Source organism: Dactylosporangium sp. NPDC000244 (genome assembly GCF_040300725.1).
In the GTDB taxonomy this organism is placed as follows: domain Bacteria; phylum Actinomycetota; class Actinomycetes; order Mycobacteriales; family Micromonosporaceae; genus Dactylosporangium.
In genome coordinates this window covers 57,672-219,555 of the sequence record NZ_JBEPEH010000004.1, presented here as the reverse complement: position 1 = coordinate 219,555, position 161,884 = coordinate 57,672, and the positions used below count along the sequence as shown (strand labels likewise).

General features: G+C 73.2%; 142 protein-coding genes and 1 pseudogene (1 of these 143 running past the window's edge). 67 read left to right on the top strand and 76 right to left on the bottom strand.

What is annotated here, in order from left to right:
* Nucleotides 1-379: 379 nt before the first annotated feature.
* Entirely contained in the window at nt 380-1,414 is a 1,035-nt protein-coding gene (gene selD, locus ABT369_RS07580; RefSeq protein ID WP_502891712.1) for a selenide, water dikinase SelD, read from the bottom strand.
* Nucleotides 1,411-2,016, bottom strand: coding sequence for a helix-turn-helix domain-containing protein (locus tag ABT369_RS07575; protein ID WP_350610884.1), 606 nt, complete (start codon nt 2,014-2,016; stop codon nt 1,411-1,413). Before ABT369_RS07575 ends, selD begins: the two co-directional genes overlap by 4 nt.
* Nucleotides 2,017-2,052: 36 nt before the next feature.
* Between ABT369_RS07575 and ABT369_RS07570 the strand changes: the two genes are divergently transcribed.
* Nucleotides 2,053-2,946: an alpha/beta fold hydrolase gene (locus ABT369_RS07570; protein WP_350610883.1), complete on the top strand. Its 894-nt coding sequence runs from the start codon at nt 2,053-2,055 to the stop codon at nt 2,944-2,946.
* A 44-nt stretch (nt 2,947-2,990) separates the two neighbouring features.
* The gene (locus tag ABT369_RS07565; protein WP_350610882.1) at nt 2,991-3,569 is read left to right on the top strand and encodes a CGNR zinc finger domain-containing protein; all 579 of its coding nucleotides are present in this window, start codon (nt 2,991-2,993) and stop codon (nt 3,567-3,569) included.
* Nucleotides 3,570-3,596: 27 nt separating this feature from the next.
* Here ABT369_RS07565 and ABT369_RS07560 read toward each other — a convergent pair whose 3' ends face one another.
* The 3 genes from ABT369_RS07560 to ABT369_RS07550 are packed head-to-tail and all read right to left on the bottom strand — an operon-like array spanning nt 3,597 to nt 6,727.
* Nucleotides 3,597-4,820 (bottom strand): sugar efflux transporter, encoded by a 1,224-nt coding sequence (locus ABT369_RS07560; protein WP_350610881.1) that lies wholly within the window; start codon nt 4,818-4,820, stop codon nt 3,597-3,599.
* Between the two features lie 51 nt (nt 4,821-4,871).
* On the bottom strand, nt 4,872-5,822 hold the full coding sequence (locus ABT369_RS07555) for a DNA polymerase domain-containing protein (protein WP_350610880.1): 951 nt from the start codon (nt 5,820-5,822) through the stop codon (nt 4,872-4,874).
* Between the two features lie 23 nt (nt 5,823-5,845).
* On the bottom strand, nt 5,846-6,727 hold the full coding sequence (locus ABT369_RS07550) for an NAD(P)/FAD-dependent oxidoreductase (protein ID WP_350610879.1): 882 nt from the start codon (nt 6,725-6,727) through the stop codon (nt 5,846-5,848).
* A gap of 66 nt (nt 6,728-6,793) precedes the next feature.
* Between ABT369_RS07550 and ABT369_RS07545 the strand changes: the two genes are divergently transcribed.
* Nucleotides 6,794-7,354 (top strand): helix-turn-helix domain-containing protein, encoded by a 561-nt coding sequence (locus tag ABT369_RS07545; RefSeq protein ID WP_350610878.1) that lies wholly within the window; start codon nt 6,794-6,796, stop codon nt 7,352-7,354.
* A gap of 72 nt (nt 7,355-7,426) precedes the next feature.
* A complete protein-coding gene (locus tag ABT369_RS07540) occupies nt 7,427-9,334 on the top strand; it encodes a glycosyltransferase family 39 protein (protein ID WP_350610877.1) in 1,908 nt (635 codons plus the stop codon).
* Here the strand turns inward: ABT369_RS07540 and ABT369_RS07535 are convergent.
* Entirely contained in the window at nt 9,316-11,400 is a 2,085-nt protein-coding gene (locus ABT369_RS07535) for a DUF4132 domain-containing protein (RefSeq protein ID WP_350610876.1), read from the bottom strand. The genes ABT369_RS07540 and ABT369_RS07535 overlap by 19 nt on opposite strands.
* 62 nt (nt 11,401-11,462) lie before the next feature.
* Between ABT369_RS07535 and ABT369_RS07530 the strand changes: the two genes are divergently transcribed.
* Nucleotides 11,463-12,578: a MerR family transcriptional regulator gene (locus ABT369_RS07530; RefSeq protein ID WP_350610875.1), complete on the top strand. Its 1,116-nt coding sequence runs from the start codon at nt 11,463-11,465 to the stop codon at nt 12,576-12,578.
* A gap of 19 nt (nt 12,579-12,597) precedes the next feature.
* Here the strand turns inward: ABT369_RS07530 and ABT369_RS07525 are convergent, their stop codons facing one another.
* A complete protein-coding gene (locus ABT369_RS07525) occupies nt 12,598-12,744 on the bottom strand; it encodes a hypothetical protein (RefSeq protein WP_350610874.1) in 147 nt (48 codons plus the stop codon).
* 39 nt (nt 12,745-12,783) lie between these two features.
* On the opposite strand from ABT369_RS07525, the gene ABT369_RS07520 reads away from it, so the two are divergent.
* Nucleotides 12,784-14,298, top strand: coding sequence for an MDR family MFS transporter (locus tag ABT369_RS07520; RefSeq protein ID WP_350610873.1), 1,515 nt, complete (start codon nt 12,784-12,786; stop codon nt 14,296-14,298).
* 359 nt (nt 14,299-14,657) lie between these two features.
* Here ABT369_RS07520 and ABT369_RS07515 read toward each other — a convergent pair whose 3' ends face one another.
* Nucleotides 14,658-15,389 carry an SDR family oxidoreductase gene (locus ABT369_RS07515; RefSeq protein ID WP_350610872.1) on the bottom strand — a complete coding sequence of 244 codons (732 nt, stop codon included), beginning with the start codon at nt 15,387-15,389 and terminating at the stop codon, nt 14,658-14,660.
* A gap of 386 nt (nt 15,390-15,775) precedes the next feature.
* Between ABT369_RS07515 and erm the strand changes: the two genes are divergently transcribed.
* Complete coding sequence (erm, locus tag ABT369_RS07510; RefSeq protein WP_350610871.1) at nt 15,776-16,555, top strand: ErmE/ErmH/ErmO/ErmR family 23S rRNA (adenine(2058)-N(6))-methyltransferase; 780 nt, start codon at nt 15,776-15,778, stop codon at nt 16,553-16,555.
* Here erm and ABT369_RS07505 read toward each other — a convergent pair.
* Nucleotides 16,547-17,335: pseudogene (locus ABT369_RS07505) on the bottom strand (dolichyl-phosphate beta-glucosyltransferase); the annotation flags it as partial. The gene erm and the pseudogene ABT369_RS07505 overlap by 9 nt on opposite strands.
* Nucleotides 17,336-17,439: 104 nt before the next feature.
* Nucleotides 17,440-18,624 (bottom strand): GAF domain-containing sensor histidine kinase, encoded by a 1,185-nt coding sequence (locus ABT369_RS07500; protein ID WP_350610870.1) that lies wholly within the window; start codon nt 18,622-18,624, stop codon nt 17,440-17,442.
* A gap of 144 nt (nt 18,625-18,768) precedes the next feature.
* Between ABT369_RS07500 and ABT369_RS07495 the strand changes: the two genes are divergently transcribed.
* From ABT369_RS07495 to ABT369_RS07470, 6 genes are all read left to right on the top strand, one after another.
* Nucleotides 18,769-19,374, top strand: a complete 606-nt coding sequence (locus tag ABT369_RS07495; protein WP_350610869.1) for a TetR/AcrR family transcriptional regulator — start codon at nt 18,769-18,771, stop codon at nt 19,372-19,374.
* A gap of 3 nt (nt 19,375-19,377) precedes the next feature.
* Nucleotides 19,378-21,114 (top strand): ABC transporter ATP-binding protein, encoded by a 1,737-nt coding sequence (locus ABT369_RS07490; protein WP_350610868.1) that lies wholly within the window; start codon nt 19,378-19,380, stop codon nt 21,112-21,114.
* Nucleotides 21,115-21,178: 64 nt separating this feature from the next.
* Nucleotides 21,179-23,167: an ABC transporter ATP-binding protein gene (locus ABT369_RS07485; RefSeq protein WP_350610867.1), complete on the top strand. Its 1,989-nt coding sequence runs from the start codon at nt 21,179-21,181 to the stop codon at nt 23,165-23,167.
* A 376-nt stretch (nt 23,168-23,543) separates the two neighbouring features.
* Nucleotides 23,544-24,614, top strand: coding sequence for a sulfite exporter TauE/SafE family protein (locus ABT369_RS07480; protein ID WP_350610866.1), 1,071 nt, complete (start codon nt 23,544-23,546; stop codon nt 24,612-24,614).
* A 141-nt stretch (nt 24,615-24,755) separates the two neighbouring features.
* Nucleotides 24,756-26,390 carry a glucose-6-phosphate isomerase gene (gene pgi, locus ABT369_RS07475; RefSeq protein ID WP_350610865.1) on the top strand — a complete coding sequence of 545 codons (1,635 nt, stop codon included), beginning with the start codon at nt 24,756-24,758 and terminating at the stop codon, nt 26,388-26,390.
* A 729-nt stretch (nt 26,391-27,119) separates the two neighbouring features.
* On the top strand, nt 27,120-27,716 hold the full coding sequence (locus tag ABT369_RS07470; RefSeq protein ID WP_350610864.1) for a hypothetical protein: 597 nt from the start codon (nt 27,120-27,122) through the stop codon (nt 27,714-27,716).
* Here ABT369_RS07470 and ABT369_RS07465 read toward each other — a convergent pair.
* From ABT369_RS07465 to ABT369_RS07455, 3 genes are all read right to left on the bottom strand, one after another.
* Nucleotides 27,713-28,525: a hypothetical protein gene (locus tag ABT369_RS07465; RefSeq protein ID WP_350610863.1), complete on the bottom strand. Its 813-nt coding sequence runs from the start codon at nt 28,523-28,525 to the stop codon at nt 27,713-27,715. The genes ABT369_RS07470 and ABT369_RS07465 overlap by 4 nt on opposite strands.
* Nucleotides 28,526-28,590: 65 nt before the next feature.
* Entirely contained in the window at nt 28,591-29,739 is a 1,149-nt protein-coding gene (locus tag ABT369_RS07460) for a lytic polysaccharide monooxygenase (RefSeq protein WP_350610862.1), read from the bottom strand.
* 142 nt (nt 29,740-29,881) lie between these two features.
* A complete protein-coding gene (locus ABT369_RS07455; RefSeq protein WP_350610861.1) occupies nt 29,882-31,432 on the bottom strand; it encodes a hypothetical protein in 1,551 nt (516 codons plus the stop codon).
* 196 nt (nt 31,433-31,628) lie between these two features.
* On the opposite strand from ABT369_RS07455, the gene ABT369_RS07450 reads away from it, so the two are divergent.
* A complete protein-coding gene (locus ABT369_RS07450) occupies nt 31,629-32,105 on the top strand; it encodes a YcxB family protein (protein WP_350610860.1) in 477 nt (158 codons plus the stop codon).
* Between the two features lie 326 nt (nt 32,106-32,431).
* Here ABT369_RS07450 and ABT369_RS07445 read toward each other — a convergent pair whose 3' ends face one another.
* The 6 genes from ABT369_RS07445 to ABT369_RS07420 form a co-directional block, all read right to left on the bottom strand.
* On the bottom strand, nt 32,432-34,918 hold the full coding sequence (locus ABT369_RS07445) for a DNA gyrase/topoisomerase IV subunit A (RefSeq protein ID WP_350610859.1): 2,487 nt from the start codon (nt 34,916-34,918) through the stop codon (nt 32,432-32,434).
* 26 nt (nt 34,919-34,944) lie between these two features.
* Nucleotides 34,945-37,002 carry a DNA gyrase/topoisomerase IV subunit B gene (locus ABT369_RS07440; protein ID WP_350610858.1) on the bottom strand — a complete coding sequence of 686 codons (2,058 nt, stop codon included), beginning with the start codon at nt 37,000-37,002 and terminating at the stop codon, nt 34,945-34,947.
* Between the two features lie 235 nt (nt 37,003-37,237).
* On the bottom strand, nt 37,238-38,014 hold the full coding sequence (locus ABT369_RS07435) for a hypothetical protein (RefSeq protein ID WP_350610857.1): 777 nt from the start codon (nt 38,012-38,014) through the stop codon (nt 37,238-37,240).
* A gap of 31 nt (nt 38,015-38,045) precedes the next feature.
* On the bottom strand, nt 38,046-38,600 hold the full coding sequence (locus ABT369_RS07430; protein ID WP_350610856.1) for a hypothetical protein: 555 nt from the start codon (nt 38,598-38,600) through the stop codon (nt 38,046-38,048).
* A gap of 39 nt (nt 38,601-38,639) precedes the next feature.
* On the bottom strand, nt 38,640-40,622 hold the full coding sequence (locus ABT369_RS07425) for an APC family permease (RefSeq protein WP_350610855.1): 1,983 nt from the start codon (nt 40,620-40,622) through the stop codon (nt 38,640-38,642).
* Between the two features lie 21 nt (nt 40,623-40,643).
* Nucleotides 40,644-41,765 (bottom strand): magnesium and cobalt transport protein CorA, encoded by a 1,122-nt coding sequence (locus ABT369_RS07420; protein ID WP_350610854.1) that lies wholly within the window; start codon nt 41,763-41,765, stop codon nt 40,644-40,646.
* Between the two features lie 99 nt (nt 41,766-41,864).
* On the opposite strand from ABT369_RS07420, the gene ABT369_RS07415 reads away from it, so the two are divergent.
* Both ABT369_RS07415 and ABT369_RS07410 read left to right on the top strand, forming a co-directional pair.
* A complete protein-coding gene (locus tag ABT369_RS07415) occupies nt 41,865-42,818 on the top strand; it encodes an ATP-binding cassette domain-containing protein (protein ID WP_350610853.1) in 954 nt (317 codons plus the stop codon).
* Nucleotides 42,815-43,612: an ABC transporter permease gene (locus ABT369_RS07410; protein ID WP_350610852.1), complete on the top strand. Its 798-nt coding sequence runs from the start codon at nt 42,815-42,817 to the stop codon at nt 43,610-43,612. Before ABT369_RS07415 ends, ABT369_RS07410 begins: the two co-directional genes overlap by 4 nt.
* Here the strand turns inward: ABT369_RS07410 and ABT369_RS07405 are convergent.
* The 17 genes from ABT369_RS07405 to ABT369_RS07325 all read right to left on the bottom strand — a co-directional run bounded on the left by ABT369_RS07405 (nt 43,594) and on the right by ABT369_RS07325 (nt 67,521).
* Complete coding sequence (locus ABT369_RS07405) at nt 43,594-46,716, bottom strand: ATP-binding protein (protein ID WP_350610851.1); 3,123 nt, start codon at nt 46,714-46,716, stop codon at nt 43,594-43,596. The genes ABT369_RS07410 and ABT369_RS07405 overlap by 19 nt on opposite strands.
* A gap of 27 nt (nt 46,717-46,743) precedes the next feature.
* A complete protein-coding gene (locus ABT369_RS07400; RefSeq protein ID WP_350610850.1) occupies nt 46,744-47,133 on the bottom strand; it encodes a hypothetical protein in 390 nt (129 codons plus the stop codon).
* Between the two features lie 33 nt (nt 47,134-47,166).
* Nucleotides 47,167-48,120, bottom strand: coding sequence for a TolB-like translocation protein (locus tag ABT369_RS07395; protein ID WP_350610849.1), 954 nt, complete (start codon nt 48,118-48,120; stop codon nt 47,167-47,169).
* A 4-nt stretch (nt 48,121-48,124) separates the two neighbouring features.
* The gene (locus ABT369_RS07390) at nt 48,125-49,588 is read right to left on the bottom strand and encodes an MFS transporter (protein WP_350610848.1); all 1,464 of its coding nucleotides are present in this window, start codon (nt 49,586-49,588) and stop codon (nt 48,125-48,127) included.
* Nucleotides 49,589-49,645: 57 nt separating this feature from the next.
* A complete protein-coding gene (locus tag ABT369_RS07385) occupies nt 49,646-50,497 on the bottom strand; it encodes an alkaline phosphatase family protein (protein ID WP_350610847.1) in 852 nt (283 codons plus the stop codon).
* A gap of 1,557 nt (nt 50,498-52,054) precedes the next feature.
* On the bottom strand, nt 52,055-53,902 hold the full coding sequence (locus ABT369_RS07380) for an Hsp70 family protein (RefSeq protein WP_350610846.1): 1,848 nt from the start codon (nt 53,900-53,902) through the stop codon (nt 52,055-52,057).
* Nucleotides 53,903-53,941: 39 nt separating this feature from the next.
* On the bottom strand, nt 53,942-54,931 hold the full coding sequence (locus ABT369_RS07375; RefSeq protein WP_350610845.1) for a threonine aldolase family protein: 990 nt from the start codon (nt 54,929-54,931) through the stop codon (nt 53,942-53,944).
* Complete coding sequence (locus ABT369_RS07370; protein ID WP_350610844.1) at nt 54,922-55,707, bottom strand: DUF3050 domain-containing protein; 786 nt, start codon at nt 55,705-55,707, stop codon at nt 54,922-54,924. Before ABT369_RS07370 ends, ABT369_RS07375 begins: the two co-directional genes overlap by 10 nt.
* Before the next feature lie 9 nt (nt 55,708-55,716).
* Complete coding sequence (locus ABT369_RS07365; RefSeq protein WP_350610843.1) at nt 55,717-56,997, bottom strand: KamA family radical SAM protein; 1,281 nt, start codon at nt 56,995-56,997, stop codon at nt 55,717-55,719.
* The gene (locus tag ABT369_RS07360; protein ID WP_350610842.1) at nt 56,994-58,691 is read right to left on the bottom strand and encodes a class I adenylate-forming enzyme family protein; all 1,698 of its coding nucleotides are present in this window, start codon (nt 58,689-58,691) and stop codon (nt 56,994-56,996) included. The genes ABT369_RS07365 and ABT369_RS07360 overlap by 4 nt, the downstream gene beginning before the upstream one ends.
* Nucleotides 58,684-60,003 carry a flavin monoamine oxidase family protein gene (locus ABT369_RS07355; protein WP_350610841.1) on the bottom strand — a complete coding sequence of 440 codons (1,320 nt, stop codon included), beginning with the start codon at nt 60,001-60,003 and terminating at the stop codon, nt 58,684-58,686. The genes ABT369_RS07360 and ABT369_RS07355 overlap by 8 nt, the downstream gene beginning before the upstream one ends.
* Nucleotides 60,000-60,242 carry an acyl carrier protein gene (locus ABT369_RS07350; RefSeq protein ID WP_350610840.1) on the bottom strand — a complete coding sequence of 81 codons (243 nt, stop codon included), beginning with the start codon at nt 60,240-60,242 and terminating at the stop codon, nt 60,000-60,002. Before ABT369_RS07350 ends, ABT369_RS07355 begins: the two co-directional genes overlap by 4 nt.
* A complete protein-coding gene (locus ABT369_RS07345; RefSeq protein WP_350610839.1) occupies nt 60,239-61,570 on the bottom strand; it encodes an amino acid adenylation domain-containing protein in 1,332 nt (443 codons plus the stop codon). The genes ABT369_RS07350 and ABT369_RS07345 overlap by 4 nt, the downstream gene beginning before the upstream one ends.
* Before the next feature lie 236 nt (nt 61,571-61,806).
* Nucleotides 61,807-63,864: an AfsR/SARP family transcriptional regulator gene (locus ABT369_RS07340; protein ID WP_350610838.1), complete on the bottom strand. Its 2,058-nt coding sequence runs from the start codon at nt 63,862-63,864 to the stop codon at nt 61,807-61,809.
* 452 nt (nt 63,865-64,316) lie between these two features.
* Nucleotides 64,317-65,126 carry an SDR family NAD(P)-dependent oxidoreductase gene (locus ABT369_RS07335; protein WP_350610837.1) on the bottom strand — a complete coding sequence of 270 codons (810 nt, stop codon included), beginning with the start codon at nt 65,124-65,126 and terminating at the stop codon, nt 64,317-64,319.
* A 149-nt stretch (nt 65,127-65,275) separates the two neighbouring features.
* Nucleotides 65,276-66,547: an MFS transporter gene (locus ABT369_RS07330; protein ID WP_350610836.1), complete on the bottom strand. Its 1,272-nt coding sequence runs from the start codon at nt 66,545-66,547 to the stop codon at nt 65,276-65,278.
* Entirely contained in the window at nt 66,541-67,521 is a 981-nt protein-coding gene (locus tag ABT369_RS07325) for an ATP-grasp domain-containing protein (RefSeq protein ID WP_350610835.1), read from the bottom strand. Before ABT369_RS07325 ends, ABT369_RS07330 begins: the two co-directional genes overlap by 7 nt.
* Nucleotides 67,522-67,640: 119 nt before the next feature.
* Between ABT369_RS07325 and ABT369_RS07320 the strand changes: the two genes are divergently transcribed.
* The 11 genes from ABT369_RS07320 to ABT369_RS07270 all read left to right on the top strand — a co-directional run bounded on the left by ABT369_RS07320 (nt 67,641) and on the right by ABT369_RS07270 (nt 78,789).
* Nucleotides 67,641-68,900 (top strand): DUF2314 domain-containing protein, encoded by a 1,260-nt coding sequence (locus tag ABT369_RS07320; protein WP_350610834.1) that lies wholly within the window; start codon nt 67,641-67,643, stop codon nt 68,898-68,900.
* 37 nt (nt 68,901-68,937) lie between these two features.
* A complete protein-coding gene (locus ABT369_RS07315; protein ID WP_350610833.1) occupies nt 68,938-70,983 on the top strand; it encodes a methyl-accepting chemotaxis protein in 2,046 nt (681 codons plus the stop codon).
* A gap of 49 nt (nt 70,984-71,032) precedes the next feature.
* Nucleotides 71,033-71,404, top strand: a complete 372-nt coding sequence (gene paaI / locus ABT369_RS07310; RefSeq protein WP_350610832.1) for a hydroxyphenylacetyl-CoA thioesterase PaaI — start codon at nt 71,033-71,035, stop codon at nt 71,402-71,404.
* Nucleotides 71,401-72,372: an ATP-grasp domain-containing protein gene (locus ABT369_RS07305; protein WP_350610831.1), complete on the top strand. Its 972-nt coding sequence runs from the start codon at nt 71,401-71,403 to the stop codon at nt 72,370-72,372. Before paaI ends, ABT369_RS07305 begins: the two co-directional genes overlap by 4 nt.
* Nucleotides 72,365-73,588, top strand: coding sequence for an AMP-binding protein (locus tag ABT369_RS07300; protein WP_350610830.1), 1,224 nt, complete (start codon nt 72,365-72,367; stop codon nt 73,586-73,588). Before ABT369_RS07305 ends, ABT369_RS07300 begins: the two co-directional genes overlap by 8 nt.
* The gene (locus tag ABT369_RS07295) at nt 73,585-74,838 is read left to right on the top strand and encodes an MFS transporter (protein ID WP_350610829.1); all 1,254 of its coding nucleotides are present in this window, start codon (nt 73,585-73,587) and stop codon (nt 74,836-74,838) included. Before ABT369_RS07300 ends, ABT369_RS07295 begins: the two co-directional genes overlap by 4 nt.
* Nucleotides 74,831-75,619 (top strand): SDR family NAD(P)-dependent oxidoreductase, encoded by a 789-nt coding sequence (locus ABT369_RS07290; RefSeq protein WP_350610828.1) that lies wholly within the window; start codon nt 74,831-74,833, stop codon nt 75,617-75,619. The genes ABT369_RS07295 and ABT369_RS07290 overlap by 8 nt, the downstream gene beginning before the upstream one ends.
* A 62-nt stretch (nt 75,620-75,681) precedes the next feature.
* A complete protein-coding gene (locus tag ABT369_RS07285) occupies nt 75,682-76,719 on the top strand; it encodes a pectinesterase family protein (protein ID WP_350610827.1) in 1,038 nt (345 codons plus the stop codon).
* Nucleotides 76,720-76,768: 49 nt separating this feature from the next.
* A complete protein-coding gene (locus ABT369_RS07280; protein WP_350610826.1) occupies nt 76,769-77,245 on the top strand; it encodes a GNAT family N-acetyltransferase in 477 nt (158 codons plus the stop codon).
* Nucleotides 77,246-77,302: 57 nt separating this feature from the next.
* Nucleotides 77,303-78,178, top strand: a complete 876-nt coding sequence (locus ABT369_RS07275; protein WP_350610825.1) for an NAD(P)H-binding protein — start codon at nt 77,303-77,305, stop codon at nt 78,176-78,178.
* 47 nt (nt 78,179-78,225) lie between these two features.
* Nucleotides 78,226-78,789, top strand: a complete 564-nt coding sequence (locus ABT369_RS07270) for an aspartyl/asparaginyl beta-hydroxylase domain-containing protein (RefSeq protein WP_350610824.1) — start codon at nt 78,226-78,228, stop codon at nt 78,787-78,789.
* Here the strand turns inward: ABT369_RS07270 and ABT369_RS07265 are convergent.
* Nucleotides 78,786-82,430 (bottom strand): SpoIIE family protein phosphatase, encoded by a 3,645-nt coding sequence (locus ABT369_RS07265; RefSeq protein ID WP_350610823.1) that lies wholly within the window; start codon nt 82,428-82,430, stop codon nt 78,786-78,788. The genes ABT369_RS07270 and ABT369_RS07265 overlap by 4 nt on opposite strands.
* A 57-nt stretch (nt 82,431-82,487) precedes the next feature.
* On the opposite strand from ABT369_RS07265, the gene ABT369_RS07260 reads away from it, so the two are divergent.
* A complete protein-coding gene (locus ABT369_RS07260; RefSeq protein WP_350610822.1) occupies nt 82,488-84,107 on the top strand; it encodes an AMP-binding protein in 1,620 nt (539 codons plus the stop codon).
* A gap of 135 nt (nt 84,108-84,242) precedes the next feature.
* A complete protein-coding gene (locus ABT369_RS07255; RefSeq protein WP_350610821.1) occupies nt 84,243-84,902 on the top strand; it encodes a GntR family transcriptional regulator in 660 nt (219 codons plus the stop codon).
* Between the two features lie 116 nt (nt 84,903-85,018).
* On the opposite strand, the gene ABT369_RS07250 is transcribed toward ABT369_RS07255, so the two are convergent.
* Nucleotides 85,019-85,822: a DUF2127 domain-containing protein gene (locus ABT369_RS07250; protein ID WP_350610820.1), complete on the bottom strand. Its 804-nt coding sequence runs from the start codon at nt 85,820-85,822 to the stop codon at nt 85,019-85,021.
* Nucleotides 85,823-85,844: 22 nt separating this feature from the next.
* Nucleotides 85,845-86,654 (bottom strand): phosphatase PAP2 family protein, encoded by an 810-nt coding sequence (locus ABT369_RS07245; RefSeq protein ID WP_350610819.1) that lies wholly within the window; start codon nt 86,652-86,654, stop codon nt 85,845-85,847.
* Nucleotides 86,655-86,746: 92 nt separating this feature from the next.
* Between ABT369_RS07245 and ABT369_RS07240 the strand changes: the two genes are divergently transcribed.
* Nucleotides 86,747-87,538 carry a maleylpyruvate isomerase family mycothiol-dependent enzyme gene (locus ABT369_RS07240; protein WP_350610818.1) on the top strand — a complete coding sequence of 264 codons (792 nt, stop codon included), beginning with the start codon at nt 86,747-86,749 and terminating at the stop codon, nt 87,536-87,538.
* Between the two features lie 52 nt (nt 87,539-87,590).
* Here ABT369_RS07240 and ABT369_RS07235 read toward each other — a convergent pair whose 3' ends face one another.
* From ABT369_RS07235 to ABT369_RS07225, 3 genes are all read right to left on the bottom strand, one after another.
* A complete protein-coding gene (locus tag ABT369_RS07235) occupies nt 87,591-88,031 on the bottom strand; it encodes an LppU/SCO3897 family protein (protein ID WP_350610817.1) in 441 nt (146 codons plus the stop codon).
* Nucleotides 88,032-88,157: 126 nt separating this feature from the next.
* Nucleotides 88,158-88,403: a hypothetical protein gene (locus ABT369_RS07230; protein ID WP_350610816.1), complete on the bottom strand. Its 246-nt coding sequence runs from the start codon at nt 88,401-88,403 to the stop codon at nt 88,158-88,160.
* 97 nt (nt 88,404-88,500) lie between these two features.
* A complete protein-coding gene (locus tag ABT369_RS07225) occupies nt 88,501-88,764 on the bottom strand; it encodes a hypothetical protein (protein ID WP_350610815.1) in 264 nt (87 codons plus the stop codon).
* 67 nt (nt 88,765-88,831) lie between these two features.
* On the opposite strand from ABT369_RS07225, the gene ABT369_RS07220 reads away from it, so the two are divergent.
* Nucleotides 88,832-89,266: a DUF309 domain-containing protein gene (locus ABT369_RS07220; protein WP_350610814.1), complete on the top strand. Its 435-nt coding sequence runs from the start codon at nt 88,832-88,834 to the stop codon at nt 89,264-89,266.
* On the opposite strand, the gene ABT369_RS07215 is transcribed toward ABT369_RS07220, so the two are convergent.
* The 3 genes from ABT369_RS07215 to ABT369_RS07205 form a co-directional block, all read right to left on the bottom strand.
* Nucleotides 89,256-90,131: an NAD(P)-dependent alcohol dehydrogenase gene (locus ABT369_RS07215; RefSeq protein ID WP_350610813.1), complete on the bottom strand. Its 876-nt coding sequence runs from the start codon at nt 90,129-90,131 to the stop codon at nt 89,256-89,258. The genes ABT369_RS07220 and ABT369_RS07215 overlap by 11 nt on opposite strands.
* Before the next feature lie 76 nt (nt 90,132-90,207).
* Nucleotides 90,208-90,435: a helix-turn-helix transcriptional regulator gene (locus ABT369_RS07210; protein WP_350610812.1), complete on the bottom strand. Its 228-nt coding sequence runs from the start codon at nt 90,433-90,435 to the stop codon at nt 90,208-90,210.
* 2 nt (nt 90,436-90,437) lie between these two features.
* A complete protein-coding gene (locus ABT369_RS07205) occupies nt 90,438-90,791 on the bottom strand; it encodes a hypothetical protein (protein ID WP_350610811.1) in 354 nt (117 codons plus the stop codon).
* 62 nt (nt 90,792-90,853) lie between these two features.
* On the opposite strand from ABT369_RS07205, the gene ABT369_RS07200 reads away from it, so the two are divergent.
* Nucleotides 90,854-91,186, top strand: a complete 333-nt coding sequence (locus ABT369_RS07200; protein WP_350610810.1) for an STAS domain-containing protein — start codon at nt 90,854-90,856, stop codon at nt 91,184-91,186.
* Here the strand turns inward: ABT369_RS07200 and ABT369_RS07195 are convergent.
* A complete protein-coding gene (locus tag ABT369_RS07195; RefSeq protein WP_350610809.1) occupies nt 91,183-91,398 on the bottom strand; it encodes a hypothetical protein in 216 nt (71 codons plus the stop codon). The genes ABT369_RS07200 and ABT369_RS07195 overlap by 4 nt on opposite strands.
* Nucleotides 91,399-91,491: 93 nt before the next feature.
* Between ABT369_RS07195 and paaK the strand changes: the two genes are divergently transcribed.
* Complete coding sequence (gene paaK / locus ABT369_RS07190) at nt 91,492-92,790, top strand: phenylacetate--CoA ligase PaaK (protein ID WP_350610808.1); 1,299 nt, start codon at nt 91,492-91,494, stop codon at nt 92,788-92,790.
* A gap of 75 nt (nt 92,791-92,865) precedes the next feature.
* Here the strand turns inward: paaK and ABT369_RS07185 are convergent, their stop codons facing one another.
* Nucleotides 92,866-94,260 (bottom strand): GH1 family beta-glucosidase, encoded by a 1,395-nt coding sequence (locus tag ABT369_RS07185; protein WP_350610807.1) that lies wholly within the window; start codon nt 94,258-94,260, stop codon nt 92,866-92,868.
* A gap of 230 nt (nt 94,261-94,490) precedes the next feature.
* On the opposite strand from ABT369_RS07185, the gene ABT369_RS07180 reads away from it, so the two are divergent.
* The gene (locus tag ABT369_RS07180) at nt 94,491-97,964 is read left to right on the top strand and encodes a galactose-binding domain-containing protein (RefSeq protein ID WP_350610806.1); all 3,474 of its coding nucleotides are present in this window, start codon (nt 94,491-94,493) and stop codon (nt 97,962-97,964) included.
* A 115-nt stretch (nt 97,965-98,079) separates the two neighbouring features.
* On the top strand, nt 98,080-99,081 hold the full coding sequence (locus ABT369_RS07175) for a LacI family DNA-binding transcriptional regulator (RefSeq protein ID WP_350610805.1): 1,002 nt from the start codon (nt 98,080-98,082) through the stop codon (nt 99,079-99,081).
* On the opposite strand, the gene ABT369_RS07170 is transcribed toward ABT369_RS07175, so the two are convergent.
* Nucleotides 99,041-99,871: a phosphotransferase family protein gene (locus ABT369_RS07170; protein ID WP_350610804.1), complete on the bottom strand. Its 831-nt coding sequence runs from the start codon at nt 99,869-99,871 to the stop codon at nt 99,041-99,043. The two genes, ABT369_RS07175 and ABT369_RS07170, sit on opposite strands and share 41 nt — an antisense overlap.
* A 19-nt stretch (nt 99,872-99,890) precedes the next feature.
* Here ABT369_RS07170 and ABT369_RS07165 point away from each other — a divergent pair, with 19 nt between their 5' ends.
* Together ABT369_RS07165 and ABT369_RS07160 are read left to right on the top strand one after the other, a co-directional pair.
* The gene (locus ABT369_RS07165) at nt 99,891-100,745 is read left to right on the top strand and encodes a phosphotransferase (protein ID WP_350610803.1); all 855 of its coding nucleotides are present in this window, start codon (nt 99,891-99,893) and stop codon (nt 100,743-100,745) included.
* Between the two features lie 729 nt (nt 100,746-101,474).
* Nucleotides 101,475-102,059 carry a DUF305 domain-containing protein gene (locus ABT369_RS07160; protein WP_350610802.1) on the top strand — a complete coding sequence of 195 codons (585 nt, stop codon included), beginning with the start codon at nt 101,475-101,477 and terminating at the stop codon, nt 102,057-102,059.
* Here the strand turns inward: ABT369_RS07160 and ABT369_RS07155 are convergent.
* The 3 genes from ABT369_RS07155 to ABT369_RS07145 form a co-directional block, all read right to left on the bottom strand.
* Entirely contained in the window at nt 102,056-102,715 is a 660-nt protein-coding gene (locus tag ABT369_RS07155) for a class I SAM-dependent methyltransferase (RefSeq protein WP_350610801.1), read from the bottom strand. The genes ABT369_RS07160 and ABT369_RS07155 overlap by 4 nt on opposite strands.
* Before the next feature lie 22 nt (nt 102,716-102,737).
* On the bottom strand, nt 102,738-103,031 hold the full coding sequence (locus ABT369_RS07150; protein ID WP_350610800.1) for a hypothetical protein: 294 nt from the start codon (nt 103,029-103,031) through the stop codon (nt 102,738-102,740).
* 253 nt (nt 103,032-103,284) lie between these two features.
* The gene (locus ABT369_RS07145; protein ID WP_350610799.1) at nt 103,285-104,166 is read right to left on the bottom strand and encodes a LysR family transcriptional regulator; all 882 of its coding nucleotides are present in this window, start codon (nt 104,164-104,166) and stop codon (nt 103,285-103,287) included.
* Nucleotides 104,167-104,249: 83 nt separating this feature from the next.
* Between ABT369_RS07145 and ABT369_RS07140 the strand changes: the two genes are divergently transcribed.
* Complete coding sequence (locus tag ABT369_RS07140) at nt 104,250-105,467, top strand: MFS transporter (protein ID WP_350610798.1); 1,218 nt, start codon at nt 104,250-104,252, stop codon at nt 105,465-105,467.
* A 91-nt stretch (nt 105,468-105,558) separates the two neighbouring features.
* Here the strand turns inward: ABT369_RS07140 and ABT369_RS07135 are convergent, their stop codons facing one another.
* Nucleotides 105,559-106,101: a Clp protease N-terminal domain-containing protein gene (locus ABT369_RS07135; protein WP_350610797.1), complete on the bottom strand. Its 543-nt coding sequence runs from the start codon at nt 106,099-106,101 to the stop codon at nt 105,559-105,561.
* A gap of 101 nt (nt 106,102-106,202) precedes the next feature.
* Between ABT369_RS07135 and ABT369_RS07130 the strand changes: the two genes are divergently transcribed.
* Genes ABT369_RS07130 through ABT369_RS07120 form a run of 3 tightly spaced genes read left to right on the top strand, consistent with a single transcriptional unit; the run spans nt 106,203 to nt 109,502 of the window.
* Entirely contained in the window at nt 106,203-106,754 is a 552-nt protein-coding gene (locus ABT369_RS07130) for an ATP-binding cassette domain-containing protein (RefSeq protein ID WP_350610796.1), read from the top strand.
* Nucleotides 106,751-108,892: a YhgE/Pip family protein gene (locus ABT369_RS07125; RefSeq protein ID WP_350610795.1), complete on the top strand. Its 2,142-nt coding sequence runs from the start codon at nt 106,751-106,753 to the stop codon at nt 108,890-108,892. Before ABT369_RS07130 ends, ABT369_RS07125 begins: the two co-directional genes overlap by 4 nt.
* A 13-nt stretch (nt 108,893-108,905) precedes the next feature.
* Nucleotides 108,906-109,502, top strand: a complete 597-nt coding sequence (locus ABT369_RS07120) for a TetR/AcrR family transcriptional regulator (protein ID WP_350610794.1) — start codon at nt 108,906-108,908, stop codon at nt 109,500-109,502.
* Here ABT369_RS07120 and ABT369_RS07115 read toward each other — a convergent pair.
* From ABT369_RS07115 to ABT369_RS07100, 4 genes are read right to left on the bottom strand one after another with little or no spacing between them, the layout of a single operon-like run.
* Complete coding sequence (locus tag ABT369_RS07115) at nt 109,499-110,071, bottom strand: DinB family protein (protein WP_350610793.1); 573 nt, start codon at nt 110,069-110,071, stop codon at nt 109,499-109,501. The two genes, ABT369_RS07120 and ABT369_RS07115, sit on opposite strands and share 4 nt — an antisense overlap.
* A complete protein-coding gene (locus tag ABT369_RS07110) occupies nt 110,068-111,048 on the bottom strand; it encodes an SDR family oxidoreductase (RefSeq protein WP_350610792.1) in 981 nt (326 codons plus the stop codon). The genes ABT369_RS07115 and ABT369_RS07110 overlap by 4 nt, the downstream gene beginning before the upstream one ends.
* A 21-nt stretch (nt 111,049-111,069) precedes the next feature.
* Entirely contained in the window at nt 111,070-111,558 is a 489-nt protein-coding gene (locus tag ABT369_RS07105; protein ID WP_350610791.1) for a cold-shock protein, read from the bottom strand.
* 33 nt (nt 111,559-111,591) lie between these two features.
* Nucleotides 111,592-112,995 (bottom strand): acyl-CoA synthetase, encoded by a 1,404-nt coding sequence (locus ABT369_RS07100; RefSeq protein ID WP_350610790.1) that lies wholly within the window; start codon nt 112,993-112,995, stop codon nt 111,592-111,594.
* A gap of 198 nt (nt 112,996-113,193) precedes the next feature.
* Here ABT369_RS07100 and chvE point away from each other — a divergent pair, with 198 nt between their 5' ends.
* The 3 genes from chvE (at nt 113,194) to mmsB (ending at nt 117,158) form a co-directional block, all read left to right on the top strand.
* On the top strand, nt 113,194-114,324 hold the full coding sequence (chvE, locus tag ABT369_RS07095; RefSeq protein ID WP_350610789.1) for a multiple monosaccharide ABC transporter substrate-binding protein: 1,131 nt from the start codon (nt 113,194-113,196) through the stop codon (nt 114,322-114,324).
* Nucleotides 114,325-114,394: 70 nt separating this feature from the next.
* Complete coding sequence (gene mmsA / locus ABT369_RS07090) at nt 114,395-115,927, top strand: multiple monosaccharide ABC transporter ATP-binding protein (RefSeq protein WP_350610788.1); 1,533 nt, start codon at nt 114,395-114,397, stop codon at nt 115,925-115,927.
* A 7-nt stretch (nt 115,928-115,934) separates the two neighbouring features.
* Nucleotides 115,935-117,158: a multiple monosaccharide ABC transporter permease gene (mmsB, locus tag ABT369_RS07085; RefSeq protein WP_350610787.1), complete on the top strand. Its 1,224-nt coding sequence runs from the start codon at nt 115,935-115,937 to the stop codon at nt 117,156-117,158.
* Nucleotides 117,159-117,236: 78 nt separating this feature from the next.
* Here mmsB and ABT369_RS07080 read toward each other — a convergent pair whose 3' ends face one another.
* Entirely contained in the window at nt 117,237-117,974 is a 738-nt protein-coding gene (locus ABT369_RS07080) for an alpha/beta fold hydrolase (RefSeq protein ID WP_350610786.1), read from the bottom strand.
* 146 nt (nt 117,975-118,120) lie between these two features.
* Here ABT369_RS07080 and ABT369_RS07075 point away from each other — a divergent pair, with 146 nt between their 5' ends.
* Complete coding sequence (locus ABT369_RS07075) at nt 118,121-118,528, top strand: MarR family winged helix-turn-helix transcriptional regulator (protein WP_350610785.1); 408 nt, start codon at nt 118,121-118,123, stop codon at nt 118,526-118,528.
* Nucleotides 118,529-118,600: 72 nt separating this feature from the next.
* Here ABT369_RS07075 and ABT369_RS07070 read toward each other — a convergent pair whose 3' ends face one another.
* Genes ABT369_RS07070 through ABT369_RS07060 form a run of 3 tightly spaced genes read right to left on the bottom strand, consistent with a single transcriptional unit; the run spans nt 118,601 to nt 121,325 of the window.
* Nucleotides 118,601-119,302, bottom strand: a complete 702-nt coding sequence (locus tag ABT369_RS07070) for an aminoglycoside adenylyltransferase domain-containing protein (protein ID WP_350610784.1) — start codon at nt 119,300-119,302, stop codon at nt 118,601-118,603.
* On the bottom strand, nt 119,302-120,621 hold the full coding sequence (locus tag ABT369_RS07065) for a HAMP domain-containing sensor histidine kinase (RefSeq protein ID WP_350610783.1): 1,320 nt from the start codon (nt 120,619-120,621) through the stop codon (nt 119,302-119,304). The genes ABT369_RS07070 and ABT369_RS07065 overlap by 1 nt, the downstream gene beginning before the upstream one ends.
* Complete coding sequence (locus ABT369_RS07060; RefSeq protein ID WP_350610782.1) at nt 120,618-121,325, bottom strand: response regulator transcription factor; 708 nt, start codon at nt 121,323-121,325, stop codon at nt 120,618-120,620. Before ABT369_RS07060 ends, ABT369_RS07065 begins: the two co-directional genes overlap by 4 nt.
* 62 nt (nt 121,326-121,387) lie before the next feature.
* On the opposite strand from ABT369_RS07060, the gene ABT369_RS07055 reads away from it, so the two are divergent.
* Complete coding sequence (locus ABT369_RS07055; protein ID WP_350610781.1) at nt 121,388-121,990, top strand: hypothetical protein; 603 nt, start codon at nt 121,388-121,390, stop codon at nt 121,988-121,990.
* On the opposite strand, the gene ABT369_RS07050 is transcribed toward ABT369_RS07055, so the two are convergent.
* Complete coding sequence (locus ABT369_RS07050) at nt 121,971-122,579, bottom strand: hypothetical protein (RefSeq protein WP_350610780.1); 609 nt, start codon at nt 122,577-122,579, stop codon at nt 121,971-121,973. The genes ABT369_RS07055 and ABT369_RS07050 overlap by 20 nt on opposite strands.
* A gap of 247 nt (nt 122,580-122,826) precedes the next feature.
* Here ABT369_RS07050 and ABT369_RS07045 point away from each other — a divergent pair, with 247 nt between their 5' ends.
* Nucleotides 122,827-123,450, top strand: a complete 624-nt coding sequence (locus ABT369_RS07045) for a DUF305 domain-containing protein (protein ID WP_350610779.1) — start codon at nt 122,827-122,829, stop codon at nt 123,448-123,450.
* 95 nt (nt 123,451-123,545) lie between these two features.
* Nucleotides 123,546-125,195 (top strand): cellulase family glycosylhydrolase, encoded by a 1,650-nt coding sequence (locus tag ABT369_RS07040; RefSeq protein WP_350610778.1) that lies wholly within the window; start codon nt 123,546-123,548, stop codon nt 125,193-125,195.
* Between the two features lie 120 nt (nt 125,196-125,315).
* On the opposite strand, the gene ABT369_RS07035 is transcribed toward ABT369_RS07040, so the two are convergent.
* The 3 genes from ABT369_RS07035 to ABT369_RS07025 form a co-directional block, all read right to left on the bottom strand.
* Nucleotides 125,316-127,196 (bottom strand): discoidin domain-containing protein, encoded by a 1,881-nt coding sequence (locus ABT369_RS07035; RefSeq protein ID WP_350610777.1) that lies wholly within the window; start codon nt 127,194-127,196, stop codon nt 125,316-125,318.
* Between the two features lie 19 nt (nt 127,197-127,215).
* Nucleotides 127,216-129,429 carry a rhamnogalacturonan lyase family protein gene (locus ABT369_RS07030; RefSeq protein ID WP_350610776.1) on the bottom strand — a complete coding sequence of 738 codons (2,214 nt, stop codon included), beginning with the start codon at nt 129,427-129,429 and terminating at the stop codon, nt 127,216-127,218.
* Nucleotides 129,430-129,556: 127 nt separating this feature from the next.
* Nucleotides 129,557-130,840: a ThuA domain-containing protein gene (locus tag ABT369_RS07025; protein WP_350610775.1), complete on the bottom strand. Its 1,284-nt coding sequence runs from the start codon at nt 130,838-130,840 to the stop codon at nt 129,557-129,559.
* 202 nt (nt 130,841-131,042) lie between these two features.
* Between ABT369_RS07025 and ABT369_RS07020 the strand changes: the two genes are divergently transcribed.
* Nucleotides 131,043-131,885: an aminoglycoside phosphotransferase family protein gene (locus ABT369_RS07020; RefSeq protein WP_350610774.1), complete on the top strand. Its 843-nt coding sequence runs from the start codon at nt 131,043-131,045 to the stop codon at nt 131,883-131,885.
* Here the strand turns inward: ABT369_RS07020 and ABT369_RS07015 are convergent.
* A complete protein-coding gene (locus tag ABT369_RS07015) occupies nt 131,864-132,895 on the bottom strand; it encodes a LacI family DNA-binding transcriptional regulator (RefSeq protein WP_350610773.1) in 1,032 nt (343 codons plus the stop codon). The two genes, ABT369_RS07020 and ABT369_RS07015, sit on opposite strands and share 22 nt — an antisense overlap.
* A 152-nt stretch (nt 132,896-133,047) precedes the next feature.
* Here ABT369_RS07015 and ABT369_RS07010 point away from each other — a divergent pair, with 152 nt between their 5' ends.
* From ABT369_RS07010 to ABT369_RS07000, 3 genes are read left to right on the top strand one after another with little or no spacing between them, the layout of a single operon-like run.
* The gene (locus tag ABT369_RS07010; RefSeq protein ID WP_350610772.1) at nt 133,048-134,106 is read left to right on the top strand and encodes a substrate-binding domain-containing protein; all 1,059 of its coding nucleotides are present in this window, start codon (nt 133,048-133,050) and stop codon (nt 134,104-134,106) included.
* Nucleotides 134,103-135,119 carry an ABC transporter permease gene (locus ABT369_RS07005; RefSeq protein WP_350610771.1) on the top strand — a complete coding sequence of 339 codons (1,017 nt, stop codon included), beginning with the start codon at nt 134,103-134,105 and terminating at the stop codon, nt 135,117-135,119. The genes ABT369_RS07010 and ABT369_RS07005 overlap by 4 nt, the downstream gene beginning before the upstream one ends.
* Nucleotides 135,116-135,871 (top strand): ATP-binding cassette domain-containing protein, encoded by a 756-nt coding sequence (locus ABT369_RS07000; RefSeq protein ID WP_350610770.1) that lies wholly within the window; start codon nt 135,116-135,118, stop codon nt 135,869-135,871. The genes ABT369_RS07005 and ABT369_RS07000 overlap by 4 nt, the downstream gene beginning before the upstream one ends.
* A 43-nt stretch (nt 135,872-135,914) precedes the next feature.
* Here ABT369_RS07000 and ABT369_RS06995 read toward each other — a convergent pair whose 3' ends face one another.
* Nucleotides 135,915-136,481: a hypothetical protein gene (locus ABT369_RS06995; protein WP_350610769.1), complete on the bottom strand. Its 567-nt coding sequence runs from the start codon at nt 136,479-136,481 to the stop codon at nt 135,915-135,917.
* Between the two features lie 295 nt (nt 136,482-136,776).
* On the opposite strand from ABT369_RS06995, the gene ABT369_RS06990 reads away from it, so the two are divergent.
* On the top strand, nt 136,777-137,883 hold the full coding sequence (locus ABT369_RS06990) for a serine hydrolase domain-containing protein (protein WP_350610768.1): 1,107 nt from the start codon (nt 136,777-136,779) through the stop codon (nt 137,881-137,883).
* Here the strand turns inward: ABT369_RS06990 and ABT369_RS06985 are convergent.
* The gene (locus ABT369_RS06985; protein WP_350610767.1) at nt 137,865-138,431 is read right to left on the bottom strand and encodes a DinB family protein; all 567 of its coding nucleotides are present in this window, start codon (nt 138,429-138,431) and stop codon (nt 137,865-137,867) included. The genes ABT369_RS06990 and ABT369_RS06985 overlap by 19 nt on opposite strands.
* 178 nt (nt 138,432-138,609) lie before the next feature.
* On the opposite strand from ABT369_RS06985, the gene ABT369_RS06980 reads away from it, so the two are divergent.
* Both ABT369_RS06980 and ABT369_RS06975 read left to right on the top strand, forming a co-directional pair.
* Nucleotides 138,610-138,963 carry a histone-like nucleoid-structuring protein Lsr2 gene (locus ABT369_RS06980; protein WP_350610766.1) on the top strand — a complete coding sequence of 118 codons (354 nt, stop codon included), beginning with the start codon at nt 138,610-138,612 and terminating at the stop codon, nt 138,961-138,963.
* Nucleotides 138,964-139,065: 102 nt separating this feature from the next.
* Nucleotides 139,066-140,184 carry a glycosyltransferase gene (locus ABT369_RS06975; protein WP_350610765.1) on the top strand — a complete coding sequence of 373 codons (1,119 nt, stop codon included), beginning with the start codon at nt 139,066-139,068 and terminating at the stop codon, nt 140,182-140,184.
* A 44-nt stretch (nt 140,185-140,228) separates the two neighbouring features.
* Here the strand turns inward: ABT369_RS06975 and ABT369_RS06970 are convergent, their stop codons facing one another.
* The 4 genes from ABT369_RS06970 to ABT369_RS06955 are packed head-to-tail and all read right to left on the bottom strand — an operon-like array spanning nt 140,229 to nt 142,206.
* A complete protein-coding gene (locus ABT369_RS06970; protein ID WP_350610764.1) occupies nt 140,229-140,492 on the bottom strand; it encodes a YciI family protein in 264 nt (87 codons plus the stop codon).
* Between the two features lie 30 nt (nt 140,493-140,522).
* Nucleotides 140,523-140,933, bottom strand: a complete 411-nt coding sequence (locus ABT369_RS06965; RefSeq protein ID WP_350610763.1) for a VOC family protein — start codon at nt 140,931-140,933, stop codon at nt 140,523-140,525.
* Nucleotides 140,923-141,774 (bottom strand): AraC family transcriptional regulator, encoded by an 852-nt coding sequence (locus ABT369_RS06960; protein ID WP_350610762.1) that lies wholly within the window; start codon nt 141,772-141,774, stop codon nt 140,923-140,925. Before ABT369_RS06960 ends, ABT369_RS06965 begins: the two co-directional genes overlap by 11 nt.
* Before the next feature lie 9 nt (nt 141,775-141,783).
* A complete protein-coding gene (locus ABT369_RS06955) occupies nt 141,784-142,206 on the bottom strand; it encodes an STAS domain-containing protein (RefSeq protein ID WP_350610761.1) in 423 nt (140 codons plus the stop codon).
* Between the two features lie 468 nt (nt 142,207-142,674).
* Here ABT369_RS06955 and ABT369_RS06950 point away from each other — a divergent pair, with 468 nt between their 5' ends.
* The 6 genes from ABT369_RS06950 (at nt 142,675) to ABT369_RS06925 (ending at nt 148,289) form a co-directional block, all read left to right on the top strand.
* Nucleotides 142,675-144,891 (top strand): choice-of-anchor J domain-containing protein, encoded by a 2,217-nt coding sequence (locus ABT369_RS06950; RefSeq protein ID WP_350610760.1) that lies wholly within the window; start codon nt 142,675-142,677, stop codon nt 144,889-144,891.
* 66 nt (nt 144,892-144,957) lie between these two features.
* Complete coding sequence (locus ABT369_RS06945) at nt 144,958-146,202, top strand: hypothetical protein (protein ID WP_350610759.1); 1,245 nt, start codon at nt 144,958-144,960, stop codon at nt 146,200-146,202.
* A 128-nt stretch (nt 146,203-146,330) separates the two neighbouring features.
* On the top strand, nt 146,331-146,543 hold the full coding sequence (locus ABT369_RS06940) for a hypothetical protein (RefSeq protein WP_350610758.1): 213 nt from the start codon (nt 146,331-146,333) through the stop codon (nt 146,541-146,543).
* Nucleotides 146,540-146,779, top strand: coding sequence for a hypothetical protein (locus ABT369_RS06935; protein ID WP_350610757.1), 240 nt, complete (start codon nt 146,540-146,542; stop codon nt 146,777-146,779). Before ABT369_RS06940 ends, ABT369_RS06935 begins: the two co-directional genes overlap by 4 nt.
* Before the next feature lie 89 nt (nt 146,780-146,868).
* Nucleotides 146,869-148,098, top strand: a complete 1,230-nt coding sequence (locus ABT369_RS06930; protein WP_350610756.1) for a cytochrome P450 — start codon at nt 146,869-146,871, stop codon at nt 148,096-148,098.
* The gene (locus ABT369_RS06925) at nt 148,092-148,289 is read left to right on the top strand and encodes a ferredoxin (protein WP_497983026.1); all 198 of its coding nucleotides are present in this window, start codon (nt 148,092-148,094) and stop codon (nt 148,287-148,289) included. The genes ABT369_RS06930 and ABT369_RS06925 overlap by 7 nt, the downstream gene beginning before the upstream one ends.
* Nucleotides 148,290-148,291: 2 nt before the next feature.
* Here the strand turns inward: ABT369_RS06925 and ABT369_RS06920 are convergent, their stop codons facing one another.
* The 3 genes from ABT369_RS06920 to ABT369_RS06910 all read right to left on the bottom strand — a co-directional run bounded on the left by ABT369_RS06920 (nt 148,292) and on the right by ABT369_RS06910 (nt 152,278).
* Nucleotides 148,292-149,971: an MFS transporter gene (locus tag ABT369_RS06920; RefSeq protein ID WP_350610755.1), complete on the bottom strand. Its 1,680-nt coding sequence runs from the start codon at nt 149,969-149,971 to the stop codon at nt 148,292-148,294.
* Nucleotides 149,968-150,390, bottom strand: a complete 423-nt coding sequence (locus ABT369_RS06915; RefSeq protein ID WP_350610754.1) for a MarR family winged helix-turn-helix transcriptional regulator — start codon at nt 150,388-150,390, stop codon at nt 149,968-149,970. Before ABT369_RS06915 ends, ABT369_RS06920 begins: the two co-directional genes overlap by 4 nt.
* A 79-nt stretch (nt 150,391-150,469) precedes the next feature.
* Nucleotides 150,470-152,278 carry a discoidin domain-containing protein gene (locus tag ABT369_RS06910; RefSeq protein WP_350610753.1) on the bottom strand — a complete coding sequence of 603 codons (1,809 nt, stop codon included), beginning with the start codon at nt 152,276-152,278 and terminating at the stop codon, nt 150,470-150,472.
* A gap of 364 nt (nt 152,279-152,642) precedes the next feature.
* On the opposite strand from ABT369_RS06910, the gene ABT369_RS06905 reads away from it, so the two are divergent.
* Nucleotides 152,643-154,034 (top strand): MFS transporter, encoded by a 1,392-nt coding sequence (locus tag ABT369_RS06905; RefSeq protein ID WP_350610752.1) that lies wholly within the window; start codon nt 152,643-152,645, stop codon nt 154,032-154,034.
* Between the two features lie 146 nt (nt 154,035-154,180).
* Here ABT369_RS06905 and ABT369_RS06900 read toward each other — a convergent pair whose 3' ends face one another.
* Nucleotides 154,181-155,260 (bottom strand): LacI family DNA-binding transcriptional regulator, encoded by a 1,080-nt coding sequence (locus tag ABT369_RS06900; RefSeq protein WP_350610751.1) that lies wholly within the window; start codon nt 155,258-155,260, stop codon nt 154,181-154,183.
* 48 nt (nt 155,261-155,308) lie between these two features.
* On the opposite strand from ABT369_RS06900, the gene ABT369_RS06895 reads away from it, so the two are divergent.
* The gene (locus ABT369_RS06895) at nt 155,309-156,643 is read left to right on the top strand and encodes an MFS transporter (RefSeq protein WP_350610750.1); all 1,335 of its coding nucleotides are present in this window, start codon (nt 155,309-155,311) and stop codon (nt 156,641-156,643) included.
* Nucleotides 156,644-156,980: 337 nt separating this feature from the next.
* Here ABT369_RS06895 and ABT369_RS06890 read toward each other — a convergent pair whose 3' ends face one another.
* On the bottom strand, nt 156,981-157,586 hold the full coding sequence (locus ABT369_RS06890; protein WP_350610749.1) for a DUF6518 family protein: 606 nt from the start codon (nt 157,584-157,586) through the stop codon (nt 156,981-156,983).
* Nucleotides 157,587-157,780: 194 nt separating this feature from the next.
* Between ABT369_RS06890 and ABT369_RS06885 the strand changes: the two genes are divergently transcribed.
* The 4 genes from ABT369_RS06885 to ABT369_RS06870 all read left to right on the top strand — a co-directional run.
* Entirely contained in the window at nt 157,781-158,968 is a 1,188-nt protein-coding gene (locus ABT369_RS06885; protein WP_350610748.1) for a metallophosphoesterase, read from the top strand.
* A 140-nt stretch (nt 158,969-159,108) separates the two neighbouring features.
* A complete protein-coding gene (locus ABT369_RS06880) occupies nt 159,109-159,684 on the top strand; it encodes an NfeD C-terminal domain-containing protein (RefSeq protein ID WP_350610747.1) in 576 nt (191 codons plus the stop codon).
* Nucleotides 159,681-161,123 (top strand): flotillin family protein, encoded by a 1,443-nt coding sequence (locus ABT369_RS06875; protein ID WP_350610746.1) that lies wholly within the window; start codon nt 159,681-159,683, stop codon nt 161,121-161,123. Before ABT369_RS06880 ends, ABT369_RS06875 begins: the two co-directional genes overlap by 4 nt.
* 48 nt (nt 161,124-161,171) lie before the next feature.
* A protein-coding gene (locus tag ABT369_RS06870) for a cytochrome P450 (RefSeq protein ID WP_350610745.1) crosses the window boundary here: on the top strand, nt 161,172-161,884 show its 5' portion. It continues 550 nt past the right edge of the window; 713 of the gene's 1,263 nt are visible here — the first part of the coding sequence; the start codon lies at nt 161,172-161,174; the stop codon falls past the right edge of the window.

Here is a 161,884-nt window from a genome sequence, read left to right as displayed (position 1 = left end):
GCTCGCGCTCGTGTGGTGCCCGTGCAACACAGCGCTCGCGCTCGTGTGGTGCCCGTGCAACACAGCGCTCGCGCTCGTGTGGTGCCCGTGCAACACAGCGCTCGCGCTCGTGTGGTGCCCGTGCAACACTGCGCTCGCGCTCGTGTGGTGCCCGTGCAACACTGCGCTCGTTTTCGTGCGGCGGCCGTGCTCGTGTCCGTGCAGCACGGCGCCCGAGTCTGGGCAGCACCACAGTGGCGGTGCTCGTGTCCGTGCGGCACAGTGCCCACAACTGGGCGGTTACACAGTGGCCGTGCCCGTGTCCGTGCGGCACAGTGCCCACAACTGGGCGGTTACACAGTGGCCGTGCTCGTGTCCGTGCGGTGGCCGTGCTCAGGCGTCAGCGCACGCGCAGGGTGGGACCGTCCGCGGGGATGAGCTCGCCGATGACCGGGTAGCCGGGAACCTCGCCGGCCACGAGCAGACCCCCGGACGTCTGGGCGTCGGCCAGCAGCAGCAGCTCGTCCTCGGGCGTCGCCCCCGCGTCCAGGTGCGGGCGCACCCAGTCGAGGTTGCGCCGCGTGCCCCCGCTGACGTAGCCGTCGGCGAGGGCACGGCGGGCGGCGTCGAGGTACGGTACCGCTGCCGCATCGACGACCGCCGTCACGCCGCTCGCGCGGGCGAGCTTGTGCAGGTGGCCGAGCAGGCCGAAGCCCGTCACGTCGGTGGCGCACTCGGCGCCCGCGGCCAGGGCGGCCTCGGACGCGTCGCGGTTGAGGGTGCACATCGCGGCGACCGCGTGCGGGAACGGCTCGCCGGTGGCCTTGTGGCGGCTGTTGAGCACGCCGACGCCGAGCGGCTTGGTGAGTGTCAGGGGCAGGCCCGCGCGGCCGCGGTCGTTGCGCAGCAGGCGTTGCGGGTCGGCGAGGCCGGTGACCGCCATGCCGTACTTCGGCTCCGGGTCGTCCACCGAGTGCCCGCCCGCCACGTGACAGCCGGCCTCGCGGGCGATGTCGAGCCCGCCGCGCAGGACCTCGGCGGCCAGTTCGAGGGGCAGCACCTCGCGGGGCCAGGCGAGCAGGTTCACCGCCACGACCGGCCGGCCGCCCATCGCGTAGACGTCGGAGAGGGCGTTCGCGGCGGCGATGCGGCCCCAGTCGTACGCGTCGTCGACCACCGGCGTGAAGAAGTCCGCGGTCGCCACGACGGCCGTGCCGTTCGCGATCGCCACGACCGCCGCGTCGTCGCCGTCGTCGAGCCCGACGAGCAGCTCGCCGGGGCCGTCTGGGGCCCGGTCGCCGACCAGCCCGGCGACCACCGCCTCGAGCTCGCCGGGCGGGATCTTGCAGGCACAGCCGCCGCCGTGCGCGTATCCGGTGAGCCGGATCGTCTGCGTCACGCCTACCACTCTAGGCACACCGCGGCCCGCGGTCATGGTTCGTCGGCGACCGGGGCGTCGGCCGGGAAGTCGGCCGGGAGGTCGGCCGGGAGGTCGGCCGGGAGGTCGGCCGGGAGGTCGAGGGGGAACAGGATCGGGCTGAGCAGGTGCTGCGCGCGGCCCGGGGCGGGGCCGTTCGCGATGATCGGCAGGATCGCCGCGCGCATGCCCGCGATGAGCCGCTCGCGCTCGGCCGCGGTCAGCCACACCGCGTGCTGGCGGTAGCCGACCTGGTCCGCCGCCGGGTCGGCGGCGGGATCGTCCAGGTAGGCCTGGAACTCGGCGAGGAGCGCCGCCATCGACGCCGCGAACGCGCGCCGGTGGTCGTCGGCGGTCGCGGCCGCCGCGCGCTCGGCGGTCACCGCGGCCCGTGCCGGCTGCAGGCGGTAGTGCCGCTCCACGAACCCGCGCACCCGCTGCTGGCCCGACTCCTCGAGGATGCCGGCCTCGGCGAGGAGGGCGACGTGGCGGTACACCGTCGCCTTCGACGCGTCCGCGATCCGCTCGCACAGCTGCTGCGTGGTCAGGCTGCGCCCGCCGGACAGCGCGTGCACGATCCGCAGCCGCACCGGGTGCAGCAGGAGCTCGACGGGGTCCATTGGCTTATGTTCGCACACCTGATAATGTTCGCATCCATGAGAACAATGCCACGGGGTGAGCTCGTCGAGGCCGGCGGGCGCCGGATCGCGCTGTACCGCGCCGGTCGCGGGGGGCCGCCCGTCGTGTTCGTGCCCGGTGCCGGGCTCGTCGGGCTGGAGTACGACAACCTCGTGCGGGCCGCGTCGGAGCTGACCACGGCGGTCACCTACGACCGGGCCGGCACCGGCTGGAGCGACGACGCCGACCTGCCCCGCACGGCGGCCGACGTCGCCGCCGAGCTGCGCGAGACGCTGCGCGCGGCGGACATCCCCGGGCCGTACGTGCTGGCCGGGCACTCCATGGGCGCCGTCTACGCGCGCAGGTTCGCGCAGCTGTTCCCGTCCGACGTCGCCGGCCTGCTGTTCCTCGACCCGGGGCACGAGGACATCCTGCGCCACCTGCCGGCCGAGGTCGTCGCGCTCAACGAGCGGATGAAGCCCACGTGGGACGCGCTGCCGGAGCTGACCCCCGAGCAGATCGAGGCATCCAGGACCGCGCTGCTGCGGCTGTACGCGCAGTGGCCCGACGACATCCGCGCACCCCTCGTCGAGCACCGCCTCGAGCACTGGCGCACCGGGCTGCGCGAGGGGCGCAACCTCGAGGACGAGGTGTACGCGGAGCTGGCCGCCGGTGGCCCGCTGCCCGACGTGCCGCTCATCGTGCTCAGCGCGGCGGACAAGAACCCGCTCTGGGTCCAGCACATGCCGCCGGAGCTGATCGAGCGCGCCCACGACGGCGTGCACGCGCTGCACGCGGCGATCGCCGCCTCGGTCCCGCGCGGCGAGCGGCGCCTGGTCGCGGGGGCGTCGCACCAGTACCTCCACGTGCAGCAGCCCGAGCCCGTCCTCGCCGCCCTGCGCGACCTGCTGCACCGGGTCGCCGCCGGGTAGCCGGGGTGTACCGGTTAAACCGGTCAGAACGATAGGGTGTCCGGATGCCAGAAGTCTTCCGCTGGGGCGCCGGCAGGCTGTGCCTCGACTTCACCCGGACGCTGCACCGTCGCGGCACCGAGCACGCCGTCGAGGAGCTGCCCGACGGGCCCGCGCTCGCGGCGTGGGTCGGCCAGTGCGGTCCCGTGGCGCCGGTGCCGGGCAGCGTGGTGCCCGCCGCGATCGTGCGGGACGCGCACGGCCTGCGCGAGGCCGTGTACGCGCTCGTCGCCGCGGCCCGCACCCGCGCCGGTGCCGCGGCGGCGGGCGAGGCGCCGCGCGAGCGCGTCAACCAGGCGGCCGCGCGCTCGGTGCCGACCCCGGCGCTGGGGGAGCGGGGGGAGCTGCGGTGGTACGCCAACGACCCCGTCACGAGCACCCTCGCGCTCGTCGCCCGCGACGCGCTCGACCTCGTGACCTCGCCGGCCGTGCAGCGCATCCGCGAGTGCGCGGACCCGGCGTGCAACGCGCTGTTCCTCGACGGATCGCGGCCCGGGAGCCGTCGCTGGTGCTCGATGGACAGCTGCGGCAACCGCGCCAAGAAGCAGCGCCGCCGCTCGGAGTCCGCCCAGGTCGCGGTCTGACGCCCGCCGGCTGCCGGCCGGTGCGGGCTACGCGGCGGCGGCGACGGGTTCCGGGGCCGGGGCGGGTGTCGCCGGGTGCCGCGGGGCCGTCGTCACGAGCAGGGTGAAGCCGAGCAGGCACAGCGCGGCCGCCGACACGTAGGCGTAGCGGTAGCCCACGTCCGCCGACAGGCCCAGCAGCGGGCCGGCCAGCAGCGACGCCACCGGGAACGCGTTGGCGGCCAGGGTCGTGGCGCGGCCGGGCTCGCCGGGCAGGAGCTCCTGGACGTAGGAGATGCCCAGCCCCTGCACCGCGGCGATGAAGGTCGCGTTGAGCACCTGCAGCGCCGCGATCTGCCAGCTGTGCGCGACCAGGGCCACCAGCGTGTAGTACACCACCCCGATCCCGGCGCCGAGGACGATCAGGCGGCGCAGCGGGTAGCGGGCCGACAGGGCGCCGAAGCCCAGCATGAGCGGGATCTCCAGCGCGGCGCACAGGCCGAGGATGAGGCCCGCGTCGCGCACCTGGGCGTGCAGGACGTGGGAGAGGTACAGCGACATCGCCTGCACGTTGAGGACCCCGGCGGCCTGCATGACGGCGAACGCGGCCACGGTGCACCACACCACCGCCCCGGCCCGGCGCGCGGGCGGGCGCTCGTGGTGCGCGGGCGGGGACACCTCGCCGAGGCGCAGGTAGATCACGGCGGCGGCGGTCGCGTACATGGCGGCGGCGGTGAGGTACAGCACCCGGAAGCCGCCCCACTGCAACAGCAGCGCGGCCACGGGCGGGCCCGCCACCCAGGCGACCGAGAACACCATCCGCAGGGTGCTGATCGCCATCGCCGCGCGGGTCGAGCCGCGCTGGGAGAGCACCTCGCGGGCATAGGCGAAGGACTGCGGGAACAGGGCGCCGCTCAGGGCCGTGAGGGTCATGGTCAGGGCGAGCAGCACCCAGTACTCGCGCACGAACGCGGTCGCGATCGCCCCGGTGAACCCGGCCAGGGCCGCGGTGAGCAGCAGCCGGCGGCGGATCGGGCGGCGGTCGGAGAGCCGGCCGAGCAGGTTCGAGGAGACCATCGAGGCCAGCGGGCCGGCCACGAGGAACGCGCCGACCAGGGCCGGGGCGGCGTGGACCTCGGTGCTCAGGAACAGCGACAGGAACGGGCCGACGACGGCGACCGACATGCCGACGAAGAAGAAGATGATGCCGAGCGGGACGAGGGCGCGGCGGGCGGTGCTGGACGGTGCTTCGACGCTAACCCCTGAAACCACCTCCGCACCTTACGGGACCACGCGGGAGCGCTCTGCCGAATATCGCGAAGCTCACGATGTGCGCTGGGCCCGGGCCCGGCGCTTGCCCTCGTGCATGGCCTGCACGCGCGGGACGGGAATGGTGTGGCCCTCCGTGATCAGGTCGGCGGGGATCGCCTGCGGGCCGGGCATGTGCGCGGCCCACGGGTCGGCGTCGCCGAGCAGCCCCGGCGCCGTGTGGACGGTGAAGTCGCGGGGCGTGACACCGTCCAGGTCGGACCAGGCCAGCGGGAAGGAGACCGGGCACCCGGGCCGCAGCCGCGGGCTGTACGCGCACGCGACCGTCGCCCCGCCCACCCGCGTCGGGTCCAGGAACACCTTGCCGTGCCGGTCCTCGCGGATGAACGCGGTCGTCGCCAGGCCGGGGTCGAGCCGCTCGGCCCGCGCGGCGATCGCGCGCGTCGCGGCGGCGACGTCCTCCATCGGCGTCGGCTCGATCGGCACGAAGACGTGCAGGCCCTTGGCGCCGCTGGTCTTCACCGCGCCGCGCAGCCCGGCCGCGTCGAGGGTCTCGCGGATCAGCCCGGCCGCGCGCACGACGAGCGAGAAGTCGCCGCCCTCGGGCGGGTCGAGGTCGAGCACGAGGTGCGTGGTGTGCGCCCAGTCCCCGGCGCGCACGAGCGCCGGGTGGTACTCCACCGCCCGCTGGTTGCCGAACCACAGCAGCGTCCGGCGGTCGTCGCACAGCGCGTAGGCGACGTCGCGCTTGGACGTCTCGGCCCACAGGTGCACGGTCTTCACCCACTCGGGCGTGTACTTGGGCACGTTCTTCTGCATGAACGAGTCCTGCCCGCGCATGATGCGCACCACGGACAGCGGCCGTCCGCGCAGCACCGGGATGATCCGGTCGCGCACGGCGTCGAGGTAGTCGACGAGGTCGCGCTTGGTCGCGCCGGCCCCCTCGAAGATGGGCTGGTCGAGGTTGGTCAGCGCGACCCCGTCACGTTCCTCGGAGGTGCTCACCGTCACACCGTATCGGCTGGGCGCTATCCGAGCAGCAGGTCCATGTTGAGCGCGGCGCCGGCCTTCATCCCGCCCGCGGCCGCGCCGATGACCTGGCCCATCGGGTCGGCGAGGTTCCCGGCCACCCACACGCCCGGCACCTCGGTGCGGCCCATCGCGTCGGCCGCGACGTAGGTGGCGACCGGCACGCCCTGCATCTGCAGGGTGGCCAGCGGCAGCCCGAGGCCGTCGAGGAACCCGGCGCGCGCGGCGAGCGTCGTCTGCACCACCATCGCCTCCCGCGGCACGAATCCGCCGTCTTCCAGGTGTACGCCCCGTTGCTCGACCTTCGCGACCGCGCCCTCGACGACCGTGACCGCCGCGGGGACGCCCGGCACCTCGTGGCCGTTGGTGAACAGGACGAGGTCGTGTGTCCACTGGGTCCACAGCAGCGCCGGGTGCGCGGCCAGCGCGCTGGTGGCGATGATGCCGACGGGCCGGTCGCGCACCTCCCAGCCGTGGCAGTACGGGCAGTGCAGCACCCAGTCGCCCCAGCCCTCGGCCAGGCCCGGGATGTCCGGCAGCTCGTCGACGACCCCGGTGGTGACCAGCAGCCGGCGGGCGGCGAACGCCGTGCCGTCCGCGAGGACGGCGCGCAGGTCGTCGCCGTCGCGGAAGGCCCGCACGACCTCGCCGGTGACGATCTCGGCGCCGTAGCCGCGGGCCTCCTCGCGCCCGATCCGCAGCAGCTCGCCGGGCGGGGTGCCCTCCCGGCCGAGGTAGTTGTGCACGCCGCCGGCGGGGGCGTTGCGGGGCTGCCCGCCGTCGAGGACCAGGACGCGGCGGCGCGCCCGGGCCAGGGTCAGTGCCCCGCTCAGCCCGGCCGCCCCGCCGCCGATGACGATCACGTCGTACCGCTCACTCATGCGCTCGACGATGCCCGGTCGCCGCGCTTCTGGCAAAGTTCTTTGCCAAAATGGCAAACTGGTGCCATGGACGATCACGTGGGCCCCCGGCTGCGGCGGCTGCGCGAGCAGCGGGGCGTGACGCTGACCGCGCTCGCGGCCGACACCGGCATCTCGGTGAGCACCCTGTCGCGGCTCGAGTCCGGCGGCCGCCGCCCGACCCTGGAGCTGCTGGTGCCCCTCGCCCGCGCGCACGGGGTGACGCTGGACTACCTCGCGGGCGCCGAGCCGACCGCCGACCCGCGGGTGCACACCCAGCCCGTGGTGCGCCACGGCGTCACCCACATCCCGCTCACCCAGCGCCCGGGCGCCCCGATGGCGTTCAAGCTCATCTTCCCGCCGAACACGCCCGCGGACGACACGCCGACCCCGCAGACGCACGAGGGGTACGAGTGGCTGTACGTGCTGTCGGGGCGGCTGCGCTTCGTTCTCGGCGAGCACGACATGATGCTGCAGACGGGCGAGGCGGTCGAGTTCGACACCCGGGTGCCGCACTGGTTCGGCAACCCGAGCCCGTACGCCGCCGAGGTGCTGAGCCTCTTCGGGCCGCAGGGCGAGCGCGTCCACGTGCGCGCCCGCTCCCGCTGAGCCGAGCGGTTCACAGCCGGCGCACAGGCTCCTGGCAAGTCCGGGACAGCCGCGGCGCCGAGAGTCGGGACCATGACCACCACGACGCTGCCCCGACCGGCCCGGCGCGCCGCCGCGAACCGGCCCGCACATCAGGCCGCCGCTCGCCGGCCGGTGTGGCAACGCCCGGCGCTCGCCGCGCTGCTGCTGCTCACCGGCGTGCTGTACCTGTGGCGCCTCGGCGACTCCGGCTACGCCAACAGCTTCTACGCCGCCGCGGTGCAGGCCGGCACGCAGAGCTGGAAGGCGCTGCTGTTCGGCTCGCTGGACGCGGGCAACGTCATCACCGTCGACAAGCCGCCCGCCTCGCTGTGGATCATGGGGCTGTCGGGGCGGATCTTCGGCTTCAACAGCTGGAGCCTGCTGGTGCCGCAGGCGCTCGAGGGCGTGGCCGCGGTCGCGCTGCTCTACGCGACCGTGAAGCGGCACTTCGGCGCCGCCGCCGGCCTGCTCGCCGGGGCGGCCCTGGCCCTGACGCCGGTCGCCGTGCTCATGTTCCGCTTCGACAACCCCGACGCGCTGCTCACCCTGCTGCTCGTCGCCGGCGCCTACTGCACCACCCGCGCCGTGGAGCAGGCCTCGCCCGGCTGGCTCTCCCTCGCGGCGACCGCGCTGGGCTTCGCGTTCCTGACCAAGATGCTCCAGGGGCTGCTGGTGCTGCCCGGCTTCGCGCTGGCCTACCTGATCGCCGCGCCGGCCACCGTCGGCCGCCGCCTCGTGCACCTGCTCACCGCGGGCGCCACGCTGGTCGTGTCGGCCGGCTGGTTCGTCGCGCTGGTCGCGCTCTGGCCCGCCTCGTCGCGGCCGTACATCGGCGGCTCGACCAACGACAGCCTGCTCGAGCTCGCCCTGGGGTACAACGGCCTCGGCCGCATCCTCGGCGGGAACGGCAACCGCGGCGGCGGGGGCGGCGGCGGCATGGGCAACGTCGGCTTCGGCGGCTCGACCGGCATCACGCGCCTCTTCGGCGACAGCATGGGTACGGAGATCAGCTGGCTGCTCCCGGCCGCGCTCATCGCCCTCGTCGCGGGCCTGTGGTTCACCCGCCGCGCCCCGCGCACCGACGCCACCCGGGCCGCGTTCATCGTCTGGGGCGGCTGGCTGCTCGTCTCCGGCCTGGTCTTCAGCTACATGTCCGGGACGATCCACCCGTACTACACCGTCGCCCTCGCCCCGTCGATCGCCGCGCTCGTCGCCATCGCCGGCCGCGAGCTGTGGCGGGCCCGGGCCGCGCTGCCGACGCGGCTGGTGCTGGCCGCGATGGTCTTCGTGACCGCCGCGTGGGACTTCGTCCTGCTCTCCCGCGACGCCTCCTGGAACCCGTGGCTGCGCTGGTCGCTGCTGCTGCTCGGCGGCGCCGCGGCGGTGGCGATCGCGGCCTTCGGCGGCCTCGCGCCGGCAGTGCGGCCGGGGCGGCCCGGGCTCGGCCGGCGCCTCGCGGTCGTGCTCACCCTGGCCGCCGTGCTGACCGGCTTCGGCGGGACGAGCGCGTGGGCCCTGGCGACCGCGAACCAGCCGCACGCCGGCTCCATCCCCACCTCCGGCCCGGCGTCGGCGGGCATGGGCGGCGGCTTCGGTGGCGGCGGCGGCCGGATGGGCGGCTTCGGCGGCGAGGGACAGAGCGACAGCGAACTCACCACGCTGCTGCGGTCCACGACGACGACCTGGGCCGCGGCCACCACCGGCGACCAGACGGCCGCCGAGCTGGAGCTGGCGACGGGCAAGTCGGTGATCGCGATCGGCGGCTGGGACGGCAGCGACCCGGCCCCGACCCTGGCCGAGTTCCAGGCGATGGTGGCCAAGGGCCAGGTCGCGTACTACGTCTCCGGCGGCCGCGGCGGCGGCATGGGCGGCGGCAACAGCGAGATCGCGACCTGGGTGGCCGCGAACTACACCGCCCAGACCGTCGGCAGCACCACCGTCTACAAGCTCGTCTCCTGACCCGGCGCGAGGTCGGCCAGCAGCTGCGAGACCGAGGCCGCGTCCAGCTCCGCGAGGGGCCGGGCGCGGCCTTCGGGTGTGCGGATGCGGATGTCGCACAGGCGCTGCTCGGGCTGCCGGTCCGGCCGCGGGCCGAGGGCGATGCCGGGATCGAGGCCGACGGCGACGACGTCGCCGCCGGGCAGGTCGCGCTCCATCCCGAGCACGCGGGCGCCCTCGACGGCGGCCCGCCGCCAGCCGTGCCGCTCCAGTGCGAGCAGCCGCACCACCGCGACGGGGCGCAGCCGTGCGGCGGCGGACTCGCCGGGCTCCAGGCGGTACACCGGCCGATGCAACTGCGGGAAGGGCTGCAGGATGCCGTAGTCGGCGAACACCGCCATCCAGGCGGGAACGTCGAGGTCCGCGGGGTGCGCGACGCCGAGCACGTCCCCGGCGGCCAGGTCGGCCCGCTCGTCGGCGACGCCGGCGAGGGTGCGGTCCTCGGCCACGCGGACCGCGACGCCGGGCGCCCCGGGCGGGCCGGTGATCCACACCAGCCGCCGGGCGAGCGGGAACAGCAGCGGGTGCTCGAGCAGCACCCGGAACTCCGCCGCGCTCCACCGCCGCCCGGCCGTCATCGCCAGCTCGAGGCGGTGGACCTGCTCGGCCGTGACCTTGCGGACGCCCTGGCGGATCGCCGCGAACGGGGACCCGGGCCGGTCCCGGCGGCGCGTCCCGTGCTCGTCGGTCACCCAGGGGCGCAGCTGGTCGTCGAAGCCGGCGGTGATCCGGTGCGGGCCGTCGCCGAGCACGACGGTCGCGCCGGGGGCGAGGCCGAAGCGGGGGACGAGCCGGTCGGCGAGCGCGTCGGCGGTCAGGCCCAGCCCGGCGGCGACCCCGGCCAGGCCCGCCTCGGCGCGGGCGCGGACCGCCCGGGACTTCGCCGTGGTCGCCAGGTCGTGCAGCTGCCGCAGCGCCGCGTCGCCGCCGAGCCGCCGCAGCACGTCGATGCCGGCGGCGACCCGCTGGCCGGCGCCCTCGCCGGCCCACCGCCGCACCGCCTCGGCCAGCCCCGCCGCGGTCTCGTCGTCGCCGACGAGCGCCTGCGCCTCGAGGGCCCAGCGACCCGCGGGCGGTGCCCCGGCCTCCTCCCAGCGGCAGCACAGCTCCCAGCCGAACCGGGCCAGGTCGCCCGCCTCCGGGGGGATCTCGCCGCGCATGAGCCGCTGCACCACCGGCGCGGCGGCGACCCGGATCGGCGGCAGCGTCGCGGGCTCGACCCACTGCGGCAGCCGCGGGACCGCGCCGGTCGCCACGACGGCCGTGCCGGTGTGCCGGGCGAGGTGCCGGCTCAGCAGCTCGGCGACCCGGGGCCGGGACGCGTTCGCCCGCAGCAGCGGCACGACGAGGTCCGGGAAGCGGTCCGCCGCGGCCATGATCGCGGCCGGGACGCCGCGCTGCCCGGCCAGCCCGAGCAGGGTCTCGAACGCGCGCCCGGTGCCGATCGCGGGCAGCGCCTCGATCATCGCCGCGAGGTAGTCGGGCACCCCCGCCAGCGTGTACTCGACCGAGCGCCCGGTCCAGTACCGCGCGTACAGGTCGAGCACGCCGTCGCCGATGCCCTCGGCGAGCGTGTGCAGCAGCTCCGGCTCCCGCAGCTGCTCGGCCTGCGTGGGCGCGAGCCGGGCGAGCACCCCCTGCGCCTGCTCCACAGTGGACGCGGACGCCAGGAGCAGCGGCGCGAGCGGGTGCCGCTCGGGCACCTCGGCGAAATCCGGCCCGGCGAGGTCCGGGGCGAGGAACGCGGCGGCGAGCCGGTGCGCCCACGACCCGGTGCGGACCTGGCGCAGCGCGTCGGCGGCCTCGGCGTACGCCCTCTCGGGCGCGCCCGCGAGCGCCGTGCGTACCGGCGCGAGCACCCGCCTGACCTCCGCCGCGTCTGTCACCCCGGCGGCGAGCTCGGCCGCGGCCCGGGCCGCGTCGCCGAGCGGCGGCATGGCGTCACCGGACGGCTCGACGGCCAGGGGAGCGCCGCCGCGGCGCGGGTAGAAGGAGCGGTGCCAGGACACCGGGAGTACGAACCTCACGGCGGCAGCCTAGGGCGCCCGGTCTTGTTCCTCACGCGGCGTCATGCCACATAGTCGGCGGTATGGAGGAGCACCTGACCGTGGGGCGGGTGGCCGAGGTGGCCGGCGTCACCGTCCGCACGCTGCATCACTACGACGAGATCGGGCTGCTGCGGCCGTCCGCGCGGACCGCGGCCGGGCACCGGGCGTATTCGGCGGGCGACGTGGAGCGGCTGCGGGAGGTGCTGGCCTACCGGCGGCTGGGCTTCGGGCTGCGCGAGATCGCGGATCTGGTCGACGACCCGGCCACCGACGCGGTCGCGCACCTGCGCCGGCTGCGCGGCCTGCTGCTCGACCAGCGCGACCGCGCCGCCGCCATGGTGACGGCCATCGACCGGGAACTGGAGGCACGAGCGATGGGGATCCCTACGACGCCCGAGGAGCAGCTGCGAGTGTTCGGCGCACGGCTGTACGACGCCATCGGGTCCGCCTACCCGGCGACGCGGCGCACCGAGCCGCGGATCGCCGCGCGGATCTGGGACGCGCTGGGAGACGCGCGGACGGTGCTGAACGTCGGCGCCGGCACCGGCTCCTACGAACCCCCGGACCGCGAGGTCACGGCGGTGGAGCCGTCGGCGGTCATGCGGGCGCTGCGTCCGGCGGGCGCGGCGCCGTGCGTGGCCGCCGCCGCGCAGCGCCTGCCGTTCGAGGACCGGTCCTTCGACGCCGCGATGGCGGTCAGCACCGTGCACCACTGGCCGGACCCGGTCGCCGGGCTGCGCGAGCTGCGGCGGGTGGCCCGCCGCGTGGTGGTGTTCACGTACGACGCCGACGACATCGGCTGGCGGCAGCGGTTCTGGCTCACCCGCGACTACCTGCCCGAGGTCGCAGGCCTGCTCGACGGCTGGCCCGCACTGGCCGACCTGACCCGCGCGATCGGGGGCCGCGCGGAGCCGGTGCTCATCCCGTGGGACTGCGCCGACGGCTTCTTCGAGGCGTACTGGCGCCGCCCCGAGGCGTACCTGGACGAGCACGTGCGCCGGGCGGTGTCGGTCTGGACCAGGGTCGGGCCCGAGGCCGAGCGGCGCGCGGTGGACAGGCTGCGCGAGGACCTCGCCTCGGGCCGGTGGGCCGAGCGCAACCGCGACCTCGCCGCCCTCGACACGGCCGAGCTCGGCCTGCGGCTGCTCGTGGCCTGAACCGCGCCGCCGCCACGGTTCAGGGAGCGTGCGCCGGGGCCGGGTTCAGGGCCGGGTTCAAGCCGGAGGCGGCCCGATCCAGCGCGGTGAGGGCGGCGCCGATCGCCGGGCGGGGCGAGGCGGTCGTACGCCGGACGGCGAAGACGCGGCCGCGCCGATGCGTCACCCGGAGGAGAACATGCCGGCCCTGTCGTAAGGTGTGTCCGTGCAAGAGGCCACTTTCACCAAGCGCGCCGCGGTCGGGCTGCGCTCGGAGCGCGGACCGATCCTGGGCTCGGTCATGCTGACCACCGGCCTGGTCGCGCTGGACAGCACGATCATCGCCACCGCGGTGCCCTCGGTCGTGCGTGACCTGGGCGGCTTCGCGCACTTCCCGTGGCTGTTCTCGATCTATCTGCTCACCGCGGCCGTCACGACGCCGCTGTACGGCAAGCTCGCCGACGTGCTCGGCCGCAAGCCGGTCATGTTCTTCGGCATCGCGGCCTTCCTGCTCGGCTCGGTGCTGTGCGGCGCCGCCTGGAGCATGCTCACGCTCATCGTCTTCCGCGCCATCCAGGGCATCGGCGCCGGCGCCATCCAGCCGATCAGCATGACGATCATCGGCGACCTGTACTCGGTCGAGGAGCGCGCCCGCGTCCAGGGCTACGTGGCCGGCGTCTGGGGCGTGTCCTCGGTCGTCGGCCCGACCCTCGGCGGGGTGTTCGCCGACTACCTGTCGTGGCGCTGGATCTTCTTCGTGAACCTGCCGCTGGGCCTGTTCGCGGTGTGGATGTTCGCCAGGCACCTCAAGGAGAACGTCGAGCGCCGCGCGCACCGCATCGACTACCTCGGCGCCGTGCTGCTCATCGGCGGGTGCACGCTGCTCATCCTGGCCACCCTCGAGGGCGGCATCATGTGGGCCTGGGCCAGCGCCCCGAGCATCGTCATCTTCACGCTCGGCGCGGTCATGATCACGGCCTTCGTGTTCGTCGAGCGCCGCGCGGCCGAGCCGGTGCTGCCGCTGTGGGTGTTCAAGCACCGCACGCTCATCGGGGGCAACCTCTCCGCGGTCGCCGTCGGCGCGCTCGTCATCGGCCTGAGCTCCTACATCCCCAACTTCTCCCAGGGGGTACTGGGCACCAGCGCCCTGGTCGCCGGCTTCGTGGTCGCCGCGATGACGCTGGGCTGGCCGATCGCGGCGACGCTCTCCGGCCGCATCTACCTGCGCATCGGCTTCCGCAACACGGCGCTGATCGGCGGCGTGATCATCATCGGCGGTACGGTCATGTGCGCCCTGCTCACCGAGCAGACCACGGTCGCGATGACGGCGGTCGCCTGCTTCGTGATCGGCATCGGCCTCGGCCTCGCCACCGCGCCGACGCTCGTGGCCGTGCAGTCCGTCGTCGACTGGGACCGCCGCGGCGTGGTGACCGGTACGAACATGTTCTCGCGCTCGATCGGCAGCGCGGTCGGGGCGGCCGTGTTCGGCGCGATCGCGAACACGACCCTGGACCGCCGCTTCGCCGCCGCGCCGCCGGACGTGAAGCCGTCCCTGACCGCGGGCGCCGATGCGACGACGATCCTGCTGAAGGGCGGCACGGCTCCGGCGAACGTCGTCGACTACGTGCGCGCGGCCCTCTACACGGCCTCGCACAACGTGTTCGTGGCGCTGGCAGTCGTCGGCGTGTGCGGCGTGGCCGTGATCCTGCTGATTCCTCGGCGGGTCGAGAAGCTGTCCTGAGGCCTTTCGCCGGGCGCTCCGGCGGTGCACTCGGCGCGATCGCGAACACGACCCTGGACCGCCGTGGCGACTTTGCCGGCGGCGGCGCGCGGTGCCTCCCCGGGTCTTGGCCTCGCGGTCGGCGGCGGCCGTCAGGCGAGCTGTCGCGGCGGTGTGCGTGGCCCGGTCTTCGACCGTGTGGTGCGCGGCCCGGTCGAGCGCCGACAGAAGTCCAGTTCCTAGTTTCCTAGGAAGCGAAACGCGACGTGAGGCCGAGCACCCGCCTACATCGAGCGCCGAATGCGAACCCGGGGCCGTCGAGCGAGTGCGGGGTCCCGGGGCCGTTGCGAAGGTCCGGGCGGCCCCGGGACTGCGGTGCGTCAAGCGGCCAGGGCGCCGCCGTCAACGGGGATGATGGCGCCGGTGGCGAAGGGCTGGGTCATGCAGTAGATGAAGGCCCGCGCCACGTCGCCGACCTCGCCCACGCGGGCCAGGGGGACCGAGGCGGCGTTGTCGCGGAACAGGGCCTCGCGGGCGTCGTCGGGCAGCGCGGACCACAGCGGGGTGCGGATCACGCCGGGCTTCACCGCGTTCACGCGGATGCGCGGGGCCAGCTCCACGGCCAGGGCCCGGGTCAGGGCGTCCATGGCGCCGCACAGGCTTGCGCCCACCGTCCAGCCGGGTGTGGGCCGGTCCGCCGCCGTGCCGGTGATCAGGGTGATCGAGCCGCCGTCGCGCAGGTGTGGGGTGGCGGCTCGGACGGCGGCCAGGGCGCCGAAGTACCGCAGGCGGAAGAAGCCCGCCGCGGTCGCGGTGTCGAGGTCGGGGAGCGGGGTGAGCACCAGGGGTTCGCCCGCGGTGTACGCCAGGTGGTCGATGGGGCCCAGGGCCGTCACGGTTGCGATCAGGGCGGCCTCGTCGGTCAGGTCGGCGGTGTGGCCGGTGGCCGTGGCCGGGAGTTCCGCGAGGGCCTTCGCCACCCTCGCCGGGCGGCTGCCGACGACGATCACCTCCGCGCCGAGGGCGGCCGCGGCCTGGGCGGTGGCGAGGCCGATGCCGGAGGTACCGCCGAGAATGGCGACGCGCCGGCCGCCGAGTGCAACTGGCTCCATGGGCTCAACGGTGCCCCCAGGCGAGGGCCGGGCGCCAAGACCGGTTTCGTCGGGACTCGCGCGGCGGCGCGGAGCGCTGTGGCGGGTCGGCGGTGCGCTGCGGTGCTGCGTGCGCGCGGCGCAGCCCGCTGATTCGCTCGTTCGTAAATGCCGCGCGGGAGCATCCGCGGTTCTGATAGCTTCCGGCGATGACCACCACGACGCACGCCCTGATCGAGTCGGCCGTGATGCCGGCCGCGCGTCTGCGTTTCCGGCGTCGTGCCCTGGTCTGCCAGGCCTGACGCCCGTCACCACGAAACCGGGAACTTCCAGGTCGAGAAACTCTAGGTGCAGCACCGGGGCCCTTCCGCGTCCGCATTCGCCGCGAACGAACAGGGAACCTGGTCATGTCTCGCTTTTCCGCTGCCCATCCGCGCGCCCGGCGCGTCTACGGGCAGAACTTTCTGATGGATCCGGCGGCCGTGCGCCGCATCGCCGATGCCGCCGCCCTGCAACGTGGTGATCTCGTGCTGGAGGTCGGGGCCGGGCGGGGGCGGCTCACCGAGGAGCTGGTACGCCGGGCCGGCCGGGTGGTCGCGTTCGAGGTCGATCCGGGGATGGCGGCCGCGCTGCCGCGCCTCGGCGGGCTGAGCGTGCGGGTGGCCGACTTCCTGGCCGCCGCGCCGCCGCCGGAGCCGTTCGCGGTGGTGGGCAACATCCCGTTCGCGCTGACGTCCGGGGTCGTCTCCTGGTGCCTGCGGGCGCCGGGGCTGACGTCGGCGACGCTGCTGACCCAGCTGGAGTACGCGCGCAAGCGGGCCGGGGACTACGGGCGCTGGTCGCGGCTGACGATCGAGACGTGGCCGGAGGTCGACTGGCGGCTGGCCGGGCGCGTGTCCCGGGCCGCGTTCCGGCCGGTGCCGCGGGTCGACGGCGGGCTGCTGCGGTTGACCCGGCGCCCGGTGCCGCTGGTGGAGGCGGGCGGGCTCAGGACGTACCGGAGCATCGTGCATCTGGGTTTCAGCGGCGTCGGGGGCTCGTTGTATGCGTCGCTGACGCAGCGGTTCCCGGCGGCCCGGGTCGCCGGGGCGTTCCGGGCGTTGCGGCTGGACACCCGCACGCCGGTCGGGCTGGTGTGGCCGGAGCAGTGGCTCACGCTGTTCCGGCTGCTACGCGCCGGCCGGTGACAGGGTCAGGGCGGGGCGGCCGAGGCGGTCCCGCAGCTCGGCGACCGGGATGGTGCCGTCGCGCAGGGTGCGGCGCATCCGGGCCACGCCGTGCAGGTCGTCCAGGGCGGTGCGCACGATGTCGACGCGGCTGTCGGGGTCGTCGACCCAGTCGACGGGGACCTCGTGGATGCGCAGCCCGGCGCGTTCGGCGATGACGAGCAGCTCGGTGTCGAAGAACCAGCCGGTGTCGCGCACCTGCGGCAGCAGCAGCCGGGCCACGTCGCGGCGCACGGCCTTGAAGCCGCACTGGGCGTCGGAGAAGCGCACGCCCAGTGCGGTGCGCAGGATCCGGTTGTACGAGCGGGAGATGAACTCGCGCTTGGGTCCGCGCACGACGCGGGAGCCGCGGGCGAGCCGGGAGCCGAGGGCGACGTCGGAGTGGTTGGAGATCAGCGGCGCGACGAGCGGCAGCAGCCCGCCGAGGTCGGTCGACAGGTCGACGTCCATGTAGGCGAGGACGTCGGCGTCGGAGCGCTGCCAGACCGCCGACAGCGCCCGGCCGCGGCCCTTCTGCTCGAGGTGGTGCACGGCGACGTGTTCGAAGCGGTTCGCGAGCGCGGCGGCGACGTTGAGGGTCGCGTCCGTGGAGGCGTTGTCGGCGATCGTGATCCGGAAGGTGTACGGCACGAAGGCGGTCAGGAACCCGTGCAGCGTCTGGATGCAGCGTTCGAGCGTGTGCTGCTCGTTGTAGACCGGGATGACGATGTCGAGGACGGGCGGGTTCGCGGTGATCTCCATGCCGTTCAGCTTTGGCCCGGATCTTGTGACCCGGTCGCGGAGAACCTGGGTGTGGGCTGCCAACTCGGTTGCCGATCGGGGTCGTCCGCGCCTGGCGGTGCCGCCTAGGGCAGGCTGAGCCGGGCCGTGGTGCCGGCGCCGGCGGAGCTCAGCGTGATCCGCCCGCCGTGGGCCGCGGCGGCCTCCTGCGCGATGTGCAGGCCGAGCCCGACGCCGGGGACGGCCTGGCGGCGGGCGTGGCGGCCGCGGAAGAAGCGCTGGAAGACGTAGGGCAGCTCGTCCGCCGGGATGCCCACGCCGGTGTCGGACACCTCGATCGCGGGGGCCGGGGCGTAGACGGCGCGGACGGTGACCTTGCCGCCGGCCGGGGTGAACAGGATCGCGTTGCGTACCAGCTGCTGCACGGCCTGGGTGAGCCGGGCGATGTCGACGGACACGACGGAGGCCTCGGTCGGCGGCTCCACGACGACCTCGACGCCGCGGGGTTCGGCGAGGGCGCTGCCGGCCTGGGCCGCGGCGGTGATGACCATGTGCAGCTCGACGGGGCTGCGGTGCAGCAGCAGCGGCGCGTCGGCCGGGCGGGTGCCGGTGAGCAGGTGGTCGACCATGCCGACGAGGCGCTGGCCGTTGCGGTAGATGGGCTCGACCAGGCGGCTGTATTCGGCGAGGCGCTCGTCCTCGGCGAGCAGCTCGAGGTACCCCTGGATCGCCGTCACCGGGGTGCGCAGCTCGTGGGAGATGGTCGCGATGAGGTCCTCCTCGCGCTGGGTCGCGCGGGCGAGCTCGTCGCCGAGCTCGGCGAGCATGAGGCGGCTGCGCAGCAGCGAGAGGTGCCCGGTCGCCTGCCGGGAGAGGGTCTCGAGGGCCTCCTGCTGGCGGGGGCCGAGGTCGCCGGGGCGGTCGTCCTTGACGCAGAAGGTGCCCAGCACGTGGCCGTCGTCGTCGATGAGGGGGGCGCCGGCGTAGAAGCGGATGTAGGGGTCGCCGGTGACGTTGGGGTAGTCGCGGAAGTGCGCGTCGGCGCGGGCGTCGGAGACGACGAGGGTGCGCCGGGTCGGGATGGTCTCGGCGCAGAAGGAGATGGCGCGGGGGGTCTCGTCGACGGCCAGGCCGGTCTTGCCGGCGAACCACTGCCGGTCGCGGTCGACGAGCGTGACGGTCGACATGGTGGTGTCGAAGACGGACACGCCGAGCTGGGTGAGCTCGTCGAGGGCCCTGGGGCGGGGCGCGTCGAGCACGCCGTAGCTGTGCAGGGCGGACAGCCGGGCTTCCTCGTCGACGTCGCGCATGGCGGGCCTTCCTTCCGGGTCTAGTGGGATCATCGTCCGGTTACCCAGGAGCAGTGCTTGATTACACAGCGTTGCCACGTGGTTGCAACTCGGCTCAGGGCGAAATCGCTTTACGAGTGAGTGCTCGCTCATTACAGTGAGCCCGTGAATGCCGAGACCCGTCGCCGGCGCGTTCCCGCGCTGGCACCCGACGAGCGGCGCGCGGCCCTCATCGCCGCCACGCTGCCGCTGCTGCGCACCCACGGGGCGGCCGTCACCACCCGGCAGATCGCCGAGGCCGCGGGCGTCGCCGAGGGCACCATCTTCGGCGTCTTCCCGGACAAGGCGTCGCTGCTGTCCGCGGCGCTGTGCACGGCCTTCGAGCCGGAGCCGGTGCTGCGCGCCCTGTCCGCGATCGACCCGGGGGCGACGCTGCGTGAGCGGCTCAAGGACGCCGCGGCCATCCTGACGCGCCGGGTCGAGAGCTCGGTGCCGCTCATGATGCTCGCCCGCACCATGCCCCTGGACTCGTCGCCGTTCGCCGCGCTCGTGGACGGCCGGCGGCGGCTCACCGAGGCCGTCGCGGACCTGATCGAGCCCGACAAGCACCTGCTGCGCCGCAGCCCGGACGCCACGTCCCGGCTGCTGTTCGCCCTGGTCGTGAGTGCCGCGCGGGGCGACCTGCCGCACGAGCAGTTCACGCCGGACGAGATCGTCGCCGTCCTGCTCGACGGCCTCCTGCACGTCCCATCCGACCCTGGAGAAGCCTGACCGATGCTGATCCGTCTGCTGCGAACATACCTGCGGCCCTACCGCGGGCCGATCACCCTGGTGGTGGTGCTGCAGCTGGTGCAGACGCTCGCCACGCTGTACCTGCCGACCCTCAACGCCGACATCATCGACCACGGCGTCGTGGCCGGCGACACCGGCTACATCCTGCGCGTCGGGGGCTTCATGCTCGGCGTGTCGCTGCTGCAGATCGTGTGCTCGGCCGCCGCCGTGTTCTTCGGCGCCCGCGCCGCCATGGCCCTGGGCCGCGACGTGCGGGCCGGGCTCTTCGCGAAGGTGCAGCAGCTGTCGGCCCGCGAGGTCGGCGAGCTCGGCGCCCCGTCGCTCATCACGCGCACCACCAACGACATCCAGCAGGTCCAGATGCTGGTCCTGATGACGTTCACGCTCATGGTGTCGGCGCCGATCATGTGCTTCGGCGGCATCGTGCTGGCGCTGAAGCAGGACGTGCCGCTGTCCGGGCTGCTGCTCGTCGTCGTGCCCGTGCTCATCATCCTGATCGCGCTCATCGTGGTGCGGATGCGGCCGCTGTTCCGGCTCATGCAGGTGCGCATCGACCTGGTGAACCGGGTCATCCGCGAGCAGATCACCGGCATCCGGGTCATCCGCGCCTTCGTCCGCGACGAGCACGAGCGGCAGCGCTTCGCCCGCACCAACGCCGAACTGCGCGAGGTCTCCCTGGCCACGGGCCGGCTGATGTCGCTGATGTTCCCGACGGTGATGCTCATCGTGAACGCCTCCAGCATCCTCGTGCTGTGGTTCGGCGCGAAGCGGATCGACACCGGCGGCATGGAGGTCGGGGCGCTGACCGCGTTCCTGAGCTACCTCATGCAGATCCTCATGTCGGTGATGATGGCGACGTTCATGTTCGTCATGATCCCGCGGGCCGAGGTGTGCGCCGAGCGCATCCAGGAGGTCCTCGACACCGAGTCCAGCGTCGCGGCGCCGGCCGCGCCGGTGACGAGCCTCGGCGTGCACGGCGAGCTGGAGCTGCGCGGCGTGTCCTTCCACTACCCGGGCGCCGATCTGGCGGTGCTCGCCGACGTGGACCTCGTCGCGCATCCCGGGCAGACGACGGCGATCATCGGCAGTACGGGCGCGGGCAAGACGACCCTGCTCAACCTCGTGCCGCGGCTGTTCGACGCGACGGGCGGCACGGTGCTGGTGGACGGCGTGGACGTGCGCCGCATCGACCCCGCGCTGCTGGCGCGCACGGTCAGCATGGTGCCGCAGAAGCCGTACCTCTTCTCCGGCACCGTCGCCTCCAACCTGCGCTACGGCCGGCCCGACGCCACCGACGAGGAGCTGTGGCGGGCCCTGGAGGTCGCGCAGGCGGCCGGGTTCGTGCGGGCCATGCCCGACGGGCTGCAGGCGCCGATCGCCCAGGGCGGCACCAACGTCTCCGGCGGGCAGCGGCAGCGGCTCGCGATCGCCCGGACGCTGGTGGCCCGGCCCGAGGTGTACCTGTTCGACGACTCCTTCTCCGCGCTCGACTACGCCACCGACGCGGCCCTGCGCGAGGCGCTGCGCCTCGAGATCGCCGACGCGACCGTGGTCATCGTCGCCCAGCGGGTGAGCACCATCCGCGACGCCGACCGCATCGTCGTGCTCGACGAGGGCCGGGTCGTGGGCACCGGCACGCACCAGGAACTCATGGACGGCAACGAGACGTACCGCGAGATCGTCCTGTCCCAGCTGACTGAAGCGGAGGCCGCGGCATGACCGCCGGAGCGAAGCGGAGGCGGGCTTGCCGCGTGTCTCTTGCTCTTATGGAAGGTAGGACAGCATGACCGCACCACGACCCGGAGGCGGCGCGGGCGGAGGCGCGCGGCCCGGCGGCGGACCCGGGTTCGGCCCCGGCCGCATGATGATGGGCGCCGGCGGTCCCCCGGCGAAGATCGAGGACTTCAAGGGCTCGGCCAAGCGGCTGCTGAAGATGCTCGCCCCGGACCGCTTCATCGTGGTCGCGGTGCTGGTCTTCGGCATCGCCAGCGTCGTGCTCTCCACGCTCGGCCCGCGGCTGCTCGGCCACGCCACCGACGTGATCTTCGAGGGCATCATCAGCAAGAAGATCCCGGCCGGCACCACCAAGGAACAGGCCATCGAGGCGCTGCGGGCCCGCGGCGACAACGCGTTCGCCGACCTGCTCAGCGGCATGAGCAACCTCGTGCCGGGCCGGGGCATCGACTTCGACCGGCTCAAGCAGGTGCTGCTCGGGGTCGCGGTGGTGTACCTCTTCGCCTGGATCCTCGGCCTGCTGCAGGCCCGGCTGACCACGGTCATCGTGCAGCGCACCGTGTACCGGCTGCGCGAGCAGGTCCAGGCCAAGCTCGCCCGGCTGCCGCTGAGCTACTTCGACCAGCAGGCCCGCGGCGAGGTGCTGTCCCGCGCCACCAACGACACCGACAACATCGCGATGACCCTGCAGCAGTCGCTGTCCATGCTGCTCACGTCGCTGCTGACGATCATCGCGGTGCTCGGCATGATGTTCTGGATCTCCCCGCTGCTGGCCGTGATCGCGCTCGTGACCGTGCCGGTGTCGGTGCTCATCACGGCCCGCATCGGCAAGAAGTCCCAGCCGGAGTTCGTCAAGCAGTGGGCGAGCACCGGCCGGCTCAACGGCCACATCGAGGAGATGTTCACCGGCCACTCGGTCGTGAAGATCTTCGGCCGGCAGGAGGAGGCGGCCAAGACGTTCGAGGAGCACAACGAGGCCCTGTTCGCCTCGGCGTTCCGGGCCCAGTTCATCTCCGGCCTCATCCAGCCCGCGATGATGTTCGTCGGCAACATCAACTACGTGCTCGTCGCCGTGGTCGGCGGCCTGCGGGTGGCCTCGGGCACGATGACGCTGGGCGATGTGCAGGCGTTCATCCAGTACTCCCGGCAGTTCTCCCAGCCCCTGACCCAGGTCGCCGCGATGTCGAACCTGGTCCAGTCCGGCATCGCCTCCGCCGAGCGGGTCTTCCAGCTGCTCGACGCCGAGGAGCAGACCCCGGAGCCGGCCGCTCCGGCGCGCCCGGCCCAGGTCCGCGGCAAGGTCACCTTCGAGCACGTGTCCTTCCGCTACAAGGCGGACGAGCCGCTCATCGAGGACCTGTCACTGACCGTCGAGCCCGGCCAGACGGTCGCGATCGTCGGCCCGACCGGCGCGGGCAAGACGACGCTGGTCAACCTCGTCATGCGCTTCTACGACCTGACCGGCGGGCGGATCCTGCTCGACGACGTGGACATCGCCGCGATGTCGCGCGACGAGCTGCGCGAGCAGATCGGCATGGTGCTGCAGGACACCTGGCTGTTCCAGGGCACCATCGCGGAGAACCTCGCCTACGGCGCCGACCACCCGACCCCGGAGAAGATCGCGGCGGCGGCCGAGGCCGCGCACGCCGACCGGTTCGTGCGCACCCTGCCGGAGGGCTACGACACCGTCCTCGACGAGGAGGGCGCGGGCGTCTCGGCGGGGGAGAAGCAGCTCATCACGATCGCCCGGGCGTTCCTGGCCGAGCCGACGATCCTCATCCTGGACGAGGCGACGAGCTCGGTCGACACCCGCACCGAGGTGCTCATCCAGCGCGCGATGAGCACGCTGCGGGCGGGCCGCACGAGCTTCGTCATCGCGCACCGCCTGTCCACGATCCGCGACGCGGACCTGATCCTCGTCATGGAGCACGGGTCGATCGTGGAGCAGGGCACGCACGACTCGCTGCTCGCGTCGGACGGCGCGTACGCACGGCTCTACTCGGCCCAGTTCGCCGCCGCCGCGGTCGAGGTGGACTGACCCGCACGCAGGTTCCGCAAACGGCCCCGGGCGTCCCAAGCGCCCGGGGCCGCTTTCTTCAAGCCATGACTCGGGCCCGCGGGGGTGCGGACCGTCGCTGCCGCCAGCGCCTGGTCTGGGTCGGTCTCCGCGAAGCCTCACCGAGCCAGACTTGGCGAACCGCTCGGCGCTGCGCGCCGACGCTGCCAGGTCCGCGGTAGTCACCCGGGCCAGCTATCAGTCCGACGGCATCGGTCACACACCGTCATCGAATCCGAGCGTCCACGCAGCTCGGCCGTGCGCAGGTCACGCTGGGTGCTCACCCTCCCGGCGGACTTCTCACCTTTGTCGACCTACTTAGTGGACAAAATCGGGTTTCGGAGCCAGACTTCTCCGCATGGATCCGTTGCTTGCGTTCGCCGGGCTCGGGGTCGGGATCGTCGTCGGGCTCACCGGGATGGGCGGCGGCGCGCTCATGACGCCGATCCTGGTGCTGTTCTTCGGCGTGCCGCCGCTCGCCGCCGTGTCCAGCGACCTTGCCGCGTCCGCCGTGATGAAGCCGTTCGGGGGGTGGGTGCACGCCCGGCGCGGGTCCGTCAACTGGGGCCTGGTGCGGTGGCTGTGCCTCGGCAGCGTGCCGAGCGCGTTCGCCGGCGTGCTGCTCATGCGCGCGATCGGCGACGGCGACCGGGTCCAGAACGTGGTGCGGGTGGCGCTCGGGGTGGCGCTGCTGCTGGCGGTGGTGGGGCTGCTCATCAAGACGTACCGGAGAAACTCGGCCGGCGACGACGGACCCGCGGCCCCGATCAAGGTGCGGCCGGTCCCCACCGTGCTGCTGGGCGCGGTCGGCGGCCTCGTCGTCGGCATGACCTCCGTCGGGTCGGGCTCGCTCATCATCGTGATCCTGCTCGCGCTGTACCCGGCGCTGCGCCCCCGCGACCTCGTGGGCACCGACCTGGTGCAGGCGATCCCGCTCGTGTTCTCGGCGGCGCTCGGGCACGCGCTCTTCGGCGACCTCAAGCTCGACCTCGCCGCGGCGGTGCTCATCGGCTCGGTGCCGGGCGTGCTCATCGGGGCCCGGCTGTCCTCGCGCGCACCGGCCGGCGTGGTACGGGCCGCGCTGGTCGTCGTGCTCATCGCCAGCGCGCTGAAGCTGTTCGAGGTCCCGACCGGCACCGTCCTGCTCGTGATCGGCCTCGCGACCGCGGCGGCCGTGGCGGAGGGCCTGCGGCGGCGCAACCGGACCCCGGACGCCCCGGCAGACCCGACCGCCACCGCAGCGAACGCCGGCCCGGCCGCCACCCCGACGGACCCGGACGCCCCGGCAGACCCGACCGCCACCGCAGCGAACGCCGACCCGGCCGCCACCCCGGCGGACCCGGACGCGACTGCAGCCCCGGCGGACCCGCAGGGCGACCTCTCGCCGAACGCGCCGGGAGACACCGCCCGGCCGCCTCACGCGACGTGATCGGGCACTTCTCGCGCTGACCCGTCGCGAACCGCCGTCCCGTCCGTCACACAAGATCGGGACAGCGAAGACGAGACGAACGCGAAAGGGGCAGAATCAGCGAGTGGAGTGTCACCACGCTGACTCGCTAGGAGCTTCCTGATGCCTCGGCTCAACCATCTGCCCGAGTGGGCCGCGCTGGTCAAGCACCGCGCGGAACTCGGAGAGGTTCACCTGCGCGACCTGTTCGCCGAAGATCCCGACCGGGGCCGCCGGTACGCGCTGCAGGCCGGCGACCTCTACCTCGACTACGGCAAGCACCTCGTCACCGACGAGACGCTGCGCCTGCTGCAGGACCTCGCGGCCGCCCGCGGCGTGTCCGAGCTGCGCGACCGGATGTTCCGCGGCGAGAAGATCAACTTCACCGAGCACCGGGCCGTGCTGCACACCGCGCTGCGGGCGCCGCGCGACGCCGAGATCATCGTGGACGGCGAGAACGTGGTGCCGAAGGTCCACGCCGTGCTCGACCGGATGTCGGCGTTCGCGGACCGCATCCGGTCGGGGGAGTGGACCGGGTACACCGGCGAGCGCATCACGACCGTGGTCAACATCGGCATCGGCGGGTCGGACCTCGGCCCGGCGATGGCGTACGAGGCGCTGCGGGCCTTCACCGACCGCTCCCTGACCTTCAAGTTCGTCTCCAACGTCGACGGCGCCGACCTGCACGAGGCCGTGCGCGACGCGAACCCGGCGACCACGCTGTTCATCGTGTCGTCGAAGACGTTCACGACGATCGAGACGATCACGAACGCGACCGCCGCGCGCAGCTGGCTGCTCGACGCGCTCGGCGACGACGCGGCCGTGGCCAAGCACTTCGTGGCCGTGTCGACGAACGCCGGCGAGGTCGCGAAGTTCGGCATCGACACGACGAACATGTTCGAGTTCTGGGACTGGGTCGGCGGCCGGTACTCCTACGACTCCGCCATCGGCCTCTCCCTGATGATCGCGCTCGGCCCGGACGGCTTCCGCGCCATGCTCGCCGGCTTCCACCAGATGGACGAGCACTTCCGCACCGCGCCCCCGGAGGCCAACGCGCCGCTGCTGCTGGGCCTGCTGGGCATCTGGTACCGCGACTTCCACGACGCCCAGACCCACGCCGTGCTCCCGTACAGCCACTATCTGTCGCGGTTCACGGCATACCTGCAGCAGCTCGACATGGAGTCCAACGGCAAGTCCGTGGACCACGAGGGCAAGCCCGTGGAGTGGGCGACCGGCCCGATCGTGTGGGGCACCCCCGGCACCAACGGGCAGCACGCGTACTACCAGCTGATCCACCAGGGCACCGAGCTCATCCCCGCGGACCTGCTCGGCTTCGCCCAGCCCGTCGCGGAGCTCGGCCCGCTGCGCGACCAGCACGACCTGCTCATGGCGAACCTCTTCGCGCAGGGCCAGGCGCTGGCGTTCGGCAAGACCTCGGAGCAGGTGGCCGCGGAGGGCGTGGCCGAGGCCGAGGTGCCGCACCGCACCTTCCAGGGCAACCGCCCGACGACGACGATCCTCGCCGGCGAGCTCACGCCGCAGGTGCTGGGGCAGCTGATCGCCCTGTACGAGCACAAGGTCTTCGTCCAGGGCGCGATCTGGGACATCGACTCCTTCGACCAGTGGGGCGTCGAGCTGGGCAAGGTCCTCGCGAAGCGCATCGAGCCGGCGCTGACCTCGCAGAGCCCGGACCTGTCGGCGCTGGACGGCTCGACGGCGGGCCTGGTGGGCCGCTACCGGGCACTGCGGGGCCGCTGACCGTGACGATCGCCGCCGCGGGCCGTGGGGCACTCTGCCCCTCGGCCCGCACGCGGCTGCAACGGCGCCGGGCCGGCTGATGGCAGCGCCGGCCCGCACGCGGCTGCAGCGGCGCCGGGCCGGCTGATGGCAGCGCCGGCCCGTGCGCGGCTGCAACGGCGCCGGACTGACGGCAGCAACAGCTCGTGTGCGGCTGAAACGGTGCCGGGGACTGATGACGGCGACGGCCCATGTGCGGCTGGAGCGGCGCCGGGTGACTGACGGCGCCCGAGTCCTGCGCGGCCGGCGGCAACGGTGCCGGGAACTGACATCTGGGTCGGGGTGACCAACGGCGGACCTGGCAGCGTCGGCGCGCAGCGCCCAGCGGTGTCTGGCGGGAGCGACGGTCAGCACCCCCACGGACCCGAGTCATGCCCCGCACGACCCGCGGCACCGACCGCAGCGGCGCCCGAGCCGTTCGGACCCGAAAAGTCGGGCACTCCGTGCCGCGACTTTTCGGACATTTCCCCGGACAGGGTATAAATCCGATATGTCGCGGCACGGAGTGCCCGACATATCGCCATTCGGGCGGCTGTGCCCACAGTAGGCGGCCCGGCGAAACCCCCGAAACGCGAAGTGTCCGACATTTCGCGGCGCCGCCGGAGCGCCGCGTTCGGATCACGTCAGGGTTTGCTGGGAGGCTGCTGTCGGCACCCGTCCGAGCACCTCAGGCGACGTACTGTCGGTGACGTGATCGCCGACGCCGACCTACAGTCGATGACCGCCGCCGAGCGGGCCGACCTCGCGCGCCGGCTCGCACAGCTCCAGCCCCGCCTCGCCCGCCGCTCCGTCGCGGCGACCGAGCGCGCGCGGCGCCGGTTCGTCGTCGTCATCGGGGTCGCGAGCGTCCTGATGATTCCGTGGGTCATCGCGCTCGGCCTGCGGTTGCCGCCGCAGTACCTCGCCGGGAACTGGGACCTCACATGGGTCGGGTTCGACGTCGCGCTCATGGTCGCGCTCGGGTTCACGGCCTGGGCGGCGCTGCGCCGGCGGCAGGTCGTTGTGCTCGCGGCGCTGGTGAGCGGGACGCTGCTCGCGTGCGACGCCTGGTTCGACATCATGACCGCGTCGGGGCCGGACCGGTGGGTCAGCCTGGCCACCGCGTTGCTCGTGGAGCTGCCGCTGGCCGGGTGGCTGTTCTTCGTCTCGCACCACCTGGTGCGGCTCAGCATGCGCCGGCTCATGGTGCTGTCCGGCCAGTCGCCGGAGGTCTCACTGGTCAAGCTGCCCGCGCTCGGGGTGCCGGGCCACCGGCAGCGACACCCCGAGCCACAGGCGACCGCCTAGGGGCGCCGGTCCACGGAGACGGCCGCGGCCGCGGTGCCGACCTGCAGGTCGTAGCGGTCCGTGGCCGTCGCGTAGTCCGCGCCGGTGGCGAGGGTCGCGCCGCCGGCCACGTTCTTGGTCACCTTGTCGTCGAGGCGCACCTCGCCGATGGTGCCGTGGTCGCCGAGCTTCAGCTGCGCGGGCACCCCGCTCGGGGCGTGCACCGCGAGCCGGCCGACGCCGCCGACGTGGATCGACATGGTGCCCTCGGGCTTCGGTACCGTCACGTCGAGCTCCTGCACCCCCGCCGCGACCTCGATCCCGGCGAGGCGGCCGCCGCCGAAGTCGACGACCTGGCGCAGCCCGCCGCCGGCGAGGTTGAGCGTCCAGCGGACCTTGTCGTTGAGGTACACGTGGACGGTCGCCTGGCCGGCGATCTCGGTGCCGTTCAGGCTGAGCTTGACGTCGTCGCCCGACTCGGCCGCGACCGGCTCGACCTTGCTGCCGGGCAGGGTCGAGGCGCGGTACAGCAGCCCGTCGAGCGGCTCGGCGTGGATGATCACGGACTCGGCGCCGCTGACGACGTCCAGGGTCGCCGCCTGCCGGTTGCCCAGCGCCCCCTCGACGCTGTGCACGGTCTCCTTCGAGGGCGGCGGGGCCGGCTTCTGCTGCTGGGTGACGAACACGATCGCGCCGAGCAGGGCGAGGATCGCGACGAAGCCGATGCTGTACCGCCACACGGGCGCGAGGCCGCGGCGGTGACGGCGGGCGGGTTCGTCGGGGGCGGCCGGGCGGCGGACGCGGGTCCCGCCTGGTGCGGAGTGGGTCACGGGGGCCTCAACTGGTCGGGCGGCGCCCGCACCACCGGGGTGCGGGCGCCGCTAGCCAAAAACGGTCAGGGACTCGAGCAGGTCAGCGCCGGGGCGGTGGCGGGTGCGGTGCCCGTGGCGTTGAAGCCGAACGACGTGCTGGCGCCGGGTCCGAGGACCTTGTTCCAGTCGACGTTCGACACGGCGACGTTCGGGGGCTGGGCGACGACGGTGCCGTTCCACGGCGCGCCCTCGAAGCCCTGCCCGCCGGTGTACGTCCAGCGGACCGTCCACCCGTTGAGCGTCGACGAGCCGTTGTTCTTGACGGTGACCTGGACCTGGAAGTGCCCGGCCCACGAGCTCGGCTGGAGCGCCCAGGTCGCGGTACACCCGGATCCACCCGGCGCCGGGGACGACGACACCGAGCGCGACGGCGACGCGGAGGCCGACGCGGATCGCGACGCCGACGGCGACACCGAGGGCGACGCCGACGCCGAACGCGACGGGGACGCCGAGCTCGAGGGCCCGGTACCGCCGCCCTTGACACCGGTGACCTCGCCGTGCCCGCCGTCGAAGACGAGGTCCGAGCAGCTGAAGAAGTTCTCCTGGCTGTCGGAGCGGACCCACTGGATGAACATGATGTGCCGCCCGGTCCGGTTGGCCGGCAGCGTGGTGTCCCAGTAGTAGTAGTTGAGCGCGCCCGGGCCGCCGGACTGCGGCGGGTCGGTGGCGCTCCAGAACGACTCGAGGTCCGACCACTTGAGCGGGCTCGCCGGGTCCCAGCCGTTCTTGGTCATGTACATGTGGAACGTTCCCGGGTGCGCGGCCCAGTTGCTGTAGTGCAGCTGGATCGTGGACCCGGCGGTCAGGTGCGTGGTGGGCCAGTCGGTGCGGGCGGCGTTGTACGCGGCGTACTTGGTGGTGCCGCCGCCGCAGATCTCACCGTCGTTGATGTAGCCGGTGGTGCGCCCGCCGGCGTCGGAGCGCAGGACGCCGAACCAGTCGTAGAGCGGCTGCTGCCCGCCCTGCGCCACGGCGTCGGCGCACGCCGGGTTGGTGGGGATGATCTGGCCGGTGGCCTGCAGTCCGTCGACGTAGCACAGGTACGTGCGGCTGCCGGGGACGAGTGCGACGCCGTGCGCGTGCGCGGCGGCGGGCGCGACCAGGATGGCCGCGGCGAGTGCGGCAGCGGCGGCCACGGCCGTCCACAGCGCGCCTCTGGCGATGGTTGCCAAGGGGTACCTCCTCGAGTTCGGGGCGCGGCAGAGTTGCTCGGCTCCCACGAGGTAGGCGCAGTGTGTGCGGCGTCACCACCGGCTGGCAAACATCGGACGGTGTCAATCACGGATGAGCACGGGCGGGGCGTGAAACTTACCGTCAGCCGCCCGGCTGCACGACGGTCGTGAAGCCCCCGGCCGGCACGAGCACCCGGATGCGGCCCGCCGTCGTCGTGTAGTGCTCGATCTCCTCGCCCGCCGGGTCGTTCACGCTCACCGTCGCCGGGGACTCCCCGGGCACGACGACGTCGGTGGCGCGGATGCTCGTGGCGAGGCTGCGCAGGAGGGTCAGGTGGGCGCCCGTCGCCGGGTCGGCGAGGGCCATCGTGTGCATCTCGGCGCCCTCGATGCGCACCGCGGGCTCGGCGATGCGGGCGATCGCGGCGGTGTGCGGGTCGGCGTCGAGGGCCAGCATCGCCAGCAGCCCGTGGATCGTGGACTCGGCCCCGGCGTCGCGGTGGACGACCCCGAGACCGTCGGGCCGGTCGATGCCGTCGAAGGTGACGCCGGTCGCGGGGTCGTACATCGGGGCCCCGGCCGGGTTGTTGCCGAAGAACCAGGAGGCGGCGATCCCGGCGAGCGTGCGCAGCGCCGGCCGGCCCGTGGCGCGGGCGGTGGCCAGCAGCGACTCGACGCGGGAGTGGGCCCCGTAGGCGAGCTGCACCCCGTCCACCGTCAGCGCCTCGCGAGCGCCGGGCAGCGCCACCCGCAGGTTGTCGGGGCCGCCGCCGACGAGCAGGTGCGGGGTGAACGAGGCCGCGTCGGCGAGGGCGGCGTCGCGGGCCGCGAGGTCGCCGCACACCTCGTAGACGCGCGCGAGGGCACCCGGGGCGAGCCCGGCCCAGCCGTGCCATTCGGTGCGGGACAGGCCGTAGGGCAGTACCGCCCCGAACGGCCACGTCCACGGGGTGCCGGTGCGCATCGCGGTCACGGCCTCGCCGAGCTGCTCGAGGACCTTCCGGGCGTCCTCGTCGCCACTTCGCGCGGTGTACGCGCACAGCCCGAGCAACGCCTCGCCGGTGAGATCGGCCCCGTCGGCGATGAGCCAGGCGGGCGTGGCCGTGTCGTCGACGAGGCGCCACTGGCCGTACCGTTGCAGCACCTGACGCCGCACGGCACCCAGCGCGAGCCGCAGCCGGACGCGCAGGAAGGCGGCGAACCCGGGCTCGTCGCCGTCGAAGGCCGCGAACCCCTCGCCGAGCGCCCAGATCGTGCGGGCCAGCCACGCGGACTCGCCACCGTCGGACGGGTCGGGCTGCTCGACCGGCTCGGCGCTCGGGTTGAGCCGCCCGTCGGGCTGCTGCCACAGCACCACGTTGCCGGCCCGGGGGTCGGTGTCGTCGGCGGGCGCGGTCTGCAGGTAGCACAGCCCGCGCAGCAGCTGCCGCGCCGCCGTCCGGCTCGTGGTGTCGCCCGTGGCGCGCCAGTGCCGCAGGTACACGATCGCGGCCCGGGCGACATCGTCGGCGTTGAAGGCGCCCTGGCCGGGGTCGCCGCCGGTCGGCCGGTATCCGCCGGGCCCGGCCTCGGCGTAGGTCCAGACGACCTCGACGGCGGGCTCGTCGGCGAGCCGGTAGGTGGTGTGCCGGGCGGTCGCCGGCGGCGCGATGCGGACGCGCAGCGCGTCCAGGTGGGCCAGGTTCGTCAGCACGGGCCGCGCTCTACCCACCCCCACGTGGGCAAACGCTCACCCCCGGAGGAACGCGCCGATCAGCGGCAGACGCCGGCGCAGCGCCGCATGCGCGACCGCAGGCCGCCGGGACCCTGCAGCCGGCCCGCGGTCGCCACACGGTTCCACCCGCGCCCGGGATCTTCCCGGGGCCGGGCGCCGGCCATAGCATCGCCGGGTGCGGATCGAGTTCACGTACAGCCGAAGCCGGCAGTACTTCCGGGCGCAGCTGCGAGCCGGCGCATGGCGCTCGGTTCGTTCGACGCTGCTGCTGTCCGGGGTGCTGGCCGTCGGCGGCGTGGTCGCGGCGCTCGGCGGCAGCAGCTCCCGCGTCACTGCCGTGGGGATCGTGGCGGCCACACTGGCGGTGCTGATGGCGTTGCGGGCCCGTCACCGGTTCGTCGATGCCGTGACCGTTCCGGCGGCCTGGCGCGCTCCCCGCACCTGGGTGATCACCGAGGATGCGCTCGAGTCCAGCACCGAGCTGACCCGGCAGCAATGGACCTGGCCGGCTGTCCGCCGCGTCGAGGAGCGGCCGGAGGCGTATCTGTTCTGGCCGGATGGCCCCGCCATGTTCGACCTTCCCCGAGAGCCGCTGACCGCCGCCCAGGAAGCCGATCTTCGCGCGCACCTGGTCGGGTGCGGGCTGTTGTGACCGGGACCGACCGTCGGGCCGGGCATCGGGGGTGCGCATGGCTGGTCTGGGTGATCGGGTCGGGGTCCTGGTCATGAGCGTCGCGTTCGCCGGGCCGGCCGCCTGCACCGGGCCGGCGAAGCCCGCGACGCGGGCCCCGGTGGCGGCGCCGTCCCCGTCCGTGGTCGAGTCGCCCGAGCCGAGCGGCTGGCCCTACACCGGTCGGCAGATCGGTTCGTGGGACTCGGCGGCTGACGCGGGTCGTGCTGACAGGACGAGGCGAAGGCCCGGCCCCGGCATCGCTGCCGTGGGCCGGGCCTTCGTCGCATCCGGGACGAGTGGCGGCCTCAGCCGCGCTCGACCAGGTGGCCGATCAGCTCCGGGGCGCGCAGCTGCGCGCCCGAGCCGTCGCGGCGGGAGTCGGCCTGCGGCAGGTCGCGGGCGTCGCCCTTCGTGTTCGAGGCCACCGGGCGGGGCCCGATCCAGGCCAGTACCAGGTGGGTCTCGCCCTTGAGGAAGCGCTGCGCGCGCACGCCGCCCGTCGCCCGGCCCTTCGCCGGGTAGAGGCGCAACGGCGTCATCTTCGCGTTGCCCATCGTCGCCGTGACGACCATCGGCTCGCCGTGCTCCGGGTCCTTCGTGACCACGGCGCCGAAGAAGATGGCCTGGGCGCCGTCGGCCAGGCTGATGCCGGCCATGCCGCCGCCCTTGAGGCCCTGCGGCCGGACCAGGTTCGCCGGGAAGCGCAGCAGCGACGCGTCGTTGCTGACGAAGGCCAGGGTCTCCGAGCCGTCGGCCAGCCAGGTCGCGCCGATCACCTCGTCGCCGTCGCGCAGGCCGATGACCTCGAACTCGTCGGAGCGCACGGGCCATTCGGGGGCGCAGATCTTCACCTGGCCGTTGCGCGTGCCGAGGGCGAGGCCCGGGGAGCCCGACTCGCGGTCGGCGAGTGGCGCGAGGCCGACCACCGTCTCGCCGGACTCGAGCGGGACCAGCTCGGACGTGGACATGCCGCCGCGCAGGGAGACGGTGCCGGACTGGTCGGGCAGGACCGGCAGGGGCAGCACGTCGACCTTGAAGGCGCGGCCGCGGCTCGTGACGAGCAGGACCTGGCCGCGGGCCGTGGTGTGCACGACCGAGCGGACGGCGTCGTGCTTGTCGCGGCCGGCCTTGCGGCTGCCCTCCGGGGCCTCCTCGGACTCGGCGGCGGTGCGGGCGACGAGGCCGGTCGCGGACAGCAGGACCTGGCACGGGTCGTCGGTGACCTCGAGCGGTCCGGCCGGGACCGAGGCCGCGAGGACCTCCTTGAGGTCACCGTCGATGAGGGTGGTGCGGCGGGGCTGGCCGTGCTCCTTGACGACGGCGGCGAGCTCGTCGGAGACGACCTTCTTGAGCACCTTCTCGTCGTCGAGGATCAGGCTCAGCGCCGCGATCTCCTCGTTGAGGCGCTGCTGCTCGGCCTCCAGCTCGATGCGGTCGTAGCGGGTGAGCCGGCGCAGCGGGGTGTCGAGGATGTAGGTGGCCTGGATGTCGGTGAGCCCGAACTCGCTCATCAGGCCGGCCTTGGCCGCGGCCGCGTTGTCGCTGTCGCGGATGAGGGCGATCACCCGGTCGATGTCGAGCAGGGCGATGAGCAGGCCGTCGACGAGGTGCAGGCGGTCCTGGCGCTTCTTGCGGCGGAACTCGGTGCGCCGGGTCACCACCTCGTAGCGGTGCTGCAGGAACACCTCCAGCAGCGCCTTGAGGCCGAGGGTCTGGGGCTGGCCGTCGACGAGCACGAGGTTGTTGACGCCGAAGGACTGCTCCAGCGGGGTGAGCCGGTAGAGGTCCGACAGCAGCGCCTGCGGGTTGACGCCGACCTTGCACTCGATGACCAGGCGGGTGCCGTTCTCCCGGTCGGTGAGGTCCTTGACGTCGGCGATGCCCTGCAGCCGCTTGGTCTTGTTCACCTCGTCGGTGATCTTCTCGATCACCTTCTCGGCGCCGATGCCGTAGGGCAGCTCGGTGACCGTGATCGCCTGCCGGCCGCGGCTGCCCTCCAGCAGCCCGATCTCGACCCGGCCGCGCATGCGGACCACGCCGCGGCCGGTCTCGTAGGCCCGGCGGACCTCGTCCAGGCCGAGCAGCAGACCGCCGGTGGGCAGGTCGGGGCCGGGGACGAACTCCATGAGCTTGTCCAGGCTCGCCGCCGGGTGGTTGATCAGCCAGCGGGTCGCGGCCACGATCTCGGCGAGGTTGTGCGGGATCATGTTCGTCGCCATGCCGACCGCGATCCCGGACGAGCCGTTGACCAGCAGGTTGGGGAAGGCGGCGGGCAGCACCGACGGCTCCTCCAGGGAGCCGTCGTAGTTGGGCCTGAAGTCGACGGTGCCCTCGTCCAGTTCGCCGACGAGCAGCATCGCCTCGCGGGACATGCGCGCCTCGGTGTACCGCGAGGCGGCGGGCCCGTCGTCCGGGGAGCCGAAGTTGCCGTGCCCGTCGATGAGCGGGACGTTGAGCGAGAAGTCCTGGGCCATGCGGACCATGGCGTCGTAGATCGCGCTGTCGCCGTGCGGGTGGTACTTACCCATGACGTCACCGACGACCCGGGAGGACTTCACGTGCCCCCGGTCGGGGCGGTGCCCCTGCTCGCTCATCGAGAAGAGGATCCGCCGGTGCACGGGCTTGAGCCCGTCCCGCGCGTCCGGAAGCGCCCGGGAGTGGATGACCGAGTAGGCGTACTCCAGGTAGGAGTCCTCCACCTCGGTGATGAGCGGGTTGTTCAGCACCCGCGCACCGGCCTGGTCGAACGCGGAAAGGTCGGCCTTGACCGCCTTGGTGCTCTTGCGTGCCATCGTGTTCCGTCGGCCTTCCGGGGTCGTTACGCGTCGATCGTCTCTTGGTCGACCCGCGCCGCGGAGTCGATGAGCCAGTTGCGGCGGGGCTCCACCCGCTCGCCCATGAGCAGCTCGAGGACCTCCTCGGCCCGCTCGACGTCGTCGAGGGTGATGCGCCGCACCGCCCGGGTCGCCGGGTTCATCGTGGTCTCCCACAGCTCGTCGGCGTCCATCTCGCCCAGACCCTTGAACCGGGGGATCGGCGTGACGACCTGCTTGCCGGCCTTCTCCAGCCGGGCGACGGTGCTCTCCATCTCCTGCTGCGTGTACGTATAGATCGTCTCCGGGTTACGCCCCTTCGTGACGATCTTGTGCAGCGGCGGGACGGCCGCGTAGAGCCGCCCGTCGGCGATGGCCGGCCGCATGTACTTCGCGAACAGCGTGATGAGCAGGGTGCGGATGTGCGAGCCGTCGACGTCGGCGTCGGCCATGATCAGGATGCGGCCGTAGCGCATCGACTCGAGGTCGAAGGTGCGCCCGGAGCCGGCCCCGAGCACCTGCACGATCGCCGAGCACTCGGCGTTGTCCAGCACCTGCTGGATGTTCGCCTTCTGGACGTTGAGGATCTTGCCGCGGATCGGCAGCAGCGCCTGGTATTCGGAGGAGCGGGCCATGCGGGCCGTGCCCAGGGCGCTGTCGCCCTCGACGATGAACAGCTCGCTGCGCTGGACCCCGGTCGAGCGGCAGTCGACGAGCTTGGCCGGCATCGACGCGCCCTCGAGGGCCGTCTTGCGCCGGGCGGCGTCCTTCTGCTGCTTCTGGGTGAGCCGGACCCGGGCCGCGTCGACGATCTTCTGCAGCACCGTGCGCGCCTCGACCTTGGTCTTGCGCGCCTCGATCCACGCCTTGATGTGCTGCTCGACGACCTGCTGCACGACCCGGGTCACGGGCGCGGTGGACAGCTCGTCCTTGGTCTGGGAGGTGAACTGCGGCTCGGGGATGCGCACGTGGATGACGGCGGTCATGCCCTCGAGCACGTCGTCCAGCGTCGGCAGGTCCTCCTTGGGGCGCAGCAGGCCGCGGGTGTTGCGGATGGCCTCGGTCAGCGCCCGCAGCGCGCCGCGCTCGAAGCCGCGCCGGTGCGTGCCGCCGTGCATGTTGCGGATGGTGTTGGAGAAGGACTCGACGACCCGGTCGTAGCCGGTGCCCCAGCGCAGCGCGATCTCGACCTCGGCGCGCCGCTCGACGTTGGCCTTCATCACGCCGTTCTCGTCGGCGGCGTTCTCCTTGTAGGTGCCCTCGCCGTTGATGAGCAGTGTGCCGCAGACCGGCTTGTCGCCGCTGGGGGCCAGGAACTCGACCATGTCGGCCAGGCCGTTGGGGTAGTGGAAGGTCTCGGTCTCGATCGACCCCTGCGTGGCGTCCTTGAGCACGTAGGTCACGCCCGGCACCAGGAACGCGGTGTTGCGCAGCTTCGCCCGCACCGCCTCCGGGTCAAGGGCCGCGCCGGACTCGAAGTAGCGCGCGTCGTGCCAGTAGCGGGTCGAGGTGCCGGTGGACGAGCCGCGCTTCATCCGCCCCTGCACGACGAGCCCGCCGCCGCGGCGGAACTTCGAGTTGGCGTTGGGGCCGTCGAACTCGCCCGGCACGCCGTGCTGGAAGGACATGTGGTGGACCTTGCCGTCGCGGCGCACGGTCACGTCGTAGCGCGTCGACAGGGCGTTGACCGCCGAGGCGCCGACTCCGTGCAGGCCGCCGGAGGTCTTGTACCCCGACCCGCCGAACTTCCCGCCCGCGTGCAGCTTCGTCAGCACCAGCTCGACGCCGGACATCCCGGATTTCTCGTGCACGTCCACGGGGATGCCGCGGCCGTCGTCGTCGACCTGCACCGATCCGTCGGCGTGCAGTGTCACCTCGATGCGGGTGGCGTGCCCGGCGATGCCCTCGTCGGTGCAGTTGTCCACGATCTCGTTGAACAGGTGGGCGACGCCGCGGCTGTCGGTCGAGCCGATGTACATGCCCGGTCGCTTGCGGACGGCGTCGAGCCCTTCGAGGAGCGTGAGGTCTGCTGCCCCGTACAAGGTCTCGGGTTGTGCGGTCAACTCGGCTCTCTCCAATGGTCCTGGTCCCTGTGCTGCCCGCGAGCGTAGACCTAGGGTCTGACACTTTTTCGGCACCCTGGTGACATGTGGCCCCCGACGCCCCGGATTTCCGGATCGGTGCCGGTCCAAACCACGGCTGGTACGCGAGCCCGCTTCGGGGTCGCGACCTCGGATGATACTGCGCGCCGGGCCGAGAGCCACGGACCGGCGCGCGACAGGGTGGATCAGATGCGAATCAGATGTTGACGGGTGTGCGGCCGTTGCTGAACTGCCGTACCGCCGCCAGGATCTCGTCCTCGGAGCGGTCCGCGAAGTTCAGGGTCGCGGTGAAGCCCGAGCCGTAGAAGAGCTTCAGGAACGCGGAGTCGACCTGGGTGAACGCGCCGAGGCTGCCCTCCACGCGCGGGTCGCGCGGCTTGACCACGAGCATCTTCTCCAGGCCCCAGCGCCGCCGCCGGATCTGCTCGACGCCCTCCCACGGCAGCCAGACCGCCTGCCCGCGGGTCGGCCGCGTCTTGATCCACAGCCCGCCGGGCGCGAGCGCGAGGACCGGCCCGCCCGAGGCGACGAGGAAGATCTGCAGCCCGAACGCGGCGGTGATCACGACGGCGAGGCAGAGCACGATCCCGACCAGCGCCACGGCGTCGCCGCTGGTGTGGTTCGGGTCGTTGCCGGCGGTCAGGGCCAGCCCGAGCGGGCAGGCGAACAGCAGCAGCAGGACCGCGGCGATCGGCCCGAGGACCAGGATGCGCTTGAGCACGCTGGGCCGGGCGACGAACGGCAGGTTGTCCGGGATGCGCTTGGTGATCGGCACCTGGGGCGGCGGCGCGTAGCCGGGCGGGGGCACCGCGCGCGGGGGGCCGTAGCCGCCGGGCGGCAGCAGCTCACCCGAGATCGGCACGTTGGCCGGCGGGGCCGGGGGCGGCGGTGGTGGGGGAGGTGGCTGCGGCCGGTTCCACGCCGGCGGCCGGGGCCCCGAGGTCGGGCCGGTGGGAGAGGTCGGCTCCGTCACGGCGACACCTTAACCCCGGCGCGCACGCCGGTCACGCGCCGCCGGTGCGATCGACCCACGAGGTGTAGCCGCGGGCGGCGTCGTAGCCGCCGTCCATGTAGTGCTCCCGCAGGTCCGCGCGGGTCAGGAAGATCGCGGCGAAGATCAGCAGGGCGACCGCGACGAGCCCGGCGATCCCGTGCGGCCACACGTACCAGTCCGGCACGACCTGCGCGTATTCCGCCCGCAGCTCGGCGGGCTCCTCGCCGGTCGGGGCCACCGCCCACTCCGGCCCGCCGACCAGGAAGCACAGCGTCGTCAGCGCGATGAGCGGCCCGAACACCCACACCGCGGTGCGGGCCTTGCTGGAGGGCCGGCGCAGGAACACGGCGATCACGGCGAGCACCAGCGCGGAGACGCCCCCGGTGACGAGGCTGTTGAGCATGTCGGTCCGCGCCTGGGCGAGCTGCCCGTCGGAGACCATCCTCGTGTGCAGCCCGGCGAGGTGCGCGAGCGCCGCCCAGGACAGTGCGGCGGCGATGCCGAGCAGCAGCGCCGAGACGATCACCGACCAGTGCACCAGCCGGGCCTGTTTGGACACTGGCATGTGGCCTCCCCCCCCGAAGTCGGGGTACACGCTATCGCGTCAGCCCCCGACGTGGATGCCCGGACGGCGGGACGGGTCCGGCTCGGACGAGCGGATGATCTCGCGGACGACGGGCGCCGTGTCGCCGCGGCCGAGGATGAGGTACCGGAACAGGTGCCCGAGCGGATTGCCCTCCGCCCACTCGAAGTAGGCGTGCGGGCGGACCCCGGTCGCGTCGCGCAGCGCGAGCAGCACCGCCGCGATCGCGTTGGGGGCCGCCGGGCTCTCGGTGCGCAGCACCCGGTAGCCGTCCACCTCGACCCCGCGCACGCACAGGGTGCCGGAGAACGCCGACGGGTCCACGACGTCGACCTCCAGGAACAGGATGTCGGCGCGGCCCGGCACCGGGTTGAGGCCGCGCTGCTCGGACTCCTTGCCCTCGTACTCCGCCTTGTCCCCGTCCTGCCGGCGGTTCGCCACGATGTTGAGCTCTCCGTCGTGCCCGATCGACTCGGTGACGAAGCGGCGGGCGGCGTCGTCGAACTCGATCGCCTCGGCGCGCAGCTCGGTGGTGCGGCTGACCCGCGAGACGAGCGACACCGCGATGATCCCGGCGATGAAGACGGCAGAGATGAGGATGCCGTCGGGCTTCTCGATCACGTTGGCGCCCAGGGCGTACAGCAGGATCAGCGTCAGCACCGTGAACCCGATCCCCGCGAGGCGCTGACCCGCCCGCCACGCCGAGATCGTGACCGCCACGGCCCCGGAGACCATCATGGCCAGGATGCCGGTCGCGTAGGCCCCGGCCTGGGCGTTGACGTCGGCGCCGAACGCGACCGTGATGCCGATGCTGATCGCGGTGTAGACCAGCACGATCGGCCGCACCGCCCGGCCCCACTCCGGCGCCATGCCGTAGGAGGGCAGGTAGCGGGGGATGATGTTGATGAGCCCGGCCATCGCCGACGCGCCCGCGAACCACAGGATGAGCACGCTGCTGATGTCGTAGACGGTGCCGAACGCCTCGCCGATCTTCTCGTGCGCGAGGTAGGCCAGCGCCCGCCCGGCCGCCTTCCCGCCCTCCTTGAACTCCTGCTCCGGGATCAGCACGGTGGTGATGAAGCTCGTCGCGATGAGGTACACCGACATGATCGCGGCCGCGACCGTGAGCAGCTTCTTGGTGTTGGCCAGGCGCGACGCCCGCCGCTGCCCGGCGTTCTCGCCCTCCGCGGCCACGAGCGGCATCATGCTGACCCCGGTCTCGAAGCCGGACAGGCCCAGCACCAGCGACGGGAACGCGACCACGGCCGGTAGCAGCAGCCCGAAGCCGCCGCCGTGCCCGGTGCTCAGCGCGTGCGTCCAGTCCGACAGCGCCCCGGCGGTGGTGAACACGTCGACCAGGCCGACGACCACGATGACCGCGTTGAGCAGGAGGAACACCCCGACCAGCGGGATCGCCACGGCGACCGCCTCGCTGAAGCCGAGCAGGAACACGCCGCCGAGGATGAGCAGCAGGACCACGGTGATGATCACCGCGTGGCCGTGCATGAAGCCCGGGAACACGGGGTTCTCGAGCATGTGCACGGAGGCGTCGGCGGCACTCAGGGTGATCGTGATGATCCATGAGGTGGCGACGAAGCCGAGCAGCACCAGCACGAAGATCTTGCCCCGCCAGAAGGGCAGGAGCGTCTCCAGCATCGCCACGGAGCCCTGGCCGTTCGGGCTCTCCTTGGCCACGCGGCGGTACATCGGCAGCATCCCCAGCAGCGTGAGCGCCACGATGAGCAGGGTCGCCAGCGGGGAGAGGGCCCCGGCGGCCAGCGCGGCGATGGCCGGCAGGTAGGACAGCGTGGAGAAGTAGTCCACGCCCGTCAGCGTCATCACCTTCCACCAGGCCTGCGGCTTGGCGTGCGCCTCGTCGCTCTCCGGCCCGACCGGGGCGACGCGGTGCTCCAGCAGCCACCGCCCGATCGGTCCGCCGGGCCGTTCCTTGGGCTCCGGGCTCTCCACCCGGGCGGGCAGCAGGTATTCGGGCGTGGTCGTCATGACCCCTCGGCAATCATCCGGTCAAAGCCATCTCGATTTCCGGAACAAGCGGTAGAGCACCAGCATCCCGGCGGTCATCACGAGCACCGCCACGCCGAACCCCCAGCGCCACGACGTGCCCGGCATGTGGTCGAAGTTCATGCCGTACACCCCGGCGACCGCGGTCGGCACCGCGGCCATCGCCGCCCACGCGGCAATCTTGCGCATGTCATTGTTCTGGTCGAGCCCGACCTGCGCCAGCCGGGCCTGCAGGATCGAGTCGAGCAGCTCGTTGTACGTCCCGACGCGCTCCACCACCTGGTTGAGCCGGCCCAGCACGTCGGTGAAGTGCTGGCGCAGCCCCGGCGGCAGCTCGGAGGCGATGTCGGTCATCAGCCGCAGCGGCGCCTGCAGCGGCAGCACGGCCCGCTTGAACTCCACCAGCTCCCGTTTGAGCTGGTAGATCTGCTGCACGTCGCAGCCGCCCTGGCGCCGGAACGCGGTCTCCTCGAGCTTCTCCACGTCCTGCTCCACGCGGGTGGCCACGTCGTGGTAGACCTCGACCATCCGCTCGATCACCGCGTAGCCGACCGCCCACGGGCCCTGCCCGAGCAGGCTCGGCCGCCGCTGCAGCCCCTCGCGCACGTCCGCGAGGGCGCCCGCCCCGCCGTGGCGCACCGACACCACGAAGTGCGCGCCGATGAGCAGCGTGACCGCGCCGGTGTCGACGACCTCGGAGGTCTCCGTCAGCTCGGCGTGCTCGACGTACCGCGCCGTGCGCAGCGTGAGCACCGTCACGTCCCCGCGCCGCTGGATGGCCGGGCGGCGCTCGGCGTCGAGCGTCTGGTCGACGACCGCCTCGTCGGCCCCGATCGCCTCGGCGACCGCGGTGAACTGCGACCAGCTCGGCTCGAACAGGCCCAGCCACACGAAGCCGTTGCGCCGGCGCCGAGCCGCGGTGAGGGCCTCGGCGAACGCGGGGCGGCCCGGCTGGCGGCTGCCGCGCACGTACAGCGCGCAGTCCATGACCGCCGCGTCCTCCTCCGGGTGCGCCAGGAGCTGCGGCATCGCCTCCGCGGGCTGGATGCCCTGCAGCACGCGGCCGATCAGCCGCCCGACCCGGCGGCCGACCCGGCGGCCCGGGCTGAGCTGGGTGTCGTTCATGAGCCGTCACGGTACCGCCGCCGCGCACGTCAGCCGCGTGTCGGGTCGTGTCGGTCGCGTGTCGGCGCCGTGTCGGTCGCGGCGGGCAGAGTTCGGGACATGACGAACGACGTGATGGTCGAGGCGAGCGGCCTCGTCAAGCACTTCGGCCAGACGAAGGCGCTGCAGGGCGTCGACCTGGTCATCCCGCGCGGGACCGTGCACGGCGTGCTCGGCCCCAACGGCGCCGGCAAGACCACCGCCGTGCGCATCCTGTCCACGCTCATCAGGCCGGACGCCGGCACCGCCCGCATCGGCGGGCACGACGTGGTCCACGACGCCGAGAAGGTCCGCGCGTCGATCGGGCTGACCGGGCAGTACGCCTCCGTCGACGAGGACCTCACCGGCCGGCAGAACCTGGTGCTCTTCGGCACCCTGCTGGACCTGGGCCGCAAGGGCGCCCGGGCGCGGGCCGCCGAGCTGCTGGCGTGGTTCGACCTGACCGACGCCGCCGACCGGCCGGCCAAGACCTACTCCGGGGGCATGCGCCGCCGCCTGGACCTGGCCGCGAGCCTGGTCGGCCGCCCCGACGTGATCTTCCTCGACGAGCCGACGACAGGCCTGGACCCGGCCAAGCGCGAGGACATGTGGGAGGTCGTGCGCAAGCTGGTGCGCGAGGGGTCCACGGTGCTGCTGACCACGCAGTACCTCGAGGAGGCCGAGGCCCTCGCCGACGAGATCACGGTCATCGACCACGGCCGGGTCATCGCCCACGACACACCCGAGCGGCTCAAGCGGATCGTCGGCGGCCAGACCCTCGAGGTCCGCCCGTCCGACGAGCGCGACCTGCCCCGGGCCGCCGAGATCCTGACCATGGTCTCCTCGGGCGCCGCCGCCGACCAGATCCGCACCGGCGTGCTGGCCGTGCCCGTCTCCGGCGACGCCGCCATGGCCGAGGCCGTGGCCAAGCTGACCGCCGAGGGCATCGCCGTCACCGAGCTCTCCCTGCACCTGCCCTCGCTGGACGAGGTCTTCTTCTCCCTCACCGCAAAGCCTTCGGAGGTTTCGTCATGACCGCCCTCGTGCTCGACCGTCCCGCGCCGAAGCCGTTCAAGCTGCTGCGCCACTCCCTCGAGCTCACCAGGCGCAGCCTCATCAAGACGATGCGCACGCCCGAGCAGCTCATCGACGTGACGATCCAGCCGGTGCTGTTCATGGTCATCTTCGTGTACATCTTCGGCGGCGCGATCTCCGGCTCGACCCACGACTACCTGCAGTTCGTGATGCCGGGCATCCTGGCCCAGACGATCGCCATGGGCGCGATCTCGATCGGCGTGAACCTCAACACCGACATCGAGAAGGGCATCTTCGACCGGTTCCGCTCCCTGCCGATCCCCAGAGCGGCACCGTTGATCGGCGCGGTGCTCGGGGACGTCGTGCGGTACCTCCTGGTGACGATCTCCACCTTCGCCTTCGCCTACGTCATGGGCTTCCGCATCGGCTCCGACCCGCTGCACGCGGTCGCCGGCGCGCTGCTCGCCGTCGTGTTCGCGCTGTCGCTGTCCTGGGCCCCGGTGCTCATCGGCATGCTGGCCCGCACCTCGGGCGCGGTGCAGGGCATCTGCTTCCTGATCGTGCTGCCGCTGACCTTCGCCTCCAACGTGTTCGTCGGCACCGCGACGCTGCCGGGCTGGATGCAGGGGTTCGTGCGCAACAACCCGCTGACCCACCTGGTCGAGGCGATGCGCGGGCTGTTCCTGGGCACGCCCGGCTACGGGGTGCACGTGTGGTGGACGCTGGGCTGGTCGGCCGCCCTCGTCGCGGTGTTCATGCCGCTGGCGCTGTGGGCCTATCGCCGCAAGGTCTGAAGGTGTACATCCACCAGCTCGCGGATCCGGTCGGTGACCTCGGTCATCGGCCGCGTCCGCCACGCCGCGAGCCGTCGCTCCGCCGCCGCGGGGTCGGGCTCGCGGGCGGCGTCGAGCACCGGGTCGGCGCCGGGGTCGAACAGGTGCATCGCGACCGGTGAGCAGCGCTCGCCCAGCGCCCACAGCTCCCGCGCCGACGCCGGGTCGCCGAGGTGCGCGGCGAGGGCCGCCGCGCACAGCGCCCAGGAGCCGAGCGCGGGCGCGTCGATGTCGCCGAGCGCCTCGGTGCGGACGTCCGCCAGCAGCCCGGCCGCCCGCTCGGCCCCGGCCCGCCCGTGGGCCCGCAGGCGGAAGGCGGCCGCGGCGACGAAGAACACCAGGCGGACCTGCGGCACCGGCGTCCCGGCCCGGTCGGCGCTCGCCGCGGCCCGCTCGGCGAACGCGACCGCCTCCTCGGCCCGCCCGCGCAGCCAGGCGTGCTGGGCCAGCCCGAGGTACGCCTGGATCGAGTCCATCCCCTGGATCCCGGCCGGCCGCTCGACGACCGCGGCCCGGACGACCTCCAGCAGGCGCTCGGCCGCCTCGTCGTCGCCGCGCTGGGCCAGCTGCACGTCGAGCAGGACCCGGATCGAGCCCACGTCGTCGGCCGCGCCCAGCAGCTCCATGTGGTGGGCGCCGCGGCGCAGCCACTCCTCGTGGCCCTGCGCGCCGATCATCTGGGCCGCCATGCCCATGCCCCAGTGGTCGCCGGCGGCCTCGAAGCGGTGGTAGGCGAGCTCGATGTCGGCGAAGCGCTCCGGCGCCGGGATGACGTCGCCGCGGTTCTCCCGGATCGCGGAGCGCAGGAAGAGGCCGAAGCCCTGCGCGTACGAGTCGGGCTGGGCGATGAGCCGCTCGGCCGCGGCCAGCCCGACGTTCGGGTCCCGGTCGCCCAGCGCGGGCACCATGAGCGCGAGCGCTCTCGCCCGGCCGGAGCCGCCTTCGGTGCGGGTGGCGTGGCCGAGCAGGCGTTTCGTCAGCGCGTACTCGCGGTGCGCGTCGACCGCGAACGCGTTGAGCCCGATGAGCAGGCACAGCCACATGAGGCGGTCGGGGTCGGCGGCGCGCACCAGCGCGTGCCGCCGCCGCTCGATCGGATCGTCGCGGTGCAGCAGCGCCGAGGCCCACGGCGTGACCTCGAAGTGCAGCCCCCGCACGGTCCACAGGTGGAACAGTGTCACGGCGATGTCCACGGCCGCGGCGTCGTCGCGCCCGATGGCCCACCGCAGCGCGGCCACGAGGTTGTCCTGCCCGGCCGTGCACCGCGCGACGGCCGCGAGCTGGCCGGGGCCGACGAACTCGGCGTGCAGCCGCAGCGCCTCGGCCCGCGCCCAGGCCGTGAGCCCGGCCATGGCCTCGTCGCGCCCGCCGGCCGCGGCCAGGCGCGCCTCGCCGTATTCGCGGACCGTCTCCAGCATCCGGTAGCGCGGCCCGTCCTCGAGCACGAGCAGCGACTGTTCCACGAGCGCCGCCAGCCGCAGGGCGAGGCCCCCGTCGCGCTGCCCCGAGACGTGCTCGGCGACCTCGCGGGTGAACGGCGCGGGAATGACGGCGAGGCGTTCGAGCAGCGCCCGCTCGCCCGGGCCGAGCAGCTCGCGGCTCCAGTCGACCATCGCCCACAGGCTGGTGTGGCGCTCGGGCAGGCCGCGCAGGGCGGCGTCGAGCAGCCCGAACCGGTCGTCGAGGCCCGCCAGGACGTCCTCGATCGGCATGTGCCGCAGCCGGGCGGCGGCGAGTTCCAGCGCGAGCGGCAGATTGTCGAGACGACGGCACAGTCGTACGGCGGCCCCGCCGTCGTCCCCGGCAAGCGTCGCGCCCCCGGCTCTGACCCGCGCGGTGAGCAGGTCCAGGGCGGCCTCGTCGTCCAGGGCGGGCAGCCGGTACACGGCCTCGCCGGGCAGGCCGAGCGGGGCGCGGCTGGTGGCGAGCACGGCGGCGTCGGGCGCGGCGTCGAGCAGGCCGGCCGCGGCCGCGGCGGCGTCGGCGAGGACGTGCTCGCAGTTGTCGAGCACGACCAGGCCCGCGATCTCCTGGAGCCGCTCGGCCGGGGCCGTCGGCTCGGTCCGTCCCGGGGCGGGGTCGGCCACGGCGAGCAGGGCGGGGAGCACCTCGGCCCCCGAGCGCAGGCCGGCCAGCTCGACCACGTGCACCGGGCCGCCCTCGGCCGCCGCGTGCCGCGCGATCTCGGCCGCGAGCCGGGTCTTGCCGGCGCCGCCGACGGCCACGACGGTGACCAGCGGGGCCTGGGCGAGCGCGTCCCGGACGGCGGCCACGTCGCGGTCCCGGCCAACCATCGCGGTCGTCGCGCGCCGCCACACCGGGGGCAGGCCGCGACCCGCCCGGCGTGCGGGTTCGGCCGGCCGGACCTCGCGGCCTGCCTCGCCGCGCAGCACGGCCAGGTGTGCGGCGGCGACGGCGGGCGACGGGTCCGTGCCATAGTGCTCGGCGAGGGTCGCGCGGAGGCGGTCGGCCACGGCCAGGGCCTCGGCCGGGCGGCCGCGCGCGGCGAGGAGCCGGATCAGCAGCGCCGCGGAGGGCTCGTGGGGCGGGGTGCGGGCCGTGAGCGCGCGCAGGTCGGCCTCGATCGTCGCGCCGGGCCCCGCCTCGGTGCCCGGCACGGTCATCTCGGCTCTGGTCGCGGCCACGTCCGCGAGCAGGGTGGCGACGGTGTCGTCGGTGAGGTCGGGGGAGTCGGGGAACAGTGCCCGCGCCGCGTCGGCGTGCTCGCGGGCCGTGGCGGGGTCCCGGTTGCGCAGCGCGGCGCGGGCGGCGTCGAGGCGGGCCCGGACCAGGACCGTGTCGGGCTCCACGTCCGCGGCCGAGACCTGGTATCCGCCCGGCGCCGCGGTCACCGGCAGGCCGAGCCGGCGGGCGCGGGCGATCAGCGCGTGGACGGCCCCGGCGGCGTCCTCGGGCGGCGCCCCGCCCCACACGGCCTCGGCGAGCGCGGCGGCGGTGACGGTGCGGCCGCGGGCGTCGACGAGCGCGCGGACCACGGCGGCGAGGCGTTCACCGCGCACCGGGCGGCCGTCGACGGCCAGCTCGCCCAGGGTGGTGATCCGCACCGGGCAAGCATGCCACCGCGGCCGGGCTCAGCGGGTCGCGGTCTGCTGCGAGTCGTCGAGGAGGGCGTACAGCAGCGTGCCGAGCACCAGCAGGGTGCCCGCGAACACGGCCCAGCCCAGCGCCAGCCCCGCGATCACGACGACCGCGCACTGGAAGAGCATCGCCAGGAAGGCCATCCGGCGGGCGTGCCGGTCGCGGGCGGCCGCCGCGGCGAGTCCGGCGGCGAGGACGACGAGGAGCACGGCGAGTACGACACCCGTGATCTTGACCGCCAGCTGGGCGGCGGACGGGTCGGCGCCGGCCAGCGACATGGAGTAGGCGTCGATCACCCCGCCCAGGGCGAACAGCGTGACCCCGATGACCAGGCCTTCCAGGAGGATCCCCACGGCCGCGATGAGCAGCGCCAGCGTTCGCATCCGGTCAAGTTACTCTTTGGTAGGGGTCGATTTCTAGTCGATGCGCGCGGGCGACTCGGCGTCGGGCACGAGCACGGCCGGGGCCCCGGTGCCGTCCGCGGGCGCGGACCAGACGTCGGTGTGGTCCCGGTCCCGCGGCAGCGCGTACATCACCGTGCGGTCGTCCCGCCAGGCGATCTGGTCGTCGACGCTGCCGGTCTCGCCGAGCACCGTGATGCCGCGGGTCGCGATGTCCATGACGGCCGGGCGCCAGCCCTTCGCGGGGTCGCCGCCGACGGCCTGCTTGAACGCGATGCGGGTGCCGTCGGGCGACAGCGACGGGCACTCGACGTTCTCGGCCAGGGTGCGCAGGGTGCGGGCGGTGAGGTCGCCCTGCACGAGGTACCGGCGGCCCTGGGTCGCCATCGTGGCGTAGAACGTCCGGTCGTCCCGCGCGAACGTGACGCCCCAGAAGTTGACGTCGGCGGCCTGGTACGGCTGGCCGTCCCTGGTCAGCGTGAATGTCTCCAGGGTGTCGGCGAGCAGGTCGCCGGAGGTCGTGTCGAGCACCCCGACGCGGGTCGAGAACTGCCCGCCGTTGTACGAGTCGCCGGTGACGAACGCCGTCCACGTCACCAGGCGCCCGTCGGACGAGACGCGGGCCCGGTTCGGGACGCCCACCATCGGGTACGTGTCCCGCTCCCGCAGGCTCCCGTCGAGCACGGCGACCTGGTAGGTCGCGAGCGGGCCGTCGGGGCGCAGGCAGATGACGGTCTCGCCGGCGGCGTAGACGCGATTGCAGCTGACGGCCGAGACCTTGCGCGTGGCGCCGTCCACGACCGCGAGGCGCCCCATCGACCCGTCGGCGGTGCTGCGGACGAGCAGATCCCCGGGCCGGAGGTGGACCGCCTCGGCCGTGGCCGCGGCGGCATCGTTGCGGTGCGCGGCCTTGTAGATGTAGACCGCGGCCCCTCCGGCGAGGATCGCCGCGACGATCGACGTTGACAAGATCTTACGCAATTTTTGTCGTACCTCTCCGGAGAATGGAGGTGACGAGGGCGAGGGCGGCCACGGTGGCCGCGGCGGCGGCGAGCAGCGCCGGGCCGGGCCCCCACAGCTGCCACGCGAGGCCGAACAGGACCGAGGAGACCAGATATGCCAGGGACTGCCCGCTCTGCACCAGGGCGATGCCGGTCGTGCGCAACGACTCCGGGAGCAGCGGCCCGGCGAGCGCCATCAGCACGCCGTCGGTCGCCGCGTAGAACGCGCCGTAGAGGGCCACCGTGAGCGCGAGCACCGGCCCGCCGCCGAGCCCGGCGGCGAGCAGCAGGTAGACGACCGCGAGCGCGGCGAACCCGGCAAGATAGACGCGGGCGCGCCCGACGCGGTCGGCGAGGCGGCCCACCGGGACGGCGAGGAGCAGATAGACGAGGCTGGTGCCGACGGCGAGCAGCGGAAACCATCCGACGGCGAGATCATGGCGGCGTTGCAGCACCAGGTAGACGAACCCGTCGCCGATGGTGGCCAGGCCCATGACGGCCGCGGCGAGCACGACGAGCCGGAAGTCCCTGCGCGCGAGCAGTGCGGCGGCGGCGCGCACGGAGACCGCCGCGGGCCGGCTCGGCGCGGGCTGATTCGGGGCGGGCCGGCTCGGCGTGGCCTGGTTCGGCGTGGCCTGGTTCGGGGCGGGTCGGTTCGGGGCGGGCTGGTTCGGGATGGTCTGGTTCGGGACGGGGTGGTTCGGGGCGGGTCGGTTCGGGGCGGGCTGGTTCGGGGCGGGCTGGTTCGGCGCGGGCTGGTTCGGGACGGGCCGGTTCGGCGCGGGCTGGTTCGGGGCGGGCGTCGCAAAGGCCGGGCCGCGGTGGTCGGGCACGAATGTGAGCAGGACGAACACGCCCAGGGCCGCGATGGCGAAGCTCGTCACGAACACGGCGTCGAAGGACTGCGCCGAGGCGCCCAGCACCGCCACCGCGACCAGGGGGCCGGCGAAGGCGCCCACGCTGTCCATCGCGCGGTGCACGCCGAAGGCCCGGCCCAGGCGCTCCGGCGGCGTGGACAGGGTGATGAGCGCGTCGCGCGGGGCGGTGCGCAGGCCCTTGCCCGCGCGGTCGGCGACGATCACGGCGCTGAGCAGCGGGACCGACGAGCCCGCGGCGAGCAGGCCCAGCTTGGCGGCCGCGGAGATCCCGTAGCCCGCGGCGGCGACGGCCTTGCGGCGGCGGATGCGGTCGGCCACGTAGCCGCCGACGAGGCGCAGCAACGCGGTGGCGCCGGTGTATAGGCCATCGACCACGCCGTAGCCGAGGGGGCCGAGGTGGAGGCCCAGCATGAGGTACAGCGGCAGGATCGCGGCCACCATCTCCGACGAGACGTCGGTGATCAGGCTCACCGTGCCCAGGGCGAGCACCGTGGCGGCGACGCGGGTGCCGCGCGGGGCGGGGCCGGTGACCGGCTTGTCCACTGTGGACAGGTACACGGCAGCCTCTCGGGTGGCCGGGAGGCGCCCCGCTGGAGACGGGGCGCCCGGGATGGATCAGTTCCAGACGTCCGTGATCGGGGACAGGCTCGCCGCGCCGCCGATGCCCGGCAGGCCGTACGCGCCCTCGACGGTGCGCAGGACGTTGTAGTGGTTGATCTTCTCGGCGTAGGAGCCGGCCTGCACGTGCGCGCCGACGAAGACGGTGAAAATCTGGTTGAGGGCCAGGCGGTTGTCCTCGTCGAACGTGACGATCAGCAGGCTGTTGTGCGTCTTGGCCCACTGCGCGTAGGCGTCGAGGTTGTTCTTGAGCCACGTGTCGCCGGTGCCGACCGAGCAGTCGTGCATGTCGTTGCACATGTTCGGCGAGACGAACGCGACCGTCGGCAGCGAGGCGTAGTTCGCCGACGACGGGAAGCTCGCGAACGTCAGGTTCGATGCCGCGGGCACGCTGGAGAAGTCGACCCAGCTGTTGTGCTTGCGCTGGTAGGTGCCGCTCGAGCAGCCGGTGTAGCCGTTCGAGGGCATAGACTCGGAGTAGCCCTTGAACGACAGACCGGCGCCCGACAGCTGCGACTGCAGGTTGGTGCCGGTGAAGTTCTTCGGGCAGTCGTCGCTGGTCACGCCCTGGGTGGAGCCCGAGAACAGCGCGATATAGTTCGGCTGGCTCGGGTGCGTGATCGCGTAGGACTTGGTGAACTTCGCGCCCTGGCTCGCCAGGGAGTTGAAGTACGGGGCGGAACTGGCGCCGCTGATCTGGGAGTACGCGTGGTTCTCGAACATCACCAGAACGATGTGGTCGAAGCGCGGAACCCCGGTGGCGGCCTGCGCAGTGGACGCCGCGGCGGTCAGACCGGTGGCGACGAGGGCCGTGCTCGCCAGCGCGAACACCACCCGACGAATCGACATGTGCTGATTCCCCCTTCATAGGCAGGGACGACGACACATCGTGCGCATCGATAGATACAAGATCATGATTGTATCTGGTCCGGCAGGCGTGCGGCCGGTGAACAACAGAAACTCCGCCCCCTGCCCGTGCTGCTCGACGCCTTCCCGCCCGCCGCCGGCACCGGCACGACGCCGCAGCGGCACCGCGCAGACACTCACCACGACCCGGTCGGCACAGCGCTGTGGGTGCGCCGGCGCAGCCTGCTTCGACGGCGCGTTCGAGGCATGGGTCGCGGATGAGCTCGGCACGGTCCCGGACGGCGCACCGGCATGGCGCTGACCCGCGGTGCGCATGTCGGCCAGGCCTGCGGGCGGCGTGCTGGGACGGCGCGTTCGAGGCGTGGGCTGGGGGCGAGGTGGCGCCCACCGGCGGCGCTCTTCTTGGCAGCCGACCGGTGGGCCGCGCGCGCAACTCTCACGGGTGCCGGTGGCTCCGTCCGTGCTCCTCCGGATCGCGCACCGTGCAGCCGTGAGCGGCGCAAGGTCGGGGTGTGTGTGGCTGTCGCGCCGACGGCGGTGGCGGTGGTTCGGTTCGGGCTCGCCATGCGCGGGTGGTGGTGTTCCGGCCGCTCCCGGATCGCGTCTTGTGGCCGATGTGATGGAGCATTGTTGCGGTCTGTTTGTATGTGCGTTCGGATGATGGGACGAGTCGGTGGAATTGCGCGGGCCGGTCGGATTGTTGCAGCGGGGAGCCGTGGCGCCGGGTTTGGCGCAGACGCTGGTGTGACTTTCCGCGGCAGGTTGGCGTGATTGTTCGGATGGGCCGGTGGGTTGGTCGGTGCTTCCGGCGGAATCGGACGATGGTTCTGCCGGGGCGACTTCTGGAGGGCGCCGGCTGGGAGGCGTCAGCGTTCCGGACGCAGGCGCTGCGGGTCCGTGGACACGGTGCAGCTTCTCCGCATGCCGTCTCACCAACCCCCAATCACGCCTCCGCTGTGCCTCCCGGCGAAACTCATCCTTCCCCGGCCACCAATTCCGAGCCTTCGTCCGATCCCGCATGGCAGCCAATTCCCGAGAACTGAACAACTGCATCTGCCCCATACCAAGAATTATCCCAGAATGCGACCGAAACCTGGATCCAGGGCCACGCCGAGGCGCAAATGGCGAACATATTGGAACCGGGACCACCGAATGATGACCCGCACAGACCCGGCGCGTTCAAAACGGCCGAGAGGAATGCCCAGTGGGCAACGACGCCGCTGGACCACGCATACTCATTGGACGGCCACCGGCGGCCCGCACCATCAGTCGAGCGCCGCGTCCAACTGAGGCTGCGCACGTGGCACACGACCGCCCAGCCACCTCCAGAACACTCGGCGACCATGGCGAAACGCGCCTCGCCGCCCGCCGCGAGCACCGGCCCGCGTGCGGCGATGGGCCTCGGTCGCGCGCTGACCGGAGCCGGCCCCGATCATGCGTGCTCGGCCCGGAGCACCTGCGCCGCGGCGGCGATGGCGAGCGCAGCCGGCAGCATCGACAGGGGTCAGCAGCTTCACGGCGGCCGAACGACGAGAACGTTCAGGGCCGGGTGGCCACGTTCCACAGCCGCACGGCGCCGTCCGCGCCCGCCGACACCAGAATCGAGCCGTCCGGGGTGAAGGCCAAGGCGTGTACCGCCCCATCATGCCCGTCCAGCGTATGCAGGTGCGCGCCCGAGGTCGCGTCCCACAGCCGGATCGTAGAGTCCAGCCCCGCGCTGGCCAGCAGCGTCGCCGCCGGGTCGAATGCCACCGCCGTCACCGGCTCGGTGTGCCCCGTGAGCACGGTCGAGGAAGGGCCGTCCCACAGGCGTACCGTCGCGTCCGCCCCCGCGCTGGCCAGCATCGGCCCGCCGAATGCGACCCCGAGCACCGCGCCCCGGTGCCCGTGCAGCGGGGTCGGCGGTGCGGCCGAGTGCAACAGGACCACGCCGGCGTCGTCGCCGGTGGCCAGGGCCGAGCCGTCGGGGCGGTACGCGACCGCGTGCAGTGCCGGGCCCTCACCGGCGCGGGAGAGGCGTCCGTCGGCCAGGTCGAACAGTCGCAGTACCCCGTTGACGCCGGCCGCGGCCAGCACCCGCCCGGACGGGTGGAACGCAAGGGCCGCCGGGCCGCCCGGGTCCGCGTCGAAGGCGTCGCGGCGGCGGCCCTCGTCGGCCTGCCAGATTCGCACGGCCCGGGCCGCGCGGCGGGGGTGGCCGCCGCCCGAGGCCAGCAGGCTCCCGTCGGGGCTGAACGCGACCGCGCGGACCGGGCCGTCGTGGTCGCTGAGCGTGTGCCGGACCTGGCCGGTGCCGAGGTCCCAGACGCGCACGCGGCGGTCGTCGCTGCCCGCCGCGAGGAGCCGGCCGCCGGGGCTGAGGGCGACCGCGTTGACCGGGGACGCGCCGCGCACGATCCCGCCGGGGGAGAAGGTGCGCAGCAGCGTGGGCCGGATCCGCGGGCGGGCCGCCGAGGGCGGGGCGATCGCCGTGCGCACGGGCGTGACGCTGCCGCAGGCCACGGCCAGGTCGGGCTGGGACACTGGGATCGGCGCGATGCCCAGCGCCCGGTGCAGCCGCGCGGCGACGAGCGGCGTGTGGCTCACCCCGCCGGCCAGGAACACCGCGGCCACGTCGTGCGGGGTGACGAGGGCCTCGCGCAGCACGGCGACGGTGCGCTCGACGGTGCGCTCGACCAGCGGGGCGGCGGCGCGCTCGAAGTCGTCGCGGTGCAGCGCCACCGGGCCGGCGAACGGGACGAAGAGGTCGGCCAGGGGCGCCTCGGACAGCGCCTCCCGGGCGACCCGGGCCTCGTGCCAGAGCCGCAGCCGGGCCGCCGCCTCCTCGGGCGAGCGCGGCCGGTCGAGCCGGTCCCAGGCCGGGTCGGGGCCGGTGCTCGCGCGGGCCAGCCGCACGACCGCGGCGTCGAGGTCCAGGCCCCCGGCGTCGAGCAGCCCGCCCGCGGCGGCGATGGTGAGCCCGTCCGCGGCCTGGCGGACCACGGTGATGTCGAACGTCCCGGCGCCGAGGTCGTAGACGACGAGACAGCCGCCGTCGGGCACGCGGTGGCCGAGGACGGCGGTGCAGTACCGGGCGGCGGCGATCGGCTCGGTGAGCAGCTCGGGCTCGCCGAGGCCGGCCAGGCGGGCGCCGTCGGCGAGGACCCGGCGGCGGTCGGGGCGCCACGCGGCGGGATGGGTGAGCACCAGCGGCCCGTCCCAGCCGGGGGCGGCCGCGGCCACGGCCCGGGACAGCAGCGCGGCGACCGGCTCGGGCTCGGTCGGCCCGGCCGCCGGCAGGTCGGATTCGAGGCGCCACGGCCGGATCGAACCATCGGGGCCGGCCAGCGCCGCGACGGTGGTGGCCGTGCCGATGTCGATGCCGAGGCGATGCCCCGCGGAGGTCACGGCCAAATGTACGAACCCGTGCACGGGCCGCTCCAAGGTTCAGCGGGTGAACGCTGCGTGAAGGACTCCCGCGAATGCGTCGACATCGGCCGCAGTGGTGTCGAAGGCGGCCATGTACCGGCGGATCGGGCCGCCGGAGCCGTAGCGGTCGAGCTCCCCGTCGCAGGAAGGCAGCGTGGCGAACACGGCGTTGGTGTGCACCGGATGGACGATCTCGGCGTGAGCCGCGAGGACGGACGCGATCCGGGCGGCCATCGCGTTGGCGTGTTCCGCGTTGGTACGCCAAAGGTCCCCGTCGAGCAGCGCGACGAACTGGGCGGCCGTGAACCGGCTCTTGGACAGCAGCTGCATGGCCTGCTTCTGGATCAGGTGCCGCGGCCCGGCGAGGCCGGGATCGAGGAAGACCACGGCGTCGGCGGCCAAAGCCCCGTTCTTGGTGCCGCCGAACGACACGACGTCGGCCCCGGTCGCGGCCTCGGCCAGGCCGGTGCCGAGCGCGGCGGCGGCGTTGGCCAGCCGGGCGCCGTCGATGTGCAGCCGCATCCCGTGCTCGTGCGCGGTGTCGGCGAGGGCGCGCAGCTCGGCGACGGAGTACAGGGTGCCGAGCTCGGTCGGCTGGGCGATCGACACCGCCCGGGGCAGTGGGGCGTGCGGCGGGTCGCCGGCCCGCGCGAACGCGGCGACGTGCGCGGGCGTGAGCCGGCCGTCGGGGGTGTTCACGGTGGTGAGCCGGCCGCCGGTGAACCGCTCCGGGGCCGCGCACTCGTCGGTGACGATGTGCGCGGTCCCGGCGCAGAGCACGGTCTCGTACGGGCGCACGAGCGCGGCCAGCGCGATGACGTTCGCCGCGGTCCCGGTGACCGCCAGCACCGTCTCGGCCCGCTCGCCGAAGTGCTCGCGGAACAGCGCCCCGGCCCGGGCCGTCACCGGGTCGCGGCCGTAGGAGGGCGCGTGCCCGGCGTTGGCGTCCGCGATGGCCGCGAGCACGTCCGGGTGGACGCCCGCCGTGTTGTCACTGATCAGGTACACGCCTTCAGGATGCCGTCCCACAGCGCCACGCGGGCGTCCAGGGCCGCGATTACGGTGTCGGCCGCCTCGGTCCAGCGCGCGGCGTCGTCCCCGCACAGGTCGGCCAGCATCTGCATGGCCATCGGCGTGTGCTCCTCGCCGTCGACCTCGATGTGCCGGGCCAGGTAGTCCACGAACGTGTCGAGCTTGCCCGCGCCGCGCTCGTTGACCTTCACGACCTGCTCGAACATGTCGGGGATGAGGTCCTCGCGGCCGAAGGCGAACGCGGCCGCCTGGCAGTGCACCGGCGCGGTGCGGATGAAGTCCCACGTCGTGGTCGTGAACGCGGCCGACGGGGCGGGCACGGCGGCGGCGACGAGCGCCTCCGGCACCCCGGTGCCCGCGCGCAGGGCGGCGATGAAGGCGTCGATCGCGGTGCGGTCGGCGCCGGCCTCGGTCATGCCCTCGAGGTACAGCTCGAAGTGGCTGATGAACCCGCCGCGCAGCTCGTCGCTCTCCTCGACGAGCACGATGTCGTTGATGAGCCGGCGGCTGCCGGTCGGGCCGCTGGGCACCCACGGCACGTCGACGCAGGTGAGGCTGCGCTGCAGCGACTTGAGCAGGGACATGAAGTCCCACACGGCGAAGACGTGGTGCTCCATGAACGTCACGATCGACGCGTGGTCGCCCAGCGCGGCGTAGAGCGGATGGCCGACCACGCGGTCGCGGGCCGGGGTGATCTCCGCCTTGAGCTTCTCGATCCCGGGGTGCGTGTCGCCCCAGTCGTAGCGGGACATGTTCTCTCCTTACTGCAGCGACCACCAGCGGCGGCCGGCCTCGGGCAATGTGTGGATCGGGTCGTAGTAGCGGGAGGCGCCGGACCATTCGGACACGCCGCGCTCGCGGTCGTAGGAGACGACCTGGTGCACCCAGCGCTTGCCGGCGTAGGGCACGTCGCAGACCAGGCGCGGGGTGGCGTACCCGGGCAGCCAGCCCATCAGCCCGTCCTGCAACGCGATCGCGGCCGAGAGCGGGATGCGCCAGTGCTCGGCGCCGGGGATCATGTCGCAGAGGTAGAAGTAGTACGGCAGGATGCCCGCCTCGTCCTGCAGCGCGAAGCACAGGTCGAGCAAGGCCCCGGCCGAGTCGTTCACCCCGGCCAGCAGCACGCCCTGGTTGCGCACGTCGCGCACGCCCGCGCCGAGCAGCGCCCGGGCCGCCTCGGCGACCAGCGGGGTGAGCGACGCGGCGTGGTTGGCGTGGGTGTGCACGGCGAGGTTCACGCCGCGCTCCCGGGCCACGGCCGCGACCCGGGCCACGCCCTCGACGACCCCGGGCTGCAGCCAGTGCTGGGGCAGCCCGACGAGCGCCTTGGTCGCCAGGCGGATGTCGCGGATCGAGTCGAGGTCGAGCAGCTGGAGCAGGAAGCCCTCGAGCTGGTGCCACGGCACGTTGGCCACGTCGCCGCCGGAGACGACCACGTCGCGGACCGTGGGGGTGCGCTTGAGGTAGTCCAGCATCAGCTCCCGGCGATGGGCGGGCTTGAGCGTGAGCCGGGTCTTGGCCACCTGCGGCGTCGAGGTGCCCACGAGGTCCATCCGGGTGCAGTGCCCGCAGTACTGCGGACACGTCGTCACCAGCTCGGCGAGCACCTTCGTGGGGTACCGGTGCGTGAGCCCCTCGACCGCCCACATCTCGGCCTCGTGCAGCGAGTCCCGCAAGGCCCGCGGGTGGCTCGGCCAGACGGGGTGCCGGTCGGAGGCGAGCGGCAGCATGTAGCGGCGCACCGGGTCGGCCCGCAGCGCCGCGGTGTCCGGCTCGGCCCCGGGCACCATCGTGTTGAGCATCTGCGGCGGCAGCAGCATCGCCATGGTGGCGAACCGGTCCCGGTCGGCGGCGAGGTCGTCGTAGAAGTCGTCGCCGACCCGGTCGCCGAGCACGGCCCGCAGCTGCGCGGGGGTCTTGACGCAGTGCGCGCGCTGCCAGCCGGCGCTGCGCCACTCGGCCGCGGTGACCGACCGGTAGCCGGGCAGGCGCCGCCAGTCGGGTTCGACCAGCGGCGTCCGCACGTAGGTGTAGCCGGTCACGACAGCAGGGACGCGTGCCGCGCCCGCAGCTCCCGCTTGAGCACCTTGCCGGTCGGGCCGAGCGGGAAGTCGGCCGGGGTGCGCGCGATGCGGACCGCGGCCAGCGGCGCGAGACCCGCCCCGGCGAGCTCCTTGTTCGCCCGCTCCAGCAGCTCGTCCTCGCCGGGCTCGGGGCCCGCCTGCGGCTGCACGACGGCGACCGGGAGCTGGCCGCCGCCGGGCGCGGGCACGCCGATGACCGAGCAGTCGCGGACCAGGCCGGCGCAGTCGGCGAGCAGCACCTCCTCCAGCGGCAGGCTGTAGACCGGGCCGTCCACGGTGTCGATGACGTCGACGGTGCGGTCGAGGTGGTAGAAGTTCCCGTCCGCGTCGCGGTAGGCGACGTCGCCGGTCAGCCAGTACCCGTTGAGCTCGAAGCTGGCCGTGAGCCGGGGGTTGTGCCAGTAGCCCGGCGTGCGCGACGGCGACTTGATGGCCAGGAGCCCGACCGTGCCGTCGGGCAGCGCGGTGCCGTCCTCGTCCAGGATCGTCGCGTCCTCGACGACCTCGAGCGGCTTGCCGACGCACCGGTCGTTGCGGATGGTCTCCGGGGTGGTGATGCCGCCGAAGAGCGCCATGCCCATCTCGGAGGAGCCGAGCCCGTCGACGAACTGGGAGCCGGGCAGCGCCGCCTCGGCCGCGGCCTCGCTCGGCAGCAGCCACGGCTTGATGAGCCCGGCCGGGCGCTCGCCGAGGGTGACCAGCCGCCGGATGTGGCCGTGGTGCGCGGAGTCGCCGGTGTTGAACCACGAGTGGACCTTCGCGGCGCCCTTGACCGGCAGCTCGCCGGTGGCCAGCTCCACGAACGTGCGCGGGAACGACGCGACCATGGTGGGCTGGAAGGCCTCCATCACCGGCTCGACGGTCGCGCGGCGGTGGTCGCCCATGACCACGACCGGCAGGCCGAGCAGGATCGCGGTGAGGAAGTAGCTCAGCCCGCCCGCGTGGGTGTGGGGCATCAGCGACATCAGGCGGTCGTAGGGCTCGCAGGGGAAGCGCACCATGCGCGGCTGCTTGCCGTTCCAGAACTGCCGGTGGGCGAGCATCGTGGACTTCGGGGTGCCGGTGGTGCCGCTGGAGTGGATGAGCCCGACGACGTCGTCCGGGGCGTGCTGGTGGGGGTACGACGGCGGCAGTTCGATCCCGGACGCGTCGAACGCCTGCACCTCGGCCGTGAGCGCCAGGAACCGGGGCCGCCGCTGGGGGTCCTGCCGGTAGGCGGAGGCGAGCCGGGTGGTGTCGTCGGCCACGACCCCGACGACGCCGACGTGGTCGAGGTAGCGGACCATGACGTCGGGCCGCATCGCGTCGTTGACCATCGCCGGGATGGCGCCGAGCGCGGTGAGCGCGAGGAAGTGCAGCAGCGGCTCGAGGCCCTCGGCGACCACGACGGCGACGGGCTCGCCGGGGCGGACCCCGTTGGCCGTGTACCAGCGCGCGTAGCGGTCCCGCAGCGCCACCAGGTCCAGCAGGCTGTGCCCGCGCAGGACCACGCCGCCGGTGTGGTCGAGGTGGTGGCTGTAGACCATCGGCACGGCCCGGTTCGGGTTGTGCTCGGCCGCGTACTGCAGGAAGTTGCCGGCCCCGAGCGCCGGCTCGGTCATGAACCGCTCGCGCACCTCGAGCGGCGCGACCGGGCTGTGCGTCTCATGCATCGTGTCCCTCCAAAACCGACAAAGCCGCTCGGTGGCCCGAGCGGATCGCGCCCTCCATGAGCCCGAAGAACTCGGTGCTCGTCTCCGTGCCGGCCCAGTGCACCCGGTGGTGCCGCTCGGTCAGCCGCGGCCCGGTGGCGAGCCAGTCGCCGGGGCCCAGGAGCGCGGCGTAGCAGCCGCGGCTCCAGCGCTCGTGCACCCAGTCCGTGACGTGCACGGCGATCGGCTCGGGCAGGCCGGGGAACAGCCTCGCCGCCTGCGCGGTCGCGGCCGCCCGCCGCTCGCTCTCGCCGAGCGCGGCGAAGCGGTGCGCGTCGGCGCCGGTGACGAACCCGGTCAGCACCCCCGCCCCGCCGCCGGCCGGACTGTCGTCCACAGTGGACGTCAGCGGCCCCTGCGCGCTGACCGACCAGCCCGACAGGCCCTGCTCGCGCCACAGCGGAGCGGGATAGACCAGGTGTACCTTCACCGCGCAGCCGGGCGCGGTGGCCCGCCCGGACCGGGGCGCCGGCAGCCCCGGGCGGAAGTCGATGGCGTCGGCGAGCAGCGGGGGGACCGCGACGACGACGGCGTCGGCGCGGAAGTGGCCCTCGACGGTCACCCCGTGCGCGTCCTGGTGCACGCTCGTGACCGGCCGGCCGAGGAGCACCCGCCCGGCGAGCCGCTCGGCCAGTAGCTCGCAGGCCTGGTGCGCGCCACCGTCCACCCTGGACTCCTGGGCGCCGCCGGCGAAGGCGTTGAGGTATCGCAGCCCCCCGCCCGAGCGCAGGTAGAACGCCATGTGCAGGACGGAGACGTCCTCGGGCGCGGCGGCCATCATCTCGCCGAGGAACAGCGGGAAGAAGGTCCGCGCGTCCGGGTGGGCCAGGTTCGCCCGGGCCCACGCGTCGGCGGTGAGCGTGTCGAGCGCCGCGGCCCCCTCGGTGGCCCAGGGCGCCGCGGGGTCGACCCGGCGGGTGAGCGCGTCGAGGCGGTCGAAGAGGTCGCCGAGCGCGACCGCGGCCAGCGGCGGGAACCGGCCGTCGCGCTGCTCGACGGCGTCGCCGTGCAGCGCGAACCGGCTGGCCCCGTCCATCCCCGTCGGGACGGTCTTGAGCCCGAGCCGGGCCAGGAGGTCGAGCAGGGCGGTGTGGCGCTCGCCGAGGTACGCGGCGCCGGCGTCGACCCACGCCCCCGGCGCCACCTCGAGGCCGTGGGTGCGCCCGCCGACCCGGCCGCGGGCCTCCAGCACGGTCACGTCCGCCCCGGCCTCCGCGAGGCGGGTGGCGGCGGTGAGCCCGGCCAGCCCGGCCCCGACCACGACGACCCTCACGGCGCCACGCCCAGCGGGCTCGCCTGGCGGCCGATGAGCAATGTGGACAGTGCGGCCGGGGTGGGATGGGCCACGAAGTCCTCGAAGGTCAGCTCGCCGCCGCCGGCCCGGTAGACCGCGGACAGCACGCGGGTGGCCAGCAGCGAGTCCCCGCCGGCGGCGAAGAAGTCCTCGTCGGGGGCGATGCCGGGCGCCTCCAGCACCTCGGCGTAGATCAGGGTGAGCTCGTCGATGGTCAACGCAGGGCCTCCTCGTGGGCTTGGGCGGTGGCGGAGCGGTCGACCTTGCCGCTCGCGGTGTAGGCGAGCGCATCGACTTTCTCGATGCGCGCGGGCACCAGATGGCCGGGCAGGTGCGTGCGGACGAAGGCGGCGATGTCGGCGAGGTCGCCGGTCTCGTGGGTCGTGACGACGTAGGCGGTCAGCGACGTCTGCCCGCCGCGGACGCTCGCCACCACGGCGGCCCCGCGCACGCCCGGGTGCTCGGCCAGCCGCGCCTCGATCTCGCCGGGGTCGACGCGGATGCCGCGGATCTTCACCTGGCGGTCGCGGCGGCCCTCGTGCACGAGCAGCCCGTCGCCGCGCCGGGACACCAGGTCGCCGGTGCGGAACCAGCGCTCGCCGTCGCGCTCCACGAACCGCTCGGCGGTCTCGGCGGGCCGCCCGAGGTAGCCGCGGGCGAGCGCCGGGCCGCCGATGAGCAGCTCGCCGTCGGCCTCGATCCGCTCGCGCACGTGCGGCAGCGCCCGCCCGATCGGGGCCCCGTCGCCGGGCAGCTCGGCGGCGTGCGTGATCAGGGTGGTCTCGGTGCAGCCGTACGTGTTCAGCAGCCGCACGCCTCGCGTCCCCGGCAGCCCGGACCACTCGGCGAGCCGGGCCGGGGCCACCGCCTCCCCGCCGATGACGACGAGCCGCACGCTCGCGGGCAGCCCGTGCCCGGTGGCCGCGAGGTGCCGGACGAGCTCGTGCCAGAACGCGGTCGGCAGGTTGAGCACGCTGACCTCGTCGCGCTCGACCGCGCGCAGCAGCCGCGGGAACGACCCGCTGTGCGCGTCGTCGGCGAGCACGACCGCGGCCCCGGCCAGCAGTGTCGGCACGATCTCCTCGAAGCACGTGTCCCAGTTGAGCGAGGCGAACTGCAGCACCCGGTCGGCCGCGGTGAGCCCGAACAGCTCGGCGAGCGCGGGCGCGACCGTCTCGATCGCGGCGCACGGGGTGGCGACCGGCTTCGGGGCGCCGGTCGAGCCGGAGGTGAACAGGATGTAGGCGAGCCCGTCCTCGTCCCCGGCCGCGTCGCCCGGCTCCGCGACGGCCCGGCGCATCGCCTCGCGCCGGGCGGGCGGGAACGCGGGGTCGAGCGGGCAGTAGGCGCCGCCGGCCGCCCAGATCCCGAGCAGCGCGGCGATCGTGGCCGGGTCGTGCCGCGCGTCGACGGTCACCGTGCCGGGCCGCGGTCCGAGCCGGCGCCGCACGGCGCCGAGGTTCGCGGCGAGCTGCCCGTAGCTCACCGGGATGCCGTTGTGCACGATCGCGGGCCGCAGCGGGGCGACGCGGGCGTGCGCGGCCACGGCGGACAGCAGCGTGTCGATGATGCCACCTCACCTGCTCGAAGGGCGCTCGACGCGATGTCGAAGGCCCGCCGAGCGTGGCATCGGCCGCTACAGATCGGCTGTGGAAGCGCCACACGGTCGCGGGTGGTGCGCTGCGGGCGGGTGATGCGGTGGGCGCCGCCTGCCCGCGCGGCCCGCGGGCAGGGCGGGTCGCGCGGGCAGGGCGGGTGGTTCGGGCCGCGCGGGCAGGGCGCTCAGACGGCGATGCCGACCGGCCCGCGGCGGCGCATCCACTCGTCGACGGCGTCGCGGTCCACGAGCTCGGCCCCGCACTCGCGGGCATAGCGCAGCACCAGGTCGTGGAACCGGTAGCCGCCCGGCCCCGACTCGGTGAGCAGGTTGACGCTCACCAGCTCGTCCAGCAGCTGCCGCACCCGCCGCAGCGCCCGGTCGGTCGCGGCCACCGAGCGGTCCACCGGGATCGAGGCCCCGCGGTCCAGCCCGAGCCGGCCGAACAGGTGCGCCGCCGCCGGGCTCAGCGCCGCGTGCGCGCTGGCCAGCGCCGGCGCGAGCACGCGGGGCACGCCCGCCGGCCCGCCGAACCCGTCGCGCGGGCCGTCGCCGGGGGCGCCGTCGCCTCGCCGGGCGCCGCGGCGGACCACGTCGAGGGAGCCGCCGAACGCGTCGTCGTCGTGCTCGCCGCCGGCCAGGTCCTCGGCGAACGCGTCCAGCGACTGCCCCGGCCGCCCGGCCAGCCGCAGCCCGGCCGTGCGCACCGCGAGCGGATAGCCGCCGCACCAGCGCACGAGCCGCCCGGCCGCCGGGTCGCCGCGGCGCATCTCCCGGCCCGCGATGCGCTCCAGCAGCTCCCGGGTCGCCTCGCCGGTGAGCGGGTCCATCGGCAGTACCTCGACCTCGTGGTGCGCGGCCAGGGCCGGCAGCCGCAGCCGGCTGGTGACCACGAGCTGCCCGTCCGTGGTCGGCGGCACGAGCGGGAGCAGCTGCTCGACCGAGCCGGCGTCGTCGGCCACGATGAGCACGCGGCGGCCGTTGAGGTGGGCACGGTACCGCGCCGTGCGCTCGTCCAGCCCCTCCGGCAGCTCGTCGCGGCCCGCCCCGAGCGCGGTCAGCACCGCCCCGAGCGCGGCCAGGGGCGTCAGCGCGCCGCCGTGCAGGTCGACGTAGATCTGGCCGTCCGGGAAGTCCCCGGCCGCGCCGTGCGCCCACTTCACGACGAGCGCGGTCTTGCCGAGCCCGCCGAGGCCGGAGACGAGCACCACCCGGGGCTCGTCGGCGGGGCGGGTGACCGCGTCGGTGAGCGCCTTGAGCGCCTCGTCGCGGCCGGTGAAGTGCCCGACGCTGGCCGGCAGTGTGGCCGGCGCCCGCATGGCCCCCGCGGCCGTGGTGAACGACCCCGCCGCGAGGGCCCCCGATAACGCCGCCGCGTCGGCGATCCGGGGCGCGAACGGGTCCGGCGCCCGCTCGAGCCCCACCGCCAGCGCCGAGCCCATCGAGCCCGCGGCCGGGGCGGGCGCGTAGGCCGTGATCGCGTCCGCCCAGGCCTCGACCCGCGGCGCCCCGATCTCGCCGCGCAGGATCGCCGCGTGCAGCCCCCGCAGCTCCGGCCCCGGGTCGCCGCCGAGCTCGTCCGCGAGCCGCCGCCGCAGCGCCTCGTAGACGTGCAGCGCGTCGGCCTGGCGGCCGGCCCGCAGCAGGGCCCGCATGAGCTGCCCGGCGAGCCGCTCCCGCAGCGGGTTCGCGGCCAGCAGCCCGCCGATCTCCCCGACCAGGTCCGCGACCCCGGCCAGCCCGGCCGGCGGCCCGAGCGCCAGCTCGGCCTCGAAGAGCTCCTCGAACAGGCCGATGCGCAGCTCGGCGAGGCGGACGCGCTCGACCTCGGCGCCCGGCGCGGTGACGCCGTCGAGCGGGTCGCCGCGCCAGAGCGCGAGGGCGGCGCGCAGGTCACGGGCGGTGTCGGCGACGGTGGCGCCGCGGCGGGCCCGGCGCACCAGGACGTGCATGGCGTCGAGGTCGGTCGCGGCGCCGTCCGCCTCGAGGACGTAGCCGGGGTGCCGGGTGGCCAGCGTCGCGCCGACCTTGCGCCGCAGCGCCGAGACGAGGCCCTGGACCCGGGAGCGCGGGGCGGCCGGGTGACGGTCGCTCCACAGCAGCTCGATGATGCGCTCGGTGGACACGACCGCATTTCTGGACAGCGCGAGAATGGCGAGAACATTACGTTCCAACGGCGAGAGGGAAACCGTACGGCCGGATACACGCGCCTCTGTCGGGCCCAGCAGCGATATCTCAAGCATCGATAAACCTCATCCCGGAGAACTGTCCCACATCGTGTGTGTGATCGATTGCGGCCGATCGGTTCGCGATCGGGCATTCATTCGTGCACGACGAGGCGAGCCCGCGGCAAGACCCGGGCAACCATCACGGAGCGTGATGTCCTTCGATGCGCGGCCAAGGGAGCGAATCGGGCGAATTGCCGGGTGGTTTCGCGCCATGTGCGAAGTCGGGCCTTTTCCGGCACGCCGGGCGAGCGGCGCACAGGCCGCGAAGCAGGGGATTGCCCCGAACCCCGCGGTATGTGGTCGGGTCCCCACGCATGCCGCGGGCCCGCGCGAACCCCAGCGGGCCGGACACCGCGGCCGGGGCCCCGAATCGCATTTTCAATTCGCGATGATCGATATATAAAACAAAGCCGCCGGACTCGAACACGTGTTCGAATCCGGCGGTTTATGCTCGGTCGGGCGGGGTGTCAGACAAGCCAGGAACTGGCCCGGCGGCGAATCTCGGTGCCGTCGGCGTCGGCGAGCTTCACGGCGGCGAACTCGCGGGCCCAGTCGCTGGTCAGCACCCGCAGCGGCGGGTCGGGGTCGGCCAGCGCGGCGAGGATGATCGCGGCGATCTCGGCGGCCGGCTGCGCGCCCGGCCAGGCGGTGCGGGCGACCCAGTCGAGGTAGGGCCGCAGCACCGGCTCGTAGGGACCGGCCGAGGCCAGCAGGGAGTCGCGGGTGACCCCGGTGTTGGCCGCGAACGCGGTCTGCAGCACCGGCCCGGGCTCGACGAGCACGACGGTCACCCCGAGGCCCCGGGCGACCGGGGCGAGCGCCTCCATGAAGCCCTCGACGGCGAACTTGGCCGCGCAGTATGCCTCGTTGAACGGCTGCCCGACGAGCCCGCGGGTGCTGCCGACGGTGAGCACCCGCCCGCCCGAGGCCCGCAGGTGCGGCAGCGCGGCCTTGGTCATCGCGACCACGCCGAAGAAGTTGACCTCGATGTTGGCCCGGAACGCGGCCAGGTCGGCCTGCTCGATCGTCGGCACCGTGTTGCCGACGCCGGCGTTGTTGACCAGCGCGTCGAGGCGGCCGTGGTCGGCGGCCACGCCCGCGACGCAGGCCGCGACGGACTCGGGGTCGGTGACGTCGAGCGGGCGGACGTCGATGCCCGGCAGGTCGAAGGGCTTGCGCATCCCCGCCACCACGGTCCACCCGCCGGCGGCGGCCGCCGTCGCGGTCTGCCGCCCGATGCCGGTGGACGCTCCCGTGACCAGCAGCACCTTGCTCATGCCGGCACCTCCGCTTCGCTCCGGTGTCGGCCTGAGGAAACTGTGTCCATGATGAGCGGCCCCTCCGCTTCGCTCCGGACCGCTCATGCCGGCCCCTCCGCTTCGCTCCGGACCGCTCATGCCGGCCCCTCCGCTTCGCTCCGGACCGCTCATGCCGCCACCTCCGCCTCGACGGCGGCCCGCTCGCGCTGGAGCAGGCCGTGGATGGGGGCCAGGGGAATGGCCGCGAACAGCGTGCCGATGAGCGTGCCCCCGGCCATGGTGAGCTTGGCCGCGCCGAGGATGCCCCAGTCCCCGGCGAGCGCGTCGACGATGATGCCGCCGGCGAGCACGCTGAACGGGATCACGCCCCAGGTGATGGTGCGGAACGCGGCGTGCGAGACGGCCTGGTCCCGCGAGGGCACCCGGGCCTGGCGGACGGCGGCGGTGCTCACGTTGTACCAGACCATGAAGATCCCGTAGAGCGTCAGCGTCGCGCCCAGCACGATCGGGGCCGGCAGCGCGGGCGCCAGCAGCACGCCGAAGCCGACCGCCGAGTGCAGGAAGATCGACCACGGGATGAGCCGGGCCGCGCCGAGCCGCGCGCTGACCCGCTGCGCGACGAGCGACCCGCCGACCGCCCCGGCCGCGGCGATCGACATGACCGCGCCGAGCGCGCCGACGGACATCCCGAGGCCGCGGTACGCCAGGATCGGCAGCACGGTCACGAAGATCGGCCCGCCGATGTTGGCCAGCAGCGTGCCCTGCAGCGTGCGGCGCAGGACCGGGTCGCTCCAGTTGAGCCGCACCCCGTGCGCCAGGCGCTTGAACATCGGCTCCTGCCGCCCCTCACCGCCGCCGTAGGGCTTCATCGCCCGGATCTGCAGCGCCGAGAACAGGAACGAGGCCGCGTCGACGAGCAGCGCGCCCGCGCCGAGCAGCACGTAGATGCCGGAGGCGACGGCCGGCCCGACGACGTCGGAGGTGGTGCGGCTGGCCTCCAGGTGCGAGTACGCCTTGACCCGCCCCTCCGGCTCCACGATCGAGGCGATGGTCGCGGTGTAGCCGACGTTGAAGAAGACCGCGGTGGCGTTGACGACCGCGACGACGGCGAACGCCAGCGGCACCGACAGGAAGCCCCCGAAGTAGGCGGCCGGGACGAGCGCGATGACGGCCGCCCGCACGAGGTCGCAGCCGATCAGCGTCCGGCGCAGGTCCCACCGGTCCACCAGCGCGCCCGCGACCAGGCTCAGCAGCGGGATCGCGAGGTACTGCGCCATCGCGACCAGCCCGACCTGGAACGGCGAGGCGTGCAGCACCAGGATCATGAGGGTCGGGATGACGAAGATGCTGATCTTGTCGCCGATGTTGCTCACCGTCTGCCCGGCCCACAGCAGGTTGAACTCCCGGCCGAGGCGCACGGGCGGGTCGGCGGTCAGCATGCGGGCTCGGCGAAGCGTGCGGCGTGCCCGCGGCGGTAGGCGTCGAAGCGGGCCGCGATGAGCTCCCGCTGCGTGCGCACCGCGTCGGGCGACTTGGCGTCCGGGCACTGGATGGTGCCGTCGAGCTCGATCTCCGACAGCCACCAGCGCTCGCCGTCGTGCAGGAAGTCGGCGCACAGGTACGGCAGCCGCAGGTTGTCCTTGAACCACGCGACCGCGGGCCGCAGCTCGTCGGGCAGGTCCGTGTAGTAGAGCTTCCCGCCGGTGCTGAACTGCACGTAGAGCGCCCCGTCGCCGGGCCGGCGCACCAGCACCCCGAGCGGCTCGCCGTCGACGAGGTAGACCCGGTAGTCCGTCGTGCGCGGCCCGAGGTACGGCTGGAACACCAGCGTCGTATCCCCGCCCTGGGCGAGGCTGAGCAGCCCGCGCACGTCGTGCGGGTTGTGCGCCAGGTTGATCCCGCGCGAGGCGCACCAGCCCGACGGCTTGGCCAGCGCCGGGAAGGGCAGCGCCCCGATGCTCGCCACGTAGTCGTCGTAGACGAGGTCCCGGCCGGGCCCGATGCGCACCGTCGGGATCGTCGGCACCGGGCAGTCGCGCAGGAACAGGGCCGAGGCGAGCTTGTCGTTGCACAGCATCGCCAGGCGCGGCGGGTGCGGCAGGTAGAAGCCGGCCTGCTCGAGCACCTCGTACAGGGCGAGCTGGTTGAACACGTCGGCGGACTGGTACGGCAGGGAGTACAGCGACGTGATGAACAGCGTGTCCTCGGGCGTCACCGGCACCCCGTCGACCCGCACCACCGGCCGCCTCGGGTCCAGCGCGTCGACGACCACCGACTCGGGGGTCACCCGCTCCCAGCTCAGGTCGAGGTCCTTGGCGACCTCGGCGTAGGTCTGCCAGAACGCCGCGTTCCAGGTCGCCGAGGTCCGGCTGGACTCCCGGTCCGGAAACAGCCAGCACAGTCGTCGCAGCATGCCTAACCCCCTGCTCGTCGGTGAGCGTTGCGCGCCCACGGGTGCAGGGAGTGTCGCGAGCGCCGCCACGGAACCGCTTCGGGTCGACTACACGCGCGGAATGCGACAGGATTGCCGGCGTGGAGATCGTGCTCAGCGTGCCCGAGACCATCGTCGCCACCTACGTCGTGGCGACCGACCGGCCGCCGGGCGACCCGGCCGCGGCCGCGAGCGCGGCGGCCGCCCGGATCGAGGGCCCGCTGGGCGAGGCGGTGCGGCGCATGCTCGACGGGCCGCTGATGTCGGTCAGCGTCGCCCCGGTCGCCGAGGCCCCGCCGCTGCCGATCGAGCACCTGCGCGTCTTCACCGCCCCGCCCGAGGCGCTGCGGGCCGTGGTCACCGCCACGCACCTCGTCGTCGTCCAGGCGGTCTTCGGCGCCGGCTGGCCGCCCGCCCACGAGTGGCACGCCCGGGCGGTCGCGGCCGGCATGGCGCAGGACCTCGGCGGCACGCTCGTCGACCTGTTCACCCCGCAGGTGCTCGACCCGGCCGCGGCCCTGGCCTCGCTGCCCGGGCCCGACGGCCGCTCCGCGCTGAGCGCCTGGGTGCTCGTGCCGCAGTCGGCGGGGGATCGCGGGCTGTGGATGACGACCCGCGGCCTGGGCCGCTTCGGCCTGCCCGAGCTGCAGGTGATCGACGTGCCGCCGACGCTCGCGCGGGCCTGGACGAGCGGGCTGACCGGGATCGCCCGGGCCCTCGTGGTGCGCTGGGCGCAGGCGGTCGAGCGGGCCCACGGCGAGGCGTTCGTGCGCATGCCGAACGAGCTGACCGTCACCGCGGCCGACGCCGTGCGCGCCTACGGCGAGGTGCCCGGGGCGGACGCCGAGGCCCGCTCCACGCTCCTCCAGCTGCGCCTCGACGTGGAGTCGCCTGAGCACGACAGCCTGCTGACGATCATCCCGCCCGACGAGTTCCCGTACTCGGCCGGGGAGTTCCTGGCCCGGGTCGTCGACGAGCTGTTCGGGGTGCGGTCCACCACGGTGCGGTACGCGCCCGACGACGAGCGGATGCGCGACGCCGTCGCGACCGCCCGGGAGGCCCTGCCCGCGGCCCGCACCCGCTTCCTGGCCGGCGAGTTCGGCCCCGAGCGGCACCTCATCGTCAAGCACCGGCTCACCCGGGGCGACGCGACGGAGCTGATCTGGTCCGCCGTCACCACCTGGCCCGACCCGCGCCGCCTGCACGGCGTGAGCATGTCCGACGCCGAGATCGACCCGGCCGTGCGCACCGGCCGGCCGACCATGGTCCGCGAGCCGGAGATCGTCGACTGGGGCGTGTGGATCGACGGCGAGGGCATCGTCGAGGGCGGCTGGACCAACGCGGTACTGACCGGCGAATGACGCTCAGGTCGGGCGCCGCCGTGCCGAACAGCACGGTGTGGGTCTCGACGGACGACGGCTGACCCGCCGCCTGCTGCCGGCCGCCGCTGCGCTCGCCGGCCTGGTGGCGGCGTTCCTGGTGATGCAGATGATCACTACGAACGCGTTCGAGCGGCTGGAGTCGAGCCAGGTGGCGCAGGACGCCGACCGGATCCGCATCGGCCTGGACGCCCAGGCCCAGCTGCTGACCGCGTTCGGCGCCGCGAACGCCGTCTGGGACAACACCTTCCAGGAGATCCAGACCTCGGACTCGGCCGGCTTCACCGCCGACCTGCCGCCGAACACCCAGCTCGACGTCAACGACATCGACGGGCTGCTCGGCGTCGGCCTCGACGGCACCCCGCGCGTCGGCGGCCTGACCAGCGCCGCCGAGACCTTTGTCCAGCCGCCGCCGCAGCTGCGCGACCCGGCCGTGCTGCGCACGCTCTTCGACCCGGCCAAGAAGGCCGGCGAGTCGCTGTGCGGGATCGTGACGGCCGACGCGCCGTACCTCTTCTGCGGCGTCGGCTCGTTCCCCAGCAGCGGCGAGGGCGCCCCGGCCGGCGGCATGGTCATGCTCAAGCGCCTCGACGCCGAGCGGGTCGCCCGCTTCGCCGCGGCCATCAACCTGCCCCTGACCCTGGTCGCCGAGCCCCACCCGGACGCCCAGGCCCAGCCCCGGCTCACCAGCCAGCTCGGCGCCGTCGCCATCGGCACCGTGGTCACCGGCTCCCATCACATCGCAATGGACGCCACGATCGCCACCGCCAACGGCGGCCGGGTCGTGCTCGAGGTCGTCGCCGCCCGCCCGATCCACGCCGCCGCCAGCCGCACGGCCGTGCAGCTGTTCGTGTTCGTCGCCGCCGCGACCGTCGTGCTCGTCCTGGTGATGCTGTGGTCCGTGCGGGCCGCGCTGCGCCGGCGGGTCGGGCCGCTGCGGCGCACCACCGAGGAGATCATCCGCTCCGGCGACAAGCTCCTGCGGGTGCGCCCCGAGGGCACCGACGACATCGCCGAGCTCGGCCGGGCCATCGACGCGATGCTCGACGCCATGCACGAGCAGGAGGCGCACCTGCAACAGGAGCGGGCCGCCAAGGAGGCCCAGCTGATGACCACGAACGTGCGCCAGCAGCTGGCCGAGCGGACGGTCCGGCGCCGGGCGGGCGAGGTCATCGACGACACCAGCGGCGCCGTGCTGGTCGAGCTGCGCAACGTCATGGAGCAGGCCGACGAGGTGATGGGCGCCGCCGACGCGATCGAGCGGCAGGCGGGCACCGCCGACCGGGTCACCCGCGGCGTCGTCGAGCGCGCCAACGACGCCGGCGGGGTCATCGAGGCCGTGACCGCCAGCCTCGGCCGGGTCGACGGCATCGCGAACCTCATCGCCGGCGTCGCCGGGCAGACCAACCTGCTCGCCCTCAACGCCACCATCGAGGCGGCCCGGGCCGGGGAGGCCGGCCGGGGCTTCAGCGTCGTGGCCGGCGAGGTGAAGGGCCTGGCGTCGAAGACGAAGGACTCCACCACCGAGATCACCGAGACCGTCTCGGCGCTCGGCGCCGACACCACCGCCATGTCCGCCGTCATCACCGACATGAGCCAGGGCGTCAACGCCGTCGGCGACGTCACCGCCGAGCTCAGCTCCGTCGCCGTGCGGCAGCGCGCCTCGGTCGAGCGGCTGGTCGGCAGCGTCCGCGAGGCGGTCGCCCGCATCGAGGCCCTCGCCCAGGTCACCGACCGGCTCGAGCGCCGCCGCCACAGCCGCGCCGCGGTCGAGGGCAAGGTGACCGTGGTGCACCACGGCCGCCCCATCGAGGCCGACCTGCTCGACCTGTCGGTCAGCGGCCTGCGCTGCGGCTTCCACGACGGCCTGCGCCCGCCGCTGGCCGCCGAGCTCGACCTGCGCCTGCGCCTCGGCGACGAGGAGCTGCGGCTGCGGGGCCGCGCCGTGCGGCACATCGACGCCGACGCCGACGAGCTCGGCGTGGAGTTCGTCGACCCCGACCCGCACCTCGTGGCCCGCATCAGCGACTACATCCGCACGCTGATCGGCCCCGGCGGGATCTGAGCACCGCTTTCGCAGCGGATTTGCAGCGCCTTCTGCCAGCCTGCCTGGCATGACCAGAGGCATCGAGGTCGACAACGGCATCGAGGTCGACGACGTCGGTCCCGGCCGGGCCAAGGCCCGGATGCGGGTCACCGACGCCATGTCCAACCTGCACGGGATCGCGCACGGCGGCTACCTGTTCCTGCTCGCCGACACCGCGTTCGCCCACGCCTGCAACCAGGGCCGCGTGGCGCTCGCGCAGGCCGCGCAGATCACCTTCCTGCGACCGGTGCCGATCGGCGCCGAGCTGGTCGCCGAGGCCGTCGAGCGCGCGATGACGGGCGCCTGCGGGGTGTACGACGTCACGGTCCGCCACGGCGGCGAAGTCGTCGCCGAGTTCCGCGGCCAGAGCGCGACGGTGAGGACGAGGGGAGCCCGATGAGCGAGACGCTGCAACGGATCTGCTGGGTGTTTCCGGACCGGGAGTCGGCCCGGCAGGGCGCCATGTGGCGGCGCGTCTTCTGGGACGCCTACCAGAAGGTCGCCGCGGAGCTGGGGATGTCGTTCACGATCCACGCGCCGGACGCGATCGCGGTCGACGGGCTGGACCCCGCCCGGCCCCGCGTGTTCGTCGACGGCGAGCTGGTGGACCCGGACGAGACCGCCTTCATCACGGCGCTGTACTCGCTGCCGTACCACACCATGGACGTGTTCAACCAGTACGCCGTCTACGCGGTGCTGGAGCACGCCGGCTTCTACCTGCCGATCCCGCCGTGGCTGTCGGCGGTCGTCAACGACAAGCTCGCCACGAACCTGTTCCTGGCCGGCGCGCCGATCCCGCCCATCCCCACCGTGCGCATCGGCTGCGGCCGCGACATCCAGCAGCGGCTCTACGAGCCGGCGCTGGCGGACCTGACCTACCCGGCGATCGTCAAGCCGGCCGGGTGGGCGTCGGGCTGGGGCGTCAACCTGGCCCGCGGCGAGGAGGACGTGCGCGGGCTGCTCAGCCTCGCCCAGGGCGGCGAGACGACGCTCGTGGCCCAGCCCTACCTCGGGGCGGGCACCACCGACTACCGCCTCTACGTCGTCGAGGGCCGTGTGCAGGCCGTGCTGGCCCGGATCCCGCAGGGCGACGCCCCCTGCTCCAGCGGCAGCCGCGGCGGCAGCATGCGCTTCGTGGACCTGCCGGACGAGCTGGCGTCCACTGTGGACTGGTTCGTGGCGAGGATCCCGACGCCGTACTTCTGCGTCGACTTCCTCCACGACGGCACCCGCTACTGGCTGTCGGAGATCGAGACCGACGGCGCGGCCGGCAACCCCGACGCCGGTGTCCAGCACGACCTCATCGCCGCCCGGTTCGGTGCGTACCGCCGGGCGCACGCCGCCTGGAGGGAAGCCCGCCATGCCTGAGTTCACCCACGACACCCTCGACGCCGACGGGGTCGCCCGGGTCCGGCACCTGTTCGCCGCGCTGCGCTCGATGCCGGGGCTGGCCGCCCGCTACGACGGCGTCGCCGAACCCTCCACATTGGAGGATCTGGCCGCCGTACCGCACATGTTCAAGGACGACCTGCAGGCCGCGCTCGCGCACCTCGAGCCCCGCGCCGAGCACGCCACCACGTGGGTGTTCCAGAGCGGCGGCAGCACCGGCGCGCCCCAGGTCGGCTACGCCCCGACGGGCCTCTACATGCGGGAGGTGTACGAGCAGTGGCAGCCGATCGGCCCCGGTGACGTCTTCGTCAACGGCTGGAGCGCGGGCAAGATGTGGGGCGCGCACTTCCTCGTCAACGCCTTCACCGACCACGTGCACTGCACCGCGATGAACCTGGGCGCGATGAGCCGCGACGAGTACGACCCGTGGCTGCGCTTCTTCGCCGCGCGCCGGGTCACCGCGTTCGGCGGCACCCCGAGCGTGCTGCGGCTCATCTTCGGCCACGCCCGCGACGCCGGGGTCAAGCTGCCGGACCTGCGCGCCGTGCTCTACCTCGGCGAGGCCTGGAACGAGCAGCTGGACGAGGACCTGGCCGCCGTCGCGCCCAACGCCCGCCGGTGGGGGATGTTCGGCAGCACCGAGACGTGGGTCGTGGGCACCAACACGCCGGACTGCCCGGCCGACACCTGGCACCCGCTGCCCTCGCAGCTCGTCTGCGCCGGCGACGACGAGATGCTCGACTTCACCACGCTCAACCCCGCGGGGCTCAACCCGGTGCTGCGCTACCGCACCGGCGACGCCGGCCGCATGGTCGCCTGCCCGTGCGGCCGGGAGGGGCGGGCCTTCCAGGTGCTCGGCCGCCGCGACGGGCTCATCAAGTTCCGCGGGCACCTCGTCAACGTCGACGACCTGGTCCGCGACGTCGGCACCGTGGCGGGCGTCGCGCGGGCCCAGCTGGTCGTCAAGGAGTTCACCGACCGCGGCAGCGTGCTGGAGGTGCTGGTGCTGCCGAACGGAAGGCCGGAGGCCGGCCTCGCCGAGGACGTCCGCGGACACCTGCTCGGCTCGGCGTTCGGCCCGTCCATCGTGTTCCAGCGCAACGCCGACGCGCTCGAGGTGAGCGTGGTCGAGGCCCTCGTGGGCAACGAGCGCACCGGCAAGGTCCCCAACCTCGTGCGCCGCCCGGCCTCATGACCACGGTCGCGCCGAAGACCGGGCGCTCGCTCGGCCGCCAGTTCAACCTGCTGTGGGCCGGGCAGACGGTGAGCAACGCCGGCGACCGCGTCACCCTGTTCGTGGTGCCGGCGCTGCTCATCTTCGCCATGCACGCCTCGCCGCTGCAGGTCGGGCTCGTCTCCACGGCGCAGTACCTGGCCATCCCGGTGCTGAGCCTCGTCGCCGGGGTGCTGGTGGACCGGTGGGACCTGCGCCGCCTGCTCATCGTGTGCGACCTGCTGCGCTGCGCCGCGGTCGCGGTCATCCCGATCGCCTACTGGCAAGGCGTGCTGTCGGTGCCGATGCTCTTCGTGTGCGTCGTGGTCATCAGCGCGGCCACGGTGTTCTTCAACATCGGCTACGTGCCCGCCCTCACCCACCTCGTCGAGCGGGACCGGCTCGTCACCGGCAACGCGCGGCTGGAGACGAGCCGGATGACCGCCGAGGTCAGCGGGCCGGCCCTCGGCAGCGGCCTCTACCAGCTCCTCGGCGCCGCCTCGCTGCTCGTCGACGCGGCCACCTACCTGTTCTCGGCCGCCTGCATCCGCCGGCTGCGCCCCCTCGGCGCCCTCGGCGGCCCGACCGGCTCGCTGCGGGAGCGCCTGCTCGTCGGGGTCCGGGCCAACTGGCGCGATCCCGTGCTGCGCCGCTGCACCGCGGGGACGCTGCTGGCCAACATCGGCGGGCCGGTCTTCGTCACGCAGCTGCCCGTGCTGGCGTACAGCGGCTGGGGCATGAGCGTCGGCGTCTTCGGCACCGTCATGACCGTCGGCGCGGCCGGGGCCGTGGCCGGTGCGCTGGTCGCCCCCGCGGTCAGCCGCCGGGCCGGGCCGGCCCGGATGATGGCCTGGGCGATGCCGCTGCACTCGGCCTGCGGCCTGGGCATCCTCGCCATGGGGTTCGGCCCGCCCGCGGTGGTGCTCGGGGCCACGCTCGCCGCGTACATGTTCTTCTTCGCCTGGTACAACATCTGCTCCCAATCGGTGCGCCAGGCCCGCATGCCGATCGCCGACCAGGCCGTCATCTACGCCGCCTACCGCACCGTCACCTGGGGCGTCATCCCGCTCAGCGCGTTCGCCGGCGGTCTCGTCGTCACCGCGCTCGCGCACTCGATGGACATCCGGGCCGCGGTCACCGCCACGATGCTCGGCGGCACCGTGATCGGGCTGTCCGCGTTCCTGCCCCTGGCCCCGGTGCAGCCGATGCTGGAGGAGGGATCCCGTGCCTGACGTCCTCGTCACCGGCGCCTCGACCGGCATCGGCCGGGCCACCGCGCTCGCCCTCGCCGCGGCCGGCTGGACCGTCCACGCCGGCATGCGCGAGCCGGTCGAGCTGCCCGGCACCCGGGTCGTGCCGCTCGACGTCACCGACCAGTCCTCGGTCGACGCCTGCCTCGGCGCCCTGGACCGGCTCGACGCGGTCGTGAACAACGCCGGGGTCTCCGGCACGCCCGGGACCCTGGAGCAGGCGTCGCTGGAGGCCGTGCGGGCCGTGCTGGAGGTGAACCTCTTCGGCGTGCTCGCGGTCACGAAGGCGGCGCTGCCGCTGCTGCGCGCGAGCCGGGGGCGGGTGGTGACCGTCGGCAGCGTCCGGGGCGCGATCGGCCAGCCGTTCAACGAGGCGTACTCCGCGGCGAAGTTCGCCGTCGAGGGCTACCTCGAGGCCCTGGCGCCGACGGCCGCCGCGGCCGGGGTGACGGTGTGCGTGGTCGAGCCGGCCGCGGTGCTCGGCACGGCGTTCGTCAAGCCGGTCCCGGTGCGGGTCGAGCCGCCCTACGCGGAAGCTTTCACGGCGTACCGGCGCTTCGTGGCCTCCGGCGCGGTCGAGGGCGCCCAGACCCCGGCCGAGGTCGCCGCGGTCATCGTGGACGCGCTCACCGCCGCCGACCCGCCGTTTCGCATCCCGACGAGCGCCTACGCCCGCGACTACCTGGCCCGCAAGCTCGGCGACGTCGACGGCCGCGGGGTGCAGGCGATGACCTGCAACTGGCTGCAACAAGGTTGTCATTGACCGCGGTCGTGGTCCGTGCCTAGGGTGGCTTAGGAAAGCGCATTCCTAGGGAGGTTCGGCTCATGCGTCGCAGATCCGTCCTGCTCGCGGGCGCGCTGGCGGGCATCGCGGGCGCCACCGCGACGGCCCGCTCGGCGTCGGCCTGGCCCGGCCCGCACATCACCGTCGCCGCCGACGGCAGCGGGGACGTGAGCACCGTCCAGGCCGCCGTGGACGCGGTGCCCGCCGGGAACACCGGGCCGTTCACGGTGAAGATCCGGCCCGGGACGTACCACGGCCAGGTCGTCATCCCCGCGGACAAGCCCTTCATCACCTTCCGCGGCCAGGGCCCCGACCCGAGCGCCGTCGTCATCAGCGACGACCGCGCCAACGGCACCCTCAAGCCGGACGGGACGCCCTGGGGCACCTCGGGCAGCGCCTCGGTCACCATCTCCGGCAGCGACTTCTCCGCCCGCAACCTCACGTTCGCCAACACCTTCGACGAGGCCGCGCACCCGGAGATCGCCAACCGCCAGGCGGTCGCGGTGCTGACCCGCGCCGACCGGATCGTCTTCGACAACGTCCGGTTCCTGGCCAACCAGGACACGCTCTACCTCAACAGCCCCGACGCCGCGGTGGTGAGCCGCGTCTACCTGCGCAAGTGCTGGATCGAGGGCGATGTCGACTTCATCTTCGGCCGGGCCACCGCCGTGCTCGACCGCTGCGGCATCCACTCCCTCGACCGCGGCTCGGCCACGAACAACGGCTACGTCACCGCCGCGAGCACGTCGCTGTCGAACCCGCACGGCTTCCTGCTCACCGGGTGCCGGCTCACCTCCGACTGCCCGCCCGGCAGCGTGTTCCTGGGCCGGCCGTGGCACCCGAGCAACGACCCGAACGCGGTCGCGGAGGTGACGATCCGCGACTCGGTGCTCGGCGCGCACATCGGCGCCGCGCCGTGGTCGGACTTCGGCACCTGGCCGTGGCGCGACGCCCGCTACGGCGAGTACCACAATCGCGGTCCGGGTGCCCTGCTGGGTGCTGACCGCCCGCAACTGACCGTTGCGCCCACGATCGCCGACTACCTCTCGGGTGCGGACGGCTGGGATCCGGTCCGCTGATCCGGATTTGGCCCTCGGGCCGGGACGGTGGCGGCGGTACGGTCACCCCGTGAGCGAACGCGAACGCGACGGATACCTGCTGACCACCGACCCCGCCCGCGTCGACCGGGCGGTCGTGCACCGCTGGCTCTGCGAGGACTCGTACTGGGCCGCCGGCCGGGCCTTCGACGTGGTCTCCCGCTCGATCGACGGCTCGGTGCCCTTCACCGTCCTGCACGAAGGCCGCCAGGTCGCCTTCGCCCGCGCGGTCACCGACGGCGCCACGTTCGCCTGGATCTGCGACGTGTACGTCGACCCGGCGTACCGCGGCCGCGGGCTGGGCGTCTGGCTCGTGGACAGCATGGTCGACGAGTTCACCGCGGCCGGCGTGCTGCGGCTCCTGCTGGCCACGCGCGACGCCCACGAGGTGTACCGGCGCAGCGGCTTCGAGCCGGTGGCGGGCCCCCAGCGGTTCATGGAGCTGGACCGCCGCCCGACCCGGGCCGCCATCCTCGCCCACCTCGGCGAGGGTTCGCCCCAGGCGTAGCACCGCCGGTCGCATGCACGGGCGGTTGAAGCGCGCCGCGCTGGGTAGCCGCCGCCGGTGAACCTCGTCCTGGTCGCCGGGGTCGGCGACGTCGGCCGCGCGGTGCTCGCCGACCTGAGCGCCGCCGGCGTGCCCGTGCGCGGCCTGCTGCACCGCCCCGCCCCGGCGGACTTCGACGCCGTGGTCGGGGACCTCACCCGGCCCGAGTCGGTCGCCGAGGCCCTCGACGGGGCGGACGGGATGTTCTTCTCGATGCCGGTCTCGCCCGACCACCTGCTCGCGACGGCGGTCGTGGCGAGCGTGGCCCGCGACCGGGGCGGCCTTCGCGCGCTCGTCGGCCTGTCGCAGATGACGGTGTCGCAGATGACCGCGACGAGCACCGACCAGTCGCGCCAGCAGCGGCTGCACTGGCTCGCCGAGCGCGTCCTGGACTGGTCGGGGCTGCCGGTGGTACACCTGCGCCCGACCGCGTTCCTGGACAACCCGCTGTTCATGACGCTCGCGGCCGCCTCGATCCGGGCGCGCGGCACGCTCGAGCTGCCGTTCGGCACGGGCCGCACCTCCCCGATCGCCGTGGCCGACGTCGCCCGGGTCGCGGCCGCGATCCTGCGCGACCCGGCCCCGCACATCGGCCGCGTCTACGAGCTGACCGGTCCCCACGTGCTGTCGATGCCGGAGGTGGCGGCGGCGTTCTCCCGCGCGCTGGGCCGCGAGATCACCTACGTGGCCGCGGACCCGGACCGCTGGGAGGCCGAGGTCCTGGCGCCGTCGGGGCTGCCGGCGCACACCCGGGAGCACATCGCCACCATGGCGCGGCTGCACCGCGAGGACCGCTACGACCGCCTGACGACGGACGTGGCCCGGCTGACGGGCTCGCCCCCGATGACGGTCGAGTCCTTCGTCGCGGCCCGTCGCGGGCTCTACGCGCCCTGAGAACCGGCGGCCCCTCGCGGCGGCGGCGCGGTGCCACACTGACCGTCATGTTCGTCGACGAGGGGCCGTACCCGTTCCTGGCGGAGCTGCGCGCGGCGTGGCGGGACATCCGCGACGAGTGCGCGGCGCTCGGCGAGGACGCGTTCGAGCCGTGGGTGCAGCGCGAGATGTACGGGCAGGGCTGGAGCACGTCCGCCCTCGTCGCCTTCGGCACGCGGATCGAGGACGCCCTCGCCCGCTGCCCGCGCACGGCCGCCGCGCTCGAGCGCGTGCCGGGGCTCACCACCGCCGGGTTCTCGCGGCTGGTGCCCGGCACCCACATCCGGCCGCACGAGGGCTGGGTCACCACCGTCTACCGGGCGCACCTCGGGCTCGTCGTGCCGCCCGGCGAGTGCGGGCTGCGCGTCGGCGGGGAGACCCGGGCCTGGCGCGAGGGCGAGACGTTCGTGTTCGACGACACCGCCGAGCACGAGGCCTGGAACTACGCCGAGGGGCCGCGGACCGTGCTGCTGTTCGACTTCCTGCGCCCGGGCCGCACCATGGACGAGGTGGACGAGATGCCGCCCGAGGTCGCGGCGGCCCTGCGCCGTCGGGTTTCCCAGGGCGGCTAGATCGAGCGCATGCACCACACGGCCTTGCCGTCGGACGTCGGTCTGGTGCCCCAGCGATCGCACAGCGACGCCACGAGCTGCAGGCCGCGGCCGTGCTCGTCGTCCGGGGTGGGGCGCTGCTTGCGCGGCAGGTAGGGCGCCGTGTCGTGCAGCTCCAGCACCACGTGCGTCTGGGTGCGGCGCAGCCGCAGCTGGATCGGCGGGCGGCCGTGCAGGACCGCGTTCGCGGCCAGCTCGCTCACGACCAGGACCAGGTCGTCGACGACCCGCGGCGGCGCGTCCCAGCGGCGCAGCGTCGAGTCGACCAGGCGCCGGGCGTCGCGGACTGCGCGCTCGTGGGCCGGGATGTGCCGGATCACCGACTGCTCCTCGCCCGGCTCGCCGACGATCCGGGTCATGAGCAGCGCGATGTCGTCGTCGGGGCCGTCCGGCAGCAGCCGGCTCACGAGCCGGTCGGGGGCGTCGGCGAGCGGGCCGTCGAGCTCGCCGACGAGCGCGGCCAGGGCGAAGATGCCCGCGTCGAGGTCGCGGTCGCGGTGCTCGACCAGGCCGTCGGTGTAGAGCGTGAGCAGCGCCCCGACCGGCAGCTCCAGGCGCTCCTCGGTGAGGGTCAGCGGGCCGGTGCCGAGCGGGGGACCGGACGAGGTCAGCGGGCGCGGCGCCGCCCCGGGCAGGAGCAGCAGCGGGGGCAGGTGGCCGGCGTTGGCGTAGGTCAGGCTGCGCTCGCCCGGGTCGTAGACGGCGTAGACACAGGTGACGATCTGGTCCTCGCGCAGGTCCCGCACGACCCCGTCGAGGTACTCCAGCACGTCCGCCGGCGGCAGGTCGAGCCGGGCGTAGGCGCGGACCGCGGCGCGCAGCTGGCCCATGACGGCGGCGGCGGGCACGCCCCGGCCCATCACGTCGCCCATCACCAGGGCGGTCCGGTCGGCGCCGAGCTCGATGACGTCGTACCAGTCCCCGCCGACCTGCGTCCCGGCGACGCCCGGGCGGTAGTAGGCCGCGAGTTCCAGGTGCTCGGGGGCCAGGGTCACCGGCGGCAGGAGGCTGCGCTGGAGCTGGTCGGCGATGCGGTGCTCGCGGGCCGCGGCCTCCTGCGCGGCGGCCGCGGCGGCGACGGCCCGCTCGGCCTTGCGCTGCTCGGTGATGTCCTGGTTGGAGCCGCGCAGCCGGATCGGGTGCCCGGCGGCGTCGCGGTCGAGCTCGCCTCGGGTGCGGAAGATGCGCTCGGTGCCGTCGCCCATCTGCACCCGCGACTCGTAGTCCAGCGGCGCGCCCTCGACGGCGGCCTCGATCGCCTCGTCGACCCGCGCGCGGTCGTCGGGGTGCACCCGCCCGTTGATGAGCTGCCGCCCGTGCTCGTCGAGCAGCTCCTCGGGGGTGACCGCGAACTGGCGCAGGAACTCGTCGGAGCCGCGGATGTCGCCGGTGGCCAGGTCCAGCTCCCACGAGCCGACGGCGGCCAGGCGCTGGGCCTGGTCCAGCAGCTCCCGGTTGCGCTGCAGCTCGTCGCGGGTGCGGCGGATGCGGTCGTACTCCAGGTTGGCCCGCACCCGCGCCCGCAGCTCCCGCGGGCTGAACGGCTTGACGAGGTAGTCGTCGGCGCCGGCGTCGAGGCCCTCGACGGTGGCCTCGTCCCCGGCCCGGGCCGAGAGCACGATCACCGGCAGGTGCCCGGGGCCGCCCGCGCGCACGGCCTCGATGAGGCCGAACCCGTCGAGGCCGGGCATCATCACGTCGGTGAGCACGAGATCGGGCGGGTCGGCGCGCACGAGCTGCAGCGCCTGCACCCCGTCGCCCGCCTCCAGCACCTGGTAGTCGGCGCCGAGGATGCGGCGGATGTAGTCGCGCATGTCCGCGTTGTCGTCGACCACGAGCACGCGGGACGCGGCCGGGTCGGGGCTCGCGGGCGGGGCGGTCGCGGGGGCGCCGACCCAGCGCTCGACGTCCGCGACGTAGCCGTGGACCGCCGGTACCGGTGAGATCTGCGACGGCAGCGCCGGGCCGGACCCGACGGGGATGCGGACCGTGAAGGTCGAGCCCTCGCCGGGCCGGCTGCGTACGCCGGCCGCGCCGCCGTGCAACGCGGCCAGCTCGGCGACCAGCGCGAGCCCGATCCCGGAGCCCTCGTGCGTGCGGGCCCGGGCCCCCGGCACCCGGTGGAAGCGCTCGAAGAGCCGGGCCTGGTGGGCGGGGTCGATGCCGACGCCGGTGTCGGTGACGGCCAGCTCCACGTGCTCGTCCCCGGCCGGGGCGAGCCGGACCGTGACGCCGCCGGTGAAGGTGTACTTCACCGCGTTCGACAGCAGGTTGAGCACGATCTTGGCCCACATGTCGCGGTCGGCGAAGACGGTCCGCGGCAGCGGCGGGCAGTCGACCTCCAGGCGCAGCCCGGCCCGCTCGGCGGCGGGCGCGAACATGCCGGCCAGCTCCGCGGTGAGCCGGGCCAGGTCCAGCGCCTCGCGGTGCGGCTCGAGCCGCCCGGACTCCAGCTGCGAGAAGTCCAGCAGCGTGTTGACGAGCCTCAGCAGCCGCTCGGCGTTGCGCCGCACCACCTCGACCCGGCCCCGCTGGCCCGGCGGCAGCGGCTCGGCCTGGTCGGCGAGGGCGTCGTCGGCCGGGCCCAGCAGCAGGGTCAGCGGCGTGCGGAACTCGTGGCTGACGTTGGTGAAGAACGCGGTCTTGGCCCGGTCGAGCTCGGCGAGGGCCTCGGCGCGGCCGCGCTCGGACGCGAACGCGCGGGCGGTGCCCAGGCGGGCCGCGATCGCCCCGGCGGCGAGGTCGACGAAGCCCGCGTAGGCGGCGTCGAACGGCCGGTACCGGTTGAGGCCCGCGACCAGAAAGCCCAGCGGCCGCCCGCCATCCGGCCGGGGCAGCGGCACGATCCGCGCCGCGGCCGGCGGCTCGTCCCACGTGCCGGCGGGCAGCCCGTCCAGCCCGCCGGCGGTGACCGGGCCCGCGTCCGCCCCCGGCCACATCGCGGGGTCGGTGCAGGGGTGGCCGTCGGGGACGCCGGTCTTCGCGGCGAGCACGGGGTGGTCGCCGTCGTGGAGGTACAGCAGCGTGAAGGGCAGATCGTCGGGCCGCCCGGACAGGCCGCGCTCGACGGCCGCGAGCAGCTGCGCCTCGCCCGCCGCCGCGTCGAGCCCGGCGCCGAGGTCGCGCAGGGTGGCCATGCGCCGCTCGGCGACGACCCGCTCGGTGGTCTCGGTGCCCACGCACAGCATCCCGGCGACGGCCCCGTCGTCGTCGGTGAGCGGGCTGTAGGAGAAGGTGTGGTAGGTCTCCTCGGTGAAGCCGCTGCGCCCGAGCAGCAGCCGCAGCCCCTCGTCCCAGGTGGCCCGGCCGGTCTCCAGCACGGTCCGGATGCGCGGGCCGGCCTCGTCCCAGACCTCGGCCCACACCTCGCGCGCCGGCCGCCCGAGCGCCCACGGGTACTTCTTGCCGAGCGTGTCGCGCCGGTAGGCGTCGTTGCACAGGAAGGTGAGCTCCGGCCCCCACGCCATCCACATCGCGAAGCGCGAGCCGAGCATGATGCGCAGCGCGGAGCGCAGGCTCGCCGGCCACGACTCGGGCGGCCCGAGCGGAGTCGCGGCCCAGTCCACCGCCGCCAGGTCGCGGCTGAGCTCCGTATCGCCCATCCTCTTCAGCTTAGGTTCCCCGGTGCTTTTTGCGCATGGTGGTGGCATCGTCGGCGCATGACACTGTTGTCGTACTCCGTCGGGGCCGCCGACGGGCCGATGCTGGGCGAGACCATCGGCGCCAACCTCGACCGGACCGCCGCCCGCGTGCCCGGTGCCGACGCCCTCGTCGACGTCCCCACCGGCCGGCGCTGGACCTACCGCGAGTTCCTCGCCGAGGTCGAGGCGGTGGCGCGGGGGCTGCTCGCGCGCGGGATCGCCAAGGGCGACCGGGTCGGCATCTGGGCGCCCAACTGTCCCGAGTGGACGATCCTGCAGTACGCCACCGCCAAGATCGGCGCGATCCTGGTGAACATCAACCCGGCGTACCGCACGCACGAGCTCGCCTACGTGCTCGAGCAGTCGGGCGTGGGCCTGCTGGTCTCGGCCGAGCGCCTGAAGACCTCGGACTACCGCGCGATGGTCACCGAGGTGCGCCCCGCCCTCGCCGACGTGATCTTCATCGGCTCCGGCGACTGGGCCGCGCTCGGCCGGGACCAGGCGCCCGAGTCCGCGCTGCGGGAGCGGGAGGCGACCCTGGCCTTCGACGACCCGATCAACATCCAGTACACCTCGGGCACGACGGGCTTCCCGAAGGGCGCCACGCTGTCGCACCACAACATCCTGAACAACGGCTACTTCGTGGCCGAGACGCAGGGCTGGACGGAGGCCGACCGGGTCTGCCTGCCGGTGCCGTTCTACCACTGCTTCGGCATGGTGATGGGCAACCTCGGCGCGACCACGCACGGCAGCTGCATGGTCATCCCGGCGCGGGCCTTCGATCCGGCGCAGACCCTGGCCGCGGTCCAGCAGGAGCGCTGCACGGTCCTCTACGGCGTGCCGACGATGTTCATCGCCGAGCTGGCGCTGCCCGGCTTCGCCGCCTACGACCTCTCGACGCTGCGCACCGGCGTCATGGCCGGCTCGCCGTGCCCGGTGCACGTGATGCAGCGGGTCATCGCCGACATGGGCATGACCGGGGTGACGATCTGCTACGGCATGACCGAGACCTCCCCGGTGTCGACCCAGACGGCCCGCGACGACGACCTGGAGCGGCGCGTGTCGACCGTCGGGCGGGTCGGGCCGCACCTCGAGGTCAAGATCATCGACCCGCAGACCGGGCTGGTGGTGCCGCGGGGCGAGGCGGGGGAGCTGTGCACGCGGGGGTACAGCGTGATGCTGGGCTACTGGAACCAGCCCGACGCCACCGCCGAGGCCGTGGACGCGGCCCGGTGGATGCACACCGGCGACCTGGCGACGATGGACGAGGAGGGCTACGTCAACATCGTCGGGCGCATCAAGGACCTCGTGATCCGCGGGGGCGAGAACGTGTACCCGCGCGAGGTCGAGGAGTTCCTCTACGGCCATCCGGACATCGTCGACGTGCAGGTGATCGGCGTGCCGGACGAGCGGTTCGGCGAGGAGCTGATGGCCTGGGTGCGCCTGCGCGAGGGGGCCGGGCCGCTGACCGCCGAGGCCGTGCGGGCCTACTGCGCCGGGCGGCTCGCGCACTACAAGATTCCGCGGTACGTCAAGATCGTCGATGCGTTCCCGATGACCGTCACGGGCAAGGTCCGCAAGGTCGAGATGCGCGAGGTGTCCGCCCGGGAGCTGGGCCTTACGATGACTGCCTCGTGATCCTGATCGAGCGCCGTCGGCGGTCCGGCCGCCCCCGTTCTCCGGCCGGACCGCAGACGGCGCACATCGATCATATACGATTATCGTATATGATCGATACCCCGTCGGGCCCCTGTCAAGAGTGGGAAGTGGCGCGTGGTGCACCCGGAGCCGTCCAAGCACGAGCTCGCGTACCGCGAGATTCGCGAGCGCATCATCGACGGCCGGCTCGGCCCGGGCCGGCGGCTGGTGCTCAGCACCCTGGCGCGGGAGCTCGACATCTCCCCGGTGCCGGTGCGCGAGGCGATCCGCCGCCTGGAGGCGGAGGGCCTGGTGGCGTTCGAGCGCAACGTGGGCGCGCGGGTGGCGACGCTGCAGGACGACGAGTGGGAGCAGCTCGTCGAGATGCTGGCGCTGCTGGACGGGTTCGCGTTCGCGGCCGCGGCGCCGCGGGTGTCGCCGGAGGACCTGGCCGAGGCGCGCGCGTTCAACGGGCAGCTGCGCGAGGTGGCCTCGGCCGGGCAGCTCGACCACGCGCTGGTGATGGCGCTGCATCGCCGGTTCCATCGGGCGCTGTACCGCTGCTGCGGCAACCGGTACGTGATCGAGTCCCTGGACGGGATCTGGGACCGTATCGACGCGTCGCGGGTGCTGGTGACGCTGTACCCGGCGCTGCGGGTGGCGGCGGCGGTCGAGGAGCACGACGAGCTGCTGGAGCGGCTGGAGCGGGGCGAGGACGACTCGGCGGTCCTGGAGTCGTGCGCGCGCGAGCACAACCTCAACGCGATCCGCACGATCCGGAAGAACGTCACCTGAGCCGGCGAGTCATGCGGCGCGGACAATAAGAAGACCGGCATCCACGGGGGAAGATGCCGGTCTCGCTCTCAACTATACGACTCGTGTGCGTGTCCCGCCAGTGGCAGTTTGTTCGCCTACCGGACGCCTACGGGTGCCTTGGGGATGCGCAGGCCCTTCGGCAGCGTGGGCTCGTTCGCGGCGAGCTCGACCTCGAGGAAGCTGGTCTCGTGCCGCTCGGCCTCGTGGGCCGCCTTGCCGCCGCGCAGCCCGAAGAGGCGCTTGGACAGCAGGATGTACAGCACCGCGACGATGTTGATGACGAGCGCCCCGACGCGGGTGAACGTGATCTTCTCGGTGAGCTCGTAGATCTCGATGGGCAGGCCGAGGGAGGTGGCGACGACGGCGAAGTACTCGCCCCAGCGCTTGAGCATCCACAGGCCGACGCCCTCGATGAGCTGGAGCGTGCCGTAGAGGCCGAGCCCGGCCGCGACCCACAGGAGGGTCTTGGCCTCGGCCTCGATGACGGTCCGGATGGTGTGGATCATCGCGGAGTCCTCGAACTTCCAGCCGACCTTGTCCATGAACGGCTTGAGCAGCGGCAGGTCCTCGTTGAAGGCCCGCTCGACGCCGTCGCGGTGGCTGCGGAAGTGGAACACGCCGTAGGCGGCGGCGAGGCAGAGCAGGCCCTTGATGAACCGCTCGAGGGAGAGCAGGCGCAGGATCAGCGCGTCGCGCAAGGCCCGCCCGCGCAGCACGATGGGGGCGCGCTCGGCCGGTCCGCTCTGGTGCGGCTCGCCGATGACGAAGTCACCGCAGCGCAGGCACCGCCAGGCGGGGCCGACCGGGGTGGGGGTGTGCAGCTTCTCCCGGAACGAGTCCTCGGTCGGGGCGTAGGTGATGTGCCCGCGGCGCGCGCAGGTGCGCAGGTTCCAATCCACACGACCTTCTATACCGCACGGATCATTGTTGTGATGTCAGCTTTGTGCCTTGGACGCGTTCCCGCTGCTCGGCCTGCGAGGGGCCGACCTGCACGGGTACGTGCGGGGAAGCGTGCTCCTGCCGGCTGGTGGCCATGAGGAGGATGCCGACGAGGACGGCGGCGATGATGCCGTCGAGCCAGTAGTGGTTGGCGGTGCCGGCGACGACGAGCATCGTGAGGACGGGGTGGGCGAGCCAGAGCCAGCGCCACTTCGAGGTGGTGGCGTGGATGAGCCCGGCGGCCACGACCAGGGCCCAGCCGACGTGCAGGCTCGGCATCGCCGCGTACTGGTTGCTGAGCGTGTCGGTCTGGGGCGGGCCGTAGACGCTCGGGCCGTACACGGCGGCGGTGTCGACGAGCCCGAGGCCGCCGAGCATCCGCGGCGGGGCGAGCGGGAACGCGAAGTGGATGACGAGCCCGGCCGCGGTGAGCCACGCGAGGATGCGGCGGAAGCGAAGGTAGTGTTCGGGGCGGAACCAGTAGATGAAGATCAGAAACGCGATCGTGGCGGGGAAGTGCACGACGGCGTAGAACACGTTGGCGGCCCGGACCAGGGCCTCGGCGCTGAGCAGCACGTGCTGGACGTCGGCCTCGTCCGGCAGGCGCAGCACGCGTTCGAGCTGCCAGATCAGGTTGGCGTCGCTGTAGGCGGCCCCGACGCGCCCGTCGACGGCGAGGCGGCCGACCTTGTAGGCGAGGAACAACCCCAGCACCAGCAGCAGTTCGGTCCAGGCTCGGGGCCTTAACCGCGTGGTGCGCTGCTGTTCACCAAGTTCGGCCCCCGTGTTCATCAGGCGAAGCTACCTGATGTTGCGGGTGACGCAAGATTCCAGATCTTGTTTATGCTTCAAGTTTCTCGGGTTCCGGATTCTTTGGGGGTTTCATGAGTAGTCGGGCAGATCAGGCGATCGCCGCACTCCGCAAGGGCCACGACGACCTCTCCGCTCTGGTCGCGGGCCTGTCGGCGGAGCAGCTGACCGGCCCGTCGGCGGCCGACGAGTGGGACGTGTCACAGGTCGTGAGCCACCTGGGCAGCGGCGCCGAGATCAACCTGGAGGCCGTGCAGGCCTCGCTCGAGGGCCGGCCCGCCCCCGAGTTCGAGTTCAACAAGGGCGTCTGGGCGCGCTGGGACGGCATGACCCCGCAGGAGCGCCAGGCCGCGTTCCCGGTCGCGAACCAGCGCCTGGTCGAGGCCTACGAGGCGCTCACGGCCGAGCAGCGCGAGTCGCACAAGGTCGACATCGGCTGGATGCCGGAGCCGGTCGACGTGGCCACCTCGGCGCTGCTGCGGCTGACCGAGTTCGGCTACCACGACTGGGACGTGCGCGCGGGCCTCGACCCGGCGGCGGAGCTCGCGCCCGAGGCGGCCGCGCTCATCAGCGACCGGGTCGAGGGGCTGTTCGGCTGGATCGCCAAGCCGGCCAACCTCGACGGGCGCACCGCGGACCTGCTCGTCCAGCTCACCGACACCGGCGAGACCCTCGGCCTGCACCTGGGCGACCCGGTCTCCCTGGGCGCCGCCCCGGCCACGCCGGACGGCACGCTGACGCTGACGCTGGAGGCCTGGCTGCGGCTGGCCTCGGGCCGGCTCAAGCCCGCCTACACGACGTCGTCGGTCGCGGTCACCGGCCCCATCAGCCTGGACGACCTGCGCGCCGTCTTCCCCGGCTACTGAGGGTTGTGGGCCGGGGGATCGTCCCCGGCCCACCCGTTACCCCCCCCGGGTGTCACTTCTTCGTCGACTTGAGGCAGAGGACGTCGCCCTTCTTGCCCTGCTCGCCCTGCCAGAACGTGGTGGTGCTGTCCGGCCACTGGTCGCAGACGGACGTGAACGGGCCGGTCGCCTCGCGCTGCTCCTTGCCGGAGACCTTGCCGAGCACGGTGTAGTCCGCATCGGCGTCGTCGCACTTCACGATCTTGAGCTTGTCGTCGCCCGGGTTGTGCAGGCAGTCCCCGACGTTGGCGTTCATGGCCGCGTCGCGGTTGAAGTACCAGGCGGCGCCGAGCAGCACGCCGAGCAGGACGACCAGCGAGAGCAGGATCGTGACCTGCCGGCGCTTGCCGCTCCCGGCCGGCGCCGCGACCGCGGGCCGCCCCGGCATCGGGTCCTGCACGGGCGCCTGGGGCTGGAGTTCGGGCTCGGGTTCGGGCTGCGCGGGTGTGGTCATGGTGGAGCCTCCCCGGAATCCGGATGGGTACGGGCTAGGCGTACCGGCTCCCGGGTGCTGATGCGCGTGACTGTCCATATTCCGACTCCATCGACCTTTCGGCCTGTCGCCCACCGCGGCCCGGGGTCAGGCATCCGTCAGGGTTGATGGGCTGGCCGGCATCCCCCACACGCGCCATTGCGTGGGCGGGGAGCCGTCGTCCAGGAGCGCGGCGGTCGTCGTGCCGGACCGGGCCGGGGTCGCCACCGCGAGGAGCTCGGGGCGGCGGGCCGCATGCGTGGCACCCGCCGCGGCCAGGGAGCCCGCCAGGCCCAGCGCGGCCAAGAGGCCCGCCAGGCCGGTCGCGCGGCGCAGGATCGTGGGTCGTCGCACCTTGCCCTCCTCGTGTCGCCGAATGTGTGGAAGTCTTTCCACGACGGCTCCGGCGGGCGTGGCAGGAGGCTGTGACCCGGCTGGGAGGGGCTGAACGTCAGCGCTCTATGGGGCGGCGCAGGGAGTAGGTCACCGCGTGGAGGCGGTGCGGCTGGCCGATGATCATCGCGGCGCGGTCATACGCCTGCCAGCCGTCCGCGCCGGCGCGGTTGAGGTGGCGCAGGTCATTGAAGCGCTCGTCGGTGCCCCACCGTTGCACGCCGCCCGGGTGGTGGAAGACGGCGTCCCAGTCCTCGAACTTGTCCGTGCCCAGCGTGCCGGCCGCACGGTACTCCAGTCGCGCATATTCCCATTGCGTCACGCGGTCCATCATGCCCGACATCGAGCGGAACCACCGTCACGGAAAACCGTGAAATACGCTGGGGAGCATGGAGCGCGATCGAGACGTCGAAGGCCGGGCGCGCAACCAGCGGCCGCGGGACGAGCTCGGGCGGCCGCTGCCCCGCGGGGCGGTGGGCGTGCCGACGATGCCCGACGATCTCGAGGTCACGCCCGAGGAGGCGCTCGAGCGGGCGCAGCGGCTGCTGGACGAGGGGCGGCCGTTCCACGCCCACGAGGTCCTCGAGGCCGCCTGGAAGTCGGCCCCGGAGGCCGAGCGCGAGCTGTGGCGCGGGCTCGCCCAGCTCGCCGTCGGGCTCACGCACGCCCGGCGCGGCAACGCGGACGGCGCCGCCCGGCTGCTGGACCGGGCGGCGCTGCGGATCGCGGCGTATGCGGGCGATCCGCCGTACCGGATCGATGTGGACGGTCTCGTCGCCTTCGTGCGAACGGGCGGAAGTGGCACGCCGCGGCTCAGAGCGTGAGCGCGACCTTGCCGCGCGGGTGCCCGGCCCGCAGGTAGTCCAGCGCCGAGGCGGCCTCGGCGAAGGGAAACGTGCGGTCGACGACCGGTGTCAGGGCGCCGGAGGCCATCCAGGCGGCGAGCGTCTCCAGCCGCGGCGCGGTCGCCTTCGACAGCAGGCCGGTCAGGTGCTGGCGGGTGAAGCCGTTGAGCAGGCCCGCGCGCAGCTGCCGGTCGGTGCCCTGCAGCCACTTGCCGCCCACCTCACCGCCGACGATCACCAGCGTGCCCGCCGGGGTCAGCAGGTGCCGCAGCGCGCGCAGGGTCCGGCCGCCGCCGGTGTCGAGGATGAGGTCCCAGCGGCCGGTGGGCTCGCCGGTCGCGTAGTCGATGACGTGCGCCGCGCCGAGGGAGTGGACCAGGTCCGCCTTCGCGGCCGAGCACACCCCGGTGATCTCGGCGCCGAGGATGCGCGCGATCTGTACCGCGAACGACCCCACCCCGCCGCCCGCGCCCAGGATCAGCACGCGCTGGCCCGAGCGCAGGCGCCCCGCGTCGCGCAGGCCCTGCAGCGCGGCGACCCCGGACCCGGCGACCGTCGCCGCCTGCGCGAACGAGACCGGCTCCGGCTTGCGGGCCAGTTGCTGCTCGGTGGAGACGGCCAGCTCCGCGTAGGTGCCGTCGCCGGTGCCGAACACCTCGTCGCCGACGCGCAGCCCGGTCACCTCCGGCCCGACGGCGGCGACCACGCCCGCGAGGTCCAGGCCCAGGATCGGCTGGCGGGGGCGGCGCAGGCCGAAGCCGGCGGCCCGCACGGCGTAGGGCAGCCCGGTCGCCACGTGCCACACGCCCTGGTCGACGCCGGCCGCGCGGACCTCGACGAGCACCCCGCGGGGCCGGGCGCCGGGGTGGGGGCCTCGCGGATCTCGAGCGGGTCGCCGTAGCGCTGCCGCACGATCGCCCTCATGACTCCTCCTCCTGCGGGTAGTGGAACACTGCCTCGAGCGGGACGCCGAACGCCCGCGCGATCTGGAAGGCCGCCTCGAGCGTGGGGGAGTACTTGCCCTGCTCGATGGCGTTGACGGTCTGCCGCGTGACCCCGATGCGCTCGGCCAGCTCCGCCTGGGTCATCTCCCCGTGGGCGAAGCGCAGCGCGCGGATCGAGTTCGTGACGCGGGTCGGCTTGCCCACGCCTACATCCCCCGCCGGTACGCGACGATCTTCACGGCCGCCGACGCCAGGGCCGCGAGCACGAACGCCAGGTAGAGGGAGTTGGCGATCCAGAAGTACGGGGCCTCGCGCATCGCCAGCACCAGCGGGACGAGCGCGGCGATGCTCATGACGTAGAAGCCGACGTACTCGCCGAGCCGGCCGATCGCCCGGTCCCGCTCGTCGAGGGCCTGCACGTCCTTCGGCGCGGCGCCGGCGGCGACCGTCACGGCGGCGATGTTGAGCACCATCGACGCGCCGACCGCGACCAGCAGGGGCGTGACGTAGTGCGCGGCGGCGAGGCCCTCGGCGGGCATCCGCAGCAGCAGCGCGATCACGTACCCGGACCAGGCCGGACCCCGGGGCCACGGGCCGTCAGCGAGCCGCTACCGTCTACGCCGTGGCGTTCACGATCGGCACGGCGGGCGGGCACGGCGTCGTGCGCGCGGAGGGCGAGCTCGACGTCGGCAACGCGCCCGAGCTGCGGGAGGCGATCACCGCCGCGCTCGACGCGCGGCCCTCGCTCGTGGTCGACCTGGCCGCTGTCACCTTCATGGACTCGGTGTCGCTGGGCGTGCTGATCGGCGCGCACAACCGGGCCCGCGAGGCCGGCGGCGGGTTCGCCGTCGTGTGCGCCGACGAGCGGGTCGCGCGCATCTTCCGCATCACCGGCCTCGACCAGGTCTTCACCATCGCCGCGACGGTGGAAGCGGCGGCCGCGGCGCTCGGTTAGGTGTTGCGGAGGATGGCGTCGATCTCGGCGATCTCCTCCTCGGTGTGCCGGCCCAGGATCAGGTCCAGCTCGAGGCGCTCGGCCGGGGTCCGGTAGGCGGCGATCTCGCGCTCCAGGCTGCGCCGGGCGCGACGGGCCTGCATGCGGCCGGCGATCGCGGTGCGAACCCGGCGGGTGGTGGTCTCCATGGCTGTGTTCATGGCTGTGTTCATGGCTTTACTGTATCGATTCAGAACGGGCCGGAAGCGGTGCACGGGCGTGATCGCGAGCACGCGGGCGCTGAGCTGCGGGTGCAGGATGGTCGTGTGCGTGACGTCACCCCCGCCCCCGGTTCCCTCGAGCCGATCGAGACCGCCTCCCGCGACGAGCTGGCCGCCCTGCAGCTCGAACGGCTCCGGCAGACCCTGCGGCACGCCTACGAGCACGTGCCGCACTACACGGCCGCGTTCGAGGCGGCCGGAGCACACCCGTCGGATCTTCGCGACCTCGCGGACCTGGCGCGATTCCCGATGACCGCGAAGGCCGACCTGCGCGCGAACTATCCGTTCGGCATGTTCGCGGTGCCGCGCGAGCGCGTGGCCCGCATCCACGCCTCATCGGGCACGACGGGCCAGGCCACGGTCGTGGGGTACACGAAGGCCGACGTGGACACCTGGGCCGGGCTCATGGCCCGCTCGATCCGGGCCTCGGGCGGGCGCCCCGGCGACCTGGTCCACGTCGCGTACGGCTACGGGCTGTTCACCGGCGGCCTGGGCGCCCACTACGGCGCCGAGCGCCTCGGCTGCACGGTCGTGCCCGTCTCCGGCGGCATGACCGAGCGGCAGGTGACCCTGATCCGGGACTTCCGGCCCGACGTCATCATGGTGACGCCGTCGTACCTGCTGGCGATCGTCGACGAGATGGAGCGCCAGGGCCTCGACCCGCGGGACACCTCGCTGCAGGTCGGGATCCTCGGCGCCGAGCCCTGGACCGAGGACATGCGCGCGGAGCTGGAGCGGCGCCTGCAGATGCACGCCGTCGACGTCTACGGGCTGTCGGAGGTGATGGGCCCCGGCGTCGCCAACGAGTGCGCCGAGACCAAGGACGGCCTGACGATCTGGGAGGACCACTTCTACCCGGAGATCGTCGACCCCGTCACCGGCGCGGTGCTGCCCGACGGCTCCTACGGCGAGCTGGTGTTCACGTCGCTCACCAGAGAGGCGATGCCCGTGATCCGGTACCGCACGCGCGACCTCACCCGCCTGCTGCCCGGCACCGCGCGCACGATGCGCCGCATGGAGCGGATCACCGGCCGCAGCGACGACATGATGATCGTGCGCGGCGTGAACGTGTTCCCGACCCAGATCGAGGAGCTCCTGCTGCGCCGGCCGTCCCTGTCGCCGCATTTCCAGTGTGTACTGTCCCGCGACGGCCGCCTCGACGTGCTCACCGTGCGCGCCGAGCGCCGCCCGGACTCGGCACCGGAGACGGCCGAGGCGGACGCGCGGGAGCTGGAGCGCGCGGTGAAGGGCTCGATCGGCGTGACGATGCGCGTGGAGGTGGCCGGGCCCGGCACCGTGGAGCGCTCGGCCGGCAAGATGCGCCGCGTGCTGGATGAGCGCTGACGAGCGCTGAGCCCCGACGGCGGCCGGGCGCTGGCTGGGCGTGGGCCGGCCGCCGTCGAGGGGGCGGGGGTGGCCTCAGATGGCGTTGCGGGCGATGGCGTCGGCGTACCAGCGGCCGCTCGCCTTGATCGTGCGCTCCAGGGTCGCGTAGTCCACGCGGATCAGGCCGAAGCGGCGGCTGAAGCCGAACGCCCACTCGAAGTTGTCCAGCAGCGACCACACGAAGTACCCGCGCAGGTCCACGCCCGCCGCGATCGCCTCGTGCACGGCCGCCAGGTGGCCGCGCAGGTAGGCGATGCGCTCCGGGTCGTCGATGCCGCCGTCGGGGCCGGGGCGGTCGTCGTACGCGGCGCCGTTCTCGGTCACGTAGATCGGGAGGTCGCCGTAGTCGCGGTTGATGCGCAGCAGCAGGTCCCGCAGGCCCGTCGGGTCCACCGACCAGCCCATGTGCGTCACCGGGCCCGGCGTCGGGTGGAACCGCACGGCCTGCGCGGTCGGGTACGGGGTGTTGTGGTCCAGCACGCCGTCGGGGGCCGCGCTCACCAGGTCCGGCTGGTAGTAGTTCACGCAGACGGCGTCGACCGGGGCCGAGATCGCCGCGAGGTCGCCCGGGTGGACGAAGTGCCAGTCGGTCAGGTCGCGGGTGTCCTCGACGGTGTCGGACGGGTACGACCCGCGCAGGATCGGGTCGAAGAAGATCCGGTTCAGCAGCCCGTCGATGCGCCGGGCGGCGTCGGCGTCGGCCGGGCTCCCGGTCAGCGGGCGCACGGCCCCGGCGTTGAGCGCGACCGAGACCTGGCCCGTCACGCCGGCCGCGCGCAGGGCCGCGACGCCCAGCCCGTGCGCCAGCAGCAGGTGGTGGGTCGCGGTCAGGGCGCCGACGTGGCCGCGGCGGCCGGGGGCGTGCCCGCCGGTGCCGTAGCCGAGGAACGCCGAGCACCACGGCTCGTTGAGCGTGTTCCACATGGCCACCCGGTCGCCGAGGCGGGCGCCGACCGCGGCCGCGTAGTCGCCGAAGCGCAGCGCGGTGTCGCGGGCCGTCCAGCCGCCGCGGTCCTCGAGCTCCTGGGGCAGGTCCCAGTGGTAGAGGGTGGCGACCGGGCGCACGCCCGCGGCCAGCAGCTCGTCGACGAGCCGGTCGTAGAAGTCCAGGCCGGCCTCATTGACGCCGGCGCCGCCGGCCGGGCGGACGCGGGGCCACGCGATCGAGAACCGGTACGCCGACAGCCCGAGCTCGGCCATGAGCTTGACGTCCTCGCGGTAGCGCAGGAAGTGCCCGGTCGACGTGGCGCCCGTGTCGCCGCCGTCGATCCGGCCCGGCTGGGCCGCGAACGTGTCCCAGATCGACGGGGTGCGGCCGTCGGCGTCCACGGAGCCCTCGATCTGGTACGCGGCCGTCGCGGCGCCCCACCAGAACGTCGAGGGGAAGGTCAGCGCGTCCTGCGTGGCCTGGACTGCCGTCGTGCTCACACGTATCACCCCGTGCCTCGTAGGGAATGGTTTGGAGAGCGCTCTCCAAACTGTGTGACCAGACTGCGACCCTTTGTGGGTGAGTGTCAAGGTCCAGGGGTGCTCCTCATGGCCGCGAATAGCCGCGAACCCTTGACACGACGGAAACGGCCGGACAACACTGCGAGCAATCGGAGAGCGCTCTCCAAACCGCCGCGGCGCCCTCCACACACCCCGCAAGGAGCCCCCTCGTGCATCCGGCGCACACGTCCGCCCCCGCCTGGCGGAAACTCCTGACCTCGCGATGGCGCATCGCCCTGGTGCTCGCCGTCGTCGCCGCCGTCGCCGTCGTGGTCGCGCCGTTCGCGCGCGCCGCCGACGGCCTGATCTCGCAAGGCAAGCCCGTCACGGCCTCCTCGGAGCAGGCCGCCGATGTCGCCGCCAGCTACGTCAACGACGGCAACGCGGGCACCCGCTGGAGCAGCCAGTGGAGCGACCCGCAGTGGATCCGCATCGACCTCGGTGCGACCGCGACGATCAGCCAGGTCAAGCTGAGCTGGGAGGGCGCCTACGGCAAGGCCTTCCAGATCCAGACCTCGGCCGACGACCAGAACTGGACGAACATCTACAGCACCACCACCGGCACCGGCGGCGAGCAGACGCTCACCGTTACCGGCACCGGACGCTACGTGCGCATGTACGGCACGGTCCGCGGCTCCGGCTACGGGTACTCGCTGTACGAGTTCCAGGTCTACGGCACCATCGGCGGCACCACGAACCCGACCGGCGGCGCCTGCAACACCGCGACCAACGTGGCGCAGGGCAAGACGGCCACGGCCTCGTCCTCGGAGGGCGCGGGCAACGGCCCGCAGTACGCAGTCGACGGCGACGCCGGCACCCGCTGGAGCAGCCAGTTCAGCGACCCGCAGTGGATCCAGATCGACCTCGGCTCGACCCAGTCGATCTGCCAGGTGGTCCTGCAGTGGGAGTCCGCCTACGGCAAGACCTTCCAGCTGCAGACCTCGGCCAACGGCACGGCCTGGACGGACATCTACTCCACCAGCACCGGCACCGGCGGCACGCAGACCATCCCGGTGAGCGGTTCCGGGCGCTACATCCGCATGTACGGCACCGCCCGCCCCGGCGGCTACGGCTACTCGCTGTGGGAGTTCAAGGTGTACGCCGGCGGCGGCACGACCACCACGTCGCCGACCCCCTCGACGTCCCCCTCGACCCCGCCGACCCAGGATCCCGGCTGGACCACGGTCTGGCAGGACACGTTCGACGGCGCGGCGAACACGTCGCCGTCGGCGGCGAACTGGCTCATGCGCACCGGCACGCAGTTCCCGGGCGGCGCCGCCAACTGGGGCACCGGTGAGGTCGAGACGGCCAGCAACAGCACGGCCAACGTGTACCTCGACGGCGCCGGCAAGCTCAACATCAAGGCGATCCGCGACGGGGCCGGCAACTGGACCTCCGGCCGCCTGGAGACCCAGCGCACCGACTTCCAGGCCGCCCCGGGCGAGCAGGTGAAGTTCACCGCGCTGGTCAAGCAGCCCGATGTGGCCAACGCCGCCGGCTACTGGCCCGGCTTCCGGGCGACCGGCGCGGCGTACCGCGGCAACTACAACAACTGGCCCGGCGTCGGCGAGACCGACATCATGACCGACGTCAACGGCCGCAGCCAGCTCTCGCAGACCCTGCACTGCGGCACGGCCCCGGACGGCGTCTGCGGCGAGTACAACGGCCGCTCCTCGGGCCTGGCCTCGTGCGTCGGCTGCCAGACCGGCTACCACGAGTACACCCAGGTCATCGACCGCACGAAGACCGACGAGGAGATCCGCTTCTACCTCGACGGCAAGCAGTCCTGGGTCGTGCGGGAGAGCCAGGTCGGCGTGACGGCGTGGAACAACGCCGTGCACCACGGGTTCTACCTGCGCTTCGACCTGTCCGTCGGCGGCTCGCTGCCCAACGCGATCGCCGGCTTCACCACCCCGACGCCGAACACCACCTCCGGCGGCATCCTCTCCGTCGACTCGGTGACGGTGGCGAAGGCGACGGGCACGGTCCCGGCCGCGATGACCGACCCGGCGACGCCGGCCGGCCCGAGCGTGGTCAAGGTGACCGGCAGCCAGGGCAACTGGCAGCTGCAGGTCAACGGGCAGCCGTGGGAGGTCAAGGGCCTCACGTACGGCCCGCCGCAGGGCGCCGCCGACGGCTACGTGCGCGACCTCAAGAACATGGGCGTCAACACGATCCGCACCTGGGGCGTGGACGACGCGCAGACCCCGGAGCTGCTCAACCGGGCGGCCCAGCAGGGCCTCAAGGTCGTCGTCGGGCACTGGCTCAACCAGGGCGCCGACTACGTCAACGACACCACGTACAAGAACAACACCAAGACCGAGATCGTCAACCGGGTCAACGCGCTGAAGAACAACCCGGGCGTGCTCATGTGGGACGTCGGCAACGAGGTCATCCTCACGATGCAGGACCACGGGCTGTCCGCGGCCGACGTCGAGGCGCGGCGGGTGGCGTACGCCAAGTTCGTCGACGAGCTCGCCGTGGCCATCCACGCGGCCGACCCGAACCACCCGGTCACCTCGACCGACGCGTACACCGGCGCCTGGCCGTACTACAAGGCGAACTCGCCGCACCTGGACCTGCTGGCCGTGAACTCCTACGGGGCCATCGGCAACATCAAGCAGGACTGGATCAACGGCGGATACACCAAGCCGTACATCGTCACCGAGGGCGGGCCGTCCGGCGAGTGGGAGGTGCCCAACGACGTCAACGGGGTGCCGAACGAGCCGACCGACCTGCAGAAGCGCGACGGCTACACGGCCAGCTGGAACGCCATCAAGTCGCACCCGGGCGTGGCCCTCGGCGTGACCGAGTTCCACTACGGCCTCGAGAACGACTTCGGCGGCGTCTGGCTCAACACGTACCCCGGCGGCTGGCGCCGGCTCGGGTACGGGGCGCTGAAGCAGGCCTACACCGGTACGCCGCTGGCCAACACCGCGCCGCAGATCACCGCGATGACGGTGTCCAACCAGACGGCCGTGCCGGCGGGCAGCCAGTTCACGGTGAACGTGGCCGCGAGCGACCCCAACGGCGACACGATCCGCTACAACCTGATGGCCAGCGACAAGTACATCACCGGCGGCACCGGCTTCCGGAACGTGAACTTCACGCAGAACGGTTCCACGTTCACGGTCACCGCGCCGGAGAAGCTGGGTGTCTGGAAGATCTACGTGTACGCCTTCGACGGCCAGGGCAACGTCGGCATCGAGACCCGCTCGTTCAAGGTGGTCGCGCCCAGCATCCCGGGCACGAACCTCGCCCTGAACAAGACGGCCACGGCGTCGAGCTACCAGCCGACCGGCACCAACGGCCCGCAGCTGCCCTCCTACGCGGTGGACGGCAACTACGGCACCCGCTGGGCCAGCGAGTGGCTCGACACCGCCTGGATCACCGTCGACCTCGGCTCCAAGCAGACCTTCAACAAGGTCTTCCTGGCCTGGGAGGACGCGTACGCGAAGGGCTACCAGATCCAGACGTCGGACGACAACGCCAACTGGACGACGATCTACTCGACCACGGCCGGCGACGGCGGGTTCGACGACGTCAACGTCAACGGCAACGCCCGGTACGTGCGGATCAACGGCCAGACCCGGGCGACGGCCTACGGCTACTCGCTGTGGGAGTTCGGGGTGTACCGCTCGTAGTCGCGTGACTGGAATGCCGTGAAAGCGCTCTCTGGGCAGATTGCCTGGAGAGCGCTTTCCGTATGACGTGCTATAAATGCGCGTGACCGAGAAACGGCGACCTACCTTAGAAGATGTGGCGGAGGCCGCGGGGGTCTCGCGGGCCACGGTGTCGCGGGTCATCAACGGGGTTCGCAACGTCGACCCGAAGCTGCACGAGATCGTCTGGCAGGCCGTCGACGCGACCGGATACGTGCCCAACCGGGCCGCCCGCTCGCTGGTGACCCGCCGCAGCGGCACGGTCGCCCTGGTCGTCTCCGACGCCGTCTCGCACGACGACGACCCGTTCATGCGCCGCTTCTTCGCCGACCCGTTCTTCGGCCGCATCGTCGGTGGCGTGATGAGCGTCCTGCGGCCCAAGGGCATCCAGCTGGCCCTGCAGATCGTCGGCAACGAGGAGGCCCGCACCCGCCTCGTCGGCGACCTCGGCCAGGGCCAGGCCGACGGCGCCGTGGTCCTGAGCCTGCACCCGGACGACACCCTGCCCCAGCAGCTGTGCGACGCGGGCATCGCGGCCGCGCTCGTCGGGCGCCCCGCGCAGCCGGTGCCGATCTCGTACGTCGACCTCGCCAACGACGCCGGCGGCGCCCTGGCCGCCGAGCACCTCCTCGGCCGCGGCTGCACCCGGCTCGGCATGATCACCGGCCCCGCCCACGTGCCCGCCTCGCAGGACCGCCTGACCGGCTTCCGCCAGGCCCTCGCCCGCCACGGCCACGCCTGGTTCCCGACGGTCGAGGGCGGGTTCACCTACGAGTCCGGGGAGTCCTCGCTGCTGGAGCTGATGCGGCAGTACCCCACGGTGGACGGCGTCTTCGTGGCCAACGACCTCATGGCGCAGGGCGCGCTCATGGCCCTGCGCAGCCTCGACCGCCGGGTGCCCGAGGACGTGGCCGTGGTCGGCTTCGACGACAGCAGCGCCGCCCTGGACGCGCGGCCGCAGCTCACGACGGTCCGCCACCCGCTCGAGGACATGGCCGCCGAGACCACCCGGCTGGTGCTGGCCCGCATCGACGACCCCGGCCTGCGCGTCGAGTCGGTCATCTTCGACCCGAAGCTGGTGGTCCGCCGCTCGGCGTGAACAGCCACGCGGCCTGCCGGCGGCTCTTGTCGGCGTAGTGGTGCTCGTGCTGTGACAGGCCGTACGCGAGATCCTCGATGAGCCCGCAGCGCGCATAGAACAGGGCGCGCTCCCGCAGCTCGGCCGGCGGGGGAGGGGCGCCCGGCCCGAGGTCGCGCAGCAGCAGCCCGTAGTCGCGGGCGGGATCACAGATCGCGGCGTCGCTCCAGTCGATCAGCCCCGTGACCGTGCCCGTCCCCGGGTCCACGAGCACGTGCTCGGCGCCGAGGTCGTTGTGCGAGAACACCAGGCGCTCGGCGGCCGGCGGCGGGTCCTGCGCCAGGAACGCCGCGGCCTCCGGCAGCTCGAGCCCGGCGGCGAGCTCCCGCGCCTCGGCCAGCCACTCCCGCGGCGGGTCGGCGTCGCGCGGCACCAGCCCCGCGAACCGGGCCGGCGGCTGCGCGTGCAGGGCCCGCAGCGCCGCCCCGAGCGTGCCCGCGATCCCGCCGAGGTCCGCGGCCGGTTGCCGCATGAGTGGTACCCCTTGGAGCAGCGCATACCCGAGCGCCCCCTCGGCCGCGAAGGCCGGCTCGGGCACGGCCGCGATCCCGCGCAGCACGTCGGCGACCTCGGCGAGCAGCCGCGCCTCGCGGGCCACGTCGAGCGCGTCCGGGTCGGACGGGAACCGGACGACCCAGGCCCCGTCGACGAGGTACGCGGTGTTGTCGAGCCCTTGCCCGAGCGGCTCGACCCGGCCGGCGCCGACGCCGGGCAGATGACGGCGAACCACGCCGCGCACGTCGTGCTCCACGGTGGAGCATGCTATCCGGATGGAGGCCGACCTCGCCGTCGACGAAGCGCTGGTGCACCGTCTGATGCGCGACCAGCACCCCGACCTGGACGGCGCGCTGGAGCCGGTCGCGACGGGCTGGGACAACGCTGTTTTCCGGCTCGGGCCCGGCCTGGCCGTGCGGGTCCCCCGTCGCCGGGCGGCCGCCGCCCTCATCCGCCACGAACAGCGCTGGCTGCCCGCCCTGGCCGCGACCCTGCCGCTTCCGATCCCGGCCCCCGTACGCGCAGGCCGCCCCGCGCCGTACTACCCGTACCCCTGGAGCATCACCCCCTGGCTCGCCGGCACCGTGGTCCTGCGAACGCCGGTCGCGCCCCGGGCCGCCTTCGCCGAGCAACTGGCCGCGTTCCTGATCGCCCTGCACGTGCCCGCCCCCGCCGACGCCCCCGCCAACCCGGTCCGCGGCGTGCCCCTGCCCGCGCTCGCCGAGGCGATGGCCAAGCGTTTCGCGTCGGGCCGGGTACCCACGGACCTGCGCCCGCTGTGGGAGGAGCTGGCGGCGCTCCCGCCTTGGCCGGGCCCGCCGCTCTGGGTCCACGGCGACCCGCACCCCGGGAACCTCCTGGCCGGCGCGGCCGGCCGCCTGGCCGCGGTCCTGGACTTCGGCGACCTGACGGCGGGCGACCCGGCAACGGACCTGGCCGCGGCGTGGCTGGCCTTCGACGCTGCCGGCCGGGCCCGCTTCCGGGCGGCGCTGGACGCGGACGAGGAGACGTGGCAGCGGGGCCGGGGGTGGGCTCTGGCCATCGCGGCAGCCGTGGCCGCCGATCCGACCGGGACGCCGGAGATGTACTCGCTCGCAGCCCACACCCTGCGCGAGGTTCGCCGGGGGTGAGTCATACCGATATGTCGGGCGCTCCGCGCCGCGACATATCGGACTTATCGCCCGACAGGTCAAATATCCGTTTCGGGGGCTTCGGGGCTTCGGGGCTTCGGGGGCGTCTTCGCGCAGTGTCGATGCGTGGGTGCGCTGCCTTCAAAACGGGGCGCTGCGCACTCGAGCGGCGACTGGGAGAGCGCTCTCCCAAGATTGCGCCGGGCCGTGGTTCAAAGGGCCTTTCCGCTGTTGACACCGGCTGGGGAAGCGGTGAGACTGGCTGCTACGGAGAGCGCTCTCCAATGGATCGGGTGCCGGCGGAGCGTGTTTTCCGGGGCGGCCAGTGCAGCGGGTCAGCGGGCCTGACGGGGGCTGACTGGGTCGCCCGGCGGAGTGCGCACGAGCGCGGTCGTTCGGGTCGGTCATCCAGGCGGGGGCTGCCCGAGCGTCCGTGGTGTGTCCCGGGCGGGGCACCTCGGCGCGCGCCGGCGGGAGACGTCGTCCGGCCCGGTGCCGGGCGATTCGCGCCAGCCGTCGTGGCGGTGACCGGGTTGGGGTCCCCGCCACCGGGCGCGGCACCACGCCGCACCCGCGCCGACCTTGCGGTTGCGGCGTTCCACCGCGGGCTCTGGGCGCCCCGGAACGCCGCAGCCGCAGGCTCGCCACCAAAGGTCCACCGCGGGCTCTGGGAACGCCGCAGCCACCAAACTCGCCGCCCGCGCCCTCGACAGGGAGGTCGCCCACATCATGCGACGCCGACCGCCGCCACGGCCGACCGCGCACATCCGCCTCGCCGCCGGCCTGCTCACCGTGCTCGCGCTCGTCGCGGGCTGCGGTGCCGAGCCGGAACCGGGCGCCGCCCCGCCGCCGGCCGTCGCCGCGGCCGCCTCGGAGTTCGGGGGCACCGACCTGGCCTGGGTCGAGCTCATGATCCCGATGGACGAACAGCTGCTGCCGGTGCTGGACCTGGTCCGCGCCAAGGCCGCCGATCCGGCGCTGGTGGCCTTGGCGGGGGAGCTGCGCGGGACGTACGACCAGGAGATCCCGCGCCTGCGGGCCCTCTCCGACCAGGCCGGCCTGCCCAAGGACAACCCGCACGCGGGCCACAAGATGCCGGGCCTCGTCGACGCCGACCTGCTGGCCCGGCTCCGCGCGGGCACGGGACCGGAGTTCGAGCAGCAGGCCGTCGCCACCCTCCGCGAGCACCTCGACCAGCTCCGGAACCTGGCCACCTCCGAGCTCGCCAACGGCACCAGCCCGACGGTGAAGACCCTGGCCGAGCAGGTCGCCAAGACCCGCGGCGACGCGAGCGCGCGGCTGCCGAAGGGCTAGAACGGTTCGAACTGCCGGAACGGGGGCTCGTACGCCTCCGCCGGCAGCCGGAACGCCTGGCAACGGTCGCCGCCGAGGGCATCCGGCAGCGCCGTCCAGCCGAGGTTGCGCTCGAAGTAGGCGGCGGCGGTGCGCACCGACGGGGCCCAGTAGTCGTCGAGCACGATCAGCCCGCCGGGGCGGACGATCTTGCGTAGGAAGTAGGCGTCGACGAAGACCTCGTGGAAGCGGTGGCTGCCGTCGACGAAGGCCGCGTCGGCGACGAACCCGTCGGTGAGCAGCCCCGGCAGGGCGATCGAGGACCAGGCCGGCACCAGGTGGGCGATGGCGTCCAGCCCCGCGTCGCACAGCAGGGACCAGCCGGCGCCGGACCACACGCTGTCCTGGAACGGGTCGATGATGACGTGCTGCGCGTCCGGCGCGCCGACGGTCAGCAGCGCCTCGCCGATGGCCAGCGCGGAGCTGGCGTAGGCGAGCCCGATCTCCACCACGGATGCCGCGCGCTCGGCGACGAGCAGGTCGCGAAGCCGGTCGCAGTCGTCCTCGGGCAGGCTGACGGTCTCGAACTCGAGCCCGTTGCCGGCCGACCACGCCGCGCCCTCGCGGGCGAGCCGCCCGCGCACCCGCCTGACCCGCATCACGCCGTCGGTCGTCACCCCATCAGTGTCGCCGCCGCTGTCACGCGGTGCACGTGGTCGTCGGGCCCGGGCGGCGGGAGCGGCGGCAGACTCCGCGAAGCGTGGGCTGGTACACCGTGCTCACCATCGCGATCGCCCAGCGCATCCGGGCCACGGCCACCTCGGGGTGGTCGCCGAACTCGCCGGCCACGCACGCCGCGCAGCCGCGGCTGCCGAGCCGCGCGAAGGACTCCGCGACCGCCTTGCGCACCTCGACCGCCGCCGGCGACTCCGAGGACTGCACGCTGGAGACGAACAGCGCCTCGGCGCGCGCGATCGCCAACACGTCGGGCATCTCGCACCTCCCTGGAACGTTCACCCTGCTCACACCGTACGAATACGGCGCGCCGGCCCGCATCCGGGACGCAACCCCGGCTCGTCCCCGAGGTCCGGCCCTGAGCCGGCCCTGGAGATCCGCGGAACGGATTCGGCCCCGGCCGGGCGGGGAGCGCGCACGCGCGGGGCCACATTCCAGTAGAGCACTCGACGCGACTCGATGTGCCCGGAGTCCGCATTTGCGACCGGCGTCCGATGTGGACGAAGGCGGGTCAGGTGCGGTACGCGTCCACCAGGTCCAGCAGCGCCCGGACCGCCGCGCTCGGGCGGCGGGCCGACGCCGTGGCGATCGCGAAGGTCCAGCGCAGGTCGGCGTCGATCGGCACCACCCGCAGGCCCGGCTCGTCCGGCGCCGAGAAGCGCGGGATCAGGGCCACGCCCAGGCCCTCGCGCACGTACTGCCGCACGGTCGCGATGTCGGCCACCTCCAGGGCCACCCGGCGGCGCAGGCCCGCGGCGGCGAACCCGCGGTCGACCTCGGCGCGGTTGCCGTAGCCCGGCGGGGAGTCGACGAAGGGCTCCTCGGCGAGGTCGGCGAGCGTCAGGCGGGGGCGCCCGGCGAGCGGGTGGGCGGCGGGCAGTACCGCCAGGATCGGCTCGGCCGCCAGGGTGCGCACCGACAGCCCGGCCGGGGCGCGGCCCGGCAGCGACAGGAACGCCACGTCCAGCTCCCCGTCCAGCAGGCTCGCCGCGAGGCCCGCCGAGCCGGTCGGGGCGGCGCGCATGCGCAGGTCGACGGCGGGGTGCTCGGCGCGGTACCGGCCGAGCAGCCCCGGCAGGTCCACGAACCCGACGGAGATCAGGGTGCCGATGCGCACCGTGCCGCGCAGGCCGCCGCGGACCTCGGCCACGGCGTCCCGGGCCGACTGGGCGGCGTCGATGGTGGCCCGGGCGGCGGGCAGCAGCGCGGCCCCCGCGTCGGTGAGCACCACCCGCTGGGAGCTGCGCTCGAACAGCCGCGCGCCGAGCTCGCGCTCCAGGGCGCGCACGGCCGCGGAGACCCCGGACTGCACGACCCGCAGGCGCTGCGCCGCGCGCGTGAAGTTCCGCTCCTCGGCGACCGTCACGAAGTACACGAGATGCCGCAGCTCCATGGGGAGCATCATCGCATTTCGTGATGGTCGCGAGCACGAAGATTCGTTGGCGGTGCTGATCCCGGCGAGGCACGCTGGCCGGCATGACCACCGTCCTGACCCGCCCGGCCGAGCGCCGCGCGGCCGACCGCCGCCTCAGCCACGAGCAGGGGTTCTGGGCGATCGCGTTCGCGTTCGCGGTGTCCCTCGCGTTCTCCGTCGTCCCGACGCCGCTGTGGGCGCTGTACCAGCGGCACGACGGGTACTCCACGATCGCCGTCACGGTCGCGTTCGCCGCCTACGCGCTCGGCGTCATCGTCAGCCTCTTCCTCGCCGGCCACGTCTCGGACTGGCTGGGCCGCCGCCGCGTGCTGCTGCCCGCCGTGCTCCTCGAGGCCGTCGCCGCGACCCTGTTCCTCGCCTCGACCTCGTTCGGCGTCGTGATCATCGCCCGGGTGCTGTCCGGCCTCGGCATCGGCATGATCACCGCGACCGCCACCGCGCACCTGTCCGAGCTGCACGCCAAGGCCCGCCCCGACGCCGGCCGGGCCCGCGGCGACCTCGTGGCCACCGTCGCCAACCTCGGCGGCTTCGCGTTCGGCCCGATCGTGTCCGGCCTGCTCGCGCAGTACGTGACGGCGCCGCTGCGCACGCCCTACCTGGTCTTCCTCGCGCTGCTGCTCGTCGCGGCGGCGGCCGTGGCGCTGGCGCCGGAGACGGTGGCGGTGTCGTGGCGGCGGTACCGCCCGCAGCGCGCCGGCGTGCCCGCGGCGGCCCGGCCCCGCTACTTCGCCGCCGCGGCCGGGGCGTTCGCCTCGCTGTCGGTCCTGGGCCTGTTCACGTCCCTGGCGCCCGCCTTCGTGGCCGGCACGCTGCATCACCCGTCCCGCGCCCTGGCCGGCGCCGTGGCGTCGCTGGTCTTCGGCTCCGGCGCCGTGGCCCAGGTCCTGCTGCGCCGCCGCTCGACCCGCGACCAGCTCGCGGCCGGCCTGGCCCTGATCGTCGTCGGCCTCGCCGCGGTGACCGCGGCCGTCTGGGCCGAGTCCCTGCCGGCCTTCCTGCTCGGCGGGGTCCTGGCCGGCGCCGGCGCGGGCGCCCTGCTCAAGGGCGCGATCTCGACGGTGGCCGGCTTGGCCCCGGCGCCGGTGCGCGGCGAGGCCCTCGCGGGCGTGTTCCTCGGCGGGTACCTCGGCCTGGCCGTCCCGGTCCTCGGCCTGGGCATCCTGACCCAGCTCGTGAGCGCGCCGGTGGCGCTGCTCGGCTTCGCCGCGGTGATCGCCGCCCTGGCGGCGCTGGTGAGCCGCCCCCTCCTGCGCCCCTGAGCCCGGCCCGGCCCGCCGCGCCGGTCACCGGGCGAGGTCGAGCAGCAGCGGCAGGACCAGTAGCAGGTAGACCAGTGTGCCCGCGGCCGGGCTAGCCGCGGGCATGCGTGAACCCCGCGAGCGCCGCCACCACCGCCGCCCGGAAGCTCGCCAGGTCGAGGCCCCGGGCGCGCAGGAACTCGCCGCCGCGGCCGGACGGCTCCGCGAGCAGGCCCAGCACCAGGTGCTCGCAGCCCACGTAGTTGTGGCCCAGGCCGGCGGCCTCGGCGTGGGCCAGCTCAAGGGCGGCCACCGCCGGGCCCGACCACTGCGGCACCGCGTCCTCCTGCCCCAGGGGTGCCTCGCCCAGGGGTGGCAGCAGGCGCACGGCCAGGTTCGTGCCCTCGGCCAGCACGCCGTGGAGCAGGTCTGCGGTCGTCACGGCCGCGTCCGTGCGCTGCGACGCCAGCCGCAGGGCGGTGCGGGCGCGGGCGGTCCAGTTCGGCATTTCCACGTCGCCGGAGCGCAGGGCCGACACCCGGCGCAGGGCCTGCTCCAGCGCGCGTTCGCACAGCGCCGAGGCGGGCAGGCCGGTCTCGGTCAGCGCGGCGGCGAGGTCGTCGGGGAGGGTCACGTCAATGCGCACAATCGTCATACCCCTTGTATAACCCCTATGGGGTTAGTGATGCAAGGAATAGCGGTGGAGCATACGAATGTTTTTAGACTGACTGGTCAGTACAACTTGGGGAGGCTGTCGTGGCGGACGTACTCGTCGCCGAGGGGCTCGGGGCGCGCACACGCCGCGGATGGGTGTTCCGCGGCGTCGACCTCACCGTCGGCGAGGACGAGCTCGTGACCCTGGACGGGGCCGCGGGCAGCGGGCGCACCTCGCTGCTGCTCGCGCTGGCCGGGTACTTCCGGACCACCGAGGGCACCGTGCGCCGGCTCGCCCGGCCCGCGCTCGGGTTCGTCGCCGGGGTCAACGAGCCCGAGCCCGGCCTCACCGTCGCCGAGCACGTCGAGGAGCGGCTGGTGCTGCTCGGCCGGGCGTCGTGGAACCTCGGGCGGCGGCGGCGCCAGGCGCTCGACCGGCTGGAGGGGGTACCGCTGGATCCCCACGGCCTCGGGCGCGACCTCGACCGCTTGGGTGCCCACCTGCTGTGCCTGACCCTCGCCCGGGTCGGCGAGCCCGGGATCATCCTCGCCGACGATGTCGACAATGGACTGTCCGAAGTGGAGCGGAAGATGCTGCTGGAAGCGCTGCGGGACACCGGCACGGCCGTCATCGTCACGGAGCGTGCGGCATGAACCTGTTCGAGCTGCGCCGGTTCCTGCGCGCCCCGATCACCATCGCGGCGCTGGTCGTGCTGGCCCTCATTCCGCTGCTGTACGGCGCGCTGTACCTCTGGGCCTTCTGGGACCCGTACGGCAACATGCGCCACATCCCGGTCGCCATCGTCAACGCCGACCGGCCGGCCCGCGCCTCCGACGGCAGCACCCTGAACGCCGGCCGGGACCTCGCCGACGAGCTGCGCCACCGCGACGTCTTCGGCTGGCAGCCCGCGACCGCCGAGCAGGCCCGCCAGGGCCTCGAGGACGGCCGCTACCAGCTCGTCTTCACCATCCCCGCGGACTTCTCGGCCTCGCTCGTCACCCCGCCGGACCCGGCGCGCGACGCCACCCGCGGGCAGCTCACCGTGGTCAACGACGACGCCACCAACTACCTGTCCGGGCAGCTGTCCCGCAGCGTCTTCACCGAGGTGCGGGCCAGCGCCTCGAGCACGGCCGCGCGCGGCTACTTCGACCGGATGCTCATCGGCTTCACCGACCTCAAGAGCCAGACGCAGCAGGCCGCGGCCGGCGCCTCCCAGCTGGCCGGCGGGGCCGCCGACGCGAAGAGCGGCGCCGGGGACCTCGGCAACGGCATCGACCGGGCGCACGCCGGGGCCGGTCAGCTCGACGACGGGCTGGCCCAGGCCACGGCCGGGTCGAAGGAGCTCTACGACGGCCTCGTCGCCCTGGACGCGGGCGCGGCCCAGCTCGCCGACGGCACCGCCCAGGCCGCGGCCGGCGGGCGGCTGCTCGCGGGGAAGGTCGACGCCGCCGCGGACGCCGTGGGTCCGGTGCTGCGCGACAACGCCGAGCTCATCGCGAACGCGGCCACGGCCATCGCCGACGGGGCCGACCTGATCGTGGCGCACCTCGACGCCCTGCCCGGCCTCGCGAAGACCGCCGCGCAGCAGACCGCCGCGACCAAGGCCGATCTGGAGCGGCTGGGGCAGCGGTACCCGCAGATCACGGACAGCACCGACTACCAGAACGCGCTGCGGGCCGCCGACGCCGCCGCGACGGCCGCCCGGCAGCTGCAGACCCGGCTCGACACCGGCGACCTCGACCAGCTGCGCACCCAGATGACCGCGGTCGCGACGACGGCCCGCCAGGTCGCCCAGGCCGCCCCGCACCTCGCCGACGACGTCGCCGCGGCCCGGACCCAGGTCGACCGGCTCGCCGACGGCCTCGACGCGCTCGCCGGCGGCGCCGAGCGGCTGCACACCGGCACCGGCCAGGCGGTTACCGGGGCCAAGGACCTCAACGGCGGCCTCTTCCGGCTCTCCACCGGCGCCCGCCAGCTCGACAGCGGCCTCGGCACCCTCTCCGACGGCGGGCACCGGCTCGCGGCCGGCCTCGCGGACCTCGGCAACGGGGCGACCCGCCTGGCCGACGGGCTCGCCGACGGCGCCGGGAAGATCCCCGGCTACGACCCCGACACCCGCGCCCAGCGGGCCGGCGTGCTCGGCGACCCCGTCGCACTCGACCGCGAGACCGAGCACCCGGCGGGCACCTACGGGGCCGGCTTCGCGCCGTACTTCCTCGGCCTCGCCCTCTGGGTCGGCGCCATGATCAGCTACATGGTGCTGCGCCCGCTGACCCGCCGGCACCTCGTCTCCGGCGCGAAGCCCTGGCGCGCGGCCCTGGCCGGCTGGCTGCCCGCGCTGCTCATCGGGGTGGTGCAGGCGACCGCGCTGTTCCTCGTGGTCCGCTTCGCGCTCGGCCTGCACCCGGCGCACCCGCTGGGCATGTACGCCTTCCTGGCCCTGACCGCCGTCGCGTTCACCGCGCTCATCCAGTGGTTCGGCGCCCGGCTCGGCCCCGCGGGGCGGCTCGTCGCCCTGGCGGTCCTCATGCTCCAGCTGACCTCGTCCGGCGGCACCTACCCGATCGAGACCACGCCCGGCTTCCTGCAGGCGGTGCACCCGTTCCTGCCGATGACCTACGTGGTGTCGGGACTGCGGCACCTGGTCAACGGCGGCCCGGGCGGTACGGTGGTCACCGGAGCGCTCGTCCTGGCCGGATTCGCGGCCGCCGCGTTCGCCCTCACCACGCTCGCCGCGTGGCGCGGGCGCCGGCTCACCCCGTCGAAGCTCCACCCGGACCTGGTGATGTAGGGAGTCCCGAGCCGTGCCCGACGGTCGCACCCGCCGCCGCGACGACACCAAGCAGCGCCTCTACGACGCCGCGATGGAGCTGATCGCCGAGCACGGCTTCTCGGCCACGACGGTCGACGACATCGCGGTCGCCGCCGGGGTCGCCAAGGGGACCGTGTACTACAACTTCCCCTCGAAGAACGCGCTCTTCGAGGCCCTGCTGCGCCACGGGGTCGGGCTGCTCACCACCGACTTCCGCGCCGCCGTGGCGGCCGCGGCGACCCCGCCGGAGCAGGCGGTCGCGCTGATCCGGGCGGAGCTGGCGTACATCCAGCGGCACCGCTCGTTCGCGCAGCTGCTGCTGTCGGAGATGTGGCGCACCAACCGCGAGTGGCACCAGACCCTGCACCTGCTGCGCGACGAGGCCGTGGACGTCATCGCCGACGTGCTGCGCCGCGGCGCCGACGAGGGCTGGTTCGACGCGGGCCTGGACGTGCGCATGGCCGCGGCGGCCCTGTTCGGCGTGTGCCTGGTGGTCGCGGTGGACTGGCTGGTCTTCGAGCCCGACCGCACCCTGGAGTCGGTGCAGGACTCCCTGGTCGCGGTCATCCGGGCCCGCGTCGGCATCTAGGAGGCCTCGCGGGCCGCCCGCTCGATCCGGTCGTGGAAGGCCCGGAACTCCTCGGCCGTGGCGAACGCGAGGTTGCTGGAGTCGGCCCGCACGCCGGCCGATCCGTCGATGAGCTCCCGGATGATGTCGGCGTGGCCGCAGTGCCGGTCGGTCTCGGCGATCATGTGGATCAGGATCCGGTGCAGCGTCACGTCCGCGCTCTCCGGCTTCCACCACGGCACCCGTCCGGGCGCGTCGAGGTCGAGCGCCTCGATGGTGGCGTCGGAGTGGGCCCAGACCCGCCGGTAGAGCCCGGCGACGTCCTCCCGGGACTCCTGCGGCGTGACCCACATGTCGGCGTTGACGTCGGCGTCGTCGTCCATCCACGGCAGCGGCTCGGGGAACGGCCGGCCGAACGTCGCCCCGAAGTAGCCGGACTCGACCGAGGCCACGTGCTTGACGAGCCCGAGCAGATTCGTGCCCGTGGGCACGAGCGGACGGCGGATGTCGTACTCGCTCAGGCCCTCGAGCTTCCACAGCAGACTGTCGCGGCCCCGCTGGAGGTAGTGCCGCAGGTCGTCCTTGCTCATACCCGGAACCGGGCCACGAGGTCGTCCATCACCTTGTCCAGGCGCTCGTCGACGACCTGGCGGGCCGGGTCCTCGTCGAACCAGGCGGCGATCTCGCCCGCGCCCTGGTGGAACGGGATGGTGGCCACGTAGTCCGGGACGAGCGCGCGGACCTTGCTGTTGTCGAAGACCATCGAGTGGGCCTTGTCGCCGAGCAGGCCGGCGCCCCAGTCCGGGTCGGCGGCGGCGATCGCGTCCGACGGCACGTGCACGATCTTCGCGGTGGTGCCCAGCGCCGCGGCGAGCTGCTCGGCGATCTGGTTCCAGGTCAGGTAGTCGTCGCTGGTGATCTGGAAGGTGTCGCCGATCGCGCGCGGGTGGCCCAGCAGCGGCACGAAGGCGCGGGCGAAGTCCTCGTGGTGCGTCAGGGTCCACAGCGAGGTGCCGTCGCCGTGCACGACGATCTCCTTGCCCGCGCGCATCCGGGCCGGCACCGTCCAGCCGCCGTCGAACGGCACGAGCGTGCGGTCATACGTGTGCGAGGGGCGCACGATGGTCGCCGGGAAGCCCTTGTCGCGGTACACCTGCACGAGCAGGTCCTCGCAGGCGATCTTGTCGCGACTGTACTGCCAGAAGGGGTTGCGCAGCGGCGAGGACTCCACGACCGGCAGGCGCGCCGGCGGGGTCTGGTAGGCCGAGGCCGAGCTGATGAAGACGTACTGCCCGGTGCGGCCCCGGAACAGCTCGATGTCCGCGCGCACGTCCTCGGGCGTGAAGGCGACCCAGTCGACGACGGCGTCGAAGGAGTGCCCGGCCAGCACCTCCCGCACCGCGGCGGGGTCGTGCACGTCGGCCCGCAGCAGCGTCGCCGCCTCGGGCAGGGGCCGCTGCCGCGACTCGCCACGGTTGAGCACGAACAGGTCGATGCCGCGCTCGACGGCCAGGCGCGAGCACGCGGAGCTGATGATCCCGCTGCCGCCGATGAACAGAACCTTCACAGGCGCAACCCTAGAGGAAGTTCAGCTTTCCACCCACCCGTGACTGCGGGCCAGCGCCGCGAGGTGCTGGCGCACCTGCGCGATCTGCGCGCCCGTCAGCGACGGCACGTGCTGGATGAGCAGCTCGGTCACCTCGGCCGTGAACTCGCGGCCGGACAGCACGTCGCACAGCCCGTCGTCCTCGCCCGGCTCGCCGCCCGAGCGCTCACCGGAACGTTCACCGCCGCGCGGGTGATCGGTCAGCGGCGTGAACGGCGCCGTGGCGGCGGCCGTGGTGCGGGCGTGCTCGCGGCGCGACGGCTGCGGGGTGTCGAGGATGCGCACGGAGGCGACCTTCAGCCCCCGCTCGCCCTCCTCGACCTCGTATTCGACCCGCATCCCGGGATGCACCAGGTGCCGCTGGTCGCCGAAGTCGTTGGCGTGCACGAACACGTCCTCGCCACCCGCGTTCGGCGCGATGAAGCCGTAACCCCGGACTTCGTCGAACCGCAGAATCCTGCCCGTCTCCACCGCGAACCACCGCCCACCCACAAGACGTCCGGCCTACAGCATAGGACCGTGCAGCCGCTTCTTCTGCACCTTGCCCATCGCGTTGCGCGGCAGCGCCTCGAGGAAGTGCACCACCCGCGGGCGCTTGTGCACGTTGAGGTGCGCGGCCACGAAGTCGACCAGCTCGCGCTCGGTGACGGTGCTCGGCCACCCGGCGGGCACGACGAACGCGGTGACGGTCTCGCCGAGGTCCTCGTCGGGCACGCCCACGACGGCCACCTCGCGCACCGCCGGATGGGCCAGCAGCGCGTCCTCGACCTCGCCGGCGCCGATGCGGTAGCCGCCGCTCTTGATCAGGTCGGTGGAGGCGCGCCCGACGATGCGGTGCCAGCCGTCGGGCGCGATGCGCGCGAGGTCGCCGGTGCGGAACCAGCCGTCGGGGGTGCGGGCGGACTCGGCGGGCTGGCCGCGGTACCGCCGCAGCAGCATCGGCCCGTCGACCCACAGCTCGCCGATGGTCTCCCCGTCGCGGGCGGCGTCGGTGCCGTCCTCGGCGACGAGCCGGGTGCGCACGCCGGCCACGGGCACCCCGACCTGTCCCGGGCGGCGCTCGCCGTCGGCGCGGCTGGAGATCGTGATGAGCGTTTCGGTCATGCCGTAGCGCTCGACCGGGCGGTGACCGGTGAGCGCGTACAGGCGCTCGAAGACCGGGGCGGGCAGCGGTGCGCTGCCGGAGACCAGCAGCCGGGCCGGGCGCAGGGCGCGGGCGGCCGCGGGCTCCTGGCAGACGCGGGACCAGACGGTGGGCACGCCGAAGTAGAGGGTGCCGCGGGCGGCGGCGTAGGCGGCCGGGTGCGGGCGGCCCGTGTGCGTCAGGGGCGAGCCGTGCCGCAGCGCGCCGAGCACGCCGAGGATCAGGCCGTGCACGTGGAACAGCGGCAGGCCGTGCACGAGCCGGTCCTCGGGCGTCCAGGCCCAGGCCTCGGCGAGGGCGTCCAGCCCGGCCTCGACGGCGCCGTGGGTGAGCTCGACGCCCTTGGGGTTGCCGGTCGTACCGCTCGTGTACATCACGAGCGCGACCGCCCCCGCGTCCGGGTCCGGGAACCCGGCGGCCGACTCCCGGGACACGTCGACCGGCACCGCGCCGGGGTGGCGGTCCGGGCGGTTGCCGAGCGTCACGGCCGCCCCGGAGTCGCGCAGGATGTGCTCCCGCTCGGCCGGTCCGGCGTCGGCGGGCACCGGCACCACGGCCGCGCCCGCCATCAGGGCGCCGGTGACGGCGACGACGGTCTCCAGGGTCGCGGTGGCGTCGACCGCGACGGTGGCGGCCCCGTGCACGTCGCCGGCGACCGCGGCGGCGGCGTTGCGTAACCGTTCGGCGGACAGTCCGCGACCGTTCACACTGACAGCGGGTTGATGGTCGGTACCGTGGGCGTGCAGACCCTTGAGCAGGCGCATGGGCCCCATCGTCACACGGGCGCAGGGCGTGGAAACGGCCGGATCACGATCCGACCGCCCGTCTTGACACCCCTCTTTGTGAGCGTTAACACTGTGGCGGCAACGCCCCAGCAATACTTTCGAAATCGCGTCGGTGGCAGCGTTCACACCCTTAACGCCCCGCCTCCCGACCGCTGCACGCTGCCCTGAGGGGGAGAAGTGAAGTTTGCCCGCATCGCCGCTTCGGCGATTGGCCTCGCGGTCGCATTCAGCGTGGCCGCCTGTGGTTCGTCCGAGAAGACGGCCGACAAGAACGCCAACGCTCCCGCGGACGCCGCCGGCGCCCTGGTCGGCGTCACGATGCCGACCAAGTCGTCGGAGCGCTGGATCGCCGACGGCAACAACGTCAAGAGCGCGCTGGAGAAGCTCGGCTACAAGGTCGACCTGCAGTACGCCGAGAACGACATCCCGACGCAGGTCAACCAGATCGAGAACCAGATCACCAAGGGCGCCAAGCTGCTGATCATCGCCTCGATCGACGGCACCGCCATCACCACCCAGCTGCAGGAGGCGGCCGACAAGAAGATCCCGGTCATCGCCTACGACCGGCTGATCCGCAACTCGCCGAACGTCGACTACTACGCCACCTTCGACAACTACAAGGTCGGCGTGCAGCAGGCGACCTCGCTGCTGGTGGGCCTCGGCCTGAAGAAGGAGGACGGCTCCGACGGCACCGCCCAGGGCCCGTTCAACATCGAGCTGTTCGCCGGGTCACCGGACGACAACAACGCGACCTTCTTCTTCAACGGCGCGATGGACACGCTCAAGCCCTACATCGACAAGGGCACCCTCGTGGTGAAGAGCGGCGAGAAGGACTTCAAGACCGTCGCGATCCTGCGCTGGGACCCGGCCACGGCCCAGAAGCGCATGGAGGACCTGATCACCAAGGCCTACGGCGGCGGCGCCAAGGTGCAGGGCATCCTCTCGCCGTACGACGGCCTGTCGATCGGCATCCTGTCGGCGCTCAAGAGCGCCGGCTACGGCACCGGCGGCCAGGCGTACCCGATCGTCACCGGCCAGGACGCCGAGGTCGCCTCGGTCAAGTCGATCATCGCGGGCGAGCAGTACGCGACGATCTACAAGGACACCCGCAAGCTCGCCGACGTGACCGTCAAGATGGGCGACGCGGTGCTCAAGGGCGGCAAGCCCGAGGTGAACAACACCAAGGACTACGACAACGGCAAGAAGGTCGTGCCCTCCTACCTGCTCGACCCGGTCGTGGTCTACAAGTCCAACTACAAGACCGTGCTCGTGGACGGCGGCTACTACACCGAGAGCCAGCTCAAGTAGTGTGCGGCTCCGCCGGGACCCGGGCGTGGTCAGCGCCCGGGTCCGCGGCGGTCTCGAGGGAGAAAAGAGCATGACCGACGCGCTCCTGCAGATGCGGGGCATCACCAAGACGTTCCCGGGCGTGAAGGCCCTGGACGACGTCAACCTGACCGTGCGCCGCGGTGAGATCCACGCCATCTGCGGGGAGAACGGCGCCGGCAAGTCGACCCTCATGAAGGTCCTGTCGGGGGTCTACGGGCACGGGACGTACGACGGCGAGATCCTCTTCGAGGGCGAGCCCTGCCACTTCGGCGGCATCCGCGACTCGGAGCGGCGCGGGATCGTCATCATCCACCAGGAACTGGCGCTGATCCCGTACCTGTCGATCGCCGAGAACATCTTCCTCGGCAACGAGCGGGTCGGCCGCGGCCTCATCGACTGGAACCGCACGAACGCCGACGCGGCGAAGCTGCTGGACCGGGTCGGGCTGCACGAGAACCCGGTCACGCCGGCCATGGACCTCGGCGTCGGCAAGCAGCAGCTGGTCGAGATCGCCAAGGCGCTGTCCAAGGAGGTGCGCCTGCTGATCCTCGACGAGCCGACCGCGGCGCTCAACGACGAGGACTCCGCGCACCTGCTCGGCCTGCTGCGCGGCCTGCGCGACGAGGGCGTCACCTGCGTGATCATCTCGCACAAGCTCAACGAGATCGAGGCGATCGCCGACTCCACGACGATCCTGCGCGACGGGCGGACCATCGAGACCCTCGACATGCACGCCCCCGGCGGAGTCAGCGAGGACCGCATCATCGCCGGCATGGTCGGCCGCGACCTCGAGCACCGCTTCCCGCCGCACGAGCCGAAGATCGGCGAGGAGGTGCTGCGGATCGAGCACTGGACCGTGCACTCGCCGACCCAGCACGGGCGCACGGTCGTCGACGACGCCTCGCTGAGCCTGCGGGCCGGCGAGATCGTCGGGCTGGCCGGGCTGATGGGCGCCGGGCGCACCGAGCTCGCGATGAGCGTCTTCGGGCGCAGCTACGGCGTCGACATCAGCGGCCAGGTCTTCAAGCACGGGCAGCCGATCCAGCTGCGCTCGGTGCAGGAGGCGATCGGGCACGGCATCGCCTACGCGACCGAGGACCGCAAGCGCTACGGGCTCAACCTCATCGAGGACATCCAGCGCAACGTCTCCGGCGCGGCCCTGGGCAAGCTGTCCCGCGGCGGCTGGGTCGACGACAACCGGGAGTTCGAGGTCGCCGAGCGCTACCGCGGCAGCCTCAACATCAAGGCCAAGAGCGTCGGCACCGTCGCCGGCACGCTGTCGGGCGGCAACCAGCAGAAGGTCGTGCTGGCCAAGTGGATCTTCACCGACCCCGACGTGCTGATCCTCGACGAGCCGACCCGCGGCATCGACGTCGGCGCGAAGTACGAGATCTACACGATCATCAATCAGCTCGCCGACCAGGGCAAGGCGATCCTCGTCATCTCCTCCGAGCTGCCCGAGCTGCTCGGCATCTGCGACCGGATCTACGCCCTGTCCGCCGGCCGCATCACCGGCTCGGTCGAGCGCGCCGAGTTCTCCCCGGAGCGTCTGATGCGCCTCATGACCAGGATCAAGGAGTAACCCGCCCATGACCACAGTGGTCGAACCCGCGGTCGAGCCGACCGTCACGCCACCGACCCGGTTCTCGGTGAACCTGCGTCAGAGCGGCATCTACATCGCCTTCGCGGCGATCGTCGTGTTCTTCACGATCCTGACCAACGGCGCCCTGCTCGAGCCGCAGAACCTCTCGAACATGGTCATCCAGAACTCCTACGTGCTGATCCTGGCGATCGGGATGATCCTCATCATCATCGCCGGGCACATCGACCTGTCCGCGGGCTCGGTCGTGGCCGTCACCGGCGCGCTCGCCGCGGTGCTCATGGTCAAGGCGGACGTGCCCTGGCCGCTGGCCATCGTGATCACGCTGCTGGCCGGCGCGGCGATCGGGGCGTGGCAGGGCTTCTGGATCGCGTACTTCGGCATCCCCGCCTTCATCGTCACGCTCGCCGGCATGCTGGTCTTCCGCGCCCTCACCATGACGACGCTGGGCAACCAGGGCATCGGCCCCTTCGCCGAGGACGTGCGCACCCTGTCCAACGGCTTCATCCCGGGCTTCCTGAACAACGTCGGCCTCGGCCCGCTCGGCGGCGCCGACCTGTTCACCCTGCTCGTCGGCATCGCCACGGTCGCCGGCATCGTCGCCGTGCAGTGGCGGGCCCGCCGCGGCCGCATCGGCTACGGCCAGGCCGTCGACTCGCTGCCGGTCTTCTGGGCCAAGCTCGCCGGCGCCTCGCTCGTGCTCATGTTCGTCATCGTGCAGCTGGCCCGGTTCAAGAACCTGCCGTGGGTGCTCGTGCTGCTGGCGGTGCTCGTGCTGACGTACACCCTCATCTCCCAGCGCACCGTCTTCGGCCGGCACATCTACGCCGTCGGCGGCAACCTGCAGGCCGCGAACCTCTCCGGCGTCAAGGTCAAGCAGGTCACGTTCTGGATCTTCGTCAACATGGGCGTGCTGTCGGCGATCGCCGGCATCATCTTCGCCGGCCGGCTCAACCTGGCCGGCCCGACCGCAGGCAACGCCTTCGAGCTCGACGCGATCGCGGCCGCCTTCATCGGCGGCGCGGCGGTGCAGGGCGGCGTCGGCAAGGTCGTCGGCGCCATCACCGGCGGTCTCATCATGGCCGTCATCAGCAACGGCATGTCCCTCAACAGCGAGCCGCCGGAGCGCGTGATGCTCGTCAAGGGCCTCGTCCTGCTGGCCGCGGTGGCGTTCGACGTGTGGGCCAAGCGCCGTGCGGGGCGCGCCCGCTGAAGCTTTGCGCTGGTGTCCGGTGGGAATGCAAGGGGTGGACCGCCTTCGGGGCGTCGGCGGTCCGCCCCTTGCGCCGTCTCAGTGCTCGTCGATGAAGCTCCACAGTGGACCGATGAGCGCGTCCGGGCTCTCCAGCTGCGGCAGGTGCCCGGTCCTCTCCAGCAGGACGAACCGGGCACCGGGGATCGCCTCGGCGTACGCCCGCCCGTACTGCGGCCCGGCGATCCCGTCGCTGTCGCCCCAGATCACCAGGGCCGGCACGGTGACGCCCGCCAGCCGGTCCCGCAGCGTCGGGTCCTCCATGCTCGGCGCGTACAGCGCCAGCGTCTCGCGGTTCGCGGCCATGACCGCCCGGGCCGCCTCCGGCATCGCGCCCGGGTCGATCACCCGGCCCGACGGGTCGAAGTAGCTGGCCGCGGCGATCTGCTCGAACGTGAGCCCGAAGAAGCCGATGACCGGGTGCCCGGGCACCGCGATCCCGACCCCGTCGACGACGGTGACGCTGGCGAGGCGGGGGGAGCCGAGCACGGCCAGCTCGGCGGCGATCCAGCCGCCGATCGAGTTGCCGACCACGGCGACGTTGTCGAGTTCGAGGTCGTCGAGCAGGTCGCGGTAGAGGGCGGCCAGCGTTGCTATCCCGTCGACCTCCGCGGGGCGGTCGGTGCCGTCGAAGCCTGGATGCGTGGGGGTGATGACTCGGGCCGGGTGTTCGGCGGCCAGGCGGTCCGCGAAGGCGGTGACCGAGGCGGGGCCGGCGCCGCCGTGGAGGAGCAGGACGGGGCGGCCGGTGCCGCGCTCGGTGTACTTGACGGTCATGACGGGCTCCTTGGTTTCGGGGGGGCTGCTCGATATGTCGGGCAGCGCCGCGCAGGCGAACGCCACGGTCCTGATCGGGCGGGCTGTCATATCAGGAACCTTAGATCAGTATGTTGATATCAGCAACCTGAGATAGTATGAAGGGCATGACGAGGGCGATTTCCGAGATCGGGCTGTCGGTCAAGCGACTGCAGATGCGCCACCACCGCGAGGCCAACGCCGTGCTGGCGCCGCTGGGCGTGAGCCTGGTGCAGTGGGACGCGCTGCGGCACCTGCACGCCAACCCGGAGGCGTCGCTGCACGACCTGGCGCAGCTGACCTTCCAGACGGACCAGTCCTTCGGCACCCTCGCGACGCGGATGATCGATCGCGGCCTCATCGAGCGGATGCCGGGGCCGGGCCGGGCGGTGCGCCACCGGCTCACCGGCAAGGGCGACGCGATCCGCGAGCAGGGGCAGCGGCTGCTGGAGGAGGTGCTGCGGCGCTCGTTCGCGCCGCTGAGCGAGGAGGAGCTGGCCGTGTTCGATGGGCTCCTGCAGCGGCTACTCGCCTGAGGCCGCCCGCAAAACGCGGCGGCCGCCGCCCGGCGCACCAGGCGCGAGGCGCGAGCGGAACTGCGCGGACCGCTACTCGCCTGAGGCCGCCCGCATGAACGCGGCGGCCGCCGCCCGGCGCACCAGGCGCGAGCGGAACTGCGGCGGACCGCCCGCGCGCAGCCGCAGCGCCTCCCGCAGCGCCTGTGCGTGATCCGGGAACGCGTCGAGGGCCCACGCGCCCGCGGCCGACTTCGAGGCGATCCCGCCCGTCGCCATCGTGTACCGCATGCGGGCCAGGCCGAGCACGCCCCACGCCACGCCCCGGTCGGTCAGCAGGGCGTGGCCGCGGCGGCGCAGCCACGGGCGCCAGTAGGACGCGACGTTCGCCCGCGTCCAGGCGCGCAGTTCGGCCGCGTCCGTGTGGACGTCCAGGGTGGACGGTTCGGGGCCGCGCACGGCGATGCCGTGATGCGCGAGCGTGTGCCAGGTGACCGGGTCGTGCCCGAAGGCGCCGGCGGGGGAGAAGCGGTGCGCGTGCACGCCCGGGCGGGGCGGCGCGGCCGAGGGCGGGGCGGCCAGGTCGGCGGCCGTGAGGTAGACGCCGTCGAGGAGCGGGCGGGATCGGCGCAGCGCGCGGTGTACCGCCGCCAGATCCGCCACCTCGTCCGGCCCCGGCGCCGACGGCAGCACGGCCACGAAGTCGAGGTCGCTCACGCCCTCGCGGTAGTCGTCGAGGGCGGCCGAGCCCACCAGGTAGAGGCGCTCGACGAAGCCGGGCAGCGCGTCGAGCATCAGCGCACGATGCGCCGCGTGGCCCGCGGCGGCGGGATCTCGGGGGCGAACGGGTCCAGCTCGATCGCGATCCGGGCGCCCCGCAGCGGGCCGCGCTCGATGAGCAGGCGCCCGCCGGCCGCCTCGGCGACCCGGCGCACGATGTCCAGGCCCAGCCCGGTCGAGCCGGCGCCGCTCGCGCCCCGGCGCAGGGCCCGGTCCGGGTCGGCGATCCCGGAGCCGGCGTCGTCCACGTAGAGGCCGCGGGCCGACACGTGCACCTCGAAGCCGGTGCCTTCGCCGGTGTGCTGGAAGACGTTGCCGAGCAGGCAGTCCACGGCCGAGACGAGGTCGGCCTCGGACACCGGCAGGTACACCGGCTCCTGCCCGCCGGTCACGCGCCACGGCCGGTTCTGGTCCTCGGCCAGCACCGACCAGAACGCGAGCCGGTCGGCGACCACCTCCACGAGATCCGTGGTCTCCGGCTGCCGGTCCGCGGCCGAGCGCCGCGCCTGCGTGATGATCTGCTCGATCTCGTCGTCGAGGGCGTCGAACGCCTGGCGCATCCGCTCGCCGATCGGCCCGGGCGGCATGGCGTCGGCGTCCAGGCGCAACGCGGTCAGCGGGGTGCGGAGCCGGTGCGAGAGGTCCGCGGCGAGCTCGCGCTCGGCGTCGGCGAACGCGATCATCTGCTCGGCCATGCGGTTGAAGCTCTTGGCGGCGTCGCGCAGCTCCGGCGGGCCGTCGGGCTCGACCCGCGCGTGCAGGTCGCCGTCGCCGAACGCGCGGGCGCCCTCGGCGAGCTTGCGGGTGGCCCGCACGATCTGCGCGCCGAGCCGGTCGGCGACGAGAGTAGAGCCGGCGACGAGGAGCACCGCGAGGCCGGCCAGCGCGAGCCAGGCCGCGCCGACGCCCTGGGTCAGCTCGTCGTCGGAGACGTACACCTCCACGACCGCGGTCCGGTCCCCGTCGAGCACGACGGTCTGCAGATAGGCGACCCCGCCGGGCGCGTCCACGGTCAGCGAGCGGCGCCCGTGCGCGGCCCGGTCCACGTCGCCCGTGAGCGCGTGCGAGGTGCCGACGGTCGGATTTCCCACGAGGTGTACCGCCAGCCGCCCCGACTGCCCCGCCGGCACCGTGGCCACCGCGCGCACCAGCGCCCCCTGCTGGTCGCCCGGGGCCGAGGCGAGCGCGGCGACCATCGCGTCGGCCTGGTAGCGGGCCTCGGCGAGCGCGCGGTCGTGGGCGATCTGCTTGGTCACGTAGGCCAGCGGTACGAGGAACGCCAGCGCGATCATCGTGGTGATCGCGAACGACAGGCGCATCAACGCCGATCTCATGCCGGTGGCTGCGCCGGGTCGACGAGCATCACCCCGACCCCGCGGAAGGTGCGCAGGTATCTCGGCTGCGTCGCGCTCTCCCCGAGCTTGCGCCGCAGCCAGGAGACGTGCACGTCGATCGTCTGGTCCTCGCCGGAGCTGTCCGGGCGCTGCCAGACCTCGGTCAGCAGCTCGCGGCGGCTCACCACGCGGCCGGAGCGCTGGGCGAGGTACGCCAGCAGGTCGAACTCCTTCTTCGTCAGCTGCAACGGCCGCCCGTCCAGCGCCGCGGATCGCTGCTGCGGGTTGACGTGCAGCCCGCCGACGGTGATCCCGGCCGGCGGCTGAGCCGGCCCGGGGGTGCCTTGCCCGCGACGCAGCACCGCGTTGATCCGGGCCGACATCTGCGCGCTCGAGAACGGCTTGGTCACGTAGTCGTCGGCGCCGGCGTCGAGCAGCCGGATGATGTCGCGCTCGGAGCGGCGGGCGGTCGCCACGATCACGGGGGCGTTGGAGATCCCGCGCAGCATCCGCAGGACGTCGAGCCCGTCCATGTCCGGCAGGCCCAGATCGAGGATGACGAGGTCCGGCGGGTCGGTGGCGATCACGCGCAACGCGGACCCGGCATTGCCGACGGGGCGCACGACGTGCCCGGCGTCCGTGAGCGCCCGGGACAGGGCACCCGAGACGGCGACGTCGTCCTCGACCAGCAGGATGAGCGGCATGCGCGCACCCTATCGCCATTTCGGCGAAACGTTTCGGCGGGTACGCGTGCGACAATGCCGCCATGCGGGTTGAGAAGGGCGCCGTGCCGGTCCTGCTGTGGTGCCTGGCCACCACGGCGAGCATCGGCGTCGCCTCGCTGGCGTTGCGCCCGGTGCTGCGCACGGCCGTGCCCCAGGACTCGATCCCGGTCGCGGCCGGCGACGAGCGCGGCGACCGGAAGGTCGCGACCCAGACGCTGCCGCCGCCGTCGGCCGGGCCCTCCGCGCCGGACACGGTCATCATCGAGGACCCGAGCTCGGCGTTCGCGCCGCCGCCGACCAGCCCGGGCGCGACCCGCACCACGCAGGCGCCGCCGACGCAGAAGAGCACGGCCCCGCCCCGCACCGTCGACGGCTGGACGGTGACGACGGGCTCGGACGGCGTGGACGTGTATCTCAAGTCGTTCCGGTCCGAGGGCGGCGACGCGGTGGTCCGGATCCGGGCCGAGGTCGTCTCGCTCGTCACCGCCACGCCCCGGGAGGGCTACTCGGTGTCGCAGGCCCAGAACGAGCCGGCCCGGCTCGTCGTGCAGTTCGTGTCGGACAGCGGTGGCGCGGCGTACCTGGTCGACTGCATGTGGTGGCAGGGCGGCCCGCACGGGTCGGTCACGAAGGTCGGGAACTAGTCATGTGCCGGTGGAAGCGGCGCACGGTGGCCCGGTCGGCCAGCGCGCCCGCGATGCCGAGCGCGAGGGTGTAGACGGCGAGCAGCGGGACCGTGATCCGGGCCGTGGTGCGCGCGGTGGCCTCGGCCCCGACCAGCGCCGCCGGCCACCAGCGGACCTCGTCGGCGGTGCCGGTGCGGTAGACCTCGGCGGTGTCGCCGATGTCGTGGACCGCCCCGCTCGCGAGCCGGAACGGGGTGGGCCGTCCCGCGGGGTCGCGGAACCTGTAGGTGCAGCCCGTGCCGGTGCCCGCGCACTGCCGCTGGTCGACCACCAGGGTCAGGCGGGGGCGTTCGCGCAGGTGGTGTACGCCGGACGCGTAGACCGTGGTGGTGAGCGCGATGATCGCGAGGGGCATCGCGAGCAGGATCGGCCGCGGCCGGCTGATCAGGCTGCCGAGCGCGCCGGTGACGACCAGGCCGCCGGCGAACGCGGCCGCCAGGGCCCACGGGAAGCTGTCGGCGAGCGCGGCGAAGCCGAGCGCGTACGAGCCCAGGCCCCACAGCACCGCGACCAGGAGCACCACCGGAACGCGCAGGAGGCGCCTCACCGCTCCAGTCTTGCGTATACGGCGCCGATGATCCTTATGTTCGAGTTAAAAGCGTTATTCGCGCCCGTCGAAAATCATCGGCACAACTTAATCCGCAGCTAATAGAAACCGGCCCGGCCGCGGATTTACCGTCGAGGTCGTGACCCAGGACGGCGACGAGCCCATCAACGGTGCCAGCGTGGCTCTGTCGAGCGAGCCTACGCCCTCCGAACCGGAGAATGCTCCTGTTGCTGCGCAGGAGCCCGCCGTGGCCGACGGGGAAGGCGAGGAGGACGAGGACGACGAGGAAGTCGCCAAGCGCGATCTCTGGCGCCGCGTCCTCGCCGTCGCCGTCGTGCTCGTGGCCACGCTCGCCGTCGTGCTGCTGTGGGCCCGCCCCGCGCACGAGCCCGGCGCGCCCGCGCTGCCGCCCGGCGGCCAGCCCGCCGCGTCGGGCAACCTGAACCCGACCGACTTCGCCTTCCTGCAGCTCATGATCTCGCTGGACAACAGCGCGCTGCCGCTGTTCGACCTGCTCAAGGACGACGCTCAGCTCGCGGGGGTCGTGGGCCCGGCCGCCACCGGGCACCGTGACGAACTCGCCGCGCTGCGCTCCGCCCTGACCGCCGGCGGGGGCGTCGAGAACGCGTCCGAGCACGCCGGGCACGACCTGCCCGGGATGGTGCTCGAGGACGACCTCGCCGCGATCCGCGCCGCGCCCGCCGAGCAGCGCCTGGCCGCGGCGGTCCGGGTGCTGCGCGAGCACTTCGAGGGCACGACGCACCTGGCGACCTCGGAGGGTACGGCCGGATCCGACACGGCCACGAAGGGCGCCGCCGAACGGATCCTCGCCGCCCACACGAAGCTGCTGCAGGCCCTGCCGGCGGTGTAAGTTTCCGTCCGCTCTACCGCTCTGAGCTGCACAAACTCCCCGGTTCGCGATCACCGGCTGGGCAGAATGTGACGTGTCTCAATACAACAACGGGCATGAGGAGACTCTGGGCCGCCGTCGCGGCCAGCAGCATGGCCGTCGTCGGCGCGGTCGCCGTCATCGGCCTCAACAGCACGGCATCCGCGGCCACCGGCGGCACCGGAACCGGATACCTGAGCACCGTCGGTGCCCAGCTCGTCGACGCGAGCGGCACCAAGGTCCGCCTCACCGGCCTCAACTGGTTCGGCATGGAGACCGACAACAAGACGTTCCACGGGCTGTGGGCCCGGCCGTGGCGGGACCACCTCGACCAGATGGCGAGCCTCGGGTACAACACCATCCGGGTGCCCTTCTCCGAGGATGCGCTCAAGCCGGGCGCGCAGGCGAACAGCGTCGACGGGTACAGCAACCCCGACCTGGTCGGCCTCACCCCGCTGCAGATCCTCGACAAGGTCGTGGACTACGCCGGCAGCAAGGGCATGCGCATCCTGCTCGACCGGCACCGCCCGACGAGCGCGGGGCAGAGCGCCCTGTGGTACGTCCCGGCGACGCCCGAGGCGACGTGGATCAGCAACTGGCAGATGCTCGCCCGCCACTACGCCGGCAACACCACGGTCATCGGCGCCGACCTGCACAACGAGCCGCACGCCGACGGCACCGACCCGAACGGCACCGGCGCCTGCTGGGGCTGCGGCGACGTGAACCGCGACTGGCGCCTGGCCGCCGAGCGGGCCGGCAACGCCATCCTCGACGCGAACCCGAACTGGCTCATCGTCGTCGAGGGCGTCAGCTGCCCGAGCGGCGGCAACGCCAACGCCTGGGACAACATCCCGGACGAGCCGTGCGGCTGGTGGGGCGGCAACCTGTCGAAGGCCGGGCAGTTCCCGGTGCGCCTGAACAAGCCGAACAAGCTCGTGTACTCCGCGCACGAGTACGCCAACTCCGTGTACCACCAGGCGTGGTTCGACGACCCGAGCTTCCCGGACAACCTCCCCGCCATCTGGGACCAGTTCTGGGGCTACCTGCAGAAGCAGAACATCGCGCCGGTGCTGATCGGCGAGTTCGGCAGCACCCTGCAGAACCCGCAGGACGTGCGGTGGCTGCAGAAGCTCATGCAGTACATGGGGACCGGCGTCACGGGCATGAACTTCACGTACTGGTCCTGGAACCCGAACTCGGGCGACACCGGCGGCATCGTCGGCGATGACTGGAAGACGGTCAACCAGCAGAAGCAGTCGATCCTGCAGCCGTACCTCATCCCGCCCGTCGGCGGCGGCACCGGCCCCACGGGCTCGCCTTCCGCGTCCACCTCGGTCTCGCCGTCCGTTTCGGTCTCGCCGTCCGCTTCGGTCTCGCCGTCGGCGTCGAAGAGCCCGTCGAACCCGCCCCCGACCGGCGGCTGCACCGCCACCGTGAAGATCGACAATGCCTGGCAGGGCGGCTTCCAGGCCAGCGTCACGGTGAAGAACACCGGCAGCGCGGCCGTCAACCCGTGGACCGCCACCTTCGCCGTGCCGTCCGGCGTGACGCTGCAGAGCGGCTGGAACGCCACCGTCACCCAGTCCGGCACCACGTTCACGGCGGCCGCCCCGAGCTGGGCCCCGTCGCTGGCCGCGGGCGCCTCGGTGACGATCGGCTTCACCGCGAACGGCCCGTCGAGCCCCGCCCCGTCCGGCGTCAAGCTCAACGGCGCCACCTGCTCGTAACCTAGGGGGATTCGCGGCCCGGGGAGAGGATTCGGCACCCTCCCCGGGCCGCGCTCTTTCTGCCCTGTCGCCGGACCCCGCCACCCGCTGACCGCCGGCCGCGCGTGCCCGGCGTGAGCGTCACAGGCGGTAGAGCTCCAGCGACGACAGCTGCCCCGCGCCCTGGACCGTGTTCGCGGTGAAGACCAGGCGCACGTAGCGCCACTGCGAGCCCGGCAGCGTGATCGTCGCGCGCTGGCCCGAGGTGGGGTCGAAGGTGTACGTCGCCGCGCTCACCAGCGTCGAGAACGTCTTGTCGTCGGCGCTCGCCTGGACCTCGATGCGCTGGCTGCGGGCCGGCCACGCCGTCGAGGGCGGCAACCGCAGCACCGCGCGGCGGACCTGGGCCGGATTGCCGAGGTCGACCTGCACCCACTGCGGGAACGCGTTGCTGCGGCTCTCCCAGTACGTGCTCGGGTCGCCGTCGGTGATGTTGCCGGAGCCGTACACGTCCGTGTGGCCGCTGTCGCGGGTGTTGCGGCCCGCGGCCAGGTTGAACAGGCCGTCGAGGCCGAGCGGGTCGGGGTTGCCGCTGCTCACCGTGCCCTCGGCGCCCGCGTCGGGCCCTGCCGACGCCGCCGGGCCGCTCGGGCGCGGGGCCGGCGACGACGGGCGGGCCGAGGGCGGGTGCTTGGAGCCGCTCGCGGCCGGGGCCGAGCCCGAGGCGCCGGGGACGAGGCCGGGGACGAGGTAGGGCTCGCCGGCCGCGTCCGTGCTGGTCGGCGGGCGGTCCGGCCACGCGGCCACCACCCCGGCGCCGAGCGCCAGGACCGCCGCGGCGCCCGCGGCCGCCAGGACCAGCCGGCCGCGCCGGGCGAGGGCCGCCACCGGGCCGGGCTCGGCGCCGAGCGCGAGGACCCTGGCGACCTGGTACGGCTTCGCCGCCGGGTCGCCGCCCGGGTGGCGCTCGGCGAGCTCGGCGGCCGCGGCCCGGCCCCAGTCCGTCGGCTCGCCGATCACCTCGAGCTCCACGCCGGCGGGCACGTCGGTCAGGGCCGCCGTGAACAGCGTGGACAGGGCCGGCCACACGAGGTCGTTGATGTCCAGCCCGGGGGTGCCCACGACGACCCGGTAGCGACCGTCGGCGAGCTGGCGGTACGGCGTCAGGTCGACCGTCGACTCCTGGGCCGGCACCGGCGCGGGCTCGGGGGCGGGCACCGCGGCGCGGCCCACGGCCGGCGGGAGCGGGCCGACCGGCATCGCGTGCAGGCCGCCGCCGGAGACGCGGACCAGCCAGCCGAGCTCGAGCGCGTAGGTGGCGGCGTCGAGCGCGCGCAGGCCCGGCTGCGGGGGCGTGGACGCCGCGACCTCCTCGCGGCCGTCGGGCAGGCACCGCAGCCGGGCGGCCGGCTCGGGCCACACGGGGTTCAGGCCGGCGTCGAGGGCGTACACCACGACCTCGCCCGACGGCGTGTGCAGGGGAATGCCGTTGACCAGGCTCACCGGCTCGCCCAGCTCGCCGGCGGCGGCGAGGGCGACGGCCCGGCCCGCCCCCTGCCCGGGCCCGAGGACGGCCACGTCGGCCGCCACCGGCAGGGCGCGCAGGGCGGCGGCGAGCCCGGGCCCGGTGACGGTGCCGTCGCACACGAGCAGCGGGCGGGCGGGGTCGACGGCGATCGAGCGGGTGATCTCCGGCGCCGGCTCGCTCGACAGCAGCCAGCCGGCCGGGATCGGGGTCGCGTCGAGGCCGCCGTCCGGCCAGGCGGGGTCCGGGAAGCGCAGCCCGGCCGCGACCCGCGGACCGGCGGGGGTGTGCCGCCACCAGCCGTCCGCGGCGAACATCGTGCCGCCGGGGGAGACGACGACCGGGCCGCCCGGCGCGAGCACGGGCAGGCCGAGCTCGGCCGCCAGGGCCGCGGCCGCGGGCTCGGCGGTGTCGAGCAGAACGACACCGTCGAGCCCGTCGGCCGCAAGCTCCGCGGGCGGGGTTCCATCGACAACCAGCCAGCCGGGCGACGTCACCCGGGCACCCTACCCGAACTTATCGGACATAGATGACGGGCTGCCTCGGAGCGGCCATGTTGCTGCCGATGAAGTACGACGGGTGCGGCGGCTGGTTGTACGCGGTGTTCTGCCACGCGATCGCCTCGCGGTACTGGCAGTCGTGCATCAGCGTGTACAACTTCGTCGTCGTCGGGATCGTCGTGCTGTAGATCCGCAGCGCCGTGTTGTTCGTCGTGGGCCAGACGACCTCCTCGCGCCAGTCGCCGAACAGGTCCGCCGACAGCGACGGCGTGGACTTCGTGCCGTTGTTGGAGTGCACGTCGGAGCCGGTCAGCAGGCGGGTGTCGCCGCTGGTGCCGTACTTGTCGATGTGCGTGCCGTCCAGCAGCTCGCGGGTCGTGTCGGCGTCCCACCAGATCACGAAGTTCGTCGAGCCGGGCTTGCGCGAGGACACCACCGTGCCGCTCGGCGAGCGCAGGCCGTCGGCGGCCGCGGACCACGACTCGGCGCCGGGGCTGCCGGCCCAGATGTCGTCGGAGACGCCGCGGCCGTTGTCGCCGTTGGCCGGGGTGGTCCACAGCACCTGGCCGGTGCGGGCGTCGGCCATCCACGAGGACGGCTTCGAGCCGTCCTCGTCCACCTTGAACTCCTCGAGGCCGGGGCGGGACGGGTCGAGGTCGCCGACGTGCATCGCGTCGCCGTGGCCGTTGCCGTTGTTCCACAGCTTGGCGCCGTTGTCGTCGATCGCCATCGCGCCGTACACGATCTCGTCCTTGCCGTCCTGATCGACGTCGGCGATGGCCAGCTGGTGGTTGCCCTGCCCGGCGTAGGCGCTGTTGCCGGAGGCGTTGCTGTCGAACGTCCAGCGCTTCGTCAGCGAGCCGTTGCGGAAGTCCCACGCGGCGATGACCGAGCGGGTGTAGTACCCCCGCGCCATGATGAGCGACGGGCGCTTGCCGTCGAGGTAGGCGGTCCCGGCGAGGAAGCGGTCGACGCGGTTGCCGTAGCTGTCGCCCCACGCGGAGACCGTCCCGCGCGGCGGGTCGTAGCTCACCGTCGACATCGCGGCGCCGGTCTGCCCGTTGAACATGGTCAGGTACTCCGGGCCGGACAGGACGTAGCCCGAGGAGTTGCGGTAGTCGGCGTTCGCGTCGCCGATCACGCGCCCGGTGCCGTCGGTGGTGCCGTCCGCGGTCTTCATCGCGACCTCGGCCCGGCCGTCGCCGTCGTAGTCGTAGACCTGGAACTGCGTGTAGTGCGCCCCGGCGCGGATGTTGCGGCCGAGGTTGATCCGCCACAGCCGCTGGCCGCTGAGCTTGTACGCGTCGACGTAGACGTTGCTGGTGACCCCCGACTGGGAGTTGTCCTTGCTGTCGGCCGGGTCCCATTTCAGGATGATCTCGTACTGCCCGTCGCCGTCGACGTCGCCGACCGACGCGTCGTTGGCGCTGTACGTGGAGCCCGGGCTGGAGATCGGCACGTCCAGGTAGCCCCCGCCGGTGAAGCGCAGCGAGGCCGGGGAGGCCGCCTGCTCGGCCCCGCCGACGACCGCCCGGACGGTGTAGGAGGCGTCGGCGGCGGCCCCGCTGTCGAGGTAGTTCGTCGAGTTGGTGACCGTCGCGACGCGGGTGCCGGCGCGGTACACGTTGAACGACGTGTCGAACGCCTCCGTGCCCAGCAGCCGCCACGACACCAGGTTCCCGCTGCCGGAGCGCACGGAGATGAGCCCGCGGTCGAGCTTCTCCATCTGCCGCCCGTTCTCACCCGAGGGCGGCGGCGAGGTCGAGGGCGTCGGCGAGGTCGTGACGGGCGGCGACGAGGTCGGTGTGGTCGTGCCTCCGGTGCAGGCGATCCCGTTGAGGGAGAAGGCCGACGGCACCGGGTTGGAGGACGTGTACGCGCCGTTGAAGCCGAACGAGACCGTCGCGTTCGTGGCGATCGCGGCGTTGTAGCCGGCGTCGACCGCCTTCATCGCGGTGCCGGACTGCGTGACGGTCGCGTTCCAGGCCTGGGTCACGGACTGTCCGCTCGCGAACGTCCACGTCAGGTTCCAGCCGGTGATCGCGTCGCCGAGGTTGGTGATGTCGACGTTCGCGCCGAAGCCGCCCTGCCACGTGTTGGTGATGGTGTACTGCACCCGGCAGCCGGCCGCCGCGGCGGAGGCGATGTGCACCGCCGCCACGGCACCGGCTCCGGCCGCCAGGATCGCCGCCGACGCGGCCACTGCTCTTCGCACGTTTCGCTCCCTCATCCGCCGGGCCGTTTCGGCGGACGGTAGCGCCGGTGCGAAGCGTTTCGAAAGACGTCGATCCCGGGACCGCACGCGACGGTCCCGGGATCGTGAAAGTTACGCTGGGAAAGCGCTTACCCCAGCACGGTCACCCCAGCTTGAACGACTGCGCGCCGGTGCCGTTGCACGCGTACTGCACCAGCTGCACGCTGTCGGCCGTCGAGGCCCCCGGCGTGTCCAGGCACTTGCCCGTGGCGCGGCTGACGAAGTGGTACCACCCGCCGCCCTCGGCCACCGGCTGCCACTGCTGGTTGGTGCCGCCGCTGTAGGCCCACAGCTGGATCGGCGCGTTGTCGGCGGTGGACTTGCCGGTCACGTCCAGCGACTGGGCCGGGTTGCCCTGGTTGTCGATGCGGTAGTAGCCGCCGTCGGTCGCCTGGAACCGGTAGTGCTGGGCGTTCGTGCCGTTGCAGGCGTACTGCTGGATCGCTGTGCCGTTCGCGGTGGCTGCCGCGCGGGCGTCGACGCACTTGCCGCTGGTCTTGTTGACGAGCGAGTAGTACGTGCCCGGCTGCAGGGGCCCCGAGGACGCCGTGGGTGTCGGCGACGACGAGGTCGGCGGGGTCGACGTCTGCCCCGCCAGCCACTGGATGCCCTGGATGATCCAGCGGTTCTGGTTCGCGCTCTCGAACGTCGAGGACGTGCGCGTGTTGGTGCTGTAGTTCATGCCGTTGTGGCCGAAGTTGGCGTACAGCATCTTGTAGTTGCGGTTGGTCCAGAGGATCGGGTAGTAGCCGCTGTACCAGGACTGGTTCGGGTCGGTGCCGACCGGGAAGCTGCTCGGGTCGACCGACGCGAGGATGTCGATGTTCGGGTTCTGGCGCAGGTCGTTGCTCCACGAGTACCACTCGGAGACCGCGGAGGTGAACGTCGCCGGCAGTCCGGCCGTCGACGGGTGGCCGCGGTCCTCGACCTTGTACGTGATGCGCGTCGGGCCCCACGTGTTGGTCTGGAACGCGCCGGAGCCGAGGAAGGTGTTGTAGTACCAGCTCCACGAGTTCGGGTCGGTGGTGAACGCACTCACGTGGAAGCCCATCCAGGCCCCGCCGTTCTGCATGTACTGCTGGAACGCGGCCCGCTGCCCGGAGGGCGGGGCGTCGTCCAGGAACATGATCACCTTGTACTGCGCCAGGCTGCCGGTGTTGAGCCGGCTCCAGTCGGTCGTGGCCTCCCAGGTGAAGCCGTTGGCGGCACCCTGGGCGGGGAACCACTCCTTGGCCTCTTTGTCGAAGTCGATGTGGGCGGCGTCCCAGGTGCCGTTGTAGAAGGCGAGCACCTTGAACGGGGTGGCGGCGAGGGCGGGCCGGATCACGAGGCCCACTCCCAGCAGCGTCAACAGGGCAAGCGCGGCCAGCGCCAGCTTTCTGCGCACGGTTGGGGGTTCCTATCGGGTGTAGGCGGGTGAGGGGTGGGCGGATCCGCTCAGTCGCATCATCGGGCATCGATGAGGCTCCGCACAAGGTAAAGAGCCCTAATAGTTAAAGTAAGTCGCCAATTAACCGAAACCGCAGGTCGGTCGGGGTCGCGCGGAAACTCGCTCGCCACTGCGGCGGGCCGGCTGCGACGATCGGGCGATGCTGGACGCCGGTGTCGTGCGCGGGCTCGTCGCCGCGCAGTTTCCGCGGTGGGCCGGCCTGCCCGTCGCGCCGGTCGAGTCGTCCGGGACCGACAACCACGTCTACCGGCTCGGCGACGGGCTGAGCGTGCGGTTGCCGCGCGTCGAGTACGCCGTCGCGCAGCTCGACCTCGAGCGCCGCTGGCTGCCGGTGCTCGCCCCGCACCTGGCCGCCGAGGTGCCGGATCCGCTCGCCCTCGGGGCGCCCGCGCTCGGATATCCGTATGCGTGGGGCGTGTACCGCTGGCTTGACGGCACCGTCCCCGACGACCCCGGCGCGATCGCGCACGACCTCGCGGACTTCGTGCTCGCCCTGCGCCGGATCGGCACCGCGGGCGGCCCGCGCGTGCAGCCCGACGGGCGCGGCGCGAGCCTGCGGGGCCGCGACGTCGGCGAGGCGATCGCGCGGCTGGCGCGGGACTACGACCCGGCCCGCCTCGAGGCCGTCTGGGAGCGCGACCGCGCCGCGCCCGAGTGGGACGGGCCGCCGGTGTGCGTCCACGGCGACCTGCACGCCGCGAACCTTCTCGCCCGCGGCGGACGCCTGAGCGCCGTGCTCGACTGGAGCTTCCTCGCCCTGGGGGACCCCGCCGTCGACCTCATGCCGGCCTGGCTCGCGTTTGGCCCCGCGGCGCGCGCGGCGTTCCCGGCGCGGGTCGACCCGGACCCGGCGACGTGGCGGCGCGGGCGGGCGTGGGCGTTCTCGTTCGGCCTCGGCGGGCTGGCGCACTACCGCCACACCAACGCGTACTTCGCGGACCTGGGCCGCCTCGCGATCGATCAGGTGCTGGCCGAGGCGTAGGGGCCGGGGAGCTCGCCGGACCCGCGGGCGATCAGGCGGGTCGCGACCACGTGCCTCGCCGGCTCCCAGGTCTCGCCGTCCAGGCGGCGGAACAGCAGCTCCGCGGCGAGGCGGCCCATCGCGGCCGGGTCCTGGGCCACCACCGTCACGGCGGGCTGCAGCAGGTCGGCGAGCGGGAAGTCGTCGAAGCCCACGAGTGCCACCGACGTGTGCCGGTCGCGGCTGCGCAGGGCCCGGATCGCGCCCAGCGTCACGAGGTTCTGCGCGCTGAAGCAGGCCGTCGGCGGGCGCGGGCCGTCGAGCATGCGCAGCAGCGCCGCCTCGGCCGCGTCCGCGGTGTGCAGGTCGTGGGCGACGTGCGCGGCGCTGCGGCGGATCCCGTGCTCGGCCAGGGCCTCCCGGTAGCCGGTGAAGCGCTGGCGCGCGGTCGCGATCGAGCGCAGGTCGCCGAGGTAGGCGATGTCGCGGTGGCCGTGCGCGACCAGGTGCTGCACCGCGGCCGCGGCGCCGGCCTCGTTGTCGGCGAGGACCGCGTCGGCGTGCAGGCCGACCGGCGGGCGGTCCACGAACACGACGGGGGTGTCCGGGTTCAGCTCGCGGGTGAGGTACGCCTGGTCGTCCCCGGCCGGCACCATGACCAGCCCGTCGGCCTGCCGCCGCGCGAACTCGCGCACCAGCGTCCGCTCGCGCTCCGGGTCCTCCTCGACGCTGCCGGCGAAGATGAGCACCCCGCGCTCGCGGGCGACGTCCTCGAGCGCGCGGTGCAGCGCCGAGGAGAACGGGTTCGCGATGTCCTCCAGCAGCGCGGCGATGGCGGCCGTGCGCCCGTCGGCCCGCCGCAGCCGGCTCGCGGTCATGTTCGGGCGGTAGCCCAGCTGCTCGATCGCCCGCCGGACCCGGCTCTCCTTGGTCGCGCTCACCCCCGGCTCGGCGTTCACCACGCGGGAGACGGTCTTCGGGCTGACCCCGGCCAGCTGGGCCACGTCGCGGAGAGTCGGTCGGGCGTCCACGGTGGCTCAGCGTACCGGGACCGGGTAGTGACAACGATGTCATCGATGGTCGACTGTGCTCGAATCGTTATCTGAGATCTTGGATCAGCCTATATTGACAATCGTGAGGACGTCTCGCGAGAGTATTTGACAACGTTGTCAAGGGAGGAACCATGCGCAGAGCACTGAGCGCGCTCGCCGTCGCCACCCTCGCGGTGCTGCCGGCCGCCGCGTGCGGCGACGACCGGGCCGGCGGCGGCAAGGACATCTCGGTCGCGCTCATCACCAAGAACTCCACGAACCCGTTCTTCGTCACCATGCAGGACGGCGCCAGGCAGGCCGCCGCGGCCGAGGGCATGAAGATCACGATCGCCGCGGGCAAGGCCGACGGCGACGAGGCCGGCCAGGTGCAGGCGATCGAGGACGCCATCGCCCGCGGCGACGCCGGCATCCTCATCACCCCGAACGGCCCCGGCGTCAACCCCGCCATCAAGAAGGCCCGCGACGCCGGGCTCTACGTGATCGCCCTCGACACCCCGCCCGACCCGGCGAACACCGTCGACATCACCTTCGCCACCGACAACTTCAAGGCCGGCGAGCTCATCGGCAAGTGGACCGCCACCACCCTGGCCGGCAAGCCCGCCGTCATCGCGCTGCTCGACCTGTTCAACGACAAGATCGTGTCCGTCGACTACAACCGGGACCAGGGCTTCCTGACCGGCATGGGCATCGACGCCAAGGACCGCAAGCGCAACGGCGACGAGGAGAGGACCGGCAACTACAGCGGCGGCACCTACACCATCGCCTGCAACGAGCCCACGAACGGCGCCGAGGACGGCGGCCGCACCGCGATGGAGCGCTGCCTGACCAAGAACCCCGGGATCAACGTGGTCTACACGATCAACGAGCCCGCGGCCGTCGGCGCCCAGCAGGCCATCAAGGCGGCCGGCGGGCCGAGCCCGATCGTCGTGTCGATCGACGGGGGCTGCGACGGCGTGCGGCAGGTCAGGGACGGGCTCATCAATGCCACATCGCAGCAGTACCCGCTCAAGATGGCCGAGCTCGGGGTCAAGGCGATCAAGCAGATCGCGAGCGGCGGGCAGAAGCCGCAGGTCTCCTCGGGCCTGGACTTCTACGACACCGGCGTCGCGCTGGTGACCGACAAGCCGGCCTCCGGCGTCGAGTCGATCGACACGGCGAAGGGCACGGAGCTCTGCTGGGGCAAGAAGTGACGGCCACGACCGCCGCGGAGCAGTTCGCGCTGCGCCGGCAGTCGCCGCTGCAGCGGGTACAACATGTGCTGCACGGGCATCCGGCCATCAGCCCGCTGCTCGTGCTCGTCGTCGCCGCGGTCGCGTTCTCGGCGATCAACCCGCGCTTCTCGTCGCCCAACTCGCTGTCGCTGGTGCTGCAGCAGGTCGCCGTCATCGGCGCGCTCGCGGTCGGCCAGACCCTCGTGATCCTCACCGCCGGCATCGACCTGTCCGTCGGGGCGATCACGATCCTGGCGATGATGCTCGCGGCGAAGCTGGCCGAGGGCGGGGGCGTGCCGGGGCCGGTCGCGGTGCTCGCCGGCATCGCCGTCGGGGTCGTCGCGGGGCTGCTCAACGGCGCGCTGGTGACCCGCATCGGCCTGCCGCCGTTCATCGTCACGCTCGGCACGCTGAGCGTGTTCACCGCGATCGGCCTGCTGTACTCCAAGGGCCAGAGCGTCCAGCAGGCCGACCTCCCGGCCTTCGTCAACTGGACGGGCGAGACGTTCGCGGTGGGCCGCTTCCACATCACCGCCGGCGTGGTGCTCGTCGCCGTGCTGTACTGCGTCGTCGGCTTCGCGCTGGCCAACACCGCCTGGGGCCGGCACGTCTACGCCGTCGGCGACGACCGGGAGGCGGCCCGCCTCGCCGGTATCCGCGTCGACCGCGTCCTGCTCAGCGTCTACACCCTCGCCGGGGCCATCTACGGCCTGACCGCCTGGATCCTCATCGGCCGGGCCGGCGCGGCGAGCCCGAACGCGATCGCCGACGCGAACCTCGAGAGCATCACCGCCGTCGTGATCGGCGGCACCAGCCTCTTCGGCGGGCGCGGCGCGCTGCTGGGCACCCTGCTGGGCGCGCTCATCGTCGGCGCCTTCCGCAGCGGGCTGTCCCTCGCCGGGGTCGACGACCAGTACCGCGTCCTCGCCGTCGGCCTGCTCGTCCTGCTCGCCGTGGCCGTGGACCAGTGGATCCGGCGGGTGAGGGCATGACCGTCGTGTTGTCGGCCCGCGGGCTGGTGAAGACCTTCGGCCGGGTCGTCGGGCTCGACGGCGTCGACCTCGACCTGCATGCCGGTGAGGTACTCGCGATCATCGGCGACAACGGCGCCGGGAAGTCCACGCTCGTCAAGTGCCTGACCGGTGCCCTGGTCCCGGACGCGGGCGAGATCCGCCTCGACGGCGAGCCGGTGCACTTCCGCCGCCCGCAGGACGCGCGCGAGGCCGGGATCGAGACCGTGTACCAGACCCTGGCCGTCGCGCCCGCGCTCGACATCGCCGGGAACCTCTACCTGGGCCGGGAGCGCCGCCGCCCGGGCGTGCTCGGCTCGGTCCTGCGCATGCTCGACAAGAAGGGCATGCGCGCCGACGCCGCCCAGGCGCTGTCGGACCTGGGCATCGGCACCCTGCAGAACATGGCCCAGCCGGTCGAGACGCTCTCCGGCGGCCAGCGTCAGGCCGTCGCCGTGGCCAGGGCGGCCGCGTTCGGCAGCAAGGTGATCGTGCTCGACGAGCCCACGGCCGCCCTCGGCGTGCGCGAGTCCAACCAGGTGCTCAAGCTCATCGGCGAGGTGCGCGCCCGCGGCCTGCCGGTGATCCTGATCAGCCACAACATGCCGCACGTGTTCGAGGTGGCCGACCGCATCCACATCCAGCGCCTCGGCCGCGGCGCGGGGGTCATCACCCCGGAGTCGCACACCATGGCGGAGGCGGTCGCCATCATGACCGGCGCGACGATGCTCTGACGGGGCCGGGCGGTCCTCGGTGACCGCCCGGCGCCACCCCGCCTCAGGCGTAGGTGTTGAGCAGGTCCCCGTTGTTGAAGACCGACGTGAGCTTGTCCAGGCCGACGCCCTGGCTCTGGAACTTCTTCACCAGCTCCGCCGCGCTGAGCTGGCTCAGGTCGCCGGTGTCGCTGTCGAGCAGGGTGCTGAGCTGCTTGACCTTCGAGTCGTCCCGCAGGCCCGCCGGGCCGCCCGGGCCGCCGCCGGGCCCACCCGGTCCGCCGGGGCCGCCCTGGCCGCGGCCGGGCATGCCCTGCCGGTCGGCGATCTTCTCGGCCATCTCGTCGTCGGAGACGCCGCCGGGGTTGGCGGGCGCGTCGCTGGGCTTGCCCGCCTTGATCGCCGCGATGAGGTCGTCGTGGGAGACGCCCTGCGCCTCGGCCACGTCGCTGAGGCTCTTGCCGTCGCGCAACTGGCTCTTCAGCTCGTCGGCCGACAGGCTCAGGGCCTTCGCGACGGACTGCAGGGGGTCCTGCCCGCCCTGCCGGGGCGAGCGCTCCGGCCGTTGCACACCGGAGAACTGCACGCTCTGCGAGGACGAGATGCTGCTGATGGCGCTGATCGAGGTCACGTTCGCTCCGTCCGTGGTGCCCGTGGGTGTACCGCCGAAATCGCTCCTGCCGCGTCGGCGAGCTTGACTTCGACCGGGCCCGGCGGGGTCGGAGCCTTTGCCAGGCTATTGCCAGCGTTCCCCGGCTTCTGCCAGCCGACCGGCCACCGCACGGGTGCGAACCGGTGCCATCCGGGTGCGCAGCGGTTGCCCGGCCACGGCGCGGTTTCCCGGGTGCGCAGCGGTTCCCGGGCGCGGAGCGGTTCCCGGGCGCGGAGCGGTTCCCCGGCTACGGCGCGAGCGGTAGTTTGGGGCCGTGCTCGACTGGAGCGAACGCGACCCGGACGGTGTGGACCGCGCCGGCCTCGAGGCGGCGGCCGCGATGGCCCGGGAGCGGGGCGGGGCCTCGCAGCTCGTCGTCGTCCGAGACGGCGTCGTCGTGCTCGACCGCGCCCACGGCTGCGACCCGGGCGCGCTCTTCTGGCTGTTCTCGACCAGCAAGCCCTACCTCGCGCTGCTGGTCCACCGGCTGATCGAGCGCGGCGCCCTCGGCCTCGACGACCCGATCGCGCGGCACTGGCCCGCGTTCGAGGCCAACGGCAAGGGCGCGATCACGGTACGGCACGTGCTCCAGCACCGCTCGGGCCTGCCGGTCGCGCGCTCCACCGCGCGCGACGCGCTCGCGATGACCGACTGGGACGCGTCGGTCCGGGCGCTGGAGCGGGCCCGCGCGCGGTTCCCGGCCGGCGAAGGCCCCGCCTACCAGTACCTCTCCTTCGGCTTCCTGCTCGGCGAGCTGGTCCGGCGCGTCACGGGCGAGCCGGTCGAGGAGTCGCTGGCCGCCGGGCTCCTGCGCCCGCTCGGCCTGCGCGACACGTTCCTCGGCCTGCCCGGCCCCGAGTGGCACCGCCACGTGCCCATCCACGGCCGCGGCCCCGCCCCCCGGGCCGCCGCCGCGTTCATCAACCGCCGGGCGACCCGCCGCGCCGTCATCCCGGCCGCGGGCGTCTCCGCGACGGCCCGGGACATCGCGGTGTTCTACGAGGCGCTGGTGCGCGGCGGGAGCCTGGGCGGGGTGCGGCTGCTGCGTCCGGAGACGCTGGCGGTGGCGACGGCGCCGACCAGCGACGGCACCGTCGACGCCCACATCGGCCTGCCGATCCGCTGGTCGCACGGATTCCAGCTGGGCGGCCCCGGCCTCGACGCGCTCCGGCCGCGACCGATGGGCCGCACCAGCAGCCCGGACGCGTTCGGCCACAACGGCAGCAACGTCTGCGTCGCCTGGGCCGACCCGTCCCGGCGGCTCGTGACGGTGTACCTCACCAATCTCCTGGGCCCGCCCGAGCCCGCCGCGGCCGCCCAGAACGCGATCAGCGAGACGGTGCTCGCCGCGTGCCCGCCGGTTCAGCAACGCGCGGCGTAAAGGTCGCGCAGGAGGCCGACCTCGCCGCCGTGGTGCATCGTTTCACGGTTCACGTGCACGATGAGCGCGGCCATCGGATCGGCGGAGAAATAGGCGCCCTTCGGTCCCAGCGGCGTGCGCATCGCCTCGTCGTCGAGCGCGGCGATGTGCTCGTGCCATTGCCGGTAACTGTCGTGCAGGAACGCCACCCCGCCGGCCGCGGTGCCGGGCAGATCGCCGGGCACGTGACGCGGGTCGAACATGTCGCCATCGGCTTGCTCGCCGAGGGCCGGGAAGAACGTCGCCGAACGGATGACGAAACACCCGACCGCGATGTGCATCATCCGCCAGGCGATCGTGGTGACCGGCTGCGGCTGCCGCTGGGTCGTGACGCCGTCGGGCCGGAATCGGCCGTCCTCGCCGGCGCGGACGCTCCAGCACCCGGGCACCGGCTCCCAGAAGTATTCCTCGTCGGTGAGCCCTTGCAACCGCGGCCATAGATGGGCGTCCCAGTAGAACTCCAGCTGGGCGACGAGCAGGCGCCCCCAGTCCAGCGGCGGTGCGCTCATGCTCCCAGCCTGGACCGGTCAAGGGTTCCGGCAGGTTGCGTGTAATTACCTCGACACGAACGGTGATGAACTGATTTCCCCCGCTATCTGGCGGGAATGCAATTGATTGGCGATACTGTTCGCCACGGGCACCGTTATTTCCAGTCCGGACCCAGTCGCTCACGGGAGGTCGGCCGGCATGGCCAAGCGTGTCATTCAGGAACTGATCGACGATCTGGACGGTAAGCCCGCCGATGAGAGTGTGACGTTCGGCCTCGATGGCGTGCAGTATTCGATCGACCTGTCCAAGAAGAACGCGGAGAAACTGCGCGCCGCGCTCAAGCCCTACATTTCCGCGGGCACCAAGGTCGGCCGCAGCGCGACCGTTGGGGCCCGAACCACCCCGGGCCGGGGCCGCGGCACGACGCGGGGCGATCGCGACCAGAACCGCGCGATCCGGGAATGGGCGCAGGGCGCCGGATTCCAGGTTTCCGACCGTGGCCGCATCAAGCAGGAGATCGTGGACCAGTTCCACGCTGCCACGGGCCGCTAGACCATCGGACCCGGCCGCCGGGGCGCCCTCCGCGGGCCCCGGCGGCCGAGTTCGCGGGCCTGAATCGCTCAAGGCCGGGGCGCGCCGGCCGATCGGGCCGGGGTGAACCTGGTCGCGGTGCTCATCGTCCGCAACGAGGCGGCCAACCTGCCCGGCTGCCTGTCCTCCCTCCGCGGGATCGTCGACGGCGTGCACGTGCACGACACCGGCTCCAGTGACGAGACCGTCGACCTCGCGCGCTCGCTCGGGGCCACGGTGAGCACGGGGGAGTGGCGGGACGACTTCGCCGCCGCGCGCAATGCCGCGGTGCAAGCCGCCATCCAAGCCGCCGCCGGTGCCGCCGCTCAGGCCGCCGGTGTCACCGTCCAGGCCGCCATCCAAGCCGTCCAGGCCGCCAACCAGTCAGTCGCCGGTGTCGCCGCCCAGGCCGCCAACCAAGCCGTCCAGGCCGCCGAGGGGCCGGAGTGGGTGCTGAGCATCGACGCCGACGACCGGGCCGAGGGCGACCCGCGGCGGCTGCGCGCCATCCTCGCGTCGGCCCGCAGCGGGGCGCTGCTCGTGCCGATCGACAACCGGCACGACGAGCTGCCGTACACCCACCACACCCCGCGGCTCTTCCGCCCCGCCCGTGTGCACTGGGAGGGGCGGGTCCACGAGCGGCTCGTGCCGGCGGACGGCGTCTGGCCCGCGCTGCCCCGCGAGGCGCTGCACTTCGTGCACCACGGGTACGCGGACGCCGAGACCCGCCGGCGCAAGGCCCTGCGCAACGCCGCGATCGGCGAGGAGGTGCTGGAGCAGCTCAGCGGGGAGGCCGACCGCGACCTGGCCGCCACGACGCTGCTCGACCTCGGGCGCAGCTACGTCGGCGCCGGGCGGGCCCAGGAGGCCGTCAACGCCTTCGAGCACCTGCGTGAACGCACCCGGCCCGGCGACCGGCAGTGGGTGCTCGGCACCGACGCGCTGGCCCGGCTGCTGCTCGGCGCGGGGCACGACGACGCCGTGGTCTTCCTCGCGCGCGAGCTGCGCGAGCAGGGCGCCGAGCGCCAGTACTGCGACTGGCTCGAGGCCCAGGCTCTCGCCCAGCTCGGGCACGCCGACGAGGCCTGGCGGCTGCTGAGTGGCGTCAAGCACGTCGTCGACCCGGCCGGGCGCGTCTACCCGCCGGGGCACCTCGCCGAGCTCAAGCGGCTGCTCGGCGAGCTGGTGGCGGCGCGCCGCTAGCACTCAAGACCGGCCGGCACAGACCGGCCGGCACTCAAGACGGGCTAGCACTCCAGGCCGGGGCCCGGGCGGTCGGTCATCAGCGGGCGCACCGAGACCGGGCCGCCCGCAGCCGCCGCGATCTGCACCGCGCGCTCCAGCGAGTCGACGTCGATCAGCCAGTACCAGCGAAACGCCCCGGGACCGGCGCCGCCCTCGATCCGGACCGTCAGGCTCGGGTCGGCGAGCCGGCCCGCGTCGACCAGCTCGCCCCCGAGCTCGGCCGGCGGCGCCGACCCGGCCGCGTGCAACAGCAGGAACTTCGTCATGCCCGAAGGTCGGAGCCGGCGGGCGCGGCTCTACACGGGACGGGGCTCGCCGCGGTAGGTGCCGAACGACCACAGGTTGCCCTCCGGGTCGCGCGCCGCGAACCCCCGCGAGCCGTAGCCGGTCTCGTGCAGCTCCTGCAGGATCTCCGCGCCGGCGGCCGTGGCCCGCGCGTAGAGCGCGTCCGGCTCGGCGGTCACGACGTAGCAGCCGAACGTGCCGGGCTTCAGGTTCCACGGCGAGCCGTCGCGGCGGTCGCTGCCGAGCATGACGCCGCCGCCCTCCGGCCAGGCCAGCTCGGCGTGCTCGATGCGCTCGCCGTCGCCGTGCGCGGCGACCTCGACGAAGCCGAACGCGTCGACGAGGAAGGTGATCAGGGCGCGGGCGTCGGTCGCGCGCAGGGTGGGCCACACGGTCGGCGGCGGGGTCCGGTCATCGCTCATGGGCCGAGTCTGCCCGGGGCAGGTCCACCGGGGATTGCACGTTTCGGAACTCCTCCGCCCACCAGCGGGCCGGCGGCAGCCCGGCCAGCGCGGCGAACTCGCGGGTCAGGTGGGCCTGGTCGTAGTAGCCGCAGGCCACGGCGAGCGAGGCGAGGGGGTGGGCGCCGGCCGACTCCTGCAGCAGCCGCCGGGCCCGGTCGAAGCGGGCCACCCGCCCGGCGACCTTCGGCGACAGGCCGATCTCGACGCCGAAGCGGCGCGCGAGGTACCGCCCGCTCCACCCGGTCTCGCCGGCGAGCTCGGCCGGGCCGACCGCGCCGCCGCTCGCGCACAGCCGGCGCCAGGCGAACGCCACCTCCGGCGCCGGGAGCAGGCCGGGCGCCGCGCGCCGGGTGAGCAGCTCGTCGACGACGCGGAACCGGGCCGGCCAGTCCGCGGCGAGCCCGACCCGCTCGCGCAGCTCGGCCGCGAACGGCCCGAGGACGTCGGTGCCGTGCAGGTCCGCCCCGGCCAGCTCGCCCGCGGGCAGGCCGAGCAGGGCGCGGGCGCCCAGCGGGGACAGGGCCACCTGGACGCCGGCCGAGCCACCCGCCTGCTCGATCAGCGCGGGGGTGGTGTGCAGGCCGCCGATGAGGGTGTCGTACTCCCCGGGCGGCGCGGCCGGGTCCGGGTGCGCGGCGACGCGCAGGGGCCGGTCGAGCGTGATGATCAGCGTGAGGTACGGCGACGGCAGCCCCCGGTGCCACCCGGCCGGCAGCGCGGGCTGGGCGTAGCCCGTGTACCAGGCCGCGAAGGGCCGCACGGCCGGGGCGGGCCGCCAGCGGACGTACGCGGGCTCCACTCGCCCAGGTTAGGCGCTGCGGCGGTCCGCGCGGTTCATCGGCCACGCGTTCGGGGAAGGCGCCGCGTCCGGCTCGGTGATCAGCGCGTTCGCGTCGCCGTCGAGGGCGGCGGGCACGGTGCGGTAGGTCGGGATGGTGGTGAGCGTCCCGCCCTCACGCAGCGTGTGCACGACCTGCGCGTTCGGCGCGGCGAGCACCAGCGAGCCGCCCTGCTCGGCGGCGATGCCCGCGGTCACGCGCAGCATCACCACGCCGGTGCAGTCGATCGCGGCCACCGCCTCGAGGTCGACGACGATGCGGAGCTCGGGCCGCAGCAGTGCCTGCGACAGCGCCGTCTCCAGTTGCAGGGCGCTGGCCGCCACCAGCGCCCCGTGACAGGACAGCACCGTGGCGGCAGCGAGTCGTTCCACCGCGAGGGTCAGTGCTGCCATGCTGCGACGATACGGTCTGCGGTGACGGTGGGTGAACCACTGTCCAGCCGGTAACCCCGTCCGTCCGGCCGGTGCCCACACCACCGGACGTCGCGGTCGGTGATCGTCTGACCGGCGGCGCCCGTCGACCGGCCGGACGTTTCCGGAGCGATTTTCGTTCCAGTGTGCAACCCGATGACCGGTTCACGCGTCACGCATTCGAGTGACCGCAGTCCATCCGTTACGCTCGGTGATCGAGCCGGACGAATGACCCCGGCCGGGTGCGACGATGGGCAAACATCGACGGTAATCACGGTTTGAATGCGGTCGGCAACCCCGGCAACCCCTTGCGTAGACCCTTCGCATGCCAAGTGGTGCTCGCCGATATGGACGGCGACGATAGTGTGCGGTGTCAATACGATTCCGAACCCGTCGCGCCTGTCCGGTGGCCACCCCGCCGGCGCCGGCGCGTCGTCGCAAGGAGGCTTCATGGTGAGAAAAGGCCTGGCCACGACCGCGGCCATTGCCTTGGCCATCCCGGTGCTCGTCGCGTTGCCGGCTACGTCGGCGCTCGCGGCACCGGCGAAAGCTCCGGCCAAGGAGTCGGCGGGCGCGTCGGACGTGCGGGAGATGACCCGCACGAACTTCAAGCTGGACGGCAAGGTCGTCGACACGGCGAAGATGGCGAAGTCGAAGGCGCAGTCGCGCTCGAGCCTCGCCGCGGGGACCACCCCGCCGGTCGGCACCGTGCGTCAGTGGCTGGGTTCCGACGACTACAACGGCACCCTCTACCGCAAGGACTACGTCCTGCGCGGTGTCGGTGAGCACATCGAGGTCTGGGTCGCGGTCGACACCTCGTTCCCTGCGGGTGACTGCCGCAACCAGATCCCGAACACCACCACGGTGACCGACGCCCAGGTGGCGAACTTCATCACGCAGTTCGACACCAACATGTACCCGAAGGAGACCGCCGCCTTCGCCACCCCGCCGGACCGGGACGGCAGCAACGCGCTGCTCGGCCCGGACAAGAACGGCAACGGTGGCGTCTACACCGGCGGCGGCGAGAAGACGGTGACGCTGGTCGACAACGTCCGGGACGCCAACTACTACACGTTCCCGGCCGCGCCGACCTACATCGCCGGCTTCTTCTCCTCGCAGTTCAACGAGCTGTTCGACCGCAACGTCATGACGATCGACGCGTTCGACTGGGAGCACCGCACCGGTGCCGACCCCGTCGACGCGCCCACGTCGGACCTGTGCACCAGCCGCCCGGCCCGCCCGCGCCTCTACGAGGGCACGTTCGCGCACGAGTGGCAGCACCTGGTCGAGTACTACTCGGACCCGAACGAGACCAGCTGGATGAACGAGGGTCTGTCGGACTTCGCGCAGACGCTCACCGGCTACGTCGACGGGACCAAGACGGTCTTCGACAAGGGCGGCGACAGCCACCTGTACTGCTTCCAGGGCTTCGGGGGCGTGCAGACGCCGTACAACCCGAACCCGCGCGACTGCAACGGTGCCCAGAACTCGCTCAACCTCTGGGGTGAGGGTACGAACGGCAACGGGGTGCTCGCCGACTACGGCAACGCCTACGAGCTGATGCTGTACCTCTACGACCGTTTCGGTCAGGGCATCATCGAGCGGCTCCACCGCGATGCCGACCTGCAGGGTCTCGCGAGCCTCGACGCCGCCGTGAAGGCGTACGGCGCCAAGGACGTGTACTCGGTCCTGCACGACTACCAGAGCATGGTGCTGCTCGACAAGATCGTCGGCGACTCCCAGTGGGGCATCGTCCTCGGGGCCGACAAGAAGAAGGTCACGTCCAAGAGCCTGCGGTCCACGGTCAACCTGGACAACCCGCACTCCTACGACAAGCCTGGCGCGGCCCCCAACGGCGCGGACTACGTCCTGTTGCAGAAGAACGGCAAGGCGCTGGCCGGCAAGGACCTGCGCTCGCTGAAGTTCAGCGGCGCGAAGACCCTGCCGACCCTGCCCCTGGCCTGGACGCTGGTCAACAACGACCCGGACCGTGCCGGCAACTCGGTGCTGTTCTCCGGTAACGCGAACAACACCGACGCCGCCGCGGTCATCCCGGTGACCGTGCCCGCCACCAACGCGACGCTGAGCTTCCTCGCGAAGTACGGCGCCGAGCTCGGTTACGACTACGGCTACGTCCAGGTCTCGACCGACGGTGGCTCCACCTACACCTCGATCCCCGGCGACAAGACCGTCAGCGGACCCCTCGGGCCCGGCCTGAACGGCACGACGACCGGGTTCGAGCAGCACAACTTCGACCTGTCGGCCTACGCCGGCAAGTCGATCCTGGTGTCGTTCCGCTACGTCTCCGACGGTGGCGTGAACGAGGGCGGTCTGCTCATCGACGACATCAAGCTCGGCGGCACCACGCTGAGCGACGGCTCCAGCCTGGCGCCGTTCAAGTCGCCGACGCAGATCAAGCCGATCACGGTCAAGAACTGGAACGTGAAGCTGATCGGCATCGACGAGGCGCACGCGTTCGCCTGGCAGTTCGAGTTCAACGGCCAGGACAGCCTCTCGCTCAACTGGATCCAGCTGGCGCTGCTGTCGCTGTTCCCGAAGGTCGTGGCCGTCGTGGCCTACGACGAGCCGACGGAGCAGGTGCAGCAGTACGCGCCGTACACCCTCACGGTGAACGGCGTGACCCAGCCGGGTGGCGGCGGGGCGTAACAGGTTCCACGGCGGCCCCATCGTCCACTGCGGACGGTGGGGCCGCTGCCGTTGTACCGTGGCGGCGTGGCCGAGTACCTGCGCGTCTTCCCGCGCTACGGCCTGACCCGCCGCCAGATCGAGCGCACCGACCGGCTCCGCCGCGCCGGCGACTGGGCCGCGGCCTGCGTCGAGGCCGGGATCGCGGTCGAGTGCACGCTCGCCGGCCTCGACGCCGGGCTGCGGGCGCGGGTCGAGGCCGACCTGCCCTTCTTCGCGCCGGACCTGCTGCGCTGGCACGCCATCCGGATGCGTCACCACAGCCGGCTCAACTACACCAGCCACGAGCTGCGCGACCGCGGCGACGAGCTGACGCTGCCGGTGTGGGTGCGGGCCGACGGTGCGCAGGCCGTCGGCATCGGGGTGCGCAGTGTCCCGCCGTACCGCAGCCGCCTGCACATCGCCGGCCCGGGCGAGTTCTCGGCGGCCGCCGGACTCGACGAGACGCCGGAGTACTGGGACGTGCGGCACGCGCCCGCCCTGATCACCCGCTGCGGCGGCCGCGACCCGCACGCCGCGCACGTCTACGCGCTGCTCGCCGCCGGCCGCACCGCCGAGGCGTGGACCGCGGCCGGGTTCGACGTCGACCTCGACACCCACCACGAGCCGCACCCCACGCGCGAGCGGCTGTTCCGGGCGAACCTGACCTGGAACCTCGGCGACTTCACGCCCGCGCTGCCGGTGCTGGCCGCGACCGTGCGCGCGTACGCCCGGCGCCACGGCGTCGCCGCGGTGTGGCTGACCGCCGAGCGGGCCGAGCCGGTCCGGCTCGTCGTCGACCGCCTCGACGCCGAGCGCCCGCGGCTGCGCGGGGAGTGGTACGGGTCCGGCTGGCTGCACGCGGTGCCCCGGCTGCCGGTGATGCTGCAGGACCGGCCGCCGGACTACATCGACCTGCTCGCCGGGCGGGCCACCGCCGCGGACCTGCACCCGCTCGTGGCGGCGGCGCTGGTGCCGGACGAGCCGGCGACGGGGCCGCGGGCGCTGCACCTGCCCGAGCCGGCCGAGGTCCCCTGCGGCGACGAGATCCACCACGTCGGCGCCACGCTCCAGGTGCCGCACCCCGCCGAATGGATCGAGCGCGAGCTGGCACTGCACGCCCTCGGCGGCCCGGTCCCGGGCGGTTGCGCGGGCGTCGTGTTCCGGTGGCGGGCGGGCCGGCGCGGGCTGCCCGAGCCGCTGGAGGGGTTCCGCGAGGAACTGCGGGAACGGATCCGCTACGGCGAGGCCGACACCCTCGCGGCCCTGCGCGACGAGGGCCTGGCGCTTTAAGATCCCGCGGTGCCGAAACAGCGGCGTACGGCCGCCACCTCGACGCCACCGAGGGCGTCATCCCGCTGACGTTCACCCCGCGGCGCCGCCTGCTGCGCCGCTGCGACGACGGCCATGGGCTGTACGTCGTGCCGCACGCCGCCGGCCGGACCCGCTACGCGCTGCGCTACGGCCCGCTGGAGCCGCGCCGGCTCCTGCTCAGCCTGCACGGCCTGCGGGAGCTGTGGGACGAGCGGGACACCGCGGGGCTGCTCGCCCGCTGCGGCGGCTCCCGGCGCGCCTGCGCGACCTGCGCGGCGAGCTCTACGACCGGGCGCAGCTCGGCGAGGCCGACAGCGTGACGGCCCTGCTGGACGCGGGCCTGGACCCGCACGTGCCGGCCGGCGACGGGCGGACGCTGCTGCACGTGCTGGCGGACCTGGTGCCGGACGAGGCCGCGCTGCGCCTGCTCGACCGGCTCCTCGCGGCGGGCCTGGATCCGGCCGCGAGGACCGCGGACGGCGTGACCCCGCTGCGGTACGCCGAGCGGGTCAACGCCGCCCCCGCGCTCGTCGCCGCCCTGCACCGCGCGAGCTAGGATCGCAGCGTCGCTACTGTGGGCCGGAGCGGCGTGACCCGTGGTAGTGTCCCGATCGATTAAAGTCGATGCGCCTGGGGAGAGCCACCATGACCGCTACGACGCAGCGCCCGGCCGGTCAAGCCCCGCGGCTGCCGTTCGCCCGGCCCAACATCCTCGAGATCGCCCCGCTCTACGACGTCCTGCGCCGCGAGGCGCCGATCACCCTCGTGACCACGCCCGCCGGTGACCCCGCGTGGCTCGTGACCGCCTACTCGGAGGCGCGCCAGATCTTCGGTGACAAGCGCTTCGGCCGCTCCCACCCCCAGCCGCAGCGCGCGTCGCGGATCACCCACGCCGCGCTGCAGGATGGGCCGACGGGCGACTTCGAGACGGAGGAGCGTGAGCACACGCGGATGCGGCGCCTGCTCGCGCCCGCGTTCTCCGCGGCCCGCATGCGCCGGCTCGGCACCCGCATCGAGGAGCTGACCGCGCGCTGCCTCGACGACATGCAGGCCGCCCGGGACGCGGACCCGGACGCGCCGGTGAACCTGCACGAGTTCCTGTCGTTCCCGCTGCCCGTGCTCGTCATCTGCGAGCTGCTCGGCGTGCCCTACGAGGACCGGCAGCGCTTCCGCAACCTCTCCGAGCGCGTCGGGCGCATCGACGGCGGCGCCGACGCCCAGCTGGCGATGCGGGAGTTCAAGGAGTACACGGCCGGGCTCGCGGAGCGCAAGCGCCGCGACCCGGCGCCGGACGTCATCTCCGACCTCGTCACCGCGCAGACGACCGACCCCACGCTCGGCGACGACGAGGTGTCCCGGCTCGCGGCGGGGCTCATCTTCGCCGGCCACGAGACCACCTCGACCCGCATCGATCTGGGCACCCTGCTGCTGCTCGCGGACCTCAGCCGGCGCGACCGGTTCGTGGCCGACCCGGAGGGCGAGGTCGCCGCGACCGTCGAGGAGATCCTGCGCATCACCGCCCCCGGCGGCCTCGGCCTGCTGCGCTACGCCCACGACGACGTCGAGGTCGGCGGCGTGACGATCGCCCGCGGCGACGCGGTCATCATCTCCAGCAACGCGGCCAACCGCGACGCCACGGTCTTCGCCGATCCCGCGGACTTCGACGTGGACCGCAAGCCCAACGTGCACCTCGCGTTCGGTCACGGCGCGCACGTGTGCATCGGCGCGAACCTGGCCCGCACCGAGCTGCGCACCGTGTTCCCGGCGCTCCTGCGGCGCTTCCCGGGCCTGCGCCTCGCCGTGCCCGTGGACCGCATCGAGGTCCACGCGAACCGGCTCACCGGCGCCGTGGACGAGGTTCCGGTGCTGTGGTGAAGGTCCGGGCCGACACCGACGTGTGCGTGTTCTCGGGCATGTGCGTGCTCAACGTGCCCGAGGTCTTCGACCAGCGCGACGACGGGATGGTGGAGGTGCTCGCCGAGCGGCCGCCGGAGGACCTGCGGGAGCGGGTCCGCCTGGCCGTGCTCGGCTGCCCCTCCGGCGCCCTGTCCGTCGAGGAGGACTGACCTCAGACCTGGCGCACGTGCCGGCCGCGGGACGCCGAGGCGGCCGCGGCCAGCAGCGTCATGAGCGTCGCCGCGCCGAAGACCACCACGAGCCCGTCGTGGAACGGCTGCGCGATGAGGTTCGGGAAGAACTCGTGCCCGGTCAGCGTCGTGGCGTTGGCCGGCGGCAGGTTCCCCAGCACGCCGTACGGCTCCAGCAGGTGCGCGACCGGGTTGCTGCCCAGGAACGCCGCGAACAGGGTGCTCACCGGCGGCAGCGAGGCGACGGACGCGGCCACGTCCTGCGGCACGCCCTGCGCGGTGAGGCCGCTCGTCAGCGTCTGCGGCAGCGCGTGGGCCAGGCCCACCACCATGAGCGAGAAGAACACCCCGATCGACAGCGAGGTGCCGGCGTTCTGGAACGTGGCGCGCATGCCCGAGGCCACGCCGCGCTGGTTCGCCGGCACGCTGCTCATGATCGCCGAGGTGTTCGGGGCGGAGAACATGCCCTGGCCGAGCCCGCTGACCACGAGCAGCGCGGCGAAGAGCGGGTACGGGAAGTCGATCGGGATCAGCAGCAGCCCCAGGAACCCGGCCGCCACGAGCAGCAGGCCCGTGGTCGAGAACAGCCGCGCGCCGAAGCGGTCGGAGAGGTAGCCGGAGATCGGCCCGGCGATGAGGAACCCGGCGGTCAGCGGCAGCATGAAGATGCCCGCCCACAGCGGCGTGTCCTCGAACTTGTAGCCGTGCAGCGGCAGCCAGATGCCCTGCAACCAGATGATGAGCATGAACTGCATGCCGCCGCGGGCGATCGACACCAGCAGCGCGGCGAGGTTGCCCGCCGCGAACGCCCGGACCTTGAACAGCCCCAGCCGGAACATCGGGTGCGCGATGCGCGACTCGACCACCACGAACACGATGAGCAGCAGCACCCCGAGGCCGATCCCGCCGAGCACGCGCGGGCTCGTCCAGCCGGTCGGATGGCCGCCGTAGGGCTGGATGCCGTACGTCATCGACGCCAGGATCAGCAGGGTGCCCGCGGCGAACGTGACGTTGCCGAGCCAGTCGACGGGGGAGCGGTGGCGCTCGCCGGTCTCGCGCAGGCTGCGGTACGACCAGATCGTGCCCACCACCCCGACCGGCACGCTGACCCAGAACACCGCCCGCCAGTCGATCGCGGCGAGGATCCCGCCCAGCAGCAGCCCGAGGAACTGCCCGGCGAGCGCGGTGATCTGGTTGATGCCCAGCGCCATGCCGCGCTGGCGGGCCGGGAACGCGTCGGTGAGGATGGCCGCGGAGTTGGCCGTGAGCATCGCGCCGCCGAACGCCTGCACGATGCGCCAGAGGATGAGCCACATCGCCCCGGCGCCGGCGTGGAACGGGTCGAAGGACAGCGCCACCGAGGCGATGGCGAAGATCAGGAAGCCGAGGTTGTACATCCGGACGCGGCCGAACATGTCCCCGAGCCGCCCGAGCGCGACCACCAGCACCGCGGACACGAGCAGATAGCCCATGATCATCCAGAGCAGGTAGCCGATGTTCCCGGGCGCGAGGGGGTCCAGCCCGATGCCCCGGAAGATGGCCGGCAGCGAGATGATGACGATCGAGCCGTCGATGGTCGCCATGAGCATGCCGAGCGTCGTGTTGGACAGCGCGATCCACTTGTACCGGTCGGGCTTCGTCTGCGTCAGCGTGGCGGTCACAGCTCCTCCGCCAGCTTGTCCAGCAGGCGGGCCGCCTCCACGAGCGCCCGCCGCTCGTCGTCGCTCAGGTGCCCGATCGCCTCGGCCAGCGCGTGGGTCTTCAGCGTGCGCCGGTCGGTGAGCAGCCGGCGCCCCTCCTCCGTGATGGTGATCAGCACGCGGCGGCCGTCGCCGGGATCGGGGGAGCGGCGCACCAGGTCGCGCTGCTCCATGGTCTGCAGCGTGGCGCCCATGGCCTGCGGCTTGACCCGCTCGTCGCCGGCCAGCTCCCCGGGTGTCGCGGGACCGCCGCGGTCCAGCCGCGACAGGACCGAGGCCTCCGACAGGGTCAGCTCCCCGGGCACGTGCGTCTGCCGGAGCCGCCGGACGAGCCGTCCGACCGCGATCTGCAGCGCGGCGGCGGTCTGCTCGATCTCCATATAGTAAACGTAGACTGATAAACCTGGGTTGAAGAAAGGGCGGCGCGGGTGATCCGCGCCACCCCTCCTCCTGGTGCTCCTAGAAGCCGACCGCGACCAGCAGGTACTGCGGGCTGCCGTGCGACACGAACGACGACTGCCCGGCGTAGTCGTCGTACGGGAAGCCGTACGCGAGCCGGTTGATGGCGTGGTCGTGCCAGAACTTCGCGTAGTAGTTCGCCGGCGCGGCCAGGTAATACGTGCTCGGGTTCGACCAGTCCGCCTGCGGCCGCTCGCGCACGTGCCGGTTGAGCGTGGAGCAGTTGGTCGGGTCGTTGGCGAGCACCCCGGCGCAGCCGAAGATGTCCGACGTCGGCGCGTTGATGCCGAACTGCTGCGCGTAGGCGGTGAAGTAGTTCTGGTTCACCCCGCCGGCCCGGAACGTCGGGTCGCTGCCCGGCGCGATGATCCGGTAGGGCGCCTGCGACTGGGCCAGCACCTTGAACTGCTGCGGCACCTCGGCGATGAACTTCGCGAAGGTGGCCTCCCGCGTCTCGGTGAAGGTCTGGTAGTCCTCGCCGACCTGCACGTCGTAGCCGTCCTTGGCGTGCAGCCGCATCGCGATCTTCAGGCCGAACGCGTCGACCCGCGTGGTGTTGCCGTTGAACACGTTGGCCCCGACGGTGAACTCGATGAAGTCGAAGTACTGTCCGTTGGGCTGGCCCACGTAGAAGTACATCCGCCCCGCGCTGTTGGCCGGCATGTCGATGTACGGCTGTTCGGCGATCGAGTGCGTCTGCCCGTTGAAGCTCCAGTAGACCTGGCTGTCCGGGTAGCGGCCGTTGGTGCGGTTGAGCACCTTCACCATGACCACGTTCTGGGCGGCCGGGATGCCGCTGGTGTCGCCCCAGAACTGGTCCGGCGGCGGCGGGCTGCTCGGCGGGGTGCTGCCCGGCGTGGTCGGCGTGGTGGTGGAGACCCGGACGCCGAACTCGTACAGGGAGTAGCCGTACGCGGTGCCGCGGGCGGTGCCGTACATCCGCACGTAGCGCCCGGAGCCGCTGACGGTCAGGTTCTGCACCCCGCCCGCGCCGGTGGTCGTGCTGTAGATCGTCGTCCAGGTCGTGCCGTCGGCCGACGTCTGGATCTGGAACGCCTTGCCGTAGGCGGCCTCCCAGTTCAGGTCGACGCCGCAGACGGTCGCCGTGGCGCCCAGGTCGACCTGGATCCACTGCGGGTCGCTGAACGCGCTGGACCAGCGGGTGGTGGTGTTGCCGTCGAACGCGGCCGAGGCCGGGCTGGCGGCGTTCTCCGTCGACGACGCGGTCGCCGGCTTGCCCTGGGCGTAGTTCGACGTGCCGCAGGACCCGCCGCCGAACGTGCCGAAGACCTGGAACTCCCACAGCGAGTAGCCGTAGGCGGTGGCGCGGGCCGTGCCGTTCATCCGGACGTAGCGCCCGGAGCCGGACACGCTGAGCGTCTGCACGCCACCGGTGCCGGTCGTGGTGCTGTAGACGTTCGTCCAGGTCGTGCCGTTGGCCGAGGTCTGGATCTGGAAGGACTTGGCGTAGGCCGCCTCCCAGTTGAGCACCACCTGGTCGATGGTGGCCGTCTGGCCCAGGTCGACCTGGATCCACTGCGGGTCGCTGAACGCGCTGGACCAGCGCGTGCCGGTGTTGCCGTCGGTGGCGGCCGAGGCCGGGCTGGCGGCGTTCTCCGTCGACGACGCGGTGGTCGGCTTGCCCTGCGACAGCAGCGTGCTCGCGGCGCTGGCGCTGCCGATCGAGAAGGCCGCGTAGCCGGCCAGGACCACCGCCACAGAGAGCGCGCTCACGAGGAGGCCGCGCCGTCGATTCCGTGGACGTCGATCGATGGATGCGGGGACGGGTGGTCTGGTTGTTTCGGACATCAAGGCAGCTCCCTGACGTGGTTGGGGCGTCATTGCGGGTTGGGTGACCGCCGCCGCACCCCATCGGGTGCGCCGGTTCAGGCGGAGGACCGGCGCTGGCGGGGCGCGGTCTGTGCGGGTGATGAGAGAGCGCTCTCTCCGTCTAGAGCGTCATCCAATCGGCCGGTTCCGTCAAGTGGCGGGTTTTGATGTCTGACGCATCGGGCACGTGCTGTCACAGATGGGCACGTGGTCGTGTCCACGGGCGCCCGGGAGGTGCACATTGGCTGACACGCAATCCGCATCAGCTCCCACCGGCGGGATCATCCGAAGTCTGATTCCCGCCCGGATCGACCGCTTGACCTGGGCGCCGTTCCATACGCGCATGGTCATCGCGCTCGGCACCGCCTGGGTGCTCGACGGACTCGAGATCACCATCGCCAGTGCCGTCGGGGCCGTGCTGAACAAGCAGGAGACGCTCGGGCTCTCCAGCACGCAGGTCGGCGCGATCGCCACCGTGTACCTGCTCGGCGAGGTCTTCGGCGCGCTGTTCTTCGGCCGTCTCTCCGACGCCCTCGGCCGCAAGAACCTCTTCATCGTCACCCTCGGCGTCTACCTCGCCGGCAACGCCCTCACGGCGCTGACCTGGGGCAACGACGCCACGGCCCTGGTCTTCCTCTACTTGACGAGGTTCATCGCCGGAGCCGGCATCGGCGGCGAGTACGCCGCGATCAACTCCGCCATCGACGAGATGATGCCCGCCAGGTACCGCGGCCGGGTCGACATCGGCGTGAACGGCACCTACTGGGGCGGCGCCATCATCGGCACGCTCGGCACCTACGTGCTGCTCAACCACATCTCGCTGAACATCTCCTGGCGGCTGGGCTTCCTCATCGGCCCGATCATCGGTCTGCTGATCTGGAACCTGCGGCGGCACCTGCCGGAGAGCCCCCGATGGCTCATCATGCACGGCCGTGAGCGGGAGGCCGAGGAGGCCATCGCCCAGATCGAGAGCGACGTCGAGCGCTCCGGCCAGCGCCTGGCCCCGGTCGACGAGAACCACGCCATCGAGGTCAAGCCGGCCCCGAGTCACGGCTATCTCTCGCTGATCAAGGTGCTCTTCACGAAGATGCCGGCCCGTTCCACGCTGTCGGCCTCGCTCATGATCACGCAGTCGTTCCTGTACAACGCGATCTTCTTCACCTACACCCTGGTGCTGTCGAAGTTCTACCACGTCGACGCCGAGAAGACCCCGATCTACCTGATCGCCTTCGCCGTGGGCAACCTGGCCGGACCGCTGCTGCTCGGCCACCTCTTCGACACCGTCGGCCGGCGCAAGATGATCGCCGGCACCTATCTGCTGTCGGGCGTGCTGCTGGCCATCTCGGCCTGGATGTTCGACGCGGGCATGCTCAACGCCTTCACGCAGACGCTCGCCTGGTGCGTCATCTTCTTCTTCGCCTCGGCGGGCGCGAGCTCGGCCTACCTCACGGTCTCCGAGATCTTCCCGCTGGAGATCCGCGCCCAGGCGATCGCCGTGTTCTTCGCGATCGCCCAGTGCTTCGGCGCCATCGGCCCGATCTTCTACGGCTGGCTGATCGGCGAGGGCACCGACCCGGGCAAGCTGTTCATCGGCTACCTCGTCGGCGCGGCCATGATGATCATCGGCGGCGTGGTCGAGATAGTCCTGGGCGTGGACGCGGAGGGCAAGTCCCTCGAGCACGTGGCCACGCCACTGACCGCCGTCTCCGTCGGCGGCAACCGCATCGGGGAGTGAACCCCTCGCTCACCTGGCGGCGTCCGGCTCCGGCCGGGCGCCGCTGTTCGTGAGGGCCTTCTGGCTCGGTGTGCAGCGACCAATCCCCACGCCGGGCCGGGCTGCGGAACGTGTCTTGAGTCAAGAAACTGGCAGGGTCACAGCACTTACCGGTCGGTGACTGGCCGTCCGTCGGGCGCGACCACGGTCCATGGGACCTGGTGTCGATCGAGCTCGCCCGACAGGGCCGCTCGTGCACACGCACGGCCCTGCTCGCGCAACGAGGCCGCCACCGACCAAACTCCTGAGGTGGTGGCCTCTCGTGAGCCGTCCCACCCGGTGAGCGTCACCTCCCGCTGCGTGCGGCCCACCGTTGAGCGGGCCCCCAGCGCCAGTTCATCGCTCATCGCCAGCACCACCACGGGGCCAGAGCCCTCCAGCGTCTCAAGCAGCGCTGCGGCGGCGTTCTCACCCAGTTCGCGCTGATTGCGCTCCACCACGGCGATGCGCACGTCGCCCCAGTCCTGACCGGCCTCAGTCAGTGCATCGCGGTAGCCGGCCAGACGAGCCCCGGTGACGGGAAAGGGGACCGCCTGCGGGTCCATCAGGTCGGGGGGCAGGTCGTGGCCGCGCAGGACGCCGCTGGCGCGGCGCCGGTCCAGGGGGAAGCTGATGATGACGGGGGTCGCTTCAGCCAGCGGCGTGGCCGCCGCGACCGCTGCCGCCGCCGCGCGGTCATCGGGCCCGATGCACACCAGCCCCGGGTGGGCAGGACCGCCTTGGATGGCAGCGGGCCGCCCGCTGCTCGCGACGGCGGCCAGCACCGGGTCATCGGCGACGGTGGTCCACAGCACGTAGCCGTCCACCGCCGCTGCCAGCACCCGGTCGACGTCCGAGGCATCCCCTCGGGTGGGAATCAGCACCACTCCCAGGTCCTCGCTGACGCAGACGTCGGTGATCCCGGCCAGGAATTGCGCCGCCTGCGGGTTGTCGAAGAGGTAGGACAGGTGCTCCCCGACCACCACCCCCAGCTGCTTGGCGCGCCCTGAGCGCAGGGCCCGGGCGGTGCTGTCGGGGCGGTAGCCCAGCCTGGCCGCGGCCTCCAGCACCCGGGTCCGGGTGGCCTCGGCGACCCGCGCGGGGTGGTTGAAGGCGTAGGAGACCGTCATTGGCGCGACCCCTGCCTGCTTGGCGACGTCTTTGACGGTGGGACGTCGTTGCGCAGGTGTGGGCACAAACAACATCATATCTTGCTGTGTAACGTTACGAAGACTTCTTGTGTAACGTTACGAAGCATGAGTCAAGGCACGGTCGCTGCCGCGTCCCGTCCACCCGTCCTCCGTGCCCGTGCCGCCTACGGGCCCTACGCGGCGTTCGCCGCGTTCGGGATCTTCTGGGGCGCCTGGGGAGCTGCCCTTCCCACACTGCGCACCCGGGCCGGGGCCAGCGAGGGTCAGCTGGGCACCGCCTTGCTCTTCATCGGCCTGGGGGCGCTGCCGGCGATGGCCTTCACCGGACGTGCGGTGGACCGCTACGGGCTCCGTGTGGCGTCGTGGCTGCTGGCGGCACTGGCCGGTGCCGGCCTCCTCGTCACCGCCGGCGCCGACGGGGTGGTGCTGCTGATCATCGGAATGCTCGTGGTCGGCGCCGCCTCCGGTGCCGCGGACGTGGCCATCAATACCCTGGCTGGCCGCGCAGAGCACGCCACCGCCAAGCCTCTGCTCACCCGATCCCACGGGCTGTTCTCCGTGGGCGTGGTCATCGCCAGCCTGTCCACTGGAGCGCTGCTGGGTGCGGGACTGTCACTGCTGATGGCCTTCGCCGTGGTCGCGGCGGTGATGTGCGCTCTGGCAGCGGCTGCCCAGCTGACCAGCACGGCGCTGCAGATTCCGGCTCACCAGGGCGATGCCAGTGCCCGTCAGGAGCGCGTTGCACCGGCAGGCTCCGGCGCGGCCGCGCCCCGTGGCGCACGCAGGCTCACGGGCCTGCTGCGCCGGATCAGCCCGACCTCACCCCTGTTCGTCGTTGGACTGGTGGCTGCCTTGGCCTACGCCATCGAGAACGCCCACCAGAGCTGGGGAGCGGTGATGCTCACCGACGTCTTCAGTGCCTCACCCCAGCTGGCGGCCGCGGCCCCGGCGACTTTCGCCGCCACCGCCGCGCTGGCGCGCCTGAGCCTGGCGCCGCTGTCACGCAGCCACCCCACCGCGATGTTGCTCGGTGGAGGCGCGTTGGCTACCGCGGGCAGCGCGGTGCTGGCCACCGCCCCTTCGGTCGCAATCGCCCTGGTCGGGCTGGTGCTGGCCGCCCTGGGCACCGCGACGTTGTTCCCCACCTTGCTCAGCCGCAGCCTGCGAGGCACCGACCCCGCTCAGCACGGCCGGGCCACCTCCACCGTCGCCGCCACCGCCTACCTGGGCTTCCTGCTCGGCCCGGCCTACGTGGGCATGCTGGCCGAGAGCAGCGACCTGCGCGGCGCGCTGCTCGGCGTGGCCGTGCTGGCTTTGGTCTTCACCCTGGCAGCAGCGCCGATCAGCACCTGGGCTTGCGGACGTGCCGCAGCAGCGGGACAGACCCAGCCAACAGCTGGGCGAAGGTCGCTGAGCCGAGCGCGGGACCGTTGTCGGTGACCAACGCGATCGGCACCGCCCGGGACGTGACTTTCCCGGTGGTCTCGTCGACGACCTCGACGCGGCCCCGGTCGGCACGCAAGTCCGGACGCGCGCCAGCCCGACGACGGCCCACCGAATCGAGCGGCGGCTATCGTGCCGTCGGCCGCCACACGGGCAAACGCAACCACACCGCCATGCGCGGCGTCACCCGTATCCGCGCGGCGAGCCGATCCTCGGCTGCAGCTACCCGCGCAACGCCGTCGACGACCATCCCCGCCTGGTCTGCCCTTCCGCGCCCTGCTCGGCGCGTGAATGCGGCGTCTTTGCGCCGGGGCGTGAAACGCGATGTTTTCGCTCAGCGGGTGAACGCGACGTCGAGCACCGAGCCGAGCGCGAGGTAGGCCATCGCCCCGAGCGCCGCGGCCGGCACGAGCGCCACCAGCGCCAGCAGCCGCTCCCGCCCGGTGCGGCTGAGCACCAGGGGCACCGCGAGCCCGATCGCCGCCACGATCCAGGCCTCGCCCGCCGGGCGCTCCTTCACCGCCAGGTACGCCGCCTCGGCCAGGAACACCCCGCCGAGCACGCACACCCCGACGACCCGCCGCCCCCGCCGCTCGTCGCGCCACCACGCCCCGGCGGTCGCGAACACCGGCCCGGCCAGCAGTCCCACCGCCCCCCACCCGAGCGGCCCCGCGAGCACGTCGGCGCCGACGTGCCGCCCCTCGAACACCACGAGCCCGCCGTAATACCCGGCCACCGCCCCCACCAGCACCGCGGTGCCCGCGAGCCAGACCCGCCACCAACCCTCGCGCACGACCGCCCCGGCCGCGAACGCCCCGGCGGCCCACACCGCCCCCGAGTTCACCAGCCGGCTCGACTCGCCCGGCATCACGTGGTTCAGCAGGAGTGACACCACGCCGAGCACGATCCCGCCGGCAGTCCACGCAAGCAACGTCCGCACGCCCGCATGGTGCCAGACGGCGTCACGTTCCCTGTGGAGTTGTGCAAGCAACCCGTGCATCCCGACGCCTCCGACCGTAGACCGGGGGTACGACACTTTCGCGTCGACGCTGGTCGCGGCCCGGGTCTCGAGCTGCAACCGGCATCACAGCCCGCTCTCAGGAATCGGATGGCACTGCGTGTCATGCTTATCCGATGGCGACTACTGAGGCGGTTCCCGGTCCGGCGGTCCGGCGGCGTTCGCTCCTGCGGCCCCTGGCGTTCACGGCGACCCTCGCCGTGGTGCTCGGGCTGCTGTTCGGGGTGCCCTGGTGGTCGCTGGTCATGGCCGGCAACGACTGGCCGCTCGGGGTCCGGGTCGCCGGCACCGCCGTGTTCGCCGTGGCGCTCGTCGTCTTCCCCGTCACGATGTTCCTCGGCCACGGGCGCCGCGTCGACTGGGCGGCCCGCCTCGCCGACACGATCCTCGGCGCCGTGTGGATCCTGTTCGTCTGGGCCGTGGCCGGGGACCTGCTGCGCCTCGCCCTGCTCGCCGGGGGAGTCGACGACCCGGTGCGTTCCCGCGTGGCGGCCGGGTTCACCGCGGTGGTCGCGCTGGGGCTGGGCGTGTGGGGGTACCGCGAGGCCATGCGCGTCCCCCGGGTGCGCCGCGTCGAGGTGCGCATCCCGCGGCTCGGGGCCGGGCTCGACGGGCTGAAGATCGTCCAGCTGACCGACACCCACTACGGGCCGATCGACCGCGTCGACTGGTCGAAGGGGGTCACCGAGGTGGTCAACACGCTCGGGGCCGACATCGTGGCGCACACCGGCGACATCGCCGACGGCACCCCCGGACAGCGCACCGGGCAGGCGGCCCCGCTGGCCGACGTGCGGGCCGGGCTGGCGCGGGTCTACGTCACCGGCAACCACGAGTACTTCGGCGAGGCCCAGGGCTGGCTCGACCACATGCAGGGCCTCGGCTGGGAGCCGCTGCACAACCGGCACATCGTGATCGAGCGCGGCGGCGACCGGCTCGTGGTGGCCGGGGTCGACGACCGCACCGCCGCCGGCAGCGGGCTGGAGGGGCATCGGGCCGACCACGCGATCGCGCTGGAGGGGGCCGACCCCGGGCTGCCGGTGCTGCTGCTCGCCCACCAGCCCAAGCAGATCGACGCCGCGGTGGCGCACGGCATCGATTTGCAGATCTCCGGGCACACCCACGGCGGGCAGATCTGGCCGTTCCACTACCTGGTGCGCGTCGACCAGCCGGTGGTGCAAGGGCTGACCCGGCACGGGGACCGCACGCAGCTCTACACCAGCCGCGGCACCGGATTCTGGGGCCCGCCGTTCCGCGTGTTCGCGCCCAGCGAGATCACCGAGATCGTACTGCGCGCCGGCGCCTGACGGTCGTTACCGGCAGTACACGGGCATGCCGCGAGCGTGACCGGCGTCACCTAACGCATCGGCGCCCGTCGACGGCGACGGGCGTATCTTCAGCCTTGCGGGTCCCGGCGCCCTGACACCGGGACCAACGGGGATGGCACATGAGCGCCGTGACGCTCGCCTTTCTTGGCCTGGGTGGCCTGAGCCTGCTGTTGCTGCTGATCTCCCTGCGGTTCCGCCACCTCGGGCACCTGCGGTTGCCGCACCTGCGGTGGCTGCACCTGCCGCGGGGGCACGGCCGGGGCCCGGGGTTCGCCCTGCCCGCCACGAGCGGGTTCCTGGGCGGGTTCGGGTTCGGCGGGGCGATCGCGATCGAGGCCACCCACCGCACCGGCGGCCCGGCGGTGCTCGCCGGTATCGCCGCCGGCGTCGTGGTCGGGGCGCCGCTGGCCTGGGCGGCGGGGCGGTTCGTGGCCGCCGTCGCCGGCATGCGCACCGACGCCACCCCCGAGAGCGCCGGGCTCATCGGGGCCACCGGGATCGTCGTCAGCGAGATCCCCGTGGGCGGGCTCGGCCAGGTGCGGCTGTCGTATGCCGGGCAGCCGATGAAGTTCAACGCGCGGGCGGACGGCCCGCTCGCGCTCGGCGTCCAGGTGCTGGTCATCGGGGTCCCGACGCCCACCAGCGTGCTCGTGATGCCGCTACCGGCCGTTCTCAACCTTGAGGAAGGGTCATGAATCCCCTGTACGTCGCCGTCGGCGGCCTCGCCGTCCTCGTCGTGCTCATCGTCGCCTCCGTGCTGTCGCGGGTCCGTGTCGCCGGGCCCAACGAGGCGTTCATCGTCACCGGCCGCAAGGGCCGCGCCGTCACGAGCGCCGACGGCAGCGTCACCACCGACCTGTCCGGCCAGAAGGTCGTCATGGGCGCGTCCGTGTTCGTGCTGCCGATCGTGCAGCGGCTCTACCGCCTGGACCTGTCCAGCCGCGAGATCCCTGTCCAGGTCAGCGCGGCGGTGAGCAAGCAGGGCATCCGGTGCGACGCCGAGGCGGTCGCCATCGTCAAGGTCGGCGGCACCGCCGAGATGATCCGGCCGGCCGCGCAGCGGTTCCTGCACCAGCAGAACCGCATCGAGACGTTCACCGCGCAGGTGCTCGCCGGCGCGCTGCGCAGCGTCATCGGGCGGCTCACCATCGAGGAGATCATCCGGGACCGGGCCGGGTTCGCGGCCCACGTCGCCGAGGAGGCCGAGCTCACCCTCACGCATCAGGGGCTCGTCCTCGACGTGTTCCAGCTCGAGGACATCCGCACCGCGGGCACCTACCTGCAGGACCTCGGGCGGCCGGAGGCGGCCCGGGTGTTCCGGCTGGCCGCGATCGCCGAGGCGCAGGCGCGGCAGGGGGCCGAGCAGGAGCGGATGCGGGCCGAGGAGGCGATCGCCGAGTCCGAGCGGAACCTGGCGGTCAAGAAGGCCACGGTGCAGGCCGAGATCGACGCGGCCAACGCCCGCTCGGCGAGCGCGGGCCCGATCGCGCAGGCCGAGATGCAGCAGGCGGTCCTCGCCGAGCAGCAGAAGGTGGCCGAGCGCAACGCCGAGCTCAAGCAGCGCCAGCTCGACACCGAGGTGCGCAAGCCCGCCGACGCCGAGCGCTACCGGGTGGAGCAGGAGGCCGAGGCGGCCAAGAACGCGGCGATCGCGCGGGCCGAGGCCGGGCGGCAGGCGACCATCGCCGGGGCGCAGGCCCAGGCGGAGCAGGCGCGGCTGGTCGGCGAGGGCGACCGGGCCCGGCGCGCGGCGGCCGCGGAGGCGGTGCGGCTGGAGGGCGCGGCCGAGGCGGACGCGGTGCTGGCCCGCGGGCAGGCCGAGGCGGCGGCGATGCGGGCCAAGGCCGGCGCGTTCGGCGAGTACGGCCAGGCGGCCATCCTCGACCTGCTCGTGCGCGTGCTGCCCGAGGTGGTGGGGGCGGCGAGCGCGCCGATCGGGGAGATCGACCGGATGACGGTCATCTCGACCGAGGGTGCGACCTCGCTGACCAAGGCGGTGGCGAGCAACGTGGCCCAGGGGCTGCAGCTGGGCACCGACCTGACCGGCGTCGACCTCAAGGCCCTTCTGGCCGGGCTGGCGACGAGCGGCGCGAGCGGGAGCAACGGCAGGCCCGAGGCGATCGAGGCGAAGTAGACCGGAGGCGCACCCTCTTGGTACCGTCGAGTACCAAGGGGGTGCGTCATGCTTCCAGGCACCGCGGTTCGATGGGCCACCAAGCACGGCTTCATGCGGGCCGGCATCAACGCCGCCGCGCGCAAAGGCGACGAGCAGGCCCGGTTCTTCACCGACCCGGCCGTGCGCGCCGATCCCTACCCGTTCTACCGGGGCATCCGCGAGACCGCGCCGCTCGTGCGCAGCCGGCTCATGTGGGCCACCGCGCGGCACGACCTCGCCGGGGCGGTGCTGCGGCACGAGGCCTTCGGGGTCGGGTTCTCCGACCGGCCGCTGCCGGCGCCGATCGGGCTCATGTTCCGGTTCAGCCGCCGCAGCTCGCCGATCGGGCCGGTCGACCCGCCGTCGATGCTGGTGACGGACCCGCCGGACCACACGCGGTACCGCCGGCTCGTCTCGAAGGTGTTCACCGCCCGCGCGATCGAGGGGCTGCGGCCGCGCATCGAGCAGACCTGCGCCGACCTGCTGCGGGACAAGCCGGCCGACCTGATCGCCGACTTCGCCTCCCTGCTGCCGGTGACGGTGATCGCGGAGATCCTCGGCGTCCCGCTGGACATGCGCCAGAAGTTCCTGGCCTGGGGCAACGCCGCCGCGCCGACGCTGGACCTGGGGCTGTCGTTCGCGACCTACCGGCAGACCGAGATCAACATCCGGCACGTCAACGACTGGATGCGCGGGCACTTCGCCCGGCTGCGCCGCGAGCCCGGCGACGACCTGCTCAG

Bases quoted from the DNA above. Each gene is read 5' to 3' on its own strand.
- selD (WP_502891712.1), bottom strand. From the start codon at position 1,414: ATGACCGCGGGCCGCGGTGTGCCTAGAGTGGTAGGCGTGACGCAGACG.
- ABT369_RS07575 (WP_350610884.1), bottom strand. From the start codon at position 2,016: ATGGACCCCGTCGAGCTCCTGCTGCACCCGGTGCGGCTGCGGATCGTG.
- ABT369_RS07570 (WP_350610883.1), top strand. From the start codon at position 2,053: ATGAGAACAATGCCACGGGGTGAGCTCGTCGAGGCCGGCGGGCGCCGG.
- ABT369_RS07565 (WP_350610882.1), top strand. From the start codon at position 2,991: ATGCCAGAAGTCTTCCGCTGGGGCGCCGGCAGGCTGTGCCTCGACTTC.
- ABT369_RS07550 (WP_350610879.1), bottom strand. From the start codon at position 6,727: ATGAGTGAGCGGTACGACGTGATCGTCATCGGCGGCGGGGCGGCCGGG.
- ABT369_RS07545 (WP_350610878.1), top strand. From the start codon at position 6,794: ATGGACGATCACGTGGGCCCCCGGCTGCGGCGGCTGCGCGAGCAGCGG.
- ABT369_RS07540 (WP_350610877.1), top strand. From the start codon at position 7,427: ATGACCACCACGACGCTGCCCCGACCGGCCCGGCGCGCCGCCGCGAAC.
- ABT369_RS07530 (WP_350610875.1), top strand. From the start codon at position 11,463: ATGGAGGAGCACCTGACCGTGGGGCGGGTGGCCGAGGTGGCCGGCGTC.
- ABT369_RS07515 (WP_350610872.1), bottom strand. From the start codon at position 15,389: ATGGAGCCAGTTGCACTCGGCGGCCGGCGCGTCGCCATTCTCGGCGGT.
- erm (WP_350610871.1), top strand. From the start codon at position 15,776: ATGTCTCGCTTTTCCGCTGCCCATCCGCGCGCCCGGCGCGTCTACGGG.
- ABT369_RS07500 (WP_350610870.1), bottom strand. From the start codon at position 18,624: ATGCGCGACGTCGACGAGGAAGCCCGGCTGTCCGCCCTGCACAGCTAC.
- ABT369_RS07490 (WP_350610868.1), top strand. From the start codon at position 19,378: ATGCTGATCCGTCTGCTGCGAACATACCTGCGGCCCTACCGCGGGCCG.
- ABT369_RS07485 (WP_350610867.1), top strand. From the start codon at position 21,179: ATGACCGCACCACGACCCGGAGGCGGCGCGGGCGGAGGCGCGCGGCCC.
- ABT369_RS07480 (WP_350610866.1), top strand. From the start codon at position 23,544: ATGGATCCGTTGCTTGCGTTCGCCGGGCTCGGGGTCGGGATCGTCGTC.
- pgi (WP_350610865.1), top strand. From the start codon at position 24,756: ATGCCTCGGCTCAACCATCTGCCCGAGTGGGCCGCGCTGGTCAAGCAC.
- ABT369_RS07445 (WP_350610859.1), bottom strand. From the start codon at position 34,918: ATGGCACGCAAGAGCACCAAGGCGGTCAAGGCCGACCTTTCCGCGTTC.
- ABT369_RS07430 (WP_350610856.1), bottom strand. From the start codon at position 38,600: ATGCCAGTGTCCAAACAGGCCCGGCTGGTGCACTGGTCGGTGATCGTC.
- ABT369_RS07425 (WP_350610855.1), bottom strand. From the start codon at position 40,622: ATGACGACCACGCCCGAATACCTGCTGCCCGCCCGGGTGGAGAGCCCG.
- ABT369_RS07420 (WP_350610854.1), bottom strand. From the start codon at position 41,765: ATGAACGACACCCAGCTCAGCCCGGGCCGCCGGGTCGGCCGCCGGGTC.
- ABT369_RS07415 (WP_350610853.1), top strand. From the start codon at position 41,865: ATGACGAACGACGTGATGGTCGAGGCGAGCGGCCTCGTCAAGCACTTC.
- ABT369_RS07410 (WP_350610852.1), top strand. From the start codon at position 42,815: ATGACCGCCCTCGTGCTCGACCGTCCCGCGCCGAAGCCGTTCAAGCTG.
- ABT369_RS07400 (WP_350610850.1), bottom strand. From the start codon at position 47,133: ATGCGAACGCTGGCGCTGCTCATCGCGGCCGTGGGGATCCTCCTGGAA.
- ABT369_RS07385 (WP_350610847.1), bottom strand. From the start codon at position 50,497: ATGTCGATTCGTCGGGTGGTGTTCGCGCTGGCGAGCACGGCCCTCGTC.
- ABT369_RS07370 (WP_350610844.1), bottom strand. From the start codon at position 55,707: ATGTCCCGCTACGACTGGGGCGACACGCACCCCGGGATCGAGAAGCTC.
- ABT369_RS07360 (WP_350610842.1), bottom strand. From the start codon at position 58,691: ATGCATGAGACGCACAGCCCGGTCGCGCCGCTCGAGGTGCGCGAGCGG.
- ABT369_RS07340 (WP_350610838.1), bottom strand. From the start codon at position 63,864: ATGCTTGAGATATCGCTGCTGGGCCCGACAGAGGCGCGTGTATCCGGC.
- ABT369_RS07335 (WP_350610837.1), bottom strand. From the start codon at position 65,126: ATGAGCAAGGTGCTGCTGGTCACGGGAGCGTCCACCGGCATCGGGCGG.
- ABT369_RS07330 (WP_350610836.1), bottom strand. From the start codon at position 66,547: ATGCTGACCGCCGACCCGCCCGTGCGCCTCGGCCGGGAGTTCAACCTG.
- ABT369_RS07325 (WP_350610835.1), bottom strand. From the start codon at position 67,521: ATGCTGCGACGACTGTGCTGGCTGTTTCCGGACCGGGAGTCCAGCCGG.
- paaI (WP_350610832.1), top strand. From the start codon at position 71,033: ATGACCAGAGGCATCGAGGTCGACAACGGCATCGAGGTCGACGACGTC.
- ABT369_RS07305 (WP_350610831.1), top strand. From the start codon at position 71,401: ATGAGCGAGACGCTGCAACGGATCTGCTGGGTGTTTCCGGACCGGGAG.
- ABT369_RS07300 (WP_350610830.1), top strand. From the start codon at position 72,365: ATGCCTGAGTTCACCCACGACACCCTCGACGCCGACGGGGTCGCCCGG.
- ABT369_RS07295 (WP_350610829.1), top strand. From the start codon at position 73,585: ATGACCACGGTCGCGCCGAAGACCGGGCGCTCGCTCGGCCGCCAGTTC.
- ABT369_RS07285 (WP_350610827.1), top strand. From the start codon at position 75,682: ATGCGTCGCAGATCCGTCCTGCTCGCGGGCGCGCTGGCGGGCATCGCG.
- ABT369_RS07270 (WP_350610824.1), top strand. From the start codon at position 78,226: ATGTTCGTCGACGAGGGGCCGTACCCGTTCCTGGCGGAGCTGCGCGCG.
- ABT369_RS07265 (WP_350610823.1), bottom strand. From the start codon at position 82,430: ATGGGCGATACGGAGCTCAGCCGCGACCTGGCGGCGGTGGACTGGGCC.
- ABT369_RS07260 (WP_350610822.1), top strand. From the start codon at position 82,488: ATGACACTGTTGTCGTACTCCGTCGGGGCCGCCGACGGGCCGATGCTG.
- ABT369_RS07245 (WP_350610819.1), bottom strand. From the start codon at position 86,654: ATGAACACGGGGGCCGAACTTGGTGAACAGCAGCGCACCACGCGGTTA.
- ABT369_RS07240 (WP_350610818.1), top strand. From the start codon at position 86,747: ATGAGTAGTCGGGCAGATCAGGCGATCGCCGCACTCCGCAAGGGCCAC.
- ABT369_RS07235 (WP_350610817.1), bottom strand. From the start codon at position 88,031: ATGACCACACCCGCGCAGCCCGAACCCGAGCCCGAACTCCAGCCCCAG.
- ABT369_RS07220 (WP_350610814.1), top strand. From the start codon at position 88,832: ATGGAGCGCGATCGAGACGTCGAAGGCCGGGCGCGCAACCAGCGGCCG.
- ABT369_RS07195 (WP_350610809.1), bottom strand. From the start codon at position 91,398: ATGAACACAGCCATGAACACAGCCATGGAGACCACCACCCGCCGGGTT.
- ABT369_RS07165 (WP_350610803.1), top strand. From the start codon at position 99,891: ATGGAGGCCGACCTCGCCGTCGACGAAGCGCTGGTGCACCGTCTGATG.
- ABT369_RS07160 (WP_350610802.1), top strand. From the start codon at position 101,475: ATGCGACGCCGACCGCCGCCACGGCCGACCGCGCACATCCGCCTCGCC.
- ABT369_RS07150 (WP_350610800.1), bottom strand. From the start codon at position 103,031: ATGCCCGACGTGTTGGCGATCGCGCGCGCCGAGGCGCTGTTCGTCTCC.
- ABT369_RS07145 (WP_350610799.1), bottom strand. From the start codon at position 104,166: ATGGAGCTGCGGCATCTCGTGTACTTCGTGACGGTCGCCGAGGAGCGG.
- ABT369_RS07140 (WP_350610798.1), top strand. From the start codon at position 104,250: ATGACCACCGTCCTGACCCGCCCGGCCGAGCGCCGCGCGGCCGACCGC.
- ABT369_RS07135 (WP_350610797.1), bottom strand. From the start codon at position 106,101: ATGACGATTGTGCGCATTGACGTGACCCTCCCCGACGACCTCGCCGCC.
- ABT369_RS07125 (WP_350610795.1), top strand. From the start codon at position 106,751: ATGAACCTGTTCGAGCTGCGCCGGTTCCTGCGCGCCCCGATCACCATC.
- ABT369_RS07115 (WP_350610793.1), bottom strand. From the start codon at position 110,071: ATGAGCAAGGACGACCTGCGGCACTACCTCCAGCGGGGCCGCGACAGT.
- ABT369_RS07100 (WP_350610790.1), bottom strand. From the start codon at position 112,995: ATGCGCCTGCTCAAGGGTCTGCACGCCCACGGTACCGACCATCAACCC.
- mmsA (WP_350610788.1), top strand. From the start codon at position 114,395: ATGACCGACGCGCTCCTGCAGATGCGGGGCATCACCAAGACGTTCCCG.
- mmsB (WP_350610787.1), top strand. From the start codon at position 115,935: ATGACCACAGTGGTCGAACCCGCGGTCGAGCCGACCGTCACGCCACCG.
- ABT369_RS07080 (WP_350610786.1), bottom strand. From the start codon at position 117,974: ATGACCGTCAAGTACACCGAGCGCGGCACCGGCCGCCCCGTCCTGCTC.
- ABT369_RS07075 (WP_350610785.1), top strand. From the start codon at position 118,121: ATGACGAGGGCGATTTCCGAGATCGGGCTGTCGGTCAAGCGACTGCAG.
- ABT369_RS07070 (WP_350610784.1), bottom strand. From the start codon at position 119,302: ATGCTCGACGCGCTGCCCGGCTTCGTCGAGCGCCTCTACCTGGTGGGC.
- ABT369_RS07065 (WP_350610783.1), bottom strand. From the start codon at position 120,621: ATGAGATCGGCGTTGATGCGCCTGTCGTTCGCGATCACCACGATGATC.
- ABT369_RS07060 (WP_350610782.1), bottom strand. From the start codon at position 121,325: ATGCCGCTCATCCTGCTGGTCGAGGACGACGTCGCCGTCTCGGGTGCC.
- ABT369_RS07055 (WP_350610781.1), top strand. From the start codon at position 121,388: ATGCGGGTTGAGAAGGGCGCCGTGCCGGTCCTGCTGTGGTGCCTGGCC.
- ABT369_RS07040 (WP_350610778.1), top strand. From the start codon at position 123,546: ATGAGGAGACTCTGGGCCGCCGTCGCGGCCAGCAGCATGGCCGTCGTC.
- ABT369_RS07030 (WP_350610776.1), bottom strand. From the start codon at position 129,429: ATGAGGGAGCGAAACGTGCGAAGAGCAGTGGCCGCGTCGGCGGCGATC.
- ABT369_RS07020 (WP_350610774.1), top strand. From the start codon at position 131,043: ATGCTGGACGCCGGTGTCGTGCGCGGGCTCGTCGCCGCGCAGTTTCCG.
- ABT369_RS07010 (WP_350610772.1), top strand. From the start codon at position 133,048: ATGCGCAGAGCACTGAGCGCGCTCGCCGTCGCCACCCTCGCGGTGCTG.
- ABT369_RS07000 (WP_350610770.1), top strand. From the start codon at position 135,116: ATGACCGTCGTGTTGTCGGCCCGCGGGCTGGTGAAGACCTTCGGCCGG.
- ABT369_RS06985 (WP_350610767.1), bottom strand. From the start codon at position 138,431: ATGAGCGCACCGCCGCTGGACTGGGGGCGCCTGCTCGTCGCCCAGCTG.
- ABT369_RS06980 (WP_350610766.1), top strand. From the start codon at position 138,610: ATGGCCAAGCGTGTCATTCAGGAACTGATCGACGATCTGGACGGTAAG.
- ABT369_RS06970 (WP_350610764.1), bottom strand. From the start codon at position 140,492: ATGACGAAGTTCCTGCTGTTGCACGCGGCCGGGTCGGCGCCGCCGGCC.
- ABT369_RS06965 (WP_350610763.1), bottom strand. From the start codon at position 140,933: ATGAGCGATGACCGGACCCCGCCGCCGACCGTGTGGCCCACCCTGCGC.
- ABT369_RS06955 (WP_350610761.1), bottom strand. From the start codon at position 142,206: ATGGCAGCACTGACCCTCGCGGTGGAACGACTCGCTGCCGCCACGGTG.
- ABT369_RS06950 (WP_350610760.1), top strand. From the start codon at position 142,675: ATGGTGAGAAAAGGCCTGGCCACGACCGCGGCCATTGCCTTGGCCATC.
- ABT369_RS06930 (WP_350610756.1), top strand. From the start codon at position 146,869: ATGACCGCTACGACGCAGCGCCCGGCCGGTCAAGCCCCGCGGCTGCCG.
- ABT369_RS06915 (WP_350610754.1), bottom strand. From the start codon at position 150,390: ATGGAGATCGAGCAGACCGCCGCCGCGCTGCAGATCGCGGTCGGACGG.
- ABT369_RS06910 (WP_350610753.1), bottom strand. From the start codon at position 152,278: ATGTCCGAAACAACCAGACCACCCGTCCCCGCATCCATCGATCGACGT.
- ABT369_RS06905 (WP_350610752.1), top strand. From the start codon at position 152,643: ATGGTCATCGCGCTCGGCACCGCCTGGGTGCTCGACGGACTCGAGATC.
- ABT369_RS06900 (WP_350610751.1), bottom strand. From the start codon at position 155,260: ATGATGTTGTTTGTGCCCACACCTGCGCAACGACGTCCCACCGTCAAA.
- ABT369_RS06895 (WP_350610750.1), top strand. From the start codon at position 155,309: ATGAGTCAAGGCACGGTCGCTGCCGCGTCCCGTCCACCCGTCCTCCGT.
- ABT369_RS06885 (WP_350610748.1), top strand. From the start codon at position 157,781: ATGGCGACTACTGAGGCGGTTCCCGGTCCGGCGGTCCGGCGGCGTTCG.
- ABT369_RS06880 (WP_350610747.1), top strand. From the start codon at position 159,109: ATGAGCGCCGTGACGCTCGCCTTTCTTGGCCTGGGTGGCCTGAGCCTG.
- ABT369_RS06875 (WP_350610746.1), top strand. From the start codon at position 159,681: ATGAATCCCCTGTACGTCGCCGTCGGCGGCCTCGCCGTCCTCGTCGTG.